The following is a 230686-nucleotide window of genomic DNA, read 5'->3' as shown; positions in this document are numbered from 1 at the left end:
AAGGCGCGGCGGCCCCCACATGCCCTGACCCGGCCGCGGTGGAGGCACTGGCTCTTGCCGGGGAGACGCCTGTGCTTGTTGTCTGGAACAAAAGCGACATCTGTATGCCGAAAGTATTCCCGCCGCGCTGGAGCGCGGGATTTCCCTGCCGCGCCGTCAGCGCGCTTTCCGGAGAACATCTGGACGAACTGGCGCGGGATTTGCGCACCCTTGTGCTGGGCGACGGCGCAGGAAGCGCGACGCCGGACGGCATTGCGCCCAATGTACGCCAAGCCGGAGCTCTCAACGAAGCTCTTGTTGAACTGCAGGCGCTCAAGACGGACATTCTGGCCGGTCAGCCCTATGATTGCTGCGCTGTGCGTCTGGACACCGCAGCGACACGACTGGGGGACGTGACGGGCGTAGCGAGCCCCGCGGAAGTGCTCAATCGTGTTTTTTCACAATTCTGCATCGGCAAGTAGACGACGATGAATGCCGAGGCGGATGTCAATGCGCTCCGACGCCGACTGAGCAGCGAGGAAATCAACTCCCTGCCCCTGTACCGCTATGGCGGAGAGGTGCATCTTGTCCGTTCGCTCACAGAGTTAAAGCGCGTTCTGTCTGATCTTGCCGCGGAGCTTGTTCTTGGTTTCGACACTGAGACGCGGCCCAATTTCCACAAGGGCAAGATAAACGCGCCGTCCTTGATCCAACTGTCCACTGAGCGGGCTGTCTACCTCATCCAGCTCGCCTGTCTGCCGTTTGGCCGGCATCTTGCCGACATTCTGGCAAACCCTGATCAAATAAAAGCCGGTGTGAGCATACGCGATGACATGAGCAATCTCGCAGGGCTGCACAGTTTTGAACCTGCAGGTCTTGCGGATCTCGGCGCTCTGGCCCGCGCCGGCAAATTTTCCAGCCACGGCTTGCGCACTCTTGCCGCAACTCTGTTCGGCCGCCGCATTTCCAAGGGATCCCGGTGTTCCGACTGGAGCCTGGCGGAACTGAGCCGCCGTCAGATTGCCTATGCCGCTACAGACGCATGGATAGGACGTTTAATTTTTTTGCGCATGCGCGAGCTTGGCCTTGCCCCCGGGGGTTCTTCCGGGCAAAGCAGATCCAGCGCGCTGGATCTGCTTACCGCCCAGGAAGACACGAAAATCAAAGGCCGTATAGTGCACGAAAGCCTGCATCTGTCCGCTGAACTTGACGACAGCTCCTTTTAAAATCTCTCACACTCTCACATGGCCTGTGCGTCGACTTTTCTGACGGTGCATAAGCCAAGCGCAATGACCCAGCGCTGGAGCACTGCAAACGCCCTGTCCTCCCCCCGCATGGCTGCGTTCCGCAACCCTATAGGCAGTTTTACAGCAGCGTGCTCGCGAATCTGCAAAAAAGTCGCTGTCGGCAGAACGCGGGGCTCAACAAAAAGCGACCTGTAGGTGTTTATACGCTACGGCAATCAGCGAAGGCCGGCAATATTCAGGCGCATTATCGCTCTTTGCAGGGCGGCTTCAGCCCGCGGGGCCTCCACCACCTCGTCACGGGCGGCCAGACGTTTTTCTGCGCGTTCCCTGGCGGCCTGCGCCCGTACCGCGTCAATGTCGGAAGCCTGTTCCGCCGATTCCGCAAGCACTGTCATCACGTTATTGTTCACGTCGGCAAAACCGCCGGAAATGAAGATGGTTGCATCCTTGCCGTTGACCCGGTAGCGCATGCCGCCGATCTTCAGGGCCGAAAGCAGAGAAACATGCTGCGGCAGCACCCCGAATTCGCCTGCCACGCCGGGGCAGACCACCATTTCCGCTTCGGCGCTGACCACAATTTTATCCGGAGTGACTACTTCCAGTTGCAACGTGCCCATACTGACTCCTTGCCCGTGCGGCGGCTGATTTGCTAGTTCGCTTCCTTCAGCTTGCGCTGCTCATATTTTGCCACGGCCTGCTCGATATCGCCAAGCATGTAGAAGTCCCCCTCAGCCATGTGATCATACGCGCCGTCCAGAATGCCCTTGAATCCCTTGATGGTGTCTTCTAGCTTTACATACTGGCCGGGAGAGCCGATAAAGGTTTCGGCCACATGGAAAGGCTGGGAAAGAAAACGCTGAATACGGCGCGCGCGCGCCACAGTGAGCTTGTCTTCGTCTGAAAGTTCATCCATACCAAGAATAGCGATAATATCTTGTAATTCTTTATATTTTTGTAAAACTATCTGCACCTGGCGCGCAACGGTGTAATGTTCGTCACCAACGACGCGCGGGTCAAGAATACGCGAGGTGGAGTCCAGCGGATCCACAGCCGGGTAGATACCCAACTCCGCAATCTGGCGTGAGAGAACGAGTGTTCCGTCCAAATGCGAGAAGGTCGCGGCCGGGGCAGGGTCTGTCAGGTCGTCAGCGGGCACATACACGGCCTGCACCGACGTGATGGACCCCTGACTCGTCGATGTGATGCGCTCCTGCAAGGCGCCCAGGTCTGTGCCCAATGTCGGCTGATAGCCGACGGCAGAGGGCATGCGGCCAAGCAGGGCGGAGACTTCCGAACCAGCCTGGGTGAAACGAAAAATATTATCAATAAACAGCAACACATCCTGGCGTTCTTCGTCACGGAAGTACTCGGCGCAGGCCAGAGCCGTCAGAGCGACGCGCGCACGCGCTCCCGGCGGTTCATTCATCTGGCCATAGACAAGAGTGGCGCGTTCAAGCACGCCGGCTTCCTTCAACTCGCTGTAAAGGTCGTTACCCTCGCGGGTGCGTTCGCCCACGCCCGCGAACACCGATGACCCACCGTGCTGTTTGGCGATGTTGTTGATCATTTCCATAAGGATAACGGTCTTGCCCACGCCGGCGCCGCCGAAAAGGCCCATCTTGCCGCCCTTGGGGAAGGGCACAAGCAGATCCACCACCTTGATGCCGGTTTCCAGCAGTTCCACCCTGGTGTTCTGGTCTGTAAACTTGGGCGCGGGGCGGTGAATGGGGTAATATTTTTCCGCTCTGACAGGACCGAGCTCGTCGACAGGGCGGCCGATAACATTCAAAATACGGCCCACAGAGGCTTTGCCCACAGGCACCATGATCGGGGCGCCTGTATCTTTCGCTTCCATGCCGCGCACAAGCCCTTCTGTGGCGTCCATGGCAATGGTTCTGACAACACTGTCGCCCAGATGCTGCGCCACTTCGCAGATCAGCTCAGGGGCGTCCGCGTTGTTCGGATTTTTGATCTCCAGCGCTGTGAGGATGTCCGGCAGATTGCCGTCGCTGAACTCAACGTCCACCACGGCGCCGATAACCTGAACGACTTTACCGATATTTTTGCTCATGTTTGGCTCCTTAACCGTTCAGCGCTTCCGCGCCGACGACGATATCAATGAGTTCGCTCGTGATGGAGGCCTGACGCGTCTTGTTGTAAAGCAAGGTCAGCGCCGTGATCATCTCGTTACAGTTGCGCGTGGCGTTGTCCATTGCCGCCATGCGGGCTGCGTACTCGCCGGCCGATGTGTCGAGCAGACCGCGGTACACCTGCACCTTGACATAACAGGGAAGCAGCTCGGCGAGCAGCTTTTCTTCCTTGGGTTCGTACAGATATTCGCAATGCGCCCCGCCGCTCTGCGTCGGTTCTTCCTCCGCTTCCGGCGTTTTGAGCGGCAGAAGGCACAGGCATCGCGGCTGTTGCTGCCCCATGGAAACAAACTCGCCGTAACTCAGCCACACTTCATCATAAATCAGGGTTTCATAGCCGTGGGTAACTTCTTGGGCGACAGAACTCGCCAGAGCAAAATCTATACTGCCCATACGATCGCCGTAAGAAGTCAACATGTCATAGCCGCTTTTGCGCGCGGCGTCCCGGCCTTTGCGGCCCACACAGGCAAAGCTCACCGTCATGCCTGCGTCTGTCTTTTCCTTCGCGAGTTTCATGCCCTGACTGATGATATTGCCATTAAAGCTGCCGCACAGCCCGCGATCAGAGGTGACCATAACTATGGCGCAATTTTTCTTTTCCTCGTGTTCGGCCAGCAAAGGGTGGACATTGCCCCCCACCTTGCGCGACAGTTCAGCCAGCACCTGCCGGTATTTTGCCGCATAAGGCCGGAAGCGCTCAATACGGGACTGGGCGCCGCGCAACTTCGCCGAAGCCACCATATTCATGGCCTTGGTAATCTGCTTGGTCTTGCCGACCCCAGCGATCTTCATTTTTACATCTTTAAGTGAAGGCATGCTTGTCTCCCGGGTATCGGAACCTCAGGCCCGCCAGCCCTGTTTGAAAGCGGCGATGGCCTCGGTAAGCGCTTTCTCCACAGCCTCGTCAATGACTTTTTTCTCTTTGATGGCCTCCAGCACGTCTTTGCGCGAGTCACGCATAAACGCCAGCATCTCTGCCTCAAAGCGGCGGACCTGATCCAGCGGCACGTCATCCATATAGCCGCGAGTGGCAGTGTAGATAGACGCCACCTGCTCGTGCGCCGGCATGGGCTGGTACTGCGGCTGCTTGAGCAGTTCCACAAGACGGGCTCCGCGAGCCAGCTTGGACTTGGTCGCTTTGTCCAGATCCGAGCCAAACTGGGCAAAGGCGGCAAGTTCACGATATTGGGCAAGGTCCAGACGCATGGTGCCGGCCACCTGCTTCATGGCCTTGATCTGGGCGGCGCCGCCGACGCGGGAGACGGAAAGACCCACGTTGATGGCCGGACGTACGCCGGCGTTGAAGAGATTCGGTTCCAAATAGACCTGTCCGTCGGTAATGGAAATCACATTTGTCGGAATATACGCGGAAACGTCGCCGGCCTGCGTTTCAATAATGGGCAACGCCGTCAGTGATCCCGCGCCCAGACTGTCGTTTACCTTTGCCGCACGTTCAAGAAGACGCGAGTGCAGATAGAAAACGTCGCCGGGGAAGGCTTCACGGCCGGGCGGACGGCGGAGCAGGAGCGACATCTGGCGATATGCCACTGCCTGCTTGGAAAGATCGTCGTAAATGATCAGCGCGTGCTTGCCGCTGTTGCGGTAGTATTCGGCCATGGTGCATCCGGTATAGGCCGAGATGTACTGCAGCGGCGCGGGATCAGAGGCCGTTGCCGAAATAATGGTGGTGTATTCCATCGCTCCGTAACGACGCAGTGTATCCGCAACCAGGGCCACAGAAGCTTTCTTTTGGCCAATGGCCACATAGAAGCAGTGAATGTCGGTTTCCTTCTGGGCCAGAATGGCGTCAATACACACTGCCGTTTTGCCCGTCTGACGGTCGCCGATAATAAGTTCACGCTGGCCGCGCCCGATGGGCGTCATCGCGTCAATGGCCTTGAGGCCGGTCGGCATCGGCTCGTGCACGCTTTTGCGGGCGATGATGCCGGGTGCTTTGATTTCCACGGGACGCACCTCTGTGGAATCAACCGGTCCAAGCCCGTCAATGGGCTCGCCCAGCGGATTCAACACACGGCCCATAACTTTGTCGCCCACGGGCACGGAAAAAATCTTGCCGGTGCGCTGGACCGGATCTCCTTCTTTGATGCCCACATCCGAACCGAGCAGAGCAACGCCCACGTTGTCCTCTTCCAGGTTGAGCACCATGCCCATGACGCCGCATGGAAATTCCAGCAGCTCCATAGTCATGGCATTCTGTACGCCGTGCACACGGGCGATGCCGTCACCGACGTAAAGCACGGTGCCGGTTTCGCTCATTTCCACGCGCTGCTCATAGTTCCGGATTTGATCCTCAATAATTTTGCTAATCTCTTCCGCTTTGATCCGCATGTGCTATTCACCCCTCTTGAAAGTATCCCGCAGGATCCCCAACTGCGTGCGCAGACTTGCGTCCAGCACCCGATCTCCCATTTTGAACACCACTCCTCCAAGAACAGCCTTGTCCACGGCAAAGGTCAGCTCAATACAGGAGCCGCTTTTCTTTTCAATGTCCGCCTTGATGACGGCCCGCTTTTCAGCGGAAAGCGAAACAGCCGTGGTAAGCCTGCCGCGTATCACTCCCTTCGCGGCATCCAACAGCTTGCCGTAACAGGCCGCGATGTCGCGCAGGCAAGCAAGCCTCTCCTTGTCGGCAAGCAAAAAGCAAAAATTGTGCATGACGCTGTCGGCTTTCAACCCGGCAAGCAGCTTGCTCAATACCGCTTTTTTTTCCTCCGTGCCGACAACCGGACTTTTAAACATCACGGCAAGCGCCAGCGAAGCGGCCAGCATTTCCCCCAGCGCGGCCAGACATTCGCCGTGCCGCGTCAGGGCATTGTCCCCATACTTTTTGCCCAGCGCGAAGATGGCGTTGGCGTACCTGCGCGCAACCACAGTGCTTGTCACTGGAGCACCACCTTGTTGAGGGATTTTGCGATAAATTTTTCGTGCGTCGCCCCGTCAAGCTTTTCCGCCAAAACTTTTTGTGCGGCGGCCACTATTTCATCAGCTATGACGGCGCGCACCTCGGAAAGAACGGCGCGCCCTTCATTTTCAACAGTGTGTCCGGCCTGTTCAATAATCAGGGCGGCCTGACGTTGCGCTTCTTCAATAATGCCCTGCCTGAGAACCTCGGCCTGTGCGCGGCTCTCTGCCAATATGGCCTCACGTTCCCCGTTCAAACCGGCAATGCGCTTTTCTACCGCGGTCAAGCCTTCCGAGGCTTTGCGGCGGCGTTCTTCAAGGTTGTCCAGCGTTTCACGGATGCCCTGACGGCGTCCGCGGAAAAACTTCACCGCCGACACGCCCGCAAAATACCAGAGAATGCCTGCAAAAAGCACAAAATTGAGCACACGCCAGCCGAAATCGGCCCAACGGGGCGCGGCGGCCCCCCCCCCCTCGGCAAACACGTCCACCGCTGTCATGACAATGACAGCCAAGGCCAGCGGCAGAATGCACCCTTTCTGCTTCCCGTTGCTCAAAGCCCACCCCCTTGTATAATTGAAACGCATTGCCCCCTGCCCGCGACGCGCAACAGGCAGCCATCAGCCCTTCAGCAGACGGTCGACAAGCTGCGCGGAAACAGCTGCCGTGCGGGCGCGCAAATCTTTCAGCGTTGCCTCAGCCTCGGCCTGCACCGTTCGGCGCGCCTCATCCAGAATGCCGCGAGCGCTCTGCTGCGCGGCGCCGACAATTTTCTGCTGCTCGGCCGCTCCGCCGGCGCGGCCTTCTTTGCGGGCAAGGCCGGCTGCCTGGCGCGCGCGGGCCAGCTCTTCTTCATATGCGGAAAGACGTTGCGCCGCCTCGGATTCAAAATTGTCTGCCTCGCCGGCCATGCCGTCAATGACGTCATTACGTTTTTTAATGATGTCCCGTATGGGACGAATCAGAAGGATATTGAGCACAAAGACGGCGACGAAAAAATTCACCAGCTGAAAAAGCAGGGTGATGTTGAGATCAAGCATGCCGCATCCTCCTCAATAATAAGCGGTATGAAAGAGTTGACACAAAAAACGCTTTGACGATCACTGCTGCCTCAGCTTTCTGTCAAAGGGTATCTATACCATTTTCACAACATTTCAAAATTTTTTGCAGCGGGCTTATATCGCCTGGATGGAGCCCGGATTGATGACAAACCCGCTTAAGGCGGGCTTGCAAAACCGCCTCTGCCGCCGAAATCGAAAAGACCAGCATTGGCAGCAGCCTCAGCCGACTGAGTCTATAATTTTTCGCATTATTTCACAAATTTTTGCAGGCGGCCCTACGGCGTCGACACAGTGATGCGCTGTTTCTGTATACAGCGGCAAGCGGTTTGCCAGAACCGCAGCCGCTTCTTCACTCACGCTGCCGCCGGTCAGCGGCGGGCGCCGGATCGACTGCGGCCGTGCCGAAAGACGCGCCGCCAGCACCTCCGCCGGCGCGGAGAGAAAAAAAACAGTACCGTGCTCACGCATAAATCGACAATTTTCAGGTGCGAGCACCACGCCGCCGCCTGTGGAAATAACAGCGCCGCGCCCTGCGTCTGCGCCGTACAGGAACGTCACCTCAGCGAGCGCGGCGCTTTCCCGCGCTCGGAAAAAATTCCATCCTTCGGCTGCCGTCACTTCCGCGACGTTGCGGCCAAGCGTGTACTGCACATATTCGTCCGTATCCGCAAAGGGCAGAGCAAGCTTTTGCGCAAGCAGACGACCTACTGTAGTTTTACCGCACGCACGCGGGCCGGTGAGAAAAATGATCGGCATACATGTCTCGCGTGACTGTTTTGTCACAACACGCCCGGCGAGGACGTTTTATTGCAAATTTCCGCTCCTGCCCGGCCGCGCCGGCCTTTTTGCACACTTCTCCAAAATAAGGGACAAACCATCTTCCACGTCAAAACCGACTGCTCTCAACTCTCGGGCGAGTTTTAATTTCCATTCTCCCCTCCCGTCCATAATTCCATAAATGATCCCGCGCAGATCAGAAGGCATTTCTATATCATCATCCTTAATTTTGAGAATAAATGTCTTCTCTCTTTTTAATTTTGCAAAAAAATAACCAAGCTCAAGAATTACATTCAATAGCCATTGTGCCGTTGACTTCTTGAACAATTTTTTCAATTTCGGACATTGGACATCATCCCTTGATGAGAAATCATAAGACCAAGGCTGTTGCTCCAGCCCTGCCATGTCATAACCGGCAAGCTGTATGCCCAGCTTGAGGTGGGGACCGCATAGGGGGCCATGAGCAGTTCAAAGCCGAAAATGCGGGGGCAACTAGACTTTCCTTCACAAAGATTGACCATACGCCGTTTTGTCCCTGCTCCATCAGCCTGTTTCAGATAAGGTCTATGGTTTTGTCAAGAAAGGTGCCTGTTCCGCAGGCGGGATCCAGAATCAATACCTTCGGAATCCAAACTCTCGCCGTCGGCCGTTGTTGTTTTCAGTGTTGCGCGTTGTCGGCAAGCCCTTGCGGAATGACAAACTTTTCGCGCACAACGGCATCGGCAGAACGGACAAGCCAGGAAACGACAGGCTCCGATGTGTAGTACACGCCGCGTTTTTCCCGCAGTGCCGGGCGGAGAGGAAGGTTGCATAAAAGTGAATGACGGGATCAGTGCGTTTGTCCCGCTCGCCGAACTCTTTAAGGACATTCCACATATCAGCAAGGGCAAGCAACTGAATCAGGTCTTCCACAAACCGGCAGTATGGTTCTCCTTGAGATCATGGCCGGTCAGATTGACGAAAAGGGCGCGCAAAAGCGGATTTGTTTTGGGAATGTCTTCCTGCGCGTTTTTTCGTTCGAACACCCCTTTGCTCATATCGTTGATGACAGCGAGCCGCGAAGAAGCCGTAGGCAATGGTCTGGGCATACATATCGGCAAAGTCGGTTGCGGCTATCCTGCATCAGGTCAGGAATCAGCGTACGGGCAAAGGCTTCGCGCCATGCTTCCAGTTTTTCCCTGTACGGCGAATCCAGCGCACTCAATACCGTTTCCCGTATGGCGTGAGTCAGCTTCGCCATACACGTTGCGAATTCCCGCGCCGATGCGACAGACTCAATGGGGAAATCCAGAAAACCACGCAGAAGAGCCTGAAGCTCTTCTTCCCTTTCCCTACCGGGATATATTTCCAGACTTCTGTCCCGGTTGCATCTGCCGAGAATAAGGCTCCCGCTCAATTCACCTCGGACATACCGGCGAAATTCGATGTAGTTGGTGAGTATGAGATTGTCAAGTGAACAGACATACCGACGGAATTGCTCAGCTTCTTCAACCTTGTCCAGCGACACCCACACGTCTTTGGCCTCAATATAACCGATGCTGAGGGCAAGGGGCTGAACATTTTTCAGAACAACATAATCAGGAGCGCCGCAAGCCTGACGTTTCGGCTCATTGACCGCCATAAAGCGCTTGTCCACAGCATTGATGAGAGCCTCCAGCGGGCATCTGAAAGAGTGCTCCGTCGTGACCCCTGTGGCGCTCAATTTTTTTAAAGCGGCTAAGTATGTTTTCACGCCAAACCTTGCTGAATATGTTCAAATACTAAAAAAATTATGCGCATAGGGTACACTGAAAATTTGATGGCGACAAGCCCATTACCCAAGAAAGAACGTAGGGAGCCGACGCCCCCGACAAAAGGCAGCACAGAAAGCGCCACGCCACGCGCTGTTCATTGTTCATCCTGCGACAGATAAATCAGTTCTTCCACAATGGTCAACACTTCTTCCACAATGCCGCCGCCCTGCATGGCGTGGCCGAAAAGAGCGGCGCACCGAGCGGCAAGGCCCTGTTTGTCCACAGCCTGCGGCAAAGAGGGGAAAAGGGTTGCCGCCAGACGGCATGCCAGAAGGTATCCTTCCGCTCCGGCAAAAAACAGGTACGCCAGTTTTGCAAACTGCGGCCGCACCGCGTGCCAGTAGTCCCGTGCCGCCGGACCCGGCGCAAGGCCCGCGGCCGTACAAAGCGCCGCGTGCAGACTGTTACAGGCCGCGCCGGGTAAACCTGCACGCCAGCCCCACAACCAAGGCACGCGTTCAAAAAACAGATGGTGTTCCGTCGCAAGACGCAGCAAAGCCCGGCTTTTGCGCAATGCCCCCAAAAGCGGCGCACTTGCTTTGTCGCGCGGCCAAACAATGAGCGGCTGGCGCAAGTCCCACGCGCCGGCATGATCCCGCTCGGGCGCGATGCCGCCCAGAACGCGCAGCAGCCGGGCAAGCCATCTGTTCGCGTCCGGACTGTGCGGCGTTTCCAGATGGGAATAGCTCAGCACATAGCGCCCCATGCCGTAAGCGCCGCTGACGACAAGCGGCTGCCCCGCAAGAAAATCCGCGGACAGATTGACGCCATACATGTCCCGCCATGCGTCAAAAACATGTGACGGAATGCGGGCGAGGGGCAGGTCAGCAATCCAGAAATCTTTGTCCGGCGCGCTGTAAGCCGCCAGTACGCGGGCACCGGCTCTGGCTGCGCCTGGCGGGAGATCAAAACGCCCCGGCCACCACACCGGCAGGCGCAGCCGGCCTTCACGCAGCAGCGCCGACGGCGGGGCAAGCCCGCAGTCGGCAGCGACACGCGCCTTGACATGGCCGGAGATGAGATGGTGCAGACGCTCGTGGTACACGGCACGCCGCCAGGGGCAGATGTGCAGGCCGTCTGCCTCTGCCGCATGGCTGAGCGCAAGCCCCGCGCCGCCGCAAAAGCCGAGATAGCTCCCCCCGCTGGCAAGATAGTCGCGGACGGCCTTACGGCCGTCCGCTCCCAACGCCAGGGATTTCAGCCGTGCATTGCCGCCGGGTACAAGGAGCATAGACGCGCCGTCGCCGGCCGACTTGCCTAAAAGCGCGCCTTCGGCTATTTCTTTGCCCTTGACCAGACGGCAGGCAACGCCCATGCTGCGCATGGCGCGCCATGCCATCAGCCCCCAGATGTGGGAAGCATCCCAGAGAATGTACAACAACGGCCGCATGGCGGAACTATGGCCGTCTTTTACGCAGAAAACAAGACGGCGCAGATGCGTGGAAAAACTCAAAGACCGTCTCACGCAAATCGACAGAAAATGAGATCAGACAGTATCTTAACAGGACAGGGCATGACGAATCAGAAAGCGCTCGCCAAAGGCTATGAGCCCAAAAATGTGGAAGCCAAGTGGCGCAAACACTGGGAAGAGACAAACCTGTTCACGCCGGACGCGAACGCGCCCGGCGAGTCTTTTTCCATTGTCATCCCGCCGCCCAACGTCACCGGCGCACTGCATATGGGGCACGCGCTGAACCTGACCCTCATAGACGTGCTCTGCCGCCACGCGCGCCAGAAGGGAAAAAATACGCTCTGGATTCCGGGCATTGACCACGCGGGCATAGCCACGCAAAATGTGGTGGAGCGCGCACTTGCGGCGGAAGGGAAAAATCGCCGGGAACTGGGACGCGAAGCTTTTGTGGAGCGTGTCTGGGCCTGGCGCGCAGACTACGGCCACCGCATTCTGGATCAGATCAGGGCACTAGGCGCTTCCGTAGACTGGACGCGCCTGCGCTTCACCATGGACGACGGCCTCTCCGCCGCCGTGCGCAAAGTTTTTGTGCGGCTCTACAACGAAGGCCTGATTTACAAGGGCAAGTATATCATCAACTGGTGCTTGCGCTGCCACACCGCGCTGGCCGATGACGAAGTGGAACACGAACAGCAAAAAGGCCGTCTCTGGCGCGTGCGCTATCATCTGGCCGACGGCTCCGGTTCGATTGCCGTCGCCACCACACGGCCGGAAACAATACCGGGCGACACTGCCGTCTGCGTGCACCCGGAAGACGCGCGCTATGCGGCTCTTATCGGCAAAAACGCGCTTGTGCCTGTTTTGGGGCGCAGCGTACCCATCATTGCCGATGCATATGTGGACAAAGAGTTCGGCACCGGCGCGCTGAAAGTAACGCCCTGCCACGACCACAACGACTGGGCGCTGGGCAGCAAGCATCATCTTAAATTTATTCAGGTGATTGACGAAAACGGCCTGATGACGCACGACGCCGGGCCGTATGCCGGCCTTTCCAAGGAGATCTGCCGCGAAAAAATCGTTGCCGATATAGCGGCGGCGGGGGACATGCTCAGCGTGGAAGATATGGAACACGCCGTCGGCCAATGCTACCGCTGCCGCACAGCCGTGGAACCACACGTTTCAACCCAGTGGTTTGTGGCGGCCACAAAACTGGCCCCGGCCGCACGCGACGCGACACCGGCACTCACGCAGATCTACCCTGAATCATGGATCAAAACATGGAATCACTGGCTTGACAATATCCGTGACTGGTGCATCAGCCGCCAGATATGGTGGGGCCACCGCATACCCGCGTGGATCTGCCCCGCCTGCAGCGCGCTGACCGTTGCCGAAGAAAACCCCGCCGCCTGTTCCTCCTGCGGCGCAGGCGATCTCGCGCAGGACGAAGACGTGCTGGACACCTGGTTTTCCTCGGCGCTCTGGCCTTTCTCCACCATGGGTTGGCCGGAAAAAACCGCGGAGCTTGCGCGCTGGTACCCCACCTCTGTGCTTGTGACGGGCTTTGACATTCTCTTTTTCTGGGTAGCCCGCATGATGATGATGGGCCTGCACTTTATGGACAAACCCCCGTTCAGGCACGTTTATCTGCACGCGCTTGTGCGCGACGCCGCAGGCCGCAAAATGTCCAAATCCACGGGCAACGTCATTGACCCGCTGGCCATGACGGAAAAATACGGCTGCGACGCCCTGCGCTTCACGCTCACGGCGTTCGCGGCCATGGGAAGAGATATACGCCTTTCCGAAAAACGCATTGAAGGCTACCGCCATTTTGTGAACAAACTGTGGAATGCCGCCCGCTTCGCCCTGATGCATCTTGCGGCTGCGCCGGAGCCTGTTGACCCGCGCACTGTGCGGGGTCTGCACCACCAGTGGATTCTGCACCGTCTGGAGGCCGTCAAGAACGGCATGGATCAGGCATTTGAGGAATACCGCTTTAACGACGCGGCCCGGTCAGGCTATAAATTTCTCTGGAATGAATTTTGTGACTGGTATCTGGAGCTGATCAAGCCGGATCTGCAGTCAGACGACGCGACCCGCGCGAATACAGCGCGGCATGTGCTCCAGCTTGCCCTGCGCGAAGTGCTTGTCCTGCTGCACCCCATCATGCCCTTTGTGACGGCCGAAATCTGGCAGGCCCTGCCGTCCGCCACCGACATGACGGATACGGCCGCGGCAGAGCTGGCCGTGACGCCCTGGCCGCCGGCGCGGCCCTGCTGCGTGCGCGAAACAGCCGCTCGGCATATGGAGATAATTCAGGAAGTGATTGTGGCTGTACGCACCATGAAAGCCGAACTCGGCATTAATCCCCCGCAGAAAGTCAGTCTGCTTTTACGCCCTGCTGACGCGGCGCAGGCCGCCTTGCTTGAGGAAAACCGCGAAATGATCATGACGCTGGCCCGTCTGGGATCTCTGACCACCGACGCGGACGCGGACGCGCCCAAGGCTTCGGCATCTTCTGTGGCGCAGGGCTGCCAGATTATTATGCCGCTCAGGGGCGCGGTGGATATTACAAGCGAACTGGCGCGGCTTGATAAGGAACTTACGAAAATGGAAAAAGACGTTGCGGCCGTCAATAAGAAACTGTGCAATGAGAGTTTTGTCAGCCGCGCGCCTGCCGATGTGGTAGCCAGCGAACAAGAACGGGCCGCGCACCTTTTGAACGCAAAGGCCAAACTGCTGGCCCTGAAAGAACGGTTCACGCAGGCTTCGGCTGATAAGGAAATTTCCCCTGCCGTGCAAGATAAACCGTGACGCACGCCTTGTCTATTCTCTTACAACCGTCTATAGATTTATTAAAGACATTGCAATTACCCCTTCACGGACAGACGGCCTGCGCCTTTGCGTCGCCGGAAAAACGGAGCGTGCTTTATGCGGGAAATTAAAAAAATACTTTGCGCTGTGGACCTTTCCGAACACAGCAAGGCCGTGGCCGAATACGCGGTGCTGCTGGCAAAAAAACTCGACGCCGGCGTTCTTGTCGTCTATACGGCCCCCTCGTTGAGCCAGTATGTCGGTTTTCACGTCCCGCCCAACACCATTGAAAACTTTGTGGGAGAAATCGTCACCGGCGCGGAAAAATCCATGGAAAACTTTGTGGCGGAGAATTTTTCCGGGGTGAAAACCGCAAGTCAGGTGCGGATCGGGTATGCCGCCGAAGAAATTCTGAACCGCGCCCATGAGGAAAACGTGGACATTATCGTCATGGGCACACACGGGCGCAAAGGCATTGACCGCATCCTTTTCGGTTCTGTTGCCGAAAAAGTTGTCAAAAATGCGGATATGCCTGTACTCACCATACGGCCCCAGGCACCGGCGGCCTGACGCCCCGCCTGCGGAATCCCGCTTGCGTGCAAACCGCCGTCCCTGACAAGGCTGCCGTGCTCCGGCGGTTTTGTCGCGTCCGAAACGAGGCAGGAATGTCCAGAATCAGCGTGCGCCCGGAAATCCAAAGACTCGACGCCTACGCGCCGGGGCTTTCCATTGCTGAAATACGCCGGAAATACGGCTTGGATCAGGTTATCAAGATGGCCAGCAATGAAAACCCGCTGGGCGCGCCCCCGCTCGCCCAAGAGGTGGTGCGCCGTTACGCGGCCTTCGCCTTCCGCTACCCGCAGGGCGGCAACCCGCGGCTTGTCGCCGCCCTCGCCGCCCTGCACAGTGTTGAACCGGCCCGCATCGTTGTGGGCAACGGTTCTGATGAAATTATTGACATGCTCATCCGCATGCTTGCCGAAGCAGGCCGCCATGTCATTGTCTGTTTTGAACCCTGCTTCAGCATATACCCCATTCAGGGCGGCATTGCCGGCGTTCAGCTGCGCCGCTGCCCGCTCCGCAAGGACTTTTCCTTTAATTTCGACGCGTTGCTCAACCTCGTAAATGCGGACACGCGGCTTGTTTTTGTCTCCACCCCCGACAATCCTTCCGGCTATTGCCCGCCACGCGCGGCCGTGCGGGATTTGGCGCGGCAACTTGCCGATCACGCGCCCGACTGTCTGCTGGTTATCGACGAAGCCTATATGGATTTTGCGGACGACGAAAACGCATCATCCCTGCTGGCGGCCGGCGACTTGCCTGAAAATACGGCATTTTTGCGCACGTTCTCCAAAAGCTACGGTCTGGCGGGCCTGCGCCTCGGCTACGGCGTTCTGCCCCCCGTATTGGCGAAATATTACTGGCGGACGCGCCTGCCGTTTTCCGTCAATATTCCGGCTGAGGAGGCCGGCCTCGCGGCGCTTGCGGACACGGCCTTCCGGCAGGCCACGCTGACGACAGTGCACGAGGGACGCGCACTGCTCCGGCAAAAGCTGACGGAGCTCGGCTGCACGGTCTGGCCCAGTTCCGCCAACTTTCTGCTTTTCCAACTGCCTGAGGGCACCTGTTCAGCCCAAGAATGCTTTGAAGCACTGCTCAAAAAAGGCGTCATCATCCGCCCGCTCTCAAGCTACGGGCTGCAGGAGCACCTGCGCGTCAGCGTGGGGAACCCGCAAGAAAACGCGGCCTTTCTGGCCGCCCTGCGGGATATTCTTGCCTCATCCGCGCCGGACAGGGACGGGAAGTCATGAACGAGCACCTGCCCGTCGTCACACTGGACGGCCCCGCAGGCGTGGGCAAGACAACCTTGGCCCGTCATATGGCGGAAAGCCTTGCCTTGGCATATCTGGACACCGGATCCATGTTCCGCTGTCTGGCCCTCAAACTGGGGCCCGACGCCGAACTCCTGCCGGAGACGGACCTGCGCGGCAGGTGTGCCGAATGGACCTTCAGCATCATGGGCAAAGGCCGTGCCGCCGCGCTGTACTGCAACGGCCGGCCCGTGGGCGACGAAGTGCGCGCGGAAGAAGTGGGGATGCTTGCCGCGCGCATCGCGACAGTGCCGGCCGTGCGGGAAGTGCTGAAAACCGCCCAGAGAAAAATGGGCGAGACTGCGCCGCTGGTGGCAGAAGGCCGGGATATGGGTCTGGTTGTCTTTCCTGACGCAAAATTTAAATTTTTTCTGGACGCCACCTCTGAAGTGCGGGCAAAACGCCGCCTGCGTGAGCTTGAGCAACGCGGCGAACAGGTTGATCCGGCGCGCCTGACAGAACAGATCCTCCGGCGTGACGATTTGGACCGCAACAGGGTGACGGCACCCCTGCGCCCTGCGGAGGACGCCCTGCTTGTGGACACATCCCGCCTGAATATTGACGAAGTGCTTGCCGTCATGCTGCGCCATATTGACGAACACGGCGGCGCGCGGTCGTTAGATTGTCACCGCGCTGCGGGCGCTTCCCCCGTCCGGCAATAATTGCCGCCAGCACGACGACGGTTCTTCGGCGCACGCCGCCATCCCCGCCCGACAGGCGGGATTGCAGCGTAAAAAATTTTCTTGGGCAATGCGTACGTATTGTTATGCTGAACAAGGCGAAACAGCATGGATGAAAAATTTTTTTTGGGCATTGACGCCGGCGGCACTCATACAGACGCGGCGCTGCTGGCCGGCGCGGGACGTACGATACGGCTTATTGCAGCGGCCAAGGTGAAAACCTGTCATGAGGATTTGCCCTTTTCCGTGCGCGAGGCTCTGACAGCGCTTGGCAGCGCTGTGGGGAGCGACAGCACTGCTTTGTTCGGCCGCATCAGCAGCGTCACGCTTGGCACCACACTGGCTGTCAACGCGCTGGTACAAAACAGGGCAGATGCAGTGGGGCTTGCCCTTTCCGCCGGGCCCGGGCTTGATCCGCGGCGTTTTGCCCTTGGCGCGCATGTCTGCGTCGCGCCCGGCGGGCTTGATCACCGGGGGGTGGAAGTGAGCCCTCTGCGGCTGGAAAAACTTGCTGCACGTGCGCTTGTCTGGCGTGGAGAAGGCATCCCCGCAACGGCTTGCGTGGGCAAGTTTTCGCCCCGCAATCCGGCGCACGAACGGGCCATGGCGGCGGCCGTCGCCACGGCAGGGCTGCCGGTCACGCAGGGGTGTCGTTTGGCCGGCAGTCTGAATTTTCCGCGGCGTATTGCCACTGCTTACTACAATGCCGCTGTGGAGCGGCTGCATCACAAATTTCTCAATGCCGTGGAACCAGCTTTGGCAAATGCCGGCATATGCGCCAAATCAATGCTGCTCAAGGCAGACGGCGGTGCCGTTCCCATTTTTCTTTCGCGGCGCTGTCCTGTGCAGTCCATCCTCTCCGGTCCGGCGGGCAGCGTTATGGGCGTGCTGGCCATGTCCCCGTCGGCGGGGCAGGGCTGTTCTCTTGTGCTCGACATCGGCGGCACCACAACCGACATTGCCCTTGTTCTTGACGGATCGCCGGTGATTGACCGTGACGGCATGCTGTTGAACGGGCGTCGTACGCTTGTGCGTTCGCTGGCCACAGCGTCTGTCGGCGTGGGTGGAGATTCGCTGATTACAGCGGATGAAACAACGGACGATGCAGTTGTACGCGTCGGGCCGCTGCGCGAAGGCCCGGCCATGGCCTTTGGCGGCAACCGTCCAACGCTGCTGGACGCGCTTAACGCCCGGAACAGCGGCACAGATGCCGCGGCGGGTGATGCGGCGGCCTCGCGTGCGGGCATTGCCGTTCTGGCCGAAGCCTGCGGTCTGTCGCCGGCCGATCTGGCAAGGCAGGCTGTTGACAACGCCCTCACGCAGGTGCGAAAGGCCGCGCAAAATCTGCTTGACGGCGTCAACGCGAGGCCCATTTATACGCTGACGGCCCTGAGGGCACTACATGAAGCGCAGCCAGCGCGGATTCTGTTGGTGGGCGGGCCAGCAACCTGCCTGCGTGAACGTTTGTCCGCCGTTTTCGGATTGCCTGTGGAAATCCCCGTCCACGCGGATGTGGCAAACGCCATCGGCGCTGCGCTGACCTTGCCCACAGCCGCGCTGGAAATCTATGCGGATACCGGACAGGGGCTTTTGCGCACGCCGATTTTTGATCTTGAGGAAGCTATCGGCAAGACATACACACCAACAGCGGCTCGTGAACGGGCTTGCGCCCTGCTGACTGCCCACCTTGCGGCAGAAGGCATTACGGACGCGACTGTGGAGGTGCTGGAAGAGGATATGTTCGCCACGCTGGATGACAGGGGCTATGGTGCAAAAGACATCCGAGTGGTCTGCCAGACCGTGCCAGGTATTGCCGGACGGCTTGCCGCAGGCCTTCCGTGACGGATCAGAGCATCCTGCCGTTTCGGCATGTTTCGAGTAAAGCACGTTATGCGCATTGTTCTTTTTGAACCAGAAATTCCGCAGAATACCGGCAATATTGCGCGCTTGTGCGCCGCAACCGGCACGGAATTGCACCTTGTCGAACCTCTGGGTTTCAAGCTGGAAAACCGCTGTCTGAAACGGGCCGGACTTGACTACTGGCCGCATGTGCGTTTGTTTGCCTGGCCTGACTGGCAAGCATATACAGCTGCTGTCGGACATTCCCGCGCTGTCATGACATCGGCAAAGGGAGGATGTCCGGTACAGCATTTTGTTTTTGAAGCCGGGGACAGCCTGATTTTCGGACCGGAAACACGTGGTCTGCCGCCGGAAATTTTGGCAGCATCACCTTGGAAAACGCGCATTCCCATGTATGAGGGCGGTGTACGCAGCCTGAATCTTTCCACCGCTGCCGGCGTCGTGCTCTATATGGCGCTCTCCCGCTGTGGATGCCTCGAGAGTTGGACGTGAACTAAAATCCTGCTGCGCAGCCTTGTGAATGATGGAAAGCTTTTTCCCCTACAGTGTTTGGGATTGCTGGTGGCTCGCGCCTCTGGCTTTTTTGCTGGATACGCTTTTTGGCGATCCCAAGTTCCCTTGGCCGCATCCGGTTTGTGTGGCCGGACGAATGCTGCACTGTCTGGAAGCTCCTGCGCGGCGGTGGGATACGCCGGTCGCCGGTCGTGCGGCCGGTTTTATCTGTCTGTTTGTTCTGATTGCGGCCGTCGGTTTCGCGGTATGGCTGCTGCTTGTCCTGCCCTGGCTCGGCGTGGCGGCGGCCGTATATTTTGCTTGGGCAGGCCTTGCTCTGGACAGTCTTGTCACAACGGGCCGGGAAACGCTCCGTCAGGTGGAAATCTGCTCTCCGGATCAGGCGCGCTCAGCTGTTTCCATGCTTGTCAGCCGGGATGTGAACATGATGGACATTCCCCTGCTGCGTAAAACACTGGCAGACACGCTGTCGGAAAATTTTACAGACGCTTTTTTCGCGCCCTTTTTCTGGTTGCTTGTTGCGGGTCCGGTGGGGCTGTGGTGTTACAAGGCCGTCAGCACAGCGGATTCAATGTGGGGGTATGTCGCTGAGCCGTGGACGCGACTGGGCTTTGCCTGCGCGCGTTGTGACGACCTTCTGGCGTTTGTGCCTGCCAGAATTTCCGTAATTGTTCTGTGGCTGACTGACAGGTTTTTTCAGGCGATCCGGCCCGGCGCACGGCTGTGGAAGGGAATCTGGCCGGGATTTCGCGCCGTGGCGGAGCAGGCGCGCGGCATGCCGAGCCCCAACTCCGGCTGGCCCATGACCGTCTGCGCTTGGCTGTGCGGACGCCGTATGGCCGGGCCTGCGGTTTATTTCGGCATTTTGACGCATAAACCCTGGCTCGGACCGCCGGAAAGCTCCGCTGCGGACTGGGATAAAGCGAGCCTGCTCGCGCTGTGCGCGCTTTTACGCTGGGGCGGCCTTTGCGGCGCGTTGTTGCTCTGGTTTGTCTGTGCTGCTTCAGCGATTGTTTGATGTGTTGTTTCGGTGGGCCGGGCATGCACCGCGGGCAGGCGCCCTCTACCAGCCGGCATCTTTGTCTTGCGGGCCGAGACGGCTTGGCGAGGACACGCTCGGAAAAGGAGGACAGCAGTGTGGACGTGGTGGCTTCCTTTGTTAACGGCTTTTGAGCGACAGCGCCCGCAGGGGCGCAAGCCTCGGGTCTGTTTCGTCGCGGGCGCAGCTGCACAGCGCTGTGTTCAGGTTCACGCCACAATCGAGGCACACGCCCCTGCACGCCGGCGCGCACAGCGGAGCCGGCGGCAGGGCGAGGACAAATTCTTCCCAGCACAGGGCGGCCAAGTCAAGCAAGGGTGCGTTGTTGTGAAAGACGATGCGGCTTTCCTCCCCGGGCAGGGGGTTGCCGGCGGCGTCAAGCGCGGGCGTTTCTTCAAATTCTTCAAAGCAGGCGTTGATCGCCGTGACGGCGTCTTCCGCGCAACGGCTGCAGGGCAGAAGCACTTCGCCCGTCAACGCGCCGCGCACCAGACAGCCGTTTGCGGCAGGCAGCATGTGCACCGTTGCGGCCAGCGGCCGGCGCACCGTGCAGGCCATGTGAAAGGCGGCCAGCGGCGTCAACCACACAGACTGATCTGTGATCGTGACCTCCCTGCCTTCGGGCGGCAGGGCGTTCAGGGCGAAAAAATGACCATGCTCGTTGTACATGCGCCACCATACCAAAAAACAACGGCCGGGCAAAGCCGGCACATCTTGAAAATCAGCGGCGAATGCCCTATGCTGAAGCCGCGTTGAAAAAATATTTACCAGCAGGAAGCAGCATGACAGCACTGTCCCTCAATGAGCGCATAGAGTCAGCGCGCCGCAGATTCGGCGCGGCGCTGACCGTCGTGGGCCACCACTATCAGGCCGACGCGGTCATCCGTCACGCCGACCTGCGCGGAGATTCCCTGGAACTGGCCCGCAGGGTGAAGGAAACGGCCTCGCAAGACATCGTCTTTTGCGGGGTCTATTTCATGGCGGAATCAGCGGCCCTGCTGGCGCGGAAAGGGCAGAGGGTGCATCTGCCCGAGCCGTCGGCCGAGTGCAGCATGTCCATGATGTCTGAAGTGCCTGTTGTGGAAACGGTGCGGCGGCGGCTTGCCGAGAACGGCCGCAAGGTGGTGCCGCTCGCCTACGTCAACTCCACCCTCGGGCTCAAAAGCCTTGTCGGCGCGCACGGCGGCACGGTGTGCACCTCGGCCAACGCTGCAACCATGCTACGCTGGGCTTTGGAGCAGGGCGACGCCGTGCTCTTTCTGCCGGACAGGAACCTGGGCTGGAACATGGCGGACACGCTGAGAATGCCCGTTGCGGAGCGTGCCGTACTCAGCGTGCGCGGCAAGGGCGAACTCTTTGACCCGGCCGCTGCGGCAAAAGCCCGCCTGCTGCTCTGGCCGGGCTTTTGCTCTATCCACATCCGTTTCAATACCCGCCAGATAGAGCGCATGCGTGCCGAACACCCCGGTGCCCGCGTTGTGGTGCACCCCGAATGCACGCCGGATGTTGTGGCCGCGGCGGACGCGGCGGGAGCCACTTCCTTTATCATCCGCTACGTGAACGAGGCGCCGGACGGCGCGGTCGTCATTGTGGGCACGGAAATCAACCTGGTGAAACGGCTGGCGAGCGAAAACCGCGGCCGAGTGACGGTGCTGCCTCTTGTGGAAAGCGCCTGCACACATATGGCCCAGACAACAGAAAAGCGGCTCGCCGCCTGTCTGGACGCCGTGGCGGCGGGGGACGACGGCTTTATGGTCACGGCCCCCGAGGAATTGCGGGAAAACGCGAAACTCGCCCTGGAGCGCATGCTGCGGATAATGCAGACGGACGCGTGAGGGGCGGCGGGGCTCGCTCAAACAGCCCGTTTCTGGAGCAACTCATCGGTTGCCTCAAGAGGCTGGTCACCGAAAACAAAGACCTGATGGTCTAGAGCCATAGTTACTGTAGTTGTATTGCTCATGCGACCAATCCCTGTCAGGTTGAGCATCCAAATTGACGGCAGGTTCCATTGGCGCATTGCTGCGCGCGCAGATCCTCAAGCACTGCGTCAAGATCAATCACATTCACCGCATGTCGCCGCAAGTCGTTTGCCAGCAGCGGCAGCGAGGCGACAACTTCTGTCCGTATGCCCTCATCGCGCAAGGATTCCACCATTGGCGTATAATCCCCGTCAGACGCCACAAGAGTGACAAAATCCGGACGCAGTTTCATGGCCAGAGTCAGTGTTCTGATCATCAACCGCTGGTCATCGCTTTGCTTAAAACCGCTGGGAGAGTTTTGACTTCGCTTGGAAGGGCACTTAATCACCCTGACGCCGCACATTTCAAGCGCGTACCGCTTCTTTTCAAATTGCTGTCTGGCCTGCGCGGCGGCTTCCACAGTGCCATCCTCCGGCACGCGAAGCTGCAGCGTGCAAAGAACTTCTATAATATCCACATCCGTCCCGGCATAGAATGCAATGAATTCTTGGACAGGAAAATAAGGAAAGCCCATTTCTTTGGCCCGACGTTCACTGGGGAGCAGATCAATGCCGACAAGTTTTCTGATTTTCATTTGGTATCCTTATTAAGCGTTCTGAGGCACAGTGCAACTTCAAGACAGAAAAAGTCAAGACAACAAAACCGTTTTCCCCTATCTGACGGCAGATGCGGACGCCTTGTTCAGGCCTTGCGCCGCATACCACTGTTTTACACTTGATTTTTTCAAAATATATTGCCATTGTTAATAAATCAGCAACTATTGAAATAGTTGCGGGCCTCAGACACACATTACGGAGCGTGGCGCAGTCTGGCAGCGCATCTGCTTTGGGAGCAGAGGGTCGCTGGTTCAAATCCAGTCGCTCCGACCACATTAAAACACAGCAGGCTACCCTTATATTTTTTGGGCAGCCTGCTTCTTTTCCCGCATACAACCGTGCAGCCTGCGCCGTATGAGGCTTACAACAATCGGTTGCCCGTCCTGTTTCTGCCAGATCCCAGATCCTATCGACCTTCAAAATAAGTTGACGGGAACGCATCAAGGATGCCTTGCCGGACAAAGCAAGACCCTGGTGTGTTATCAGACAGAGCGCTTGTTTGGATTGCTGCAGAAGAGTGTCGCCCGAAAAAACGCCATGTGACAACTTGTCATACTGCACTGATAATTGCCACTACAACAGGGTCACGCTCCAGCACACGTTTGAAAAAACTTCGCAGCGAGGAACGGATGTTGTCCTGCATGCGGCCTGAACGGCCATGTGCTGACTTGATTGCGTCCAGCACGAGACATTTTGCGTCTTCCAGCAGGTGGCTGTATCGCTGCCCAAAGACAAATCCCTTTGAGATAATTTCCGGGCCGTGGAGCACACTGCCTGTTTCCGCATCCATGACCAGAACGACAACAACCATGCCTTCGCCGCCCAAAATGCGGCGCTCCTTGAGGACGGCAAAGCCGACATCGCCCACCCCCTTGCCGTCCACCAGCGTGCATTCCACCGGCACGCGCGCGTCCAGGCGGAATGCGTCCGGCATCAGGGTCAACGGTTGTCCGTTTTCCAAAAGCACAATATTGTCCGGGGCAACGCCGCAACGTTGCGCCAGCCGTCCGTGCTTGACAAGGTGCTGGTATTCGCCGTGCACCGGCACAAAAAGTTCCGGCCGCACGGCAAGCAGCATGTCGCGCAATTCTTCGCTGTGCGCATGGCCCGAGGCGTGGACGGCATGCACGCTTTCATACAGCACTTCCGCGCCGAGCCGGTACATTTCATTGATCAGCCGGGAAACGGCTTTTACGTTGCCGGGGATCATTCTGGAACTCATCACCACCGTATCGCCTTTGTGTATACAAAGCCGGCGATGCCCGCCAAGCACCATGCGCGAAAGGGCTGAAAGCGGTTCGCCCTGTGCGCCGGTGACCATAAGAACGAGTTTTTCGTCCGGGAAATCCGGCACGCCAGTGTGAGCGTTGAAAAAGTCGGCAGGCGGCTTCACAAAACCCAGTGCGCGTGCAGTGTCAATATTCCCGGCCAGAGATTTGCCGCTTACCACCACGGTACGCCCACGTTCCACCGCGAGATCGAAAACCTCCTGTATCCGTTGTATATGGCTGGAAAAGAGTGTGATCACAATGCGGCCTTTGGCCGCGTCAAAAATTCCAGCGAGCGATTCCTTGACCTCGCGTTCCGTGAGCGAACGCCCGTCGCGCATCACGTTGGTGGAATCAGAAAGCAGAAGCCGCGCGCCTTTTAGTCCGGCGAAATCTCTGAACATCTGCAGGTCGGTTCCTGTGCCGCTCAGCGGATGCGGATCAATTTTGAAGTCGCCGCTGTGGATAATACGGCCGACGGACGTTTCCACTCCCAGTCCGAAGCATTCAGGGATGGAATGACAGACAGGAAAGAAATGGAATCTCAGATCACCCAGATCCAGAACCGTACCCGCATTCACAGGGCACAGTTCCACCCAGTCAAGAATTTCGTGCTCGCGCAATTTGTGCTCCACGAGAGCCAACGTAAAGCTTGAACCGTAAATGCGCGTGCCTCTAAGTTCGGGAACAAGCCACGGCAGCGCGCCGATGTGGTCTTCATGCCCGTGTGTGAGCACGATGCCGAGCAGTTTGTCTTTTATGCCGCTCACCGCGCCGAAATGCGGAATGACCACATCAACGCCCAGATGTGCGTCGTCAGGGAACATCAGGCCGCAGTCCACCATAACGACGCCGCTCGCGCCCTCCCAAAGCTGACAGTTGATGCCTATTTCACCGAGGCCCCCCAGCGGCGTGATGGTGAGACTGCCGTTCATATGGATTGTCATTGTTTGTCAGGATGTTGAAGAGAGGGGCTCATCAGGTCAGGGCGAAATTCGCCCATGACCGCATAAATTTGCGCCAGTGCCGTGAGATAGTCTGCCTTTGCGCCTGTCAGCGACGCTTCTGCCGTTGTAAGTTTTGATGACGCGTCGAGCACTTCAAAATTGGTGCCTACCTGTTCCCGGTAGCGGGCCAGCGCGGCATTAAAGGCTTCTGTGGACTGTTCCACGCTTTTTTCAGCAAGGGCAATGCGTTTTTCCGCTTCACGCACGGAGAGAAGTTTTGATTTAACGTCATAGCCCACATCAAGCTTCAGGTTTTCTTCTTCATAGCGCATTCTTGTCACAAGAAAGCCTGCCTGCTTGTCGGCGTACCATGTGGTGCCCCATTGAAAGACGTTCCAAGTGGCTCGCGCTCCCGCTTCCCATGTTGTTCCGCGTGAGCCGCTGTCGCCTGCGCGTTGCATGTTCGGCGAATCGCCGGTGTTGGTGATATTGTAATAGGCCTCTACTTGCGGGTAGTAGCCGCTTTGCACTGCGCGTTGATCCTTGCCGGCCATGTCCACGGCCCTTGCGGCTATATACAGGTCAGGCCGCTGCCGGTAGGCGATTTCAAGACATTGTTCTAGGGAAAGATTAAAAGGGATATGGATCAGTTTGCCCATATAGCCGGTTTGTGCCGTGGCCGGCAGGCCCAGCAGGGTGTTGAGCATGGCAAGGCAGGTGTCAAGGTTGTTTTCAGCCTGAACCAGCAGATTTTCCGACTGGCTGACATTCACTTCCGCCTGCAGCACATCAAGCCACGGTCGCAGCCCGACTTCATAAAAGGCGTTTGTTATGTTGAGCTGGTCGCGCAGCCGCGCGAGGGATCCCTGCGCGCTGCGGACATTTTCTTCCTCTCTCAGGTAATTCAGAAAATACCGCTGCACCTGTTCTGTCATATCCAGTTCAGCCTTGCGCAGAGCGGCCTGATCGCTGTCTGCCTGCAGGGCGGCTTTCTGGTAGTCGGCGAGCAGTTTGAAGCCCTGAAAAACCGTTTGGGAGACTTCAACGCCATAGCTGTACATGCCCATTTCCGGCGGCCGCACGGTAGAGGGGGATGTTTTTTTTTCCTGTTTCACGGCGGTATAGCTCATGCCGAGTTTGGGGCCGAAGGCGCCGCGCGCGGATTTACGGCCTTCTTCCGAAGCGCGGCTCTGCGATTCCCGCGCGCCCAGCGAGGGATTAAATTTCAACGCGCGGGAGACTGCATCGGGCATGGTGATGGCTTTTGGCAGGCCGTGGCGCGCGCTTTGTGGATCCAAGGGGCGTCCACCTGTGTAGATCGGCGCGGGCGGCGTTTTTTTTGACACGGCTTCTGTCTGCGCGTCGGACCACGCGACAAGACAGCAGACGCAGCACAAAAGCCGGACAAGCGGCAAAAAAAAGGGGGGATGACAATTTTGCACCAGCATGACGTTCTATATACTTTCAAGAACGATCTTGGCAAGCACGGGCAGACTTGTTACTGGCGGCCCCGCCACCGCGCTGTGAATGTTTTTTGTGAAGCTGTTGACTTTTGAGCTGGACACTCTGTAATTTGACAAAATTGTTGATATCAACCGGAACACCGTCAACAGGTATCCTGCCGTTGCGAGAGAGAGAATCGTCCGCTGCCGTGAGGCGGAATAACCAAAAAAGGGCTTACGATTTTCACCGTAACCCATTGATTTTTCTGGTTTCTATGCCAGAATTTAAACCTGGGACCTTCGGGTTATGAGAGGTGAAGTTATCAGGGTTTTCGCCATTTTCACGACCTTGCATTTCCCATCATAAAATACAATAAAATTATCGACATATAGTGCAATTTATGCCATATCTCCTTAGGGGAATGGCAGAATATCGCGCCGCTGTATGCGCCGGAAGCAACGGGACAGACGCAGTTATAGGAGCCTCTGTCGGGTACAGGGAAGGGCTTTTGGACGGGGGATGTGGTCTTTTGTCCATCATCCTATAGAGTAGCACATGCTGGATTGACGGCAATCTAAATTTTTTTTCGAGTTTTTACGGTAATAACGATATAGTAATAGATAACAAAATAAATTTCATTACTATCCGTGCGTATATTTCTGGATGATAAAATGTAGCTAAAAATGAATAACATAACTTTGAAAATAGACACATTGGATACGATATTGTTATGTCACACTATGTAATGCTGTAATAACAGTAAATTCCCCTTCTTGTTCACAGCACATATAAACCACTTATTTTTACGCCTGTTGGTTCGCTATATTCGTCGCCATCCCCAAAGTGCAATCGTGTCTAAATCACTCCATAGACCGCGTTCGGCTTGCCTCGCTTCGTGCTGCAAGCCTTCTGCAGCTACCGTGCCCCTCATTTTGCATACTGCCTTCTTTGATAATGAGACATGGAGCCAGTCATATTCACAAATTATTCGCAATTTTTATCTTTTTATACTTTTAACGTCAAATAATATGACCATAGAATAATCTTCCCCCTACGCCGAATTAAGCGCGACAGTTTTTCGTGCGCCAGTTTCTTAAACTCATCTCCCAAATGTTCTACCATGTCCGGGGCGTACTACTTGATTAATTTTAAGTATGCCCGTCTTATCTCGCCAAGGCTCATATTCCGCGCACACCTAATATCTCATACTGGTCATCTGTTCGGCTGCTCCCCGTGTATTCCTGCTCTCTGCCTGCGTCTTGGTCTCGCCGGACTTTTTCTCTCTCAGCTTCACGTCTGGCGCGTTCTTCATTCTTTCTGCGTTGCCGTTCTTCTTGAGCCTTGCTTTCATTGTAATGTGTATCAGCACATAATGGATCTGCGCCGTACTTGTTTTCACCTTCTGTTCCTTGAAAACAAAACCAAAGCAGGAAAGCAATCCATGTAAAAAAACCAACGACTGGAATTGCAAGTAGAATAATCCATACCAAGAAGATCCAGCCACTTGCGTTTAGATCATGAAAACGACGTACTGTAACTCCTGTAGTTGCTGGAAATAGCAAAAAACCAAAAACCGAAAATAAAATTAAAAAGAACTAAAAAATAACATACTGTACCAGGCAGTATTGCCCACCAGTATTCGGAGCGAGAGGCTCTACCCCCTAGTGGCTGAACCGCCCCCCCCGCGTGACGGGCCAAGCCAGTTTAGCGGTCATTTATACAAAAATGGGGATAGAGCGGGGACAAAATAGGCAATACACAGAAAAAGGGGCTAACTCTTCGAGCTTAACCCCTTGATTTTTCTGGTTGCGGGGCCAGGATTTGAACCTGGGACCTTCGGGTTATGAGCCCGACGAGCTACCGAACTGCTCCACCCCGCGCTGTAACGCCTTTATTGTAGGCATAAAAAAGATTATAAGCATACGCACGGCAGATGTCAAACGCAGAATCTCTTTTTGTGCCAGACCCATGCCGTTGAGATGATGTCTTCAAGCCGGGCAAGGCGCGGACGCCAGCCAAGCGCGTCTGTCGCCTTCTCCGCGCTGCCGACGAGCGCAGGCGGATCGCCCGCCCGACGCGGCGCATGCCGCACGGAGATGTCCCTGCCGGTGACCGCGCGGGCGCAGTCGATGACTTCTTTGACAGAATAACCCTGCCCGTTGCCGAGATTGAAACAGCCGCTTTGCCCCCCGTCAAACAAATGCTCCAGGGCGAGCAGATGCGCGTCCGCCAGATCGCAGACATGTATATAATCACGGACGCACGTGCCGTCCGGCGTGTCATAATCCGCTCCAAAAACAGACACTCGCGCGCGCCGGCCGGCCGCCGCATCCAGCACAAGCGGGATCAGATGCGTCTCAGGATTGTGATCTTCGCCGATCTGCGCCTGCGGATCCGCCCCCGCCGCATTAAAATAACGCAGGGAAGCATAGCAGAAATCATAAGCAGCCGCATAATCTGCCAGAATGTTTTCCACCATCAGCTTGCTTTGTCCATAGGGGTTGATGGGCGACTGCGAGTGATCTTCAGAAATGGGAATCTGCAAAGGAACGCCGTAGGTAGCGCATGTCGAGGAAAAAATAAAACGGCCGCAGCCTGCCTCGTGCATGACGCGCAGCAGATTCAGCGTTGCCGCCACGTTATTGCGATAATATTTTTCAGGATCGATCACAGATTCGCCAACATAGGCATAGGCCGCGAAATGCATGACCGCGTCGGGACGAAAATGCTGAAAGGCGAGACGCAATTGCGCGACATCCTCAAGATCGCCCGGAACAAAATCGCCCCATTGCACAGCCCCTTTGTGGCCGTAAATAAGGTTGTCGTACACAACGGTGTTGTAGCCCTGCTGATGGGCCGCCTTGTTGAGATGGCTGCCGATATAGCCGGCGCCGCCGGCGATGAAGACGGTTTTTTTTCTGCTGTCCATAATCAGCCGCAAATTAAAAGTCTTCCGTAACCCAGTCCACAACAGACGCCATGCGTTTCAGCGTATAGCGGCCGTTGTCGGACTGTTGCGCCAGCTCCTCAAATTGTCCGTCCAGCCGATAAACGCGCCAGTCGCCCTCAGCAAGACGTCCTGCCGTGACCTCTTTATTGATGAACGCGCGGGCTTCAGGCGGCCTGCAAAAAAGGGGAAATTCCTGCGCCGCCGGATCCAAAATCACGTCAGCGCCGCTTGCGACGTCAATAATATAATTCCCCGGCGCAAAAGCATAGACAAAAGGGCAGGATGCCGCATCCGGCATGGGCGCTTCGTCATGAACGGCGTATTTGCCGCCGCAGGCCGCAGCCAGCAGCAAAAGCAGGATTATCGAGAGAGGGCGCCGGTGCATGGCTGTTTCTCCGGTTTATATGGTTCAACCACGCGGGATCAGCTACGTCCGGACGCCATGGCCTGAAGCCGCCGTATGCGTCTTTCCAGAGGGGGATGGGTGCTGAAAAGGTTTGCCATGGCGCCATGGCAGAACAGGGGCGCTACAATAAACATCTGCCCTGTGCTGGGATTGCCGGCCTGCATGGGAATCCTGCCGCTCGCCGCGCCCAGTTTGGCGAGCGCTCCGGCGAGTTCCTGAGGGCGCCCGCACAGATGCGCCCCCATGTCGTCGGCCAGATATTCCCGCGACCGCGAAATGGCCATCTGGATAAGGCCGGCCGCGATGGGCGCGAGCAGGGCGAGTGCCAGCGCGCCGACAGGGTTGCCGCCGCCTTCGCCATCCCTGTTGCCACCAAAGAGGGCCGTAAACTGAAAAATATTGGCCAGTGTGACAATGGCGGAAGCGAGCACCCCGGCCACAGTCTGGATCAGAATGTCACGGTTTACGATATGGCCGATTTCATGGGAGAGCACGCCACGCAGCTGTTCCGGAGAAAGTAGCCGCAAGATGCCTTCCGTCACGGCCACAACGGCGTGCTGCTGGTCACGTCCCGTGGCGAAGGCGTTGGGGGCTTCTTCAGGCACAACGCAGACGCGCGGCTTGGGTATGCCCGCCTTGCCGGCCAGTTCCTCTACAACGGCGTGCAGGTACGGCGCTTCTTCGGGCGCTGTTTCCCTCGCACGATACATGGAAAGCACAATTTTGTCCGAATACCAGTAACTGCCCGCATTCATAAGCAATGCAAGACCAAAGGCTATGATGACGCCTGAACGGCCGCCCATCATGCCGCCGAGCATAATCATTATTGCTGAAAGCAGAGTCAGCAGGAAAACGGTTTTGATTCGGCTTGTCATAGAGCACTCCTTAGTAACGCACAAAAATATGGCGTCGTCTCCCTTAGTATATAAAAAATCTTTGAAGGCCGGCAAGGGATAATCGCCTTTCCCGCAAAGCATGTTTAGACAACGCCCCCGAGTCAAGAATTTTTTGAACTGACGGTATCGAATGCGCTCCATCTATCCGGCATCGTTACAGCCATACGCGCCTCCTGTCCTTTTTCTGTTCGGTAGCCGTCTGTTTGATGACACAGCCTTTGGCCTCAAGAATGGCCCCTACATCCTCAAACAATGCCCGCCGACAAAAGCATACCAAGAAAAACTTCGCCGCGTCAGTAGGGTGCTTTTCCGTGTGTTCCAACATACGTCACCTCAATAGTCTGTGTTTCTTTCTTGACTTCCAACCATACGGCAACATAGGCAGGCTTGCCCTTTTTCAGGTGACAATGGTGTTTGTTGTCGCCGAGTTTGCCGTAGTTAGGCCATGTTCCAGCCACCGGCCCGCCTGCTCTCAACTCAAAGGTCAGTAGTTCGACTGCTTTTTGTACGGGCACAGGAGGCGCTTTCAGCGTTTTTTTCACTTTTTTATGAATCTTGACCGTCCACATAACATCAACTCCTGCAAGGAAATTTTGGCTGGCCCCCAAATACTCGGCTACCTCGGCAGTGCTCAGCCATTTTGATGTTATTGATGGATTTTTATGCATTTCAACACCTACCTTTATTTTTCAAGGTTTATAAGGTTTATGATGTGTGATGCGCTTATCTTAATGATTACTGAGATTTTTTCAAATAAGAATTCCCCTTTCGAGACATTTGTTGATTTTGTATTTTGTATTTTGATTTGCTAACAAAGTGGACAGATTTTCGGCATGGGTAGCCGGCCCACGCCTAGACGAGGTTGCCAGGTACAGGCAATATGACGAGGACGGCAACCGAGCGTCTCGGCGAATACGGCCGGGTTTTTGAGGAAGAGTATGCGGCCGCGTTCAACGGGCAGCGGACGATGCCTTGAATCACCCTATCAACAATACCTGCGCGGCATTAAACCTCGCGACACGCATCGGGGCTATTTTCCCATCGACAAACATGGCCGCGCCGTAAACAGCGCGGTGAAACGGGGCAGCGAGTTCTCGGACTATGACCTGATTCTGAAAAACAAGGAACGCTTGCTCTCGTTTGATGAGCCGACCCGGTTCATCTTTTCCCACTCCGCGCTCCGTGAAGGTTGGAACAATCCGAACGTGTTCCAGATTTGCACTTTAAAGCACCCCGACAACGCGACCGCCAGACGGCAGGAAGTCGGGCGCGGTCTGCGCCTGTGCGTCAACCAGTCCGGCGACCGTCAGGATTTGGACGCCCTGGGTGAAGATGTTCAGGATGTAAATACGCTGACCGTCATCGCCAGCGAGAGCTACGCCAAATTCGTGTCGGATTTACAGAACAAAATCCGGTTGGATGGAACACCTCGTACAATCTCGGAACGTGAGGAACGTGAGGCAAAGGTCATCCACAATTACTTGCTGAAGAACGACTATATTGACCTGGACGATCATGTGACGCCGGAATACCGCGCCGCTCAACGGCGGCGATACTTGGCGGCCTTGAACCTGTCAGGCAGCATATGTTCCGCGGGAACCCGGAGGAGTTCATCAGCAAGGTCAGCGACGAGATCAACAAACAAAAACCGGCTGTAATAGTAGAGCATATTTTATATATGCCGAGCGCCGAGGAGCCGTACAAGCAAGATATCTTCCATATGAGCAAGTCGTCGCAGGAATATGCAAAGGCCTTTCAAGCGAAAAAAGCCGTGCAGGATTATGTGTTCACGGACGGCACAGAGGTGGTTGTATACGCCAAACTACCAAGCGGCCCCAAGGGCTTCTATTCCCGACGCCCATGGGCCATTATTCGCCGGATTGGGGCATCGCCTTCAAGCGCGACACAGTCAAACACATTTTCTTTATTGCTGAAACCAAAGGCACAATGGACAGCCTGGAACTCAGGCCGATAGAAAAGGCCAAGATCGACTGCACAAAAAAACTGTTCAACGAAATCTCCACCACCGGCGTCAAATACCATAATGTGGACAGCTACCAAAACCTGCTTACCATTATGCGGACACTGTAAAAATAAGGCTTCCCTTTTAAAACCCCTGCCCTTCCTGCCCGCCCAACAGGGCGCGGGCGTAATCAGCCCCGTTGAAGGGGCGCAGATCATCCAGCTTTTCGCCAAGGCCGACGAACGTAATGTGCAGACTGTGCTGCATCGCCACAGCCACGGCAATGCCGCCCTTGGCCGTGCCATCAAGCTTGGTCAACACAAGTTCGTCCACTCCCACGGCCTCTTTAAAGAGCTTTGTCTGCGACAGGGCATTCTGCCCTGTTGTGGCGTCAATAACAAGTATGCAGCGGTGCGGCGCGCCCGGGTGCTTTTTGCCGAGCACCTGACATATCTTGGTGAGCTCTTCCATAAGGTTGACATTGGTCTGCAAACGCCCGGCCGTATCCACAAACAGCACATCCACCTCTTGCCTCAGCGCCTCTTCCATAGCCTCAAAAGCAACAGAGGCAGGCTCCGAACCGGCGTGTTTGGCGTAAAAAAGCGCGCCCGTGCGCCCGGCCCACACCTGCAACTGTTCCATAGCCGCCGCGCGAAATGTGTCCGCAGCCGCCATCATCACCTTTTTGCCCTGCATACGGGCTCGGTGCGCGAGCTTGCCTATGGTCGTTGTTTTTCCAACTCCGTTCACTCCGACAATCAGCACAACTTCCGGCGGGTTCACAGCACTGATGCGGCGCGGCATGCTGAAAATTTTTTCCACCTCGGCGCACAGCAGATCACGCGCCTGTCCGGCCTCGGTCATACCAGCGCGGCGAGCGCGCTCTTTAAGGCGTTCCACCAGCGCCAGCGCTGTTTCATAGCCCATATCGGCCATGATGAATATTTCTTCCAGATTTTCCCAGAACGCGTCGTCAATCCCGCCATGCCCGGCAAAAAGAACGTCCAGACGACAGGCCAGCGTTTCCCGCGTGCGGGCCAGGCCTTCGCTTATTTTGACAAACAGACGACTGCGCTCGTCTTCTTCATCTTCCATATCCAGAGCGAGCGCCAGACGGTACTGCAATTCCGAAGAAAATTCCTCAATATTGCGGTATTCCATACATGCAAGCCAGTCGGCAAAGTCGCGCACAAATGTTTGCGCCTCCTCCTCCGGCGCTTGCAGCGCGCGTAGCAAAAAGAGCAGGCGCGCGTTGAGCAGATCGCCCGCCGTGTCCACTCCCTCCAGAATGATGCCGAGCCAGATGGAAAGCCGTGGTTCGGCCTCACGCAGACGCAGGGTCAGCGCGACGGCATCCTCTTCTCTGACGACGGCAACGGCGGGCACATCCTCCACACCGGACACAACTTCAGCAGAAGCGGCAGATGCGCCGCCAAAAAAACGTTTGACAGCGGGGAAAAAGCCCATGCAATCTCCTGTTATAATTTAAAAAACACGGCTTTCAAAAATGCCGCACAGCGGCCGCGAGGGCGTCTGCAGTTAAAACCAGGCCATTCCCATATCCCTTGCAAGGCCGAGCAGACGCAGGCCGAGAACAAACACCTCCACGAAAACGCTGTACCGCCATGCGGTGTTTGTCAAACGACTGCATACGGCTGCACGGTATGTGGACACGGTTCCGTCTTCCATGCCCGAGCGGCTTCCCGCACACAGGCATCCTGTTCCATGGACATCTGTTTGAAATCTTCAGCAAAAACATGGATGCGCGTACCGCCGCGAGGCGCGAAAAATCCCTTGACGCGGCACCAGCGGGGAGCAATCGCCACCCGCAGATCGTCCAGCACGGTGTTGGTTATGGTTTCCATAAAGGACTGATGGTTGCGGAACGCGAACATATAGAGCTTGAAGCTCTTTGACTCCACACAGAGCGCGTCCGGAATGTATTCCACACAAATGACGCCGGTGTCCGGCTGGCCGGTGACAGGACAAAGCGACGTGAATTCGGGAAAGACGATGCTGATGACATACATCCGCGCCGGATAACAGTTGCCGAACGATTCCAGCAGATACGCACCCGGCCCGTTTTTCGCCGGCGAAAGCCGGCCTGTGCCCAAAACCCGCAAATTCTGCGTCTGATCCTGACTGCGGCTCGCCATGACGCCCCTCCCATAATCCAACCATGGGTGGATTTAACTATTCTGCATATTTCATTGTTATAATGCACTAAAGCGCACAGCGAAAAATCAAAACCTCTTTTATTGCTTGTAACGCATTGCGCTTGCGGCTACAATAGTTTGCTGCAACAAACGGAGACTTTAACATGAACCTTGTCCTGCGCCTCTGCCCGTGCGCCGCAGGTGAAAGCCTGCCCCTGCTCCGTGCGGACGTTTCCTGCCCTGTCGGTCTGCGGGCTCACCGCGCAGTCAGTCCGCCGCACTCCCTGCCTTTTATGCCCGTGGGCACACAACTCGTCCAGAGCCACGAAAGCCATGACGCGCGTTTTGCCGTTACAGGCCATATACGTCTGCCCTCCCACTCCCACGCTCTGTGCTGTCCGCTGCTCACAGCGCGCGCAGATATGCCGCCGGGGGACGAATGCACCCTTGAAACGCGTAAAGATGGCCGCAGCCTGGCCTGGGTGACGCTTTCCGACAAGGGTTTTCACGGCGAGCGTGAGGACAAAAGCGGCCCGGCCATTGCCGAAATGGTTGCCCAAATCCTGCCGCTTTGCCACAGTCAGGGCTTTCTCCTGCCGGACGAGCCGGACATGCTGCGCGCCCTGCTCACGGATCTTGCGCTGACAGAAGGCTATGACCTCATCTGCACCACCGGCGGCACGGGTCTTTCCCCCCGCGACATTTCTCCACAGGTCACGGCCGGGGTTATTGACTTGCCCCTGCCCGGCCTGCGTCATGCCATGCTGGCCGCCAGTCTGACCGTCACGCCGCACGCGGCGATATCCCGCGCCGAGACGGGGGTGCTCGGGCAAAGCATCATCATCAATTTGCCCGGCAGCCATATAGCAGTACGCGAAAATCTGGCCGCCGTGCTGCCCACCCTGCCCCACGCGCTTGATAAATTGCACAGCGACCCCACTGACTGCGGAAGATAAGAAAGTGAATTATGAATAACAGCATGCGCGCCCCTCTCGGCCAGTTTGCCGACATTTGCAGCATGATAAAAATTGAACACTCCGTCTTTGCCCTGCCCTACGCCTGGGCCGGCGCCGTCTTGGCCGCGCGCGGCCTGCCCCCCGTACAAAGCCTGATTTTCCTCACCATCGCCATGGCAGCTGTGCGCTCCTTTGCCATGGCCTTCAATCGTCTTGCTGATCTGCCCCTTGACCGCGCCAACCCCCGCACGTGCAAACGCCCTCTTGTCTCCGGCCGCATCAGCGTGCGCCAAACCTGGGCTTTCTGCGGGGTCACGGCTCTCATTTTTATCGCCTCCTGCGCCGCCCTGAACAACCTTTGCCTCCGGCTCTCCGCGCCTGCCCTGCTTTTTGCGGCCGCCTACAGCTTGCTCAAGCGTTTTACATCACTTTGCCACTTCTGGCTCGGCGCAACCCTGGGGCTTGCGCCGCTTGCCGGGTGGATAAGCGTGACGCCGGGGAGCATGAATCTGGCGCCGGTGCTGCTCTTTTTTGCCGTCACGTTCTGGGTGGCGGCCTTTGACATCTATTACTCCTTTCAGGATATGGATTTTGACAAAGCCTTCGGCCTGTATTCCGTACCGTCTGTGTACGGCACCAAAACCGCTTTGGCCATTGCGGCCTTTTCTCATTGCATGACAGCCGTTTTTCTGTCGCTCGCGGGCGCCGCGGCCGGGCTTTCCTGGCCTTGGTTCTGCATCTGCGCCGGCATCGCCGTGCTGCTTTTTACAGAGCACCGGCTGATGAATGCCGAAGACCTGCGCCACGTCAACACGGCATTTTTTACCCTGAACGGCGCCATTTCGCCGGTTGTGCTCGCCGGCGTGATTCTGGGCATTCTCGTCTGAGGCGTCATGCCGCGCAAGCAACGCTTCCAACGGCAGGATGAGACCGTGCAAAACGAGGGGGGAAACACCAAATCCAGCCGTTCTGCCCACAAACGCCGCAGTCTGGCCCTGCAAAATGTCGGAGCCCGACTGACCCGCCTTGACCCGGAGGCGCTCCGCAAACTGAATCTGCCGCCGAAACTGTATGAGGCCGTATGCCGATATGCCGACACGCGCGGCCATGAAGCCCGGCGACGACAAATACAGTACATCGGCCGCCTTATGCGCGCTGTTGACGAGCCGACGCTGCATCGTCTGCCGGGGCATGTATCCGAGTCAAAAATTTTTTGAACTGACGCCAATTCCCCGCCTCAACTTCCATCAAAAACCGCAGCAGCGTATTTTGCCGATTGACCCTTGTATGACTGCCGTTAGGGCGCCGGCCGAAAGACTTATCACTCCGGCTTTGATTTTGCGCTTTGCTCCGCGACTGCTTATCATATATACACGCAGACAAGATGAACATTGCCGACGCCAGCACACGCCAGCCCGACGCCAACGCCCCCCCGGACAAACAGCCGCTGTTCGTCATAGTGAGCCTTGACGTGGAAGAAGAGGGGCTTTTTTCAGGCCGCTATGCCGCGGCAGGTTGCGGCGTGCGCAATGTGGCGCTGCTGCCCCGCCTTGCCCCCCTGACGCGGGAGCTGAATTTTCCCCTGACGCTGTTCTGCGCCTATACGGTTTTAGCCGACCCCGAGACAAGGGCGACGCTGGCCTTTATGCGCGACGACTTGGGTGCGGAAATAGGCGCGCATCTGCACCACTGGAGCACCCATCCGCTGACGGCGGAGACACGCGCGGGCACATGCCCGCCGGAACGCACACACCGTCTTGAGCGCAATTTGCTGCGCCGACGCCTGCGCACACTGCTTGTCACCGGCCAAGAGCTGCAATCCGCGCCGCTGACAAGTTTTCGCATGGGCAGATGGGACTTGAAATCACAGGTGCGCCCCCTGCTGGCCGAGGCTGGCATAACGCTGGACAGTTCGGTCTGCCCGTTACGCGCCTATCCCGGCGGGCCGGATCACTTTCTCGCGCCCGCAGACCCCTACTGGGCCGAGGACGCGCCCGGCCTACGCCTGCTGGAAGCGCCCATAACCCAGATTGCGCTTTTGCCGGAGCTCGCGCGCTGCTGGCACGCCATTGCCCGCCCGCCACTGCTGCTGGATTCTTTTCATTTCTGGGGAGTCGCAAGCGCCAACCCTATCTGGCACTCAAGCCGCATCATGCGTCTCGCAAGCCGTCTGCATGCGGCCCGCGGCGGACGGGTGCTGCATCTGTTCTGGCATTCTTCGGAAATGCTGCCCGGCGCATCGCCCAACGTGCCGGATCAATCAGCTACAGACGCCCTGCTGCAAAAAATTTACCGTTTTCTCCAATGGCTGAAAGAAACGTTCTCCGTGCAGGGCATCACGGCCGCACAACTGTATAATCTTGCCCCGTCGCTCTCGTTCCCCGAACGCCCGACCGGAAAAGGAGACTGGTGAACACGATGAACCGGCATCTCATGATTATACTGCTGGACGGGCTGCGCGCCGCAACAGCACGCCGTTGTTTCAGCTATGTACGCTCGCTTGAACGGGCCGGCGCCGCGGGCTATGTCGAACTCACAGCCGAGCTGCCGCCGTTCTCACGCCCGATCTATGCGACGCTGCTCAGCGGACACGCGCCGGTTTTAACCGGCATTGTCCACAATGACGACGCGCGCCTGTGCCCAACGCCCACCATTTTTCACCTGGCACAGAAAAACGGGCTTGTCACAGCGGCCGCGGCCTATTGCTGGATAAGCGAACTCTGCAACGCCGCTCCTTTTGTGGCCGGTCAGCACCGCCTGACAAACGACGTGACCCTGCCAATCGCGCACGGACTTTTTTACAGCAGCGACGCTTACCCAGATGATGAACTTTTTCACGATGCGGAATGGCTGCGCCTGCAATATCAGCCGCACATCCTTCTCGTGCATTCCATGGGCATTGACCATGCCGGGCACATGCACGGCGCGGATTCGCCCGCCTACCGTGATGCGGCGCGTAACGCGGACGCTCTGCTGGCCCGTTTTCTGCCGCACTGGCTTGATGCGGGCTATGCGGCGCTGATCACAAGCGACCACGGCATGGATAACGACCGCCGCCACTGCGACGTGACGGAACAAGCCCGCCGTGTTCCTCTCTGGCTTGTGGGCCAAGACTGGGAAGAACGCGCCCTGCCAAAAACACAAACGCAGATTGCCGGCATGGTGCAACAAATGTTTGGCATTGATTCATTGCTGTCCGGCGGAGAGGTCAGGTGTACTGTGTGAATTGGTTGCTGTCTTCAATTTTTCGTCGTCGCGGATTCATAAGTTCTTCCAGGAAAACCTTTGCTGTCGCGCCCTTCCTCAGATCCGTCCACTTTCGTCTGGCGGCAGATGCTTTTTTTGTCGTTCTTGCCGCTTTTTACGCGCTGGCCGCCTTGCGCGGCATTGTGCCCATTGCCGCCGGGGCGGCGCGGATATGGCAGCGACCTCGACGTGTACGCCCAGTATATGGCTTTTGACAGTCATCCTGATCTGTTTCGTCAGAATCCTGTATTACATGATAAAATGCCTATAAACAACTTCTGGAATCTGGAATCGTTAACGGCGGCCATGCTGACGCCGGGAAACGACTACGCGGTTTATCGTGAAGCGCTTGACGCCCTGCAACGGCTTGTGCCGCCAGGAGAGCTTGTTTACGGCAACGGCGATTGCACGGCTGTGCGCTATCTTGCTTTGCGTCCTCTGGCGCACACTTTTAAGGACGGGTACGTCTACCTGTATAACACAAAAAAGCGGCAGGCGCGCGCGACGGGATTGCCCTTCACAAACTGACGGCGAAAGATGCGGCAGGGTATATTGACGCATGGCTCGTCTCAGACGCGCTCTGGCTTTTTTCTGATCGCCCGCAGGACAGGGCGTTGGTTGAGCGCCACAGTGACATTATCTGGGAAAACGCAACCCGGCTTGTCGATTCGGCGGCGTGTCGAATGCGGGAAGCCGGTCGCGCCGCCGCTGGCAGTGTGTCAGGAGCGCGATTCCGGCATGCCGTAATACTTCCGTGAGTTCCGGATTATAAATCATGACATACGGCCATGCCTGAGACAGCACAATACGGCAAAGCGCGCTTCATTGTATTGCATTCTGTCCGCTTTCAAACTATACATCAAAACAAATTCATCTACGGAGGCTATGCCATGTCCTTTCCATCACTGAAAATCGGTGATCTCACAGCGCAGGTGCCAGTTATCCAGGGAGGTATGGGCGTCGGCATATCCCTCTCCCGCCTCGCGTCGGCTGTCGCCAATCAGGGCGGTATAGGCGTCATCGCCGGCGCCATGATAGGCATGCATGAGCCGGACGTGGCAAAAAATCCCCAGGAAGCCAACAACCGCGCACTGCAGCAGGAAATCCTCAAAGCCAGGGCACTGACCACGGGCATTATCGGCGTCAACATCATGGTGGCGCTGACAACCTTCAGCCAGATGGTACGCACAGCCATAGAAAACAGGGCGGACATCATTTTTGCCGGCGCGGGCATGCCTACAGAATTGCCGCGTCACCTGCTGGAACTTTGCGAAACAAAGAAGCAGGAATTCAAGACAAAACTCGTGCCCATTGTCTCCTCAGCCAGAGCCGCCACCATTCTCGCAAAAAAATGGCTCGCCCGCTGCAATTATCTGCCGGACGCCTTTGTGGTGGAAGGGCCGAAGGCCGGAGGACACCTCGGCTTCAAACCTGAGAATATTCAAAATTTTGAACACGCGCTGGAAAATCTTGTGCCCCAGGTGCTGGAAGCCGTAAAACCCTTTGAGGATCAAAAAGGACGCGCCGTGCCTGTTATTGCCGCAGGCGGCGTGTATACAGGCGCGGACATCAGGCAGTTTCTGGATCTGGGGGCAGCCGGTGTGCAGATGGGCACGCGTTTTGTCGCCACGCATGAATGCGATGCGGACGAACGCTTCAAACAAAGCTATCTCACCGCAAAACAGGAAGACGTGACCATTATCAAAAGTCCGGTCGGCATGCCCGGCCGGGCCATCCTCAACGAATTCATCACGACCGCGCGCGCGGGACTGACAAAGCCTTTCAAATGCATTTTCCACTGCGTGAGCACCTGCCAACAGGAAAAAACGCCCTATTGTATCGCCCAGGCGCTCATCAACGCGATGAAGGGAAACTTGGAACGAGGTTTCGCCTTTTGCGGTGCCAATGTCTTTCGCGTGAATAAAATCATTTCCGTGCGCGAACTCATGGAGTCCCTGCAACGTGAATTTGACGAAACCGTCAGTTCTGTCAGCAAGGGCATGCACGCCATGATGAATGCCGGGGCAAAAAACAAAACCCCTGCAGAAAGGTAAGCAATGCGCACACACGGCTTCAGACTGCTTACGGAACACTGTCTCAAGGAAGCGGGCGGTATGGCACGTCTGTGGCGGCACAACGCCACAGACGCCCTGCTGCTTTCCATCACAAACACGGACGAAAACAAGTGCTTCGGTGTGAGCTTTCGCACACCGCCGTCGGATTCCACAGGTGTGGCGCACATTCTGGAGCACTCCGTGCTCTGCGGCTCAAAAAAATATCCGGTCAGGGAACCCTTTGTGGAACTGCTCAAAGGGTCACTGCAAACATTTTTAAACGCATTCACCTTTCCGGACAAAACCTGCTACCCTGTAGCCAGCACAAATCTGCAAGATTTTTATAACCTGGTCGACGTCTACCTTGACGCGGTGTTTCACCCCCGCATCAGCAAAGATATCTTCCGCCAGGAGGGCTGGCACATAGAGGCCGAAAGTCCCGACGGGCCTTGGACATTCAAAGGCGTTGTCTACAATGAAATGAAGGGTGCCTATTCCTCGCCTGATTCCGTGCTCGCCGAACAGAGCCAGCATGCCCTCTTTCCCGACACGCTGTACAGCCTGGATTCCGGCGGAAACCCGGAACATATCCCCAATCTCACCTATGAGGCTTTTTACAACTTTCACAGGCACTATTACCACCCGTGCAACGCCCGCTTTTTTTTCTGGGGCGACGACCCTGAAGAAAAACGCCTGCGGCGCATCAGTCTGGAACTGGAAGGCTATGCGAAAAAAAATGCGGATTCTGCCGTGCCCTTGCAGGAACACAAGGCGCTGCCCAGACGCATTGAAAAAACATACGCGGCTGCAGAAGGCGAAAAACGCGCCCTGTTTACCGTCAACTGGCTGCTCGGCGAACGGGACGACATGGATGAGACCCTGCGCATGGAAATGCTGGAACACATTCTTGAAGGCATGCCGGGTTCGCCCCTGCGCAAGGCGCTGATCGGCTCCGGCCTCGGGGAAGACACAACAGGCTGCGGTCTCGAAACAGACCTGCGGCAGATGTATTATTCCACCGGTCTCAAGGGCGTGACCATAGAAAACGTGCAAAAAGCCGAAGACCTGATCTTCGACACGCTTCGCCGCCTCGCGGAAGACGGCATTGCTCCCTCCGCCGTGGAGGCGGCGGTGAACAGCGTGGAATTCGCTTACAGGGAAAACAACTCCGGACGCTTCCCGCGCGGTCTTGCCGCCATGATACGGTCGCTCTCCACCTGGCTGTACGACGGCGACCCTCTAACCCCTCTGGCTTGGGAAAAACCGCTTGCCGCCATTAAGGACTGCCTCGCAAAAGGAGAAAATATCTTTGAAAGGCTTTTGCAGGAACACTTTTTGAACAACACGCATAGAACCACAGTTGTGCTGACCCCGGATGAAAATCTGGGGAACACGCGCGAACAGCAAGAAAAAGCCCGCCTTGACGCCATATATTCACAAAGCGACACGCAGCGACGCAGCGCAATTGTCGAACAAACCCGCCGCCTGCAGCAGACACAGACCGAAACGGACAGCCCTGAGGCGCTCGCGACCATCCCGAACCTCACGCCTGACGACCTGCCGCGCGAAAACGCTCCCATCCCCCGGCGAGTGACGCAAGGCACGCACGTTTTCCTGAGTCATGAACTGCCTACCAACGGCATTGCCTATATTTCTCTTTTACTGCCCATACGCCGTTTGCCCGACAACCTCGTCCCCCTGCTGCCTGTTTTTGTCCGCTCTCTCACAGAACTGGGAACAGCACGGCACGACTTTACGCAATTCGGCGAACTTGTGGCGGCAAAAACAGGCGGCGTAGGGGCGAATCATCTGACAGGCGTAACGTTTGGCAAGCGCGGCATCATAAATTATTTGAGCATATCCGGAAAGACGGTTTATGAAAAAATTCCGGATCTTTTTCAAATCCTCCAGGAAATCTTGCTGGAGCACTTGAACGACCCGGCAGCGGCGACGGAACGCCTGCAGCAGATGCTGCTGGAAGAGAAAGCCCGTTTGGAATACGTTCTGCAGACAGCCGGAAATGCGACTGTAAGCCTCAGGCTGCGCGCGCGCTTCACCGGCGCGGACGCTCTGGCCGAGCGCACATGCGGCCTCACATATCTTAATTCCGTGCGCTATCTGCTCAAGCAGCTTAAAACCCGGCCGGAAACGTTGCTCGGCGATTTGGAAACACTGCGCAGTCTGCTCCTCGCCCGCGCCGGGGCAATTTTTGACTGCACGGCCGAGGGCTGCGGCATCGCCCGCGCCGAAAACGAGGCGCGTGCCCTGCTGGCCGCCCTTCCCGAAGGAGAGGAAGGCGACAGCTTGCCGCCGCAGCCCATGAGCCTTCCGGAAGCCGAAGCCTTTCTGGCACCTGTCATGATCAACTATGTGGGCAAAGCCGCCAATATCTATGATCAGGGCTACAGCTATCACGGCTCGGCAAGTGTGATTCTGCGCTATTTGCGCATGGGCCGGCTTTGGGAGCAAGTGCGCGTGCGCGGCGGTGCCTACGGCACCTCCTGCGGGCTGGACCGCCTGAGCGGCACGCTTGTCTGTTCCTCCTACCGCGACCCCAATGTTGATCAGACTCTGGCCGCCTTTGACGGCATGGCCGATTTTCTGCGTAGCGTCACTCCTGACGCAGAACAACTCTCCCGCGCCATTGTCGGTGCCATCGGCGATATGGACGCATACTTGCTGCCCGACGCAAAAGGGGCTCTCTCTTTGCTCCGCTGGCTGACACGCGATTCTGACGAAACCCGACAGCAGATACGCGAAGAAATGTTCGCCGTCACGCCAAGGCACTTTCGGGCATTTGCCGACGTGCTGGCGGAAGTGGCAAAAAAAGGCGCTGTCTGCGTGCTTGGCGGTCGGCAGGCAAAAGAAACCGCACAGACGCGCGGATGGACAGTGCAAAAGCTTTTGTAGCCATTGCGGCAATGGGCAGTGAAAGATACGCGTACAAATATGCAATGCGGCGAATCCGTTGCGAACCGCACAGCCGCAGCCGTATGCCATTGCTGCCGAAAAATGTGGCCTGTTGCGATATTGCGGAACTGGGCGCCGGATTCCCTGGAGATTATGGGCTGGGCCTTTGTCTGGACGTGTAATATCTTTTGGGGTATGGTGAGGATTGTCTGCTGGATTCAGATCTGCCGGAACAAATGGTTCGTTTTCCCCACCATGCCGTGCACCTGGCGAAAATTTTTCACTGACCTGGCGTGAAAGCCGCGCTGCCCATATTTGCGGCCCGTGCCGACAAGGCGGCGGGTAACGCAGGGCATACCGGCAGGGAACAGAAATGACGAACAACGAATACACTGCCCGCATAAAACACTGGCGGCAAAGTCTTGACAAGACGGATCGCTGGTGCATCATAATCAATGCCGATCCCGACGCGCTGGCCTGCGCCCTGACCCTGCAGCGCATCATGCTCCACCGCACGCACAGCGTTGACATCATGCGCGTCAATGCGGTGACTCGGCCGGACAATCTGGCGATGATCCGCTATCTGCGCATTCCGGTCAAAGTCTGGCAGCCGGAAAAGGCGTCACAGTACACACATTTTGCTATTGTGGATTCGCAGCCACACCACAACAAGGCTTTTGAAGAGATTCCCTTTTCCTTGATTATCGACCACCATCCTTCATCACCCGACGCAGCCTGCGTCCCCGCTCCGGCGGACACGTTCTGCTTTATCAGTCCGGACTTGGGCGCCGCCAGTACGATGCTGGCGCGTTTTCTCCACGTCCTGCGAATACGGCCTACTGCCCGCCTCGCCACGGCCCTGCTGTACGGCATCCGAAGCGACACGGCGACCTTTGAACGGGCCGGTGGAGACAGGGATCTGCGCGCTTGGCAATGGCTCTCGCGTTATGCGGACAACAACCTTCTGCGCAGGATCATCCGTAGCGAATATCTGCGTGAGTGGCTGCCGCTCTTTGGTCTCGCCTTCCGCTCGCTCACTGACTGCCGCAGCGGGGCATATGCCGCGCTGAACAATGTCAACAGCGCGGACCTGCTGGTGGCCGTGGCGGATTTTTTCACAAAGGTGCACGGCCTGCGCTGGATTGCCGTCAGCGGCGTCGTTGACAGGAGCGTAGTTGTAGTAGTCTTTCGCGGCGACGGCGGAAGAGACATAGGCCGCCTCGCCGACGCCTGCTTTCATGACATAGGCAAAGCGGGCGGTCACCGCAATATGGGGCGGGCGGAATTTCCGTTCTCTGCCGTGCCCGCCGGCGTCAAACTGTCTGATTTTGTGCTGCAGCGCCTGCAGACCCGCAAACTGCGGCGCGCCGGCACGGCTTTGCCGCAGCCCGTCGACGGCTGACACAAGACGGTGCAGGCAACCAAAAGCATATATAACATCGCGGATCAGTGCGTGTCGTGATCAATCTGCTCAATTTCACCCTGCGGGAACTGACGGACTGGATGCGGACCGAGCTCTGTGAACCGCTGTTCCGGGCAGTGCAGGTCTGGCAATGGCTCTGGCAAAAAACAGCCCGTGACTTTGCTTCCATGAGCAATATCTCCAAAGACTGCCGGGCGCGTCTGGCCGAGCGGGCATATATAGGCTGGCCTGAAACCGTGCTCATCAGGAAAAGCCAGGACGGCACGACAAAATTTCTGCTGCGGCTTCACGACGGGGCGCTTGTGGAAAGCGTGCTGATTCCCTCTGATGCGCGCGACGGCATGCGCCGCTGGACGCAGTGCCTGTCTTCCCAAGTCGGCTGCGCCATGGGCTGCACTTTTTGCGCCACCGGCCAGGCGGGTTTTGAACGCAATATGGACATGGCCGAAATTCTGGGGCAGATACTGGTAGCTCGCGCCCATCTGGGGGATACGCGGCCGGACCGCCCCACGTTACGCAATCTTGTTTTTATGGGCATGGGCGAGCCCTTGCTCAATCTTGACGAAGTCATGCGTTCGCTCGCCGCTCTGAACAGCACACAAGGGCTCGGCTTTTCCCCGCGCCGCATTACCGTTTCCACATGCGGCATTCAAAAAGGTCTTGCAGCACTCGGCGAAAGCGGCCTCGCGTACCTTGCGGTGTCGCTGCATGCGCCCAATCAGACGCTGCGCGCGCGGCTCATGCCCAAAGCCGCGCGCTGGCCGCTTGATGAACTGCTGGCGGCGCTCAAGACATATCCACTCAAGACACGGGAACGGATCACCTTGGAATACCTGCTGATGCGCAACGTCAACGACACGCCAGAACATGCGCGAAAACTCGCCCGCATTGTTGGCGACGTCAAGGGCAAGCTCAACCTCATTGCCTATAACCCCATTACAGGCGCGTCGTATGAAGCGCCTGACAAGGCACGCGTACTCGCTTTTGAACAATGTTTATGGAAACGGCATATTACGGCTGTTTTTCGCAGAAGCAAGGGGCAGGATATTGAGGCCGCTTGCGGCCAGCTTAGAGCATTTTGCTATTAAAATTATCTAGATGGTATAGTCACGATATTGACTAGAAGTCATCAGCGATTAGATATATAATTCTAATCTTTTATATATTGTTAAAACGTAAGAAATAGTCATCTATCTCAGGTCGTAATTCAAGCCCTGCTCGTTCAAAACAATCAAGTAATTCAGTGTAGGTACCACACCCTCCAAGAAAATCCCAAAACCCTTCTGCAACTTTTAGTTCGTTATCAAGGTCAAGCATTCCACGCATAGTCCACCGATGATATGGTTTCGGTTCGTATGGATTGTACGGTATTGCAATTAATGTTTGAATTTTTGCATTTGGATGATCTGCAAGTGTAGTTGCAACCCACTCCAAAAGTGTTCTTTTAAACTCTTTAAAAGCGCCTGCATTAGGTTTAGCAGTTTTAATATCAATGAGATAAATTGTTTCATTATTTGAAACCAATTTCAGATCAACTTTTGTAGGTTTTACAGTGTTTATTTTTCCTCTGCTACAAACGGCTCTAATATCTTTTATTTCTTTGATTTTGTTTGGAGTTGTAGCTGCTCTACTGAGATCGTCCATAATACTCTGAATAACTCTCTGTGCTTCATTAGAAATTTGAGATCCTGCAGTTTGCTGCGTTTCTGCTTTTACAAAATTTAAACTAGCTAAAAATTTAGCAACAGGTTCAAAAATACTTGTTCCAAAATTAGTACTCAACGAATGAATAAATGAATACAAGGCCATTTTATCTTTGCCCAATAGCCGAAAATGAAAAGGCATCGACGCCGGCTAATGAAATATTGTTTCTGAATACGCTGCTTTATCCTTTTCAGTTCTATTTAATACAGGCCTTCTAAATTGTTTAATAATTTGCATTCCAACGATTTCTGCAATTGTTGGATACATATTATATTTATCATTTGCTACAAGAAACACATTATAATCATCTGTAAAATATTTTTTACAATTATTTAATACATCACTTATACCTTGAATATAACCTCGTTTTGCTTCTTTACCTTGTCCCTTAAAAAGCGGCCCAATTTCCTGTTCGTCGCTCCTCTCAAAACCGTATAAATCGTAAGCATACGCATGTTGCTCGTGATAATTTATCAACCCAACATAGGGAGGTGAAGAAAAGATACCATTAATTTTTTGCTGTTCAAGCAGATGACTAAACTTTTCATTTCTATTTTTTATTTGTTCAAAAATATTAAGATTCCTACTATCACCAGTAAGACAACATTGAAATGTATTAGTTCTTAGTTTATCAAATTGCAGCAATCGTTTAACTGTATCTTTTGAATACGTTTTCCACCATTTCAAAGTTGAAAATAGAGGCTTACATATTTTTCCATGTTTACTACAATAATATGTCGTTGTTACAGGTTTAATCAACGTAGCCAAATCTGCATGAGTTGTTGCCCTACAACTCCTAATTGTTCGACTGAGTATCACACTAATTATTTTTTTTGTATTACTATTTTGAATCTTTTTAATTTCTCCAAAAATCAAATCAATTTCATTGCGAATATGTTGTGAATACCATTTATCTAAAAAAGTTTTACTTTTATCTTGCTGTAATTTTATACCATATTCACTGACTAAGCGTTCATATATTAATAAAAATAGTTTTTCTTTTTCTACTCCATATTCCCTTTCATTGATTAATTTATTTCGCAAGCGGTATATGTAATTTTGAACAGGAAAATATTTATTATTAAAAGCATTTAATTCTCGCAAAAGCTTTTCTTCAAACTCGACAATATGAGAATTTTTGATAAAAAATTCCAGATTATTTGTTATCTGTATTATCTCGCACCACAAATCAGAAATATTGTATTTTGTGACTTTGCAGTTTCCTATTAACGAATTAAATGCTGAAATATCAATTCCAATAGCGTGCAAGCCCAATTCACTTGCCTGTACCATTGTCGTGCCACTTCCAGAAAAAGGGTCAAGAATTATATCACCCTTGTTAAAATACGTTTCAGTCTTGAAGTTGTCAGTATGGCCATCAAGAAAATATTCTACAAGCTGTGGAATAAACTTACCTTTATATGGATGTAATCTATGGACATGTTTAGTTGTTTCAGCTTCCTTATATTGCTCAAATGACAGTGCCCAATTCAAATCGTCACCTAGGCGTTCTTTGAAATGCACTTCGCGTGAGCCTTTATATGACTGGTAATAATTCATCAAATCACGTTGGGAAACTAGCGCAGTACCATTTTCACCTATCTTTTTAACTCTCCCGTATTGTATAAGATATGTAATATTAGAAGGGGTTACACTTTTTTCAATATAGTTTGTAGCCCACTCACTTGCTTCTTTTACTGTCAATAATTTTGCTGTTGCAACCATTTTTACCAATGCTGTCCGGCTAAAAAGTTAAAAAGATGTCCAAAATTGCCCTGTGTGCCATTGATTTTCTCAAAAATAACATGGCATAATCCTCTAAAATTTTAAACATAGCATAAACTAACACACATCCCCAGATATGTTTTTCAAAATAATAGGGCGGTCTGCACGCAGATTCGAATTCAAGGAGCAGTTCATGTCATGCCGCTTATCATAATATAATTTAAGATTGTTGCAGAACCCTATGTTTTTCCTCATGAGAGTAGAGAGTCGTCAATTTTGTCGTACAGATTTTCCAGACAAATGACCAGATCGTGATTACGGACACGATACTCCATATCCATGCAGAGTTCTCCTTCCGTTTTGCGTCACAAAAAATGCGAGGATAAGACCCTGTGCTGAAATACACACAAAACATGCCGAAAAGTCCTGAGTCGTTCATAATAGGATATAAAAAATTCTCCTCCTGCCATAATATATTGCAGATTCAGGCAAAAATGCAGGCACTCTATGCCCTGCACGGCCGCAATTCTTCCAGAAAACCCTCGGCCGGCTCAAAGCCGAATTCCACGGCCCTGTCCGCGGCTTCCACCGCTCCCGCGTAGTTCCGCTGATCAAAGAGGGCGAGCGCCAGATTGTTCCAGGCCGGAGCAAAGGCAGGTTCTTCACGCAATATTTCCCTGCATGTCTCTTCACATGCCTTGAAATCCCCCTTCATATACAACGCCGTTGCGAGCGCGTTTTTTGCCTGTACGAATTTCGTGTCCCATTTCAAGGCTTTTTTGACGGCCTCAATGGCCTTGTCCGGCTCGCCGCGCTGCAAATGTACAAACGCTATATTACTCCACGGCACAGGGAATTTGGCCCTGCACTTTGCCGCCTCTTCGTTATAGCGCAAACAGCCGTCCAAATCGTCGCGTTGAAGACATATGCCGCCAAGCTGCACAAAGGCTTCAGCCAGATGCGGCGAGTTACGCACGGCGTTCAGCAGCGCGTCTTCCGCGGCCACAAAATCCCGCTTGGAGAGCAACGCAAGGCCGAGGTTGTAATAATGGTTCGCGCACTGGACGTTGCCTTCAATTTCGTTTTTCAGGTCGGCGATATATTCATCCACATCGTCATAACGCTCTTTCATGCGATATGTCCTTCTTTTTTCAACAGGTTGTGATACCAGAGACAAAACTCAAAAATACCCATGTATTTTTCATCCCTGCTGACCACGCCGAGCGCGCATTCCAGAGCGCCTTTGGCGTAGTCGTCGCCCCGGCGGCCTTTTTGCGCCGCATCACGCAAAAATTCGTTCACCAGCCGCCCGGTGGTGCGTCGGCTTATATCCGTATGCAAATCCAGCGGATCATTCGGCTGTTGAAAAGGATCCCAGTTGGCGTAACCGATGCGGTCGACAAATTTGCGGCGGCGAGGGTTCATCTTGTCATAAATTTCGCGTTTGAGCTTCTCCTGCTCTTCATTAAGCTCTCTGAACGAGCCGTCGCGAAATACCGTTGCGGGAATAGTGACAAACATGCGCCTTGCCGCTTCAGTCTGTTTTCGCCGTCGGACAGACGCCCAGATACGCTTCGTCGTAGACGGCGAGCAAGGCCGTGGAAAGCGGCACATACACCTCGTGCAACTCTGTGAAACGGCTTTTCACGGCAACGGCTATGTCGCGGCTCAAATGGTCAAGCCGCGCCTGAATTTTGTCCAGATGCACCGTGGGATAGGCCTTGCCCTTTTCAAATCCGGAAAAGCCGCACACGTGCCCTTGCCCGGCAATGGACGCGGGCACGCCGTAAATACGGCAGGTGACGGGCCGCCGTTCATACAGACAGCAGCAGTTGTCGTCGTCAAGCAAAGGGCAACGCTGTCTTATCTGCGCGGCACGCCCCATAATGACCAAAGGGGCATCGCCGTCCTTTTCAGCGCGGAACATGTCGCGCTTTATGCGGGTCAGGGCGCGGTCGGCTTCAAAAGCGCGCGAAAGTATGGCCGAACGCTGCGTCCCGTGAGGAAAAGCCTCGGCAAAAGCCCTGTTCACAAATATGGCCTCAACCAACGAGAGGTCAAAGAGCGCGTGGCAGCAGTCACTGCAGCCCTCTTTGCACACCACGCAGTCAGGATGTCCAGCGCGCACACGCGCGAACAGGACGTTCGCCTCCGCCTGCAGTTGCTCACAAGCGACAAAAACAGCACTCAGATCAGACAGCAATGCAATTCCGCATAAAAACGCCCCGGACGCGCACCCGCCCGGCGGCATTTCATAACTCGCCGAAACGGTTTCTAATTTTCTTCCACAACAATGGCGCTTGCTTCACACACTTCTATACAGGATTCACAGCCAAGGCATTCCTCACTGTTGGCTGGTTCAGATTTACCGTCTTTGATCTCATAGACTGCTACGGGGCAGACATCCACACATTCACCACAGCCAACACATTTGTCAGTATCAACCGTCACAGAATAACCCATTGTGTCCTCCAGAAGTAACATAGGGTGTCTTGCCACAATTTGCAGAAGCGGTCTAAAATGGTTAACTGTACTCCGCTTTCCTGTCAAGTGTCACAGCGAGAGAGATGCCCTGCGGATGAAAAAATTACAGCACAAGGCGCGTGTAATATGCCCGCCCGCCGCGCAGCACCTGCAACAACACTTGGCTTGCGAGACGCTCCCGGCGAAAGGCGTTCAGCAGATCCTTCATGCTGTTTACGCGCGTAGCGCCCACGGCGGCAATCACATCGCCCTTGCGCAAAAAATTCGCCGGGCCGCCGGAACGCACGGAAGCGACGGCCAACCCGCCCCCGCCTGCATGCGCGACAAAACCCCATCGCTGCTCCATGAGCGCTCTGGCCGTGTCATCCTCAAAGGGCGTTGGCCGCACTGCAACGGTGAAAGAGCGTCCGACACGACGCAGTTGCAGGCGCAAATCTTCGCCGTCTGTCTGATTGCGCAACACGTTGATGTAATCACGCCGGTCATGCATCGGCGCGGCATTGACGCTTTCCACAATGTCGCCCGGAACAATGCCAGCCCGCGCCGCCGGCGTGCCCTCAAAAACTGTATTGACAAGCACGCCCGAGACTTCCTTGAGGCCCAGCGCCATGGCCGTGCGGCTGTCTATGTCCTGCACCATGAGGCCGAGCCAGAGCGGCACAACCCTGCCGAGCCCCAAGAGATCGCCCATGACGCGGCGGGCTTTGTTGACGGGTATGGCAAAGCCGATGCCTTCGGCGCGCGCGTCCACAGCCGTGTTGATGCCGACAAGGCTGCCCTCGATGTTGAGTAGGGGGCCGCCGCTGTTGCCGGGATTGATGGCCGCGTCTGTCTGTACCAAGTCTGTAAACAGGCCGCTCTCATTGCGTATGGTGCGCCCCAGAGCGGACACGACGCCCGTTGTCACCGTATGGGTGAAACCGAAGGGATTGCCGATGGCGATAACGGTTTCGCCGGGCAGAATGTCTGAAGAATCCCCCATGCGCGCCGTGGGCAGGTTGCGCGCACCCATAATTTCTAGCACCGCGATATCAAAATCCGTGTCGGCGCCCCTGACCGCCGCCGGAAATTCCCGCCCGTCCAAAAGGCGCACCACAACCTGACCGCCGCCGGCAATAACGTGCGCATTTGTCAGCACAAGGCCCTTGGTGCCGTCCACAATAACACCGGAGCCAAGGCTCACGCGTTTCTGACTCCGTGACGGATCCCCAGGAAAAACGCCCGAAAAATCCGGCCCGAAAAAACGCTCCAGTGGAGAACTCCTGTACCCTTCAATAACATGCGTGCTCGTGATGTTCACCACGGCAGGCGCAACCGCCTGCACTGCGCGCACAACAGGCGTGAACCTGGGGCTTGTTTCAGCCGGCGCGGCGCACGCCGGACAGACGGCGTACAGGAAAAAACAGACAGACAAGGCGGCGTACAAACGAAGTATCAGCATAATGCGCTCCCCGCCATATATAACTCATTCCTGCTGCAGGCGTAAAGGCTCTTGCGTCCCTGTGCCGTATAAGCTACATACTGACGAGAAGGAAGATGAATCCGCGGGATATTACTGCAGGAGAATAATTTTTTAAGGAAGATACATGGAGCGTATTCTCTCTTCTCTGCATATCAAGCCGCTTCAGGAACGGCATCTGGCGCAGGCGCAAACGCGTCTCGACAGTCTCACAAAGCCGCGCGGCAGTCTGGGACGACTCGAAGAACTGGCGAAGCGCCTGTTTGCCATGCGTGAGGGACAGATGCCGCTTATCGTGAACCCGGCCATCATGCTCACTGTGGCCGCAGATCACGGCGTTGCCGCGCAAAATGTTTCACCCGTGCCGCAAGCGGTGACGCGCCAGATGACGCACAATTTTTTAAACGGCGGCGCTGCGGTGAACGCGCTGTGCCACGCTGTTGGCATGGATCTGCGCGTGATTGACGCGGGCTGCGCCGGCGGCCCTTTTGAACCTCACCCTATGCTGCTTGACAAACGCCTCGGCAACGGCACGACGGACATAAGCCTCGGCCCGGCCATGCCCCGCGAAATCTGCCTTAAGGGCCTCGCCTCAGGCGTCAGCACTGCTGCAGACTGCGTCCGTCAGGGCTACGCCTGCCTTGGCGTCGGCGAGATGGGCATTGCCAACTCCACAGCCGCGGCCGCGCTGTACTGCGCCCTGCTGACCCTTGACCCGGATGCGGCCGTCGGCCCCGGCGCGGGAGCGGACGCGGCCATGGTGCGGCACAAGGTCGGCGTTGTCCGTCAGGCGCTCTCGGCCAACGCCGAGATCTTGCGTTCAGGCGATCCAGTGAACGCGCTGGCCGCTCTCGGCGGCTTTGAAATTGTGCTGCTCTGCGGCCTCATGCTGGGAGCGGCCGCACAGCGCCTGCCCGTGCTGGTAGATGGTTTTATCTGCGGCGCGGCATATGCGGCAGCGCTGAAAATCTGCCCGGAAGCAGCGAGCTGTGCCGTTTTGGCCCACACCTCGGCGGAACCGGGGCACGCAAAAGCTCTCGCGAAACTGACAGGCGACGCGAAACCGCTGCTGGATCTCGGCATGCGCCTTGGCGAGGGAACAGGTGCAGCGGCGGCCTATCCCCTGCTGCGTTGCGCCGCGGCTGCTTTCAATGACATGGCGACATTCAACGCCGCGGGCGTGACGGTGGACTGAACAATGATTACAGAAACACAAAAAACGCCGCTTCTTGCCTTCAACCATGTTGCCCACAGCTTTGCCGTGCGGCGTGGTCTGTTTGGCGCGCGCTCAATCCTCACCGCCGTTGACGACGTGAGCTTTGAACTGCGCGAAGGGGAAAGCCTCGGCCTTGTCGGAGAATCAGGCTGCGGCAAAAGCACGCTCGGTCGCCTTGCCTGCGGCCTCACCATTCCCTCGTCCGGACAAGTTTTGTTTGAGGGCAGGCCCTTGCCGAAAGCAGGTGCAAACACTTGGACCGCCGGCCGAATACAGATGATTTTTCAGGATCCTTCGTCTTCGCTCAATCCGCGTCTACGCGTCCGCACCTCTGTGGGGGAGCCGCTTGAAGCGCAAAACATGCCCGGCGCTGAACGGCAACAAAAAGTCGAAGACATGCTCAACGCTGTCGGGCTCAACGGGCTCGGCGGACGCTACCCGCACGAGTTCTCCGGCGGGCAACGCCAGCGTATTGCAGTGGCCAGAGCGCTTGTGACGCATCCTGACGTGATTGTCTGCGACGAACCTGTTTCCTGTCTGGACGCCTCGGTACAGGCGCAGACGCTGAACCTGCTGCGCGAAGCGCAGGAACGCTTCCACCCTGCCTATCTTTTTATTTCACACGACATGGCGGTTGTGGGCTTTATGTGCGAACGCATACTGGTCATGTATCTTGGGCAGATTGTGGAAGAAGCTGCGCGAGAGACGCTTTTCGGCAAGCCCGCGCATCCGTATACGCGGGCGCTGTTCGCCGCTGTACCCGACGGACAAAAACCCGGCCGATTGCCCCCGCTTTTGGCTGGCGAACCACCTAGCCCGCTTGCCCCGCCGACGGGCTGCCGCTTTCACCCGCGTTGCCCAAACGCGCGGGAACTGTGCCGCACAAAAATGCCGGGATGGAAAAACTCCGCGTCTAATCAGCGCGTGCGCTGTCACTTCGCTGATTAGACGCTGCGCAGGCGCACCTTGTATTTGCGCAGAAAATCCGCCGGCAGATATGTCATCTTTGCCTGACGCAATCCCTTTTCATCCATGTCCTGCGCGCGGTTGACATACGCGCGCCCCGCGCCCTCGCGCCGGACAAAAAGACAGTTCATGGTCTGATACACGCCGTGAAAGCCGTTCAAACCCTTTTCATAATGCACGCCGAGCGTTTGCTCGTCCAACTGCTCGCCCACGCTGAACGCCACCATTTTACCGTGCACATATAAAGAAACGCCGACAAGCCCCTGAAACAAATTCCAGTGCATCAGCACACGGTTGATGGCTTCATTTTCCGCCCTGAGTGAGGGGGAATCACAACATTCATGCCACTTGCACCAGTCATCCTGTACAGCCAGCACGTCTTCAATCATGGCGTCGTCCATGTCGTGACAGTTAGGCTCGCCGTATGCCTTTATATACCGGTTGTAATGGTTGCGTTTTTTGTGAAAACGATTGCCAGGCAACAGCGCCAGTTCCTCCTGTTTGTACAGGTATTCCCACTGACCGCGATCTTCCGTCACCTCCACACGGCCGGGAAGCGCGCCCTTCCACAATTGCGCCAGCTCTTCCGGAACACGCACAAAAACATGGTCGCCGTTTTTGGTGTCCTTCGCCGACAACGCCTGCCAGTCCACCGCGTTCCAGTCTCCCACCGGAGCCCAGCAGACAGGCAGGGGCAACGTCTGGCGCAGCCAGCACAAATTGCCGTCAAAACGCCATTCAAGGCCGTAATACTGCTGCCAGCCCCAGAGGTTTGCCAAGGTATAGTCAAGCGAGCGGCGGGGCGTGCGCTGCCAGACGGCATAATATTGTTCGCGTCTGTCCAGACTGACGGGGGTGAAGTTGTCCTGCGACATACTGGCCTTGTGGCCGCGTCAGCATGTGCCGCTTTACGGCACCGCGGCATGCTATGATGTTGTTGATTGTGCCGAAGTGGCGATATGCGGATTATATCTTTTGCAGAGTGTACTGCCGGTTGCCGAGGCCGATTGCCTCACCGTGGACAAGTTGAATTTCTCCGTGGGTTTTGGGCCAGCGTGCCGTGAATTTGTCAAAATCCTTTTCCTTTTCCTTCGCGGGATCAAGGCTCGGAGCGGCTTTGACAAGATCAAAACAGGCATTGTCCAGCGCAACCGGGTCTCGGGAAGCCAGAATGCCCAGATCCGGAACAAGGTGGACATCGCTCCAGGCCGCACAGTCACAGTCCGGCGTGACGTTCAGAACAAAATTGATATAACAGATGCGCTTTTTACGGCCTTTGACAGTACCGTAGGCATATTCGGCCATACGCTCCATAAAGGGTGCGAGCTCTGTGCCCCAGTCCATATCCACAGCCTTGACGGGACACACCGTAATGCACTCAAAACAGCCTATACAGCGGCTGAGCTCAACCACGCTCTTGCCATCGCGCATGGCAAGGGCCTTTTGCGGGCAAACGCCGACGCACTTGCCGCAGCCGATACAGATATTTACATCCACCTGTACATTGGTGGCGTGCTGTGCCCGCTTGCCGCGCGGCGAGGCGCCGCCCATAGCCAGATTTTTTACGGCACCGCCAAAACCGGCCATCTGATGCCCCTTGAAGTGGGAAATCACCACCATGGCCGGTGCGCGGCGAATTTCCCTAGCAATATAGACTTCTTTTAAACGCTTGCCGTTGATGCGCACGGGCACATCGTTCTCGCCATAGAGGCCGTCGGCAATAATGACAGGGGCGTTCACCACAGACGGGGCAAAACCATGGCGGTAGGCTGTTTGCAGATGGTCCACGGCATTGCGGCGGGAACCGGAATACAGGGTTGTGCTGTCCGTCAGAAAGGGCTTGCCGCCGGCTTCAATGACTTTGTCCACAACCTGACGCACAAATAAGGGATTTACATGCGTGTCGTTGCCGTATTCACCGAAGTGAACCTTAATGGCTGTCAATTCATTCTTTTTAATAATCTTTTTCAATCCCACAGCGTCGCACAGACGGGCCACCTTTGCAATTTTACTGTCTTCGCGCGAACGTGTGTGAATATCCGCATAATAAACAATGGATGACATATGAAACTCTCTCCTGTTGTTGTGTTTCAGCCTTCCGGACGTCATGGAACAAAAATGCCGCGCAGGGCTTCAAAAAATATTTTTACAGAATTCGTTCCGTGCCGCGTGATTTTAAGCTGACAGGCGCGGGCGCACGACAAGACGCAGAAAACGTTTTTTGCCGAGTCTGATAACATGCTCCCCTGGGGGCAGAGGGCTGGCCTCGTCATTCCAGCGCTTCCCGTTGACAGAGAGCGCGCCTTCTCGAACAAGACGCCGCGCCGCGCCGCGGCTTTTCACAAGGCCCGCTGCCGCCAGAAAGGCAGGCGGAGTCGCTTCATCTTCGTTTTCGCAAACCAGCACAGGCAGAACCTCCGGCACGGCACCGCACGCAAAAACCGCATTGAAGCCCCGTCTGGCTTCGTCCGCAGCTCCCTGCCCGTGGTAGCGGCAGGTTATCTCATGGGCCAAATTTTCCTTGGCAAGCTTGGGGTGCCGGCGGTTTTCCAGCACGTCGGCTTTCAGGACGGCGATTTCCTCAAGACTTTTTACGGAAAGCAGTTCATAATAGCGCCACATAAGCTCGTCGGAAATGGCCATGACCTTGCCGAACACTTCTGCGGGCGGCTCATCAATACCGATGTAATTATCGTAGGATTTAGACATCTTGCGCACGCCGTCCGTGCCTTTCAGCAAGGGCATAGTCAGTACACACTGGCTCTCCCGGCCGTAATGGGCATGAAGATTGCGGCCCATAAGCAAGTTGAATTTTTGATCCGTGCCGCCGAGTTCCATATCAGCTTCAAGCGCGACGGAATCATAAGCCTGGCAGAGCGGGTAGAGAAATTCGTGGATGGAAATGGGGCGCTGTTCGCGAAAACGCTTTTCAAAATCATCGCGCTCCATCATGCGGGCTACAGTATATGAGGATGCAAGCCGGATAAAATCCTCAGCGTCCATTGCGCCGAGCCAGCGGGAGTTGAACTCAACCAAAGTTTTCTCCGAATCAAGAATTTTGAAAACCTGCGCCTTGTAAGTGGCGGCATTGGCGAGCACATCCGCTACGGTCAGCGGAGGACGTGTTTCTGAACGGCCCGAGGGGTCACCGATGCGGCCGGTAAAATCGCCTATCAAAAAAATGACCGTGTGCCCCATTTCCTGAAAATGGCGCATCTTGTGCATGATTACCGTATGCCCGAGGTGCAGATCCGGCGCGGTGGGATCAAAGCCGACCTTGACGCGCAGCGGCGCGCCGCGCTCAAGCTTTTTGCGCAGCTCCGCCTCGCCTATCAGCTCGGCTGCACCGCGTTTGATAAGGGCCATCTGCTCATCAATGTCCGTCATGGCGGCCTCCTAAAAACACAATAACAAACTCGCCGCCGTCCTGACAAGGTCCGCCTTGTCTGCCGCGCCACCACAAAATCAACTACCTGTCCGCCTATATCCCGAACAGAGCAAAGACACGGCCCGGCACAAGACCACTGTACAAAGAAGCTGTTTTAGTTCGCCGTCAGCGTCCTACTGTATTTCCTGTACAGTGCCGAGGCCAAAAAAATTCAGATGTTCACTGCCGCCGAAAGACGCAGCTCTGTCGAGAATAAAGAAAACCCTGCCTTTTTTTCATCACCAGAGCTATTCTGGCACTGCTTGTCTCAACCGTCACAGCATTGCCTACAATCTCAGAAAGATAGCCGTTCAGAGCCATATCATAAAACTGGCCGCTGCGCTTAAGACAGCATGTGACGTCAAAAGGCAGCTTTAGGCTCCACTTCGTTCAACAGGACAAAACTGTCCGGTACCCACAGGCTGTTATCTTCGTCATCTAGAGCAATTAACCTTTGACATAATCTAGAAAATACGGAATGCATTGTGATTGATGGAGCCGCGGTTAGTATTGCTCAAGTTCCTGCCCCAACTTCGCGACTTGGTGATATTATAATTATGGCAATCTGTCTGCCCATAAAAACCATGATGTCCGCAAGCACATAACCAATAGAAAAGCCGAACTTCTCTATCTGCCTGCGTATAACCCGGATCTGAACCCCATGGAAAAGATGTGGAGCAAGATAAAACAGCTGCCGCGTGGTAATGAAAGCACGAACATATGAATCGCTGGAAGAGGCTGTCGCACAAGCTCCTGATCTGATTTCAGCCGATGATGGAGGGCATGGTTCAAATCTTGTGGATATGAACTGTTTCAAGGGTGGGATGCTCTAAAGCAACATGCGAGAAACAATCATGAAGTGCGCAGCACAAAAACAAATACGTAATCTGTCATCTGCAAACTGTGACGTATTAACACTCTGGCATGACAGATTTTTGCTCTTTGCAAGAATTTGTGTTCTTGCATTTTTCTCTGCAGCCTTGCTCACGGGCTGTGGCTCTGTGCAACGCTTGAGCAATAATGACGCGCCGGTTTCCGCGCAAAAAGCGGTGCGTGCCGCTTATAGTCAGATGGGCAAAAAATACAGGCCCGGCGGCGCATCGCCGCAAAAGGGATTTGACTGTTCTGGACTTATCTGGTGGGCTTACAAACAAGTAGGCATGAATATTCCGAGATTGACAGTTGATCAGGCAAAAACCGGCTCAGCCGTGTCCAGCTCCACAGCGCTGCCGGGTGATATTGTTGTTTTTCGCACCGGGCGCAACCCACAAGGCCTGCACACTGGGCTTTACGCAGGCGGCGACACCTTTATCCACAGTCCTCGCTCAGGAGAACGTGTGCGCATGGAAAGCATAACCGTTCCTTATTGGCGCGACAAGCTTCTGGCTGTACGCCGAGTTGTCCGTTAGCGCGCTGTTCTTTTTGAGACTGCTCCATCTTTAGCGGCATTGCGTCACAAACGCATTTTCCCCTGCTGCGCTCAAATTTTCTATAATTCCCGCAATTGCGCAGCTTGTCCCTTTTTTTAGAGTATATCCAGAAAAAACTTACAGCTCCTGTCGATACTGCAACGACTGACGCAGGGTCTCCCTGTCCATATATTTAACTTCCGCCCCAAGGGGAATTCCCTGCGCGAGGCGGGAAACGCGCACATGAGGGAAGCGCCCGCCAATGAGCCGCCGGAGGAAGGAGACCGTGTTTTCCGCCTCCAGCGTGGCACCGAGCGCAAGCACAAGCTCCGCAACCTCGCCTTCGGCAAGCCGCCGGACAAGCCTATCAATCTCCAGATGCTCGGACCCCCTATGCTCCAACGGCTCAAGAAGACCGCCAAGGATCATGTACTGGCCACGATAAAAGCCCCCCTCATCCAGCGTCAGCATGCTGTCCCATTCCGCGACAAGGCACAGTATATCGCGCACGCGCACCGCATCAGCGCAGATGACGCAGGGATCAACGGAACAAAGTCCGCCGCAACGCGAACACAAATGCAGATTGTCGCGCAGATTATGTATGCTTAACCCAAAGCGCTGCGTCTCGGACTCGGGCCACTTCAGCAGCGCCATTGCGGCGCGCAGGGCAGATTTCGGCCCCAGCCCAGGCAAACGGGCAAGCTGCTCCACCAGGACTTTAAGCGGTTCCGGAGCTCTTTTGTGCATGTCAGAACATGCCGGGCAACTTGATGCCCCCTGAAAGAGCGTTCATTTCACGTTCCAGCGTCTCGCGGGCAATACGACCCGCTTCATTGACCGCCGCGAGAATCAAATCCTGCATCATCTCCACATCGCCGCCTTCCAAGGCTTTGGGGTCGATGGTCAGTCGCGTCAATTCCTGTTTTCCGGAAACAGCGACGCTGACAATGCCGCCGCCGCTGGAGGCTTCGTAAACGCGTTCCGCCGCTTCCTGCTGCAATTTGGCAAGCTTTTGCTGAATTACCTGCGCCTGACGCAGGATATCGTTCATATTGCGCATATGCTGATCTTCTCCTTCTCCCTGTAATATCGTGTAAAATCAATCAACTAAGAAGATCCGTGGTGCCAACTTGCGCCTGGTCAGTACAATGTTCCAGCGTAGCCCCAAGCACATCGAAACAGGGCTGAAGCCCAGGATGCCGACTGAATTGTTCCATAAGCTCACGCGCGCCACGCGGCTTTGGCGGCGCTGTCAGCGTGAGGTGCACGCACTGCGCGCCGAAGGCCGCAAGCGCGTGCAGCAGCGCCGCGCGCTGCGACTCCATCTGCCGGTACAGGATTTGACTTTTGATCGTCAGACGCAGATCTTCCCCCTGCCAGTCCGCCGTCACATCCACAAGCAGGTGCGGTGGAGGCGATGGACGCCCAACTTTGTGTTCTGCAACGCAAAAATCGCAAAAAGCCTCCCAGTCCGGCCGAAAATTCGTCGAACGAGGCATGTATGACGCAACGTCCGAAGCGGATGCGACTTGCGCGGAAGCGGCTTCTGTTGCTGGGCACGGATTCGAATCGGCAGTCTCCTGCAAAGCCGCTGCTGCAGACTGTGCAGCCTGCGCGTTGTAGGCCGTGTTGACAGGCGCATCGTGCGTCGTCCCGGCATCCGCCGACAGGCAGGACGCCAGACGATCCACCGGCAAAAGCCGCGGCAGCAGAGCCAGATTAAGCAAAAGCAGCTCCAGGGCAGCCGCTGGTTCAGGGTGATAGACAATACCGCGCCTTGCCTCCAGCGCCATCTGCCAGGCCGAGTGCAGATGCGCTGCGGAAAAACCAGACGCAATCGCCTGCAAAAAAGCCGCTTCGTCAGCGGACAGTTGCAGGGCATGCACCGCAGGAGCGCCGCCCTCGCACGCCAAAAAAAGACCGCGCAACTGCCCGACGAGCTCTTGCACAAAAAAACCTATATCCAAGCCGGCATGCAGAACCTGCCGTGAGATTGTCGCGACGGCGGTGCAGTCCTGCCGCCGCATGGCGTCAAACAGACCGGCAAAAATCTCCTGCCCGGCCATGCCCAACACCTCACGCGTTCCGGCTGTTGTCAGACTCGCGCCGCCGAGAGCCAGCGCCTGATCCAGCAGCGACATGCCGTCACGCACACTGCCGGCAGCACGTTTTGCAATAAGGCGCGCCGCGCTTTCCTCAAATGGTATGCGCTCATTCCGCAGCACAGCGGACAGATGTGTGCAGAGCTCCTCTTCCGTCAAATGGCGGAAGACAAAATGCTGGCAGCGGCTGACAATGGTGAGCGGAAATCTATGAGCCTCCGTAGTGGCGAACACAAAAACCACACGCGGCGGCGGTTCTTCTAGAGTTTTCAAAAGCGCGTTAAACGCGTGACGGCTCAACATGTGAGCTTCATCAATAATAAAAATCTTGTAACTGCCCTCCATGGGAGCATACGTTATATTTTCGCGCAGGGCACGGGCGTCGTCCACGCTATTGTTGGACGCGCCGTCAATTTCTGCCACATCCACATACGCTCCCTGCGTAATCCGGCGGCACTGAGGGCATTCATTACAGGGTTCCGACACCGGCGCGTGTTCACAGTTCAATGCCTTGGCGAAAATGCGTGCAATGGTAGTTTTGCCCACGCCGCGTGTGCCGCTCAGCAAATAGGCGGCCGCTGGCCTGCCCTCTGCTGCAGCGCGGGAGAGGACAGCCTTGACCATATCCTGCCCTGCCACATCGGCAAAGGTTTGCGGGCGGTAGCGCGCGGCCAGCGATGTGTGTCTCATGACGAATTACACATTGTAACGATGCAGCCAGTCGGCATATTCGACATTTTCGCCCCTGACCACCTTAAAAAATTCCTTCTGCAAACGTCTGGTCACCGGTCCGGCGCCGCCAGCGCCGATAACGCGATGGTCCAACTCGCGTATGGGGGTGAGCTCCGCCGCCGTGCCGGTCAAAAATGCCTCGTCGGCAATATAAAATTCGTCACGGGTGAATTGCTGTTCTTCCACAAGATAACCCACGTCACGGGCCAGCTTGATGATAGAGTCACGGGTAATGCCGCCAAGAATGGACGTCCAAGGCGTTGTTTTAAGAATGCCGTCGCGAACAATGAAAATATTTTCGCCAGACGCTTCAGAAACAAAACCGGCCGTATCCAGCATGACGGCTTCGTCATAGCCTTCTCCCTTGGCTTCCACTTTTGCGAGTATGGAATTGATGTAATTGCCGGAACTTTTAGCTTTTGTCATAAGCGTGTTGACGTGCATGCGCGCGAAAGAACTTGTTTTGACGCGAATGCCCTTCTCTAGCGCTTCCGCGCCGAGATATGCCCCCCAAGGCCAGACAGCGATGATTGTCTGCACAGGGTTGTCCCCTGGGTAGATGCCCAATTCGCCATATCCCACAAAAGAAAGCGGGCGGACATATCCTTCAGTCAGTTTGTTGGCCTGCAACGTCTCCACACAGGCCACGGCCAGATGTTCGGCGCTGTACGGCAGTTCAAAACGCAAAATTTTTGCGGAATTGACAAGCCGTTTGCAGTGATCGGCAAGCCGAAAAACAGCGGATGTTCCGTCAGTACAGGAATAGGCACGCATGCCTTCAAAAACGGCGCTGCCGTAATGCAGAGCATGGGTGAGAACATGCACGCGGGCATGATCCCAGGGAAGCATTTTGCCGTCAAACCAGATAAATTGTGTTGTTTGCATAGTTCACCTCACAAAAACGCTGTTTTCGCCATGCTGTTATCTTTTGCATACATTGCGAAATTAATAAGTAACGGAAAAACGCCGCATATGACAAGCCTTGCTTTTGACGACGCTAGGGCATGTATAGACCCGCCCCCCGAGTCAAGGATTTTTTGAACTGACGATCTCGAATGCTCTCCATGTACCCGGCATCGTTTCGGGAATTTTCCAGTTGAGGTCGTCAGCCGGAACAAAGCCTTGCGCCTGTGCCGTATCAGCTGCCGCGACACGGAGAACGGCAGATTTTATGAGTTTCTGAGCAGTCACTTCAGCCTCTCGTCCAGAACCATCACGGTGGTGGTATATCTGCCGCTGGCCTGTCAGAAATTTTCGAGCAAATTCGACATATCTGTCCAACAAGTTCACACTGGTACACTTGACCTCTCAGCCGGACAGCAATATTTTACTAACATAAAGTTAGCAGCATATCACCTGGTGGACAGTGTGTTCAATCTACAGCATCCATAAGATTTGACGGCTTCTTCTTAACATGGCGGGCTGTTTCCTTTTCAGCACGCCTTCGTTCTGCAGACTTTTTAAATGCCTCCGCCCCGTGCGGGGAACGGATTATAGTTGCGAACAACAGGCAAAAGGTGTACATCTCCGCAAAACTTGTTAAAAAGCAAAGACTGCGCGAAACCTTGCCCCGATCAAGGCAGGCGCTGGTATTTTCGTGATGTCACGCCGCTTGAAAGGAGCTCCCCGTGGAGTATAAAGTAGAAGAACTTTCACCCGTCAGAAAAAAGGTCATAATCACAACAGAGCCGCAGGAGGTGGAAGCGGCCATCATGGGCGCTGTGGCCCTGTATAAAACGTCTGTGCAGCTGGACGGTTTTCGCAAGGGCAAAGTGCCTGCCTCTGTTATTGAGCAGCGTTTTCGACAAAAAATTTATGAAGAAGCCCATCAGGATCTTGTCAATGTGCACCTCAACGAGGTTATGCAGACGCTCGGCGTGACGCCCGTGTCCGGCATAGATCTGGACGGGCCGAACACGCTTGAGCGGGGCAGCGGCTATACCTACAGCATTGAGTTTGAAGTGCTGCCCGAATTTGACCTGCCCCCCTACGAGGGCTTGGATGCCGAACAAGAAAAGGTCGTCCTCAAAGAAGAGGTCGTGACAGATGTTATAGAGCGAATCCTCCGCGACCGCGCGCAGCTTTTGCCGGTGGACGGCCTTGGTCCGGCCGTGGACGGTCAGGTGGTGAGCCTCGACTTCGCCGCATATGAAAACGGTAAAGCCGTTGAAGGCGTCAACTCCGAAAATTTCAATCTGGCGCTGGGTGAACGTCAGGCTCTGGAAGATTTTGAAGCTCTCGTCAAAACAATTCAGTACGGGCAGGAAGGCGAGAGCGAAATCCGCTTTCCCGACGACTTTCTCGCCAGGGATCTGGCCGGAAAAACCGTGACCATGAAGGTCAAGGTGCACGCCATCAAAGAACGCAAGCTGCCGGAACTCAATGATGAACTGGCCAAAAGCCTTGGCGTTGAAACTGTGGACAAGCTCAAGCAAAATATCAGCGACAGCTATGTCAAAAGTCGCACTGACCTGAACAAGAGCGCGACCCAGAAAAACATTCTGGACAAACTGCTGAAAATGACGAAGTTCCCCCTGCCCCAAAGCATGGTGGACATACAGATCAACACCCTGCTCGCCGCACAGAAAGCCCGCTTGGAACGCTATGGAAAGAGTCTGGAATCACTGGGCAAAAGCCCTGACACGCTATGCGTGGAAGTGCTGCCACAGGCTGAAGAGATAACGCGATATCACGTGCTTATGCTCTCTATTGCCAAGAAGGAAGGTCTGGACGTCACTGATCAGGAAATCAACGCGCATATTTATCAAGCCAGCCTGCAGAGCGGGGATGACTTTAAAACACTCCGCGAGCAGTATGAACGCTCAGGCATGATTTTTGCTTTGCGTGACCGTCTGCTGGCCGACAAGGCTATGGAGCTCGTTTACGCAAAGGCCCGCGTGAAGGAAGTGGAACCAAGCGCAGGTCAGGCCGCTGCCAGCGGATGTGCAATATCAAAAAATATGTTTACAGGCTTATGATTATACCTAAACTGCGGCGGATTACAGCAAACTCTTTGTCGGGCAACTGTGAGGCAAGCATGTCGTTAATTCCCATGGTTATTGAAACCACAGGCCGTTCAGAGCGGGCGTATGACATCTATTCCCGTCTGCTCAAGGATCGCATTGTGCTGCTTGGGTCTGAAGTAAATGACGCTGTGGCTTCGCTCATATGCGCACAGCTGCTTTTTCTGGAATCTCAGGATCCGGAGAAGGAAATCAGCCTGTATATCAATTCCCCCGGCGGTTCGGTGACGGCTGGGCTGGCCGTCTATGACACCATGCGCTTTGTTTCGTCACCCGTTTCTACCGTTTGTATCGGTCGAGCCGCCAGTATGGGCGCTTTTTTGCTGGCGGCCGGCGAGTCGGGCATGCGTTTTGCATTGCCCAACAGTCAGATTATGATACATCAGCCTTCGGGCGGATTCCACGGGCAAGCTACGGATATTGAGATACACGCCCGCGAGGTCTTACGCCTCAAGGAACGACTCAACCGCATGCTGGCGGAAAATATGCAGCGCCCCTATGAGGAAGTGGCCTCCGCCACAGAACGCGACAATTTTTTGACACCTGACGAAGCCAGAGAACTCGGCATTATCGACCGCGTGCTGGTTTCACGCCGCAACATGACGGCGCAGAAAAAGAACGGCTGAACCTATGTCGAAAACACAAAAAACCATGACAAAAGAGCCCATGCGCTGTTCTTTTTGCGGTTGTAACGAGCTTGAGGTGCGCAAGCTCATCGTGTGGGATACTGCAACCATCTGTGACTCCTGCATCAAGACCTGCAACAACATTATCGACCGCGACCAGCGGGAGGCCCCTGAGGGCAACGAGCGCCTGCTCTTGCCGCAGGAGATAAAAAATCGTCTGGACGAGTACGTCATTGGTCAGCACAAAGCCAAAAAAATTCTTTCCGTGGCCGTGCACAACCACTACAAGCGCGTGTTTTACGCCAATGCAATCGGCGACGACGTGGAGCTTGAAAAAAGCAATATCCTTCTTGTTGGCTCGTCGGGCAGCGGCAAAACGCTGCTTGCCAAAACGCTCGCCAAGGTGCTGCGCGTGCCCTTTGCCATCACTGACGCGACCACCCTTACAGAGGCCGGATATGTGGGCGAAGATGTGGAAAATATTCTGGTGCAGCTTTTACAGAACGCGGACTACGACCTTGAAGCCGCGGGCAACGGCATCATTTATATTGACGAAATAGATAAAATTTCGCGCAAGGGCGACGGCCCCTCCATCACCCGTGACGTTTCGGGCGAGGGCGTACAGCAGGCGCTTTTGAAAATCATTGAAGGCACAGAGGCCAACATCCCCCCCAAGGGCGGACGAAAGCACCCGCAGCAGGAATTTATCCGTATGAACACGGGCAATATCCTGTTTATTGTGGGCGGTACCTTTATGGGCCTTGATAAAATTGTGGCGTCGCGCGTGAGCGGCGGTTACATGGGTTTTGGAGCAAAAGTGCGCGCCGCCCGCGATATTCCCTTGGCCGAACTTCTGGAAAAAATTCACCCGCAGGATCTTGTCAAATTCGGCCTGATTCCGGAATTTGTCGGCCGCATTCCGATTATTACCCATGTGGATGAATTGGACGAACCGGATCTTGTGCGCATTCTTACCGAGCCCAAAAACGCGCTGGTGCGCCAGTACCAGAAACTTTTTGAACTTGATCACGTAAGCCTGCGCTTTACGCCGAACGCGCTCAATGCCATTGCCGCGCAGGCCATTGGGCGCAAAACAGGCGCGCGCGGCCTGCGCAACGTGATGGAAAAAATCATGCTGGACATCATGTTCAAGCTGCCTTCAATGAACAATGTGCGGGAGTGCCTCATCAACCGTGCCGTAATTGAAAAAGGCAAGGAACCCGTGCTGTTTTACGGAGACCTCGACGCGGACCGCAATGTTGGGAAAGACAAGGCGTCATAAAATCACCGGCGGCCGGCCGCGCGATCAGACGCCGGAATCAGTAAGTGTTTTACAAAATCCTTTGCATTGATTATTGATATTTTTGCAGCCTGATCATATCGGGAGAAGTCATGTCTGACGCGATGCGGGTGGAAGCTTTCTTGGAACTGCCGGTCATGCCCCTGCGGGAGGTCATTATGTTCCCCCGCTCCGTCATGCCGCTTTTTGTCGGGCGGGAACCTTCCATAAAAGCTATTGAAGCCGCCCAGAATTTTTACAACAAGCAGATTTTTCTGGTGGCCCAGCGCAAGGCCGATCTGGAAAAACCCCAAGATGACGATTTGTGCGCCGTGGGTGTCGTCAGCCGTGTTCTGCAGATGCTCCGCTTGCCGGACGGCACTATCAAGGTACTTTTTGAAGGTCTGTACCGGGCTCATTGGGAGAATCTGCACGAAGGCGCGCGTTGCGTGCTTGTGCGCATACACAGACTCGGCGCGACGACGACCCGCAGGGACGAATTGCCGGCGCTGGTGCGCGCCGTGCACGAAGCGCTGGAAGAATACGGCAAAAACAACAAAAAAATTTCCCAGGAAACCCTGATGTCCATGCTGGCCCTGCAGGATCCCGGCCTGCTTGCGGACGCCCTTGTGCCGCATCTCAGGGTGGATTACCACAAAAAACAGGAAGTGCTGGAGCTCTGCGACGTGACGGTTCGTCTGGAACGGGCGTATGAACTGCTGCAGGGCGAAGTGGACCTGGCCTCTGTGGAAAAACGCATCAAAAATCGCGTCAAAACGCAGATGGAGCGCAATCAGCGCGAATACTATCTGAACGAGCAGATCAAGGCCATCAATAAAGAAATGGGCCGCGACGACGACCCCCAGGAGGAAGTGGCTGAACTTGCGCAAAAACTCAGGGAACGCGACATGCCGAAAGAAGCCCGCCTGAAGGCGCTCGGCGAAGTAAAAAAACTGCGGACAATGCCGCCTTCCTCCGCGGAATATACCGTGGTGCGCAATTATGTTGACTGGATACTGGATTTGCCCTGGAACAATCTAAAACATGTTGACATAAATATAGAAAAAGCGCGCGGCATTCTGGACGGCGATCACTACGGGCTTGAAAAACCCAAAGAGCGCATTCTGGAATATCTTGCCGTGCAAAAACTCTCCCATGGGCTCAAAGGCCCTATTTTATGCTTTGTGGGCCCGCCGGGCGTCGGCAAAACTTCACTGGCGAAATCCGTGGCCAGAGCCACCGGCCGCGACTATGTGCACCTGTCGCTGGGCGGCGTGCACGACGAGGCGGAAATACGCGGGCATCGCCGCACCTATGTCGGCTCCATGCCGGGCAAGATTATCCAGTCGCTGAAACGAGTCAAATTCAACAATCCCCTGTTTTGTCTTGATGAAATAGACAAAATGACGTCAGATTACCGCGGCGACCCGGCCTCTGCCCTTCTGGAAGGGCTTGATCCGGAACAAAACAACATGTTTATGGATCATTACCTTGATCTGGAATACGACCTTTCCAAAATTTTTTTCATCACCACGGCAAATTCTCTGCACAGCATACCGCCGCCCTTGCTGGACCGCATGGAACTCATTGAACTTTCAAGCTATCTTGAAACAGAAAAGCGCCATATAGCGCAACGTTTCCTTCTGCCGCGGCAGATTACGGAGCACGGCCTGCAGGAACACAATATCCGTCTTTCAGAAAACGCCGTTCTTGAAATCATCCGCACCTATACACGCGAAGCGGGCGTGCGCAATCTGGAGCGGGAAATAGCCACACTGTGCCGCAAAACAGCCATACGACTTGTTGAGGAAGACGACCTTGAAAAATGCGTCGCTATTACCCGTTCAAGCCTCCAGTCTTTTCTCGGCGTCACAAAATACCGACATGAAGAACGGGAAGACAGCCCGCAGGTTGGGGTGTGCGCAGGGCTGGCCTACAATCAACGCGGCGGCGAAATTCTGCTTGTGGAAACAAGCCTGATGAACGGCGCAGGCCACATCGTCACAACGGGACAGCTTGGTGACGTCATGACAGAATCGGCCAAAGCCGCGCTTTCATATGTGCGTTCACGCGCCGACCTGCTGGGGCTTGCCCCGCGTTTTTACCGCAAGGTGGACATTCATGTCCATGTGCCGTCAGGCGCCACCCCAAAAGACGGTCCTTCGGCAGGCATCACGCTGGCCACCTCCATCACTTCGGCGCTTCTGGGCATCCCCGTGCGCAATGATGTTGCCATGACGGGCGAGATTTCACTGCGCGGCAGAGTGCTGCCCATCGGCGGCCTGCGGGAAAAACTGCTCGCCGCCCGGCGCAGCAGCATTAAACGCGTGATTCTGCCTGCCGACAATAAAAAGGATTTGAAAGAAGTGCCGGACGAGGTATTGCGAAATTTGGAACTGATTTTTGTGGAGCACGTTGATGAAGTGCTGCCCCATGCGCTGGCCGCTGGGGCGGAAGAAATATTTTCCGGCCGGGCCACGGTGAGCCCCATCTGCCATTCCTTGCGCCCGGCCGGAAGCGCCGCCCAAAGCCGGCCCGCGCAGTAAACCCGTCATCCTGAATCCGCATTTTCAAGCAGCAGGCAGCCCAAGGAAGCACTGGCGATGCTCAACAACGCATTGTTTCAAAAAAAAATACACGCGCATCTGGGCGCTATGCAAAACCTGCTGGAGAACACAGCAACCAGAACATTCAGGCCGATAAATCCCCGCATTCTGACCGCGGTAGCCATACTCTTGTATGCCAACTCGCTGTCAAGGATGGCCTTACAGCCCATAGGCGGCTAAGCAATCCTGATATACAGGCTGACAGGATGTCCCCCAGGGGGCGTGTCGCCCCCGGACCGGGCCAAACGGCTTATTTGTCTGTGCCGACCGCTCGGCTGTGAGAAGCTGGCGTCACGGCCACGTTCGCATTTGCGTTTTCAAGCGCCGCAAGAGCGTTGCACGCCGCATCTTGTTCCGCGCGCTTGCAGCTTGTGCCGCTGCCCAAAAATTTCCTGCCGTCCGGCAGGCGCAACGCGACTTCAAAAATTTTCGCATGCTCAGGGCCGTACGCCGCCCGCCTTGCATATATCGGTCTGTCTTTGCAAAGGCGCAGAGTTATTTCCTGCAGCCGCGTTTTATAATCCGGCGCCGTTCGCGCCCCTTCGCCGGCGCGGGGCCAGCACTGCGCAAAAATGCGCCCCACCGCCGCGCATGCAGCCGCAAAGCCACCATCTTCGTACACGGCGGCCACCACAGCCTCCAGAACGTCGCTCAAAACAGAATCGCGGTTCCGTCCGCCCTGATTTTCTTCTCCGCGCCCGAGCATCACCAGCGTGTCCAGCCCCAGCGCACGGGCGCGCGCCGCCAGAGCAGCGGCGCTGATCAGCTTTGACCGCATGGCCGTCAGTTCGCCTTCACGCGCGGCCGGGAAGCGCCGGAACAGTTCTGTGGAGACGCACAGCTCAAGCACGGCGTCGCCCAAAAATTCCAGCCTCTCATTATGCTCCTGGCCGCCCCCTGACTCATTGGCGAAGGAAGAATGCGTCAGGGCCAGCGCGAGCAACGCCGGCCGTGAAAAAACATGGGTAAGGCGCTGTTCCAGCGCGGCGCGGACATCGTCCGGCACTGCATTCTGCGTAGCGTCGTGGTGCGGCATGGAGCCAGTGTAGCCTTTTCGCGTCTGAGAGCAACTGAAACTTGACACAGACCCGACAAACGGTTATATATAACTTCTTGCTATAAAAAGTTTATATAAAATAACCTGAACCCGCGGGATGTTATATGGCGTACGATATCCGCTTGATGAAACTGGTAACGGGCGAGCTGGTCATCGGCAAATACGACACGGGCAAGGACTGCCTCAATGAGGTGGCCGCCCTGCAGACAGTGCCAACGCAGCAGGGCGTGCAGATGATGATGATGCCCTATGGCTATCCCTTTGAGCCCAATTTCTCCGGCACACTGGACGGCTCCGCCTTTTTGTACCGCTATGCCAATACCCCCAAGGAACTGCAGGACAAATACATTGAAGCCACTACCAACCTGACGGTTGCGGGCGGTCTCGGCAAGCTGCAGTTCGGCGCGACGCCCGGCGCGGGCGGCAGCGGACTTATCATATAAGCGGACTGAATACGACTCTTCACAGGCGGCGTAGCGCGCCTTTTTTATGCCATTTCCACACCGGCAAAAACCATGCGCGAACTCCTCCCCCTGCTGCCCAAACCCAGCCGCTACGCCGGCATTGAAGAAGGCGCCTGCCACAAAAATGCGGATGCCGTGAATCTGCGCATCGCTCTGGCCTTTCCCGACACCTATGAAGTGGGCATGTCCTACCTCGGGCAGAAGATACTGTACAGCATAGTCAACAGCTGTCCCCGCTGGCTGGCTGAACGGGTCATGGCACCGGAACGCGAAGCAGCCGCCGTCCTGCGCGCCCATAAGGCCCCCCTGTGCACGCTGGAATCCGACACCCCACTGAAAAACCTGCACTGCGTCGCTTTTTCCGTCACTCACGAGCTATGCTACACCAATATTCTGTATATGCTTGATCTGGCCGCCATTCCCCTGCGCACAGCAAACCGCCCTGAAGACATGACGGCCTGCCCGCTGGTTATCGCCGGCGGCGGCGCGCTGCTCTCCGCCGAAGCGCTGGCCCCGTTCATGGACATCATGGTTCTGGGTGACGGGGAGGAAAGCCTGCCCGATGTACTGCGATTGCTGGAAACAGCGATGGAGAACAGCTGGGGCAGAAGCCGTCTTTTGCGCGAAACACGGCTTGTGTCCGGCGTGTACGTGCCCTCGCTTTTCGGCCCGTCGGCAAGCCCCTGCGGCCCGCCGACGCCCCTTTTTGCCGACCATGCCCGCCCTTCGCGCCGCATTGTGGCTGATCTGAACACGGCCCCATACCCCGTGAAACAAATAACGCCCGTCGGCGCCGTACACAACCGCCTTACGCTCGAAATAGCGCGGGGCTGCACGCGGGGCTGCCGCTTTTGCCATGCGGGCATGGTCTACCGCCCGGTGCGGGAACGCTCTGTGCCCGGCGTCATGACCCTAGTGCGCGATTGTCTCAAAGAAACAGGCTTTGATGAAATTTCCTTTCTTGCGTTGAGCGCCGGCGATTTTTCCGCCCTCAAGACACTCTGCCGCAACGCGCTGGACCACTGCGCCGCCGAACAGGTGAGCCTTTCCCTTCCCTCTTTGCGCGTGGGATCCATTGACGACGAAATTCTGGAACGCATGGCCGAGCTGCGCCGCACAGGCTGCACCCTTGCCCCGGAGGCCGGCAGCCAGCGTCTGCGCGACGTCATCAACAAGGGCGTGAGCGAAGAAGACCTGCTTTTGCACGCGCAAAAACTGCTGGAGCACGGCTGGCGGCAGGTCAAACTCTATTTTATGATCGGTCTGCCGACGGAAACGGACGAAGACATTGCCGCCATAGCCGAATTATGCCGCAAGGTACGCGACGCGGCGGGCTGCGGTGCGCCCCGCATGCAGGTGACGGCCGCCGTGTCGCCCTTTGTACCCAAGCCATTCACCCCGTTTCAGTGGGAAGCGCAGATATCTTCCGAAGAAATGAGCCGGAGAATCAACCTTCTGCGCGACATCTTCAGGGGGCAGAAATGCCTGAAGCTGCGCTGGCATGAACCGGCCATGAGCCGGCTGGAAGGCATTTTGTCCCGCGCGGACCGCCGCATGGCGGACGTGGTGGAAAAGGCCTTTCACAAGGGCGCCGTATTTTGCAGTTGGGCGGACAGCTTTGACCTTGCACCCTGGCTCGCGGCGCTTGAAGAATCCGGCCTTGACGCGGAAGCCTTCACAGGGCCGCGCACGCCCGGCGCGCCGCTTGCCTGGAGCCATCTGGAGGCCGGCATTTCTGAAAATTTTCTGTTGCGGGAACGCGCCCGCGCTCTCAGGGAAAAAATTTCCGGGGATTGCCGCTACAATGTCTGCCGCCAGTGCGGCGCCTGCGACACCAAAGCGGGGCCCTCCCGTCTGCCGCGCGTCGGAACGAACGCGCACGCGAACCGTCTTGTTTTTCCCATGCGCGATCAGGACGCCTACCTGCCCGCCCGCGACGCCGAAGGTCGGCTGATCTGCCGCGCGCGCGCAAATCGCCCGCCGCAAATCGCCGCCACCCTGACCGTCAAGGCCGCAACCTACCGCATATGGCACAGTAAAACAGAGGACTGTGCCTTTTTAAGCCAGTTGGAACTTCAGGCCGTTTTGGACCGAGCCCTGCGCCACGCGGCCCTGCCGTCGGCTTTTTCCCAGGGTTTTCACCCGCTGCCGCTGCTTTCTTTCGGCCGCGCCCTGCCGGTCGGCGTACAAAGTCTTGCCGAATGGTTTGTCATCACGCTGCGCACGGCCCTTGCTCCCGAGACGGTGGCGCAACGCCTTTCCCCCGTGCTTCCTCCAGGCATGGACGTTATTCGCGTGGAAAAATTTATCAAAAGCCGCCGTACCGAACTCGCCTCCAAGGAAAAATTTTCACTCAGCCTGCACGCCTGTGAGGACGACAACCCGGCCGCGCGGTGTTTCGAACAGTTTGCCGCGCTGGACGCCTTTACCTATTTGCGCAAGACAAAAAACGGGCTGCGCTCAACGAACATACGGCCGATTCTCCACAGTTGGGAGAGCGCCCCGCCGGACACGGCGCAAAACCAACAACCGCGGCGCGGCGGCGCGACCGTGACATTTACGGCGGACTGGCGTACGGTGTATCTGTCGCCTCTGGCCTTTTGCCTTGCGATTCTTAAGCCCTTGGGACGGGAAGACGCATTGCGTTTACGTGTGCGCCTCACCAAAACAGCGCAAATTTTCGCAGGCGCGGACGTGCCCGCGCCGAACCTGTAACGCCATGTCATCAACCGTCACCAATGCACGGATATTCACAGGACGCTCGCCGATGAGCGCGCTTACATGGACGACCTTGGCGACGGCCTGCACCCCGGCCTGAAGGGGTGACGTCATGGACAAAACGCTGATCGCGCTGAAACCTGTTCAAAATTTTCTTCACGCAAAAAGGGGGTAACATGGGTTCCTGTGTCCCGTTTTACGACGAAGCCTCATTTGCTGAACGCGTCAAAGCGCTGGCAAACGAAGAACTGCTGGAGATATGGGAAGAAACGCAACGCATCGAACGCCTGCTCTCTTCGGATCTGCGCTTTGAAGTTAACTTCTCGCCGGACTATGAAAAAACCATTGTGGATGAACTGCGCTTGCGCGCCTTCCGCGAACAAAACGCCGACCGCAGATCTCCGAAGCCCGACAAACAGACCGGCGTGTGACGCTCGCCAGAGTGCATCAAATTTCTTGACAACTTTCCCTGCGTTATCTAGCATTATCCCGCTGTCGCCATCGTCTATCCGGTTAGGACGACGGCCTCTCAAGCCGTTAAGACGGGTTCAAATCCCGTTGGCGACGCCAAAAAAATCAAGGAATTAGAGTAAAATCTAAGTCCTTTTTTGTTTGTGGGGCAAATCTGCCCCACACTATGCTCCACAGATTTAAAAAAATTTGAGAAAAGACAATCAAACCGAAACAATACGGCCTGTTGTTCCACACCACGGAGGCACAAATTCTAATACTATATTTTCATAGGTGTTATGGCCGCGTCATCCGGCATCCATTGAGCGAACACATTTTACAATAAATTGTAAACAGCGATGCTCTCAACGTCTATGTGCTTACAAATGTATACGGGCCGGCCTAAGAGTCAGGATGTCTTATGGTTAACCATCGGCTGCAACTGTATATCTGGCGTAAGCATATTTGTCGTTGCCCTATAATTGCGGCGCGGACGCGCTTGCGCGTGCAGGATGCTCAGGCTATTATATTATCATAATGCAATCAAATCCGCAGGAAGTGGCAGCGCATGCGTCTGTGCAGGCAGAGACCCGCAAACAGGGCCGCCTTCTGCGTGTCAGCGTGTGCGGTCGGTGGTGTATGGGAGACAATTTGCCGGCAGAGGCACACTTTGTTCTGCAACGCTTTACGGATGCGCGTGTGCGGGAGCTGAGTCTGGACGCGGATGACTTGAACCAGTGGGACACGAGCCTGCTCGTATTTCTTGTGCGCGTCATCAGGACAGCGCGCAAGCGCGGTCTCACCGTGAATCTCAATTTGCCAGAAGGTCTCACGCGGCTTTTGTCCTTGGCCTTGTCCGCTCCTGCGGGGGCGGACGTCATCAGGCGGCAAACAGACGAGACGTTTTTATCAGCTCTTGGGGGGCGGGTTTTTGCCCTTCTCCCCGATCTTGCCGATTTTTTTTATTTTTTGGGGGAAATCGTCGCTTCATTTCAGCGTCTTGTACGCGGGCAGTCTCATATGCGACTGCAGGATCTCATGGAAGTCGTGCACGAATGCGGTGTGCGGGCGCTGCCTATTGTTTCGCTCACAAGTCTGCTCTTTGGTCTGATTCTGGCTTTTGTCGGGTGGGTGCAGTTAACACAGTTCGGCGCGCAAGTCTATGTTGCAGGACTTGTCGGCATAGGCATGCTGCGCATTATGGGCGCCATGATGGTTGGTGTGGTCATGTCCGGACGGATTGGAGCGGCCTATGCTGCCCTGACAGGCGCAATGCAGGTAAATGAAGAGGTGGACGCTCTCTCCGCAGCCGGCATTTATCCTGTGGATTTTCTGGTTTTGCCGCGTGTGCTCGCCTTGACTGCCATGACGCCGTTGCTGACGCTGTATGCCGACATCATGGGCATAGCCGGCGGCTATTTGGTGGGCGTTACGATGATGGGGCTGAACCCGTATGAATATCTCAACGCCACTGTTCAGATGACGCCTTTCAGGCACGTTCTTGTCGGCCTTGTTTACGGAACGTTTTTTGGCGTTATCATCGCGCTGTCCGGCTGTTTTCACGGCATGCGTTGCGGGCGTAGCGCCGGAGCTGTGGGACTTGCCGTGACAACGGCGGTTGTGCATGCTCTTGTAGGGATTATTGTGGCAACGGCCGTGATAACTGTTGTCTGCACCGTGCTGGGGGTGTAGGTATGCTTCAGCAAGAGTGCGAAGTCAGGATATGCACGCGCGATCTGCAGGTGGGGTTTGGCGGCCGCGTGCTCATGCGCCATGTCAGCTTTGACGTGCGCGCAGGAGAAATTTTTTGTATTATGGGAGTGTCCGGATCAGGCAAGAGCTCATTGTTGCGCGTGCTCATGGGCTTGAAAGCGCCACAGGCGGGACGGATTTTTTACGGTGATACGGATTTCTGGGGGGGAGACCAAGAGGCGCGGCGCAACGTCATGCGCCGCGTAGGCGTGCTTTTTCAGAACGGCGCGTTATGGAGTTCAATGACGCTGGCGGAAAATGTAGGACTTTTGCTGCAACAGTATACGGAGTTGGAGGAACAGGAAATCCGTGAGCAGGCTTTGTTGAAGCTGGCGTTGACGGGTCTCGCCGGCTTTGAGGATTATTATCCCTCAGAAATCAGCGGCGGTATGCGCAAACGGGCCGGGCTGGCGCGGGCGCTGGCATTGGATCCGCAGATTCTTTTTCTGGATGAGCCTTCTGCCGGGTTGGATCCTGTGAGCGGGCGTATGCTGGATGATTTGATTTTGGAGCTGCGTGAAACGTTGAACACAAGTTGTGTGATTGTTTCTCATGAATTGCAGAGTATTTTTGCCATTGCTGACAACAGTGTCTATCTGGACGTACAAAGCCGTTCAGTAACCGCCGCCGGCAGGCCGGCTGATCTTGCGCGTGATCCTAAAACGGAAGTCAACGCCCGACATTTTCTGACACGGGGAAAAGTATGAATGCACAGCGGTATAAAACGGCTGTAGGCGCTTTTGTGCTGGGTGGCTTTGTCCTTTTTGTCGCGGGTCTATTTTTGCTCAGCACAAGACGTTTTTTCAGTGATGACACGGAATATGTGCTCTATTTTGATGGTTCGGTGAACGGGCTTTCCATCGGCGCGCCAGTTGTTTTTCGCGGCGTGCCCATGGGCAGCGTCACGCATATCAATCTTGTGGCTGATGAGCAGAAGCAGAATGTGGCCATACCTGTGTTTATTCGCATTGATGAAAAAACCATTATGCGCAACGACAGTGTGGCCGGCGTTACAGAAAATTTTGAGCAGGAAATGGTGCGCCGAATGGTGGACCGTGGCATGCGCGCGCGCTTGCAATTGCAGAGCTTTGTTACCGGCAAGTATTGCATTGAGCTGGATTTTCATCCGGAAACCACGCCCTTGTATCGTTCTACCACTCCTGAACTGGAAATTCCTACTGTTCCTTCGCCCATTGACGCGTTGCAGCGCGCGCTGGCAAAGGTGCCGCTTGAGCAGATACTGCATTCTCTGGATGTTGTTCTGAACGATCTTGTTCTGGCCTTGTCTGACGGGAAACTTAAGCAGGGGATAGCCGCCTTTGCCGACACGTTTACGCAGACGCAAAAGCTTTTGCAAAACGGCGAGATGATCAAAACTGCAAACGACGCCCTGACGCAGATTGATGGTGCTGCCCGCATTGTGCGCGAACAAACGCCCGAAGCCATGAAAGCCTTTCGCGAAGCCATGCGCGCTCTGGCTGAGACGGTCGCACAACTGCGTCACGTTGCTAATTCTGCGGAAGCTCTTGTGCGGCGGGATTCGCCGACTGTGCATGACTTGCATCGTCTGTTGCAGGAAGGAACATCCGCAGCACGCTCTCTGCGCAATTTGGCCGACATGCTGGAACACAACCCCGAAGTCTTAGTGCGGGGCAAAAAGCCTTGAATGACAGGAGAATAACATTTTGAGAATAAGGAGCATGCTAATGGCGCGCCGGACGTTATTTTTGCTTGTTATGCTGCTTGTCGCGTGCAGCCGCAGCACGCCTGTGGCGTACTATCTGCTGGAGGGTTCCGTGACTCCCGTAAAAGCCGACAGTCTGCCGGCGAAGAGTCTGCGCGTTGCCCGTGTTGTCGTTCCGGAATATCTGGATCGTAACGGCATTGTGTATCGCGTTGCCGGGAAAGCGCGTCTTATGGTAGCGCAGTTCGATGTCTGGGCTGAACCGTTGGGTCAGGGCGTACGCCGCGTTGTGCGGGAAGAACTTGCCCCGCGTCTTTTTGCCAACGGCATTACCGTGACGGCTGCAGATGATGAGGGCGGCGATATGGTTCTTTTTCTGGACGTGCAGCGCCTTGACGGCACATTGGCCGGTAAGACGCATATAGAAACACGCTGGACGTTGAAAAACAAACATGATGAAATTCTTTGTCAAGGTGTGTATGCAGATGAGGAAACAGCGCACGGCAATGCTTGTGATGATTTCGTCCGGGCGCAGAGCGCGCTGGTATGTCGTATGGCCGAACATTTGGCCGGGATTGTGTCGTCGATACCGGTGAAGGAGAAATGAAGGAGCATACAACGCGCGGACGCGCCATGTTTGGTTGACCTCGACAGAAAAATCTTTGGGCGAGAATTCCTTTTTGAGCATCGCGGGCGAAATCGCATACGGCGTGTGTACCGCAAGCATCCAATGGCTGTGGACTGGATAGTTTACGCACAGTCCCTCACACAGAAACCTGTCAGAGGTGTGCAGGCAAGTGGCAATACGATCAGCCGCTGGAGCAGCTTATCGGCAGCTTCAAAAGGTTGCTCGCCAAAAACCTGATGCTCTAGAGCCATGTTTATTATATCCTGACAGGCGCACAGGGCGGGCTTGCTCACGAGATGCCTTCTTATGGAATCCGCAGACAACTTGCCATGGATGATGCAAAAAACAGACGACATATCAGTGTATTCGCGCTTGTCACCGCCCTGTGCCTGATGGGCGATTCCATGCTCTACACTGTGCTGCCCGTGTATTTTCAACAGGCCGGTCTGACCTCGTTGTGGGAGGTGGGGGCCCTGCTCTCGGTCAACCGCCTGGTGCGACTTCCCCTCAACCCTTTCATCGGACGCCTGTATTCCCGTATCAGTGAACGCACGGGCGTCTGCATCGCGATGCTGCTCGGCATACTGACCACCCTTTCTTACGGCTTCCTGCAGGGCCTTGTCTGGTGGGTGTTGGCCCGTTGCGTCTGGGGTCTTGCCTGGTCCCTGCTGCGCCTCGGCTCTCTGTTCTGTATCCTGAAAATCTCCACACCGACGACACGAGGCCTGTACAACGGCTTGTACCGCCTGGGGAGCCTCGCCGGCATGCTCGGGGGAGGATGCTGGCGGACATGGTCGGCCTGCGCTTCTGTGCCGTAGTGTTCAGTCTGGGCACGGCCACGCTGGCCGGCATATTGCAGGCCCTGCGCTGGGGCTGTGAACCCTGGCTCGCACCCCTGACAGGAAAACTCGCTGACGCCCGTTACGGGTGGCAGCTTCTTTTCCTGTACGCCTTCGGGTGCGGAGCTGTCATTTTCGCCCTGTTGGCCCTGCCACTGCCCTTGCCCCTCTGGTTCGCATGCGCCACAGCCACGGCATTGACCACCCTGGCGGACACAGGCGCTGCGAATGCGTCCGCAGAGGCGGGGGGTCATTCATTGCTCATGGCCTATGCCCTGCTGACGGACATGGGTGCGGCCTTTGGCCCTCTGCTGGCATACAGCCTGAACGCTCTGCTCGGCATCAACACGGTGTACGCGCTGTGCGCGGGGTTGTTCGTCGCCCTGTTCGTGCTCTGGAAACCCTTTGCCGAGAGCTGACACGCCGGCGCAGCGCCGCAGTTCGGCAAGCAGCCCGACGGGAATGCTCAGACCGGCGCGCTCTCTGGCGCGGCGCTCCTGTTGCCGTCGCATTCCCGGCAAACGCGTGTTTTCCTGACTCAAAACATCGTTGCACAGCGCCTCTACCCGAGACAGAAACGCAGGGTTGAAGGGCTTCGGATCAATCAGCAAAAAGAACTACCCCAAATTGGGCGGCGGCCCATGCGCGTCAAAAAGTGAACTGGCCTCGGACGCGTGGCTCGACCCGGTGAGCGTTGCGGCCAATATTTCCACCATCATGGCCAAAGCCGCGCCCTTGGCCCCGCCCAGCGGCGTCATAGTGCCCGCAAGGGCCGCGTCCGGGTCTGTGGTCTCACGGCCATCGACGTCCAACGCCCAGCCGGGAGGCAGCTTTTCTCCGCACTGTCTGGCAAGCATGACTTTGCCGCGCGCGACAACGCTCAAAGAAAGGTCAATGACGACAGGCTCCCCGCAGTCGCGGACACCCCCCGAAGGCCAACGGGTTCGTGCCGAAAACGCGCCTTCTCCCTCCCCACGGGGCCATGGCGGCGGGCGAGTTGGCAAAAGCCAGACCAATCAGTCCGTGAGCGGCTATTTTTTCCACAAAATGCCCCAGAACGCCGCAGTGGTGCGAGCGCCTGACACCCAGCGAACAGACGCCCTCTGCTCCGCTACGCGCGCAAACGCCGCATCCAGACCGGCGTTTATGGCCGGAAAAGCAAAACCGTTACAGGCGTCACCCAGCACAACGCCGAGAGCCGGGTTTGTCGTCACAGGAACGGCGTTCGCGCGCACTTTGCCGTACATTGCCCGATCGGCGTAAAAAGGCAGACGGGAAAGGCCGTGTGAGGATATGCCGTCAAGCTCGGCGTCAAGCAAGGCTTCCACCACAGTCTCCAAGCGACGTGTTCACCCTCCGTGCTCCTTGTCTTAGAACAGCAGCCCTTCCGGGGTCGGAATATTCAGCAGTTTGGCAAAGCCGGCCCAGACGACAGTACACATGATCACCGTCAACAGGCAGGCCGCCCTGAATGGCGAAGTCTGCGAGTCGTTGAGCAGCATGGCCGATCCGAAAAGGAAAACAGCGCTCACCGCATAGAATCCCAGGATGGGAATGAGAACCACATAGACGACGGAGGCCGCGGCGATGAACGCCACACGGCGGTACGCCACAGGCTCCCCGTCGTTCTGCGGCGCACCGCCCGCGCTCTTGCACCTTTGATTCAGACCGTGGAGCAGCACATACCCCCCCACAAGAGTGATAAAGCACAGGATAAGCAGCGGATAGCTTTTGCCGACGCCTTCCAGTTCGCCCAGTTGCGTGTAAAAAGCGGCCGAGACTGCCAGGGAGAAAATCCCGGCGGCCACATTGGCGGCGCCGGAAACCCCCACGCCGGCAGCGCCGGTGTCCTGCCCTTCGGCCGCGGCGCGCTTACGCTTCCAGTCCAGCAAAAGGGGCGTCACCAGTGAAAGCAGGGTAAAGCCGATGAGCAACAGGGCGATGGGGCTTTCCAGAAACACCTGGATGACCGAGCCGCCGGAAGCCTTGGAAAGACCGACGCATTTGCCAAAATTTTCCTCAATCATGGGGCCGAGAATGATGCCTAGGGCCATGGCGCCGGTGTCCAACTTGACCCTGTTGCAGAAGTAACCCAGCAGGCCGAAAATCAGGACAATCCAGATATCCAGCATGCTATTGCGTATGGCGTAGGATCCGATGACGGAGAGCATCACGATGCCGATGGCGACGAAGGTCAGGCGTATGCTGAGCAGGCGCACAAGCAGTTTGATGAGCAGCAGGCCTATGGGAATCATGAGCAGATTGACGACGAACTGCGACATAATGAACGTGTAGGCCAGATCGCCGGTAACCGTGAACACCTTGAAGCCGGGCTGTATGCCCTTGGCAAGCAGCGCGCCCAGAATGACGGCGGCCACCGCGCTGCCTGGAATGCCCAGCGTGAGCATGGGAATGAGCGAACCGCCGATAACGGCGTTGTTCGAGCTCTCGCTGGAAGCCACCCCTTCGATGACGCCCGTTCCGAAACGGTCAGGATTCCTGTCCCAGCGCTTGGTTTCATTGTAGGCGATAATCGCGGCTATTTCGCCGCCTGCTCCGGGCAACATGCCGACCAGTGTGCCGATGACGGAAGAACGGAGGAGCACCACCTTGCATTTGCCGGCGAGCTCGCGCACGACTTGGCCGAACGCGCCCTTGTTCGGGTTATACGTTGCGATAAAGGGCTTGTAGCTCCCTATCAGATAGAGCACCTGTGAAAAGGAAAAGAGGCCGATCATGGCTGGTATTACTTCCACGCCCTGGATCAGCGGATAATACTCAAACGTGAAACGCGGCAACGCCGCGTGGGGGTCAAGCCCCACTGTGGCCACCAGCATGCCTATGGCGCCAGACACAAGGCCCTTGAGCATATTGCCAGAAGACATGACGGCAATGGTGGACAGGCCGAACAGACACAGCCAGAAAGATTCGGGCCCCCCGAACTTGAGGGCGAAACGGGCCAGCGGCGCGGCCAGACACAACAGAAAGACGTTGCCGACAGTACCGCCGAAAGAGGAAGACAGCAACGACGTGATCAGCGCCTTGTCCGCTCTGCCGGACTGACACATGGGCCAGCCGTCAAAGGTGGTGGCGACGGAAGAGGGTGTGCCGGGCGTGCAGATGAGACAGGCCGCATTGGAGCCGCCGTAAATTGCGCCGGCGTAGATGGCCCCCAGCATGATCAGGCCGCTTGTCGCGTCCATGGCGAAGGTGACGGGCACCATGAGCGCGACGCCCATGGTGGCGGTCAGGCCGGGCAAGGCACCTATGATAATTCCTCCGGCAAGACCTGCTACCATCAAAAAAATATTCAGCGGATCGCAAAGATTCGCGAGGACGGGCAGGATAAAGTCATTCATGAGCGCTCCTGCAGGAAAAAGTATAGGTATGAAAGAACAGCCGGGCGCTGTTGTCCGGGTAGCGCGTTTCCGGGCAACAGCGCCGGCCGAGCGTTCGCATTATTTTTTCGCGAACGCGGCCTTGATGTCCGCGTCCAGCGACTGCATGTGCCTGAGCAATGCCTCGCCGTCCAGATATTCGGCCGGCTGCCCGGCTATTTTCATGTCTTTGAGATAGTCGGGGTTTGTGCATATCTTTTTGAACGCGTCGCGTAAAAAGGCAAGGTGTCCGGCGGGAATGCCGCTGGGCGCTACAAAGGCGCGGCGTATGTCGGACACGATGTCAAAGCCTTCGTCCCGCAGCGTGGGCACGTCAGGCAGAAAGTCGTTGCGCTTTTCACCGGCAAGGGCAAGCACGCACATCTCTTCAAGGCTGCGCATGACGTCGTTCAGATTGCCGAACACTACGTCAACCTCTCCACCGAGCAGAGCCACGTTCTGGTCTGCGGCACCCTTGTAAAACACTTCCGTGACAGGAAAGCCGACCTTCTTTTGCACGTCGAAATACATCAGATGGTGCCCGCTGTTCGGGCCGACAAGCCCGACCTTGAGCTTGCCGGGATTGGCCTTTGCGTAATCAAACATTTCCTTGACGCTTTTCAGGGCGCTGTCCTTGCGCACTACAACACACTGCGGGTCATTGACCACCTGACAGATGTAGTCAAAATCAGCCAGTTTGAACTGCGCTTTTTGCGTGACAGCCTGGATGATCAGATGCGGAATGTTGATGCCGCCGATGGTGTAACCGTCTTTTTTCGCCATGGCGATTTCGCCGAAACCGATAGCACCGCCGGCGCCGGGCTTGTAGACAAAGGTCCACTGTTGCGGGACGAGTTTATCCCAGTATTTCTGCATGATGCGGGCCTGCACGTCGCTTGATCCGCCGGCGCTGAAGGCGATGATCATGTTGACGGGCTTGTCGGGATATTCGGCATAGGCCGCGCCGTTCGTCAAAGACAGCAACAGGGCTGCCGCCAAGGCAGCTGCCGTAAAAAAACGCGTTTTCATGGAACCTCCGATGGAACCTCCGACTGATATAACAGGTTAAAGCTCATGCAGGGGCTTAGGATTGCGGCAACCGCAAACGAACCTCAATTAAGACCCGTGCCGAGCATCCAAATCTACGGGACACACTCCTTGTCTGCCTGGTTAAGAATTCATCTGATTTCCACTATTTTTCAACTTTTGTACCATTGTCTTCAACATGAAGAATTTTACATGTTTTACACATGTAATCTTCTCTTGCCGCATAACTACAAACAGATATTGACAAAAACATCACAAAAGCTATCATCAAAAATACCACAGTTTTCATATGTCTTCCTTTTAATTATGAGAATAATGTGTACATCTCATCTCACTCCGTGTACTTTTGTCAAATATCCTTGTGGTGAGAGGGAAATGATATCCGGCCCCATCAGTACTGTAAATCACCCACCCTTCAGAACCCTTTTTACTTCCTTTAGGGTTGCATTGGATATTTGCGGCATCAATGACTTTACCGTCAACGTAGACCTTTACCGAGTTGTTTTGTTGACCACAAATATTTACTACCGCATGACTACATATTGGCGACGCCCCAAATAATATCAAGACGAAAATCAAAAATAAGATAAATTTCATATAGTCTCCTTTTTATATTATATTTATTTCTATGGGAAGTAGCATCACCCAATCTAACTAATTGAAGATTTCCAGTGTTGCCGTCAAAGTCAACCGCTGCGGCACCGCAACTCCCCGCAAGCGCACAAAGCGCCGTCATCTGCTTTCCAGGCAGGCGACGCTTTGTGCGCTTGCGCCGCTTGCTTCGCTAGGCGCTTTCATACAATTTCGTCATGATGAATTCCCTGTGTCCCAGTGTTTCAGCCGAAGTATTCCGCCCGTTGCAGGTGCGGAACATCATTTCAAGCAGTTTGTCGCCGGCCTGATCAAGATTGAGCTCGCGGCGCAGAATGCCTGAAACATCCACGTCAATATGTTCGTTCATTGTGCGGACAGTGCGCGGGTTGGCTGAAAGCTTGATCACCGGCAGAATGGGATTGCCGATAATGTTGCCCTGACCTGTCGGGAAGAAATGGACAACAAAGCCAGCTGCCGCAACAAGCGTCACCATTTCCGCTGCGGCGGAAGAAGAATCCATGAACCACAACCCTGGCCCGGTTGGGGCTTCAGCCTTGTCAAGGCAACCGATGACCGGCGCTTTGCGGCCTATTTTCTGAACATTGCCCAGCGCTTTTTCCTCAATGGTTGTCAGGCCGCCCTCAATATTGCCCTTGGTCGGCTGAGAGTCACAAAGATCATCAACTTTATGCTCATCCACAACCTTGGCATAACGGTCAAAGAAAAACTTGAACTTGGCCCGCACTTCCTTATTGACGCACCTGTCCATGACAAGGTGCTCGCCCCCGGTGATCTCTGTGGTTTCGCCAAATATCGTTGTCGCGCCGGCTTCCCACAATTTGTCAAATGCGTTGCCCACAGTGGGGTTGGAGGCGATGCCGGAAGTTGTGTCTGATTCACCGCATTTGCACGAGACCCACAGTTCGTTGACCTTGCATTTCACACGCTGCAGCTCTGTGGCATAGTGAACAAATTCTTTGACTTTTTTGGACGCAAGCATAATTGTTTCCAGATCGCCGTGTTTTTCAATCCCGAATCCGGCGACCGGCTTGCCGGTTTCGGCAATGCCGTCCACAATGCGCTGCGTCCAGACCGGCTCAATGCCGATAACCACAACAGCGGCCACATTGGGGTTGCAGCCTGTGCCGATAACTGTGCGGAAATGCAGATCAAGATCTTCGCCGAACTGCAGACGGCCATAGGCGTGCGGCAGAGCCATCGTACCCTTGATGTTGTTGGCCACAGCCTCGCAGGCGGCGTTGGAAAGATCGTCAAGCGGCAGGATGACGACATGATTGCGAATGCCGACCCGACCATTGTCGCGGCGATAGCCATAAAATGTTGTTTGCATCTCCTACCACCTCTTTGTTTTTACATTGTGCACATGCAGATGCCCGCCCTTTTTAATGGATGCCACAGCCCTGCCGATATCCGTGTTGTACTTGATCACAGTATCTCCGACGACAAAATCTCTCAGAGCCACCTTGTGCCCGATAGGAATATCATCAAGCACCTTGCAGGCAACAGTTCTGTCCTCCTGCATAATCCAGCCTGTGCAATCCTGTCCCGCCTTGATGCCTTCCACCACCACAACTCCGACCCCATCGGCTTCTTCATGCACAACGAAATCAATGGACATACTCTCTCCTTCTCCATATTCAGAGCTTGTCATTACAAAACGCCACACACATCCTGACAGCTCAACAATAGTGCAAAGGCTGTTCCAGAGCAAGAATGAAATTAAGGCCATGCCTGGCTGAGAGGGGCGAAGTATTCGCCTGCTGAATGTCTATTGAGCTTAAGCATGAAGATTGACTTTTCGCTCCCCGCAGTACGTATTACGCGGTCATATTTGCAGGATTGTGTTATAAAGAGGGAGGTAGGAATCCGCTATATCCAAACCGGTCACAGCCCAGCAGAACGGGTATATTGAACGCTGCAACCGGACAGTGCGCTATGACCGGCTCAATCAGTATCTCTTTGAAACTTTTGAGGAAGTGCAGGATTTTGCTGCACGCCGGCTTTGGATGTATAACAACGAACGACCCAAACAGTCGAACGGCGGTCTTTCTCCTGCCAGCAAAGAAACCTAGCGGCATAGGCTCTACTTCTGAATACCCTTAGAGAGGATTACCAGATTTCGGACTTTTACCCCTTGACCGGACAGCAATAATATATGCATCTATAAGTACACATTTAGGATATCATAAATATGCCAAAAAAATTTCAGGTAAAGAACGCATTGCCGGATACGCATATTGATTCTTTGACCGCCATGGAGTGGAACCAGGTACGGCCGGCTTCACGCCGCGTTTCACACGCCGGCTTGATGCTGTTTTGCCTGTTCATGCTCGTGTCCTGCGGAGGCAGACTAAAGACTCCAGTTTCTGCGCCGGCATTGACTGCATGGATGGGGACAGTGGACGACATACGCCGTTTTCCACAGGATTTAAATGTCTACGCTGCCATTGCAGGTTTTGATAAGGAGTTGATCAGCCGGGCAGTACAGGCAGATCTGGACGCACGCTTCAACCAGATATTTTTCAGCGCCTGGGACATGCGAAACGCTTCCATGCACAGGAACGACGTGGCCGTCATATTCCGCACGGCTCGTGGATACAGGCAAGCCGGCGTTCCGTGGCTGCAGGCAGAATGGGACAGCCTCAAGCGTAATGCACATTTGCGGAATTTTCCGTCGCGTCGGGAACATGCAATCACACTGCGAAAAACAGACTTGCGTGAAATGCCCACACATGAGCCTCGTTTTTCAAAAGCAACGTTTGATCCCGGAACAGATCCGTTTGACCATTTCCAGTATTCGGAACTGCCGCCGGGAACGCCGCTTCTCATCACGCACACGACGCTCGACGGACGTTGGCATTTCGTGGAATGCCCGGTTGCGGGCGGCTGGGTGGATGCGGATGACGTGGCGTTTGTGGACGACCGCTTTAAACTGCTCTACCGCAATGGCGCTTATACGGCTTTGGTGCGGGACAATGTGCGTTTGCCCGGTTCTCTGGCCAACATCGGCACGGTACTGCCTTTGTCCGGAAAAAATGCCGGCGGCGGTTTGCGCGTGTTGTTTCCCGTCAAAGGATCAGAGGGCGCGGCGCGGATAAGCGAAGTATCCCTCGTTCGCGGCGAAGCCGTGGTGAAGCCGTTGCCGTTGACTGCCGGCAATGCGGCTAATGTGGGCAATGTCATGATGGGCCAGCGCTACGGCTGGGGCGGCATGTTCGGAGCCAGGGACTGTTCTGCCCTGACCCGTGAAATTTTTACACCGTTCGGCATCTGGCTGCCGCGCAATTCCGGTGCACAGGCGCGCACAGGTCTTGTCATCTCACTGAAAGAACTGAGCCTTCCGGAAAAAGAAGCAGCTGTTCTGGCACATGGCGTGCCTTTTTTAAGCCTGGTTGGTCTGCGTGGTCACGTTGCTCTCTATGTCGGGGAATATAAAGGACGTCCCGCCATTTTTCACAATATATGGGGCGTGCGCGTTGTTGACGGCAAAAACGACAACAGCCGTCTTGTCATCGGGCGGGCTGTTGTGACATCTGTCACGCCCGGGATGGAACTGAAAAATTTGTACCGGACGACGACCTTCGGCGATCGTCTCCGTACCTTGTCTACGCCTGCGGACGCACGTTTTTGAACGACATTGAGCTTTTGATCACCGAGAAAACGGTTGGGCAGCGGCTGGATCGTGTTTTGCGGGACGCCGTGCCTGAACTGTCACGGGCGGCACTGCAAAAAGCCGTGCTTGCCGGATTGTGCCTTATCGATGGCCTTGTCATGACACGCCCCGCTGCCCGGACACGATTCGGTCAGCGCGTGTCGTTACGCCTCCCTGCGGCGCACAAGATACTGACTGCTGAAAAGCGCCGGGTAGAAATACTCTGGCAAGATGAGTATCTGCTTGTCTGCAACAAACCTGCAGGCCTGACTGTGCATCCCTGCCCATCCTGTCCGGACAACACGCTGGTGCAACGCCTGCTTGGGCATTTCCCGCAACTTACCCGACTTGGGGGATCACGCCCGGGCATTGTGCATCGGCTGGACAAAGACACAAGCGGTCTTTTGCTGGCTGCTCTTGACGAACCCACGCGTCTTGCCCTGAGTGATGCTTTTGCCCGACGCAAGGTCTACAAGGAATATCTGGCCATTGTAAGCGGCATGCCGTCGTCCGAAGGGCAGTGTCTGGAGCCGCTGGGACGGCACCCGACAATCAGGATCAAGATGTCGGTGCTTCCACAGGCGCATGGCGGCAAACCTGCACAAACAACCTGGAAACGACTCTGGAGCGCTCCTGATCAAAGCGTCTCCCTGCTGACAGTGTGCATTCACACAGGCCGCACACACCAAATTCGCGTACATCTGTCCCATCTGGGGCATCCTTTGCTGGGTGACGCATTGTATGCGCCCAAAAATATACGGGCGCGCGCGTCGCGCCAGATGCTGCACGCCTGGCGTCTGTCCTTCACACACCCGCAGACAGACAAAAAAATGCGTTTTGTCTGCCCGTTGCCGGAGGACATGATACAGATCGCCCTTGCCGCCTGCCGCCGTATACAGCGTATAGTGGTTGTCGGCAATCCCGGCAGCGGCAAATCCACATTTGTTCGGTATCTGGCAAATACGGGGCTTCCCGTGATCAGCGCCGACGCCATTGTGGCGGATTTATACGCGTCTGGAGGCGAAGTTGCCGAGTGGGTGGGGCAGCGATGCGGCAACCTGCAGTTGACAGCGGCCGGCGCTGTGGACAAGACGGCGCTGTTCGCCGCCATGCGCGCGGACACAGTGCTACGTCACGACATTGAGCAGATGGTGCACGGCCTGGTACGCGTTGCCCTTGATGCATTCTGGAAAAAGCAGGAAAATGCAGGTTTTTTTGCGGCAGTGGCGGAAGTGCCTCTCTATTTTGAATGCGGCTGGCAAGGCGCCTTCCGTCCTGCGCCGCTGACAATAGGTGTGCACTGCCCGACGGCACAACGTATGCATCGCACCATGACAGAACGCGGATGGAGTGAAGACAAGGCGGCGGCGCTGGAATCCTGGCAATGGCCTGAAGCCTGCAAAGAGGCCGTCTGTGACATGATGGTGGACAACAGTGGTTCGCTGGGAGAACTGGCGCTGTCCGCAGAGAAAACTTTGCAAGATATTGAGCGGCGTCGCATGGCAATGGAGCAGCAGCAACGGCGTCTGCTGGAAGATGCTTGCCGCTGATGGGCACCCTGTTGTTTTATATTCTGCAAAAAGAGAGGTACTCCTGGAAAAGAGGAATATCTATGATTGTCCGTAGATGCTGGATTGCGAACCGCATTTGCCCATTGTGTGTGATGGAGATGAATTGTTGAAGGGGTTTATGGCTGAATATGTGCGACAAGACGCAAGAAACCGACAGGATGAAAGCTGGTTCAGATGTAAGGTTGAAACCGGATTGGAGGAACTGGGCTGCCGGGCAAGGCATCCTCCACATAGCGGCAAACGCTCAGGTTGAAGCGTATAAGGCCGCTCTCAGAGGGAAATGCCAGGAAAAATTTGCGCTGTGACTATTTTGCCCGCTAAATTCGCCATTTTCGCTTTTTCCACTTAATACGCTTCTTTCACGAATATCAGACAGCTTGCCGTTTCAAATACCAACACGACCGGAAAGCCTTGAGCCGCAAAGCATATCGTTTTTGCTGGTATCGTGTTTTGATAAACGCCATCACAGAACATTCCGGAATCCTTATGTTTTTTAGGAGTTCCGGCCTTTCTGTGTTTATCTGGACTTAAAATTGGCGGAGAGGCAGGGATTTGAACCCTGGATACAGGTTTAAGCCCGTATACTCGCTTAGCAGGCGAGCTCCTTCAGCCGACTCGGACACCTCTCCGTGCTGCTGCAACGCATACAAGACATGCATGGTCACATTACAAGCGTTGTTAGCGTAAATTTGCAGGCCTTGTCAAGGGCGACGCGCGTTGCACGCTGCATGGCTGTCGCGCTCATAACGCGAACAGAGAAAGGGTATACCGGCATGATTGACCCGTATGGCCGCTTGGCGTATTTTGCCGCTGGCAGTACCGGGAAAAAACAGCGGAGCGCAGCATGTCAAAAAACGGCAACGACAAGAACGGGACGCCGGGCAGGCCCGGTGTGGATTTTATCCGCGCGAGAATTCAGGACGACAACGCCTCGGGCCGTTTCGGCGGCCGTGTGCACACGCGTTTTCCGCCGGAGCCGAACGGCTGTCTGCATCTGGGACACGCAAAGTCCATCTGTCTCAATTTCGGCGTGGCCGGCGAGTTCGGCGGCAAGTGCAATTTGCGTTTTGACGACACCAACCCCGCAAAGGAAGAAACCGAGTATGTTGACTCCATCCGTGAGGATGTGCGCTGGCTCGGCGGGGACTGGCAGGAACGGGAATTTTACGCTTCCGACTATTTCGAGCAGTTGTACGCATATGCCGAGCAACTGATCCGCATGGGCAAGGCCTATGTGGACGATCTGTCCGCTGATGAAATACGCGAATACCGCGGCACATTGACGGAGCCAGGCCGTGAAAGCCCGTGGCGCAGCCGGAGCATGGAAGAGAATCTGGATCTTTTTCGACGAATGCGCGCCGGAGAATTTTCGGACGGAGCGCGGGTGCTGCGAGCCAAAATTGACATGGCTTCATCCAATCCGGCGATGCGCGATCCCACACTCTATCGCATCCGCCATGCGGAACACCACCGCACCGGCAAAACATGGTGCATATACCCGCTCTACGATTATACACACTGTCTGTCCGATTCGCTGGAAGGCATCACACATTCGCTCTGCACGCTGGAGTTCGCAAATAATCGAGAATTGTACGACTGGGTGCTGGACGCACTGAACGTGTATCACCCGCAGCAGATAGAGTTTGCCCGCCTGAATCTGACCTGTACCGTGCTCTCCAAACGCAGGCTAATTCAGCTTGTGGAGAGCGGGTGCGTCAGCGGCTGGGACGACCCGCGTATGCCCACCCTGAGCGGTCTACGCAGGCGCGGCGTGCCGCCGGAAGCGCTGCGCGAATTTTGCGCGCGCGTCGGCCTTGCCCGCGTAAATTCCACAGTTGAAGTCGCCATGCTGGAATTCTGCATACGCGAATATCTGAACGACCATGCCCCGCGCGTCATGGCTGTGCTTGACCCAGTCAAGGTGATCATTGAAAATTATCCGAAAGGCCAAGTGGAGACTTTTGAAATGCCCTATCACCCGGAAGACGCTGCTTTCGGCTCCCGCAACGTGCCGTTTTCGCGTGAACTGTATATTGAACGGGACGACTTCCGCGCAAATCCGCCCAGAAAATACCACAGGCTCGCGCCAGACGCCGAAGTGCGCCTGCGTTACGCCTACCTGATCACTTGCAGGGAAGCCGTGCTGGATGAGACTGGCAAAGTAAGGGAACTGCGTTGCATGTACGACCCGCAAAGCAGAGGAGGCCGCAGTCCGGACGGCCGACGAGTCAAAGGCACCATCCACTGGGTTTCGGCGGCGCACGCCCTGCCTGCGACCATGCGTCTGTATGAGCAGTTATTTGCGGTTGCGAATCCGGGCGAGGCGCCTGAGGAAGGAACGTTTCTGGACAATGTCACTCCTGATTCGCTGCGCTGCACGCGAGGATGGATGGAACCGGCACTGGCCGACGCGTGCGTGGGGGACCGTGTCCAGTTTGAACGTCTGGGCTATTTCTGCAAAGACAGGGAAAGCACCGCCGAAATGCCGGTTTTTAATCGCACGGTCACACTGCGTGACTCTTGGGCCAAGCTGGAGAAAAGGGAAGGATAACCCGCATGCGCCGCTATCGCCGTAAAGGAACAGAATATGAATGACGAACGCAGCCGGAAGATGAAAGATGGTCTGGAAAAAGCCCCGCACCGTTCCTTGTTGTACGCGCTGGGCCTGACCAGGGCAGAAATAAACCGTCCCCTTGTGGGCGTGGTCAACGCCGCGAGTGAAGTGGTTCCCGGCCATATGCATCTCGACGCGCTGGCGTCAGCCGTCAAGGCAGGCGTGCGCATGTCCGGCGGCACTCCGCTGGAATTTCCGGCCATTGCCGTCTGCGACGGCCTTGCCATGAATCACGAAGGCATGCGCTTTTCACTGCCGTCGCGGGAATATATCACTGACTCCATTGAAATCATGGCGCGTGCGCACGCCTTTGATGCGCTTGTTTTTATTCCAAATTGCGATAAATGCGTCCCCGGCATGCTCATGGCCATGCTGCGCCTCAATATGCCGTCTATTTTGATTTCAGGCGGCCCCATGCTGCCCGGCAGACTGAACCCGCACACTCAGGGTGATCTGATCACCGTTTTTGAAGCGGTGGGCCGTGTGCGTGTCGGCAGCATGAGTGAGGAAGAACTGGAACACTTGGCAGAGAGAGCCTGCCCGGGGTGCGGCGCTTGCGCGGGAATGTTTACGGCCAATTCCATGAATTGCCTCGCCGAAACAATCGGCGTGGCCCTGCCCGGCAACGGCGTTGTTCCCGCGGTGAGCGCGGCGCGCGTGCGTCTGGCAAAAACAGCAGGGATAAAGGTGATGCATCTGCTTGAACGCAATATCCGCCCCCGTGACATCGTGACGAACAAAGCCGTTGCCAACGCCGTCGCTGTGGATATGGCGCTGGGCTGTTCCACCAACACGGTGCTGCATCTGCCGGCAATTTTCGGCGAGGCGGGACTGAACATTTCTCTGGAAATCTTTGATGAAATAAGCCGCAACAGCCCTAATCTCTGCAAACTTTCCCCTGCGGGCAAGCATTTTATGGTGGATCTGGACAATGCCGGAGGTATCCCGGCTGTTATAAGTGAACTCGACAAGCTCGGCCTGATACATAAAGACTGCCTGACAGTCACCGGCGCGACTGTGGGTGAAAATTTGAAGGTTCTGAACGCCCGCATTCTGGATCCGGAAGTTATCCGGCCTGTTGATCAGGCGTATTCAAGGCAGGGAGGCATAGCCATTTTACGGGGCTCTCTTGCGCCTGACGGGGCTGTGGTCAAACAGTCGGCCGTGACGCAGGAAATGATGCGCCGCGATGTGCGCGCGAGGGTTTTTGATTCCGAGCAGGACGCCATGACCGCCATACTGGACGGCAAGATTCAGCCGGGAGACGGAGTGGTGATACGCTACGAAGGGCCGCGCGGCGGACCTGGCATGCGTGAAATGCTTTCGCCCACAGCGGCCATTACCGGCATGGGGCTCGGCAAAGATGTGGCGCTGCTCACAGACGGGCGTTTTTCCGGCGGCACCAACGGCGCGGCTATAGGCCATATCTCTCCGGAAGCGGCGGCGGGCGGCGTGATTGCCCTTGTGCGGGAGGGGGATATGATACATATTGACATACCGTGCCGCAAACTTGATCTGCTTGTGAATGAAGCCGAACTTGAGCGGCGCAGGGCTGGCCTTGCCGTTCCGCAAAAAGAATGTCCCTACCCAGTGCTCCGGCGTTACGCCCGTCAGGTCAGTTCAGCGGCGACAGGCGCGTGTTACAGTGTGAACGCTGCGCAGTAAGACAGCCGCGCTCCCCGCGTTCTTTGTCCACGAGCACGGACTTGCCCTGAAAACTGTTGGTTCTGACAAAAAAACGTGTTGAGAACTTATACAAAATGGTACTAAAAATGCTCAGGGAAAATCCTCTCAGCTGGGCATGATCTAAAAAATTTTACCTTTGTATTACCCTTACATGAAAAGGATGTCATTGGGTATTTCTGGATAAGAATTGTTCAGTAACAATACACGGGGATGAGGTAATATAATACGATGGCGGAACAGAACACAGCCGAGATCGGTTTTGAAAAACAGATATGGGATGCCGCCTGTATCCTGCGCGGCAATCTTGATGCGGCGGAATACAAGCAGGTTGTTCTTGGCCTGATCTTTCTGAAATACATTGCAGAACGGATTTTTTTCGTTCCTCCCTCCGGCCGATGGAATATTATCGCCGGAAAGGCACATTCTCCAGAAATAGGCACGGTCATTGACGATGCGCGGGCCATAGAAAAAGAAAATCAGCGGCTCAAAGACATCCTCCCCAAAAACTTCGCCCGCCCGGAACTGGACAAACGGCGTCTTGGTGATGTGGTTGATCTGTTCACCAATATTCAGATGGCGGAACATGGAGACAGTAAAGATATTCTGGGGCGCGCCTACGAATATTGCCTTGCCCGCTTTGCTGAACAAGAGGGCAAGCGGGCCGGAGAATTTTATACGCCTGCCTGCGTGGTGCGTACTCTGGTTGAGGTGTTGAAGCCGTACAACGGCAGAGTTTATGACCCATGCTGCGGCAGCGGCGGCATGTTCGTGCAGTCCGCAAAATTTGTTGAAAACCATCAGGGCAACATTAACGCCGATACCGGGCGCGTCACCATCGGCACAGCCCGCATTATCCGGGACAGCCTGCCCAATGCCACATACATAGGTTTTACCGGTACTCCGATTTCCTCCAAAGACCGCAGCACCATTGAAGTGTTCGGCGACTATATTGACGTTTACGACATGACGCAGGCGGTGGAAGACGGCGCAACCCGCCCGGTCTATTACGAAAGCCGCGTTATCCATCTGAAACTTGATGCCGAAATTCTGAAGCTGATTGACGCCGAATATGATGTCATGGCCCAGAATGCGGAGCCGTATGCCATAGAAAAGAGCAAGAAAGAACTCGGGCAGATGGAAAGCATCCTCGGCGCTCCGCAGACGATAGGCGCACTGTGCGAAGACATTGTGGCGCACTATGAAAACGGGCGTCAGCATGAATTGACCGATAAAGCCCTGATTGTCGCCTATTCTCGCCCTGTCGCCGTGAAAATTTATCACAAACTTCTGGAACTGCGCCCGGCATGGACTGAGAAAGTCGGAGTAGTGATGACCTCCGGCAATGACGATCCCGAAGAATGGCGTCCTATTATCGGCAACAGGCGGCATCGTGACGCGATGGCGAAAAAATTCAAGGATAATGACGATCCGCTGAAAATAGCCATTGTCGTGGATATGTGGCTGACCGGCTTTGACGTACCCTCCCTGGCGACAATGTATGTCACAAGCCCATGTCCGGGCACAATCTCATGCAGGCCATCGCCCGCGTGAACCGCGTTTACAGGGATAAGGAAGGCGGTCTGGTCGTGGATTATGTCGGCATTGCGGGCGCTCTCAAACAGGCAATGAACGATTATACCAACCGGGACAAAAAGAATTTTGGCGATCCTGACATCGGAAAAACCGCATTGCCGAAATTTATTGAAAAATTGGAAGTCTGCCGTGGACTGATGCACGGCTATGATTATTCCATATTCGCAAACGGTACAGATTTCCAGCGGGCAAAAGCAATCAGCGGCGGGTTGAACTTTTTATCTTCCCCAGACAAGGAGCAAAAGAAGCAGGCATTTATCAAGGAGGCTATGCTGCTGCGGCAGGCACTTTCTCTTTGCCGCAGTCTGGCAAATGTTGAGCAACGCATGGAGGCCGCGTACTTTGAAGCAGTCAGAACATTACTGACCCGTATCACCGGCCCGGGCAAGCCGCTTTCTTTGAAAGAGATCAATGCGGCTATCAATGAATTGCTTAAGCAGAGCATTCAGAGCGAAGGGGTAATCAACCTTTTTGCTGATGTGGGAACCGGCTTTTCCCTCTTTGACCCCAAGTTTCTGGAAGAAATATCTAAGATTAAAGAGCGCAATCTTGCCGTTGAACTTTTGAAAAAACTGATTGCGGAACAGGTGTCGCTCTACCGGCGCACAAATCTTGTCAAATCGGAAAAATTTTCTGAAATGCTTTCCCGCGCTATGAAGGCCTACCTCAACGGGATGCTCACCAATGAGGAAGTTATTGCTGAACTGATCAAAATGGCGAAGGACATGGCCGCCGCGAACGCTGAAGGCGAAGCAATGGGGCTTTCGCCGGAAGAATCGGCTTTCTATGATGCCCTGACAAAACCGCAAGCGATCAAAGACTATTATCAAAACCAGAATGAACACCTTGTCGCCTTGACGAAGGAACTGACAGAACTGCTGCAAAAAAGCAGGACTATTGACTGGCAAAGAAAAGAATCCGCCCGCGCTGATATGCGGCGCATAGTGAAACGATTGCTCAGAAAATATAAGTACCCGCCGGAAGGCTCGGTCAATGTGAAATGTGGATTGATGGGGCATCTGAGATTTAACAAAAATACCTGCTAATGTAAGTAGATAACGCTCTTTTATATCAATTGATTCAGAAAAATCTATAATACCCCAGATAAGATTCTATATCTTCCTGTCTGATTAAAGAAAAATTTCCATATTGAATTTTTTGAAAAAATGAGAATAAAAAATGTCTTGCAGCCTATACTTGTTCAGTATAACTTATACTATTCGGGATGTGGCTCAGTTTGGCTAGAGTGCAGCGTTCGGGACGCTGAGGCCGCGCGTTCGAATCGCGCCATCCCGACCAAAATCTCAGGGGATTGACGACAGTCGCATGCCCCTTTTTTTGTGCACAGTTTTGTTCATACGGTTCATACGAAAGGATTGGTACGCGTGACATTGGCACCAAGGCCGGAGCGACAAGAGTGCCTGGATGCCCCGTTCATCAGGCAACGGCTGCGCGTCGAAGCCGACCGGCATGGACATCCCCCTCACATGCCTGAGTGCAGCATCTTTTCAAAATAGGCGACAGTTTTTTTCAGGCCTTCTGCAAGCGGCACAGCAGGCTCCCATCCCAGTTTTTCACGCGCAAGGGCGATGTCCGGCCGGCGTTGCTTCGGATCGTCGCGCGGCAGCGGCTCGCAAACAATTGGCGAGCGGCTGCCGGTTATGTCTATCACCTTTTCCGCCAGCTCCATGACGGAAAATTCGACGGGGTTGCCCATATTCATGGGGCCGACAAAATCATCTGGAGAGTCCATAAAACGCAGCATGCACTCCACAAGATCGTCCACATAGCAAAAAGAGCGTGTCTGGCTGCCGTTGCCGTAGATGGTGACAGGGGCGTTTTTCAGTGCCTGCATAATGAAGTTGGAGACGACGCGCCCGTCGTTGGGGTGCATTCTCGGGCCGTAGGTGTTAAAAATACGGCCCACCTTGACGGGCAACGCACTTTGCCGCCAATAGGCGAAAAAAAGCGCCTCCGCGCAACGTTTGCCTTCGTCGTAACAGGAGCGAATTCCATTCGGGTTGACACGGCCCCAATAGTCTTCCGTCTGCGGGTGTACTTCCGGGTCGCCGTAGACTTCGCTTGTAGAGGCCTGATAAATGCGTGCCGTGAGACGTTTTGCCAGCCCGAGCATGTTGATGGCGCCGTGAACGCAGATTTTGATGGTCTGCACGGGGTCGTGCTGGTAGTGCACGGGCGACGCCGGGCAGGCCAGATTGTATATTTCGTCCACCTCCACATAAAGCGGAAAAGTGACGTCATGACGGATCAGTTCAAAACGCCTGTTGTCCATGAGATGTTCAACATTGGCGCGGGCGCTGGAAAAAAAATTGTCCGCGCAGAGCACTTCATGGCCCTGATTGAGCAGGCGCCCGCACAGGTGTGAACCCAGAAAGCCGGAACCGCCGGTGACCAGAACGCGTTTGCGCAGATGCATGTTGCCTCCGGAAAAATGTTTCATCGCTGTTTTCATCAAGGCGTCAGGAGGCAGCATAGCACCAACGGGCAATGCCGGCAACGCCGTTGACCCGCGCCCGCGTGTTGTCTATGATGACGCGCTTGGTGCCGCAAATCGCCGGCTGATTATGACGACAGAACAAATCCATGAGCCACAAAAAGACGCGCCGCATTGATCCCCTGACGCTGGCGCTGCCGTCCGGTGGCGCAGACAGCCACGCCCATCTTGACGGTATAGAATTTGACGCGGATCGGGAAGATGTCTTGCGCCGCGCGAAGGCGGCGGGTCTTGACCGGATAGGCAATGTCTTTCTCGGGCCCGAGGATTTCGCCGTCCGGAAAAGTATGTTTGACGGGCATCCCGAAGTGTTTTTTCTGCTGGGCATACACCCGTGCGACGGCATGAGATGCACGCGGCAAAGCCTCGCGGAGATGCGCGCGGCCTTTGCAGCGGCGCCGCGTTTACGCGCGGTGGGCGAGATCGGCCTGGACTATCACTGGAAGAACTGCCCGAAGGAGCTGCAGATCAAAGCATTTGTCAGCCAGCTTGCAATGGCCCGCGAACTCGGCATGCCTGTGGCGCTCCACTGCCGCGAAGCCGAGGATGAGACGCTGTGCATATTGGAATCACGGGGTTTTCAGGGCTATCCCCTGCTCTGGCACTGTTTTACAGGCGGCCCGGCCCTTGCCGACCACATTCTCGGCAACGGCTGGCATATTTCTCTGCCCGGCCCTGTGACATACACAGCCAATGAGGAATTGCGCAAGGCCGTGGCCCGCATTCCGGCCGACCGCCTGTTGCTGGAGACCGACTGCCCTTACCTCCCGCCCCTGCCCTGGCGCGGCAGCCGCAATGAACCGGCTTTCACCGTGTTCACGGCGCATGCTCTGGCCTTGGCGCGCGACGCAAGTCCGGAAGAAGTGTGGCGGACATGCGGGGACAACGCGCGGCGTTTTTTCGGCCTGTTTTGACTTCTTCGCAAAAGAGCGGCATAGTGACGCCGTGTTTCATGGGGGTCGTTTTGTGATGGAATTTTTGACGCTTCCTTCGTTTGACCCTGCGTTCAATCTGGCATTGGAGGAGCATCTGTTCATTTCTCTGCTGCCGCGCCATCCAGGTCTGTTCCTGCTGTGGCAGAATGCTCCGTCCATCATTGTGGGTCGCCATCAGTGCACTGCCGAAGAAGTGAACGCCGGTTTCGTCAAGCGTGAAAATCTGCAGGTGGTGCGACGGATCACCGGCGGCGGAGCGGTCTATCACGACAGGGGAAATCTTAATTTCTCTTTCATGGAAAACGCACGCGGCAGGACAAGGACTGACTTCAGGCGCTATCTCCTGCCTGTGCAGGAAGCCCTGGCGGATGTGGGGGTGACGGCCGAAATTTCCGGCCGCAACGACCTGGAAGCGGAAGGCCGCAAAATTTCGGGCAGCGCCCAGCTGCTGCGGCAGGGCAAGGCGCTGCACCACGGCACATTGCTGGTGGATGTGGATTTTGAACGCATGACGGAAGCCCTGACCGCCGACTCTGAAAAAATCCGTTCGAAAGGGATATCCTCAGTCCGGGCAAGGGTCGGCAATATTTCGGAATACTGGGCGCAAGAGACGACAATGGAGAAGCTGAAAATCTGTCTGCTGCGTCGCTGCGCCCGGAGTGAAGCGCGCTTGAACCCTGGAGACCGCGCCGTAGCGGAAGCGCTGGCTGAAACAAAGTACCGGCAGTGGGACTGGAATTACGGGGCTTCGCCGCTGTACACCAGAAAAAAACGGGAACGTTTTCCCTGGGGCAGCGTGGAACAGCGTCTGGCTGTGCGCAACGGCGTCATTGAGTCATGTAAAATCCATGGAGATTTTTTCGCAACCGCCTCCATTGAGGATTTGGAAAAAATATTCGTCGGACGCCGGCATGATCCCGGCGCACTGGAACACGCGCTGAACCATCTGGATTGGGAGACCTGGTTCAGCGGTTGCGACCATGAATCCATGCGTCAATTCTTTGTTGAGCAGGCGTGTTCCGTATTATAACCTGCTGCAACCAGGAACAAGCATGTCCGCATTGCGTACTCCCCTCGCCGCATGGCACGAAACGCACGGCGCCAAAATGGCCCCTTTTGCCGGGTGGCTCATGCCCATTCAGTACGAGGGCATTTTGATCGAACACGAACACACCCGCCGGCACGCCGGGCTTTTCGACATCTGCCACATGGGCGAGTTTCGCATTGAGCGGCCAGGCGCGGATGAAGCCTTGGCTTGCGCTGTAAGCCACAATCTGGATACGCTGGCTCCCGGCAGGTGCCGTTACGGTTTTCTGCTCAACAAAGAGGGCGGCGTGCTGGACGACTGCATTGTTTACCGCTTCGGGCCGGATTTCTTCATGCTGGTGGTCAACGCCGCCTGCGCCGCCGGGGATTACGCCGTTCTGCGTGAACGACTGCCGCAATCAGTCGCATTGACAGATATTTCCGCGGGCACGGCCAAGATTGATCTGCAGGGGCCGGAGTCCGCGCTGGTTCTGGAAGGAGCGCTCGGGGAAAATTTTCGCGATCTGCCCTATTTTGCCTTTCGGAAAACAGATTTTCACGGCGCGCGGCTGCTGGTCAGCCGTACCGGCTATACAGGCGAGATCGGCTTTGAACTCTATCTTTCTCCGGACAATGTGGAGGCCCTCTGGACGGTTTTGCTGCGGGACAGCCGGGTCAAACCGGCTGGTCTGGGCGCGCGCGACACCCTGCGCCTGGAAGCCGGCCTGCCCCTCTACGGGCATGAGCTGGACGAGAGGCACAGCCCCGCGGAGGCCAATATGGGCCGCATGCTGACGAGCAAAGCCGACTATGTGGGCAGAGCGGGCGCGATGACAATACGCGAGCGGCTTGTTCCCCTGTGTCTGGAAGGCCGGCGCGCCGCGCGTAACAGCGATGCCGTGACACTGCCGGACGGCGCGCCGGTCGGCCGCGTTACCAGCGGCTCCTTTGCGCCGTCGCTCGGTTGCGCGATTGCCTTTGCCTGGGTGAACGCGGCACATGCCGGAAACGAACATTTTGTGATCCGTGCGGCAAGAACTGGGCTGGATGCCCGTCGCGCGACACTGCCTTTTTATACAGAAGGCACAGCCCGCAGGCAATCGTCATAAACAACAGGCTTGAACATTGTGAGGGTAAGCATGTCCAACAATCCCACAGAGCTGCTCTACAGCAGGACGCATGAATGGGCCCGGCTGGAAGGCGAAGAAGCCGTGATCGGTATCACCTGGTTCGCGCAGAAATCTCTGGGCGACATCACCTATGTGGAACTGCCGCGGGCAGGCGACAGGCTGACGGCCGGCACGGAATTCGGTTCCGTAGAGTCGGTCAAGGCTGCGAGCGATCTGATCTCGCCGGTCAACGGCGTGGTTGTCGCCGTGAACACGGCGCTGGAAAACGCTCCGGAAACGCTGAACACAGCGCCATTCGGCGATGGCTGGCTGGCGCGCGTCAAACTGGCGGACAATCCGAAAGACCTGATGGCCGCAGCGGCCTACGAGGCCTTTTGCGCCGCGGAAAAACACTAAAAGGCGGCAGGCCATGCCTTTCATTCCCCACACTCCGCAGGAACTGCGGGAGATGCTCGCCGTCGTGGGCGTGCGCAGTCTGGATGATCTGTTTGCCGACATCCCGCCGGACATGCGGCCAAAACATTTCAACCTGCCCAAGGGGCAGAGCGAGGCCGCCGTCTGCGCCATGTTTGAAAAACTGGCCGCGAAAAACAGGCCGGGGATGACATCTTTTCTCGGCGCCGGTTTTTACGCCCACCATATTCCCAAGGCCGTAGACGCGTTGGCCGGCCGCAGTGAATTTTACACCGCGTACACGCCCTATCAGTCTGAGTGCTCTCAAGGCACCCTGCAGGCCGTCTTTGAATTTCAGACGGCTGTCAGCCGCCTGCTGGAAATGGACTGCGCCAACGCCTCGGTGTACGACGGCGGCACGGCGCTTTTTGAAGGGGCCATGATGGCCGTGCGCGCCACACGCCGCCGCGCGCTGGTGGTGGATGAGGCTGTGAACCCCGTCTGGCGGGCCATGCTCGCAACATATTGCGCAGGTCTTCAACTCACGATTAAGACAATTCCCCAAAAAAACGGCATGAGCCGCTCGGAAGCCTTGTCTGCGGCAGTGAACGAAGACTGCGCGGCCGTTATTGTGCAGAATCCCAATTTTTTCGGCGTTGTTGCCGATTATGCCGGGGTGTTTGCAGCAGCGCGGGAGAACGGGGCGTTCGGCATTATTTCCGTCTATCCTGTCATGCAGGCAGTGCTCAAAACGCCGGGTGAAATGGGCGCGGATGTAGCTGTGGCCGAGGGTCAGAGCCTCGGCCAGCCGCTCAGTTTCGGCGGTCCTTGGCTTGGCCTGATGAGCTGCCGCAAAGAGCATACTCGTCAACTGCCCGGCCGCATCGTCGGACGCACAACAGACGACGACAGCAACACCGGCTATGTGCTGACCCTCCAAGCGCGTGAGCAGCATATCCGCCGGGCCAAGGCCACATCAAACATATGTTCCAATCAGGCGCTCTGTGCCCTGCGCGCTCTGATACATCTGTCTTTGCTTGGGCCGGACGGCCTTGTACGCCAGGCGGAACACGGCATGGCCTTGGCCCGTTTCGCCGCTGGGCGGCTTACGGCTCTCAGGGGGGTGGAACTGCTCAACGACGCGCCGTTCGGCAATGAGGTGGCCATGCGCCTGCCCAAAGACGCGGAAGGGCTGGTTGCCGGGCTTATGGACAGAGGCTGTGTGCCGGGTTATCCCGTCGGTCGGCACTATCCGGGTATGGAAAACGTGTTGTTGCTGGCCTGCACTGAAGCAAACAGCCGTAATCAAATCGAATTGCTGGCCGAGGAACTGGGAGACATGCTGTGAAAACCATCTTCGCCAAATCCGTGCCCGGCCGCGGCGCGTGTCAGGTGGACTCCGCCGACGCTCCGGCAGCCGCCCATATGCTGCCAGCCGGCCTGCTGCGCATTCATCCTCCGCTCCTGCCCCGATGCTCGGAACTGGATGTCGTGCGGCACTTCACGGGACTTTCCCAACGCAATTACAGTGTGGATGCCAATTTTTATCCCCTTGGCTCCTGCACCATGAAATACAGCCCGAAATTTACAGAATACGTTGCCTCGCTGCCCGGCTTCGCCCGGCTGCACCCGCTGCTGGCCCGGCTTGAGCGAGGGGAGGCGTGTGCGCAGGGCGCGCTGCAATGTCTGTATGAGGCTGAACGCTGGTTGTGTGAAATAACGGGCATGGAGGCCTTCACACTGCAGCCGATGGCCGGCGCCAACGGCGAATTCACTGGCGTCAGCTTTATGGCGGCCTATCACCGGGCCAAAGGCAGAAAGCGCGCCAAAATACTGATTCCGGATTCGGCGCACGGAACAAATCCGGCATCAGCCGCTCTGGCGGGTTTTGAAATCATCAGCATTGAATCCCGCGACGGCATGATTGACCCGGACGTTTTGTCCGCGGTCATTGCCGAACACGGTGACGATGTGGCGGGGCTGATGATGACATGCCCGAATACGCTTGGGCTCATGGAACTGCACCTGCCGCGCATTGTGGCTGAACTGCACGGGGCGGACGCCCTGCTGTACTATGACGGCGCCAATATGAACGCCATTATGGGCAAGATGCGTGTCGGCGACGCAGGCTTTGACGTCGTGCACCTCAATCTGCACAAAACCTTCGCCACGCCGCACGGCGGCGGCGGTCCCGGTTCAGGGCCGGTGGGCGTCACCGCGCGGCTGGCGCCTTTTTTGCCGGCGCCGCGTGTTGCCGTGCGTGAGAACGGCAGTTTTTATCTTGACGACAACCTGCCGCAGTCCATCGGCGCTATGACGCCGTTTTACGGGAATTTTGGCGTGGTGCTCAAAGCCCTGGCCTATATGCTTCGCCTTGGCGGAGACGGGCTAGCCCGCGTGGCAGAATACGCCGTGCTCAACGCCAATTATTTGAAAAAACGTCTTGAAGATGTGCTGGATGTGCCCTTTGACAAACTCTGCGCCCACGAATTCGTCGCCTCCGCGCCGGAAGGGCTGCGCGCTCTGGATATCGCAAAGGCGCTGCTGGAGCGCGGCTTTCACGCGCCGACGGTCTATTTTCCGCTGATTGTCAGGGAATGCCTGATGGCCGAACCGACAGAAACGGAAAGCAGGGAAACTCTGGACGCGTATGTGGAAGCCTTGCGGGAGATCGTGGCGCAAGGCAAGGCCGACCCGCGTGCTTTGGCGGAAGCGCCGCGCAATCTGCCTGTGCGCCGCCTGGATGAAACCGCTGCCGCGCGGCGCATGGTGCTTACCGAAGATATGGGATAACCTTCAGCCAGCGCGCAGAGTGACGGCCGCTATCTCGGACGGCACGCCCAGACGGACGGGAAACCCGCCCCACAAGCCAGCGCCGGGGCTGACGTAAAGCCGCATGTTGCCCACCTGATACCATCCGGACAAATAGCCCTCATTGTACTCCGCGACGAGCAGCGTCATGCCCAGTATCTGCCCGCCGTGGGTATGCCCGGAAAGCTGAAGGTCCACCCCGGCGCGCGCATTGACCGCAGCTCCGCCGGGGCGGTGATCCATAAGAATGCGGAAGCCGTTTTCCGGCGCGCCCGCCAGCGCGGCGCTGATGTCGGGCATCGGCAGGGCGTAGCGCTTCGCCACAATATCGGTGACGCCCGCCAGCACAAGATTCTGCCCACCTATAGGGATGACCTTGTGGTTGTTGAGCAGCATCGTTATGCCGAGCGTAGGGAAGACTTTCATCCATGCGTGAAAATCGGCGTAATATTCGTGATTGCCGGCGCAGCCGAAAACGCCGTATCGCGCGCGCAGCTCTTTCAGTTGTGCTGCACCGCCTGCCCGGCGGTCAGGCGGACCATCCACCATATCGCCCGTCAACACAACAAGATCAGGCTGCAGGGCATTGACTTTCTCCACCACGGTCCGAACCCGCGGCGCGGGCAGGAGCGAGCTTATATGCAGGTCGCTGATCTGCACCAGAGACAGGCCGTCCAGTTCGCGGGGAAGTGAAGGCAAACGCGCTTCCAAATGGTGAACTTCCGGAACAGCCACCGCCTGACGCACGCCGTACACAGCCGGAACAGCGGCCAGACAGATTGTCAGAACCTGCCGTCTGGCGGGAGAAAACGCCGCTTTCGCCGCGTTTTTTTTCCCTAAGGCCGCGACATCATACAGCAGCATCAAAACAAAAAAAAACAGCAGCCAGACAAAAATGCACGTCAACAGCGTCAGCGCCGGCGTCGGCAGCTCCGGCGAGGCCATGCCGCCTAGGAAACACCGATAGAAAAAATGCTGCTGCGACAGGCAAAAAAGCAGGAGCGCAGCCGCGATTTTACCGCCATTGCCCGCCTTCAGCGGGAGAATAATCCTGTACAGGAAATACAGAAAGATGAGTAGAGCGGGCAGATGTATAAACATAATTTTCAGCAGGGCGTCATTCCCGCGCTTCAGCCGCGGCCCAGAGGGCTTGCGGCTGAAGCGCGGGAATGACTGACTTGAAATCAGGAATAGGTGCGTTCAAAATATTTTTTTGCGCGGGCAATCGGCAATCCTATTTGGGCCAGCCGATGGAGTGAATGATATATATTTTGTAGCCTGACGGCAGATTGATGGCCGTGTTCAGCGCGTCGCGCCCGCTGCTTTTCACTACATTGCCAAGTCCGACAGCGGCGCAGTACAGGCCGACGTTCTGATACATGGACCCGACATGCATACCGCCGGCATCGTCATCGGCGCGTCCGGCGTACAGCAAGGTCAGCGGAGCGGCGCCGAACCTGGACGCTGCGTCCGTCTCCGCAACCTGAACCAGGGCATTCCCGGCGGCGTCGTACCGCCAGACTCCCTCTTTGAGGGCGACGTAAACAATGGCCTCTTGCCGGTTTCTGGCGGTGGGCACGGTACGTTTGCCGTCCGGGCGATTTATGCCCCATGCGGACCAGAGCAGATTGCTCAAATCCTGCTGTGAAATCTGTTTCTCACTGACATTGCGTGTTGTTTTGCGCCGCGACATGGCGTCCATCAGCGGCGCTCCCCCGCTGACGGCGGGCTGCGGCAGAACAATACGCTTTTCAGCCGGTTCCGCAGCAAAGCTTCCGGACGTAAAAACGGTCGCGCCGGCTGTGACGATCACAAGAGAGAGACTCAGAGCAAGGGTGTAAGGTTTCATTGTTTCCTCTCGGGTAAAGATGAAAAAATCATGACAGGATTAAATTATCGTTTGGACATTTTTCGCGTTTCGCCGGGCAAAAAAAACGTGAGCAACCCCACAAGCGGCAGAAACGAACAGATTGTGTAAACGAGGTCGATGTTTGTGCTGTCCGCTATTTTACCCAGCACGGCGGCGCCGATGCCGCCAAGGCCGAACGCCAGCCCGAAGAACAGGCCGGCCACCGCCCCTATATGCCCCGGCACAAGTTCCTGGGCAAAGACCAGAATGGCGGAAAAAGACGAGGCCATGATAAAACCGATCAGAACAATCAGCACGGCGGTCCATACAAGCCCCGCATACGGCAGGGCCAGCGCGAAAGCGCCGCGCCGAGTATGGAGACCCAGATGACCCATTTTCGCCCTGTGCGGTCGCCGACAGGTCCGCCGATAACAGTGCCGAGCGCCACGGCCCCCAGAAAAAGATAAATCTGGGAAGTTTCCAGACTCACGCCGAATTTGTTGATCAGAAAAAAGGTGCAAAAGTTGGCAATACTTACGGTATAGATCTGCTTTGAGCACATCAGGACAAAGAGGACGGCCAATGCCCGCCTGTACTCGGAATGCGGCCGGGCGATTGTTTCGGCGCGGTCCCGTTTTGCGGCCGCGCTGTTTTTCGCGGCTGTCCAGCGGCTTATAAAGACAAGAGAGACAATGCAGAGAAGAGGAATGGCGGCAAAGAGCGCAAGACTGCGTTGCCCGTGCGGTCACGACAAAAAGCGCGGCAATAAGCGGGCCGATGGCCTGCCCGGCATTACCGCCGACCTGAAAAATGGACTGCGCCAGACCGTACTGCCCGGCTGAAGCCATATAGGCCACGCGGGAAGATTCGGGGTGGAACACGGCCGATCCCGCGCCAAGAAACACTGAAGCGACGAGCAGCCAGACATAGCCTGTGGAAAAGGCCATGAACAGTATCCCCAGCAGGGTAAAGGTCATTCCCGCGGGCAGGGAGTACGGCTGCGGGCGCCTGTCCGCATGATATCCGACTATCGGCTGCAGCACGGAAGCGCACATCTGATAGGCGAAAGACAAAAAGCCGAGTTCCGTAAAACTCAGGTTGAAGCCGGTTTTAAAGAAAGGGTAAAGGGCGATGATGATGAATTGCGTCGTGTCGTTGAGGCAGTGTGCGAAACTTATGGATATAAGGACGCGAAAGGATATTTTTTCATCTTGCTGCGCGCGCATTGCTTTTTGATGTGCTGTGGTTATGAGCCGTGCCGGTTGTAAAAATTGATGAGACAGCCGCTCAGGATAATCCGGCGATCGTCCTCTGTCAGATCGTTGAGCATCAGAGAGATCTGCGTAGTGCGCGCCTTTGTTCCGTCGTTATTTTGCCGGACCAGACAGGCCGCAATATCAGACTTTTTCTGTTCAACAGCGCTCCGGATATCGGGAATAAGCAGATAATCGCCTGCGCGCAGGCGGTCTGTCCATTCGGGCGCCACAATAAAGGGCAGCATTCCCCAGTTGATGAGGTTGGAACGATAACGCTTTGTGGCGTATTCAGTCGCCAGATTCGCCCATCCTCCCAGCACCTTCTGGGAAGAGGCCGCCTGTTCCCGCGCCGAGCCGTCTCCGGGTCTGACCGCGAAGATGGCCGACCCCAGGCCTGTCCGCGTGAGGCTGTTGTCAGGCACAAAAAATTTTTCCATGCCGCACAGGGCGCAGACGGCACGCACGCGGGCCAGCAGTTCAGGATCATCCGGGGTGGTTTGACGTATGTTTTCCAGTTGTTGAATGGCCCGGGCCCTGCCCACATACCCCGGGTCTTTGCGGGAGAGCGTGAATTCCGCAAGTTTGATCGGGTTTGAACGCAAAGATGAGGTTTCGCCTGACGGGATAAGCTCGTCCGTTGTTGTGACGGGGTCTGTTATGACAGAGGCGAGCCGCAGCAACAAATGATCGGGCAGGGCCGGCATTGTCGGCCAGTCGGCGATATTCGGGCCGAAGATGAGCGGTTTTTCCGGCTGTGCCGCGTTGAAGCCGTTGTAGATGCGGCGGGCGTAGATAAGCGGATCAAAATGGTACGTCAGATCCGCATGCTGGGCAAGCTCGTCCCAGTCCAGCTCCGCCGCGGACGTCAGACATCCGCCGTTCGCCGCTGTTGCGGCAATGGATCTGGCGTCCATCAGGGCCACGGCGGCGATCTGCCCACCCGCCGGTCTAGAGCCTTCGCGGTTCGGAAAGTTGCGGGTGGCATGGCGTATCGACAAGGCGCCGTTCGCGGGAGTGTCGCCGGCGCCGAAACACGGGCCGCAAAAGGCGTTTTTGATCACCGCTCCTGCAGCCATGAGTCCGGCTGCGGATGTGCCGCGCACAAGCGCCAGGGCCTGCGGCGCGCTCGCCGGATAGAGGGAGAGGCTGAACGCCCCGTTTCCAGTGCTTTTTCCGTCCAGAATGGCGGCCGCCAGAGTGAGATTTTCAAAAGAGCCGCCGGCGCAGCCGGCAATAATGCCCTGATCCGCCCAAAGACGGCCGTTGCGTATCTTGTCCGCGAGGCGCGGCCGCGGGCCGTCGACGCCGAACTGTTTTTTCGCCTCTTCCTCAACATGTTGAAGAATATCGCGCGGGGCACGGTTTACCTCGGCAACAGTCCAGACATTGCTCGGGTGGAAGGGCAGCGCGATCATGGGTTCAATTCTGCCGAGATTTATCCTGATCATACCGTCGTAACAGGCTGGCTGTGTCTGCGTGAGCGGGGTAAAGTCCCGGACGCGTCCGTGCAGGGCAAGCCAGTCGCGAATTGTTTCATCTGTAGGCCATATGGATGACAGGCAGGCTGTTTCCGTGGTCATCACGTCGATGCCGCAACGATATTCCGCGGAAAGCCCGGCAATGCCCGGCCCCATAAATTCCAACACCTTGTTCTTTACAAAAGCGTTTTTAAACACTGCCCCGACGAGTGCAAGCGCCACATCCTGGGGGCCGACGCAGGGTCCGGGCGCGCCCTCAAGCCAGACGCCCACAACAGCGGGCAAGGCAAGGTCATAGGTTTTGTTCAGCAATTGTTTGACAAGCTCCGGTCCGCCTTCGCCAATGCCCATGACGCCGAGTGCGCCATAGCGGGTATGGCTGTCGGACCCCAGGATCATGCCGCCGCATTTTGTCATCATTTCACGTACATATTGATGAATGACAGCCAGATGCGGGGGGACGAAAATGCCGCCGTATTTCTGCGCTGCAGACAGGCCGAAAAGATGGTCGTCCTCATTAATTGTGCCGCCGACGGCGCAGAGGCTGTTGTGACAGTTCGTCAGGACATAAGGCATGGGGAATGAAGTCAGCCCGCCGGCCCGTGCCGTCTGGATGATGCCCACATAGGTGATGTCGTGGGAGGCCAGCGCGTCAAAACGCAGACGCAGTTGCGTTGTGTCGGCATGCCGGTTGTGCGCCGCAAGAATGCGGTATGCCAGCGTCTCGCGCCGCGCGGCCGCAATGTCAATGTTTCTGCCCTGCGCTTCCGCCGGATCCAGCAGGCTGCCGTTGTGCAGCACCACGGGGGCGCCAATGAGCTCAATCATGCATGTGCCTTGATGATGGCATTACAGATTCTCTCCGATAATACCGCCGAAAGCGGCGCAGCCCACCGTGATCGCTCCGGGTATCTGATCGGCCAAATCCACCGTCACTGTCTTCGCGGCCAGCGCTTTTTCAAGGGCCGCGCGTATGCGCTTCGCCGCGGCAGGCGCACCCAGATGTTCAAGCATGAGGGCGCCGCAAAGAATGACGCTGCCGGGGTTTGCCTTGTCCCGCCCCGCAATCGTCGGCGCTGTTCCGTGTGTGGCCTCAAAAAATGCGAGACTGTCAGACATGTTCACGCCCGGGGCAAGACCGAGACCGCCCACCTGCGCGGCCAGAGCGTCGGAAATATAGTCGCCGTTCAGGTTGGGCGTTGCCAGAACATGGTATTGTTCCGGCCGCAGCAGCGCCTCTTGAAACATGGCATCGGCGATACGGTCTTTAACAAGCAGACGGCCGGGCAGCGGGTCTTGTTCCGTGCAGGACGCATCCCCGAACTCCGCCGAGGCCACATCGTAACCCCATTGACGGAATGCGCCTTCCGTGAATTTCATGATATTGCCTTTATGCACAAGAGTCAGACTCGGCAGACCGTTGTCCAGCGCAAAACGCAGGGCCCGGCGCACCAGACGTTTTGAGCCCGCTTCCGTCATGGGCTTCAGCCCAAGAGCGGCGGTTGCCGGTATTTTTGAAACACCCAGCTTGTCGCACAAAAATTCCCTCAGCATGCGACATTCGGGACTGCCTGCGGCATATTCAATGCCCGCGTAAACATCTTCCGTATTTTCGCGAAAGATGACCATATTGACGCGTTCAGGGTGTTTGACAGGCGACTCAATTCCCTGAAAATATCGTACAGGCCGTATGCAGGCATACAGGTCAAGACCCTGTCGCAGGGCCACATTCAAACTGCGGATGCCCGCGCCCACAGGCGTGCCCAAAGGGCCTTTCATGGCGATGTCAGCGCGCATGAGGGCGCTGAGCGTGCTCTCCGGCAACGGACTGCCTGTTTCAGCCAGAGCTTTTTCTCCGGCCAGAAGTTCCACCCATTCCAGCGTCATGTCCGATTCTTTGGCGAGTGCCGCATCAATGACAGGGCGGGCGGATCTCCAGATTTCCGGGCCTATGCCGTCACCTTCAATCCAGTAAACTTTTTTGCGCATGAGGTCGCCTGTCCTTTTATTGTCACTCTATTTCGTTTTCAGCGTCGTCGGGGGGCGCTACTTCCTGCCGCAGGGCATTCGCGCGCCTGAGCAGCTGTTCAAGCTGTATGTCCACACCGAGCACGCCAACAATGCGATCATTGTCATCGGTGACGGCGCAGGAAACCGTAATGATCAGCTTGCCCGTAAATTGCGATTGATAGACATCCATAATGTGCAGATCGCCTGTTTGCATCGGGGTTTTAAACCATTCGCGCTGTGAAAAATCATACCCGATGGGCAGCGCCCGGTATTTTTCCCTGTAATTCTGGTCGGTAATCGCGGCGCACCGCAGGCCGCCGCTGGCGTCTGTGAGGTAGAGATACTGTATGAAGGGGTATTCCGCGGCAAAGGCGTCCAGCTTCGCGCCGGCTTCCGTGCCGAAGTCAAGCAGTTCCCTGCTGTGCGCGAGCCGGATAATAAGACGTGCCGCGAGTTCTCCGGCCAGCTGCTTGGCGTGGTCGAATTCCGAGACAAAAAGCTCCGGCATATAGCGCTGCACGAGAGCTTCAATTTCTTCGTGCGCGAAGTGCGTAGTTCTGCCGGTTTCTTCATAGACGGCCATGATGGCATCGTAGATCTGGCCGACAGCCGGGTGCTTCTTGGAAACGCGTCTTCCTTGCGCCAGACGGAGATTTGTGTTGATCCAGTAAGCTACGCCGGCCCGTCCGGCTTTGTCGGTGATGGTGATCGGTACAGGGCGGTTTAAAAGACGTCTTGTGTCAAAAATATTATAGAGTTCTTCATTCTTTGTCAGACCGTCGGCGTGCACGCCCGCGCTCGTCGCGTTGAAGTCGCGGCCCACAAAAGGATAGTTGTGGGGGATAGGGTAATGCAGGTCTTTTTCAAAAAATTCAGCGATTTCACTTATAATAGTCGTGTCCGCCGCCGCGTCGTCGCCTGTGAGCGAGATATATTCAACAATCAGCGCTTCCAGCGGCGTATTGCCGGTGCGTTCCCCAAAACCGAAAAGTGTGCCGTTGACCGCGCCGCAGCCATACAGCCATGCTGTGACGCCGTTGGCAAGCACTTTGTGAAAATCGTTGTGACCATGCCATTCCAGCCATTGACCGGGAACGCCGGCCTCGTCAATGAAGGTCCGCGCAATGCGCTGCACTGAACGGGGCAGGGCCGCACCGGGCCAAGGCACGCCAAAGCCGAGCGTGTCGCAGAGACGGATTTTGACCGGCTTGCCGCTCTGATGGGAGAGTTCCATAAGCTGTTGCGCCAGAGGCAAACAAAAGCCGTAAATGTCGGCTCTTGTAACGTCTTCGAAATGGCAGCGCGGTACGATGCCCCACTCCAGAGCCTGACGCGCCATGTCCACATACATGTCCAGCGCCTGCTGGCGTGTTTTGTTCAGTTTCATAAAAATATGATAGTCCGAGACGCTCGTCAGCATGCCGGTTTCGGGAAATTCCATCTCCCGCGCGAGCTTGAGATCTTCTCTTGTGGCGCGTATCCACGCTGTGATTTTGGGAAAGCGGTAGCCGCGCGACCTGCAGACTTCAATGCATCTTCTGTCCCTCGCCGAATAGAGAAAAAATTCCGAGGCCGTGATCAGTCCGGTTTTACCGCCGAGGCGGTATAAAAAGTCAAACATTTGCGCGACCTGTTTGACAGTATAGGGGGGGCGGGCCTGCTGGCCGTCGCGGAATGTGGTGTCGGTGATGCGCATTGGCTCGCTCGGGCGCGGCGCGAGCAGGATCTCGTCAAACGAAGTGCGGCATACGCTCGTGTAGGGAAAAAGCTCACGATAGAATTGGGGCTTGTCCGGTTCCTGCAGATTAAAAATACGGCTGCCGCCCGTTTGGTGAATGATGTTCATGGGCTGTCTTGCTCCGCCGCCGCTGTCAAGCGCGGTAGAATTTTTTTGTTCAAGAAACACAGTATACGCTTTTGGCGCGCGAACGTCCAGCGCCGTGGTCAGTCAATCTACCGTACCGGCCGGACAGGGAGTATTCAACAGACCGCGAGGATACGCGGGATATTCTGTTCAACTCGAACTCTCTTCTCAGCCGTTTGTGTCCAGGCGACGTCCGCTGCATAAAAAATCGCGCAGCGCCTGTGGCCAGGGGCGAGGTTTCTTGCCGAGCAATGCGCTCAATTTGGGGGTGTCGAGCACGGAATAGCCCGGGCGTTTCGCCTTTTGCGGCCGCTGGTCGGCGGCGATGGGTGCAACCTGGCAGGGGCCGGCTGTCAGGGCAATGGCCTCACGCCAGATCACGCCAGCTCGCGCCGCCGCTGTTGACGGCCTGCCGTAAGCCGGCGGCATTTCTTCCCGCCAGGAAATGGATAACGCTGATTGTGTCCTTATGTCTCCACCTGCCAGCCGTGCTTGGCGCTCACGCGCGTGAGCGCCTGGTCAACCCCACCGTTGTCCAGAGATTTTTTGAAGCCGTGCTTGGCGAGCACGCGCGTGAGCGCCTGACCCACGAGACCTGTCGCGCCGCCCAGAACCGGCACCTTGGGCATCAAAACCTCCCCGGCCACCCATCCGCTTTTGTCTAATGTAATATGGCGGGTTAAGGCTGTGTAGGCCTCATACCAACTATAGACTTTCCCGGACGGACGGTCAAGACACTGCGGCGCGCAAGACAGGCGATCGAATGAAAAACTGTGACCATGCTGAATAACATGACTTTTAAAATTCATCTTGCTGTTTCAATGTGTTGCCGCGTTTGTTCGATTGGCCATGTTTTTCTGTTTGGTTGGGCTTGACAGCCACCGCGTTTTGTCTGTAACTCTTAAGTATACATGTTGACGCCGCTTATGTCTGGGATATCTCAGATAAAGCCAGCTTAAATGAATATGTAACTTCTTATGTTGGTGTTGCGTATGAACATGAGTTTGATGGTGAAGCTAAAGCCTCTGTATGGAACTACGAAATTAAATCTTCAAGCCTTTTGGTTTGACAATCAAACCTTCTGAAGAATCTCCGTGGCTTATTAACCTTGGTGTACAAGGATATATAGGTCAACGTGAAGGTATTTGTGGTTCTTTACGCGTAGGATTTGAATTCTAAAAAAACTATAACATCCGACCCGCGGCGGATCAAATTCCGCGTATTTCAGAATAACAACATCTCAAAAACAGAAGCCGGAGATTTTAGAGGCGGCGGAGTCCTGGGAGCCTACATGGTTCTCTTCTTGAAGCTACTGTTCAGTTTAAGAAAGAAGACGACAACGACTTCATAGCTGAAATTATTTCGTCAAATAGTGGCAATCCGGACCCAAGTGATCCAGATCCAGGTGATCCTGGTGGTGGAACTACTGACAAGGTGCAGATCTCGGCAGGTAAGGGTATGCAAAGCGCGATTACTTCTGCCAAAGAAGATGCGTGGGGTACTTTCGCTGTTGTTGATGTAAGCAGTATGCATTATAACACCGGTTCGCACGTTGATGCAAGCAGTGTGAATTTAATGACCTGTATTTCACGTAATATAAATACGGAAATCGGTAAATTAACTGCTGGTGTCTTCTTCGAATATAGTGGAGCTTCATACAATACCAAGGGTACACTCACGAGTTTTACCTCTGTGAATGGAAGCGGAAATGTTTCCTACATTGGTGGTTGTCTTTTGTGTCACTTAAAGTTCAATGATGTTGGACACGGACACTTCTATACAGAAGCTACAGCTCGCATCTGTGGACTCAATAATGATTACGAATCCAACAGACTGAAGGATGCCACTGGGCGTAAAGCCGCATTTGACACACAAATCGCGTATTCTGGTGTTCATTTTTGTACAGACTATCTATTGATAAAAGAATTTCTACTGGTGAACTGGTGAGTTTTAACACAATTGATTCTTATCGTGTACGTGGCGGAGCTCGATTTGCCTATGCAATCAACGAGTATGTCAGCCCTTATATCGGCGCGGCCTTCGAATATGAATTCGACGGCAAGACAAGAGCGTCTGTATAGGGCTATGATCTCAAGGCTGCGAAGCTCGAAGGAGAAACGGGTATTGGTGAAGCGAGTTTGATCTTTAAACCCTCCAATAAATCCCCGTAGCTCGTTGACCTCGGCGTGCAGGGCTATGTCGACAACCGCGAAGGCGTGAGCGATTCCCTCCGCGTGTGACTGGAGTTCTAGAGAAGTTTAACTTTGACATGATCCGGAAAAATGCTGGACTATGGTTAGCATATCAAAACTACCGGCAACCTGAGTCGTCAGTATAAACACGATGCCATATTGGTACTGCCATGAACATGATTACGTCGGAAGACGCCAAGGGCGGGTTTAACTGGCAGGACAGCAATGAAATCCACAGGAAAACGGGCAGCCGGGTAATGAACAGATATTGACGTGGGCAGCACTTTCAGATAAAAGATATACTTTAAACTCTAAATCACAATTAACAGGAGACCCCATGCGTAAAACAGTTCTTGTCTTTGCCCTGTGTTCGCTTTTTATTGCAGGCCCAGCCCTTGCCGATCAGCTCTATGTCAAGCTGAACTTGAAAATATGGGATCGCGAGAAAGTCGGCGACGGCGAAGGCACTTTGTACGGCAAATTTTCTTTTACCAGCAACGACGCCAAAAAAGACGACGCCATCAAGGAAATCGGCTGGATGACGCTGCAACCCGGCGCGTCCATAGGCATGCACAAGCATGAAGACAATGAGGACGCCTATATCATCGTAGCCGGCAAGGGCGTTTTTACGGATTCAAACGGCAAGGAAACCCCGGTCAAGGCCGGCGACATCACCGTCACCAGAAAGGGCGAATCTCACGCGCTCAAAAACACCGGCAAGAAACCGCTCAAATTTCTGGAAGTTGTCGCAGCGCAACAATAACGCAGGCAGCAAGCTCACAAAGCGGGGCCGGGAAAGCCCGCCCCGCCTTGTGAAAATGGAACACTGCTTCTTCATTGTGCCGGCTCCATAATCAGACGCCCGCTTTCCACGGCGATGTTTGCTTTCGCGCCTGGCTGCGGGCCTCATCATTGTCAACAGGGCGGGGTGGAAGCGCCAGCAGCACACAACCGCCGACTTTTCACAAAATTGAACATCAATAGTATCCGTGCAGCGCCCCGCCGGGCGCCGCCAGCGCTTCCACCCCGCGTGTCACGGCAGGGTCTTCTTCCAAAGGGGGGGCATGGAAGGATTTGCGGCGCGCGTCCAGAATCAGCGGGGCATTACAGAGCCAGTGTTTTGCCTGAAAACGGCCGTCAGCCCCGTAACTGTCTGTAGCCGGATCAGAGCGCGTGAACGTGACCCACAAAAAATTTTCCAGATTGTCAGCGCAAAAATCGGGATCATCCGCCACAACCACTAAAGGAAAAGACTCGCGGCGAGACCAGGATGCGAACATACGCGCCAGCGCTGTAAGGGCGCTGTCCTGCGCATTGCGGGGCAGCGCGTGCGTCGGTCCGCGCACGGCCAGCACTCCCGGCATGACAACGCGCAGTCCGGCAAAACCCTCGGGCAGGTTTGGAGCGGCCATGATCTCTGCGGCAAGATTCCGTTTTTTTTCACCGGCTGAAGCCCATATGAGTTTCGACCCTTCATGCAGGCCACATCCTGTATAATCCAGCGTGTCGGAAGAGCTGCGCGTCAAAAAATGCAGATCGCGGCTGAAATCAACGCGTTCCAGCATATGCCGCAAAAATGCCGGCACATCGCGGACGGAAAGCTCCGGTGCGTCTTCACATGCGGCCAGCAGCACATATTTGGCAAGAGCCGTCTGCGTTACCCCCAGCAAATGCATGGCCGCCGTCAGCAGCTCTCTGGGCTGGCGCGCGGCTTCATAGGGCGTATAGCGCTCACTGCCGAGAGCCAGCAGCAACGGGTGCACGCCGGCCACGTCAACAGCGTGCACTTCACGCACCCCGGCAAAAGCCTGCGGCACCAGCGGCACTGTGATTTCATGAATAAAATCGCCGATGACCGAGTCTTCCTGCGGTGGACGCCCCACAACGGTGAAAGGCCAGACCGCGCCCCGGCGATGGTGGACGGCCTCCACTTTCAACACAGGAAAATCATGCTGAAGACTGTAATAGCCGAGGTGATCGCCGAACGGCCCTTCAGGCTTGAGCCGCGGCAGCAGATGGCCGCTCACGCAAAAATCCGCCTCGGCCAGCACCGGCAGCGACGAATGCCGCGCGCCGGCAAGCGCCGTTCGCCTGCCTCCCAGAAGACCGGCAAAGCACAGCTCTGAAATGCCCTCAGGCAGGGGCATCACCGCGGCCACAGTCAGACTGGGCGGCCCCCCGACAAAAATATGCACAGGCAGGGCATTCCCCATGCCCAGCGCAACAGAGTGGTGCACGCCTATGCCGCGATGGATCTGATAGTGCAGGCCAACCTCGTCGGCTGCGTAATCGTTACCGGTCATCTGCACGCGGTACATGCCGAGATTTGACGCCATCATGCCTGTTTGCCTAGGGTTTTCTGTGTACACCAGCGGCAGCGTCATGAAAGGACCGCCGTCTTTCGGCCAGCATGTCAGCCGCGGCAGATCCGCCAGCGCACAGCGGCATGCCAGCACGGGCGCGCCGGACACGCGGCGCGGCAACATATGGACAAGCCCCGGCGCAAGAGCGGCGGCACGCCAAGGACGGCGCAGCAGCAATGCGGGATCAGCCTTTGCCTTGAACAGGCCCTCCACTGCCCGGATGCCGTCTCTAAAAATGAAACGCAAACGTTCGCGCGTGCCGAACAGATTGGCCAGCATGGGAAAGGGCGTGCCTCTGACCCTGGTGAACAGCACAGCCGGCGCACCGGCCCGGAAGAGCCGGCGCTGTATGGCGGCGAGTTCCAGATGCGGGTCAATCTCCTCATCCACGCGCCGAAGATGACCATGGGATTCGAGATCAGCCAGACAATCGCTCAGACAGACATAACCCATTTTGATGCCCTGGCGCGTCATCCATAATCGACAACGAGCGGTTGCGGCTGATAGCGATGTAAGACGGCGGTCTGATCCACGGCCGCCGCCTGCAGTTTGCCGGCCAGCACCGCCTTGAAGTCACGCAAAATCCGCGCATGATCAAACGCGAGAGGCGCAGGCAGCGCGTCAAGGGGGTAAAAGGCGGCGCCCTTCGCATCGTCTCCGACGCGCAATTGATCGGGGTTCCAGGGTGTGCCGGTAAAAACCACGCTCAGGGTATGCTGCCTGGGGTCACGATCCGGGCAGGAATACACGTCCAAAAGACCTGTCAGCTCCACGTCAAGACCGGTTTTTTCGCGCATTTCGCGCACGGCGGCCTCCTCTGCCTTGCTCACCCTCCTCAATGAATCCGCCGGGCAAGGCAAAACCCGGAGGCTGGTTCATCCGCTCAATCATGACGACGCCGCGAGCGGGCGCATAAATTATCACATCTGTTGTGGGCGTGGGATTGGCGTACTGAGAGAAACCCCGCCCGCAATGCGGGCAGATCACAATTTTTTCCATGTGCTCTCCACGGCGTTAGTGTCTTTCAAAATCTGCTTGTAAACAGGACAGGCTGCCCTGCACATGAGCAGAAAATACCTGTGCAGGCGTCTATCGTCTGTCAGTTCAGGATGAAAGGACGTGGCGAGCACATTGTTCTGCCGCACAGCGACAGGCCGGCCTGTCACCTCGGCCAGAACCAGCACGTCGGGACCGACGCACGTCAGCACGGGCGCACGGATGAACACGGCGGGAAATGGCCTGGATCCCACTTCCCGCATGTTCAAAGCGGCTTCAAAACTGTCCGCCTGGCGGCCAAAGGCGTTACGCCGCACAGTCGCGTCCAGCACGCCGAGACGGGGCTGATCAGAATTTTCAATCTCACGGCACAGCAAAATCAGACCGGCGCAGCTGCCGTAGATCGGCATGCCCGCTTCCACGCGCTTGCGCAAAGGCGCAAGCATGTCCCCTTCCACCAGCAGTTTGCCGATGGTTGTGCTTTCTCCGCCGGGAATAACCAGGGCATCAATGCCGTCAATGTCTCCACGCCGGCGCACTTCCACCGTCGCGGCCCCCAGACGGCGCAGACAGACAATATGTTCACGAAAGGCCCCCTGCAGAACAAGCACGCCTATATTCGCCATACATCACCGTAATCCTGCGACAGTCATGCTATAAAACAGCTTTGCGCAGCATGCCGCTTCCCCGTTACGGGAACAGTCACGGCAGCGCGGCACAAAGCATATTTACAAACGGCTCTTCATCCGCAGTTGAATTATGACCTACCAGCCGCGTTCCTGCATACGCTCCGCGGGTGTGATGGCGGAGATTTCTATGCCGACCATGGCTTCGCCAAGATCCCGTGAGATTTCGGCCAACATAGTGTAGTCCCTGTAGTTTGTCACGGCCTGCACAATGGCCCGCGCGCGCTTTGCCGGGTCGCCGGACTTGAATATGCCGGATCCCACAAAAACGCCGTCGCAGCCGAGGTGCATCATCATGGCAGCGTCCGCCGGCGTCGCGATGCCGCCCGCGGCGAAATTGACCACAGGCAAACGGTCCTTCCTGCGCACGGCAAGGGCCGCTTCCAGCGGCGCGCCGCACTCTTTGGCGAAATTAGCCACTTCGTCTTCGGGCAGGGCACACAGCGAGCGAATTTCATCCATCACCTGCCGGCAGTGACGAACCGCTTCTACCACATTGCCGGTGCCCGGCTCGCCCTTGGTGCGTATCATGGCAGCGCCTTCGGCAATACGCCGCAACGCCTCGCCCAAGTTGCGGCAGCCGCAGACAAAGGGCACTGTAAAGCCGCGTTTGTCAATATGGTGCCGATCATCGGCCGGAGTCAGCACTTCGCTTTCATCAATATAATCAACGCCGAGGGCTTCCAGAATGCGCGCCTCAACAAAATGGCCTATGCGCGCCTTGGCCATGACAGGAATGGTCACGGCCTCCATAATTGTTTTGACAACAGTCGGGTCAGCCATACGGGCCACGCCGCCGTGCGCGCGAATATCCGCAGGAACGCGCTCCAACGCCATCACGGCGCAGGCACCCGCGCCTTCGGCGATTTTCGCCTGTTCAGGCGTGGTGACGTCCATGATGACACCGCCCTTGAGCATTTCGGCCAAACCTGTTTTCAGACGCGGGGTGCCCTGTTTCATATACATACTCCTTGCAGCATACCCTTGAGAGAATGAACAGCATTGCGACAGAAAGCCGCAACGCGACCTGTGACCGCGTATATATAAGCAATAACGGAGTTGTTGACAATAGCGAACACGAGAGGAGATTTGTAATGGTCAGGAACCATGCGCGTGAGGGCAGCGGCATGCCCGGATGATCGTTCATGCCGGAGGCGAGGCATTTTTCAATCCATAAATCCATATCCTATCTCCCATCAGCCCGACGGTGCATTTGGATATAGACCTGACCGAGGCCGGTGCCTCCGAACTTCCTGGCTGTGCTGCTGTTTCTTGTTGATGCTGATGCGTCGTCGCAAATCTTGACGTTGCGGCCTGTATAACATAATCGTATTCTTTTTTACGCAGGAGAATTTGTGGAAGACCGAGAAAAGAAAAAGAAGCCCGCCATACGCCTGAGTACCAAATCGCCGCACGCGGCATACTTTATGCCCATGCTAGAGAGCATAGCCGCGCGCGAGGGTTTGAACGAAGTTCTCAAACACCGCGTCAGCAAAGCCTGTGACCTGCTAGACGCCGGCGTGCCGCTCTTTCCCAACAATTTCCGCAAACAGCACCATATCGCCGCCGTGCTGGAAGACTTCGGCCCGCTTGACGCGGAGGCGCTGGCCGGGCGGAAGGACGTCGTCGTGCTGGCCGGACGCATCGTCTCATGGCGTTCTTTCGGCAAAGTTGCCTTTTTTCACCTCATGGACGACAGCGGGCGCATACAGTGCTACGCCACGAAAAAAAATATTGACGAACGCTCCTCCCTTGTCGTCAAAAAACTGGAAGTGGGCGATATTGTCGGGGTAAGCGGCCGCCTGTTCCGGACAAAAACAGGCGAACTCACCCTCAACTGCGTCGGGGTAACTTTGCTGACCCGCTCCATGCGTCCCCTGCCGGAAAAATACCACGGTCTGAAAGACATGGAGACACGCTACCGCCAGCGCTATGTGGATTTGATTGTCACGCCGCGCGCACGGGAGGTCTTTCAGAAACGTAGTCTAATTGTACATGAATTTCGTGTAGTTATGGAAGAAGCAGGCTTCATGGAAGTGGAAACGCCCATGATGCAGCCCCTGCCCGGCGGAGCGACGGCGCGCCCCTTTACCACCCACCACAACACGCTGGACCTGCGGCTGTATATGCGTGTCGCGCCGGAGCTGTATTTAAAACGCCTGCTCGTGGCCGGCTTTGAAAAAGTGTTTGAACTCAACCGCAACTTCCGCAATGAGGGCATCGACACGCGGCACAACCCGGAATTCACCATGTGTGAATTCTACTGGGCGTACGCCACATTTGAAGACCTTATGGACTTTACGGAAAAGCTCTTCGCCCACATCGCCGTCAGGGTCTGCGGCTCCTGCGTCGTGACCTATCAGGGGCAGAAAATAGACCTCACTCCCGGCCGCTGGAAACGCCTGAGCTTTTATGACTCCCTCACGCAGATCGGCGGGCACGCGGCAGATTTTTACAATAACTACGCGAAAGTGCGTAACTATATCCGCGAACGTGGCGAAAAAATCACGGAAAAAGAAAGCCTGCAAAAACTCCATGCCAAACTTTTTGATCTGGATGTGGAAGACAAGCTGGTGCAGCCGCATTTCATCTACCATTATCCCACGGAAATTTCACCGCTGTCGCGCCGCAACAATGATCGGCCCGAACTGACGGACCGCTTTGAGCTTTTCATAACCGGGCGCGAAATGTCCAACGCCTTTTCCGAGCTGAACGACCCGGTGGACCAGCGCCTGCGCTTTGAAGAACAGGCGCTGGAAAAAGAGGCCGGCGACGAAGATGCCCACAGCTTGGACGAGGACTATCTGCGCGCCCTTGAATACGGCATGCCCCCGGCGGCGGGCCAGGGGGTCGGCATTGACCGCCTTGTCATGCTGCTCACAGACTCGCCCTCCATTCGCGAAGTTATTCTCTTCCCCCTGTTGCGGCCGGAATTTTAGCCTGAAGCCGCGCCGCCTTCCTGAAATTTTCCCCGCTTCATCATTTATATATTAAAAACAGTTATATCCATCTGTTGCGGATTATGGTTTTTTAAAAAAATTCTTGAAAATCCGGCATTGCTCGGGCATCATGCCACAAATGCGTTTTGAACTATTTGTGGCCATGCGCTATCTGTTTTCGCGGCGCAGACAGACCTTTATCTATATCATCTCCGTCATGTCCATCTTGGGCGTGGCTCTGGGCGTCGGCGCGCTGGTAGTGGTGCTCGGCGTGTACAACGGTCTGACCACAGACATGCGCGAAAAAATTCTCGGGGCCAACGCCCACGGCATTGTGCTCTCCCACCTTCCATCCGCCTTTGAACACAATGAGAATCTGATGGAGCGCATTCTCGCCGTTCCCGGCGTCACCGGCGCGCTGCCCTTCATCTACGCAGAGGCTATGCTTTCCGCCGACGGCGGGGTCAAGGGCGTTGTTCTGCGCGGCATCGACGCGCAACAGGCTCCTGAGGTGCTCTCGCTGCTGCGTCAGATGCAGTCCGGCGCCGCGGCCGACCTGGAACGGAAAGGCGCGCCCGGTATTATCATCGGCACCGAACTGGCCCGCCGTCTCGGCCTTGTGCCGGGCAGCCGCGTCAACCTGCTCTCGCCCGCCGGGCAAAAAGGATCCGCCGGCTATTCCCCGCGCATCCGCCCCTTTGAAGTGACGGGTATTTTCAAAACCGGAATGTACGAATACGACTCGTCGCTCGCCTTTGTGACCCTTGCCGCGGCCCGTGATGTCCTGAGCCTGCCGCCGGCCTTTCTTTCCGGCGTGGAAATCACCGTGCGGGACGTGTTCAGAGCTGACGAAACAGCCGCGCGTCTTGACGGGACACTCGGCTCGCCCTTTTACGTGCGCACATGGATGGACATGAACGCGAACCTCTTCGCCGCCCTCAAACTGGAAAAAGTCGGCATGTTCATCCTGCTGGCCATGGTGGTGCTGATCGGCTCGTTTTCCACCGTCACAAGCCTTGTCATGCTGGTGATGGAAAAAACCCGCGACATCGCCATCATGATATCCATGGGCGCCACAAGCGGCATGATACGCCGCATTTTCATGCTTCAGGGTATAATTATCGGCATCACGGGCACGCTGCTCGGCTATGTTTTCGGCTTGACGCTGGGCTTTCTGCTCAAGCGCTATCAGTTCATTAAATTGCCGGACAACGTCTACACGGTGGACCATCTGCCCATCATCATCACAGTTTCAGACGTTGTCATTGTCGGCGCGAGCGCCCTGCTGCTCTGTTTTCTCGCCACACTCTACCCGGCCCGTCAGGCGGCTATGCTTGAGCCGGCCGAAGCGTTGCGCTACGAATAGCCATGGCAGGGATCTATACATTTGCCGACGTGGGAAAAAAATTTGCCGATATGGGGGAACATCTTGAAATTTTTAAGAATATCAATTTAATAGTGGAAGAAGGAGAAGCCCTTGCCGTTGTGGGAGCTTCAGGTTCCGGCAAATCCACCCTCTTGCATCTTATGGGGGCTCTTGATACTCCAAGCAGTGGGCACGTGCTGTTTGACGGCAGAGACATGGCGGGCATGAACCGCAATGAAAAAGCCTTCTTCCGCAACAAAACCCTGGGCTTTGTTTTTCAGTTTCACCATCTGCTGCCGGAATTTTCCGCGCTGGAAAACGTGGCGATGCCGGCCGTTATCGGCGGAGCTCGCCCGGCCGACGCGCTGCCGGAGGCTGTAACCCTGCTTGAGCAAATGGGGCTTGGCGAACGGACGAACAGCAAGACGTCCACGCTCTCCGGCGGCGAGCGGCAAAGGGTGGCCATTGCCCGCGCTGTTTTTTTACGCCCCCGCGTCCTTTTGGCCGACGAACCCACCGGCAATCTGGACGAAAGTGCCGGCGCGCGCGCGGGTACGCTGCTGCGCGAACTCAACCGCGAGCACAACATGACCCTGGTGGTCGTCACACATAACCGCGATCTGGCCGCAGGCATGGATCGCGTGATGGAATTAAAAGCCGGGAAGCTGCAGCAGCAGGAATGGGTTTGACGGATCTATAGTACGGGGACATCGTATGAAAAAAGGTATATCCAACGCACTGTTCAAGGCTCTTTGTTACATGACCTTCGTGTGCGCCATGCAAACAGGTTTGCCGACCGGCGCCCTTGGCGCGCCGGATACAGTGCTGATTTTGCCCTTTCAGGCAAACGCCGGGCCGGAAATGCCCAACGCCGCGCATGACGTGCCGCAGTTGATCGCCACGCAACTGGAACAGCACGGCCTGTCAGCCGTCCCCATGAATCGCGCGGCCGCCCTGGTCTCGCGGACGGGTGGCAACATCAATCTGGCTGCCGCACGCGACATGGGTCGCCAAGCCGGGGCAAGCCTTGTCATTTACGGCAGCTTTAATCAGTTGGGTGACGGTTTTGCCTTGGACACGCGCATTGTTCCCGTTAATGAAGGCGGCTCCGTGCCGGCGGCTTTTGAACGCGGCTCGCTGACGGCGCTGACGGAATGTGCGGACGCTATAGCCGACCGCGCCGCGGGCATGCTCAACGCGACAGAACGGCCCGCGGAAAAAGGCCCTGCCGCGCTCATACCCATGAGAACGCCAAACGCGGACGGCGGCATTGCCGATGTGCAGATACGCGGCATGAAGGTTATGGACCCGGATATCGTGCTCATGCGCATGACTATCCGCAAGGGCGACAAGCCGGACGCCAACGCCGTCAATGAAGAAGTCAAACGCATATGGGACATGGGCTATTTCAGCGACGTGCAGGCCGGCATGGAAGGCAATGTGCTGGTTTTTACCGTGAAGGAAAAGCCGCGCATCGACAATATTATGGTGGAAGGTTCCCACAATGTGGACAAGGACGATGTGCTGGCCGCAATGTCCACCAAAACAGGCAGCACGCTCAACGAACAGTTGCTCTCAGACGATTTGCAAAAAATCACAGAAATGTACCGTAAAGAGGGCTATTACCTCGCCAAGGCCGCATACAGGCTAGAAGACCGCGCCGGTGGACAGGGCGCGGTGCTTGTCATTTCCGTCACAGAGGGCAACAAGCTCTATATCAAGGAAGTAAAGATCGACGGCCTCAAGGAGCTCAAGCAGAGCGACATGAAGGACTATATGGCCCTGCGTCCGCACAATCTCTTGTCCTGGTTCACCGGCACGGGAACCCTCAAGGAAGAATACCTGGAGCGCGACACAAACGCCATTGCCGCCTTTGGTCTGAACGAAGGCTTTGTGGATATACAGGTTGCCGCCCCGTTGGTGGAATACAAGCCGGACGGCATACACATTGCCTTCAACGTGCAGGAAGGACAGCGCTACGCTGTCCGAGACGTCAAATTTGCCGGCGATGTCATAGACAGCGAAGAGAATATGCTCGACGTGATCGAAATGGACAATCACCAAAAGTCGGACAAATATTTCTCCCTGACCGTCATGCAGGAAGATTCCAAACGCCTGACGGACTATTACGCCGATTACGGCTACGCTTTCGCCGAAGTGGACACGAGGGTGATCAAAGCCGACGACGGCTCCCCACTGCTGGACGTGGGCTACATCATCACAAAAAAACAAAAGGTGTTTATCCGTCGTCTCACGGTGGAAGGCAATGTAAAAACGCGCGACAACGTCATTCTGCGTGAAATGCGCTTCGGCGACGGCGACATGTATGAAGGCGCGAAGCTGCGCCGTTCCACCGAGCGCCTGAACCACCTGCGCTACTTCTCCGCGGTGGATACGGAACTCATCCCCACCGGCCAGGACGACGAGGTGGATTTGAAGGTCAAAGTCAAGGAAACGAACACCGGTGCGCTTATGGGCGGCATCGGATACTCCACCTACTACGACGTCGGCCTCACCGCTTCCATTATGGAACGCAACCTCTTCGGCCGCGGCTACTGGCTGCAGCTCCAGGGCTTCTTCTCCTGGCGGCGCACATCCGGCATGCTTTCGTTCACCAACCCGCGCCTCTATGACACAGACCTCTCCGTCGGCAACGACCTCTATTACATCCACGACTACTGGGACGACTTCACCAAGGATACTCTGGGAGACACTATACGCTTTGCCTACCCCATCGGCGAATACACCTCCGTCGGCGTCAGCTACCGCCTGGAACGCTATGACCTGTATGACGTGTCCGACAATTCCTCGCCCTACATCTCCGACTACAAGGGCACAAACTGGACAAGCGCCATCTCGGGCCGCATCCTGCGTGACACGACGGACTTCAAGGAACGCCCGACAAAGGGCACCATTGCCCGACTCTGGGCGGAATACGGCGGCGGCGGCCTCGGCGGCACAGACAACTTCGTCAAGGCTGTGGCGGACTGGCAGGGGTTCTGGTCGTTCAATCCGCAAAACACCATCCATGTGCGGGGCCGGCTGGGCGGCGTGTTTCAGAACACCGATGAGGGGGTGCCGGTATTTGAACGCTTCTGGCTTGGCGGCATGGACACCATACGCGGTTACTCCTACTCCGACATTTCGCCGCGCGACTACAGATACGGCGGCGAACACGTCGGCGGCGACCGCATGGGCGTCTTCAATCTGGAGTATATCTGGACCTTTGAAAAAGAAATCGGACTCGCGCTTGTGCCCTTTCTTGACGGCGGCTTCAATATCGACCAGAAAACCATGGGAGCGAATTTGCACAAGTATTTCGTGTACTCCACAGGCCTGGAACTGCGCTGGCGTTCGCCCATGGGCGATCTGCGCATCGCTTACGGCATTCCGCTGTCCGATGATTATGACAAGGAGAGGGAATCGGGACGACTTGAGTTCAGCATGGGCCAGTTCTTTTAGAACAGGCTCCCGCTCGACATCTTCAGGGCCTTTTCACATTTCTTTGTCTGCCCGGAACAGAAGCCACAGGCCGATGCCGATCAGCGGAAGACAGAGAATCTGCCCCATTGTCAGCCAGCCAAAGGCCAGATACCCCAACTGGGTGTCCGGAACGCGAACAAATTCCACACAAAAACGCGCCAGACCGTAACCTGCGGCAAACAGGCCCGATACGGCACCTGTTTTACGCGGCCTGGAAGAATACGCCCACAGCAGAACAAAAAGCACAAGGCCTTCCAGAAAGGCTTCATACAACTGTGAAGGGTGCCGCGGCCAAGGCCCTCCACCTGGGAAAACAACTGCCCAGGGCACATCGCTGACCTTGCCCCACAACTCGCTGTTGATAAAATTGCCGATCCGGCCGAAAAACAAGCCCGGCGGCACAAGTGGGGCCACAAAATCCGAGACTGCCAGAAACGCCTTCCCCCGGCTGCGCGCAAACCAGGCAAAGGCCAGAAGCACGCCCAGCAGCCCGCCATGAAAAGACATGCCGCCATTCCACAAACGCAGTATTTCCCACGGCTCGCGGATATACGCCACAAGATCATAAAAAAGCACATATCCCAGACGTCCGCCCACAATAACGCCCAACATGGCGCAAGTCAGCAAGTCGTCCACAGCCGTCGGCGGCCATGCCGGCACAGAACGGGAGGCGCGGCGACGCCCCAGACCCCACCCGGCGGCAAAACCGAAAAGATACATGAGGCCGTACCAGCGCACATGCAGACCACCCAAGGAAAAAACGACGGGATCAACAGGGAAAAAACTCACTTTTTCCATCCCGGCGCAATAAATTCCCCGCTTTCGCCCCCGCTTTTATGGAGCAGACGCACCCGGCTGATAACTATGTCGCGCTGAAAGGCCTTGCACATATCATAGATAATCGCCGCGGCTGTCTGCGCGGCGACAATGGCCTCCATTTCCACACCTGTAACACCTGTGGCACGGATTTCCGCCTTGACGCGAACCTGCGGCGGATTGTCGTGCACTTCAAAATTTATGTCGGCAAACACCAGATTCACGGGATGACACAAGGGTATGAGATCACTCGTGCGTTTTGCCGCCATAATCCCGCCGATTTTGGCGCATGTCAGCGCATCTCCCTTGGGCAGTGCCGATTTTTTAAGCAGCTCCAGCGTGGCCGGAGCGAGATCCACCACAGCTTCGGCAACGGCCTTGCGTCGGGTCTCCGGTTTCTCTCCCACATCCACCATGGTCACATTGCCCTGCGCGTCCATATGCGAAAAATGATGCCGCGTCACATCGCCTCCGGAATAACGGACGCTTGCCCGGCGCCAATTTGTGCCGGCCGGTCTATACATATGATGATTAGTGGATAACATGCTTGTCTTGGCCTACGGTCATTCATCTTTTGCTCCCGTTATTGTTGACGTCGACGTTTTTTTTGAGAATTGCGGTTGTCGTCCGGCACGTTTGCTCCGGATTCCCGCAACATCTTGGTTTGCGCGCGCAGAACGGCCTTTGCGTCCTGATCGCCGTTCTGCGCCGCCAGACGGTACCAGCGGGATGCTTCGCTCAGGTTGCAGGGCACGCCCGTGCCCTGCTCATACATGACTCCAAGACTGTACTGGGCCGCCGGCTCGTTCTGGGCCGCCGCCTTGCGGTAAAATTCCACAGCCTTGTTGTAATCCTGCGACACGCCCCGTCCCTGTTCATACATGAAGCCCAGATTGTATTGCGCTTCTGCAGAACCCTGTTCAGCTGCCCTGGCATACCACTGCACGGCCTTGGCCGCGTCCTGAGGATATCCCCGCCCTTCAGCGTACATATAGGCCAGATTGTTCTGGGCTTTGACATGTTCCTGTTCGGCGGCTCTGGCAAACCAGTGCGCGGCTTTGGTATCGCTCTGGTTTTCGCCCTTGCTGTTCAGATATATCCAGCCGAGAGAATATTGCGCCTGAGCAATGCCCTGATTGGCGGCGCGACTGTGCCAGTCGACAGCCGCGTTTTCATCCCTGGTCACTCCGCGGCCGTGAGCATAAAGATATCCAAGACTGTGCTGTGCCATGGCGTGCCCCTGTTCTGCGGCTTTGTGCAGCCAGCGCGCCGCCTCTTTATAATTGCGGCGTATGCCGACGCCGGAGGCCAAAGCCGCACCGAAAGCATACCGGGCGCTGGTATCGCCTTTTTCCGCCCCCAGACGAAACAGTTGCACGGCATGCTGCTCATTCTTTTGAACGCCTTTGCCTTCAAGAAATAAGAGCCCGAGCACATAGAGGGCTTCCGCATTGCCGTCATCCGCGGACGCCTTGAGCAAGGATGCCGCGGTGGTGTAGTCTTCCCTGTCAATGGCCTGCTGGGCTTCGCGTAGCGGGCCATTGTCGTCCGCGCGGCTGATTGCTGGTTCGCAAAAAAGACAAAACCATGCAGCAAACAGCGCCGCTTCAAAAAATTTTGATATCTTTGTCATAGCTTTGTCAGTGTGTTTACCCAACAGTCATTTTCACTGCCCGCGACCGTCATGGCATATCGTGCGCAATACTGCCGCCGGGCGGCCTGCACGGTTTCGCCCTTCCACCAGTCCGGCGCGTCGTCAAAAACGCTGTTGACTTTGGCCGCGGCTTCTTCCGGACCGGCGTGCAGAATGCCGGCCTCTGCCAGAACGCCCAGCAGTTCCTCGTGTTCCGACGTCTGCGGCCAGACATCGCGCGACCAGTACAAAACTGTAGGTGCGTCAGCAGCCAGAGATTCCAGCATGGTGGTGCCGGGGTGGTCAATGACAAGCACGCGGCAGCGCAGCATCTGCCGCGTGAGCGGACCTGTGCAGAGCCGCACGCGCGGAAAACGCGGCAACAGCCAGTCCGCGTCTTTGAGGGTTCCCGGCACGGGGAAATAAGGGCGATACAGAGCGCGTGGATGCAAATCTTTCTTCAGGACTGTGAAAAAACGCGCTTTGTCGTTGCGGTAGCGCAGCAGTTGCAATGGAGTCGGCCAGCTGTCCAACCGGTAGGCAAACAAGGGCATTTCCGTGCCCACAAAAAGCAGACTCTTCCCCCCTGTGCCCTTCCAGCGCCCAGCAATCCGGGCGACCTGCGGATAAGGCAGGCTGATGAAGTTGCCCCTGCACCCGGCGTGTTCATTCCAGCCCCAGGTGGCAAAGGCGTGCTGGCTGTATTCCACCACGGCGCTGAGGCAGGCAACGCGCATCTGTCCATAGCCGCTGCCGTGCTGCACATACATCAGGCGGTTGCCGCGCCCGCGCCAGACGGCCAATTTTTGCCGGTAGATCGTATCTTCATAAGCCAGAACGCTGGCGACGCGCAGGCGGGGGGCTGTGCGGCTTTTGCGTAATGCGCGCGGGTGCTCAAGACGCGTGAATGCTTCCGGCAGCGCCGCCCAAAAAATCGGCAGGGGGTCCAGCGGCAAATGCGCATCTGCGCCTGTGGCGGCGGCACCGAATGTGGCGGCCAGCGGCAGGGAGCTGTCTTGCCCCCGGCTTGTGTGCGCAAGCGCGAGCGAAAAGCGCAAACTCTGCCACAGGCTCACGCCTTTGAGACGCGGGAAAGGCAGACGCAACAGAATCCGTCTCGCCCAGTGTTTGACGCGCTCCTTCAAAGCCGGCGGAACGGAATTTCCATACACCTTGTTGACAGGAGGCAAATATTTCCTACGCCAGGCAGTGGGCCAGCAAGCCTCCAGCAGACGGGAGAAAAGCCAATGATTGAAAGAAATGCCCAACGAACCGTATAGGGTAAAATCATGTTCGCCGGCAAAGCGAAAGGCACAGTTTTCCGGCAACAGGGGCACACGCAGGGGCAAGTCACCCCAAGTCCCTGTCATGGCCTTGACGCGTTGCCAGCGATCGGCTATCTGCCGGGCCACGTCAACGCCCCAGGGCGCGAGCAGGGTTTCCCAGTAGGCGTCCGGTAATGCCGCGCTGTGCGGACAAAGCCGGGCGGCAAGAGCGGGCAGGTTGTCGGCAAAGATGGCGCAGGCCTCTCTGGCGGTCTGCGCGAGAATATTGACGTCGCACAACGGTTCCGGCGCGAACTGAAAACTGTTTTCCCAGCCGGGGAACAGTTTTTCCCGACCGGCAAAACACCAGGGACCGGCTGCCCGGAAATGTTCCGGCTGGGCTCCTTCCGGCATGCGTCCCAGAATCAGCGTGGCTTCCATGTCACGTTTACGCTTTGTCCAGATCAGACCAGCCAAGCACCGTGTCTTCCGACAAATCGCGCCGGGCGCGCATGGCAAGCGCCTCTTCGTAATGACGCGGCGAAATGCCGTGGGCCGGGCGTTTCCAGGTCAAATCTTCAGGACGCAGCATCCGGCCGGCCTTGATGGCGCACGCCGTCACAAGTGATCGTCGGGCGTTGCGTCGCGCCGGTTCTTCCTCCGGCAGGGCCCGCAGGGTAAATTCGCCTATACTGACGAGGGTTTTTTCGAGACGGGCATAAAAATGTTTCAGATCTGCCTTGTCCATGGCGTGATAATGGTCATTGCCGGGCAGCGTTTTGTCGTGAGTGAAGTGTTTCTCCAGCACGCGCGCACCCATCAGGACGGCGCTTTCAAGTATGTGCATATCCCCAGGCAGGGTGTGGTCGGAATAGCCGATGACATGTTGCGGAAAATGCTGTTTAAGCGCGGAGATCATGCCGAGCGCCGCATTTTCATCTGCCGTGGGGTAGTTTAAAACACAGTGCAGCAGTGCCAGTCTGTTGCCTTTTGCTTCTATCCATTCCACAGCTTCGGCTATTTCATGCAGGTCTGCGGCGCCGGTAGAAAGCAGAATGGGCTTGTTGAAGTCGCAAAGAATGCGAATAAAAGGCTTGTTGGTTATGTCGGAAGAAGAAATTTTAAACACTTCCATGAGATCGTTGAGAAAACGCGCTGATTCCACGTCAAATGGCGTGGAGAGAAAGGCTATGCCCGCCGTGTCGCAGCATCTTTTCAGAGCCTCAAACTCGTTTTTCCAGAAGGAATCATATTTTTTAAAAAGCTCATACTGGCTTTTTGTGGGTTCCCTGCTTGTGTCCCAGTAGGCCGGCGAATCTCTGGAGGCCAGCGTGGCGGCCTTGTATGTCTGAAATTTGATGGCGTCGGCACCACCTTCCGCCGCCTCGGCGACAAGTCGTTCTGCAATGGACATGCTGCCTTCGTGGTTCACACCGGCTTCGGCAATGACGCAAGGGCGCGGAATGGTTATTTCCGGCTTCGGACAATTGAAAATATCTGTGAGTTTCATAAACGGTTCCTCATCTGTGTGAGTTCCATACATATACGCCTGATTAGGATATACATGTCCTGTGCGCAATGCCCAGCTTGCTTTTCGGCCGGACAAATGTGGTTTAAGCTTCTCCCGGACATAATCAGAGATATCATGTCGCCGTTGCGGCTGGTATGTAATTGAGAACCTCGCTGTTAGCTGACCTACAGCGAAGTATGCCAGAAAAATTAAATCTGGACAATCTTGTGACTATACCATCTAAAAGGAAAAAAAGGTATCTTCAAAACCGCATGTCAGAAGCATGTCCATAAAACCAGGCGGCTTGATAGATAATGGATAACAAAACATAAGGTATATAGTGATGTTTGACTTCGGGCTGACACGGGCCTTAAACTAGAGGAATGATTTTACGCCCATACCAATGCGAATATCGGGTTTTGATAAACTACGGTCGAAGCGACTATAGGGCAAAGATCTTCAAAATCGGCCGATTGATTGGGAGGCATAGCGCAGATATCATCATGGCACCGGGAAAATTCCCTGAAACGATGCCGAATACATGGACAGCATTCGATATCGTCAGTTCAAAAAATCTTTGACTACGGGGGCGGGGGCTATACATGCCCTGCAGGCCATGCCACGCTGCGGACGGAACCAGCAGTCTTGAAAGGAATAATCATGGACGGCATTTCAAAACGACTGTTTGAACGGGCGCAAAGCCTGATACCGGGAGGAGTGAACAGTCCGGTGCGCGCCTGCCGCAATGTGGACAGTCTGCCGCTTTTTATCGCAAAGGCGCACGGCTGCCGTCTGACAGACGTGGATCATCGCGAATACATTGATTTCGTGCTTTCCTGGGGCCCCATGATCTTGGGTCATGCGGAAGCTTCAGTCTCTGAGGCCATGCACGGAGCAGTGCGCCGTGGCACGAGTTATGGCGCGCCCTGTCCTGATGAAGTGGCTCTGGCCCAAGAAATATGTGAGGCTCTGCCCGGAGTGGAAATGACGCGCATGGTCAATTCCGGCACAGAAGCCGCCATGAGCGCCCTACGTCTTGCACGCGCAGTGACGGGCAGAGACAAAGTCGTCAAATTTATCGGATGTTATCATGGCCATGCCGATCCGTTTCTGGCCGCCGCCGGCTCTGGCGTTGCCACATTTTCCATACCCGGCACGCCCGGCATTCCCGGCACCGTGACGGCCGACACACTGCTGCTTTCTTACAACAATGCGGACGCCGCGCGGCAATGCTTTGCCGCGCACGGCAAAAATATTGCCGCCGTCATTGTGGAACCCGTAGCCGCCAATATGGGTCTTGTGCCGCCTGTGGCGGGCTTTCTTGAAACCCTGCGCGATATTACAGCGACATATGGCGCAATCCTAATTTTTGACGAAGTGATCACCGGTTTTCGCGCAGCTTACGGCGGCGCGCAAACACGTTTCGCCATTGATCCGGATTTGACAGTGCTCGGTAAAATCATCGGCGGCGGCCTGCCTGTGGGAGCGTTCGGCGGCAAAAAATGCTATATGAAACAGGTGGCACCGGGGGGCAAGGTGTATCAGGCAGGCACGCTCTCCGGCAACCCTTTGGCCATGGCAGCCGGTCTCGCCACACTGCGCATGCTTAAAACCCTTGATTACAACGCCCTTGAAAAACGCACCCGCGACTTTGCCGGAGAACTCGGACACATTTTACGGGCAAAAGGTGTCCCCGCGCAAACGCCGTCACTGGCTTCCATGTTCGGCATTTTTTTTCGCGATGGAGAAATCCGCGATTTCAACGACGCTGAACAATGCGATCAGCAACTCTTTACCATGTTTTATAAGCAGATGCGCGCACAAGGCATTTACCTTGCCCCGTCAGCGTTCGAAACCGGCATGGTGTCCTTTGCCCACAGTGAAGACGATTTTGCCGCCGCCCTTGATGCGGCGCGTTTTGTCAAGTTTGATTAATGAAGCGCACAACTTCCCTTGCATGTTATGTATTGAGCCGCAGTGCGTTGCCGCTCGCTCAACGTCTGGCGCAAGGGCTTGCCTCCTCCCCTTGGCGCGCGCCCTCCGGGCGTTGCGTGAAGCAGTGCCGCATAAACGCTCCCACAAGAATATGCCGGACATGTGAAGGGCACATGCACGCCTTTCAGCACTTGCAGGATTGCCTGACGCAGGAATACCACCGTCACGCGGCGCATATTTTTCTGGGCGCAGCGGGCATAGCCGTGCGCGTGCTCGCTCCCCTGCTCCGCCATAAAGGCGAAGACCCTCCTGTCCTTGTGCTTGATCCAGCAGGACGCTTTGTCATAAGCCTTATCTGCGGTCATTGGGGCGGCGGCAATGCATTGGCAAGACACATTGCGCGTCTTGTCGGCGCGATGCCCGTGATCACCACAGCTTCTGATTCGTCAACAAACAACGTGACACCATTGACGCTCGATCTGCTGCTGCGCGACGCAGGTCTACGCATTCTCGACTGGGGTTGCCTGCCAAAAGCGCAAGCCGCCCTGCTGGAAGGCCGCACACTGCCGTTGTGGGATCCCTGCCATGCCCTGCCAGAAGCTACACCTCCGGCTTTTAAGCGCCTGACGTGCGACGAGGACGGCCCGCCCCCGACAGACATGACGCGAACAAGCCCTATTCCCATCTCCGCCGCGCACTGGCGGCGCATGCCCAAGGCTAAAAATCTGCTGCGCATTGCCGTGCCGCGCCTGTATGTAGGTCTCGGCTGCCGCAAAAATCTGCCCCAGGACGTCGCCGTTACGGCGCTTGAGGAACTTTTCGCTGCCAATAATCTGGAACCGCGTGCTGTAGCGGGTCTGGCCAGCGTAGAGGAAAAATGGAAAGAACCGCTTCTGCTCTTTGCCGCTGCCCGCCTTCATGCGCCCCTGTTCGTCTTTGCAGCCGCGACGCTGGCGCAATGCGATACCCCCCATCCTTCTCAAGCCGCAGGGCACCGTTTTGGACAAAAGGACTTCAGCGTTTGTGAAGCCGCGGCACTGCTTGCCGCCGGACAAGGCAGTCGCCTTGTCGTCTCAAAACAGACATACAAGCGCTGCCTGACGCTCGCCGTAGCGCTTGCGGCGCAACACCCGCAATTTTCTATATGAAGCCCGCACCGCTGTATGTTGTCGGTCTGGGGCCCGGCGACGCCGCGTGCCTGACGCCGCAGGCACGCGGCGCTCTTGCGCGGGCACAGTGTATCGCCGGCTACCATCTTTACCTTGAACTCGCACCCCCGGAACTGCTGCACGGCAAAACCATAATCGCCACCGGCATGCGCCATGAGAAAGAACGTTGCGCGGCCGCCGTGGAGGCGTCACTTGCCGGGCAGGAGACGGCGCTGGTTTGCGCCGGCGACCCCGGCGTCTATGCGCTTGCCGGCCTGACGCTCGAACTGCTTGAATCACGCGGTCTGCTTGCGGTTGTGCCGTTCAGCGTTGTCCCCGGCGTACCAGCCCTGTGCGCGGCCGCAGCACTGCTCGGCGCGCCGCTGACGCACGATTTCGCCTGTATCAGTTTAAGTGATTTGCTCACGCCGCGGAATATCATTGAAAAAAGGCTTGCCGCCGCCCTAGAAGCGGATTTTGTATGCGTGCTTTACAACCCGCGCTCCAAAGGCCGCCCGCATCTGCTGACCGGGGCGCTTGAAAAGGCACGGCTCTTTCGCAGGCCGGAGTGCCCCGTCGGGCTTGTCCGCAAGGCTTTCCGCCTGGGACAGAATGTCTGCGTACAGGAGCTTTCCCGCTTTGACGCGACACAGGCTGACATGCTCTCCCTGCTCATTATCGGCAACAACGAAAGCCGCTCTCTGGGCCGCTATATGCTCACTCCGCGCGGCTACCGCATTGACACATAGAATGAAAACACCATACCGGTCTATCCGCGTCCGCCTCATTGACACGACATCGCCAACGCCGTACTGTCACGAAAATTCTTTTATGCCGCTTTTTTTAGGAAGGAGGAGGTTGCCATGAAGAAGTCTTTTGTTCTGCTCTGCCTTTTCATTCCAATCTTTGCTCTGTCAGCGCTGGCCGCGCCGCCGCCCGTTCCTACCACCCCTCTGGTTGTCAAGGGATCCAAAAAAGAAGTGATGTTTCCCCACGCCGCTCACCAAAAAGTGGAATGCGTGGTCTGTCACCATCTGGTAAAGGGAGAAGAGAATTTCCAGAAGTGCGCCACAGCGGGCTGCCATGACGATCTGACGGCCAGAAAAGGCAAAAAAAGCATGTATGCCACCGTTCATGAAAAAACCGGCGCGAAACATAAGACCTGTATTGAATGCCACAACAAAGTTGTTGCCGAAAAGACGGATATGAAAAAGGAAATGCTGGGCTGCGCCAAATCAAAATGTCATCCCTAAACATTTCACCCTGGAAACACTTCATATCTGCAAGAACTGGCTGAAACCAGATCAGGAGCTTGTGCGACAGCCTCTTCCAGCGCTTCATATGTTCGTGCTTTCATATCACAGATGAAACCTCGTAACGCTGCAACACACAACACAATGGATGTCACCCTTTCATGGAGTGACGACAAAATACTTGCCAAACTACCTGGCCAGCAGCAGCCATGCCGGGCCTTTGGCGTCAAGATGGCTTGCCACATAGTTGGCCCGTTCGTCCGAGCCGCAAAAAATGTCAATGCGGTTGCCTTTGATAGCGCCGCCCACGTCCTGCGCAAAGCCTATTCCCCGTAGCGGCACGCTGCCGCGCGACTGGTCCGGCGCATTGACGCCATAAGCCACGACCGTGCCGAGAGGAATAAAATTTCTGGCGGTGGCGAGAGAAAGCCATTTATCCACCTCATGGCCCATGGCGCCGGTGGGGCCTTTGTTGCCGTATCTGAAAAAGACGTAACTCGGATTGTCGTTCAATATTTCGCGCACCCGATTCGGATTGTTTTTGAACCATTCGCGCTGCTCATAAACATCGCCACATTGCAGCAGGCCTTTTTCACGCATAATCCGTCCGGAACTTTTGTATTTGTGGCCGTTCTGGCAGTCGTAATTGACATGCGCTTCACTGCCGTCGTCAAAAATCAAGCGGCCTGAACCTTGAATTTCCAGAAAAAATGAGTCCACAGGATCCGCCGCCCAGGCAAGCTCCAAACCACGATTGGCCAGAACCTGTTTTTCTTCAATTATTCTACGAGCATAATATTTGCTGCGGCGACGTTTTTCCTGCAACTCCTGAGGACAACGGTAAATGGCCTGTGTATAGCCGGTCTTGCGTGTGCGGCTTGCGCGCACCATAGGTTCATAGTATCCAGAATAGTTGATTCCGCCTGACACTTCCACCCAGCGAAAATTTTTGAGAAAAAGGCGTGGCTCAGCGTCGAGCTGCGGCAGGAGTTCAAGCAGACGCGTCAGTGTGCGGAAAAGGTCTCCAAAGGTAAGGGTAAGGCCGTGGCGGCTAACGGCCGCGGCCTCTGCGGGCTTGCTGTTGACATAGCGCAAAGACTTGCGCACGGTAGGGGCCATGTCCTGCCAACTTGTCAGACGCTGGTTGCGGGGAGCAAGATTTCTGACAAAAAACTCCGGGCTTTCAAAGGTCACCGGCGGGCCCGCCGGTTCAGGGACGATGTCCGGTGTCTTTTTAGCGCAGGCGCAAAGACAGAAGTATGCAACAATCAGTATAATCAGGACAAAGCGCCGGCCGACCTTATACTGATTGCAAAATCGCGTGTCGCGGCGCACGCTGAAAAAAGGAATTTGTTCATGCATGAGTTTCCTGCCTGTTATGTCCGGGGCTGCCCCACCGTGTGTCTTACGGTGAAACCGACATGATGGGCGTATTGTACTATGCTGAATACCTGCATCTTTTTGAGCGTGTCCGCGGCGCATATATACGGCGGTGCGGCATGAGCTACGCTGAGGTGGAAAAAAGGAATCTTGCTGCCGGTTCGTGAGGCACAATGCCGTTACCGCGCGCCGGCCTGTTATGACGACCTTGTGGAAATTCGTGCTGCCATGAACAAGTGGGGACGCGCCTCCCTGCGATTTGTATACGAGATATGGAAAGAGGACAAGACGAAAATTTTTGCAGAAGGCATGACGCAGCATGCCTTGGTGAACCTGGACGGGCGTCCCGTGCCTGTGCCGGACTGGTTCAGGCAGCTTTTGTCAGCATGCGGCTGTTGCGGATGATTGAATCGGTCACGGCGCGTATGGCGGCTTTTGCCGGCGGACGTGCCGTTGAATTCGCTGGGCGGTTTGAACCTGTCAAGCAGCAGCTAAGTGCCCCTGCCGCTTTGAAAGTGGGTGGCCTGTGTCGGCTATGCCTTTTGGGGGTCTTTTGAAAGGCCGTGACCAGGATTGACAATCCGCGTCATGGCGGCGAGCATGCCGGCCGCGTCGGCCACGTTGGCAGGGATGATCAGGCTGTTGCCCGTTTTGGCGAGTTTGCCGAATTCGCTTATGTACGCCTCGGCCAGACGCAGTTGCGCTGCAGCGACAGCGTCATTGCCCAACTGCTCGCCCACAATGTAAAGGCCTTTGGCCGTTGCCTCGGCGACAGTGCGTATTTGTGCGGCTTCGCCTTCCGCCTGATTAATCATGGATTGTTTTTTGCCTTCAGACTCGGCGATGGCAGCCTGCTTGGAACCTTCCGCCAGATTGATGCGTGACTGCATCTCGCCTTCAGACTGGGCAATGGCCGCGCGTTTCTCCCGCTCGGCCCGCATTTGTTTTTCCATGGCCTCCATGACTGTCTTGGGCGGGGTGATGTCCCGTATTTCATAGCGCAATACCTTGACGCCCCATGGTGAGGTCGCGGCATCAAGCGCGTCTACCACTTCCTGATTGATTTTGGTGCGCTCCTCAAAGGTTTTGTCCAATTCCAGTTTGCCGATGGCGGAGCGCAGAGCGGTCTGTGCAAGCTGGATGGCCCCCCATTCATAATCGTCAATGCCGTAAGCAGATTTCTCCGGCGTTATCACTTGCAGATAGATGACGCCGTCAATGTCCACACTCACATTGTCGCGGGTGATGCAGGTCTGTTTCGGCACATCCACGACCTGTTCCTTGAGACTGCGCCGGTAGGCGATTCTGTCTACAAAGGGCACAAGCAAATGAAAACCCGCGCTGATGACGACATGATATTTGCCGAGGCGTTCTACCACATAGGCCGACTGATTCGGCACAACCACAGCCGCCTTGAATAAAACAAGAATCATCAGGACAGCCAGCAAAAAAAGCCAGCCGTAGCTGTTCATAAAATAAAAAAAGGCCATGTCATTTCCCCTGTGTGTTTTCTTCTGTCACCGATACGCGTAATACCAGTTCATCGCCGGGACGGTGCCCAAGCACACGCACAGGCTTTCCTTCGGCAATGCCGCTTTCGGCAACGGCGCGCCAGAAGCTGCCGTCAATGCTTATTTCCCCCGTTTCACCGGGGTGTAACGCCTTGGTGACAACGCCCGTGCGCCCGCTCAACAGATGCTCCGACGCGGGCCGCGACGTGCGGGCCTGTCCGCTGAAGACACGGCAAAGTCGACTGCGCAGTAAAACCGACGTCAGCAGGGAGCATGTTATAAAAATCAACACCTGCGGGACAAAGGCCAGATCAAGCCAGGCGGCGGCAGCGGCCGCCCATGCCCCAACGCCGAAAAAAACGAGCACCAGGGTCATGGATATAACTTCAACCCCGAAGCAGAGTGTCCCCAGCAAGATCCAGATTGTTGAAGCGCTCATGGAATTTCCTGCAAGGCGCACGGCAGTTAAAAACACTTTGGCACACGGAGTCCGCAGGACATTTCTGACATCTGCGAACTTCTTCCAAGTTTGCCGTTAACGCCAGACGTTAAAATAGCCCAAGAGAGAAGATAATGACAAGGGCGTGGCGTCAGGAGTGTTTCACCTTAGCAATGATAAAAGCCCAGAGATGCTCCCATTGGACATCCCTCAAAGCATGTCTACGTTGCACAGCATCCCTCCTGTCATTCCCTATATTTTATCGATCTTAGCCATCCAACTTTTTTGTGCAATTTTCGTTTTCGTCTTTGTAGAGTTTGTAGGTCACAGAGTCTATAAGGGCCTGCCAGCTCGCTTCAATAATATTGCACGAAACTCCTACGGTGACCCATTTGCTGCGCTGGTCAGCCGACTCAATAAGCACGCGCACCAGTGAACCTGTGCCTTTGTATTGATCTGTGGCCGCCAGTACACGGACTTTGAAATCAATCAGACGCATTTCTTGCAAACGCGGGTAAAAGCCCGACAATGCCTTACGCAGGGCGCTGTCCAACGCATTGACAGGGCCGTCGCCGAAAGCCGCCGTGTGTTCAGTGGCACCTTCGACTGCCAGGGTGACAGTCGCTTCAGAAAGCGGCCTGGCGTCGTTGTGTTGTTTGGATTCCAGCACGCGAAAGCGTATCAGATGAAAAAAGTCGCGCACGCCCCTGCGACCGAGCTTGCGCAACAACAGCAGTTCCACGGAAGCCTCTGCGGCGGCATAATCATAGCCGTGACTGGCCTTGTCTTTGAGTTCCGAGAGAAGACCCTTGACAACGGGTTCATCCTTGTCCAGATGAAAGCCGAAGCGCCGCGCCATGGACACGATGTTGCCGCGGCCTGCCAGCTCCGTCAAAAGGACGCGCTGCTCATTACCCACGGTCGAGGGGGGGATATGTTCATAGAGCGTTGCATTGCGGTTGACGGCGCTGACGTGTATGCCGCCCTTGTGGGCAAAGGCCGATCGTCCCACAAAGGGCTGGCGGCTGAAAGGCGCCATATTCGCCACTTCAGCCACATAATTTGACACGCCGCACAACAGGGTCAGGCGGCCTTCGGGCAGGCAGCGGTACGCGCCGCCGCTTTTGAGCTCCAAAATGGGGATAAGCGAACAGAGATTGGCGTTGCCGCAACGTTCACCTATGCCGTTGACAGATCCCTGCACCATAACAGCGCCGGCCTCCACAGCGGCAAGCGATGTCGCGACTGCCAGCTCGCAGTCGTTGTGGGAATGGATACCGAGCGTCGTGCCTGGCAAATACTCGCGTATTCGCCTGACGGCCTTTGCGACGTCCTGAGGCAGTGTGCCCCCGTTGGTGTCGCACAGCACAAGCACGTCCGCGCCGGCTTCAAGGGCTTTTTTCAACACAGCCAGACTGAAATCCGGATTGTCGGCGAAGCCGTCAAAAAAGTGCTCCGCGTCAAAAATGACCTCGCGCCCGGCTCGCTTCAGGCAGGACACAGAATCGCCCACCACGTCAAGATAGCGGTCGGGCGTAACGCGTAAGGCTTCCCGCACATGCACTTCAGCGCTCTTGCCGACAATGGTCAGTGTCGACGCGTTGGAAGCAATCAGCGCGGCAAGTGTTTTGTCATTTGCAGCACTGTTTGTGGGGTGGTGTGTGGAACCGAAGGCCGCTATGCGGGCTGTCTTGAGGCCGCACGTGGCTATTTCTTTGAAAAAGGCCGTGTCCACTGGACTTGCTCCTGGCCAGCCGCCCTCAATATAGGCTATGCCCAGTTCATCCAGCTTGAGGGTAATCTTGATCTTATCCTCAAGGCTCAAGTTGACGTCTTCGGCCTGATTGCCGTCCCGCAGGGTGGTGTCGTAGATGATAATGTCGTGCATTGTGCGTCGGCCCTAATAAAGTTATATGATAATGAAGTAGACAGTTTCTATCAAAACGGCGTTAAAGACAAGCGCCGCTTGCTCCGCGCACAGGAATATGTTATCTATATAAAATGTTTAATATTGATTTCGCATCGGCGCTACGCGCCTTGGCCATTGCCGCTGTGCCCACGTTGCTCGGCATCATACTGCACGAGGTTGCCCACGGCTATGTGGCGTTTCGCCGTGGGGATCCCACAGCCGCCGCGATCGGCCGCCTCACGCTCAACCCCCTGCCGCATATTGACCCTATGGGACTGATTGTCTTCGGGATCACCAGTTTGACCGGCAGCTTCGTGTTCGGCTGGGCAAAGCCCGTGCCCGTGAACCCGCGTTATTTCCGCAATCCCGCAAAAGACATGATGCTGGTGGCCCTTGCCGGCCCACTGACCAATTTTTTTCTGGCGTTCGTGTTCGGCGGGCTGCTGCGCCTTGTCTTTGTTGTTTTCCCCCCCGTCGTCTGGCAACACAGCAATATGTATATTTTTGCCCTTACTTCCCTGCAGGCGGGCGTGGTGATCAATTTCGGCCTTGGCTGGCTCAATCTGCTGCCCATCCCGCCGCTGGACGGCAGCAAGGTGCTGTCGTATTTTTTGCAGGGCAACATGGGGTGGCGTTATATACGCCTTGAGCGCTACGGTTTTGTTATTTTGTTGCTGCTGCTTTTCTCCGGCCTGCTGAACCATGTGCTGGGGCCGCTCGTGGACGGCAGCGTGCGGGGTTATTTCAGGCTGCTTGGTCTGTAGCGACGCGCATAATAAATAACGGCATCACAACAGCAAAAAAGAATCTGCTCTCCGACGGTTACGCAGCATACGCATCAGGGGAGAGAAGGAAGGTGATATGAACAGGGAATCACGCGCGCTGTCGGGCATGCGCCCTACAGGACCGCTGCATCTCGGTCATTATTTCGGGGTGCTTAAAAACTGGCTTGACCTTCAGGAAAATGCGCAGGCCTATTTTTTTGTTGCGGACTGGCACGCCATGACGAGCGATTTTGCGGATACATCAGGCATACGCCGCAATATCGTCGAAATGGTTAAAGACTGGGTGGCCGTCGGCCTAGAGCCGGATAAATGTGTTATCTTCCGCCAGTCTGCCGTGAAGGAAACTGCTGAGCTCTCTCTTTTGCTCTCCATGGTCACGCCCGTTTCCTGGCTTGAACGCAACCCCACCTATAAGGAACAGCAACAACAAATCAGCAGCAAAGACTTGGGCAATGTGGGTTTTCTCTGCTATCCTGTGCTGATGGCGGCGGACATACTTATATACAGGCCCTACGGCGTGCCTGTGGGAGAGGATCAGCTGCCGCATCTGGAACTCACCCGTGAAATCGCGCGGCGTTTCAACAGTTGTTATGGTCAAACCTTTCCTGAACCCCAGGCGCTGCTGACGCTGGCGGCCAAATGTCCCGGTCTGGACGGCCGCAAAATGTCCAAAAGTTACGGCAACAGCATTTTTTTGTCAGATAATTTTGCCGACATTCGGGGAAAAGTGCGAGGCATGTTTACGGATCAGACGCGTCTGCGCAAAACAGATCCCGGCAACCCGGATGTGTGCAATCTTTTCTCCTATCATGTGCTTTTGACAGACGACCAAACGCGGGCGGACATTCGTGAGGGCTGCGCCACGGCAACACTCGGGTGCGTGGACTGCAAAAAAATATTTCTGAAAAATCTGAAAGCTTTTCTCCTTCCCATACAGGAGCGCCGTGCAAAGCTGACGGAGCGCCCCGGCGCTGTGGAGGAGATTTTTGCGGCCGGCAATGAGAGCGCACGTACTTTTGCCTGCGTCACGATGGACGATGTGCGGCAGAAAATGGGGCTGTAACCCCGATGAAATATGTAGGCGTAGATTATGGTTTGGCCCGCACCGGGCTTGCCGTGTCCGACCCGGAAGGGCGTCTTGCCTTTCCCCTTGCGACCTTGCGTCTGCAAGATTTCCTCAACCGCAAGGCATTGCTGGCTGAACTTGCGGCCCGCGTTGCGCATGAGGGCGCCGGGACGGTTGTCGTGGGTCTGCCTGTGCACGAAGACGGCCGGGAAAGCCTGATCACAAGGCAGGTGCGCAATGTCACAGAACGCCTCAAGCGCCGTGTGTACCTGCCTTTTTTTTTTATGGCTGAAACGCTCAGTTCTGTCGAGGCGCTGGACGATCTGCGCGAGGCGGGCATTGCGTCCAAAAGGCGTCGCGACGTCATTGATCAGCAAGCGGCCGTGCGCATTCTGGCCTCTTTTTTGGCATTGAATCCTGATGAACGGAGACGGGCGTGAAAATCGCGTTGCGCGTTTTCGGCATGGCGCTTTTGTGCGCGTTGGCGTTTTGCGGCTGGTTGTTCTATGAGGCATGCGTGTTTTTGAACAACGCTCCGGAAACGCAGGGCCGTGAAGTTTTTTTTGACGTGACGCCCGGAGCGAGACTGGCCTTTGTGAGTGCGGAGCTGGCCGTAAGGGGCATTGTGACGGACGCCCGCAAATTCAGTCTGTTGGCACGTTGGCACCGCAGCGAAAATCGCCTGCAAGCAGGACGTTTTGCTTTGAACACCGGCTGGGTGCCTGAAAGAGTACTGGATGAACTTGTGAACGGACGGCCCGTGCTGTTTCGCATCACTGTGCCGGAAGGGCTGACTTGGCATCAGACGGGCCGCCTGCTCGAACAAACGGGATTTGTGCGTTTTGAGGATTTTCAGAACGTCATTGCGGACACGGACTTTCTGCGCCGTTACGGCATTCCTTTCAGCACGGCGGAAGGCTTTTTAATGCCCGACACGTATCTGCTCAAAAAGCCGGATGCTCCTGATATGTCGCAGGCACAGGCTGTTGTTGGGCGCATGGTGGAAAATTTCTGGCGCAGGGCCGCGCAGGCATGGCCGGACACAAAAAAACCTGCGGCGGAAGACCTGAAAAAATACGTTGTCCTGGCTTCTGTGGTTGAAAAAGAAACAGGCCGCAATGCAGAACGGCCGCGTGTGGCCGGCGTGTACAGCAACAGGATTGAGAAAGGCCTGCTGCTGCAGGCGGACCCCACTGTCATTTATGGGCTCGGCGAGGGCTTTGACGGCAATTTGCGCCGTGTTCATCTGGATGACGCGGCCAATCTGTACAATACCTATCAGCATCCCGGCCTGCCGCCTGGGCCGATATGTTCCTTCGGCATTGCAGCGCTGACGGCGGCTGTTCGTCCAGAATCTCATGATTTTTTGTATTTTGTGGCGGCAAGCGACGGCGGAGAGCATGTTTTTTCCACAAACCTTACGGATCACAACAGAGCGGTGCAGCGGTATCGCGCCAGTAAACACGGCGGGAAATAAAACCGCCCCGGACGATAAGGCAGCCCGGAAACAGGCCCTGTACGCATTATTGCTTGAGGATTTATTGAAGGAGATTGAACCAGGGGCGATTTTCCACCACTCTGGAACGCAAACTTTTGCGTTTCCACGGAGGCATTTTCGCCCATCCTGACGTGTTGCCTCTGAATCAGTCGCAGGAAGCCAGTCGGGGCCGACGCTTGACGCGGACACAACGATAGTATAAGAGATGCCCGTCGCAACGCCCTTGTAGCTCAGCCGGCAGAGCGCATCCTTGGTAAGGATGAGGTCAGCAGTTCAACCCTGCTCAAGGGCTCCAAAAAATCAACAGATTGCGGAAATTCACAGCCCCTGTACCACCTTTTTGCCCCATTTTAGGGAATGCTTGCCTGATCCGGCAAAAAGTTAAAATCAATTTTGCACAAGAGAATAAATGGTAACCTACACGGTTCCATTTTTCTAAGCCCACAGGGATTTTGCCCACATCTTGCCGCTGCGCAAGGGAGAATCGCTGTAAGTGGTGATGTTGAGGTTGATGAAAGTTACTGATGAGCCGCCTGTGATCTCCCTCAATAGTCTTAACGGCTCAAACAGTTCAAAGGCAAGCCTGTTTCTTCGGCAATGTACAGGCACATTTCGCTTTTATTCAGCGTGTACAGATGAACGCCCGGCGCACCGCAGTTGAGCAATCGGCGTATCTGTCGCACGGCGAAATCAAGGCCGACATCGCGCACGGCTTCCGCCCCACCCCTTTGCTGGGCCTTTTCAAGGGCAAGATAGAGTTTGCCCGGAATATTTGCCCCGCACAAAGACAGCACACGGCGTAGCGAATCAAAGCTCTGGATGGGCAGAATGCCCGGCACGACAGGTGTGTCCAGCCCTCTGGCGTGCAGGTCCGCCAGCAGATCTTCATACTCGCGCACGTCAAAAAAAAGCTGTGTCAGCGCAAAGTCAGCCCCGGCACGCAATTTTTGCGCAGTGTGGTCACGATCAGCCGCAAAAGAAGGGGATTCAGGGTGCGGAGCGGGGTAGGCGGCCACGCCGACGCCCATATCAGGCTCATACGCGCGTATAAACGCAACCAGATCAGAGGCATGGCGAAAATGCCCGTGCTCCGCCTTTTGGCCGCCGTCCACAGGGCTGTCTCCACGCAGGGCCAGCACATTATCAACGTGGACGGCCCGCAGCTCTTTCAAAAACTGCATAATAGCAAGAGGCTCGGCGCCGACGCAGGTCAAATGCGCCATGGTTGTCAGACCGCGTCCGGCAAGCTGCGCTGTGACAGCCAGCGTATTGCGCTGTCGCGATCCGCAGGCACCGTATGTAACAGAAACAAAAAGCGGTGAAAGCGTGCACAGCTGATCCACCGTGGAGTAAAAACCGGGCATCTGGGATGCGTCGGCTGGGGGGGAAAAATTCCAGAGAAAAAAACGGCGAGACGGCGGAACGAATTAATGTGCCGATGTGCATAGTTTCCCCACAGTGTCGGCGGCGGCAATTTATCGGGACAACACAAAAAGTTATGCAGCAACGCGCCGCGCCATGTCAACTTGCAAAAAAACGGGCTTGACCATAAGAAACAGCGATGCATCCTTCCACAGCATGCGTTTTGACCCGTGGCGGTATTGCCCGTCTTTTGCCGCTTGTGGCCCTCATCTGCCGGCTGTTCTGCCCGGACGCACATGTATGGGCGGCTGACACGCATAAGGGCTTCGCCCTCTGGGATCAGCTGGAACCGGGCCTTGCCTTTGGAGAATTCCAGATGAACGAAAACGAGACGCGCATTGCTGTTGTGCGTATTGATCCCGCCCGTTTCGACTTTGTACTCTGCGCGCGGTCTGAAGACGGGCTTGCGGCGCGCTCCCTCCATGAATGGGGAGAACAGCGCGACCTTGTGGCGGCCATCAATGCGAGCATGTATCTGCAGGACAACAGCACCAGCACAGGTTATATGCGCCAAGGCGATCACATTAACAACGGCCACATCGCGCAACGTTTCGGTGCTTTTTTCGTGGCCGCTCCGGACGATCCGAGCCTGCCTACCGCGACCATTGTTGACCGCGACAACCCCGGCTGGCGCGAGACCATTACCCGCTACGCCCTTGTGATCCAGAACTACCGCATGATCAACGCGGACAGGCGCATTCTCTGGACGCCGGGTGGTCCGCTCTACTCCATTTCCGCTGTGGCGAATGACGGCGACGGGCACATTCTTTTCCTGCACTGCCGCGAACCTGTGGATGCCTACGACTTTGCCCGGCAAATACTGCATCTGCCGCTCAACGTACGGACGGTCATGTATGTGGAAGGCGGCGGGCAGGCGGGACTGCTTGTGCGCACGGCATCCTTGGAGCGAGAAATGAACGGACGCTTTGCCGCTGATTTTTTGGTGACGGGCAACATTCGGACCATGCTGCCCAATGTGCTCGGCGTGCGCCGCAAAGCCGGCGCGACCAAAGCCTTGAACAGCGACTTGTCAGGTACATCGCCCCATTGCATTGGTACAAGAAACATTATGGGGTCAACTGGCGCCGATTAGAAAAATGCCTCAAAACAACACTTGGCAGAGCTGACCGAAGCCAGTTCCGGGGTAAAAGTCTATCCAGCGCTGCTGGTGTTTAAAATCCTCCTCTTGCAACAATGGGACGGATCAAGCGATCAGGATACCAAGCCGAATCACAGTACTATCTGTTGCTTTGAAATCTGCTTGTGGAGAACAACCTTCTGGACGAAGTAAACGCACAGATGGAAAACCAGGGCAAATGGAGCATGACAGATTTAATGCTGATCCAAACCATTTCACTTTGGGACTAAGCACCTAGTGCATTGTCACATTTTATATTTTTGCTTGCGCTCGCCGAATTTTTGATTGACTGTTCACTAAGTGGAAACAATCATGGTCCACCACGGTGTCCACAAGCGCAGAATACCCGGCATGCCTTGACGGAGGCATAAAAGCAATCGGAGGCGCATATGAAAAATATTCGCAAGGTGATCATTCCCGTGGCCGGCTGGGGTACACGTTCATTGCCCGCAACCAAGAATATCCCCAAGGAAATGCTGCCCGTCTACAACAAACCCGTCATTCAGTATGTTGTGGAAGAGGCGCAACGCGCGCGGATTGAGGACGTGATCTTTGTTACCAACAGGGACAAGAGCGTTATTGAAGACCATTTTGACTACAACTTGCAACTTGAGGCGGTGCTTGAACGGGGCGGTAAACTCGACAAGGTGGCGGAAGTGCGCAAGGTGGCGGAAATGGTCAACATCATGTCTGTACGGCAAAAAAAACAGCTGGGTCTCGGGCACGCCGTGCTGTGCGCAAGAGAACTGGTGCGGGCCGATCCCTTTGCCGTCATGGTGGGGGATGATTTGATGTTCGGCGGCGTACCGGCCATTGGTCAGCTTATCGACGTGGCCATAGCCGAAAAAATGCCGGTTATCGGCGTTGTGGAAGTGCCGTTTGAAAAAGTCAACCGTTACGGCATTATTGACGGCGAAGAAATCTCCCCCGGCATTTTTCGTGTGCGCGACATGGTGGAAAAGCCAAAACGCGAAGATGCTCCCTCGCGACTGGCCATTGTGGGGCGATATGTGCTGACGCCGGATATTTTTGATTATCTTGAACAGGTCAAACCGGGCCACGACGGCGAAATCCAGCTCACCGACGCCATGCAGACTCTGGCCCAACATCGGGGCATGATGGCTGTTCGTCTGACCGGCATGCGGTTTGACACGGGTGACTGGGCAGAATTTCTCACGGCCAACATTTATTTTGCGCTGCAGGACGAAGAATTGCACTACGATCTGCTGGCGTTGCTTAAAAATTTTGTACAGCTTCAGTAAGTAAGAGCGCGCAGGCATGTTTGTTGTTTTCGGACCGTCATGCCGTCCGCTCCGTTGTTATCGCATCTGGCGCTTTACAAAAACTTTTTCTATGGCTATACAGCTTAGTTAGTGTCTGCGGAAAGCGAGCTGGCGGTGTCGTTTTTCGCTGACGAACGGAGGAATATATATGAATCACAATGACCTTGAATTTTTTCGCGCCCTTCTTACAAAAATGCTGGAAGACGCCCAGCAAAAGGGCGATTCCACCTTGGAAAACATGACAGACAGCAATGAAATTTTTGCTGATCCGGCGGACAGGGCCACGGCAGAATCCGATCGCGCCTTTACTCTGCGTATCCGTGACCGGGAAAGACGGCTTATCCGTAAAATTCAGGCCGCGCTGCAACGCATTGATGACGGCACTTTCGGCGTTTGCGACGAATGCGGCAAAGACGTCAGTATTGAGCGGCTTAAGGCCCGTCCGGTGACGCGTTTGTGCATCAACTGCAAGGCAAGGCAGGAAGCAAACGAGCATCTTCACGGCGACTTTTGAGAACCTTGGAATTGATCATACTCCGCCTATACAGAGGCAGTATGAAAAAGTCGTCTTTTCAATTCCTGCTCGCGCTTGTTGAGAAGCGTTGACCGACAGGTGTTCTTTACCGTCGCAAGCGTTACCGTCTGCATCTGTCCAGAACGGCATACTAACCGATCCGTATCAACTACTAACGGCTCTTTCCTGTTATCGTTCTAAGATTGCAATGTATTTTAACAGCTCTTCCGCTTCATAATCGGCAACCAGCTTGGAAAGGGTATCCTGCGTATGTCCATTTGAGTAGTAATGCTCAAAGCAATCATAGTATTTTCGCCGTTCAGAAAATTTTATATTTACGGGCAATAGGCCTGCCCTAATAAGCTCAAAGTTTAATATGAGCCGTCCTGTGCGCCCGTTACCATCAATGAACGGATGGATTCCTTCAAAACATAAATGAAACGCTGCAACGCTCTCTATAATATGTTTGTCCCGCTTTATACCCTCATAATCAACCATAAGGGCTTCCATTTGTTCAGGAACCAAATAAGGCTGCGGCGGGGTATGCGTTGCCCCGGAAATGGAAACGGGAACGCGCCTGTACACACCACGGTTAGCAAAGTCATTTATAAGCACAAGCGAGTGTATTTCTTTTATGACGCGCTCTGTAAGGATGGTATTTGCGTCTGCAAAAGATACCACATATTCAAAAGCATCTTTGTGACCTATAACCTCTAAATGCTCTTTGACGGGCTTCTCTGCTATCGTAACGCCCTGTAAGACAAGTGCCGTTTCCCTAAGTGTGAGGGTGTTGCCCTCTATCGCGTTTGAGTTGTAAGTATTCTTTACCATAAACTCATCACGAAGCCGTTTAAGCTCTGTAGAGTTAAGCGGGCGCATTGATTTCAGCTTGCTGCTGAGCTCGTCTATCTTTGTAAAATCCATAGTGCCCATCCCTTAGTTAAATATCCGCCGCCGCTATCCGGGCTTCGCTAATTGTTTCCGGCCCGCTGTAAATGATGGCTGTAAATCATGGTGGAGTTGATATTGCTATGCCTCAAAAGCTGTTGTATTTCTTCCAGGGCAGCCCCGTTAAGCGAGTTCAGGATTCCGGCTGTATGCCGTTAAGCTATACGCTGTCGGGTGCAAGCCTTCAATAGTTGTAAGCATCAGGACTCTGCTGTGCTATTCCTGAAAGCAGGAAACGGGCGACATGGAATATCTGACAGAATTGTTCAGTCAGGCGATTAAGCTGTTCGCCCTGATGACTCCGCCCGCCGTTCTTTCCGCTTTTTTAAGCGCTTCCAAAACATACAATGATACCCGCAAAAAAGCCACCGCACGCAAAACCTCGGCAGCCGTCTTTATTATAGGCCTTGTGCTGTATTTTCTGGGTGAGAGTATTTTCAACATGTTCGGCTTTACGCTGGATGCCTTCCGCATCGGCACCGGAACCCTCTTGTTTTTGTCGGCTGTTTCTCTGATGCGTGAAAATGGAGAAAAACCGTCGTTCGCGCCCGAAGTCGACATCAGCATCGTGCCTCTGGCCATTCCCCTCTGTATGGGGCCGGCATCCATCGGCACCGTGATGGTGCTGGGCGCTTCGGCGACGGACATGATCCAGAGGGTCATCGACGCCGCCGCCCTTCTAACAGCGTCCATCGGCATCTATGTCTTCCTGCATTTTGCCGATCCTATAAAGCGCGTGCTCGGCGAGACGGGGCTGGCCGTGCTTTCAAAAATCACCGGTCTGCTTCTGGCCGCCATAGCGGCGCAGGTTATCTTCACTGGTGTGCGTTCATTTCTGCATTAGAGCCTGTCAACACTATCTGATGGCCTCAAGGATGATGACAAAAACAGTCTATAATTATATATCTTAATGTGGAGGATTTTAATATGAATTATATTATTGCTGTACAACTTGCGCTGTTCATTCTGATTGTTGTAAATATTTTCCTGACTTTGAAATTGAGAATGGGCAATAATGTTGCAACAAGCGAAGATATTGCAAGAATTGACAATTTAATTCGTGATGAATTTTGTAGAAATAGGGAAGAACTGAATAATTCTTTTAAAAATTTTAGTGAAATACTTACTGGAAATATAGATAAACTTTCTAATGCTCAGCAAATTCAATTTAAGAACTTTTCAGAGCAGTTATTATATCTGGTAAAAAATTTTGATGACAGAACGATAACTATACAAAATCAATTTGAAAAATTAAATAAAGAAAATAGAATAGCGCAGACAGACTCTTTAAAATCATTTGAAGAAAAATTTACCTTCAGCGTAAAAGAATTTAATAATCTTCAAAAACAGAAATTTGACGAACTTGTTAGCAAACAAGAAAATATTAAAAAAGATACTGAATTAAAATTGAAAGAAATTCGGGATACTGTGGAAAATAAACTCAAAACTCTGCAAGATGAAAATGTGAAAAAACTTGAGGAGATGAGAAAAACCGTTGATGAAAAATTGCAGGAAACTGTGGAAAAGCGGTTTACGGAATCCTTCAAACTGATAAGTACCAGACTGGAGGCAGTACATAAGGGGCTTGGGGAGATGCAGACCTTGGCCTCCGGCGTTGGTAATCTGCAAAAAGTCCTGTCTGGTGTGAAGACCAGAGGGAATTTGGGAGAAATGCAGCTTGGCGCGATTCTATACCAGATATTGTCGCCACAACAGTACAAACAAAATGTGCAGATTAAGAAAGGAAGTCAGGAACGGGTTGAGTATGCCATTGAATTGCCGGGAAGGAGTAATGACAATAAACCTCTACTCTTGCCGATAGACTCGAAATTTCCAATAGCAGACTATCAAAAACTTTTAGACTGTTACGATGATATTGCGAACAAGAATCCCAAGGACGTAGAAGACATCTCCAGGAAATTTGAAAGTTCCATAAAGAAGAGCGCAAGGCTCATCTGCGAAAAATATATAAACCCTCCAGACACTACAGATTTCGCCATCATGTTTGTCCCATCGGAGGGACTGTACGCGGAAATAGTAAGGAGAACAGAACTTTTTGAGACATTGAGGCATAATTTTAAGATTACCGTGGTGGGGCCGACCAACCTTGTAGCCTTTTTAAGCAGTTTACAGATGGGCTTTAAAACCTTGGCAATAGAGAAGAGATCCAGTGAAGTATGGGCGACACTTGGTACTGTAAAAACAGGGTTCTCAAAGTTCGGGGAGTTATTGAACAAAACTAAGAAAAAATTACAAGAAGCCGCCAATGATATTGATCAGGCAGTCGAAGAAAGAGCCAGAATTGAAAAAAAATTGACGACGGTGGAGCAATTGCCATAGTGGTGGAGTTGAACAAGCCATCGCATAATCAAAAGGTGGCCGTCTAGATTCAGGAAAACCAGCAAAGAAACCGTCCAGAGAAAAAAGGCGCGGCGCCGATCTGGTGCCTGTGAGAGGATCCGTGGTGAGCAAAAGGCTCAGCACAACTGGAGACCTTTCCCGCACACTGACGCGCCTGCTTGAACTCCGGCCGAATCATACCGTAGACATCCATGTCCGCGGCTGACACAAAAAACTTGCCGTTTTGCGGACAAGTTCTAATGGGCTTCTGCCCAGTTTCGCCCCACGCCCCAGTCCACCGCGAGAGGCACGGAGAGTTCCGCGCCTGCGGGCGCGACGGCAGCCATCAGTGCGGCTGTTCGCGCGCCTGCGGCCTGCGCTTTTTCCTCCGGAACTTCGAGCAGCAGTTCATCGTGCACCTGCAAAAGCAGATGGGCGTGCATGCTCGCCAGCTCCGTGTCGTTGTCCACAGCCAGCATGGCCAGCTTGATGATATCCGCCGCGGAGCCCTGTATCATCGTGTTGATGGCCTGACGGCGCGCAAGCGCAAAAGCTTGGTCGTTTGCTGAATGTATGCTCGGCAAAAAGCGGCGGCGTCCGCCCAATGTGCTGACGAAACCCTGTTGTTTGGCAAGACGTTCCACGTTGTCGTAAAATGCTTTCAGACCGGTGAGGTGTGCAAAGTAGCGGGCAATAAAATCTTTGGCCTCTGCGGCGGCTATTTTGAGATCTCTTGCCAGTTTTTGCGCGCCCATGCCGTAGATCAGGCCAAAATTGATTGTTTTGGCGTTACGCCGCTCGTCCCGACTCACCTTGTCCTGCGGCAGATCATATATCAACGCCGCAGTGCGGGCATGAATGTCTTCATTGTTGTGAAAGGCGTCAAGCAGCGTTGCGTCTTGTGACATGTGCGCAAGCACACGCAATTCTATCTGGGAATAGTCGGCGCAGACAAGCGTGTGCGCCGGCGCGGCGATAAACGATGCGCGCATGCGTTTGCCGAGAGTCCCCCGCACGGGAATATTCTGCAGATTGGGGTTGCTGGATGAAAGGCGTCCTGTGGCTGTGCCTTTTTGATTGAAGGTGGTGTGCAGGCGTCCTGCCTGATCCACAAGGCGCGGCAAGGGCTCCAGATATGTGGAACGTATTTTTTCGAGTTTGCGGAATTGTAAAACAAGATCCACCACTGTGTGACGTCCGGCCAGCTTTTCCAACGTTTCCTGCGAGGTGGATGCCTGCCCACCTCTGGTTTTGCGCGACGCAGGAAGGTGCAACACATTAAAGAGCGTTTCACCCAGCTGTCGCGCTGAACGCAGATTGAAGGATGTACCTGCCGTTGAATAGATTTTCGCTGTGAGGTTGTTGATCTCAGTTTGCACATCGACGAGGAAGGTTTGAAAAGCCGTTGCGTCAATCGCCACGCCGCGTTCTTCCATTGCGGCCAGCACCGGCGTCAAAGTCAGTTCCATCTCCGCGTAAAGGCCATCAAGGTTGTTTTGGACAAGACGCGTTTGCAGGATTTTGGCCACAGCAAGAGCAAGACCCGCCGGGCCGACTGTGTCCCTTTGCAGGCCGGCACCGAAGCGGGCTTTCAGCCGGGGCCAGGAATAGTCGTTGTCTTCAGGGTTCAGCAACCATGCGGCGAGTCCCAAGTCAAAGCAGGGCGGCGATGCGCAGGACGGATATGCGCGGCATATTCCGTTGCGCAGCAGAATTTTGAAATCCGTGCAGACCAGACGGCCGGCTCCGGAAAGCCAGGGCGCAAGCGTTGTTGGGTCGGCTGCCCATGCAAATTCCTGTAACGGGGCGGTTGCAGGCGCATGCTGATCGTCCCGCCACGCACCGCCCACGGCAATACGCAAGGGTTCTCCCGTGACGCCGGACCAGAGCAGAACGACAGTGCGGTCGACGCAGTACGGCAAATCCGCAAGAGCAGACGCCTCTGTTGCGGGCAACGTAGGCGTAGGATCCGCCATATCCAGCAGGTTGGTCTGCTTTTCTTTTCTTGCGTGCGGGGCTGGGCGTTTTGTCGTGTTTTTTGTGGCGCTTTTCTCGCGATTCGGCGGCGGCAGCGCGGGCGTTTCAGGAGATGCCGCCGACTGTTGAAGGCGCAGCAAATTTTCCATTTCCCGACGCAGGACAACGAGTTCAAATTCGTCTGTCAGCGATCGACATTCCAACGCGTTTATCGGCCGCACGAGCATACCCTCAAGAGTCATATCTGCACAGACGGTCAGCGACAATGTTGTCAACCTGCGCCAGATGAAGGCCTTGTCCAAATGCCCGCACAGCTTGCTCCGGAATTTCGGCGGCAGCCGGGAAAAGCCGGCGCGTATTTCTTCAAGGCTGCTGCAAACCTCAAATATCTGTTTCGCCGCTTTGGGGCCTATGCCAGGCACGCCGGGAATATTGTCGCTCGTATCGCCCAGCAGAGCCTGCACGTCAGGCCACTGGGCGGGGCTGACACCGTTTTCGTCCCGGAAATCGGTTTCCGTTATCAAATTTTCGTCTTTTCCCGCGGGATCCCATAGAAAAACCCGCCGGGAGAGACATTGTTTTAGATCTTTGTCACCGCCGACGATGATCACCGGATGTTCCGCAGAAAAACGGGCCGCCAGAGAGGCAATACAGTCGTCCGCCTCGCAGCCCTGTGAGATTTCGAGGTTCAGTCCCAAAGCGCGCACCATGCGTTCAATAGGGTCGAGCTGCATGACCAGATCTTCCGGCATGGCTTCGCGGTTGGCCTTGTACAGTGGGTATATCTCGTGCCGGAAGTTTTTGCCCTTGCCGTCCCGTATGAAAAGCAGGTGGCGCGGTTTTTCCTTGCATAAAATGCGCAGTAAAAGCCGGGTTAACAGCACAAGCGCGCCTGTGGGGAACCCGTCCGAACGCCGCAGGTTCTGGTTGGCGAAAAATCCCCGATAAATGAAGGCTGAGCCGTCCATCAGAAATATGGGGTCAGCGGCGAGGTTCAGACGATCTTTCAGCGGCATGTCGACCAGCCTCGGGTGTCTTTGTTTGGGATGCGCAGGAGTGTTCATACCCTTGAATTTTTCATATCCTTTCTTTTGAGGCAATCAATCTTGTGGTTGTGGATTCGCTCATGCCGCCTCTCTGTTGATACAGAAACACACATCTCGTTCAAATAAAAAAAGGAGTCGGTCAGCCCTGGAAAAGACCGTATGCTGCTTGCGCACAATCTATGGAGAAGACACCTGGAAGTCGCTACGGGCTATCACTACTCCCCATGACCCGCCTCCTTTTTAGCGCCCCTTCCGGGTGACGTCTGTTACCGATTGGTTGCCTGCACAGGTTATCGATTATATCGGGGCGCTGTCTATCCCATCAATTCCTGTTTGGCCCGCCAAATCCTGTTCAAGGGACGCAAAAATGCTTGCACTCAAAAGAAAATTTAATTATTATAATCTCAATCAATAGTGACGCCATCGCCGAGCTGACGGCACAGGTGGCCGCCCGCGGGGCGGAAGCCGCGGGGCGTCGCCAGGATCTGAAACAATTTCACCGCGCCCGGCGTGCTGGCCGGACGACTGAATCAGGCTGTGAACAATGCAGCAGCAGATGAACGTGATCGCCAGAACCTTGATTGTCATGCTGGCCGCCGTTTGGCTGAGTCCTGTCGCTGGGCATGCGTGTTCCTCATGCTCCGCGTGCGACACATTCCTGACGGGCGCCGGCAAGCAAGACGGCACCGGGCACGCCGCGGCCAGACACAAGACATCTGCGGACAAACCCTGCACAATGAAAATATGTTTCCCGTCCAAAATTCCTGCGCTCACGCTTCACTTCAAATTTTTCCATCTTCACGCTGAATCCACGCCGCTCGCCACTTCCGACGGCTGCGTGACGCCCGCCTACGCCGACGCCCTGTTTCGTCCTCCACGCAGTGCCCCGCAAGAAGGAGATAGCCGCCCGTCACGGGCGTGAACCCGTCTCTCTGTGACTCTTGGCGCGTTTCTGTGGCACAACCGGTTGCAACTTCCGCAACGGCGTTCAGCCAGCTTTCTGTGCGGATTTTGAACCGTCTTCGCCGCAACCCTCTACAGGCGGTGCACCATGATGGATGTATACATCCGTGCTGCAGGTCTTTGTCTGCTTGCGCTGTCGCTTGTGGCCTGCTCGCTTGCGCCGGAATACAACAGGCCGACAATGCCGGTGCCGGCGACTCTGACAACGGAAGACACTCTGGATGCGTCCGGCGTTTCTGTGAACGTGCAACGCATCGGCTGGCGTGATTTTTATAAGGATGAGCGGCTAAAAGAGCTTATTTCCGTCAGCATACAGAATAACCGGGATATGAAGCTGGCGGCGCTCGCCGTGGCCGAAGCCGGTGCGCAGTACGGAGTGCGGAATTCCGAACGCGTTCCGCAACTGAAGGTGGAGAGTTCCGACGCCTACGGCGGCGAATTCAAGTCTTCAGTCGCCGATGAAAAAGGAACAGCCGCGATCGCGCTGCCGGCTTTTGAGATTGATTTGTTCGGCCGTTTGAAAAGCCTGAGCGAATCAGCCCTGCAGCAATATCTGGCAAGCGGGGAAGCGGAGAAGGCCGTCAGAATAGCCCTCGTCTCTCAGGTGGCCCAGGCGTATCTGGACGAACGTCTGGCCCGCGAAGGTCTGCACCTGGCTGAGCGCACACTCGAAAGCCGCCGCGGGTCCTATGCCTTCATTGAAAATCGGGTGCGGTCCGGTCAATCGTCGCTGCTGGATCTGGAACAGGCGCGCGGCTTTGTCGAATTTGCCGCAACCACGCTTGCCCAGCGGCAGACTGAAGTGACCAGAACGCGGAACGCGTTGACCCTTTTGCTCGGCCGTTTTGAAAAAACGGAACTGCCGTCGGCGACATCCCTCACAGAGCAGGTTTTCACGGAATTGCCGCACACAATCCCGTCCGCCGTGTTGCTGGAACGACCGGACGTCATGCGGGCAGAGCATGTCCTGCGCGCGGCGAATGCGGACATCGGCGCGGCCAGAGCGGCGTTTTTCCCGAGCATCTTGCTCACGGGCAATCTGGGGTACATGAGCAACGACCTGCAAACGCTCTTCGCCGCCCCGACGTCTATATGGTCGTTTGTGCCGCAGGTGACGTTGCCCATATTCACCGCCGGACGCAACCAGTCGGATCTGGAGCTGGCCGAGGTGCGCAGGCGGAGTACCGTGATCCAGTATGAAAAGACCGTTCAAACCGCGTTTCGTGAGGCGGCGGACGGCCTGATGACAAAAGCCGCCCTTGCCCGCCGCTTCGCCGCGCAGGGGCATTACCTTGACTCGCAGCGTGTTGTGCTTGATCTAGCGACACAACGCTATATCAGCGGCGCCGCGAGCTATCTGGAAGTGCTGGACGCTCAGCGCAACGTGTTCCAGGCGGAACAGGACCTGCTGAACATACGGCGCGATCAGCTTGTCAACGACATCAATCTTTACAGCGCCCTGGGCGGTGGTCTGCATGAAACGTCCTCCATCGCACAATAGCATGAATTTTAATAACACTGATAACAGGGGACACACCATGAACATGCGTTTTTTCTACACCACTTCTGTATTTTTCTTTATCTTTGCGGCTGCTTTTGTATTTCCGGCGACGGCGAAACACGACCCGCACTCCGCTCACGGCGTACCCGGCATGGAGATGAAAGCGGACGGGAGCAACGGCCAAGTATACACCGCCGCGGGCGTGGTGAAAAGCGTGGACAAAGTCGCGCGGAAAATCACGATAGCCCATGAGCCCGTGCCGGCTCTCGGCTGGCCCGCCATGACCATGGATTTTGTTTTTAAGGACGCATCACTGGCGGAAGAGGTGAAGGCGGGCGACAAGGCGCGTTTTGATTTCCGCAATGCAGGAAAGACATACATCATTGTGGACATTGAGGCCCGCAAGTAATCACCACATCCGTTCCAACGGCTCGCGCCATCCGGCGGCTGTGCCGCCGGATGCGGAGCGGCAGCAAGGAGGGCAGCCATGTCGCCTAAAAGCATACTTTTGTTTCTGACGTGCCTTTCAGTGGGAGCCGTTCTGGGCTATGGCCTGGCGGGGCCACACAAAACGACGGATGCCATCTCAGGCGCCGCGCAAAAGGAGGAGGAGGCGCAGGAACGGAAGGTTCTGTACTGGTATGATCCCATGTATCCGGGCACCCATTTTGACAAACCCGGCAAATCTCCGTTTATGGATATGGATCTGGTTCCGCGTTACGCCGACGGCGGAGACGGAACAGGCATACGCATTGACCCGGCCCAGGTGCAGAACCTCGGCGTACGCACCGCGACAGTGCAGCGCGGCGCACTGTCGTTCGCGCGCGACATACCCGCCAATGTGGAATACAATGATTATCAGCTTGCCAAGGTTCAGCCGCGCGCGGAAGGCTTTGTGGAAACAATCCGTTCTTTCGCCGTGGGGAATCTCATACAGCGGGGAGAAGTTCTGGCGGAAATCACGGTTCCGGCCTGGGCTTCCGACCAGAGCGAATATCTGCTGCTGAAAAGCCAGCAGGCCGACGCGCAGATTGTGAGCGGCGTGCGCGAAAGAATGCGCCTCACCGGGATGCCCGAAGAAATGCTTGCCGCGGTTGACAAAACAGGCCGGGTACAAACCCGCATGATGCTGAAAGCCCCGGTTGCCGGCGTTATTACCGGGCTTGACGTTTACCCCGGCATGAACGTCAACAAAAACATGACCATCGCAACCATACAGGGAACAAATCCGGTATGGGTCACGGCCGACGTGCCTGAAAGCGACATCCATCTGGTGAGCGGGCGCAGCAGGATACGCGTCACCGTTCAGGCGTATCCTGAAAAAGTTTTCCACGCCGATTCCTTCACGCTGCTCTCCAAAGCCGATCAGGCAACGCGCACAGTGCCGCTGCGCGTCAGCGTCGCCAATGAGGAAGGCATGCTCAGGCCAGGCATGACAGCATACATACGCCTGCGCGCCAGCGGGGAGGAGGCACTGCTCATCCCCACACAAAGCCTCATTGATCTAGGCGACGAGCAGCGCGTCGTCACGCGGGCGTCCGACGGTTCCTTTGTTCCGAAACTGGTGCGGGTTTTACGTTCCTCAGGGGAAATGACGGCCATTGCCTCCGGCGTTGAAGCCGGTGACGAGGTGGTTGTTTCCGGCATCTTCCTTATTGACTCCGAGGCAAATCTGCGCGCCGCTCTGGGCAGGATGCGCAAAAACGCGGCATCCGGCGCGGCGGAACATGCCGGGCACTAAAACTGCAAACTTATTGAAAAGGCCGGTGCGTCATGATTGCTTCCGTTATCCGTTCCTGCATGAACAACCGCTTTTTTGTGCTGATCGGAGCCGCAATACTCAGTGTATGGGGGATATGGGCCATACGCCACACGCCTGTGGACGCCCTGCCGGATCTTTCCGACACGCAGGTTGTCATCAGAACGCCGTACCCGGGCAAGGCGCCGCAACTGATTGAAAATCAGGTCACCTATCCGCTGACCACAGCCATGCTTTCAGTGCCCGGCGCAAAAAGCGTGCGCGGCTATTCGTCCTTCGGCGACTCTTTCGTGTACGTCATATTTGAAGACGGAACAGATCTGTACTGGGCGCGCAGCAGGGTGTTGGAATATCTGAATCAGACGCAGGGCAGGCTTCCGGCCGGGGTCAGCCCGGCCCTTGGCCCGGACGCCACTGGCGTGGGGTGGATTTTTGAATACGCTCTTGTCGACAGAAGCGGCAGGCACGATATCTCAGAACTGCGCTCCATTCAGGACTGGCTGCTCAAATTCGAACTGAGTGCCGTGCCGGGCGTGGCGGAAGTGGCTTCAGTGGGAGGCATGGTCAAACAATATCAGATCGCGGCCGACCCTGTGAAAATGGCGCAGTACGGCGTTACCCTGTCCGCCATTAAATCGGCGGTGGGCGGGTCCAATCAAGAAAGCGGCGGTTCTGTTATTGAACAGGCTGAGGCGGAATATATGATTCGGGTCGGAGGTTATCTGCAGCATATTGATGATTTTAAAAAAATTGTATTAAAAACATCAGAAGACGGCACCCCTGTCTATCTCAAGGATGTGGCGGCCACACGGCTTGGCCCGGAAATGCGTCGGGGAATAGCGGAACTGGACGGCGAAGGGGAAGTCGCGGGCGGCATTGTGATCATGCGCTCCGCAAAAAACGCGCGCAAGGTGATCGGGGATGTGAAGATTGCACTGGAGAGGCTGAAGCGCAGTCTGCCGGAAGGCGTGGAAATCATCACAACATACGACCGCAGCGGGCTTATAGAACGGGCCGTGGCGCACCTCACTTCAAACCTGCGGGAAGAATTCATCGTTGTGGCAATTGTCTGCGCCCTGTTTCTCCTGCATCTGCGCTCGGCCATGGTGGCTGTTCTCTCTCTGCCTCTGGCCCTCTTCATCTCCTTTATCATCATGTATTATCAGGGCGTCAGCGCCAACATCATGTCCCTGGGCGGCATTGCCATTGCCGTGGGCGCAATGGTGGACGCTTCGGTGGTTATGGTTGAAAACACGCACCAAAAGCTGGAGCAATGGAAAAAGGATTCGCCCGGCGCTTCACTGACGGACGAGCAGCGTTGGAAAATCATAACGGAAGCGGCGGTGCAGCTGGGGCCGGCCCTGTTTGTCAGCCTTTTAATCATCACGCTGTCATTTATTCCCGTATTTGCGCTTGAAGGACAGGAAGGGAGACTTTTCAGACCTCTGGCGCTCACAAAATTATACGCTATGGGCGGGGCTGCGCTCCTCTCCGTGACGGTCATACCTGTCCTGACCGGCCTGTGGGTGCGCGGCAGAATTCCATCTGAAGAGAGCAACCCCATAAGCCGTTTTCTCATAGCCATATATCATCCGGCCATCACCATTGTGCTGCGCCGGCCAAAAACCACGCTGGCAGTCGCGCTGCTGGCGTTCTTGTCCGCTCTCTGGCCTCTCTCGCGGCTCGGCGGAGAATTTTTGCCCCGCATGGACGAGGGGGACATTCTGTACATGCCCTCCACTCTGCCGGGCATAGCCGTCGGAGAGGTGACCGCCATCCTCCAGACAACAGACAAACTCATCATGACGGTGCCGGAAGTAGCCGGCGTATTCGGCAAAGCGGGACGGGCTGAGACGGCCACAGACCCTGCTGCCATGGAAATGCTGGAGACAAGTATTCGGCTGAAGCCGGAAAAGGAATGGCGTAAAGGCATGACGCCGGAGAAGATTATTGATGAGCTTGACGCCGCGGTACGTCTGCCCGGCGTTGCCAATTTGTGGGTGCCGCCCATACGCAACCGTATTGACATGACTTCCACCGGGGTCAAAAGTCCCATAGCGGTCAAGGTCTCCGGCGCGGATATGGCCAAAATCGCAGAAGCGGCCGTCGCTGTCCAGAATATCGCCAAAACCGTGCCCGGCGTCGTCACCGCCCTGGCCGAGGATCTGACCGGCGGCAGGTATGTGAACATTGAGGTCAAGCGCGAACATGCCGCTCGTTACGGCATGAACGTGGCGGATGTGCATCTTTTCGTCTCTTCGGCTGTGGGTGGTGAAAATATCGGAGAGACCGTGGAGGGCCTCGCGCGGTATCCCATTAACCTGCGGTATCAGCAGTCATACCGTGACAGTGTGGCCGCGCTGCGCGCTATGCCCATATTGACGCCTACGGGGCGGCAGGCGACATTAGGCGATGTGACCGACATCAAAATGATTTCCGGTCCGACCATGCTGAAAAGCGAACAGGGGCGTCTGACAAGCTGGGTGTACATTGATTCCAGGGGACGCGACATGCTTTCCGTGGTACGCGATCTTGACATGGCCATACGCGAGCAGGCGACATTGCCGGCCGGCATAAGCTGCTCCTTCACCGGCCAGTATGAAATGATGGAACGGGCCAACGCGCGCCTTGCGCTCATGGTTCCGGCCGCGCTGCTGATTATTTTTATGCTGCTCTATCTGGAATTCAGAAGCGTGAAGGAATCGCTGGTCATCATGCTGTGCCTGCCCTTTTCGCTGGTGGGGGGCATATGGTTCATGTATATGCAGGACTACGCCATGTCCGTGGCTTCCGGCGTCGGCTTCATCGCCCTGGCAGGTCTGGCGGCGGAGTTCGGTGTGGTCATGCTTGTTTATCTGAAACATGCCGTACAGGACTCGTCGGGGCTGCATTCTCCCGACACGGCGACAATACAGGAGATTGACAGAGCCATCCACCACGGGGCCGTGCTGCGGGTAAGACCGAAGGCCATGACGGTCATCACCACGATTGCTGGCCTGCTGCCCATTTTCTGGAGCACCGGCACGGGTTACGAAATCATGACGCGCATCGCGGCACCCATGTTCGGCGGCATGATAAGCGCCTCCATGCTTTCCATGTTTATTCTGCCCGCAGCGTATAAACTCATGCTGACCTTCTCCCTGCTGCGCAAACGTTATGTCTGACAATGTCTACTGACAAAATAATTTTTAATTGCCGAAGCGTGTTCGAAATCTATGGACATGTTGCCGGGTTTTTTTTATAGTCATAAAAAATATGCTGTATTTCAACATATGTCCGTATAGCCGATAGCCCATGCTGTCAGGGAGGAAGCCACCATGCGGGAGATAACGTCCAAGGCCATTACAAAAGCGGTTGCCGAACTGGCAATCAAGGCAAACTGTATTTTACCTGATGATGTTTACGGCAGTTTTAAAAAAGCGCTGGATACCGAACCCTCTCCGGTGGGGAGAGATGTGCTCGGCCAGCTTGTGGAAAACGCCGATATCGCGCACAAAGAAACCATGCCTATCTGCCAGGATACCGGCCTTGCCGTTGTCTTTGTCGAACTCGGGCAAGAGGTGCACATCAGCGGCGGCGCCTTTGAAGCGGCAATCCATGAAGGCGTGCGCCGGGGCTATGTTGACGGATACTTGCGTAAATCCGCCGTTGCCGAGCCTCTTTTTGAACGCAAAAACACCAAAGACAACACCCCTGCTATTATCCACATCCGTATTGTGCCGGGCGACGCCCTGCGTCTGCGTCTCGCCCCCAAGGGGGCAGGCTCGGAAAACAAGGGCGTGCTGAAAATGCTTGTCCCCGCGGACGGCATTGAGGGGATGAAGAAAGTTGTTATCGAGGCCGTCAAGGCGGCAGGGCCAAACTCCTGCCCCCCCATGGTCGTCGGCGTCGGCATAGGCGGCAACATGGAAATAGCCTGCCTTTGTGCCAAACGGGCCTGTGCGCGGGACATCAAATCAAAAAATTCTGATCCCCGCTATGCGGCCCTCGAAGAAGAACTGCTCGGTCTTGTCAACAAAACAGGAATAGGCCCAGCGGGCCTTGGCGGCAAAACAACGGCCATCAAGGTCAATGTGGAATGGTATCCTACCCACATCGCCTGCCTGCCTGTCGCCGTCAACATCAACTGCAATGCCGCCCGTCATGCGGAAGTCATTTTGTAAGGAGGCCTCCATGTCACAACCAAAACGAATCACCGCTCCTTTCGACGACGCCACCGCCCGTTCCCTGCGCGCTGGCGACAGCGTGCTTGTGACCGGCACCATTATTGCCGCCCGAGACGCCGCACACAAACGACTTGTTGAAACTCTGCAGCGCGGCGAAAAGCTGCCGGTGGATCTAAAAGGCGCCGTTGTCTACTATGTCGGCCCCACGCCCGCCAAACCGGGGCACCCCATCGGATCCGCCGGGCCGACGACATCGGGACGCATGGACGCCTACACCCCAACTCTTATGGGGCAGGGGCTCAAGGGCATGATAGGCAAAGGATATCGCAAGCCGGAAGTCGTTGAAGCCATGAAAAAATACGGTGTACCCTATCTTGCCGCCGTGGGCGGCGTTGGAGCGCTCATTGCCCGATCCATCAAAAAATATACCGTGCTCGCATATGAAGAACTGGGACCTGAAGCTGTCGCGGCAATGGAAGTTGTTGATTTTCCAGCTATTGTTGTCATTGATTCCGAAGGGAATAATTATTATACGCAGGGGCAGGCTCCGTATCAGGAGATCTAGTCTGCAGACAACATTATTTTAACCGGAGTGCCTATGAACAACAAAATGAAAGCTATTCTGCCTATTGCTGTCACGGTGATTATATGGCTGTTGCCGGTGCCGGACGGCCTCACGGCAAACGCCATGCGCTATCTGGGCATATTTCTGGGCGTGATTCTCGCCTTGATTCTGGAACCATTGCCGAACTCGGCCGTCGGCCTCATCGGCTGTACCTTGGCCGGCGCCTTGCGTCTTGTCCCCGGGCCGAACGGCAAAGTGGCCACGCTCGGCCAATCCTTGGGCTTCACGCTGTCTGGTTTTGTCGACAGCACAGTGTGGCTCATTTTCGTTGCCTACATGTTCGCCATGGGCTATGAAAAAACAGGTCTCGGCAAACGCATTGCCCTGCTTCTCATGAAAAAGCTCGGCGGCAAGGCCCTCGGGCTGGGCTTCGCCACAGCCCTCGCGGATTTGGTTCTGGCGCCTTTTATCCCCTCCAACACCGCGCGCAGCGCCGGCTCCGTCTATCCTGTTGTCAAAAACATTCCGCCCATGTACGGCTCCTTTCCGGAAAACGAACCGCGCAAAATCGGCGCCTATCTCATGTGGATTTGTATTGCCACTACTTCCGTCACATCTTCCATGTTTTTCACAGGGCTCGCCCCGAACCTGCTGGCCCTGTCGCTTATCGGCAAGACGCCGGGCGTGGACGCCGCCGCCGTGTCCATAACCTGGATGGACTGGTTCTGGTGCATGCTGCCCGCGGGCGTTATCCTGTTCATACTGGTTCCGCTTCTCACCTATGTTATTTATCCGCCGACCCAAAAGACCTTTGCCGAAACTCCCAAATGGGCCGGCGGCGAACTGGAAAAGATCGGCCCTATCACGCGGCAGGAAATTATGATGGCCATAATGGCCTTCATTGCGCTGGTGCTGTGGATTTTCGGAAGCAAGCTTCTCAACGCCACTATGGTGGCCTTGGTGGTGCTCTGCCTGATGGTTATTTTCGACGTCATCAACTGGAACGATGTTATTTCCAACAAAAGCGCCTGGAACACCCTCACCTGGTTTGCCACACTGGTGGCCATGGCATCCGGTCTCGAAAAAGTCGGCTTCCTCAAGTGGCTGGGAGCGATCTTCGCGCACTATCTTGCCGGATCGAGTCCCTTTGTCGTTCTTTTTGGACTTATGGCGCTCTTTTACTTCTCCCACTATTTCTTTGCCAGCCTCACGGCACACACAACAGCGCTTATGCCCGTGCTGCTGGCCACCGGCGCTGCCGTGCCTGGCGTGGACATCCGCCTTCTGGGCATGATGCTTGCCGGATGCCTCGGCATTATGGGAATACTCACGCCTTACGGCACCGGCCCGAGCCCGGTGTATTACAACACCGGCTACATTGAGAAAAAAACCTTCTGGATTTTCGGCTCTGTCTACGGCTTCATCTTTTTTGCCGTGTACGCCGTGTTTGCCATGTTCTGGTTCCCGAAAATATTGTAACGCGGCGCTTGCCCGATCCGCCGCCTCCCTGAATGGTAATCGCATAAAGAGTGAAAAACAATGCAATACGAACTGGCTTACGGCACATCCAGATTGTCTTTCACCCTGCCCGACAATATCAAACCGGCAATCATCAAGCCCTGCAGCAAAAAAGGGCTGGCAGACCCTCTCGGCGAAACTCGGCGCGTGTTGAGGAAGCCTGTCGGTACGCGCGCCCTGCTGGACATGTTGCGCGCAAAAAAACCTCAAACCGTGATTGTTGTAGTGAACGACATCACCCGCCCCACGCCGTATGATGTTCTTTTTCCGCCTTTGCTGGAGATTTTCGCCGAGGCCAGCATCAAGGATGAGCAGGTTACATTGCTCATCGCCACCGGTATCCACGCGCCGCATACCGACGCACAGAACCTTGAGGTCTATGGCGAGGAAATCACGCGCCGTTTTAAAATAATCAATCATAACGCTTTCGACGAAGCCAACCTTGTCAAACTGAGCGTTTTTAAATCAGGCTATGAGTTCATTGTGAACCGCATGGCTGTTGAGGCCGATTTTCTCATCACCTTGGGCGTGGTCATGCCCCACTATTTTGCAGGATATTCCGGCGGCCGCAAATCCATTCTGCCGGGGCTCGCCGCCAAGGGCACGGTGGAAAAAAACCATGCGCGCATGGTGGAAATCATGGATGCCTTGCCCCCCATAGACAAAAACCCGGTGAGCAACGAGATGATTGAGGCGGCCCAACAGGTGGGGGTAGATTTTATCCTGAACGTGGTCACGAACGAAGCAAAGGAAGTCGTCTTTGTCGCGGCGGGCGAGGTGCATGCGGCATGGCGCAAGGCTGTTGACGTTTCCGCTTCCATGTATGAAGCTCCTTTTGACAGGCAGGTGGATATAGCCGTCACCTGTGCCGGCGGGCGCCCGCGCGACATCAACGTGTATCAGGCCCAGAAGGCGCTGGACCACGCCGACCGTATCACCCGCTCAGACGGGGCCATTATCCTCGCAGCTGAATGCCCGGACGGCTTTGGAGAAGACGTTTTTGAAGAATGGATTCGCCGTCGCTGGGAACCGGCGAAAGTCATGCGGGCAATCAAGGCCGACTTTGTGCTGGGCGGGCACAAGGCTTATGGCTTTGCCAAGGTTGCCAATGAAAAGGAAGTGTATCTGGTGTCTTCGCTGACTGCGGATGAAAGCTCGTTTATATGGACAAAAAAAATCGCTAACGTGCAGGCGGCAGTGGATGCCGTTATTGCAAAGTATGGTACGGACGCGTCGTGGGCCTATCTGCCTGACGGTTCGCTGGCCCTGCCGGTGGACGGTGAAGCAAATAAGAAGGAGGACATTATTGGCCCAAACCCTTTTGTTTCAGTCTGATTTCTCAACCTTTTTTTTCTGGAGGTTTTGAGAGTGCAAACCATTACTGTCGATATAGCTATTGTGGGCGCCGGCGGCGCCGGCATTCGTGCCGCCATTGAGGCGGCAAAGAATAATCCCGACTTCACTGTTGCGCTGATTTCAAAAGTCTATCCAATGCGCAGTCATACAGTGGCGGCGGAAGGAGGTTCAGCGGCCGTCAGGCAGGAGACCGATTCCCTGGAACTGCATTTCAATGACACGGTTTCAGGCGGCGACTGGCTTTGTGATCAGGATGTGGTGGAATACTTTGTCCAGCAGTGTCCGCACGAGATGATTCAACTGGAGCAGTGGGGATGCCCCTGGAGCCGCAAACCGGACGGCAGTATCAACGTGCGCAATTTCGGCGGCATGAAAGTGGCCCGCACTTGGTTCGCGGCGGACAAAACCGGTTTTCACATTCTGCACACCCTGTTTCAGACTTCCCTGAAATATCCGCAGATACGCCGTCTGGACGAGCACTTTGTGCTGGATATTCTGGTGGACGACGGCCGCGTCGCCGGCGTTGTCGTGCTCAATATGCTTGAAGGGGAACTTGTGCAGGTGCGCGCCGGCGCTGTGGTGTTCGCCACCGGCGGGGCGGGGCGGGTCTACAGATACAACACAAACGCAAGTGTCGTCACCGGCGAGGGCATGGGCATTGCCTATCGCCACGGCGTCGCCCTGCGCGATATGGAATTTGTGCAGTACCACCCCACGGGGCTGCCCGGTTCCGGCATTCTGATTACCGAGGCAAGCCGCGGTGAAGGCGGCGTGCTGCTGAACAAGGACGGATACCGCTATTTGCAGGATTACGGCCTTGGGCCGGAAACGCCGCTCGGGCAGCCGAAACCCAAGTTCATGGAACTCGGCCCCCGCGATAAGGTCTCCCAGGCATTCTGGCATGAATGGCGCGCCGGCCGTATGGTGCATTCCCCGCAGGGCGATTACTCCCTGTTGGACATCCGCCATCTGGGCAGAGAAAAAATTCTGGAACGCCTGCCCATGATTCGTGAACTGGCTATTGAATATATGGGCATTGACCCCATTGACGCCCCCATCCCAGTGCGTCCGACGGCACACTACACTATGGGCGGCATAGCGACCAACCAACAATGTGAATCTTCTATCAAGGGATTGTTCGCCGCGGGCGAATGCTCTTCGGTGGGCATGCACGGCGCCAATCGCCTCGGTTCCAATTCGCTGGCAGAGATACTGGTTTTCGGCGCGCTTGCAGGGCAGGGCGCCGTAATGCGTTCCAGAGAAGGCGTGAAAAGCAATGCCGCCGCTTTGGACGCACAGGCAAAGGATGTGGAGAAGAGCTTCGCTGGCCTGCTGCGGCAGAAAGGCAAGGAAAAATGGTCCGTTATCCGCGACGAAATGGGTCTTGCCATGGAAGACGGCTGTGGCATTTACCGCTCTGAAGAACTTATGCAAAAAACCATCAACAAGCTCGCTGAGTTGCAGGACCGCATCAAAAAAGTGGGCATTGTTGATTCGAGCGCCGTGTTCAACACGGACGTGCTGAATCTGATTGAAATAGGTTACGGTCTGGATGTGGCCGAGGGCATGGCCCATTCCGCCATGCAGCGCAAGGAATCGCGCGGCGCTCACCAGCGTCTGGACGAAAGCTGCAAGACGCGCGACGACAAAAATTTCCTCAAACATTCGCTCGCTTATTATAAAAAGGGTTCTGCGCCGCGCATTGAATACGGCCCTGTCAACATCACCAAGCTGCCGCCGGCCAAGCGCGTGTATGGCGCGGAAGGCGCTTCTCAGGACAAGCAAAACAAGGAGAAGGGCAATGGCTGATGCGAAAAAAATGCTGCTCAAGATTCTGCGTTACGAGCCGGAACACGACAGCACGCCTCATTTTGTTCCCTATGGAGTGCCATGGGATGATCAAACGTCGTTTCTGGACGCTCTGCAATATCTCAAGGATAACGTCTGCTCTGATTTGTCTTTTCGCAGTTCCTGCCGCATGGCCATATGCGGCTCATGCGGCGTGATGATCAACGGCGTGCCCAAACTGGCCTGCAAGACTTTCTTGAGACACTACCCCGACGGCGCAACTGTCGAACCTTTGGCCAACTTTCCTGTGGAACGTGACCTGGTTGTTGATCTCACGCATTTTCTGGAATATATACAAGCGCTCAAACCGTATATCATCGGCAACAGCCGTCAGCCGAAAGACGGCCCCAATATGCAGACTCCGGAAGAAATGTCCCGCTATCATCAGTTTGCCCTGTGCATCAATTGCGGGCTGTGCTATGCCGCCTGCCCGCAATTCGGGCTTAACCCCGCTTTCTACGGGCCGGGCGCCATTACGCTCGGACACCGTTACAATCTTGACAGCCGGGACCGCGGACAAGCCGACCGTATGCGGGATATAAACAGCGAAAATGGGGTCTGGGCCTGCACGCTTGTGGGCTATTGTTCCGAGGTCTGCCCCAAGCATGTCGATCCGGCGGCGGCACTCCAGCAATGCAAGGTTGCGGGCGCTCTGAATTTTGTGAGTTCTGTCCTCCACTGCAAGAAAAACAAGGAGGCATTTCATGTCGACTAAGCGCAAACCCTATATACGAGAAATGGATTGCTGGTGGTGGAAAAAAAATCCCTTCTATCGCTTTTACATGCTACGCGAAGGGACTTGTGTGTTCAGCATATGGATAAGCCTGCTCCTGCTTCTTTTCTTGTTCGCGCCGGCTTCCTTCACTACCGTGATCAAGAATCCGATTATCTATCTGTTGAATCTGGCAGCCCTGCTGGCGTCCCTTCTGCACAGCAAGACATGGTTCGAGCTGACTCCCAAGGCGCTCAACCTGCCGGCAGCCAGACTGGATTTTCTGATAAAAGGTCTGCAAACAGCAACCATAGCCTTCAGCGTTCTCGTTCTGGCGCTGTCGCTGCTATAGGCGGAGGAACCATGTACGACAACATCAAACGAAGCAATGAACCCATCTTCTGGGCCCTGTTCGGCGCAGGGGGAACATTCGGCGCTGTCTGCGCGCCTGCGCTTATTCTGTCTCTGCTTATCCTTTACCCCTATCTCGGCGAGGGAACGACGCCTGGTGTCTTTTACCGTTTTCTCGACACGTTCATCGGCCGTCTTTTCTTGGCTGTCTTTATTGCGTTGACGGCCTGGAGCGGCCTGCATCGTCTCGTGCACACCCTGCATGATCTCAAGGTGCACTGGTCGAAGTTGCCGCTGGTCTGCTACGGGGCGGCGCTGCTTATAACCGTGCTCGCTCTGTACGGCGCTTTCGCCTGCCGCCTTTGACAATATTCTTTATGTGGGGCGCCGGGCGCCCCACATAAAGAATATAAATTAAAGCAGTTGACTCTTGAAATGGTCTAGAAAATCAACTATTCTTTCTCCCGGCGAATGTGAACCTCGCGCTGCTGGGCATGCCCCACAGCAACATGGCATCAAAAACAGCTTTTCTACTCTGAATATCTGTGCCATAACTGGCCATGCCATCCTCAATGCAAGGAGCCATGTATGCAAGGCCGCAGCCGTTCCATCCATCTCTCAGTGTATATTCATAAAGACCCCGCCGCCATGGCTGAACGCGCCGCCCACATACTAGCCGCAGCCTGCGAGGAAGCCGTGGCTGAACGCGGCGTATTCAAAATCGCCCTGTCCGGCGGGCAAACTCCCATTCCCCTGTTCAGGCTGCTTGTCGCAAACGACTGGGTTGACCATCTGCCCTGGGGCAAAATGACCTTTTTCTGGGTAGACGAACGCTGTGTGGGGCCGGAACACCCTGAAAGCAACTACGGTCTAGTACGACGTGAACTTTTAACCCATGTGCCTGCCACACATTTTTTTCGGATGCGCGGCGATGAAGACCCGGTTCAGGCAGCCGTCAGATACGAAGAGCAAATCCACAACGACTTCAATCTGGCGCAGCAGGAACTGCCGCGTTTCGACTTCATGCTGCTGGGTATGGGCGATGACGGTCACACCGGCTCCATCTTTCCCAAGTCTCCGGCTCTGGCCGAAAAAAAACGCCTCGTCATTGACCAGTATGTCCCTGAACGCAAGGCAGACCGCCTGACGCTGACTCTGCCCGTCATCAACAACGCCCGCTGCTGCATGTTTCTTGTCAATGGCAAGGACAAACACAGCGTGCTGTCAAAGGCGCTCGACCTGCTGGCCGAACCCACACTGCCGGCCCAGATGGTGCGGCCCGTTGTAGGAGATCTGATCTGGATTGTGGACGAGGCTGCCGCAACAGGTCAATAATCCAATCCCAACGACGCGCTTCCTGATTGTCGGACCCTGCCTTGACGCGAAGCGCACGGGCCTTGCAAACAAGCTTCGGAAGGCAGCCCTATGTCCGAGTCGATTTGAGCAAAACGCCAGCTTAAAGCTGTTCCCACAACTAGTTAATGCTCCCGTTTGCCTAGGTTCAAGTTGAGCATCGCGTTTATACCGGCGGATCCGGTTGCCGATAGTTTTGATATGCTAACCATAGTCCAGCATTTTTTCGGATCATGTCAAAGTTAAACTTCTCTAGAATTCCAGTCCCACGCGGAGGGAACCGCTCACGCCTTCGCGTTTGCCGACATAGCCCTGCACGCCGAGATCAACGAGCCACGGAGATTTGCTGGAAGGTTTAAAAACCAAACCCGCTTCACCAATGCCCGTTTCTCCTTCGAACTTCGCAGCCTTGAGATCATAGCCCCATACAGACGCTCTTGCCTTGCCGTCAAATTCATATTCGAAGGCCGCACCGTTGTCCTGTTTCACATAGATGGGGTCATACAAATATACAACACCACCCGAGAATGGGGAAATGACAAGAGTCGCGTCAGCATTGCTATGGGTTGCGGTTGTCGGTTGGATAGAGATGGAATTGGTCCGTTTTCCATCAATATCATTAATCTCGTTGTTCCGGAAAATCGTTGTGTTGCCGGCAGTTGCAACTATAGTTAAGGACAACGCCTCAGAATCAGCGGCGGTGTCGGTGCCGGTATCCAGTGTAATGGCACCACCGTATACACGACCCGAATCATACGTCTGCAAAGAAGTAAATATATTATCTGTAAACTGACTATCAGTGACTGTCAAACTATGTTCAAGATACAGTATTCCGGCACGTATATTACCTCTTGCTGTAATTGTATTATCAGCAAATATACTGCCACTGATATCGCCTATTGTACTTGTTAAAGTACCAACAATACCGCCATTAATATCTACAGCAGAAATAACATTGTTGGTGAACGTACAATCAATAATATCGCCAATAGTACTCTGATTTAAAGCACCAACAATACCACCTGTCCAAATTGTGCCCATGGTAATTACAGTATTGTTATCGAAAACATTATTGACAATATCGCCTATTGTGCTGCTTGTATCAGCACCAACAATACCACCACCATAAGCTCCAAGAGCAGTGATCGTATTACCGCTGAATATGTTATCTGTAATATCTCCTATATATGTCCCATCGGCACTTGGCAGGCGATCAATGTAAACTCCAACTATCCCACCACCACGAATTATTTTGGAGGTTGTTACCGTATTGTCGCTGAATATATTGTTCTTAACGGCACCAAATAAGAAAACCAAAGCCGGACAATGCAAAAAAACAGTCCGGTGAAGTAGTTGCTTCTTTTACACACAAAACGCGGTGGCTGTCAAGAGCGGTAGCCCTAGATTTCTGCATTTACTATTTTTAACAAATTCTTGGGTAATATATTAAGATTATTTGTGGATAACTTCATTACCGAAAACTCTGCTTGACCAAATGGATTGATTATACTAAAAATTACAAAAATTTCAAAAAGAAAACCTTTCTCCAACACAAATTGAAGGAAAACAAAATGGAAGATTATCTGTCTGAAGCGTTGAAAATAGTCAAAGCCCAAGCATCCGTGCGGGTCATGGCTGAAGATGAACTTGTGGCAATGGTCAAAACGCTCGCGACCGGCATCCGCAACATTGCCACCGGAGACAACTTGCCTGAAACAATCCAGATTGACCCCGCGACAGCCCAGAAAAGCATTAAAGGAAAATCCGTTACCTGCCTTGAGTGCGACAAAAGTTTCAAAATGCTGACCGCCCGACATCTTTCATCGCATGGCCTCACACCGACAGAGTATAAAAAAAAATACGGAATCAAGCCGAAAACTTCTCTCATAGCAAAATCGCTCCAGCGTATGCGTAAACAAAAGATGCAGGATATGAAACTTTGGGAAAGACGGACGAAAACTCCATCAAAGTCACCAAAGAGAGTAAAATTTACCTAGCCGAGCCTGAAAAACGATTTAACAAGGTATGTCAACTGAAAAAAATCTCTGTTTTCCTGTAACATTTTCAACACGGAAATATATGTATTGTGTTTTATAACCATTTAAAATAGCATTATGTTATTGACTCATCGTCAGCGGCGATATGCGAAAGGCCGATTGTTATATATTCCTCAAATTCGTCCGTACAGGATGCCGCATCGCCCCAAAGACTTATGACGCTTCCTTAGGACGGGAGTTGCTCTACTCACATCAATCCGGCTGTTCCCTGCATGCAATATGACCTTTCCTGCTTCAAGGCCTATGACATACGCGGCCGCGTGCCTGACACGCTTGACGCGCCTGTCGCCCATGCTCTGGGCCTCGCCTTTGCGCAAACCCTGCCCGCGCGCAATGTTGTTATTGGACGAGACGCGCGGCTTTCGAGTCCATCTCTGAGCTGCGCTCTGGCCAAGGGGCTGCTTACAGCAGGTGCTCGCGTGACAGACATTGGCCTGTGCGGTACGGAAGAAATTTATTATGCCGCTGCGAAGCATGGTTTTGACGGTGGCATCATGACCACAGGCAGCCATAACCCGGCGGACGAAAACGGCTTCAAGCTGGTGCGCGCCGGGGCAGTTCCCGTGAGCGCCGATTCCGGTCTTGGAAAGCTTAAAACAGCCGTGTCGGCCCTGCTTGCAGCGCAAGAACCTGATTACCCCCCCCCGACCACAATAGCACACCGGATGGACAATACATCCTGGCGCTCCGAGTACGTGCACTGGCTTGTGGAGTATAGCGGTGCTGCGTTATGCATGCCGCATGGCAAAGCCTTAAAAATCGTGGCTGATGCGGGCAACGGCTGTGCTGGCCTGATGCTGGCCGAGTTTGCAGCGGCGCTGCCCTTTGATTTTGTATTTCGCCAGATGGAACCGGACGGCCGTTTTCCGAACGGCGTGCCCAATCCGCTTTTACCTGAAAAACGCGATGGCATGGCAAAAGCCGTACGCGAAGCCGGCGCGGATATGGGCATTGCCTTTGACGGGGACTTTGACCGCTGTTTTTTATACGACGGCGACGGCAACTTTATTGAAGGCTGTTATTGCATAGGCATTCTGGCGCAAGAATTACTGCGACAGTATCCCGGCGGAAAAATTGTCCACGACCCACGAGTTTACTGGAACACGCAAGAAATTGTGCTGGCAGCCGGAGGCAAGCCCGTCATGGGCAAAACTGGCCATGCCTTCATCAAGGAAAAAATGCGCGCGGAAAATGCGATTTACGGTGGAGAACTGAGTGCGCACCACTACTTCCGCGACTTTGCCTTTTGCGATTCCGGAATGCTGCCTTGGCTGCTTATAGCCGCTTTGCTCTCCCGCACGGGCGAGCCGCTTTCCGGGCTCGTGGCGAAACGCATAGCCGCCTGGCCCTGCAGCGGTGAAATCAACCGCCGCGTTGCGGACGCGAAAGGCCTGATGCATAAAATCCGCAAACGCTATGCGGATGCGGCACTGCATGAAGACCATCTGGACGGCGTCAATCTGGAATTTGCCGACTGGCGCTTTAATCTGCGCATATCCAACACCGAGCCGATTTTGCGACTGAATGTGGAAACGCGCGCTGACCGCGCCCTGCTGGAAGACAAGACAGCAGAACTGCTGCGCCATATTGATGCGGAAGCGACCACAGAATCAACAGCGACGACCGCATAAATCCGCGCCGGACAAAGCCCAGGCACCGGCCAAGGTATTATGCCCTACATGCCCCAGCTGTATCTGTGGTAAGCACAGCCCAAAAAACTGTAAGGTATGGTTAAAAGACAAGACGCAAGTAAAAAGCCATATTGTGTATGTAATATATAACATATTGATTTATCATATAATATTTTAGAAACCTCTTTGCATCTTTTAAAATTATTGACACCGCCGCTTCCCAATATAACATGGTGACGCACAACAAACAGTACAGGGTGATTTAACCATGCTCGTTCTTGCCTTGGCCGTCGGCCTCGCTGTCGCCATATCTTTTACCTGCTCACTCACAGAGGCGGCGCTGTATGCCGTGCCTTGGTCCGCCATAGAGCGTATGCGACGGGCAGGCCACGCCGCCGGAGAAACCCTCTACCGCTTGCGCAACGCCATAAGCAAGCCCATCGCCGCCATACTGACCTTGAACACAACGGCCAACACCGCCGGCGCCACTGTGGCCGGCGCGGCCTTTGTAGCGGCATTCGGCGCTGAGCACATGCCTGTTTTCGCGTTCACCTTCACGCTGCTCATTTTAGCTTTTGGCGAAATCGTGCCGAAAACGCTGGGTGTTGCGTACGCAACACCCCTGGCAGGATTGCTGGCCCGTCCGCTCGCTGTAACCGTAACACTGTTCGCGCCGATCATCTGGCTTTCCGGCAGACTGACAAGGCTCATATCCCCTCCATCGGCCGGACCCGCCATTTCCGAAGACGACATCTGCGCCGTGACAAGCCTCTCCCGTCAGGCGGGGCAGATCAAGGCGTATGAAGAACTCTTTATACGTAACGTGCTTGCCCTTGATCAAAAGCATGTGTACGAAATCATGACTCCGCGCACGGTGGTTTTTTCCCTGCCCGATGACATCACTGTGGAAGACGCTTATAACGATCAGCGCATCTGGCATTTCAGCCGCATTCCCGTCCATGGCGAAGACAACGAAGACCTGCTTGGCGTTGTGGAACGCCGCACGCTGACCCGTTGCCTCCAAAGCTGCAAAACGGACGCAAAACTCTCGGAAATCATGTGTCCCATACATTTTATCCTGGAGAAACAAACGCTGGATGTGCTTCTCAGTGACCTGCTCAAGGCCAGAGTGCATCTTTTTGCTGTGCTGGACGAATACGGCGGACTTGCCGGCGTTGTGTCCCTAGAAGACGTTCTGGAAGAAATTCTGGGCAGCGAAATTATGGACGAGAGCGATCGTGTGGCCGACTTGCGCGCACTCGCACGTGAACGCCGCGAAGCCCTTGTGCGCAAACAGAAACTCGCTGACAATGATGCCTGACCCGCCTCAAATACCGCTTGCCGTGCCGGACAGGAACAAAAAATCGCGCTTGTCAAAACATACAAAAAGATTAAAGATAATGCCCTTCACAGCGCCGGACGCAACGGCAACGGCCTGACGGGCATGTCGCGCGGCGACAGTATCGACAAGGAACGAACATGAAAAAAGACATCCATCCCAAAGTATACACCGCCACCATCACCTGCGCCTGCGGCCACTCGGAACAGGTGCTCTCCACCAAGGGAGAACAGGTGCATGTGGAAGTCTGCTCTGCCTGTCATCCCTTTTTTACAGGCAAGCAGCGTTTCTTGGACACAGCAGGCCGCATTGACCGTTTCCGCAAAAAGTACGCCAAATTTGAACAAAACTAAGCGCGCTACGGGTAAACATGTTTTACCAAATGGCTTGCGGCAATTCCTGTTGCCGGGCGTCGCACCTTTTGCGTCAGTCTCCCCCATTGGCGGTCAGGCCGTTATGGAAGGCGTGATGATGCGCAACGGCGGTGTTTATGCCTTGGCTGTGCGCCTGCCGGACGGCAATATCATCGCCAGACGGCTGCCCTGGTTTTCCATGACCTGCCGGCCCCTGCTGAAAAAACCCTTTCTGCGCGGCTTTCCCATCTTGCTGGAAACGCTGGTCAACGGGATACACGCGCTGAACCTCTCTGCGGAATCCGCCGCGCAGGCTGAAGATACGCGACTCACCACCCTGCAACTCGCGCTGACGATTGCACTTGCGCTCATTATGGCTGTCGGCCTTTTTGTCGTGGCGCCGCACCTTCTTTCCCTGTTGATGCTTTGGCTTCATCTTGGCGGCGATGTGGAGGGCGTCAGCTTTCATTTTTGGGACGGTTTTTTTAAATGCGCCATTTTTATGGCCTATATCAAGCTTATCTCCTGCATGTCTGACATACGCCGCGTTTTCCAGTACCACGGGGCTGAGCACAAAAGCATACACGCCTACGAGGCCGGGGGCGAAGTCAACGTAACGCAGGCGGCGCAACAAAGCCGCCTGCATCCTCGTTGCGGCACCACATTTCTGCTCTTTGTGATCTGTCTTTCGATACTCCTGCACACGCTGCTGGTTCCCTTGCTGCTTGTCCTTGTATCGCCTCAGAATATCTGGTTGAAGCACTGCCTGACTGTCGTCTTCAAACTGCTGCTTGTCATTCCCATCAGCGCAATCGCCTATGAGCTGATACGCTACGCGGCACGCCTGCCCGAGGGCATGCAGGCGGCTGTTCTGCGCACGCCGGGCCTGACCCTGCAAAAACTCACCACCTATGAACCGGACATGCGGCAGCTGGACGTGGCGCTGGTGGCACTGCGCGAGGCGCTTGGGCCCGAAGCCGAAGAGAATATCCATACAGCGCCCTACAGCACACTACGCTGACAATTTCGCCGAAGATACGTATGTTCGCCAAACTGGAAAGCTTGGAAAAAAAATATATGGAACTGGAGGAGGCTTTGGCCGGGCCCGATGTTTTCAATGATCAGGATCACTACCGCAAACTGGCAAAGGCTCATGCGGATCTGCGCGACGTGGTGACGCTTTTTCGACGGCACAAAGAAGTGCATCAGGAAATGTCGAAAATGCGGCCTCTGCTGCATGACGCCGACCCTGAAATCAGGACTCTCGCGCAGGAGGAATTGCGCAAGGCCGAAGAAGACCTGCCGCGGATAGAAATGGATATCAAAGTGGCCCTGCTGCCCACTGACCCTTTGGACGAAAAGAACACTATCCTTGAAATTCGGGCAGGCACAGGCGGTGACGAGGCGGCCCTCTTTGCGGCGGACCTCTTTCGCATGTATTGCCGCTATGCGGAACTCAGGGGCTGGAAAGTTGAAATTATGAGCGAATCGCCTTCCGAATCAGGCGGTTTCAAAGAAGTTATCTGCCTTATCTCTGGAGAAAAAGTATACAGCCACCTTAAATTTGAAGCGGGAACACACAGGGTGCAGCGCGTGCCGACAACGGAAGCCCAAGGCCGCATCCACACATCTGCGGCCACGGTCGCGGTTTTGCCGGAAGCAGTTGAAGTAGATGTGGATCTGAAACCGGACGATTTGCGCATAGATATTTACCGCGCCTCAGGCGCCGGCGGGCAGCATGTGAACAAAACGGAATCCGCTGTGCGCATAACCCATATTCCCACCGGCACAGTGGTCACCTGCCAGGACGAACGCTCGCAACACAAAAACAAGGCCCGCGCCATGAAGGTGCTGCTCTCACGCATTCTGGCCGCCGAACGTGACAAACAGAGCTCCGAAATGTCGGCGGACCGCAAGGCGCAGGTAGGTTCCGGCGACCGCTCGGAACGCATACGCACCTACAATTTCCCGCAAGGCCGCTGCACTGATCACCGCATCAATTTAACGCTGTATTCGCTCGACCGCATTATGGCAGGCGAGTTGACGCCGCTTGTGGAAGCCCTGGCTACGGCTGCCCAGGCCGAGGCGATGAGAACTCAGGCCGGATAGCAACAACACTCATCCGCCAATATCAATAATACGCCCCTGCAGCCACAGATAGGCATCCACTTCCTGACCCGTCGCCGGCGCAAAATCACCCAGGACAGCTTGCGAGGCATACACGGGCAGACGCAAGGCTTCTCTATTGTCAAATGGAAAACTCAGATACAACAGCTTGACCGGCATCTTTTCAAGCATGCACTCCTGTACTTCCTCCACAACGGCGCGCACCTGATATTCACAAAAATTACGGCCCGGCATAATCAGCCGACGGCCTGCCACATTCACCTTGAGATGCGGCACGTCCAGACGGCTTCTGCCGGGATTTTCAGCCAGCCATGAGGCGGCATACGCCGCATAGCGCGGCCCATGGGTGATGGTTATCTCGTCAAGCAGCGCCCTGTGCACCCTGTAAGCCAAACCTGCCAACAAAAATGTGTGCGTGACGCCCGGCGTGAGATCCTCACTGTCCCGACCGTAAAGGGGATTAAAAAACCACAGGGGATTTTCACCGTCTATCATATTGACAGAAACATTGGCCCCAAGGCCGTGCTGCCAAAGGTGAACGCCTTCCACAGTCAGGTCGTTGGGCAGCCCATCCAACAGAGGGACGGCCGTCGCAGGAGAGAGTTTCCCCCCCTCCTCTCCGCTCATCAGCACGCCGGCGCGTATGGGCTGATCCTGCGGCCAGGCCATGAATACATTTTCCCTGCCGCCGCGCTTCCACTGCCAAGCCGGCCGGGTACCGCCATCATGCAGCACAGTGCCGATTATTTGCGACATGATCACCGACGGATTCTGCCCGCTGAGTAGGGCCCATACGTCGCCCAACCCCTCAAAATGAAGACGGTTTTTGCCTTTGAGCATGGCGGCCGATTCTTCCGGCGTGGGTGTGTTCACAGCGTGATCCGTCCTGTCCGCAACCGCTGTTTGCACAAGCCCGTCCTGTGTTGCGGCCGTGTCAGCCGCCACAGCCTGCGGAAGTGTGTCATCCCTGATTTTTGCCTTCGAAGCCGCAGGGCACAGTCTCTTTTTTTCTGCATGGATGATCTCCCCCCGCCGCTTCAGCTCCGGTCGTTGCGTCCACGCCTGTCACGGCCGCCGCGGTCGTGCCTGTCTGCCCCCCCCCGCTCGCCACGGTCAAAACGCGGCTGGCGCGCGGTTTCTTCAGGGGACCACGGGCGGCCCTGCTCTTCCAGCAGCACAGCCTTGCGGCTCGCACGAATGCGGTCGCCGTTGATTTCAATGACCTTCACAAGCATGTCTTCACCAAGCCGCGCAACATCGCCGGGCTGCTCCACACGGCTCACATCAAGCTGGGAAACATGCACAAGCGCCTCCACGTTGGGCAGCACTTCCACTATAGCCCCTATCTCCAGAACCTTGCGCACCTTGGCCGTATAATTTTTACCCAGTTCCGGCCGCTGATCATAATAGGCCACCATTTCGCGAGCCTTTTCCAATGCCTCCGCCGTTGGCGCAAAAATGGAAACGCGGCCGGAATCCTCAATGTCTACGGACGCGCCGGTCGCCGCTGTGATGGCCTTGATGTTCTTGCCGCCGGGGCCGATAATCAAACGGATAATATCAGGATTCACAAGAATTTCAGCATGTTGTGGCGCAAAACGCGAAAGTGCTTTCCGCGGTGCGGCCAGCGCTCTGGCCATCTCGCCAAGAATATGCACACGGGCTTCACGCGCCTGTTGCATGGCAACGCGCATGATGTCCGTTGTCAGCCCGACGATCTTAATATCCATCTGCACGCCGGTAACGCCGTCTGCAGTGCCCGCGATTTTAAAATCCATGTCGCCCAGGGCGTCTTCTTCTCCAAGAATGTCCGTGAGCACAATAAACTTGTCACCCTCCTTGATCAGGCCCATAGCCACGCCGGCCACAGGCGCGCTGACAGGAACGCCCGCGTCCATCAGCGAAAGCGACCCGCCGCACACGGCAGCCATGGAGGATGAGCCATTGGACTCCATCGTTTCCGCCACAATGCGCAGGGTAAAAGGAAAATCCGTGTCAGGCGGCAGAACAGGCCGCAGTGATTTTTCCGCGAGCGCGCCGTGACCTATTTCACGACGCGAGACACGCACAGGCTTCACCTCGCCGACGCAATAGGGAGGGAAATTGTAGTGCAGCATAAAGCGCTTGGTCACATCGCCGGTGAGCGAATCCATGCGCTGCTCGTCTGTTGTCGAACCAAGTGTTGTTATAACAAGAGATTTTGTTTCACCGCGGCAGAACAGGGCAGAACCGTGCGCCCTGGGCAAAACGCCTGTCTGTATCTGTATGGGTCGTACGCTTTTCACGTCTCGCCCGTCAAGCCGCGTGCCTTCATTGACAATGCGCGCCCGCACCAGTTTTTTTTCCAGATCGCCCACAATATCCGCCACAGACTTGAGCGCCTCGACATTCCCGGCAACTGCAGCGTCAGCCTTCAATGCTTCCATAACCCGCATTTTTACAGTCTTGCGGGCATCCTTGCGCGGCAGCTTGTCAGGCAAAAGCAATGCCTGTTCAATGCCGGCATCTTTCGCAAGGTCATGCACACGCGCCACAAAGGCGCTGTCTGCCTTCGGCTGGGTAAACGGCATTTTCCCCTTGCCGCAGAGTTCGCACAGTTTATGCTGGGCGTCAACCAAAGGCTGAATTTCCTTACGGCCCCATTCCAGCGCTTCAATAATCACATCTTCAGACAAAAAACGAGCGTCGCCTTCCACCATGGTAAGCGCGTGGCGCGAGGCCGCAAAAATAATGTTTAGATCGCTCTGCTCCTGCTGTTCAAAGGAAGGATTCAGCACAAACTGCCCGTTGAGCAGCCCAATGCGACCACCGGCCACCGGTCCTTCAAAAGGTAGGGGAGAAACCATAAGAGCAGCGGAAGCGCCGGTCAGGGCCAGCACATCGGATTCATTTGCCTGATCAGCGGAAATCACGCTCGCCAGCACCTGAACATCCTCGTTCAACCCTTTTGGAAAAAGCGGACGAATGGGTCTGTCTATAAGACGGGAGACGAGCGTCTCTCTCTCGGAAGGCCTGCCGATCTCCCTGCGAAAAAAGCTGCCGGGGATACGCCCGGCCGCATACATTTTTTCGGAATACTCCACAGTAAGCGGAAAAAATCCCTTGTCAAACTCAAGCGGCTGTGAACATACCGTGACGAGCACAACCGTCCCGCCACACTGCATCCACACTGCTCCGTGCGCCTGATTGGCCATGCGGCCGCTTTCAAAAATCACTTCCTTGCCGCCGATTTCCGCGACAACACGGTTCGGTTTGAAAATATCCTGCAACATATTGAATCCTTTGCTTGTGCGAAGGGGATTCCGGCAAAAGCGGGCAAAAAATTGCCTGATTTTTCCGGATCCCCCTTCCCCTCGCGAGTTAAGATCCTTGCGGACCGTGCATAGAACAAAACGCGGCAAGGGGGGAAATCCCCCCTTGCCGCAATACGCATTCTTCTTATTTGCGCAATCCCAGTTTTTCGATAAGCGAGCGGTAGCGCTGAATATCTTTCTTTCTCAGGTAATTCAGAATGTTACGGCGCTGTCCCACCAGCTTGAGCAGTCCGGTGCGGGAATGGAAATCTTTTTTGTGCACCTTGAAATGCCCGGTTAAACCTTCAATGCGCGCCGTGAGCAGGGCCACCTGAACCTCAGACGATCCGGTATCGCCCTCATGCTTGGCGTAGGCCGCAATAAGCGATTTTTTCTGTTCCACATCCATAACCACAGCGATTCTCCTTAACAGGATGAAGTTAGTTCCAAAGCCCCCGCAACACGGTCCAGCAGTGCGCCACGTCTGCTCCGCGCCTTGCCAGCGCAAACGCCTCTCCTCTGTAAAGCAGGAGCGCGTATTCATCCTCCTCCGTCGGCCTTTTTGCCGACACGCGGAAGACGGGCATCCCGTTGCGCACCCGCCAAGCCTCGTCAGGCGTGAGTTCCACTCTTGTCCAGCCGGGCAGGGCATCGACAATTGACCGCAGGCTTGTGGCCAGCAGAGCTGGTTCAGCCACAATGTCCCGCAGACTGCGGGCAGCATCAAGACCGAAGGGGTGGCTATACTCCCGGGTCAGTTCCGTGAGCACGGCTCCGCAACCAAGTCGCGTCCCCAAGCTGTGGGCCAGGGAGCGTATATAGGCGCCGGAACGGCAGGCGACACGAAAGCGCACAAACGGCAGGCTCACATCAAGCGTGTCCGCCTGTGAAATTTCCATGCGTTTGACCTTTTGCGGCACATCGCGGCCCTTGCGGGCCAGCCTGTATAAAGGCTGCCCCTCGTGCTTTGCAGCTGAGTAAGGCGGCACAAGCTGCTTGCGCATCTCCCGCCACAAAGCGATCTCCCGCCGCACAGCCTCAGGGCTGACCTTTTCCCATGGGGCTTCAGCAATGATTCTGCCCTGACTGTCCCAGGTGTCTGTCGTCTGCCCGAGACGCACTGTGCCGCTGTACACCTTGCCCCCGCCCGCCAGCAGATGGGAAGAAAGCTTGGTGGCCTGCCCCAGCAGCACCAGCAGCACGCCCCCGGCCAAGGGATCCAGCGTGCCCGCATGGCCGATTTTTTTCTGCCCCAAACGTTTAATTGCCGCAAGGCAGCGGCCGGATGTCGGTCCGGAAGGCTTGTTCACCACAAGCACGCCGTGCAGCTGCGGCGCAGTCGTCCGGTTATGCCCAATAGGCGGAATGTCTGCTCCAGTCATACGCAAGCAGATTCAATATCAGCAAAACGACAGCAAGTCAAAACCTGACAGGAATAAAAAGCCCGCGGTCAGGCGGGCTTTTTATTCCTGTCAAAAAGGCAAAAAAGATCTCAGAACATAAAGCGCAAGCCGACCATGAACTCATTGTTGTACGGCGAATTGCCTATCTCATACTTTTGACCATTAACATCATGTATGCTGACTTCATTGTACCCAAGGCCCACAAAACGATAGGCGGCGTCAACCACAAAGTTGTCGTTGAAGCTGTATGCTACTCCCGCCCCGACATTCCAGGCGAAATTTGTGAAACGATCGTCCACCGAAACCTTACCGCCGTTGGCCGTGGCATCATAGCCTGTGTAGTTGAACGCCAAGCCCAAACCCGCGCCGACATAGGGCGTAAAGGGGCTGTCGTTGTGCAAATCCCAGAACAAATTGGCAAACAGGGTAGAATTGTTCCAAATACCCTTGATATCGTCCACCACGCCGCCGCTCCAGGTTTTTTCGCTGTTTCCGCGCAGGGCAAATTCAATTTCCGCGCGGATGGGCAACATCTGCTGCGGCCAGAAATCATACCCTGCGGCAAGCGCGCCGCCCAGCGTGAACTGGCTGTACCCGTCAATACCGGAACCTGCAAAGACGGAAGAGCGGTTCATTGAGCCTGTGCTCTGCATGGACATCAGAAACTTGGGTGCCAGATACATCCCGCTGCCTTCCGCCGCGGCGAGACCGGACGACAAAAATGTAAAAACAAACGCCAGAACGGCAATACTGCGTTTCATGACAAACCTCCTGAAGTGCTTTTTCCCTTCCATAAGCGCCGATTCCGAAACAGAGCTAACTCCATCATAATTATTGAAATCGGTAATACATTTTTTAATTATTGTCAATTTTTTAAAAATTGTCAAGAGATTTTCTAAAAAGGTATTCATGAAGTAGAGCCTATGCCGCCAGATTTCTTCTCATTGATTGGAACTCACAGCGCGGATACACCATGACACCGGAAAATTCCCTGAAAAGATGCCGAATATATGGATAGCATCCAATACCGTCCGTTCAAAAAACCCTTGACCTGGGGGGCGTGTCTGTACATGACTGAAAATTGCCTCTTCCTTTTTTTTGTTAAGCCTGTATATCGGCAAAACGTAATCACCGCCGGAAAATATAAATCTGTCAAGTTTGTGCCGTGCTCTTTAAGTAGCTGTCGCGCTTCTTTGTGTATTTATTCACCAGATTCGCGACGCGATGTCTGCGCAGTCAAACTATTCGTGAAGGGGAAACTATGTCCACTCCTCTGGAGATGCAACGCACTTTTGCTCTCGTCGGTACCGGCGGCTGCGGCAAAACTTCGCTGGCCGAGATGCTTTTGTTCAACACAGGGGTTATCACCCGCATGGACGCCATTGAAGACGGCACGACAAGCCTTGACTACGAACCGGAAGAAGTGCGGCGTCGCGGTTCTGTTCAGCCGGCCTGCGCGACTTGCCTTTGGAACAAAAACCGTCACTTTTTGTTTGGATATTCCTGGTGACGACAATTTTACAGGGGATATTGCATGCTTGCTGAAAGGGGTGGACAGCGTACTTTTTTTGCTGGATGCTGTGGATGGTGTGCGCCCCCTGACAAAAAAATTTTGGAGTATGGTTCGCGCGGAGAATCTGCCTGTCATGATCGTGATAAATAAGCTGGATCGTGACCGGGCTGATTTTCAGATGGCATTTGACGGCTTGGCGGCTCTCGGAGTGAAAACCGTAGCCCTGCATTTGCCCATATGCCAAGGTGATGTTTTCGCGGGTGTGGCGGATGTGCCCGGCGGCAAAGCTCAAATGTTTACAGAAGACGGCGTTGCCGAAGCTGAGATTCCCGATGAATTAACGGACAACGTGAATCTTTTGCGCGATGTAACCGTTGAAAATATTGCGGAAAGTGATGAAACGCTGATGGAAAAATACCTTGAAGAAGGCAGCCTCAGTTTGTCGGACCTGCATGCCGGCCTGCGTGCAGGTGTGCTGAGCGGTGAACTGACGCCGGTGCTTGTATGCTCCGCGTTGGAAAACAAAGGAGGCAAGGCCATTCTTGACGCCGTGGAGGCGCTTTTGCCTTCGCCGCTTGACCGCCCCGCCCTCACGGATATGGCGAACAATGAACGTAGCGTCGTGCCGGATGGCCCGATCGCCTACTTTGTTGTCAAGACACTGGCTGACCCTTTTTCAAGGCAATTTTCCATTTTGCGGCTGCTTTCCGGCACAATTTCTGGTGATGTGGTTCTGCGCAATATGCGCAGCGAAGAAAATGAACGGCTTGGCAATCTGTGGTATCTGGTGGGCAAAAGTCAGACGCCCTGCAAGGACACCGTCTATCCCGGCGCAATCGTAGCAGTGGCAAAACTCAAAAATACCCGCTCCGGCGACACGCTTTGTGACGAAAAGGCGCCCTTTGCGCAGCCCATTCCAAAACTGCCGCCACAATTGATCACATATGCACTTGCCCCCAAGAAAAAGGGGGAGGAAGACAAGGTATATACCACAATTCAGCGTCTGCTGGACGAGGACATTACCCTGAAGCTCGCTCGTGACGAGGAAACCGGAGAGATACTGCTTTCGGGCATGGGACAGTTGCATATTGAACTTTCGGTGGAAAAGGCAAAACGTCGCTTCAAGGTTGACATTGTGCTCAAAACGCCCAAAGTGCCTTACCGTGAAACAGTCCGCGGCAAATGTCAGGTTCAGGGGCGGCATAAAAAACAGTCCGGCGGGCGTGGTCAGTTCGGCGACTGCTGGATTGAGGCGGTTTCTTAGCCGGTTGTCAGGTGGTTGATTTTCACGTCAGGGTATTTGACGGCAGCTACCATACTGTAGATTCTTCAGAAATGGCTTTCAAAGTGGCTGGTTCTTTGGCGTTTAAAAAGGCTATGGAAGGACTTAAGCCTGTATTGCTGGAGCCCATTGTGCTGTTGACCGTCTCCGTACCGGATGGCAGCATGGGCGATGTGATTGGGGATCTTTCTTCGCGGCGGGGCAAGGTGCTTGGTTCTGATTCTCAGAGTGGCCTTACAGAAATCAAAGCGCATGTTCCCATGAGTGAAGTGTTGCGCTTTGCTCCTGATTTGCGATCCATGACAGGAGGCCAAGGCTTTTTTACGATGGAATTTGCCCATTATGAAGAAGCTCCGCACCCTGTCGCTGAAAAGGTGATTGCTGAATATCAGAGAAGCAGAAGCGGAGAATAAATCAGATCGCTTGTATTTCAGAAAGGGCTGCCGGATTTTCTTCTTTGTCCAGTTGACAGCTTACGGCAGTCAGCAGGACATTTTCAGCATGATCAGGCAGTAACTGCAGAATGCCGCCTGCCGCGTTGGTGTGCCCGCCGCCGCCTAAACGCGCGGCGACGGATCGTACGTCTGTGTTTGCGTTTGAACGCAGGCTGAATTTGTAGAGACGCGGCTCGTCTTCACGTAACAGTGCGGCCACCTTGACGCCGCGCAGCCGCCGCAAATGTTCCGCAAAGCCTTCCGTATCCTCTGGAAGCGACTGGCATTCACGCAAGTCCTGCAGCATAACGCGGCAAAAGGCGATGCTGCCGTTTCGCGCCAGGCGTGCACGGGACATCAGCCTTGCCCATAGGCGCATGTGCCCTATGGTCCAGTTGTTTTCCAGCAAATCACGCAGACGAGTCAGGTTGCAGCCGTTTTGCAGCAGACGGGCTGTTAATAAGTACACGTTTGCATCGGTATTGCCGTGCCGGAAGCCGCCTGTATCTGTGATGATACCCAGCGCAATCGCGTCCGCAAGCTCGCCTGCAAGCTGCAGACCGGCGTTTGTCGCAACATAAGCCATAAGTTGCGTCGTTGCGGCCGCCGTGGGCATGATCCAGTTGGCAAAAGATCCCATCCCGTCGCCAGGATGATGATCAACATTAATGCCGGCAAGCTTTGGCAGAATATCGGCCAGCTCTCCTCCCAAACGATGCGGTTCACCGCAGTCGAGCAGCAGGGCACCCTGCGGCGTGAACGGCGGCCGTTTAAGGTCTGTATAAATTGTGCCGGGCATTGGGAAAAACGCGAGATATTGCGGCAGCCCGGTGCTGCTGTACAGCATGAAATCTTTGCCCATGGCACGTAAAATCAGTCCCGCCGCGGCCAAGGAACCTGCTGCGTCTCCGTCCGGATTAATGTGACTGGCAACGACAACATGGTTTACTTTTTCCAGGGCGGCAGCAATATTGGAAGCGCCGTTTTGAAACGGCACAGGAGTCAGTTCAGTCCGCAGCATAAATTTCTGACTGTCCACCATTTTTTAGGGATGGTGCTTCCATGCGCTGCCATCATCACGCACTTGTCCATACGGCTTGATAAATGAGCTTCGCTGTGGAAATAGAGACAATGGCCAGTTTGCGAGCGTCAGACTTTCTTCAATTTCAGCCTCAACGATGGCGGCATTGAATCTGTTGCGTATTTTTTGCTTCAGATTGTTGGTCAGCTGACGTTTTGCCTTGAGCTTGTTGCCGTCAAGGCTGAATTCCACAGCCAAACCGCCATCAGCTGGTCATAAATAATATGCGTGTGAGCGGATCATTGTTGAATTGACACCGCAAAAGTCCGCAAGAGTATTTTGCAGCATCGACACAGTGATTCCATGTGAGCAGCTGCCGTTCTTTGTCTACAGCGTCGCCGCTTCCTCTATCGTCTCAAATGCCTCAATAATATCACCATCTTTAATGTCGTTAAAGCTTTCAAGACCAACGCCGCATTCATTGCCTTTAACTACTTCCCTGGCGTCATCCTTGAATCGCTTAAGAGAGTCAATTTTGCCTGTGTAGATGACAACACCATCGCGCAACAGACGCGCGCCGGCATGGCGGACAATTTTGCCGTCTTCCACATAGGAGCCGGCAATAATGCCGACCTTCGGCACACTGTAGATTTTGCGCACAGCGGCCTGTCCCAGATATACTTCACGCTGCACCGGCGCCAGCATGCCCGTCATGGCACTCCTGATATCATCCACGAGTTTATAAATAATATTGTAGAAACGTATGTCCACATTTTCATGCTCTGCAATATCTTTAATTTTTGCCGTGGGTCGTACGTTGAAACCAATAATAATGGCTTGTGAGGCGGAAGCCAGCAAAATATCAGACTCTGTAATAGCGCCTGCGCCTCCATGCATAATATGAAGCCGCATTTTCTCAGTGCTCTGCTTGTTGAGTGCTTCGGCAATAGCTTCCAGACTGCCCTGCACATCAGCTTTGATGACAAGGTTAAGAGTCAGCGTTTTCTGAGCCGAAGCGCTGCTGGAGAGGAAGGTTTCCAGCGTGATTCGGGATTCGGATGCCAGAGCACGCTCACGTTGTTTTGCCGCGCGGGTGTCTGCAATACGTCGGGCCACTTTTTCGTCACTCATGACAAAAAATTCTTCGCCTGCTTCAGGAACGCCTTCAAAGCCTTGGACTTCCACAGGCAGGGATGGTCCAGCTTCTTTGACTTTTTTACCCTGATCGTTCATCAGTGCGCGCACGCGGCCGGAAAAGTGGCCACAGACAAAACTGTCACCCTGTTTGAGTGTTCCTGCCTGAATCAGCAGCGTTGCAATGGGCCCGCGCCCTTTGTCCAGCCTTGCCTCCACGATATGACCATGGGCTGCTTTGTCCGGATTGGCTTTAAGTTCCATAAGTTCCGATTGCAGGGCAACCATTTCCAACAGTTCGTCAAGACCTTGACGTGTTTTTGCCGAAACCTTCGCAACGATGGTATCGCCACCCCAGTCCTCTGGCTGAAGTCCAAGTTCCGACAGTTCACGCAGCACCCGGTCAGGGTCTGCATCAGACTTGTCCATTTTGTTGACAGCCACCATGATCGGCACATTCGCCGCTCTGGAATGATTAATGGCTTCGCGCGTCTGTTCCATAACGCCATCGTCAGCAGCCACAACCAGAATAACCAAATCAGTGATCTGAGCGCCGCGTGCGCGCATTGCCGTAAATGCCTCATGCCCCGGTGTGTCCAGAAAAACGACTTCGCCGCGTTTTGTCTTGACGTGGTACGCGCCGATGTGCTGTGTAATGCCGCCGGCTTCGCCGCTCGTGATATTGGATCTGCGTATGGCGTCCAGCAGAGATGTTTTGCCGTGGTCCACATGCCCCATGATAGTGACTATAGGGGGGCGTGGTTTCAAACTTTCTGGCCTGTCTTCTGCCTGATTGAACAGGTAATCATCTTCAGAGAATCCAATTTTTTCAACTTCATAGCTGAACTCAGCCGCTACGAGCGTGGCGGTGTCAATATCCAGGGACTGATTGATCGTGGCCATGACGCCAAGTCCGAAGAGTACCTTGATGATTTCATTGCCCTTGAGACCCATTTGGTGCGCCATATCCGCAACACGAATGGCTTCTGTAATACGAATTTTGCGTTTTGCAGCTTTCAGGGGCTGCGTTTGCTGTACTGTCTGTTGCTCAAGTTTACTATTTTTACGCCGTCCTTTGCCCCTGTTCAGGCGGGGAGAATCGTCATCATCCTGACGGCGGCCAAAAGCGTCTTGCTGAAAATCAACTGTGCGGCGTCCTTTAAGGCGTTTTTTCTTGCTTTGGCCATCACGTGTGTCCATTGGGGAGGCAGGCGTCTGTTGACCCATTGGCGCGGAACGGGAGCCGCCGGGAACGGAGTTTGCCAGCATGCGTGCGGACCGCGGGCCGCGTTGTCCGTCCGGACGTGGCCCTGATTCGTGCGCACCGACGGCGGCAGGTCGTCCGCCGGCCGGACGCGACACAGAATGTTCCTGCGAGGATGGAGCAGGACGCGAAATAAGCTTCGCTCTGAGGGCGTTGGCATCATGCTCACCATCAGCGCCGGAGTCCTTTGCTCTCATCTCTGCCGGACGTGAAGACAACGTGGGCGCTGAAGAGCCGTCCGGCACTGCAGACGCATCCGGGCGCGTCAGACGTGAAGTTTTTGAGATTTTTCCATTTGGCTCTGCAGCGACAAAATGAGACTGTTCAGATTTGTCCGTATCAGAACTCTGCGTTTCCACAACGTCAGGCGTGTCGTCGTCCGGTCTGCTGACAACGCGTGCGGGACTTGTCTGACTGACAGACTTTTTAGTTCTTGATAGGTCACGTTGAGTTGGTTTTTGCTCCGTAGCGGCAACCTCGTCAACAGAAGCGGCAGGAGGTGTTTCTTCCGCGGCGGGAACATTGCCGACGATTGGGATATCTCCTTCCATTGTGTGCGTCGTGTCCGACATCTCTGTTTTGTCGGCAACATGTAGGGGGGCGGACGCCGCTTGCTTTTCGGATCCGGATGATCCGGCAGAAGCATCCGCTTTGTCTATAACAGGCTCAGGCGTCTGGTCAGGCACCATGCGCTGGTGGTCAGATGCTGAAGAGCTTTGCCGTGCGCGACGGCGCCGCACAATGATATCACGCTGAATTTCCGTACGTTCGACATCCTGCTGTTTTTGGACGGTGAAATGATCGCGTACGCGTGTCGCATCATCCAGAGAAATGGAGCTGGCAGTGCTCTTGGCAGGCAGGCCAAGCTTGCGTAGGGCACGCAGCATGTCCTTTGGCTGCACCTCAAGCTCGGCAGCGATGTCCTTAATTTTGATCTTTTCTTCGGGCATACTTGTCCCCCCTACGCTTAGTACAGGGCATGTATTGTGCAAATTTTACCATGCAGCAGGGATCGGAGCATAGATACAATCCTCTGCCGAATCTGATTTTTTCTGAGTCAATAATCAAATTGCCTTGAGCCATCATCGTATGTCGCGTTAAAACGGCTTTAGGAAAACGCCGCCGACAAATAACGCACATGCGTACAGGCCCCTCAAATGCCGGCCAGCCCTTTTGCGCTGTGTGGCTATTCACCGGCATTGTCAAGGCGCTCAGCCGTTGTTTTGTCCTGTTCCGCAGACTGCACGACACCAGCGGGATGATGCACGGACGAGGGTTTCGGCGATTCTTCTACGACCGGCGCGAGAAAGTTAATGGCAGAACGCAAATCCGCTATGCGCGCAGAACTGATAGACAGCTTTTCTGCAAGTTCTTCATCATCGGCATCACGCAGCCTGTCCAGTGAAGAATACCCTGCCGACAGCAGTGCCTCAATAGAAACCTCAGCTACGCTGGCCACCTGTTCAAGGCCGTGGCCGATGGCATTGGCCTCGTTGTAGCGGCGCTCGGTAAATATATCTACTTTCCACCCTAAAAGACGTGCCGCCAGTTTGACATTTTGGCCTTTGCGGCCAATGGCGTTGGTGAGCTGGTCGTCGGGTACAATAATTTCGAGAAGATTTTCTTCTTCGTCCACAACAATGCGTAAGACCAGTGCCGGAGCAAGGGAGTTGCGGGCGTAGGTGGCGATATCCGGACTCCAGATCACAATATCAATGCGTTCTCCGTGCAATTCCTGCACGATATTCTGTATGCGCGAACCACGTACGCCAACGCAGGCGCCTACAGGGTCCACATCCCGTTCACGAGAAAGCACAGCAACCTTCGCGCGGGAGCCGGGGTCACGTGCCACACCTATAATCTGAACAATGCCCTCATCGACTTCCGGAACTTCACGACGGAAGAGCGCCGCCATATAGTCGCGGTGTACGCGGGATATGACAACCTGTGGCCCTCGACCCTCCTTGCGCACATCAATGATGAGCGCCTGAACCCGGTCGCCTCGTTTATAATGTTCCCTAGGGATTTGGTCTTCACGGGGTAAAATGGCTTCTGTACGGCCAAGGTTTATAATCCAACCGCCTTTGTCACGGCGCTGGACTATGCCGGAGACAATTTCGCCAATACGATCCTTGTATTCTTCATAAATAATTTCCTGCTCTGCGTCACGCATACGTTGAATAATGACCTGCTTGGCCGACTGTGCCGCAATCCGGCCAAGATCCGCCACTTTGACGCGAAAACCCACTTCGTCGTCAAGCTGAACACTGGGATCGTGACTGCGCGCTTCCGTCAAGGATATTTGCGTATCTGTGTTTTCCACATTACCATCAGAGACAACAATTTTAAATTGGAACACCTCAATGTCGCCGGTTTCGTCGTTATAGGTCACTTCAACATCTGTCTCATCACTAAAGCGGCGCAACACAGAAGTGCGGACCGCGTCTTCCAGCGTGTCAATAAGCATGTCGCGGTCAAGGCCCTTGTCTTTGCTGATCTGCTCAATGGCCTTTTTGAGTTCAAGATTCATGTGTGCCTCCGACTGACGTATGTAACTGTATCAGCATTGTCTGTTTATAATTATGGGTTGGGTTGCCTTCTGTTTTTGAACTACATCGCCGGTTAATTGAATGGCGGCGTGTTTTCTGCTCGTGCCTTTCCCGGTTTGACAGGCCGGCGAAAAATATGCATGCGGTTTACACTGCGTACAGTTGCCCACGGCAAAGATACAGGCGGAAGTGTTTCAGGGTATACGTCGCCTTCAGCGGTTACTGTAACAGGTTCCAGCACAAAAAAATCGTCTTGGACTGCGGCAAGCCTTCCGCGCCAGAGACGGCGGTGCGCGCAAGCGACGTCTGTATCGTTGTGTTGTCCCAATGTAATGGGCATATGCAATTTTACTTCCATTATGTCGCCAAGATATGGACGCAATTGTTCAAGATCAAAAAAGACGCGCATGAGCCCGGGAGTGGACACTTCCAGTGTATACGCCGCAGCAATAAGATCTTCCACTTCCAAGGCCAAGCCAAGGTGGCGCGAAATTTCTTCACACTGATCTATGCTGGGAGATGCGTCAACACCTTGTGTTTGCCTCAGTTCCGGATGAGTATCCACATAGAGCCGCACAATCATGCGTCCTGCGCGCTGTATTTCCACTCCCCACAGCACAAGTCCCAAGGAGTCAACAACAGGTTCTGCCAGTCGGATAACAGTCTCTTTAATAGTGTTTTCAATCATCTGCTGTGCCTGAAATACAAAAAAAGGGGGGGGCCTGCTCCAGGCCACCCCGTTGGAACGCTTGTTCCGCATCAGGATGTTTGCGGCAACTGATAAAGTAACCGCACTGAAAGATATTATCTAGTCTATGCAGCCCAAAGCTGTCAAGGAGATATGGCTAAATTTTTTACAATGAGACGCGACAGCTCGGCATTGGGTTTGGCTTTGAGCATACCGCGCCTACGGAACTTACCGGCTCAGGCTCGATTTTTGGCGGTTCCGGCGCATTTACGATTTCAGACCCATCTTGCGCACAGACTGCATGCCGCCCATGGCGTTGACCACGTCTGTAATGCCGTTGCGGGCCAGAATGAGCACGCTGTCATACGCGCGCAGCCCTGTATTGCATATAAGCGCCACAGGCCGGTCCCGCGGCACTTCCGCAATTCTGGCCGCAAGTTTCCTCAAGGGGGATGGAATGCCAGTCCGGGTGACTCGCCTCAACGGCGCGCCCGGCGGCGGGGCGTGAATCTATAAAAAAGACCTTGTTTTTGTCACGCTTTTGCCACAGCTCCATAAACGCTTCGCCGGTGACAGGCGTAAAGCGCCCGGCCAGCACGTTTTCAGCGACATTGCCCGCCACATTGACAATGTCCATGGCGGCTGCAAAAGGCGGCGCGTAGGCGCCAGATTGGAAATATCGGCGGCCGTGGGTTTGGCGTACTGCAGAACGCCGGCTACGGCGTCCACCCGCGCTTTTAGGGCGTCACCGGCCGGTCCCGCGCCCTGTATGCCCAGAACGCGTTCTGTGCTTCTTTCAAGCACGAGTTCCAGGCCCATCATGTTCTTTTCCGGATAAAAATGAGCGCGGTCAAGCTGCTCGACGCCGACGCCCAGCGCGTCAAAGCCCTCTGCTGCGACGCGTTCTGCGGTAAGACCGGCACCACAGAAGGAGAGATCAAAGAGTTTGATAGCCCAAGTTCCCACATAGCCGGGAAATGTGGCCGTGCCGCCGGCCAGATTGGTGCCGATGACGCGTCCCTGGCGGTTGGCCATGCTGCCAGCGGCAGATATCCCATTTTGCCTGTAATGATATTTTTAATGGAGGCGCAGCCGCCGCCTGCGTATACGTCAGGATCTGCAGTGCGCATATATTCATCCACTACAATCGCACCGAACGCGGTAACAGGCAGATCGGCCGTTCTGGCCAGCTCGCTGTTGGGCAGAAATCCAGCCGCAAAAATAACGAAATCCGCCGCCAGTTCCCGCTTGTCGGTAACAACACCCTGTACCGCGCCGTCTTTGCCTGTGAGACGGAGCACTTTTTCAGAAGTGAAAACATCCACGTTATGGCTTGTACAGTCATGGGCAGCCATGCGCGCGCAAGAAGCGGAAAGCGCCCCCGGCAGTAACTGATTCGTCATTTCCACAACGCTTACCTTCACGCCCCACATGTCGGCCAGCGCCACAGCCGCTTCAAGGCCGATAAATCCGCCGCCCACAATGACAGCGCGCCGACCCTGCCCTCCTGACAGGCCGAGCGTATGGCTGCCGCCGCTTCCAGCCTTGTGAGGGAAAGCACGTTGGAGAGTTCGCGCCCTTCCACCGGAGGAATGCGCGGGCTTGCGCCTGTGGCGAGCAGCAACTTGTCATAAGGCAGGGTTTGTTCCCTGCCGCTGACAAGGTCTTCGACAAGCAGGGTTTTGGCCGCACGGTCAATAGGCGAGCGAGCGCGTTTGGGTGCGCACGGTCACGCCCTTCATTCTGCGAAAAAATTCAGGATCGCGCACGGCGTGGTAGGGAGTGGCACGCAGATCGTCAAGATTGTTGACTTCGCCCGAAACAAAATAGGGAATGCCGCAGCCGCCATAAGAAAGGTGGACGTTTTCGTCCACAATGATCACATTTGCGTCGGGATTCAGACGCTTGCAGCGGCAGGCGGCCTTGGGGCCGAGGGCGACGCCACCGACAATCAAAATATTTTCAGGCATGTTCTCCCCGTTCGTCCGGTGAAGAAGAATAACGGCCGCGCCAGCGGCATTCCCTATTTTGTTTCGGGCGAAGTCAACAATCTTACGGACGAAAAACAACAGACTGTCTGTACACAGATTCGGCTGAGCACGATTTTACTCAGAAGCCAGCTTCAGCAGTTCCCTGCGTGTGAAAAGCGCAAGCAGGTTATATCCCGCCGCTTCAAGCTTTTCACGTCCCCCTTCCTCCCTGTCAAGAATGGCGCAAACGGCAGTAACGGCAAGCCCGGCCTCGCGCACTCTGTCGCAGGCTTTGAGCAATGACGCGCCGGTGGTGACCACATCTTCCAGCATGGCGACGGCGTCGCCCGCGCTGAAATTGCCGAGCCCCTCCACAAACTGGTTTGTGCCGTGCCCCTTGGCTTCTTTGCGCACCAGAAGGCCGTGCAGCAAACGCCCTGTGCCGCAGGAGAGGACAGTGACGGCCGAAATCAACGGATCCGCGCCCATGGTCATTCCTCCTACGCCCTTGATGTCAACGTTTTTGAGCAGGTCGTTGAACAAAAGTCCGATAAGCCTTGAGCCTTCGGCGTGAAGGGCCGTGACCCTGCAGTCGAAATAATAATCGCTTCTGCGGCCGGAGGCCAGAACAAAATTGCCATCACGATAGGATTTTTCCACCAGAAGTTTTGCCAAGCGTCGTTTATGATCATTCATAAAAATGTTCTGGTTGTGCGAGCTGTGCAAACACACGCGCAAAAACAGCGTCTTCATGTTGCAGACAGTACGTTTCATCAAACAGGGCCGCAAGCGCCGCTTCGTTCAGGCATGCGCGTATTTCCGCGTCGGCCAGCGCCAGTTCAGGGAAGGAGCGGCGGGTCTCCCAGCTTTTCATGGCAAGCCGCTGCACGGTTTCATAAGCTTTTTGCCGGGACAGCCCCGCGTCAATGAGGGCGGTGAGCACGCGCTGCGAATGGTACAGGCCGAAAGATTTTGCCATGTTTTCGCGCATGCGGTCAGGTTTGACGACAAGGCCGCGCAAAAGATCGGTCAGACGTGTCAACACATAATCGGCAAGAATTGTGGAATCGGGCATGATAACGCGTTCAACGGAAGAATGGCTGATGTCTCTTTCATGCCAAAGCGGCTGGTTTTCCATGGCGGCCAGAGCGTTGGAACGCATGAGACGCGCAAGGCCGCTCATGTTTTCTGCCGAGATGGGATTTTTTTTGTGCGGCATGGCGGATGATCCCTTCTGGCCTCTGGCAAAACCCTCTTCCACTTCCATCATTTCCGTGCACTGCAAATGCCGCAGTTCCACGCACAGCCGCTCCACACCGCCTGCCATAATCGCGAGCGCGGAGAAAAAGTGCGCGTAGCGGTCGCGCTGGATAATCTGTGTGGAGTGCTCGTCCGCCTTGAGCTTGAGACGCGAAAGAGCATTGTGCTCCAGTTCCGGCGAAAGGAAGGCGTATGTGCCGACGGCTCCGGAAATTTTGCCCACGCGCACGTTTTCCGTCGCGGAATTGACGCGAGCGCGATGGCGGGAAAATTCCGCATAAAAACCGGCCAGTTTAAGGCCAAAACTCGTGGGATATGCGTGTATGCCGTGCGTACGGCCCATGCAGAGCGCGCCCTTATGGCGGCGAGCGAGGGTTTCCAGTGCCTCCAGCAAGGTATCAAGGTCGGTGAGAATCAGCTCTCCCGCTTCAACAAGCAGCAGGGCGTTTGCCGTATCCACAATATCGGACGACGTGCAGCCAAGATGGATAAAACGGGCATCGTCACCCACTTTTTCTTCCAGACTTGTCAGAAAAGCTATCACATCGTGGCGTGTTGTCTCTTCAATAGCCTGTATGCGCTGCACATCAACATCAGCCCGTGCGCGTATGACGGACATGGCTTCGTCCGGAATGCGTCCGGCATCGCGCCATGCCTCGCAAACGGCCAGCTCCACCGCAAGCCAGGCACGGTAACGATTTTCCAGGGTCCAGATGCGTCCCATTTCCGATCGCGTGTAACGTTCGATCATGCGTTCTCTTGTCCCCTTATTCCGCTGTTCCGTGGCGTTGCGACAGCGTCTTTCCGGGCCGGAGCGGCTGGGGGCGGGGAAGTCCTTTTCGGCTTTGCCTGAGTGTCGGCATCCTTGGCCTGTACCGGTTTTGCCTGTGCCGCATCGGTATCGACGGCAGTTGCCGCCTCTGTCGCGTCAGCCTGACTCCGGCTTTTTTCCGCAGATTCCGTCGGTTCGGCCGCAACATCACCGTCTTCCTTGACGCCTTTTCGGTATCCGTAGTCACTCACATACCAGCCGTCACCTTTGAGCACAAAGGACGTCTGGGAGATGACCCTGGGCGCGGAAGCGCCGCAACGCGGGCAGGGTTCCGGCGCGCTGTCCTGCGCCGATTTTGTCCATTCCTCAAAAAGATGACGGCACTGGGGACAAAGGTATTCGTAAATAGGCATGACAATCACTTCGAGTCAGGGGCAGAACACGCCCTGTGTTTTGTAATGATTATATTTATTATCCCACTTTTTGGGATGGTCAAAAATCTCGTCTTCAAGCGGCAGCTTCAGCATTTTTTCTTGGGCTGAGGCGCCAAACAAAGTATAGATCAGGTAAAAAAACTTTCGTTTTGCAATGGCTGTGAAATTCACAGGTCTGTATCGGCGAAGCCGATGTCGCCGGCTTTAGCCGCTAATTGAGGCTGCTTTAGCAGATGGAGTATTCACTTATGCCCTGTGCCGGCTTTTGTCGCCCGCGCGCGTTGCTTCAGACGGTCGTTGCGGCGCTGACGACGGCGATCCAGTTCTTTTTTGCGTTCAATTTTTTTGTGAGCCATGTTGCCCTCCTTACTATGGCATCAAAATAATATTTTATAAAGTATATGCATATTTTTTGGGTAAAGTCCAGTGCCGTGAGATCCGGAGAGATTTATTTTTTCAATGACTTGATTCCGGTAATCCATTGTTCTTGTTTAACAAAAACATCAAAAATCATCACAGCGGTATCCTACCATGTCAATCGCACTTTTGCGCCCCGGTTTGCCATATACTCCTTGCAGTCCCGGATAGTGTATGTTCCGTAGTGCACAATGGAGGCAATAAGCGCCGCCGCCGCGCCGCCCCGGCTGACTGCTTCGTACATGTGCCGCGGCTCGCCCGCGCCGCCTGATGCGATGACCGGGATGGACACAGCCTGCACGACGGCTTTTGTCAGCGTGAGTTCGTAGCCGTCTTTTGTGCCGTCCGCGTCAATGGAGTTGACGCAGAGTTCTCCCGCGCCCAGATCCTGGCAGCGCTTTGCCCAGGCAAGCGCGTCAATGCCCATGCGTTTTCGCCCGCCGTGGATCACAATTTCAAAGCCGGAAGGGATGTCTGCGCTCACCGGCACGGCCAGCACGTCCATGCCCACCACAATGGCCTGAGAGCCGAAAGCCTCTGCTCCTTCGCTGATAATGCCGGGATTTTGCACAGCCGCAGAATTGACAGAAACCTTTTCTGCTCCGGCCAGAAGAACGTCGCGCATCTGCGCCACATCGGAAATGCCGCCACCGACGGTAAATGGGATGAAAATCTGTTCAGCCACGCGCTCCACCACATCCAGAAAAATGCCGCGCGCCTCTGCGGAAGCTGTGATGTCATAAAAAACGATTTCGTCGGCACCTTCTTCATAATAGCGGCGCGCGCTTTTCACCGGGTCGCCGATGTTTTCATTTCCGGAAAATTTTATACCTTTTGTCAGTCGGCCTTCCCGCACGTCAAGGCAGGGGATCACGCGTTTACTGAGCACGGCGCGCCTCCCGGCAATAGTTGTAAAAATTGCGCAGCAGGATGAGGCCGGGCCGGCCGCTTTTTTCCGGATGAAACTGCACTGCCCACAGACCGTCGCGGCCGTAGCAGGAACAGAACTCACGCCCGTAGACGGTTGTGGCGATCACAAAAGTGGGGTCAGGCGCCACATAATAGCTGTGCACAAAATAAAATTCCGCCTCCGGCGAGATTCCCGCAAGCAGAAGGCTTTCTGTTCGAACGCGCAGGCTGTTCCAGCCCATGTGCGGCACCGGAGCGGGCGAGCCGTCCTCCTGCTGCATATTGTCTGCAAAACGGCGGCAGGCACCCGGCACAAGGCCCAATGTCCTTGCGTTGTTTTCTTCGCTGTATTCCAGCAGTATCTGGCAGCCGAGGCAGATGCCCAAAAGCGGTTTGCCTGTTTGCACAGCCAGACGCAGGGACGCATCCAGCCCGGCGGCGAGAGCGCCCATAGCCTGACCTGCGGCGCCGACACCGGGGAAGACAATGCCGTTCGCGCTGTCAAGCACGGCCGTGTCCGCCGTGACGGCACAGGGTATACCAAGGTGTTCCAGCGCCCGGCATACGCTCGTCTGATTGCCCGCCTCGTAGTCCAAAATGGCCAGCATCACTGCCCTCGTCGCAATAAAGTTCTGTAACCGACCAGAATAGGCACGCTATCTGAAAACGCCTTGTTACGCAACAAAATTATGGCTGACATAATATTGTGGAGCGTGTTTCTTTACAGATGACAAACACAATCATCACGGTTATGATACAAACCGTGATGATTATACTGCCGGTCGAATCACCCGGCGTTGTGCCTAACCAGGAGGTTTCCATGTATTTCCCCACAGCCGGTATTGAATGCCACCCTTTTTTCCCCTTTTGCGTGGCCATTGGCGTTTCCTTTGTGACTTCCATGGGCGGCGTTTCCGGCGCCTTTCTTTTGTTGCCTTTTCAGATGAGCTTTCTCGGCTACACCAATCCGAGCGTCAGCGCCACCAATCAGTTTTTCAACGTTCTGTCCTGCCCTGCGGGCGTGTGGCGTTATTGGCGCGAAGGACGGCTTGTCTGGCCGCTGACGGCCACCGTGGCCATCGGCACTCTGCCGGGCGTGTTCGCCGGGGCTTTCATCCGCATCAACTGGCTGCCGGATCCCGCCCGTTTCAAGATTTTTACAGGCCTTGTGCTCCTGTATGTCGGCGGTAAAATGCTGTGGGATCTGCGCGGCAAAGAACACGCTTCCATTGCCGAAACCAATGCGCAGCATGTCGAACGCAGCTTTTACGCCGGACAAAAAAACGGCGTGGAAACGGCAGTGCAGAGCAACGCCTGCACAAGGCTCGTTTGGAACAGCCGTACATTTATATTTGATTTTCAGAATCAAGAATTTGCCGTCCCATGCCGGAGACTTGCCCTGCTCAGTCTTGTGGTGGGGCTTGTAGGCGGGGTTTACGGCATCGGCGGCGGAGCGATTATGGCTCCCTTTCTGGTTTCCCTGTTTGGTTTGCCCGTTTATGCCGTTGCCGGCGCCACACTTTTTGCCACATTTTTGACGTCTGTGGCGGGCGTGAATTTTTACTCTCTGCTGGCGCCGTTATACCCCGGCATTGCTGTGGCGCCGGACTGGCGGATGGGTCTTTTGCTGGGTCTTGGCGGCATGATGGGCATGTACATGGGCGCACGCTGTCAGAAATATGTTCCGGCGCGTGTGTTGAAATATCTGCTCGCCGGCATTTTACTCTTTACAGCGGCACGGTATTTGGGGCAAACTTTGTAAAATATTACAATCCATACACTGTGCGATCCAAGCATTTTATCTGTATATTTTTTCATGCGCAGCAGCTTCACCGCGACGAATAAAAACACATAACTATTATAATAACTATTCATGCAATATGACTGCCTGGGGGCTATGCATAACCCTTCCCTGCTGCCTGTCGCCCTGTTTGACTCGGGCATGGGCGGTTTGACTGTGCTTAAGGCTCTGGCAGAATGTTTGCCGGCCGAGGATATGATCTACTTGGGGGATACAGCCCGTCTGCCTTACGGCACCAAGGGGTGTGACACCATCATTCGGTATACCCTCAAGGCGGCGGGCAAACTGGTGGATATGGGCGTTAAAATGCTGGTTGTAGCCTGCAATACCGCGACAGCGACCGCACTGCCCACAATTCGCGACCATTTTGCCCCGCTGCCGGTGCTGGGTGTTGTGGAGCCGGGCGCCATGGCCGCCGCCGGCGCGAGCCGCAACGGACAGATTGTGGTTATCGCCACAGAAGCCACTATTGCCGGAGGCGCCTATCAACAGGCTATTGCACGTATTCGTCCGGAAGCGCGCGTGCTGGGGCAGGCCTGCACGCTGTTTGTCCCCCTCGCCGAAGAGGGCTGGATGAAGGGAGCCATTGTCGAGGGCATCGCCCGACACTATTTGAAGCACGTTTTTACACCGGCCGTTACGACGGCCGTTACGACCCCGAGGCCGGACACGCTGTTGTTGGGCTGCACGCATTTTCCCCTGCTGCTGCACGCCCTGCAGCGCGTTGTAGGGCCGCATGTGCGCATCATTGACTCAGCGGCCACAACAGCGCAGTGCGTAAAGGAAGAACTGACCAGGCGCGCTTTGCTGCGAAACGCCGGCCATACCGGCGTCAGCCGTTTTTTGACAACAGATAATTGCGCCCGTTTTGCCCGCACCGGAAGTTTGTTTCTGGGACGTCCCTTGAAGCCGGATGAGGTAGATCTTATTGATTTGTAACAAAAACAAAATGTTGCTTTTGCAGCCGTCCTGATGCCCGGAACAGTGCGCTTGCCGGCCCATTGTGATGCAATGAAAAAAATACGCCAAATTTTATCTTTGTGTCTCTTTTTTTATTGACACGTCGCCCGGCATTCCTTTAGAAAGCAATGACTGGTGCATGGGAGCTGTGTCGTTGTAACCCCTGTTTGTTGTGGTCGATTTTGTTCCTGGAGTTCCCGGGGACGGCAACTTTTTTGTTGTGACCACACGACGCAATCAAGGGTGACTCGCACAAGGTCTTTCAGAAAAGCGGCAACAAGGGTGTATACGGTCCCGCACGGCACCACAATGGGGAAACCCGAAAATTCTATACGGAGAGCAAAAATGACAAAAGCTGAGCTTGTTGACAAAATCCGCGCCAAAGCTGGCCTGTCCTCAAAAGCCAAGGCTGAGGAAGCCCTGGACGCCGTGATTGCCTCAGTACGCGAGACTCTGGCCGCCGGTGATTCAGTCACCTTTACCGGTTTCGGCAGCTTCAAAGTTGTGACGCGGGCCGCACGTAAGGGCCGCAACCCCCGCACGGGCAAAGAAATTACCATTCCTGCTGGTAAAGTTGCCAAATTTACCCCAGGCAAGGGTCTGAAAGACGCCATCAAATAGGACATTGCCTGCCTGAACGGCATTTTGGCGGCGCTATTGCCATGACTAGGGAAGAGGCCGCCCTTGTTATTGACGGGGGCTGCAGCGTGCCGGGCGCGGGATAAAATTTTTCGCCGTTAAAAATTATAACCTAATTAATTTTACATAATTAAAAATTTCTTGCTTTTTTTGTACGAAAAGAATAAAAATTTTTGTACGAAAAGCTTGCATTGTGAAGAAACATTGTATATTTTGACTTCACAAACGGACATCACCTTATTTTAAGGAAGGTACATTATGAAAAAATTAGCTACACTTTTGTTGGCTGCCGGTCTTGTGTTCGGCATGTCCGCAGGTGCAAGCGCCATTGACTTCAAAGCCAAGGGGCTGTGGATCATGGCGTTTGACTATGGTCAGAACGGCGGCTTCACCGGCGGCAACGGTCAGACGGGTTACGCCCGCAACGGCATCGGCTCAGGTGAAGATGAATTCGAAGCCCGGCAGCGGGTGCGCTTGCAGTTGGACGCGGTTGCTTCTGAATCCCTTTCCGGCACGGTCTTTTTCGAAATAAACAACACCTGGGGCCGACACGACACGGGCGGCGCGCTGGGCGCGGACCAGACTGACCGCATCGCCCTGAAAAACGCCTATCTGGACTGGGTTGTGCCGGAGACTGACCTGAAGGTGCGCATGGGCATACAGGGCATGGCCCTGCCGAGCTTCACCACAGGTTCAAATGTGTTCAACGACGACGTGGCCGGTATTGTGCTCAGCTACAAGTTTAACGACAACGCGGCGCTGACCGCCCTGTGGGCGCGTCCTTTCAACGACAACTACAACTCCACATACTACACATCCATCAGCTCCTACCGCACAAACTACATGGACAATGTGGACACCGTTGCCCTGATTCTGCCGCTGACCTTTGACGGCGTGAAAGTGACCCCCTGGGGCATGTACACGGCCATCGGCCCCAACGCCACTATCGGCGACCTCACCAAACTCAGCAAACTCGCGTCCTCTGGGTATATCGTGCCGGGCATGCTTCCCGCCTTCGGCGCCTTGCACAAGGACGGCACAGCCGTTACCAAACGCCTGGACTCCTACGGCGACGCCTGGTGGGCGGGCCTGACCGGCGAAGTGACCACGTTTGACCCCTTCCGCATCGCGTGGGATTTCAACTACGGTTCCGTAGCCTATGACGACGGCCATTATGACCGCAAGGGCTGGCTGGCATCCCTGCTCTTTGAATACAAGCTGGATTGGGGCATTCCCGGCCTGTACGGCTGGTACGCTTCCGGCGACGACAACGACCCGAGCAACGGGTCCGAGCGCATGCCGAGCTTCTCCAACTCCAACAACAACAACGGCTTCGCCAGCTTCGCCTTTAACGGCAACCCGCTGATCGGCGAGCGCGACCGCGTGCTCAGCACCAATATGACAGGCACCTGGGGCATCGGCGCCCGCCTGAAGAACGTGAGCTTTGTGGAAGACCTGAAGCACACCCTGCGTCTAAACTACATCGGCGGCACCAACAACACGACCATGGCCAAAAAATACATGACCGGCACACACGGCGGTCTGTATAATGCCTCCTCTACCAGGGTCAGTGGCCCCATCGGCGGCCCGGCCGCCGGTCTGGATCCGCTGTACCTGACCACGCAGGACGGCGCGGTCGAGATCGGTCTGACCACCGAATACCAGATGTATGAAAACTTCAAGATCTATATGGACGCCTCCTACATCGCCACCATCCTTGACCAGAGTTCTTCGGTGTGGGGCAACAGCCATATGAACGGCGCGAGCGATCAGGTGCGCGACCCGTGGAACATCAACCTGAACTTCGTGTACAGCTTCTAAAAAACACGAAGCGCAAAACAGCATAAACCGAAGGGGGCATTGATGCCCCCTTTTTTCATGCATGCGGTATTGCCATCGGCGGGCAAGTATTGTTATCTATGTGGTAAAGGCGGGCATAAAGAGGATGAGGATGAGGAACGGTATGGACAATTCTTCCGTGTTGGGCAAGAGCCGTGTGAACGGCTTTGAAAACTAGGGAGGGTATATGTCTACAAAATCAACATTTAATGAGGATAAAGTTGCTTTGCTCATCGGAAGCGTCATCTTTTTGCTGGCGCTGTTCAAGGTCGGCAATCTCGACCTGTTGGGCTGGGTTGTGAAAACCGGCATATGGGTGGACAATCCCTTGAAGGCTTGGGCGCCCGCGGCCAAAGGACTGATGCCCGGCTGGGCATCGGCGTTGGTGACGTATGCCGTGCTCACCACAATTTTGAGCTGCGGCATAAAGCTGCTCGGCGGCAATGTCGGCCGCTTCATCGGTGCGTTTACCGTAGTGTTTTTTGTCGCGTTTCTTTGCTACATGCTGGGCGCGAACGCGTATATAGCTGCCTCCCCCAATCAGATCGCTAAGTTCGGCATCCCCTGGGCAATGGGTTTGAGCACGGAAGCGGGCCTGATCATCGCTCTGGTGACGGGCATTCTGATAAGCAATTTCGCGCCCGGCTTGGCGGACAACCTGCGTGACGCCTGCCGCCCGGAACTTTTCGTCAAAATAGCTATTGTCATCATGGGCGCCGAACTTGGGGTAAAGGCCGCTGACGCCGCCGGTTTTGCCGGGCATGTCATTTTCCGGGGTTTGTGCGCTATTGTGGAAGCCTATTTGATTTATTGGGCCGTTGTGTATTATGTGGCCCGTAACTATTTTAAATTCAACAAGGAATGGGCGGCACCTCTCGCGTCCGGCATTTCCATTTGCGGTGTGTCGGCTGCCATTGCCACCGGCGCGGCCATTCGTTCCCGCCCCGTGGTGCCCATCATGGTTTCTTCGCTGGTGGTCGTGTTTACCTGCATTGAAATGCTGGTATTGCCTTTTGTCGCGCAATATTTTCTGGCCGGCGAGCCCATGGTGGCCGGAGGCTGGATGGGCTTAGCGGTCAAGTCAGACGGCGGCGCTATTGCCAGCGGCCAGATTACCGAATCGCTTATTTTGGCCAAGGCCGCTGCTGCAGGCGTTAAATGGGCGCCGGGTTGGGTTTTGATGGTCACCACCACGGTGAAAATTTTTATTGATGTGTTTATCGGCGTGTGGTCACTGTTGCTGGCATGGCTTTGGACGGCCAAGTTTGACAAATCCGGCGGAGATCGCACCATGGGGTGGACCGACGTGTGGGCGCGATTCCCGCGTTTTGTGCTCGGCTATTTGATCACCTTCCTCATCCTGCTGTTTATCTGCCTTCAGTCGCCGAACCTGCACGCAATCGGCAAGAGTCTGGCAGGCACACTCAACGGTTTTCGGACGATTTTCTTTCTGCTGACCTTCTTCACCATCGGCATGGTTTCCAACTTCCGCAAGCTGCTGGAGGAAGGCATCGGGCGTTTGGCCATTGTGTATATCGTGTGCCTGTTCGGTTTCATCATTTGGGTTGGCCTGTTCATTTCGTGGCTGTTCTTCCACGGCATGACCCCGCCGCTGCTGAACTGACGATGTTTTTCTTAAGGAGGAAAAATTATGGGCGAAAATGAAGTCAAATTTCATGAAGAAATTCAGAAAATGGAATATGAACCGTTGGAGCCGGCGGAAATCAGCCTCGTTAAATGGAGTCTCGGTCTGGGTGTAACGTTGCTGGTGTTGCTTTTTGTGGTCAGCAAATTCCTGTTGCCGGGCGTACACTGATTGACTGATTGAATCGTATCGTGCAGCGTCGGCGGCCTGAAGAGAAGATTCTCATCCGGCCGCCGCGTTTGTGTTGCGGCAGAATTGTTGCATTAACGACAGGGCTTATTGCAGGAATTGATAATCTGTTTGAGGAGACAGTATGCCTCGCTATCAGATATGGTATATTGAAGGACCCAATGCTTCATTGAAAAAAAGCAGCGAGCGGATTGTTGAAGCCGTTTCCTTTGCGGAGGCATTGGCGCCGTTCACTTGCTGGCCTGTGATGGCAAATTACAACCACAGTACCGCCAGTGCCTGGAACCCGGGCACCTGTTTGTACTATCAACAAGGGTGGGAAGCCCGCCTTTTGCCTGATGACGAGAGTCAGTCTTGCCCTGATTGACGCTGGCGGCAGACGGGCTACCGTTGTTGGTACGCCGCTTTATTTTGTCTTTTTTCTGCCTTGCTGTCTTCGCGTCAGAATTTAATATTCATTTTCTTTAGACCAGTTTTTGATCGTATCTGGAGTGCTTTCCAAAGGACTGTCTGGAGTGAATTGAATTGTAACACCAGAGCTTGCCGCCTGTTGGCGTTATGACAATATACAGCCCCGCCTATGGAAAACTTGAAGGCTTGTCCCCCCTAGGCTTCCAGTTCTGGATCGTCTTGTCAGTAAGCACTTTTGTCGCCATGATGGCACCATCATGTATCCGGTTTAAGGCGTTCAAACCTTCAGACACAATAAAAGCAAGCGGCAGTCAGCGAACAATAAAAGACGTGAATGAACTATAAGATGATATAAAAGCCAAGGCCGTCAATGCTTTTTGAACATTAACGGCCTTGTTTGGAAGAAGGCGAGACTCATATATAGCCTATAACCATTGCTATTATTAGATTTTATTGCCAATAATTTTCCTGCATTGCCCCCAAAGATGCCCCCAAAATAATTCTACATGGAGTTAGATCGTTGAATTAACAATATTTTTGTCCATTGCCGCCCGATAAGGTGCCAGGTCGTTCGGGTTCTCCTCTCCAAGGCGATAGTTCTGGTCTGTAAACAAGACCAAACAGATTTGGAAAAATGGATGAATAAACGGTACAGTTTTTTCCGGCCTCGCAGGCTGGCAAGATTATGTTATTCGGTTTTGCCGTCATGCTCCGTGACCTCCCAATGCCCGCCTTTTTTCGGGCCTACATGACGCAAGCGTCCTTCTTCGCATAATTTCCGGATAGCCCGTAAGATGGCGCTACGTGACTTGCCCAGAGATTCGGCCATTGCTGTTGCCGTCAGCGATTGCTTTTCGCGCAGGAGGCATAAAATACCGTCCGGTGTTTTTGGTAGCGTTTTTTCCCTGGCTAGCTGCTCTGAACCGGCCATAAGTTGTAATTATTCGTCAGAAAAGAAAAATTCCGTCCACAATCCACTGTCAAACCATTCCCGCGCCACATCTTCAAAGGATCGCTTCGCTCTGGCCTTAGCGCGGCGGCGCTCCACCGAAGGATCAAGACCCTCATGCACGGTCTTGCGCAGTTCGTGCGCCTTGTCACCGGCCTCCTTCAGGGAGACTTCCGGATACGCACCTAGGCTGATGCGCTTCTCCACGCCATTCACCCGGTACTTGAGCCGCCACAGTTTTCCGCCGCCTGGGGCGATCTCCAGATACATGCCTCCGCCGTCAAAAAACTTTCTGGATTTGGCTTCTTGCTTCAAGGCACTGATTTGCTTAACTGATTTGCTTATCGGTCAGGGGCATGGGGGCATCTCCTTGGCAACAATGTTTGCTTGCCCCTAGCTTTGCCCCCAAAGAAGGGGCAAGTCAACGCACCTTACCGGACGTTACCGGAAGCTCAAAAAGCGGAAAGTCCGCTTGGCTCTTGCCTTAGCGGGCTTTCTCGTACTTCTTTGGATTTCCTGATGGTGCCGAAGGCGGGACTCGAACCCGCACGGATATAATCCACTACCCCCTCAAGATAGCGTGTCTACCAGTTCCACCACCTCGGCACGAAAATTTTGTGTATACCAACACGATTGTCTTGACAAGCCCTGACGGGGAAATTTCAGGGCATGCGTAGACCACTGACGGTATCGAATGCTCTCCATGTATTGGGCATCTTTTCAGGGAATTTCCCGGTGCCATGATATAATCCGCGCTATGCCGCCCAATCAACCGATCTTGAAAATTTTGCCCTCAGCCGGGTTTTCCCATAGACGGTCCGGCCGTAGTTTATCAAACCCCGATTCGCATTGGTATGGGCGTAAAATCACTCCGCTGGTTTAATGGCCAGGGCGGGTCCATCCCGCGTTCGATTGCCCTAGTCGGGCCGCTGCGTTATGTTGACTGGCGGCATCCTTGAAGATTATATCCATTTATATTTGTTGTAATATTGCATGTGGTTGTAACAGGGGCGGAGTTGTGGAATCGTTTCAGGAGTTTTTGCAGACATGGCCCGCCGCGCGGCGGGCCGACGGCGCGGCCGAGGCCACGCCGCAATCTGTGTTGTCAGTGCTTGACAAAGAAATTCTGCAGCCGGAAGATTTTTTGACGCTGCTCTCGCCGGCGGCCGCGCCGTATCTGGAAAACATGGCCCGCAGGGCGCACGAACTGACGCTGCGTTACTTCGGACGGGCTGTGCAACTTTTTTCACCGCTCTATATTTCAGACATCTGCACAAACCAGTGCCGCTACTGCGGCTTCAACGCCAGGAACAAACAGCCCCGACGCCATCTGACCGTGCACGAGGCCGAAGCCGAAGCCGGTGTGATAGCGGACATGGGCATGCAGCACATTCTGCTGCTCACGGGCGACGCGCGCAAGGTTTCCTCGCCCGAATACATCGCCGATGTCGTGCGGCGCATCAAACCGCGTTTCGCGTCCATCGGCATTGAAGTCTACGCCATGACGGAAGAGGAGTACGCCCTGATGTCGGCTGCGGGCGTGGACTGCATGACCATGTTTCAGGAGACCTACACCCCCGGCCTCTACGACTGGCTGCATCCGGCCGGGCCCAAGCGCGACTACGCATTTCGCCTGGCTGCGCCGGAACGAGCGGCGCGCGCCGGCATGTATTCTCTCGGCATAGGCGCGCTGCTCGGCCTGGAAAACTTTGAACAGGACGCCTTCGCCGTCGGCCTGCACGCCTGGTGGCTGCAACGCCGTTTCCCCGGCGTAGAGGTGGGTGTATCTGTGCCGCGCATCTGTCCGCACGAGGGTGAGTTCGCCACACGACACATCGTGGATGACCGACATTTTGTGCAGTATGTTGTGGCCACGCGGTGTTTTTTGCCGAGAGTCGGCATCACATGCTCTACGCGTGAAAACGCGTTCATGCGCGACCATCTGGTGCCGCTCGGCGTCACGCGCGTTTCCGCCGGGGTGTCCACGGCGGTGGGCGGTCGTGCCACAAAAGACAGCCGCAATCCAGGCCAGTTTGAGATAGCCGACCACCGCGGCGTGAAGGAAATGACGACGGCACTCGCCGGCATCGGCTACCAGACCGTGCTGAAAGACTGGGAAGACTCTACGGCCGACATGACCTCATAACAACAACGCATGAACAAAAAGACATTATCTAACCTAACGTATCGTGGACGCGTGCATTGTGGCAGCCACGAACCGCATTTTATCCCCCGCCGTTTCATAGTGGCAAATAAAATAAAGATAGCTATTACAAATCGATAATGACTTTCATAACGTCACGGAACAGATGCCGACGTTTGACAGACAAACCTGTTTTGTCTAAATAGAAAAACCATATTGGTTACGATTGTGGGGAAGTAGCTCAGCTGGGAGAGCATCGCCTTCGCAAGGCGGGGGTCGAGGGTTCAAATCCCTTCTTCTCCACCAAACCAAATGCAGGTGGATTGAAAAAACGTCATGTACTCCGTGTTGATAGTTGCCCATGCCGCAACTTGTACCAAATTCGTGCTGAAGCTGGGGGTTTTAACCCTCCCAAAGGGGGACAATAAAAAATTTTCTTTACAAATTTTTGCCTCTGTTGTAACCGCCCAACTCCCCATTGGGGAACCGTTCGTGAATATTAATATTGATATTGTTCGCGATTTTGAGGTTGATATATGGACGTATATACAGCAAAAGCAGCGGCGGCGCACTGTTTGTCGACGGCGGAGCGGTGCTGTTTGATATTTTAGCGAGTTATTCGTTCTCAGATATCTATCTTAGCGATATAAACCGAGAGTTGATACTCACATAAAGATCATACGCGATGGCGTTAGCGATCTGATAGACGTGCTGCAAATGCTTGAAAACGAATATTTGACAGCAGATACCGACACACGCAAGACAATTTATTATCGCAACCGCGACAGTTTCAACGCGCTGAAAGCCGAGCAGAGCGCATCTGCCGAACTCGCCGCGTTGTTCTTATTTCTAAATCGCACTTGCTTCAACGGTCTGTACCGTGTGAATCGTAAGGGTGGATATAATGTCCCGCAGGGTAGTTATAATCATCCGACAATCTGCGACGAAAATAATCTGCGCGCCGTATCGGACAAGCTGCAAAACGTGCAAATCATCTGCTGTGACTATAAGTTGTCGCGCGAATTATCGATACAAGTACATTCGTCTATTTCGACCCGCCATACCGTCCGTTAACAGCAACGGCAAATTTCACTGCCTATTCTTGTGATGGCTTCGGCGACGCAGAACAGATAGAATTGGCACGCTTTATTGATGAGATGACCGAACTCGGTGCATGGGTGGTTGCGAGCAATTCTGACCCAAAAAACATCGACGAACATAACGATTTCTTTGACAGAATTTATTCAAGATATAAAATTACGCGTATTAATGCGCCGCGCGCAATTAACTCGCTCGGCAGTTCACGCGGGTGTGTGAGAGAGTTGCTGATTGCGAGGTTATAATCAATAATAAATTTAGTAAATTTATATTGGCCTGTATATCAGAATCTTGAACGAGAAGCTCTTTCACTCGCCAATGAGATACACTTTGACGATAGGCAACTCAATGTATATTCAGTAAAAATTGCTGAGTTGCTGTTGCGTTGTGTTGTTGAAGTTGAATCCCTTGCAAAAGAGTTGTATTCGCAAGAAGGCAGAGATATAAAACCCAAAGACGAAAGCGGATAAGTTGCTGGATCAGCAATGGTGCTTGAGCATGTGCTGTCATCCGCATCAGATATATACTGCAAAAATGACAAAAACAGAATTTTGCATCCGTTAAAAAATGCTCACAAAGATGATACGGTCTGGCAAAAAGGTTATCAAGCAGTGAAGCATAATCGAAAGGACGCACTATCCAGCGCAAACATAGAAAATCTGCTCAAGGCTTTATCGACATTATATCTTTTGAATGTCTATTATCGCGATGAGAGCTTTTATCAAACGTCATTAACAAGAGGGAATACAGATTTTAACGTTTCATTTGGCTCAAATATTTTCAGCATTAAAATGTCAAACAGACCATATACAAATCAAGTCAATAGGGAGAACTCGTCTGGAGCAGATCAGGACAACGTAGACTCTGTGTATTTGTTGTGTTTCCCTATGATCTCGCTTCAGAGAGTTTGACAACTCGAAAAAGAAGCGTGGCAAAAACGAAATACCGCGCTAACTTCATTACGTGAATTTCTTGATTTTGCCAATTCAGGTGACCAATTAAGGGACTCTACAAACATATTTTCCATTATCCGCCAAATCGGGCTATTGGCATACAAGAAAAAATATTGGCCCTCTCGACAAAAACCGAACACCTTAATGCCATTTTTAGTTCTTCGGAATATATTGAACACCCGAAACAATGCGCGGGATCTTGAAAGAATTGACAGCGAAGATGTTGAGGCTCTTTGTAATCACTTTGGATATTGGAACTATATGCAGCAAATTATGCAGTATAAAAGAGTCCTTCATAAAGAATATTTCGAGTCAAGACTGGAGATCGTCCTCAACAAAGAGCAATCTATACTTGCACAGGAGGATACCGCCAATGACGCGTAATTTTACAAACTGGTTCATCGGATTTAAATGGATATTACGTTGATTTTGAGAAAGTCCACCGTAACGTGGACGCGATTAAGGTTGAGCTGAATATCCTCAATTCGCTACTCGGCTCAACGAATGTTGAAAACGAATTTGAGAGTTTGATTACAAAATATCCAGAGTGCCTTAAGTGCGTTCCGCTATTGCTTGCCGTGCGTGAGAGCGAGATATATGCGATTGACGGCGATGACGAATTTCGATTCTCATTCCCGCGAGATGAACTACACCGTTGACAACTACAAGATGTTTATGCGTAAGACGGGATTGTTCGATTTACTTAAGCAGCGCGTACTGAGCAGTCTTGTTGATTACGCAACTGGCATTGAGACCGGACTTGACAGCAACGGACGCAAGAATCGCGGCGGTCATCTTATGGAGAACTTAGTGGAATCGTACTTGCAAAAGTACGGGTTCGTAAAAGACGATACTTATTTCAAGGAAATACGAATCAGCGATATTGAAGCAAAATGGGGTATCAGTCTTTCGGCTTTGAGCAACGAGGGCAAGACTGTAAAACGCTTTGATTTTGTTGTGAAAACGGCGGCTTGCATTTACGGAATCGAAACAAATTTTTACAGTAGTTCTGGTTCTAAGCTGAACGAAACGGCACGGAGTTATAAGACGATTGCGATTGAATCCCGCGACATCCAAGGCTTTGCGTTTGTGTGGTTCACAGATGGGCAAGGGTGGCGCGACGCACGTCACAATCTTAAAGAAACTTTTGACGTTATGGAGCATAGTTACAACATCGACGATCTTGAAAGCGGTGTGATGAGCCGAATATTTATATGAAGATCACGAAATGGGAACCGGATAATTTTGAACTTGAAATGACTACGGTTTGGTCTTTCCCTGAGCGCGGCACCTGGGCAACACACGATGCAAAATGGCGTGGGAACTGGTCGCCTTACATACCACGCAATTTGCTCTTGCGTTATTCGCAAGAGGGCGATTTTGTGCTTGACCAATTTGCGGGTGGTGGAACGACTTTAGTCGAGGCAAAACTACTCAATCGTAATGTACTCGGCGTGGACGTCAATCCAGCCGCACTTGAGCGTTGTTGCGAGAAAACGGCGTTTGAGTACGAAAACGCCGGACAGGTTTACACCAAGCAGGGCGATGCTCGGCAACTTGGTTTTGTTCCAAACGAGAGTGTTGATTTTATTTGCACTCATCCACCTTATGCCGATATAATCCATTACAGCGAAGATATTGACTATGATTTATCACGCTTCCCGGTCAAGCAATTTCTTGAAGAAATGAATTCAGTCGCGGCAGAGTACTTTCGTGTACTGAAGCCGGGAAAATTTTGCGCTATTTTAATGGGCGATACTCGCAAAAAAGGCTGTGTTACTCCGATGAGTTTTGACGTGATGAAAATTTTTGAGACTGCGGGATTTACAGCCAAAGAAATTATCATCAAGAAGCAACATAACTGCAAAGCAACAGGCTATTGGAAAACGAATAGCGTGAAATATAATTTTCTGCTTCTCGCGCACGAATACCTTTTTGTTTTTCGTAAAGATTCGACAGTCAAAAATTAATACTTTCAATTTTTGCTGCTAGATAAAATATTCTTAGCCGCGAAGCGGCGCAGCAGACGGCAAAGCGGGCTTAACTCCGCAGGATTGAGAGGGTTCTACCCTAACAAGCGGCAAATAGGTCTATGGCTATCCACAGACATTGCTTGCCAGTATGAATTTTCACGATAGCGTCAATCGCTCCCGTCTTCTTCGGAGTTTTCCACATAATTGAGAAAACAGTCCTGCTGGAAAATCCCTGTATCTTCCGCTATAACTGGACAGAGGACGCAATCGCAAGTCAGAGTATTGTCTAAATCGGTGTCTTGCCGTCTTTTGCCAGCCGCTCTTAATAGCGGGTCTATTTTAGGGATTTTTGCAAAAATATTTATATATATTTACTCATTGCTGTCCGGTTAAGTTTTCTGTGATAATAGGCTAAATTAATTGTCATTTTTGATTTTTCGTCGCCGAGGATTCAGAAGTTCATCCAGAGAGGCATTTCCGAGGAGATTAAACTGGATGAGTTGAAAAAGCTGCTGGATTGAAAGCCCGAGGCGGCTGCAAAATTTCTGGTAAGCCAAGAGCAGATAAACCGTAAGGGCTGTATAAATCTGGATGAGGACGGAGTTTTCAGAGTTACCGACAAAACTTTTGATAGACAGATTTTGTTTGATTTCCCTGAAAAAAATCTCAATCTGCTAGCGCTCTTTGTAAATATCCACGATGGTTTTGGACACAAGACGGAAGTGATTGGTCAAGAACTCATAGTGCTTGCCGTTTTCTGGATCCCGGTAGCCGATGCGGCGTAAACGCAAGGTTGTTCCATGGCTGTGCGCTTCAACAGGACATCAATGATATTTACTTATAAATCAATATGTTATGCTTACAATAAGCAGACTACCTAGACCGGCTGCGGTGCGTAAATTCACCGCAAGCCGTTTTTTGCGCACAGTGTCACCAGTACCACTCCTGTACCACCTTGCTACCACATAGGGGAGGCCACTTATAGCCCCCACAAAGAAAAAGCCCCCGCTAGAGAGACAGGGGATCAGGATGTCACCGTGCCGTCATTGCACACCAAACGCCCGCCTTAATATGCCACTGAAAAATTAATCGGTCTGTCGGATTTAATCAGATGAATAGCAAGGAATTAATGCCTTTTTACATGGAACAAAAAAATGTTTTTGGGACGGCTTTTACGTCCTCAGGTTTATCAGGGTCTAAATGTGTACACATCACATCAATAATATGCTCAAGCAGATCATCAGGCACTTTTTTACCAAAAGGGTCAGAGACATGCATTCCCTCTGTTCTGGCGAGTTTTGCGGCAGGGGTAAAATCAAAATCGCCAGCAATAAGTACAATCCGATCAGCCAGCTTCTTATATGTAATTGTAGCGATATCAAGGCCGATTTTCATATCGACGGCCTTTTGTCTTATGCTCGGGTAAAAATCATTGTCATTCAAGGTTGAAGCATTTTTTGTCTCCACGAGTTTTTTTCAGCACCGCCTCTTTAAGCTGCCAGTCGTTTTGCCATGCCACTTTTCCGAGGCGAAGCGCCATTTCAGGAGTTTCGCGTATAGACTCAAGCAATTTTTTCATACGGGTTGCAGTTGCTGTATCCCCCATGTCCCTCGTCTCCCCAAAGGGAGTTTGACTTATCCTGTCAAGCGGTGGTGCGTCATAGTAAAAAATACGGTATATCTCTTCGTTGGTCTTTATGTGCCGCTTACAATATTCCCGTATGCCATTTCCGTCGAAAAAAAGGACTTGAAAAAGACACTTGGCGGAACATAAAATTCCCATCAACAAAAAAAGCTACCTTACGCATAATTTCCCCATAAAAAAATTGACCTTGATGTTCAGAATGGCGGTTTATTGGTTCCATTCGTACTAATCAAGGTCTGGTTATAGCGAACAAAAAAGGCAGACCGTTTTCGTCATGTCTTGTGTTGAGGTTATAGTTGTTTTTTTATATCTGTCAATATCTGTCTCCATCTTTCAAAAAATTTTCCCCTTAACGGCAATGCCGACATTGCTACTGCTGCAGCGGACGAATGCCCGCAAGAGCCATCTCCGCAAGGGCGTTGACGCAGGCGGCCGCCACGGCTGACCCGCCTTTGCGCCCGAGCAGGGTAAAGTGCGGCCATGGGCTTTTGTTCAGCAGTGCCTTTGACTGTGCCGCGTTCACAAAACCCACGGGCATGCCTACAATCAGCGCGGGTGCGGGCGTGCCTTGCGCAAGCACGTCCATCAGGACCATCAGGGCTGTGGGCGCGTTGCCGATAACCACAATCTGCCCTTCAAACCTCTCTGCCATTACCTCCACCGCGGCGCGGGATTTTGTGACGCCACGCCGCCGGGCGACGATTTCCAGATCCGGCAGGGCCATCAACGGCGTCACGGTAACGCCGAGAGGCCGCATGCGGCGCAAGGGCAATCCGGCGGCGGCCATGCACGTGTCTGTGTAGACAGTGCACCCGCGGGACAACGCCGCTACGCCGGCTGCAAGCCCTAGGGAGCTCAGTCGCAAGTCCGCAACAATGGTAGTGTCGCCCAGCGTGTGGACACAACGTCGCGCCACCGGCCAGAGCAGACCGGAAAAAGGACGCGGTTCGGAAATTTCAGCATCAATAATCGCACAAGAGCGTGCTTCAATTTCTTCCGGCGTCGTTGCCGGATCGAGTTGCATTGCGTTTGTCACAATTCTCCGTGCAACCATATTTGCCAGAAACGCCGCGCGCCCTCGGGGCACAAATGCACCCATGAACCGATAACGCTCCCGTAGCGGCAGCCTTCCTGCCCCAAGAGCACACTCTGGCTGTCGTACAACAGCCACAGCGGGGCGCAGCCCGGCGGCAACGCAGCATCGGCAAGACGGCCGTAGTGAAACTCATGTCCGCGCGACCACAACGGTCGACCGCACCGCGCTGCAAGCAGCCAGTCCGGATGAGCAAGCACAGCGCGGTAGCCCAGGGCGGCCTTTCGCCCGTCCATAATGCAATGGACGGGCAAAAGGCCAGCCATGGCGTAGTCTGTATCTGCATGGCGCAGACCGCGCATGAGATATATATATCCCCCGCACTCGCCGTACACTGGCAGGTTGCGGACCGCCAGCGCCCGCAACGCAGCGAACATGGCCGTATTGGCGGCCAGTTCGCGCGCGTGCAGTTCAGGATAGCCGCCGGGGAAATACAGCCCGTCGCATTCCGGCGGCGCAACGTCCTTGAGCGGCGAAAAAAAAATTGTTTCTGCACCGAGTTCTGCAAGCAGTGCCGGCAGATCCGCATAGCAAAAACTGAAAGCCTCGTCCCACGCTATGCCTATTTTTCGCCTCCTGCGGATTGTACCACGCCGCGCGGCTGAAACAAAAAAGTATTGTGGACTTGCGGAACCATGCCCGCGCGCCACAGGACAATCCTGTACAACATCCGCAACTGCATCTTGGTGGCGGGCGGCACACGCACCCGCTGCTTTGCGCTTTTGCGGCACGCCGATACGCCTAAGCAACGCGCCCACATCACAATGGATTTCCAGCCAGTCGGCCAAAGCCTTTTGATTCGGCAACGCCGCCGCTTCATATGCCTGTACAAGTCCCAAATGGCGTGACTGCAAGCGCGGCGCGCCTGCGCGTGGCAACAGGCCGATCAGGGGAACCCGCATCTCACGTTCCACAACGGCCAGAGCGGAGCGCAGCAGTTTTTTGTGTTTCTCGCCGCCGACATGCGTGCACACAAGGCCAGCGAAGGCGATACCCCTCCCATTGTTCCATGCCGGGCGGTGGCGCAAAAAACCTTCGGCCAGCGCGGCGACAGACTGCCCCAGCCCGCCGGCGTTGAGCAACAACAACACAGGCAGATCAAGCAAAGCCGCCAGATGCGCCGTGGATCCGATGCCGTTTGCCGCTCCGTCATACAAGCCCATAGCGCCTTCCACCATCATTATGTCAGGCCGCAACGCGTCAATTCGGGAAACAACACGAACAAGCCCAGCCGAAGCACGGCGGTGATCCACGCCGGGTTTTGCCCCTCGGCTCATCCAAACATCCAGATTGGCGACAGGAGTTCCGCTTACGGCCGCGTGAAAACCCGCGTCAATAAAATCCGGCCCCGCTTTTGCCGCCGCAACAGCAAACCCCCTGGCTTTCAAAGCACAAAGCAGAGCCAGCGTCGTTGTTGTTTTGCCGGCCCCGCTGGCTGTCCCGCCGATAAGCAGCGCGGGGATGCCCCCCGCCGGCGCAGTACTTTCCATCCCTCCCTTATCAGCGCACGCGCAGGACATGTGCGATAAACGCCGCATCTTCTTCCGGCCGTGCCTTGACGCCCAGTTCGGCGTTGCCGCCGAAAAAAATCTGCCCATAAGGCAGCTGCCCGCGCATGTCATTGCGGCCCAGACGACGCGGAAAAATAAAGGGCGTCGGCCCGGAAAAACCTTCCACAATCAAATAATTCATATCTTCTCCTTGCACATAACGCTCTTGTGTGGACGTGCTCCAAAGCAGCGCGCATATCGCGGGCGGTTAGACCGTCGGACAGCCTGCTTATTCTAAGTATACATGCTGGGTAGCCGTTTGACTGGATTGCCGGCCCGTTCCACCAGCCACGCGACCAAGCTTTTTTATAGTAAACCGTCTTTCTGTGCAGCATGTCAAGGTTCGCCGGATACCTCGGTGATATGAGGTGCCCTATTGCCTCTCCCACCTGTTTCCTCATCAAGTATTTCAGCAAATCGTGTAACAGTTGCGTATAGACACTAAAAAAATACAGCAATACCTCACAAATGGAATGGGGGTGGCAGATAACAATTTGAAATACATCAGAAAAATAGCCACATTTAACTTTCGTAATGCGGCGCGGGCAGGGTCGTCCGGCCGTGCCCAGCTTTCACTATGATTGTGCAAGTCACGGAACACGCCGAAGTCCTTTTGCCAGCCGGGCGGGCAAGGGTTGAACACATTGCTGCTCGCCACTGTAACGCTAATCACGCTGCCTTTTTCGTGAATCTGCTCGGCAGGCATTGGGGGACAAGTGCATCCCGACGCTGACGCACATTCTTGACCATGTATATGACGTACTGAAATACCTGAAAGAAATCGGGAGAGCAAGGCTTGACCACCGCGCTTGTGTGCGTATAGAATAACATCTTGCCGGGCCCATAGCTCAATTGGCAGAGCTTCCGGCTCATAACCGGCTGGTTCCAGGTTCAAGTCCTGGTGGGCCCACCAAAATTAAGTCCAAATGGACATAAAAAGCCGTCAAGGCCGCTGTACGTGCGGAAACGAAAAACACCTTTAAGATTGGACAGCCTGTTATGGTGCTGTACTGCAAGCGTATATCTTGGGTATTTGCAAAAAAATTTATGTTGTCAGCAACAGACCTGGTACCGAAATATTTGCCAAAAGGGGTAAAACAAGTTCGTCAATTTGCAAAGCGTCCGGATCGACAGCAAAAAGTCTGATAATTCGTCAGATTTTGACCTCTAAAATTCTTGAACGCTTTGCATACTTGGCTTTTAGCAGATTTTTGACTACTTAGCTGGGCACGACATAAAAAAAAGTCCCTGTCGGGTAAAAACAGAGACTTTGTCAGCAGCCTGAGTCATAAAATCTTCCCCGCCTGTTGTTAACCTTCGTATACGGTCTCGCTGAAGTTTAGCGTGCGGTGCACAGACTGGGCAGGTATTGCCAGAATCAAAATTTCGCGTATTTCCGCCCGGTACAGTCACGCCGAAGAAGCCATTTCGCCTCATCCCTTGATGACAAGGCGGCAGGCGTTTCGATTCAGTGCATTGCTGTTTGTCGTCGACCCTACCGCGCAGTCAGGCCGGGGCTGCTCCCGGCCTGCGTTTATTGCTGATTGAAAGGAACTTCACATGCACCGCGAAACCGTCTCTCTCCAAAAGGAGCTTGAAGCTCTCGGCCCCGGCATTGTCTGCCTCACCGGCGGCGGCGGGAAGACGACCCTGCTTTATGCCCTGGGCGCCGGCATAGCGAAAGCCAGAAACAAGGTGCTGTGCACCACCACCACGAAAATGCACCGTCCGCAACCCGCGGCAAAACTTTGCGCGGTGTTTGCGTCCGATCCCGCTGTTCTCTCCATGCCCCGCGAAGGAGCTCTGTTCGCCGCTCGACCCTGCCCTCCTGGGGGCGATCCGCACAAGGTTTACGGGTACAGCGGCGCTGAAGTGGACGCCTTATTCAGGCGCGGAGCAGGGATCTGGATCATTGTTGAAGCGGACGGCGCCGCCGGCAGGCCTCTGAAGGCGCCCGCCCCGCACGAACCGGTTATTCCGGCAGAAACAAACGTCGTCATCGGCGTCATCGGCCTGTGCGGCCTTTCACAGCCTTTTACTCCGGAAACGGTGTTCCGGACGGAGCGCTTCACCGCCGTCACGGGTCTTGCCCCCGGCGAACACATAAGCCCTGAAGCCGTGGCGACACTTGTGCTCCATCCCGAAGGCTTGTTCAAAAACAGCCCGGATTCATCCGCGCGTCTGCTTTTCTGCAATCAGAGCGATCTGCCCGTCGCCCTTAAAAAGGGCGACGCCTTGGCCGAAGCCGTTTTCTCCCGCAACGCCGCCTTCCTCCATGCCGTCTACCTGGGTTCCGCCCGCACGGAGCAGACAAAATGCCGCAAGCTTCTTCCAGACAGGCCGGCCTGATTCTCGCCGCAGGTGCCGGCACACGCCTCGGCGGGGGCAAGCTTTTGCTGCCATGGAGGGGGAAGGCCCTCATCGTTCACGCGCTGGAAAAAATTCTCAATACGCCGGGTATGCAGTTCGCTGTTGTTGTGACGGGGTGTCAGGCTCCGGCGCTGCGGCGGACGCTGAAAAGCACTTTTTCGCGTGATACGCCTTTCCCCTTGCGCGTGGCGCACAATCCCGACTGGCAGGAAGAGCAGAGCACATCGCTTCAGTGCGGCATTAGGGCACTACTGGACATGCCGGGCGCCGACCTGGTACGGGGCGTGCTCATTCTGCTCGGTGACATGCCCCTTGTGCGGGAGGAAACCCTGCGCCTGCTACACTCCGCCCACGGCGAAGCATGCGCCCGCAACAGGCGCCATGCCGCCACCGTGCCCACATATCAGGGACAACGCGGGAATCCCGTTATTCTCTCCCCCCTTCTCTTCCCCGCTCTCTTCACCCTGCGCGGAGACGCCGGGGCGCGAACGCTGCTGCCGTCTCTCGGAGAAGATCTTCTGTTCCTGCCCGTCAGCGACGAGGGCGTCATTCGCGACATAGACAGCCCGGAAGATTATGCCGCGCTGCCCTGAAGTCTTTCAACATGCCTGACGTCTCCCCCGACGCAGAAGACGAACGCGCACCGCATTGCGTCAGGCTCCTGTCATTTTTTTCGCCGTCGCGCGACTTGACGCGGCGGCGCAAACAGCCTATGAATGCCGCCTCTCCTAGGTGCTGTCGTTCGGAAAGTGTTGCAAAAATTGTCTGCAATATCGTTGTTGCGCCTATTACGGATTACGGGCTGATTCGGGGTTTTGATGTTCGAGAGACTCTCTGACAGACTTTCCGGCGTATTCCGCTCCTTCGGCAGGGGCGGCCGCCTGGTTGAAGAAAACGTACAGGGCGGCCTGCGCGAAGTGCGGCTTGCGCTGCTGGAAGCGGACGTCAATTTCATGGTTGTCAAGGACTTTGTGGAGCGCGTGCGTGAACAATGCCTTGGGCAGGAGATGATCAAGGGCGTCAACCCTGCCCGGCAGGTTGTCAAAATTGTTCATGGCGAGCTCGTCGCGCTGCTTGGCGGAGAAACGGCAAGGCTCAACCTGCAGGGCCGTCAGCCCGCGGTGATAATGCTCGTTGGTTTGCAGGGATCAGGCAAAACAACGTCGGCTGCAAAAATTGCCAACCTACTGCGCAAGCAGAAATTGCGCCCTTACCTCGTGCCCGCGGACGTGTACCGTCCGGCGGCCATCGAACAGCTTGCGGTGCTGGCAAAGCAGCTTGACATACCTTCTTTTCCCTCCAGCATAGACATGAATCCCGTGGAGATAGCGCTTGCCGCGATGGAAAAAGCCCGCGGCGAGGATATTCAGGCCACGGTGCTGCTGCTGGATACGGCCGGTCGCCTGCATGTGGACGAAACCCTGATGGAAGAGCTCTCCGCCATCAAGGCGGCTGTCAGCCCGCAGGAAATTCTTTTTGTGGCCGACGCCATGACCGGTCAGGACGCCGTGACGGTGGCCGAGGCTTTTAACGGGCGTCTCGGCCTGACAGGCGTTGTGCTGACAAAGATGGACGGCGACGCGCGCTGCGGCGCGGCGCTTTCTATCCACGCGGTGACGGGCACGCCTGTGAAGTTTGTGGGTGTCGGAGAAAAACTGTCTGAGATGGATATTTTTCATCCTGACCGAATTGCCGGACGCATTCTTGGTATGGGTGATGTACTGACGCTGGTGGAAAAAGCCCAGTCCGCCATTAATGCTGAAGAAGCCGAGGCGCTCGCCCGCAAGATGCAAAAGGCCACGTTTGATTTGGAGGATTTTCGCACACAGATGCGGCGTATTAAAAAGTTAGGTTCGCTTGATGGCATTTTAAAAATGATTCCGGGGCTCGGCGGGCTGCGGGAAAAACTGGCCGAGGCCAGCGGCGCGATGCGGGAAAAGGAACTGGCGCATACGGAGGCGATTATCAATTCCATGACCATGGCCGAACGCTGCAATCCCGACATGCTGAACGGCAGCCGCCGCGTGCGCATAGCCGGAGGCGCCGGCGTGACCGTGGCTCAGGTCAATCAGATGGTGCGACAGTTTGAGCAGATGCGCAGAATGATGAAATGCATGATGGCCAGCAAGGCCGGCCTGACCGGCATGGCGAATTTGCCGCACGGGGCAATGCCATCCACCGGCATGATACCCGGATTTCCGGGCATGGAGCATGCCCTGCCCACGGGGCGCTCGTCCGGTGGGAATAAAAGGAAAAAGAAAGAACGCCGAAAAAAAAATAAACGGTGAAATGCAAAAATATTTGCAGGGCCGCTGTCTCCGCCGGCAGTGAACTGTAGGAAAACGCAGGGCAAGCGAATAAATCAAACAAACTCGGCAGCCGGGGCCGAGGTTAAAAAGTTGTCATCCCATCCCGTGCATTTGCGTCTGACGCACATACTTTTTCCGGGAAGGAATTTCAGCATGGTTATGTGTGACCGATGCCCGAGTGTGACAAAATTTGCCGGACCATACAGCTAATTCTGGCGTATCAAAAATTGCGAATTCAGCTCCTCCATCCAACAGCTTTTCCAGCTTGTCCAACTCAATCTGCCTGGTAACTCGACTTTGAAAGAACTCCTGAATCCGCAACGACGAAAAATAAAAAATAATAATTAATTTACTCTATTATCTCTTGTCGCTTAACCGGGCAATAATGATTCTCAATATTTCCTGTTGACAAATTTTCACGCAACAGTTAGACAACACTTTGGATACGGAGTAACTTGATTATGCGCAACACTGTCCCCATCTTTGCTTCCCCGTACGCCACCGGCCTGAGCTGGTATTATTTTGCGTACTTTACCGAAGCCTGTGGTGGGGGACTTCGCTGACATCCGTTATTGCTGAAGTTCAAGGGGCCGCAGGCGTGTCTGCCTGCGGCCCTTTTTTTGGCGCATCCGGCAAGATCAAAGCATAAGAAAAGGGGGGCGCATGTATCTTGGCAAAAAAGTACGTCTTGAACGCATTATCAACCGTGAAAACGGCCGCACCATTATTGTGCCCATGGACCACGGCGTCACCATAGGCGCGGTGGACGGCCTTATCGACATGCGCCAAGCCGTGAACGACATGGCGCTGGGCGGAGCGGATGCGGTGCTCATGCACAAGGGACTTGTGCGGTGCTCCCACCGTAGCGCGGGCCAGGATATCGGCCTCATTGTGCATCTTTCCGCCTCCACGGCCCTTTCTCCCTCCGGCAACACAAAAACGCTGGTCGGCACGGTGGAGGAAGGCATTAAACAGGGCGCGGACTGCGTTTCCGTACATGTCAATCTGGGCGATCCTAACGAGCGTCTGATGCTCACGGATATGGGCAAAGTGGCGGAAGCCTGCGACAGCTGGGGCATGCCGCTGCTCGCCATGATATACGCACGCGGCCCTCAGGTACACAACGGCTATGCTCCTGAAATTGTGGCGCACTGCGCACGCGTAGGCGTGGAACTCGGGGCGGATATTGTCAAAGTGTCCTACACCGGCGATGTGGAGAGCTTTTCCGAAGTGATTGCTGCGTGCTGTGTGCCTGTGCTCATTGCGGGCGGAGAACTCATGGACTCCACACGGCAGATTCTGGAAATGGTGCACGATTCTCTCATGGCGGGTGGCGCCGGCATATCCGTAGGCCGCAACGTCTTTCAGCATCCCCGCCGTGTTGCCCTGATCAAGGCCTTGCGCGCCATCGTGCATGAAGACGCCGACGTGGACGACGCCCTCGCGACAATGGGAGAATAACATGCCGCAGATATATTTTCGCTGTGTTCCCTACAGCAAAAACCAAGTGACGCTGGCGCTGGAATCAGGTGTGGACGGTCTTATCGTGCCATCCGGGGTTGTGGAGCAGACAGCGGCGCTGGCCCGCTGCACTGTTTGGGCGGCGGAAGAAACAACGCTCCTCGCCCTCAAGTCAAAAAGCGATGAAGAAAACGCACTGGCCCTCATGAGCAAGGGTGAACGCGTCATCCTTGCGCGCGGCTGGGAAGTCATTCCCGTAGAAAATCTGCTGGCCCAGAGCAATCAGGTGTTCGCCGAGGCAGGCTCTCTTGACGAAGCGCGCCTTGCGTCCGGCATTCTGGAGCGCGGCGTGACCGGCGTTGTTGTCTTGCCCGAGACCGAGGCCGATCTCAAGGAGGTTGTAGCCGCGTGCAAACTCTTCCAAGGCAGGGAAAAGCTGGGGCCCTGCGTGATAACAGGCGTCACGCCGGCGGGCCTCGGGCACCGCGTCTGCGCGGACACGCTCTCGTTGTTGCGCCACGGCGAAGGCATGCTGACGGGCAACTCCAGTGCCTTTACCTTTCTTGTGCACGCCGAAACAGAGCACAACGAATATGTAGCCGCCCGCCCCTTTCGCGTTAACGCAGGCGCCGTGCACGCCTATATTCGTCTACCCGGCGATAAAACCACCTATCTGAGCGAGCTTGTCGCCGGGCAGGAAATACTCATTGTCAACGCGCGGGGTGAAACCCGTCTGTCCACTGTGGGCCGCGTTAAAATTGAAGTGCGGCCCATGCTGCTGATAGAAGCGAGAGCCGAGGCCGAAGACGGCATCAGAACAGGCGGCGTTTTTTTGCAAAATGCCGAAACCATACGCCTTACCGCCCCGGACGGTACACCTGTAAGCGTTGTCAGCCTGAAAGAAGGTGACCTTGTGCTTTGCCGCACAGATGCGGCGGGCCGCCATTTCGGCATGCGGGTGCGTGAAGACATTCAGGAGGCATAGCGGCATGAATGCCACGAACGCGCACGACCGGCACAGCAATATCCCCGCGGGGAGCAGCACTCCAACAGACCATCTTGCCGCTATCCGCGCGGCCATTGACGCCACGGACGCGGCACTGCTGAAGCTTTTCAACCGCCGCTCGGCCCTGAGCATTAAAGTCGGCCGCATCAAGGCGAGCGTGCCAGGCATCATCTTCAACCCCCTGCGTGAACGCGAAGTGATGGACAACCTTGTTCTCAGCAATACAGGCCCGCTGCCGGAGGAACATCTGAGGACGATATGGCGTGAGATATTCTCCTCCTCACGTGTGTTGCAGCGGCCGCAAAACGTGGCCTACCTCGGGCCTGAAGGAACGTTTTCTTACTTTGCCGGCGTGGAGTATCTCGGACACGCGGTCAGCTTTCACCCCTGCGGCGACATATCCCGAGTTTTTGAAGAAATAACATCCGGTCGGTGCGAGCTTGGCGTCGTGCCGCTGGAAAATTCGCTCCAAGGCACGGTGGGCGTGAGCTTTGACCTTTTTTTAAAGCACGATGTCTTTATTCAGGCGGAACTTTTTTCACGCATTTCACACTGCCTGTTGAGTAATGCCCGATCGATCGCCGCCATTGACGTTGTCTATTCCCATCCGCAGCCGCTGGCCCAGTGCGGAAGCTGGCTGCGCGCCCATTTGCCCAATGCCGGTCTTGCGCCGGTGGAGTCTACCGCCGCGGCAGCCCATCGCGCGGCGGCGCAAAACAATGCGGCAGCCATAGGTCACGGCAAGCTTGCCGACATAACCGGCCTTGCCGTCCTTGCCCGCAGCATTGAAGATGAACAGGACAACTGGACGCGCTTTGTCATCATAGGGCCGAAAGCGGCGCAGCAGAGGCAGGCCGTGCCCCGTCCATCCGCCGGCGCCGGCGCGGACAAAACATCCGTGCTGTTCACACTGCCTGACAAAGCCGGTGCGCTTTCAGCCGTGCTGGAACTGCTGGCAAAAAACGGCATCAACATGCGCAAACTCGAATCACGCCCCCTGCGCGGCCACTGCTGGCGTTATGTTTTTTTTGCGGATGTGGAAAGCGACCTTACCGCCCCGCAGCACGCCTGCCTGCTGGCACAGTTACACGAAGTCTGCACGAGCTTCCGCATCCTAGGCTCCTACCCCACAGGGCCACAGCTTGACCGTCCGCATTCGGATAAAGACAAGTCCGACGACAACTGCGGGGACAATGCGCCATGACAAAAACAATGCGTTCTGACGACGCTGTTGCGGTTACGGCCCCGGCCTCCAAATCCGCGTCGCACCGGTATCTGATCGGCGCGGCGCTGGCGCACGGCGTTTCCTGTGTGCGCAATGCCCTTGAAAGTCAGGACCTGGAGCGCACCCGTAACATTCTTTGCGCTGCGGGCGCGGGGATGAGAGCCTTGCCAGAAAAAACGGGATGGGAAGTCAGGGGCATGGCCGCCGGGCCACGCGGAAACAGCGCGGACGGCACGCCGCTTGCCTGTGATGTGCATGAATCCGGCACTACCTGCCGCCTGCTTACGGCCGTGCTGGCCTCTGGACGGGGATTTTTTCGCATCCACGGCGCGCAGCGCATGCACGAGCGCCCCATCGCGGAACTGGCGGGCGCCTTGACGCGCCTCGGCGCCCGCATACGCTTTGAACAAACACCGGGCTGCCCCCCGCTGCTGCTGGAAGCGCAAGGGCTTGACCCGGCGCGGTGCAACGGTCTTGTCACAATAGGCATGGACATTTCAAGCCAGTATTTTTCCGGGCTGCTGCTCGCCGCGCCGCTTGCGCGCACGCAGCTGACGCTGGAACCGGGCGGGCACAAGGCTGTATCTTGGCCCTATGTGGGGCTGACCCTGCAATGTCTTGAGGATTTCAACATACGCTTCAGTGTGCAGACACGGCCCCATGCCGAAGCCCAATGGCAGGACACGGACGATGCAAAGCGGCGTGCCATACAAGCCGTGCAGCCCGGCTGTCTGCGCGTGACCGTGAAACCCGGCGTGTACAAAGCCGGCAGCTACACTGTGGAGGGGGACTGGTCGAACGCCTCCTATCTGCTGGCGGCTGGCGCGCTGGGACATGTGCCTGTGCGGGTGGAAGGACTGCGCACAGACTCGCTGCAGGGAGATCGAGCCTTTTTGGACATTCTTAAAAACATGGGCGCGCGCCTTGCCGTTGAAGGGCACTCCGTCACCGTTTACCCTTCAACGCTACACGGCATGGATGCGGACATGAGTTCCTGCCCGGATCTCGCGCCCACAGTGGCGGCGCTGGCCGCGTTTGCTCAAGGAACCACGCGTATCAGCAATGTCGCCCATCTGCGTTTCAAGGAATCAGACCGCATCACGGCCCCGGCAACAGAACTGCGCAAGGCCGGCGTGCGCGTGGAGGAAGCGCCTGACGGTCTGCTCGTCCATGGTCTGCACCCGACGCGCCCGCGTCTGGTGGACGGCCTGACGCTGGTAACGCACAACGATCACCGCATCGCCATGTCGCTGGCTCTGCTCGGCTGCGGCGCGTCAGACACGAACATGGCGACGCGCATTGACGATCCCGCTGTAGTGCGCAAGTCTTTTCCGGATTTCTGGAAGCTATGGAGCCGCATTGCATGAAAACGCCACGCAAGACAGCCGTCATCGGCTCGCGCGGACGCATGGGCGCCATGTTCTGCAACAGGGCCGTCGCCGCCGGACTTGACGCGGCAGGCGCGGATATGCCGCTTACGCCGGACATGCTTGAAAAAACGTGCGCGGACGCTGACATGGCCCTGATTTGCGTGCCCGCCGCTTTTTTTGAAGCAACCCTGACAAGGGCATGCCGTCACTTGCCGCGCTACGCTGTGCTCGCCGACATCACTTCCGTGAAAGAACAGCCTATGCGGCAGATGGAGCGGCACTGGCAAGGCCCGGTTGTGGGAACCCATCCACTATTCGGACCGACGTCCGCTGTGGACGAAGATCTGCCCGTGGCCGTCACCCCCGGCCGCAATGCCGGGCCGAAACATATTGCGCTTCTAAACGGCTTTTTTGACGCCATCGGTTGCCGCGTTTTTGAAACAACCGCGCAACGGCACGATCAAGCCATGGCCCGCATACAGGGTATGAACTTCATCACGACTCTGGCTTATTTCGCCCTGCTGGCACAAAAAGACGATCTGCTGCCCTTTGTAACGCCTTCATTCAGGCGCAGGCTCAACGCGGCAAAAAAAATGCTCACGGAAGACGCAAGACTTTTTGCCGGATTGTTTGAGGCCAACCCCCACAGCCACGAAGCCGTGCACCAGTATCGCCAGATGTTCAATCTGGCCGCGAGTGGCGATATTGACCTGCTGTGTGAAAAAGCTCAGTGGTGGTGGAAAGATGCGCGGATAGACTCAGATACAATATGATCGGGTGTTTCAGGGCTGTATGACCCCAAGGCCGGCATTGCGTTCGATAAGATGCACGGCTTTCGCAATCTGACGGCCCAACGTGGATTCTTTGGAAATTTCACGCTCCACAGAGGTGATGCCCTTGATCACCGTGGAATGCCGACGGTTAAATTTTTCACCTATTTCCTCAAGCGAAAGATCCGTGTGCTTGCGCGCCAGATAATAAATAGTGTTGCGGCCGAGCACGCATTCTTGACGTCGTGAACGCGAGTTGAGCTGATTTTCGCTTAGGCCATAACTTTCACAGACAAGACGTATGATGGCCTCCATATCCGCCGGCCCGCACTCCACGCCGGCGTACTGGGCAAGCACCTCCATCGCCAGTTTCTGATCAAGTCCGCAGTTGAGCAGACGGGCTTTAAAAATAAGGCTTTCCAGACAGGACTCCAACTGGCGGATGTCGCCCTTGAGTCGCGACGCCAAAAAATCACAGACGGCATCAGGCAGCAGCACCTGAAAACTTTTGGCCTTGCGCGCGAGAAGACGGCGACGCATTTCTTTGGAGGGGCGATCCATCCTCGTGAGAATGCCGGAGCAGAAATACGAGACAAGCTGACTGTCAATATGCTGCAGCTCGCGTGGTGAAAACGAAGAGGTAAAAATAGTCCGCCCGCCTTTTGCCTCAATGTTTTTGACTACGGTCAAGGCCATGTCCTGCATTTTTTCCTTACCCTGAAAAAAATGCACGTCTTCCAGCAAAAGAACATCCAGATCGCGCAAACGGGCCTTGAAAGACTCCACATCATGGCTGCGCAGGGCCGCGACAAAACGCCGCGCAAATTCCTCGGCCGTCAGATAGCCCACGCGCGCGTTCCCACGCGATTCACTGATGGCCCTGCCCACGGCGTGGGAGAGATGGGTTTTCCCGAGGCCGGACGAGGAATTCACAAAAAGGGTGCGGACGCTGCCCGCGCTGTTGCAGACGTCATGGGCGGCTGCAACGGCAACGCTGTTGCTGACCCCCACTTCAAAATCGTCAAAGGAATATCGCCATTGCTCCGGCCTGCTAGGACTTCCCGGAACGGGCAGGGGCAGTAAGATCTGCCGCAGCCCGGCGCGCACCGCGCCGACGTACCCGCCCTCAGGCGGACAGCGTTTCCCGGCGCCAGAGACGGCTTGCCCGGCCGCGGCGTCCCGTCCGGCGGCTTCAATGCGCACATCCACAGATTCGGGCGCAAGGCCAAGCACCGGCGCTGCAGCTTCCCGCAAGGGCAGCAGCATGCGCTGCCGCAGCCAGTCCGCCACAAAGGCGTTGGGAGCGCCGATGCAAAGCCGATCCCCTTGCACGACAACACGTAACGGGACAATCCAAACCTTAAAAGTTCCGGAATCCAGCATTTTTTTGAGATTTTCAGAAATTTTTGTCCATTGATCTTGCAT

The 230686-nt window shown here is 55.3% G+C and carries 210 protein-coding genes, 9 tRNA genes and 7 pseudogenes (1 of these 226 cut by a window edge); 125 read left to right on the top strand and 101 right to left on the bottom strand.

All coding sequences use genetic code 11. The annotated features are described in order from the left end of the window. Together mnmE and RSDT_RS01120 are read left to right on the top strand one after the other, a co-directional pair. Positions 1-461 carry the 3' end of a tRNA uridine-5-carboxymethylaminomethyl(34) synthesis GTPase MnmE gene (gene mnmE, locus RSDT_RS01125; RefSeq protein WP_096399230.1) on the top strand. The gene continues 937 nt to the left of window position 1, outside the view, so 461 of the gene's 1398 nt are visible here — the last part of the coding sequence; its start codon lies off the left edge, out of view; it ends in the stop codon at positions 459-461. Between the two features lie 6 nt (positions 462-467). After that, positions 468-1205 carry a 3'-5' exonuclease gene (locus RSDT_RS01120; RefSeq protein WP_096399229.1) on the top strand — a complete coding sequence of 246 codons (738 nt, stop codon included), beginning with the start codon at positions 468-470 and terminating at the stop codon, positions 1203-1205. A 236-nt stretch (positions 1206-1441) separates the two neighbouring features. On the opposite strand, the gene RSDT_RS01115 is transcribed toward RSDT_RS01120, so the two are convergent. The 12 genes from RSDT_RS01115 to RSDT_RS01065 form a co-directional block, all read right to left on the bottom strand. Continuing rightward, entirely contained in the window at positions 1442-1843 is a 402-nt protein-coding gene (locus RSDT_RS01115) for a F0F1 ATP synthase subunit epsilon (protein WP_096399228.1), read from the bottom strand. Between the two features lie 32 nt (positions 1844-1875). After that, the gene (atpD, locus tag RSDT_RS01110; RefSeq protein WP_096399227.1) at positions 1876-3297 is read right to left on the bottom strand and encodes a F0F1 ATP synthase subunit beta; all 1422 of its coding nucleotides are present in this window, start codon (positions 3295-3297) and stop codon (positions 1876-1878) included. A gap of 10 nt (positions 3298-3307) precedes the next feature. Then, a complete protein-coding gene (locus tag RSDT_RS01105) occupies positions 3308-4192 on the bottom strand; it encodes a F0F1 ATP synthase subunit gamma (RefSeq protein ID WP_096399226.1) in 885 nt (294 codons plus the stop codon). Between the two features lie 24 nt (positions 4193-4216). Beyond that, positions 4217-5725 (bottom strand): F0F1 ATP synthase subunit alpha, encoded by a 1509-nt coding sequence (gene atpA / locus RSDT_RS01100; protein ID WP_096399225.1) that lies wholly within the window; start codon positions 5723-5725, stop codon positions 4217-4219. Between the two features lie 3 nt (positions 5726-5728). Further along, a complete protein-coding gene (atpH, locus tag RSDT_RS01095) occupies positions 5729-6280 on the bottom strand; it encodes an ATP synthase F1 subunit delta (RefSeq protein WP_096399224.1) in 552 nt (183 codons plus the stop codon). Further along, the gene (locus RSDT_RS01090) at positions 6277-6885 is read right to left on the bottom strand and encodes an ATP synthase F0 subunit B (protein ID WP_231941855.1); all 609 of its coding nucleotides are present in this window, start codon (positions 6883-6885) and stop codon (positions 6277-6279) included. Before RSDT_RS01090 ends, atpH begins: the two co-directional genes overlap by 4 nt. Before the next feature lie 33 nt (positions 6886-6918). Then, entirely contained in the window at positions 6919-7338 is a 420-nt protein-coding gene (locus tag RSDT_RS01085) for an ATP synthase F0 subunit B (RefSeq protein WP_096399223.1), read from the bottom strand. A gap of 240 nt (positions 7339-7578) precedes the next feature. Continuing rightward, complete coding sequence (gene aroL, locus RSDT_RS01080) at positions 7579-8115, bottom strand: shikimate kinase AroL (RefSeq protein WP_096399222.1); 537 nt, start codon at positions 8113-8115, stop codon at positions 7579-7581. Positions 8116-8163: 48 nt separating this feature from the next. After that, positions 8164-8541, bottom strand: coding sequence for a TIR domain-containing protein (locus RSDT_RS01075; protein ID WP_096399221.1), 378 nt, complete (start codon positions 8539-8541; stop codon positions 8164-8166). Between the two features lie 494 nt (positions 8542-9035). Beyond that, on the bottom strand, positions 9036-9161 hold the full coding sequence (locus tag RSDT_RS07635; RefSeq protein WP_269457533.1) for a hypothetical protein: 126 nt from the start codon (positions 9159-9161) through the stop codon (positions 9036-9038). Positions 9162-9169: 8 nt separating this feature from the next. Then, the gene (locus RSDT_RS01070) at positions 9170-9868 is read right to left on the bottom strand and encodes a hypothetical protein (protein ID WP_096399220.1); all 699 of its coding nucleotides are present in this window, start codon (positions 9866-9868) and stop codon (positions 9170-9172) included. A gap of 155 nt (positions 9869-10023) precedes the next feature. After that, positions 10024-11382 (bottom strand): BPL-N domain-containing protein, encoded by a 1359-nt coding sequence (locus RSDT_RS01065; protein ID WP_231941854.1) that lies wholly within the window; start codon positions 11380-11382, stop codon positions 10024-10026. Between the two features lie 60 nt (positions 11383-11442). Here RSDT_RS01065 and RSDT_RS01060 point away from each other — a divergent pair, with 60 nt between their 5' ends. The 7 genes from RSDT_RS01060 to RSDT_RS01030 all read left to right on the top strand — a co-directional run bounded on the left by RSDT_RS01060 (position 11443) and on the right by RSDT_RS01030 (position 20093). Next, entirely contained in the window at positions 11443-14151 is a 2709-nt protein-coding gene (locus RSDT_RS01060) for a valine--tRNA ligase (RefSeq protein WP_096399219.1), read from the top strand. Between the two features lie 117 nt (positions 14152-14268). After that, on the top strand, positions 14269-14721 hold the full coding sequence (locus tag RSDT_RS01055) for a universal stress protein (RefSeq protein ID WP_096399218.1): 453 nt from the start codon (positions 14269-14271) through the stop codon (positions 14719-14721). A gap of 95 nt (positions 14722-14816) precedes the next feature. Beyond that, complete coding sequence (gene hisC / locus RSDT_RS01050; RefSeq protein WP_096399217.1) at positions 14817-15962, top strand: histidinol-phosphate transaminase; 1146 nt, start codon at positions 14817-14819, stop codon at positions 15960-15962. Beyond that, entirely contained in the window at positions 15959-16684 is a 726-nt protein-coding gene (gene cmk / locus RSDT_RS01045) for a (d)CMP kinase (protein ID WP_096399216.1), read from the top strand. The genes hisC and cmk overlap by 4 nt, the downstream gene beginning before the upstream one ends. 126 nt (positions 16685-16810) lie before the next feature. After that, complete coding sequence (locus RSDT_RS01040; RefSeq protein WP_096399215.1) at positions 16811-18544, top strand: hydantoinase/oxoprolinase family protein; 1734 nt, start codon at positions 16811-16813, stop codon at positions 18542-18544. 48 nt (positions 18545-18592) lie between these two features. Beyond that, on the top strand, positions 18593-19054 hold the full coding sequence (locus tag RSDT_RS01035; protein ID WP_096399214.1) for a tRNA (cytidine(34)-2'-O)-methyltransferase: 462 nt from the start codon (positions 18593-18595) through the stop codon (positions 19052-19054). A 28-nt stretch (positions 19055-19082) separates the two neighbouring features. Next, complete coding sequence (locus RSDT_RS01030; RefSeq protein WP_096399213.1) at positions 19083-20093, top strand: CobD/CbiB family cobalamin biosynthesis protein; 1011 nt, start codon at positions 19083-19085, stop codon at positions 20091-20093. Between the two features lie 141 nt (positions 20094-20234). Here the strand turns inward: RSDT_RS01030 and RSDT_RS01025 are convergent, their stop codons facing one another. Continuing rightward, positions 20235-20783, bottom strand: coding sequence for a YceD family protein (locus RSDT_RS01025; protein WP_096400338.1), 549 nt, complete (start codon positions 20781-20783; stop codon positions 20235-20237). Between the two features lie 113 nt (positions 20784-20896). Here RSDT_RS01025 and nadA point away from each other — a divergent pair, with 113 nt between their 5' ends. Beyond that, the gene (gene nadA / locus RSDT_RS01020) at positions 20897-21949 is read left to right on the top strand and encodes a quinolinate synthase NadA (RefSeq protein ID WP_096399212.1); all 1053 of its coding nucleotides are present in this window, start codon (positions 20897-20899) and stop codon (positions 21947-21949) included. A gap of 139 nt (positions 21950-22088) precedes the next feature. Here nadA and RSDT_RS01015 read toward each other — a convergent pair whose 3' ends face one another. After that, a complete protein-coding gene (locus tag RSDT_RS01015; protein WP_096399211.1) occupies positions 22089-22667 on the bottom strand; it encodes an NYN domain-containing protein in 579 nt (192 codons plus the stop codon). Positions 22668-22885: 218 nt separating this feature from the next. Between RSDT_RS01015 and RSDT_RS01010 the strand changes: the two genes are divergently transcribed. Continuing rightward, positions 22886-22962: transfer RNA gene (locus RSDT_RS01010), tRNA-Pro, on the top strand. Positions 22963-23239: 277 nt separating this feature from the next. Here the strand turns inward: RSDT_RS01010 and RSDT_RS01005 are convergent. From RSDT_RS01005 to RSDT_RS00965, 8 genes are all read right to left on the bottom strand, one after another. Beyond that, positions 23240-24892, bottom strand: coding sequence for a ribonuclease J (locus tag RSDT_RS01005; RefSeq protein ID WP_096400336.1), 1653 nt, complete (start codon positions 24890-24892; stop codon positions 23240-23242). A gap of 8 nt (positions 24893-24900) precedes the next feature. Further along, positions 24901-26352: a TolC family protein gene (locus tag RSDT_RS01000; RefSeq protein WP_096399210.1), complete on the bottom strand. Its 1452-nt coding sequence runs from the start codon at positions 26350-26352 to the stop codon at positions 24901-24903. A 1173-nt stretch (positions 26353-27525) separates the two neighbouring features. Then, positions 27526-27933 (bottom strand): DUF805 domain-containing protein, encoded by a 408-nt coding sequence (locus tag RSDT_RS00990; RefSeq protein ID WP_096399208.1) that lies wholly within the window; start codon positions 27931-27933, stop codon positions 27526-27528. Positions 27934-28150: 217 nt separating this feature from the next. Next, positions 28151-28227: transfer RNA gene (locus RSDT_RS00985), tRNA-Met, on the bottom strand. 56 nt (positions 28228-28283) lie between these two features. Continuing rightward, the gene (gene galE / locus RSDT_RS00980; RefSeq protein WP_096400334.1) at positions 28284-29276 is read right to left on the bottom strand and encodes a UDP-glucose 4-epimerase GalE; all 993 of its coding nucleotides are present in this window, start codon (positions 29274-29276) and stop codon (positions 28284-28286) included. 13 nt (positions 29277-29289) lie between these two features. After that, positions 29290-29682, bottom strand: a complete 393-nt coding sequence (locus RSDT_RS00975; RefSeq protein WP_096399207.1) for a DVU_2496 family lipoprotein — start codon at positions 29680-29682, stop codon at positions 29290-29292. A gap of 38 nt (positions 29683-29720) precedes the next feature. Beyond that, positions 29721-30578 carry a M48 family metalloprotease gene (locus RSDT_RS00970; protein ID WP_096399206.1) on the bottom strand — a complete coding sequence of 286 codons (858 nt, stop codon included), beginning with the start codon at positions 30576-30578 and terminating at the stop codon, positions 29721-29723. A gap of 314 nt (positions 30579-30892) precedes the next feature. Next, positions 30893-31267, bottom strand: a complete 375-nt coding sequence (locus tag RSDT_RS00965) for a cytotoxic translational repressor of toxin-antitoxin stability system (protein WP_231941853.1) — start codon at positions 31265-31267, stop codon at positions 30893-30895. 270 nt (positions 31268-31537) lie between these two features. Here RSDT_RS00965 and RSDT_RS07105 point away from each other — a divergent pair, with 270 nt between their 5' ends. Next, positions 31538-32257 (top strand): hypothetical protein, encoded by a 720-nt coding sequence (locus RSDT_RS07105; protein WP_197702115.1) that lies wholly within the window; start codon positions 31538-31540, stop codon positions 32255-32257. Positions 32258-32273: 16 nt separating this feature from the next. Further along, positions 32274-32690 (top strand): restriction endonuclease, encoded by a 417-nt coding sequence (locus tag RSDT_RS07800; RefSeq protein WP_408606733.1) that lies wholly within the window; start codon positions 32274-32276, stop codon positions 32688-32690. 16 nt (positions 32691-32706) lie between these two features. Here the strand turns inward: RSDT_RS07800 and ftsY are convergent, their stop codons facing one another. Beyond that, positions 32707-34029 (bottom strand): signal recognition particle-docking protein FtsY, encoded by a 1323-nt coding sequence (gene ftsY, locus RSDT_RS00950; RefSeq protein WP_096399204.1) that lies wholly within the window; start codon positions 34027-34029, stop codon positions 32707-32709. Positions 34030-34199: 170 nt separating this feature from the next. Further along, positions 34200-34718 carry a preQ(1) synthase gene (gene queF / locus RSDT_RS00945; RefSeq protein ID WP_096399203.1) on the bottom strand — a complete coding sequence of 173 codons (519 nt, stop codon included), beginning with the start codon at positions 34716-34718 and terminating at the stop codon, positions 34200-34202. Between the two features lie 164 nt (positions 34719-34882). Here queF and RSDT_RS00940 point away from each other — a divergent pair, with 164 nt between their 5' ends. The 9 genes from RSDT_RS00940 (at position 34883) to RSDT_RS00900 (ending at position 44066) form a co-directional block, all read left to right on the top strand. Further along, complete coding sequence (locus tag RSDT_RS00940) at positions 34883-35674, top strand: MogA/MoaB family molybdenum cofactor biosynthesis protein (protein ID WP_096399202.1); 792 nt, start codon at positions 34883-34885, stop codon at positions 35672-35674. 11 nt (positions 35675-35685) lie between these two features. Beyond that, positions 35686-36561, top strand: coding sequence for a 4-hydroxybenzoate octaprenyltransferase (locus RSDT_RS00935; protein WP_231941852.1), 876 nt, complete (start codon positions 35686-35688; stop codon positions 36559-36561). A gap of 6 nt (positions 36562-36567) precedes the next feature. Beyond that, positions 36568-36891, top strand: a complete 324-nt coding sequence (gene yjgA / locus RSDT_RS00930; RefSeq protein ID WP_096399201.1) for a ribosome biogenesis factor YjgA — start codon at positions 36568-36570, stop codon at positions 36889-36891. A gap of 167 nt (positions 36892-37058) precedes the next feature. Next, positions 37059-38087, top strand: a complete 1029-nt coding sequence (locus tag RSDT_RS00925) for a polysaccharide deacetylase family protein (protein WP_231941851.1) — start codon at positions 37059-37061, stop codon at positions 38085-38087. A gap of 5 nt (positions 38088-38092) precedes the next feature. Beyond that, positions 38093-38899: an alkaline phosphatase family protein gene (locus RSDT_RS00920; RefSeq protein ID WP_096399200.1), complete on the top strand. Its 807-nt coding sequence runs from the start codon at positions 38093-38095 to the stop codon at positions 38897-38899. Between the two features lie 60 nt (positions 38900-38959). Then, positions 38960-39448: a hypothetical protein gene (locus RSDT_RS00915; protein ID WP_145954789.1), complete on the top strand. Its 489-nt coding sequence runs from the start codon at positions 38960-38962 to the stop codon at positions 39446-39448. A gap of 362 nt (positions 39449-39810) precedes the next feature. Further along, positions 39811-40974, top strand: coding sequence for an NAD(P)H-dependent flavin oxidoreductase (locus RSDT_RS00910; RefSeq protein ID WP_096400328.1), 1164 nt, complete (start codon positions 39811-39813; stop codon positions 40972-40974). Between the two features lie 3 nt (positions 40975-40977). Continuing rightward, on the top strand, positions 40978-43884 hold the full coding sequence (locus RSDT_RS00905; RefSeq protein WP_096399198.1) for an insulinase family protein: 2907 nt from the start codon (positions 40978-40980) through the stop codon (positions 43882-43884). After that, positions 43860-44066 (top strand): hypothetical protein, encoded by a 207-nt coding sequence (locus tag RSDT_RS00900; RefSeq protein ID WP_096399197.1) that lies wholly within the window; start codon positions 43860-43862, stop codon positions 44064-44066. The genes RSDT_RS00905 and RSDT_RS00900 overlap by 25 nt, the downstream gene beginning before the upstream one ends. A gap of 36 nt (positions 44067-44102) precedes the next feature. Here the strand turns inward: RSDT_RS00900 and RSDT_RS07000 are convergent, their stop codons facing one another. Beyond that, positions 44103-44240 (bottom strand): hypothetical protein, encoded by a 138-nt coding sequence (locus tag RSDT_RS07000; protein ID WP_172414396.1) that lies wholly within the window; start codon positions 44238-44240, stop codon positions 44103-44105. A 17-nt stretch (positions 44241-44257) separates the two neighbouring features. Here RSDT_RS07000 and RSDT_RS00895 point away from each other — a divergent pair, with 17 nt between their 5' ends. Both RSDT_RS00895 and rlmN read left to right on the top strand, forming a co-directional pair. After that, positions 44258-45286, top strand: a complete 1029-nt coding sequence (locus tag RSDT_RS00895) for a DHH family phosphoesterase (RefSeq protein WP_096399196.1) — start codon at positions 44258-44260, stop codon at positions 45284-45286. 56 nt (positions 45287-45342) lie between these two features. Further along, entirely contained in the window at positions 45343-46395 is a 1053-nt protein-coding gene (gene rlmN / locus RSDT_RS00890; protein WP_096400326.1) for a 23S rRNA (adenine(2503)-C(2))-methyltransferase RlmN, read from the top strand. 70 nt (positions 46396-46465) lie between these two features. Here rlmN and RSDT_RS00885 read toward each other — a convergent pair whose 3' ends face one another. The 7 genes from RSDT_RS00885 to RSDT_RS00855 form a co-directional block, all read right to left on the bottom strand. Beyond that, positions 46466-47152: a TdeIII family type II restriction endonuclease gene (locus RSDT_RS00885; protein WP_096399195.1), complete on the bottom strand. Its 687-nt coding sequence runs from the start codon at positions 47150-47152 to the stop codon at positions 46466-46468. Between the two features lie 9 nt (positions 47153-47161). Next, positions 47162-48736, bottom strand: a complete 1575-nt coding sequence (locus tag RSDT_RS00880) for a DNA methyltransferase (protein ID WP_096399194.1) — start codon at positions 48734-48736, stop codon at positions 47162-47164. Positions 48737-49241: 505 nt separating this feature from the next. Next, positions 49242-49868 carry a tetratricopeptide repeat protein gene (locus RSDT_RS00875; RefSeq protein WP_096399193.1) on the bottom strand — a complete coding sequence of 209 codons (627 nt, stop codon included), beginning with the start codon at positions 49866-49868 and terminating at the stop codon, positions 49242-49244. Next, positions 49865-50257 carry a hypothetical protein gene (locus RSDT_RS00870; RefSeq protein ID WP_096399192.1) on the bottom strand — a complete coding sequence of 131 codons (393 nt, stop codon included), beginning with the start codon at positions 50255-50257 and terminating at the stop codon, positions 49865-49867. The genes RSDT_RS00875 and RSDT_RS00870 overlap by 4 nt, the downstream gene beginning before the upstream one ends. A gap of 13 nt (positions 50258-50270) precedes the next feature. Further along, on the bottom strand, positions 50271-50939 hold the full coding sequence (locus RSDT_RS00865) for a YkgJ family cysteine cluster protein (RefSeq protein WP_096400324.1): 669 nt from the start codon (positions 50937-50939) through the stop codon (positions 50271-50273). A gap of 71 nt (positions 50940-51010) precedes the next feature. Further along, on the bottom strand, positions 51011-51199 hold the full coding sequence (locus tag RSDT_RS00860) for a ferredoxin (protein WP_096399191.1): 189 nt from the start codon (positions 51197-51199) through the stop codon (positions 51011-51013). Between the two features lie 124 nt (positions 51200-51323). After that, the gene (locus tag RSDT_RS00855) at positions 51324-52661 is read right to left on the bottom strand and encodes a trypsin-like peptidase domain-containing protein (protein ID WP_096399190.1); all 1338 of its coding nucleotides are present in this window, start codon (positions 52659-52661) and stop codon (positions 51324-51326) included. Between the two features lie 145 nt (positions 52662-52806). On the opposite strand from RSDT_RS00855, the gene cobT reads away from it, so the two are divergent. Next, the gene (gene cobT / locus RSDT_RS00850; RefSeq protein ID WP_096399189.1) at positions 52807-53874 is read left to right on the top strand and encodes a nicotinate-nucleotide--dimethylbenzimidazole phosphoribosyltransferase; all 1068 of its coding nucleotides are present in this window, start codon (positions 52807-52809) and stop codon (positions 53872-53874) included. Between the two features lie 3 nt (positions 53875-53877). Beyond that, positions 53878-54843, top strand: a complete 966-nt coding sequence (locus RSDT_RS00845) for an ABC transporter ATP-binding protein (RefSeq protein ID WP_096399188.1) — start codon at positions 53878-53880, stop codon at positions 54841-54843. Here the strand turns inward: RSDT_RS00845 and RSDT_RS00840 are convergent. The 3 genes from RSDT_RS00840 to tyrS all read right to left on the bottom strand — a co-directional run bounded on the left by RSDT_RS00840 (position 54840) and on the right by tyrS (position 58248). Then, positions 54840-55736, bottom strand: coding sequence for a DUF2156 domain-containing protein (locus tag RSDT_RS00840; RefSeq protein ID WP_096399187.1), 897 nt, complete (start codon positions 55734-55736; stop codon positions 54840-54842). The genes RSDT_RS00845 and RSDT_RS00840 overlap by 4 nt on opposite strands. Positions 55737-55827: 91 nt before the next feature. After that, positions 55828-56925, bottom strand: a complete 1098-nt coding sequence (locus RSDT_RS00835; RefSeq protein WP_096399186.1) for a DUF362 domain-containing protein — start codon at positions 56923-56925, stop codon at positions 55828-55830. A gap of 111 nt (positions 56926-57036) precedes the next feature. Beyond that, on the bottom strand, positions 57037-58248 hold the full coding sequence (gene tyrS, locus RSDT_RS00830; protein WP_096399185.1) for a tyrosine--tRNA ligase: 1212 nt from the start codon (positions 58246-58248) through the stop codon (positions 57037-57039). A gap of 605 nt (positions 58249-58853) precedes the next feature. On the opposite strand from tyrS, the gene RSDT_RS07795 reads away from it, so the two are divergent. The 3 genes from RSDT_RS07795 to RSDT_RS00820 all read left to right on the top strand — a co-directional run bounded on the left by RSDT_RS07795 (position 58854) and on the right by RSDT_RS00820 (position 59697). Beyond that, positions 58854-59012, top strand: a complete 159-nt coding sequence (locus tag RSDT_RS07795) for a transposase (RefSeq protein ID WP_096400322.1) — start codon at positions 58854-58856, stop codon at positions 59010-59012. Then, on the top strand, positions 58993-59121 hold the full coding sequence (locus RSDT_RS07630) for a hypothetical protein (protein ID WP_269457532.1): 129 nt from the start codon (positions 58993-58995) through the stop codon (positions 59119-59121). Before RSDT_RS07795 ends, RSDT_RS07630 begins: the two co-directional genes overlap by 20 nt. A gap of 168 nt (positions 59122-59289) precedes the next feature. Next, positions 59290-59697 (top strand): C40 family peptidase, encoded by a 408-nt coding sequence (locus RSDT_RS00820; protein WP_231941850.1) that lies wholly within the window; start codon positions 59290-59292, stop codon positions 59695-59697. A 138-nt stretch (positions 59698-59835) separates the two neighbouring features. Here RSDT_RS00820 and recR read toward each other — a convergent pair whose 3' ends face one another. From recR to RSDT_RS00800, 4 genes are read right to left on the bottom strand one after another with little or no spacing between them, the layout of a single operon-like run. Next, complete coding sequence (recR, locus tag RSDT_RS00815; RefSeq protein ID WP_096399184.1) at positions 59836-60444, bottom strand: recombination mediator RecR; 609 nt, start codon at positions 60442-60444, stop codon at positions 59836-59838. A gap of 1 nt (position 60445) precedes the next feature. Then, on the bottom strand, positions 60446-60757 hold the full coding sequence (locus RSDT_RS00810; protein WP_096399183.1) for a YbaB/EbfC family nucleoid-associated protein: 312 nt from the start codon (positions 60755-60757) through the stop codon (positions 60446-60448). A gap of 43 nt (positions 60758-60800) precedes the next feature. Next, positions 60801-62489 carry a DNA polymerase III subunit gamma/tau gene (gene dnaX, locus RSDT_RS00805; RefSeq protein WP_096399182.1) on the bottom strand — a complete coding sequence of 563 codons (1689 nt, stop codon included), beginning with the start codon at positions 62487-62489 and terminating at the stop codon, positions 60801-60803. A gap of 6 nt (positions 62490-62495) precedes the next feature. Further along, a complete protein-coding gene (locus tag RSDT_RS00800) occupies positions 62496-63416 on the bottom strand; it encodes a branched-chain amino acid transaminase (protein WP_096399181.1) in 921 nt (306 codons plus the stop codon). 743 nt (positions 63417-64159) lie between these two features. Here RSDT_RS00800 and tig point away from each other — a divergent pair. The 4 genes from tig to lon all read left to right on the top strand — a co-directional run bounded on the left by tig (position 64160) and on the right by lon (position 70005). Then, positions 64160-65509: a trigger factor gene (tig, locus tag RSDT_RS00790; RefSeq protein ID WP_096399179.1), complete on the top strand. Its 1350-nt coding sequence runs from the start codon at positions 64160-64162 to the stop codon at positions 65507-65509. Between the two features lie 59 nt (positions 65510-65568). Beyond that, a complete protein-coding gene (locus RSDT_RS00785) occupies positions 65569-66180 on the top strand; it encodes an ATP-dependent Clp protease proteolytic subunit (RefSeq protein WP_096400318.1) in 612 nt (203 codons plus the stop codon). A gap of 4 nt (positions 66181-66184) precedes the next feature. Beyond that, positions 66185-67462 carry an ATP-dependent Clp protease ATP-binding subunit ClpX gene (gene clpX / locus RSDT_RS00780; RefSeq protein WP_096399178.1) on the top strand — a complete coding sequence of 426 codons (1278 nt, stop codon included), beginning with the start codon at positions 66185-66187 and terminating at the stop codon, positions 67460-67462. Positions 67463-67572: 110 nt separating this feature from the next. After that, positions 67573-70005: an endopeptidase La gene (gene lon / locus RSDT_RS00775; protein WP_096399177.1), complete on the top strand. Its 2433-nt coding sequence runs from the start codon at positions 67573-67575 to the stop codon at positions 70003-70005. 310 nt (positions 70006-70315) lie between these two features. Here the strand turns inward: lon and rnc are convergent, their stop codons facing one another. Then, positions 70316-71101, bottom strand: coding sequence for a ribonuclease III (gene rnc, locus RSDT_RS00765; RefSeq protein WP_096399175.1), 786 nt, complete (start codon positions 71099-71101; stop codon positions 70316-70318). Positions 71102-71226: 125 nt separating this feature from the next. On the opposite strand from rnc, the gene RSDT_RS00760 reads away from it, so the two are divergent. The 12 genes from RSDT_RS00760 (at position 71227) to RSDT_RS07625 (ending at position 80194) form a co-directional block, all read left to right on the top strand. Then, positions 71227-71565, top strand: coding sequence for a hypothetical protein (locus tag RSDT_RS00760; protein ID WP_096399174.1), 339 nt, complete (start codon positions 71227-71229; stop codon positions 71563-71565). 72 nt (positions 71566-71637) lie between these two features. After that, positions 71638-74301, top strand: coding sequence for a TIGR03960 family B12-binding radical SAM protein (locus RSDT_RS00755; RefSeq protein ID WP_096399173.1), 2664 nt, complete (start codon positions 71638-71640; stop codon positions 74299-74301). Positions 74302-74480: 179 nt separating this feature from the next. Continuing rightward, entirely contained in the window at positions 74481-74735 is a 255-nt protein-coding gene (locus tag RSDT_RS00750) for a hypothetical protein (protein WP_096399172.1), read from the top strand. A gap of 63 nt (positions 74736-74798) precedes the next feature. Continuing rightward, a tRNA-Glu gene (locus tag RSDT_RS00745) sits at positions 74799-74874 on the top strand. Between the two features lie 345 nt (positions 74875-75219). Beyond that, positions 75220-76446 (top strand): MlaE family ABC transporter permease, encoded by a 1227-nt coding sequence (locus tag RSDT_RS00740; protein WP_231941849.1) that lies wholly within the window; start codon positions 75220-75222, stop codon positions 76444-76446. 2 nt (positions 76447-76448) lie between these two features. Beyond that, positions 76449-77213: an ABC transporter ATP-binding protein gene (locus RSDT_RS00735; RefSeq protein WP_096399171.1), complete on the top strand. Its 765-nt coding sequence runs from the start codon at positions 76449-76451 to the stop codon at positions 77211-77213. Beyond that, on the top strand, positions 77210-78172 hold the full coding sequence (locus RSDT_RS00730) for an MlaD family protein (RefSeq protein ID WP_096399170.1): 963 nt from the start codon (positions 77210-77212) through the stop codon (positions 78170-78172). The genes RSDT_RS00735 and RSDT_RS00730 overlap by 4 nt, the downstream gene beginning before the upstream one ends. A gap of 40 nt (positions 78173-78212) precedes the next feature. Further along, a complete protein-coding gene (locus RSDT_RS00725) occupies positions 78213-78797 on the top strand; it encodes a PqiC family protein (RefSeq protein WP_096399169.1) in 585 nt (194 codons plus the stop codon). 105 nt (positions 78798-78902) lie between these two features. Next, a complete protein-coding gene (locus RSDT_RS07790) occupies positions 78903-79055 on the top strand; it encodes a hypothetical protein (RefSeq protein WP_408606731.1) in 153 nt (50 codons plus the stop codon). A gap of 92 nt (positions 79056-79147) precedes the next feature. Continuing rightward, entirely contained in the window at positions 79148-79636 is a 489-nt protein-coding gene (locus RSDT_RS00720) for an MFS transporter (protein WP_172414395.1), read from the top strand. Further along, entirely contained in the window at positions 79609-80076 is a 468-nt protein-coding gene (locus RSDT_RS00715; protein ID WP_172414394.1) for a hypothetical protein, read from the top strand. The genes RSDT_RS00720 and RSDT_RS00715 overlap by 28 nt, the downstream gene beginning before the upstream one ends. After that, positions 80063-80194 (top strand): hypothetical protein, encoded by a 132-nt coding sequence (locus RSDT_RS07625; RefSeq protein WP_269457531.1) that lies wholly within the window; start codon positions 80063-80065, stop codon positions 80192-80194. Before RSDT_RS00715 ends, RSDT_RS07625 begins: the two co-directional genes overlap by 14 nt. Positions 80195-80274: 80 nt before the next feature. Here the strand turns inward: RSDT_RS07625 and RSDT_RS07785 are convergent, their stop codons facing one another. From RSDT_RS07785 to RSDT_RS00680, 8 genes and pseudogenes are all read right to left on the bottom strand, one after another. Next, positions 80275-80661, bottom strand: a complete 387-nt coding sequence (locus RSDT_RS07785) for an Ldh family oxidoreductase (protein WP_408606704.1) — start codon at positions 80659-80661, stop codon at positions 80275-80277. Beyond that, a pseudogene (locus RSDT_RS07780) lies at positions 80645-80713 on the bottom strand (hypothetical protein); the annotation flags it as partial. The gene RSDT_RS07785 and the pseudogene RSDT_RS07780, both read right to left, overlap by 17 nt. Beyond that, complete coding sequence (locus RSDT_RS07615) at positions 80689-80985, bottom strand: Ldh family oxidoreductase (RefSeq protein WP_172414392.1); 297 nt, start codon at positions 80983-80985, stop codon at positions 80689-80691. The gene RSDT_RS07615 and the pseudogene RSDT_RS07780, both read right to left, overlap by 25 nt. Before the next feature lie 42 nt (positions 80986-81027). Further along, a complete protein-coding gene (locus RSDT_RS00700) occupies positions 81028-83016 on the bottom strand; it encodes a tripartite tricarboxylate transporter permease (protein WP_096399164.1) in 1989 nt (662 codons plus the stop codon). Positions 83017-83115: 99 nt separating this feature from the next. Next, the gene (locus tag RSDT_RS00695) at positions 83116-84063 is read right to left on the bottom strand and encodes a tripartite tricarboxylate transporter substrate binding protein (protein ID WP_096399163.1); all 948 of its coding nucleotides are present in this window, start codon (positions 84061-84063) and stop codon (positions 83116-83118) included. A gap of 553 nt (positions 84064-84616) precedes the next feature. Further along, the gene (locus tag RSDT_RS00690) at positions 84617-84817 is read right to left on the bottom strand and encodes a hypothetical protein (RefSeq protein WP_096399162.1); all 201 of its coding nucleotides are present in this window, start codon (positions 84815-84817) and stop codon (positions 84617-84619) included. Between the two features lie 48 nt (positions 84818-84865). Continuing rightward, entirely contained in the window at positions 84866-86026 is a 1161-nt protein-coding gene (locus tag RSDT_RS00685) for a UxaA family hydrolase (RefSeq protein ID WP_096399161.1), read from the bottom strand. 3 nt (positions 86027-86029) lie between these two features. Then, the gene (locus RSDT_RS00680; protein ID WP_096399160.1) at positions 86030-86314 is read right to left on the bottom strand and encodes a UxaA family hydrolase; all 285 of its coding nucleotides are present in this window, start codon (positions 86312-86314) and stop codon (positions 86030-86032) included. A gap of 246 nt (positions 86315-86560) precedes the next feature. On the opposite strand from RSDT_RS00680, the pseudogene RSDT_RS07775 reads away from it, so the two are divergent. The 3 genes and pseudogenes from RSDT_RS07775 to RSDT_RS00665 form a co-directional block, all read left to right on the top strand. Next, a pseudogene (locus RSDT_RS07775) lies at positions 86561-86768 on the top strand (integrase core domain-containing protein); the annotation flags it as partial. Between the two features lie 119 nt (positions 86769-86887). Continuing rightward, the gene (locus RSDT_RS00670) at positions 86888-88327 is read left to right on the top strand and encodes an NlpC/P60 family N-terminal domain-containing protein (protein ID WP_231941848.1); all 1440 of its coding nucleotides are present in this window, start codon (positions 86888-86890) and stop codon (positions 88325-88327) included. Beyond that, complete coding sequence (locus tag RSDT_RS00665; protein ID WP_096399158.1) at positions 88324-89898, top strand: dephospho-CoA kinase; 1575 nt, start codon at positions 88324-88326, stop codon at positions 89896-89898. The genes RSDT_RS00670 and RSDT_RS00665 overlap by 4 nt, the downstream gene beginning before the upstream one ends. A gap of 555 nt (positions 89899-90453) precedes the next feature. Here RSDT_RS00665 and RSDT_RS00660 read toward each other — a convergent pair. Beyond that, positions 90454-90548: transfer RNA gene (locus RSDT_RS00660), tRNA-Ser, on the bottom strand. Between the two features lie 215 nt (positions 90549-90763). On the opposite strand from RSDT_RS00660, the gene RSDT_RS00655 reads away from it, so the two are divergent. The 5 genes from RSDT_RS00655 (at position 90764) to RSDT_RS00640 (ending at position 97111) form a co-directional block, all read left to right on the top strand. Continuing rightward, on the top strand, positions 90764-92470 hold the full coding sequence (locus tag RSDT_RS00655; RefSeq protein ID WP_096399157.1) for a glutamine--tRNA ligase/YqeY domain fusion protein: 1707 nt from the start codon (positions 90764-90766) through the stop codon (positions 92468-92470). 36 nt (positions 92471-92506) lie between these two features. Further along, on the top strand, positions 92507-94198 hold the full coding sequence (ilvD, locus tag RSDT_RS00650) for a dihydroxy-acid dehydratase (RefSeq protein ID WP_096399156.1): 1692 nt from the start codon (positions 92507-92509) through the stop codon (positions 94196-94198). A 249-nt stretch (positions 94199-94447) separates the two neighbouring features. Beyond that, a complete protein-coding gene (locus tag RSDT_RS07100) occupies positions 94448-95770 on the top strand; it encodes an HsdM family class I SAM-dependent methyltransferase (RefSeq protein ID WP_197702113.1) in 1323 nt (440 codons plus the stop codon). Next, the gene (locus RSDT_RS07095) at positions 95731-96858 is read left to right on the top strand and encodes a DUF3387 domain-containing protein (RefSeq protein WP_197702112.1); all 1128 of its coding nucleotides are present in this window, start codon (positions 95731-95733) and stop codon (positions 96856-96858) included. Before RSDT_RS07100 ends, RSDT_RS07095 begins: the two co-directional genes overlap by 40 nt. Positions 96859-97033: 175 nt before the next feature. Next, positions 97034-97111, top strand: a tRNA-Pro gene (locus RSDT_RS00640). 184 nt (positions 97112-97295) lie between these two features. On the opposite strand, the gene RSDT_RS00635 is transcribed toward RSDT_RS00640, so the two are convergent. Further along, complete coding sequence (locus RSDT_RS00635; protein WP_096399155.1) at positions 97296-98249, bottom strand: UDP-glucuronic acid decarboxylase family protein; 954 nt, start codon at positions 98247-98249, stop codon at positions 97296-97298. On the opposite strand from RSDT_RS00635, the gene RSDT_RS06995 reads away from it, so the two are divergent. The 7 genes from RSDT_RS06995 to gcvPB are packed head-to-tail and all read left to right on the top strand — an operon-like array spanning position 98248 to position 104604. Beyond that, on the top strand, positions 98248-98445 hold the full coding sequence (locus RSDT_RS06995) for a hypothetical protein (RefSeq protein WP_096399154.1): 198 nt from the start codon (positions 98248-98250) through the stop codon (positions 98443-98445). The two genes, RSDT_RS00635 and RSDT_RS06995, sit on opposite strands and share 2 nt — an antisense overlap. Continuing rightward, positions 98417-99241, top strand: coding sequence for a TatD family hydrolase (locus RSDT_RS00625; protein WP_096399153.1), 825 nt, complete (start codon positions 98417-98419; stop codon positions 99239-99241). Before RSDT_RS06995 ends, RSDT_RS00625 begins: the two co-directional genes overlap by 29 nt. Before the next feature lie 55 nt (positions 99242-99296). Further along, positions 99297-100292: a lipoate--protein ligase gene (locus RSDT_RS00620; RefSeq protein ID WP_096399152.1), complete on the top strand. Its 996-nt coding sequence runs from the start codon at positions 99297-99299 to the stop codon at positions 100290-100292. A gap of 22 nt (positions 100293-100314) precedes the next feature. Beyond that, entirely contained in the window at positions 100315-101397 is a 1083-nt protein-coding gene (gene gcvT / locus RSDT_RS00615) for a glycine cleavage system aminomethyltransferase GcvT (RefSeq protein WP_096399151.1), read from the top strand. A gap of 30 nt (positions 101398-101427) precedes the next feature. Then, the gene (gene gcvH, locus RSDT_RS00610; protein ID WP_096399150.1) at positions 101428-101814 is read left to right on the top strand and encodes a glycine cleavage system protein GcvH; all 387 of its coding nucleotides are present in this window, start codon (positions 101428-101430) and stop codon (positions 101812-101814) included. A gap of 13 nt (positions 101815-101827) precedes the next feature. Next, a complete protein-coding gene (gene gcvPA / locus RSDT_RS00605) occupies positions 101828-103159 on the top strand; it encodes an aminomethyl-transferring glycine dehydrogenase subunit GcvPA (RefSeq protein WP_096399149.1) in 1332 nt (443 codons plus the stop codon). Further along, positions 103156-104604 (top strand): aminomethyl-transferring glycine dehydrogenase subunit GcvPB, encoded by a 1449-nt coding sequence (gene gcvPB, locus RSDT_RS00600; protein ID WP_096399148.1) that lies wholly within the window; start codon positions 103156-103158, stop codon positions 104602-104604. The genes gcvPA and gcvPB overlap by 4 nt, the downstream gene beginning before the upstream one ends. A 3-nt stretch (positions 104605-104607) precedes the next feature. On the opposite strand, the gene RSDT_RS00595 is transcribed toward gcvPB, so the two are convergent. The 8 genes from RSDT_RS00595 to RSDT_RS06990 all read right to left on the bottom strand — a co-directional run bounded on the left by RSDT_RS00595 (position 104608) and on the right by RSDT_RS06990 (position 113708). Then, on the bottom strand, positions 104608-105723 hold the full coding sequence (locus RSDT_RS00595) for a metallophosphoesterase (RefSeq protein ID WP_096399147.1): 1116 nt from the start codon (positions 105721-105723) through the stop codon (positions 104608-104610). A 133-nt stretch (positions 105724-105856) separates the two neighbouring features. After that, positions 105857-106471 (bottom strand): nitroreductase family protein, encoded by a 615-nt coding sequence (locus tag RSDT_RS00590; RefSeq protein WP_096399146.1) that lies wholly within the window; start codon positions 106469-106471, stop codon positions 105857-105859. Between the two features lie 44 nt (positions 106472-106515). Continuing rightward, positions 106516-107697, bottom strand: coding sequence for an MFS transporter (locus RSDT_RS00585; RefSeq protein ID WP_231941847.1), 1182 nt, complete (start codon positions 107695-107697; stop codon positions 106516-106518). Positions 107698-107717: 20 nt separating this feature from the next. Then, positions 107718-110033 carry a hydratase gene (locus RSDT_RS00580; RefSeq protein WP_096399145.1) on the bottom strand — a complete coding sequence of 772 codons (2316 nt, stop codon included), beginning with the start codon at positions 110031-110033 and terminating at the stop codon, positions 107718-107720. Between the two features lie 21 nt (positions 110034-110054). Further along, positions 110055-111194 (bottom strand): NADP-dependent isocitrate dehydrogenase, encoded by a 1140-nt coding sequence (gene icd / locus RSDT_RS00575; protein ID WP_096399144.1) that lies wholly within the window; start codon positions 111192-111194, stop codon positions 110055-110057. Between the two features lie 22 nt (positions 111195-111216). Next, positions 111217-113061, bottom strand: a complete 1845-nt coding sequence (locus RSDT_RS00570; RefSeq protein WP_096400312.1) for a triose-phosphate isomerase — start codon at positions 113059-113061, stop codon at positions 111217-111219. 186 nt (positions 113062-113247) lie between these two features. Beyond that, positions 113248-113508 carry a sugar nucleotide-binding protein gene (locus tag RSDT_RS00565; RefSeq protein WP_231941846.1) on the bottom strand — a complete coding sequence of 87 codons (261 nt, stop codon included), beginning with the start codon at positions 113506-113508 and terminating at the stop codon, positions 113248-113250. A gap of 38 nt (positions 113509-113546) precedes the next feature. Continuing rightward, positions 113547-113708 (bottom strand): hypothetical protein, encoded by a 162-nt coding sequence (locus tag RSDT_RS06990; protein WP_172414391.1) that lies wholly within the window; start codon positions 113706-113708, stop codon positions 113547-113549. Between the two features lie 829 nt (positions 113709-114537). On the opposite strand from RSDT_RS06990, the gene RSDT_RS06910 reads away from it, so the two are divergent. The 3 genes from RSDT_RS06910 (at position 114538) to RSDT_RS00555 (ending at position 116034) form a co-directional block, all read left to right on the top strand. Next, positions 114538-115026 (top strand): hypothetical protein, encoded by a 489-nt coding sequence (locus RSDT_RS06910; protein WP_145954786.1) that lies wholly within the window; start codon positions 114538-114540, stop codon positions 115024-115026. Then, a complete protein-coding gene (locus tag RSDT_RS06985; RefSeq protein ID WP_172414390.1) occupies positions 115023-115160 on the top strand; it encodes a hypothetical protein in 138 nt (45 codons plus the stop codon). The genes RSDT_RS06910 and RSDT_RS06985 overlap by 4 nt, the downstream gene beginning before the upstream one ends. Positions 115161-115608: 448 nt before the next feature. Next, positions 115609-116034: a cupin domain-containing protein gene (locus RSDT_RS00555; protein ID WP_096399142.1), complete on the top strand. Its 426-nt coding sequence runs from the start codon at positions 115609-115611 to the stop codon at positions 116032-116034. Positions 116035-116248: 214 nt separating this feature from the next. Here the strand turns inward: RSDT_RS00555 and RSDT_RS00550 are convergent, their stop codons facing one another. From RSDT_RS00550 to pdxS, 4 genes and pseudogenes are all read right to left on the bottom strand, one after another. After that, positions 116249-118087, bottom strand: a complete 1839-nt coding sequence (locus RSDT_RS00550) for a UbiD family decarboxylase (protein WP_096400310.1) — start codon at positions 118085-118087, stop codon at positions 116249-116251. A 17-nt stretch (positions 118088-118104) separates the two neighbouring features. After that, positions 118105-118633, bottom strand: a pseudogene (locus RSDT_RS00545) (NUDIX domain-containing protein). Further along, a complete protein-coding gene (gene pdxT, locus RSDT_RS00540) occupies positions 118618-119256 on the bottom strand; it encodes a pyridoxal 5'-phosphate synthase glutaminase subunit PdxT (RefSeq protein ID WP_096399141.1) in 639 nt (212 codons plus the stop codon). The pseudogene RSDT_RS00545 and the gene pdxT overlap by 16 nt, the downstream one beginning before the upstream one ends. 138 nt (positions 119257-119394) lie before the next feature. After that, positions 119395-120276: a pyridoxal 5'-phosphate synthase lyase subunit PdxS gene (gene pdxS / locus RSDT_RS00535; RefSeq protein WP_096399140.1), complete on the bottom strand. Its 882-nt coding sequence runs from the start codon at positions 120274-120276 to the stop codon at positions 119395-119397. Positions 120277-120749: 473 nt separating this feature from the next. Between pdxS and lysS the strand changes: the two genes are divergently transcribed. The 4 genes from lysS (at position 120750) to bamA (ending at position 127083) form a co-directional block, all read left to right on the top strand. Beyond that, positions 120750-122255, top strand: a complete 1506-nt coding sequence (lysS, locus tag RSDT_RS00530) for a lysine--tRNA ligase (protein ID WP_172414427.1) — start codon at positions 120750-120752, stop codon at positions 122253-122255. A gap of 139 nt (positions 122256-122394) precedes the next feature. Continuing rightward, the gene (locus RSDT_RS00525) at positions 122395-123621 is read left to right on the top strand and encodes a lipoprotein-releasing ABC transporter permease subunit (RefSeq protein WP_172414389.1); all 1227 of its coding nucleotides are present in this window, start codon (positions 122395-122397) and stop codon (positions 123619-123621) included. A gap of 2 nt (positions 123622-123623) precedes the next feature. Further along, entirely contained in the window at positions 123624-124310 is a 687-nt protein-coding gene (locus RSDT_RS00520) for an ABC transporter ATP-binding protein (RefSeq protein WP_096399138.1), read from the top strand. Positions 124311-124335: 25 nt separating this feature from the next. After that, on the top strand, positions 124336-127083 hold the full coding sequence (gene bamA, locus RSDT_RS00515; RefSeq protein ID WP_096399137.1) for an outer membrane protein assembly factor BamA: 2748 nt from the start codon (positions 124336-124338) through the stop codon (positions 127081-127083). A 33-nt stretch (positions 127084-127116) separates the two neighbouring features. On the opposite strand, the gene lgt is transcribed toward bamA, so the two are convergent. The 5 genes from lgt to RSDT_RS00490 form a co-directional block, all read right to left on the bottom strand. Beyond that, positions 127117-127902 carry a prolipoprotein diacylglyceryl transferase gene (gene lgt / locus RSDT_RS00510; RefSeq protein WP_172414388.1) on the bottom strand — a complete coding sequence of 262 codons (786 nt, stop codon included), beginning with the start codon at positions 127900-127902 and terminating at the stop codon, positions 127117-127119. Further along, positions 127890-128384 (bottom strand): cyclic pyranopterin monophosphate synthase MoaC, encoded by a 495-nt coding sequence (gene moaC / locus RSDT_RS00505; protein ID WP_408606703.1) that lies wholly within the window; start codon positions 128382-128384, stop codon positions 127890-127892. The genes lgt and moaC overlap by 13 nt, the downstream gene beginning before the upstream one ends. A gap of 119 nt (positions 128385-128503) precedes the next feature. Continuing rightward, a complete protein-coding gene (locus tag RSDT_RS00500; RefSeq protein WP_096399135.1) occupies positions 128504-129553 on the bottom strand; it encodes a tetratricopeptide repeat protein in 1050 nt (349 codons plus the stop codon). After that, positions 129550-131295 carry an LIC12162 family transferase gene (locus RSDT_RS00495; RefSeq protein WP_231941845.1) on the bottom strand — a complete coding sequence of 582 codons (1746 nt, stop codon included), beginning with the start codon at positions 131293-131295 and terminating at the stop codon, positions 129550-129552. Before RSDT_RS00495 ends, RSDT_RS00500 begins: the two co-directional genes overlap by 4 nt. Beyond that, the gene (locus tag RSDT_RS00490; RefSeq protein ID WP_096399134.1) at positions 131267-132328 is read right to left on the bottom strand and encodes an N-acetylneuraminate synthase family protein; all 1062 of its coding nucleotides are present in this window, start codon (positions 132326-132328) and stop codon (positions 131267-131269) included. The genes RSDT_RS00495 and RSDT_RS00490 overlap by 29 nt, the downstream gene beginning before the upstream one ends. 660 nt (positions 132329-132988) lie before the next feature. Here RSDT_RS00490 and hemL point away from each other — a divergent pair. The 4 genes from hemL to RSDT_RS00470 all read left to right on the top strand — a co-directional run bounded on the left by hemL (position 132989) and on the right by RSDT_RS00470 (position 136664). After that, a complete protein-coding gene (gene hemL / locus RSDT_RS00485) occupies positions 132989-134263 on the top strand; it encodes a glutamate-1-semialdehyde 2,1-aminomutase (protein ID WP_096399133.1) in 1275 nt (424 codons plus the stop codon). Next, a complete protein-coding gene (locus RSDT_RS00480) occupies positions 134263-135411 on the top strand; it encodes a cobalt-precorrin 5A hydrolase (protein WP_231941844.1) in 1149 nt (382 codons plus the stop codon). Before hemL ends, RSDT_RS00480 begins: the two co-directional genes overlap by 1 nt. Next, a complete protein-coding gene (gene cobJ / locus RSDT_RS00475; RefSeq protein WP_096399132.1) occupies positions 135408-136160 on the top strand; it encodes a precorrin-3B C(17)-methyltransferase in 753 nt (250 codons plus the stop codon). The genes RSDT_RS00480 and cobJ overlap by 4 nt, the downstream gene beginning before the upstream one ends. A 114-nt stretch (positions 136161-136274) precedes the next feature. After that, positions 136275-136664: a cytochrome c3 family protein gene (locus RSDT_RS00470; RefSeq protein WP_096399131.1), complete on the top strand. Its 390-nt coding sequence runs from the start codon at positions 136275-136277 to the stop codon at positions 136662-136664. Positions 136665-136853: 189 nt separating this feature from the next. On the opposite strand, the gene RSDT_RS00465 is transcribed toward RSDT_RS00470, so the two are convergent. Continuing rightward, the gene (locus RSDT_RS00465) at positions 136854-138026 is read right to left on the bottom strand and encodes an MltA domain-containing protein (RefSeq protein ID WP_096399130.1); all 1173 of its coding nucleotides are present in this window, start codon (positions 138024-138026) and stop codon (positions 136854-136856) included. Between the two features lie 62 nt (positions 138027-138088). On the opposite strand from RSDT_RS00465, the pseudogene RSDT_RS00460 reads away from it, so the two are divergent. Next, positions 138089-138449 (top strand): annotated as a pseudogene (locus RSDT_RS00460) (acyl-CoA thioesterase). 128 nt (positions 138450-138577) lie between these two features. Here the strand turns inward: RSDT_RS00460 and RSDT_RS00455 are convergent. The 3 genes from RSDT_RS00455 to cimA all read right to left on the bottom strand — a co-directional run bounded on the left by RSDT_RS00455 (position 138578) and on the right by cimA (position 141882). Next, entirely contained in the window at positions 138578-139534 is a 957-nt protein-coding gene (locus tag RSDT_RS00455) for an SPFH domain-containing protein (protein ID WP_096399129.1), read from the bottom strand. A gap of 1 nt (position 139535) precedes the next feature. Next, entirely contained in the window at positions 139536-139994 is a 459-nt protein-coding gene (locus tag RSDT_RS00450; RefSeq protein WP_096399128.1) for an NfeD family protein, read from the bottom strand. Positions 139995-140262: 268 nt separating this feature from the next. Further along, a complete protein-coding gene (cimA, locus tag RSDT_RS00445; protein WP_096399127.1) occupies positions 140263-141882 on the bottom strand; it encodes a citramalate synthase in 1620 nt (539 codons plus the stop codon). Positions 141883-141995: 113 nt separating this feature from the next. On the opposite strand from cimA, the gene RSDT_RS00440 reads away from it, so the two are divergent. The 5 genes from RSDT_RS00440 (at position 141996) to RSDT_RS00420 (ending at position 145547) form a co-directional block, all read left to right on the top strand. Continuing rightward, entirely contained in the window at positions 141996-142667 is a 672-nt protein-coding gene (locus RSDT_RS00440) for a site-2 protease family protein (RefSeq protein ID WP_096399126.1), read from the top strand. 97 nt (positions 142668-142764) lie between these two features. Then, positions 142765-143751: a tryptophan--tRNA ligase gene (gene trpS / locus RSDT_RS00435; protein WP_096399125.1), complete on the top strand. Its 987-nt coding sequence runs from the start codon at positions 142765-142767 to the stop codon at positions 143749-143751. Between the two features lie 5 nt (positions 143752-143756). After that, positions 143757-144194: a Holliday junction resolvase RuvX gene (ruvX, locus tag RSDT_RS00430; protein WP_096399124.1), complete on the top strand. Its 438-nt coding sequence runs from the start codon at positions 143757-143759 to the stop codon at positions 144192-144194. Next, a complete protein-coding gene (gene mltG / locus RSDT_RS00425) occupies positions 144191-145231 on the top strand; it encodes an endolytic transglycosylase MltG (protein ID WP_096399123.1) in 1041 nt (346 codons plus the stop codon). The genes ruvX and mltG overlap by 4 nt, the downstream gene beginning before the upstream one ends. A gap of 240 nt (positions 145232-145471) precedes the next feature. Further along, positions 145472-145547 (top strand) — tRNA-Thr (locus tag RSDT_RS00420). A gap of 259 nt (positions 145548-145806) precedes the next feature. On the opposite strand, the gene RSDT_RS00415 is transcribed toward RSDT_RS00420, so the two are convergent. Continuing rightward, positions 145807-146616 (bottom strand): methylenetetrahydrofolate reductase, encoded by an 810-nt coding sequence (locus RSDT_RS00415; protein WP_408606702.1) that lies wholly within the window; start codon positions 146614-146616, stop codon positions 145807-145809. 197 nt (positions 146617-146813) lie between these two features. Here RSDT_RS00415 and RSDT_RS00410 point away from each other — a divergent pair, with 197 nt between their 5' ends. The 3 genes from RSDT_RS00410 to dksA all read left to right on the top strand — a co-directional run bounded on the left by RSDT_RS00410 (position 146814) and on the right by dksA (position 149609). Next, positions 146814-147767 (top strand): phosphodiester glycosidase family protein, encoded by a 954-nt coding sequence (locus tag RSDT_RS00410; RefSeq protein ID WP_096399122.1) that lies wholly within the window; start codon positions 146814-146816, stop codon positions 147765-147767. A gap of 434 nt (positions 147768-148201) precedes the next feature. Further along, the gene (gene galU, locus RSDT_RS00405) at positions 148202-149074 is read left to right on the top strand and encodes a UTP--glucose-1-phosphate uridylyltransferase GalU (RefSeq protein WP_096399121.1); all 873 of its coding nucleotides are present in this window, start codon (positions 148202-148204) and stop codon (positions 149072-149074) included. A gap of 169 nt (positions 149075-149243) precedes the next feature. Then, positions 149244-149609, top strand: coding sequence for an RNA polymerase-binding protein DksA (dksA, locus tag RSDT_RS00400; protein ID WP_096399120.1), 366 nt, complete (start codon positions 149244-149246; stop codon positions 149607-149609). A 189-nt stretch (positions 149610-149798) separates the two neighbouring features. Here the strand turns inward: dksA and RSDT_RS00395 are convergent, their stop codons facing one another. Next, positions 149799-150533, bottom strand: a complete 735-nt coding sequence (locus tag RSDT_RS00395) for a Fic family protein (protein WP_096400299.1) — start codon at positions 150531-150533, stop codon at positions 149799-149801. A 268-nt stretch (positions 150534-150801) separates the two neighbouring features. Between RSDT_RS00395 and RSDT_RS00385 the strand changes: the two genes are divergently transcribed. Both RSDT_RS00385 and rmuC read left to right on the top strand, forming a co-directional pair. Then, the gene (locus RSDT_RS00385; RefSeq protein WP_096399119.1) at positions 150802-151401 is read left to right on the top strand and encodes a MarC family protein; all 600 of its coding nucleotides are present in this window, start codon (positions 150802-150804) and stop codon (positions 151399-151401) included. An 83-nt stretch (positions 151402-151484) separates the two neighbouring features. Further along, positions 151485-152897 carry a DNA recombination protein RmuC gene (rmuC, locus tag RSDT_RS00380; RefSeq protein ID WP_096399118.1) on the top strand — a complete coding sequence of 471 codons (1413 nt, stop codon included), beginning with the start codon at positions 151485-151487 and terminating at the stop codon, positions 152895-152897. A 257-nt stretch (positions 152898-153154) separates the two neighbouring features. Here rmuC and polA read toward each other — a convergent pair whose 3' ends face one another. Next, entirely contained in the window at positions 153155-155890 is a 2736-nt protein-coding gene (gene polA, locus RSDT_RS00375; RefSeq protein ID WP_096399117.1) for a DNA polymerase I, read from the bottom strand. Positions 155891-156464: 574 nt separating this feature from the next. Between polA and RSDT_RS00365 the strand changes: the two genes are divergently transcribed. The 14 genes from RSDT_RS00365 to pgl all read left to right on the top strand — a co-directional run bounded on the left by RSDT_RS00365 (position 156465) and on the right by pgl (position 171994). Beyond that, entirely contained in the window at positions 156465-156842 is a 378-nt protein-coding gene (locus tag RSDT_RS00365) for a hypothetical protein (protein ID WP_145954785.1), read from the top strand. A gap of 129 nt (positions 156843-156971) precedes the next feature. After that, on the top strand, positions 156972-158384 hold the full coding sequence (locus tag RSDT_RS00360; RefSeq protein ID WP_096399114.1) for an efflux transporter outer membrane subunit: 1413 nt from the start codon (positions 156972-156974) through the stop codon (positions 158382-158384). A gap of 37 nt (positions 158385-158421) precedes the next feature. Further along, positions 158422-158793, top strand: a complete 372-nt coding sequence (locus tag RSDT_RS00355) for a copper-binding protein (RefSeq protein WP_197702110.1) — start codon at positions 158422-158424, stop codon at positions 158791-158793. Positions 158794-158871: 78 nt separating this feature from the next. After that, a complete protein-coding gene (locus tag RSDT_RS00350; RefSeq protein WP_096399113.1) occupies positions 158872-160125 on the top strand; it encodes an efflux RND transporter periplasmic adaptor subunit in 1254 nt (417 codons plus the stop codon). Between the two features lie 32 nt (positions 160126-160157). After that, a complete protein-coding gene (locus RSDT_RS00345) occupies positions 160158-163307 on the top strand; it encodes an efflux RND transporter permease subunit (protein WP_096399112.1) in 3150 nt (1049 codons plus the stop codon). A gap of 153 nt (positions 163308-163460) precedes the next feature. Further along, the gene (locus RSDT_RS00340) at positions 163461-164306 is read left to right on the top strand and encodes a fumarate hydratase (protein WP_096399111.1); all 846 of its coding nucleotides are present in this window, start codon (positions 163461-163463) and stop codon (positions 164304-164306) included. Between the two features lie 10 nt (positions 164307-164316). Further along, positions 164317-164874, top strand: coding sequence for a Fe-S-containing hydro-lyase (locus RSDT_RS00335; protein WP_096399110.1), 558 nt, complete (start codon positions 164317-164319; stop codon positions 164872-164874). A 33-nt stretch (positions 164875-164907) separates the two neighbouring features. Then, positions 164908-166353, top strand: coding sequence for an anion permease (locus RSDT_RS00330; protein WP_096399109.1), 1446 nt, complete (start codon positions 164908-164910; stop codon positions 166351-166353). A gap of 60 nt (positions 166354-166413) precedes the next feature. Further along, the gene (locus tag RSDT_RS00325) at positions 166414-167727 is read left to right on the top strand and encodes a nickel-dependent lactate racemase family protein (RefSeq protein ID WP_096399108.1); all 1314 of its coding nucleotides are present in this window, start codon (positions 166414-166416) and stop codon (positions 167725-167727) included. Positions 167728-167760: 33 nt separating this feature from the next. Beyond that, positions 167761-169557, top strand: coding sequence for a fumarate reductase (quinol) flavoprotein subunit (gene frdA / locus RSDT_RS00320; RefSeq protein WP_096399107.1), 1797 nt, complete (start codon positions 167761-167763; stop codon positions 169555-169557). Then, the gene (locus RSDT_RS00315; protein ID WP_096399106.1) at positions 169550-170311 is read left to right on the top strand and encodes a succinate dehydrogenase/fumarate reductase iron-sulfur subunit; all 762 of its coding nucleotides are present in this window, start codon (positions 169550-169552) and stop codon (positions 170309-170311) included. The genes frdA and RSDT_RS00315 overlap by 8 nt, the downstream gene beginning before the upstream one ends. After that, positions 170301-170660 carry a fumarate reductase subunit C gene (locus RSDT_RS00310; RefSeq protein ID WP_096399105.1) on the top strand — a complete coding sequence of 120 codons (360 nt, stop codon included), beginning with the start codon at positions 170301-170303 and terminating at the stop codon, positions 170658-170660. Before RSDT_RS00315 ends, RSDT_RS00310 begins: the two co-directional genes overlap by 11 nt. An 11-nt stretch (positions 170661-170671) precedes the next feature. Further along, positions 170672-171025: a fumarate reductase subunit FrdD gene (gene frdD, locus RSDT_RS00305; protein WP_096399104.1), complete on the top strand. Its 354-nt coding sequence runs from the start codon at positions 170672-170674 to the stop codon at positions 171023-171025. Between the two features lie 222 nt (positions 171026-171247). Continuing rightward, positions 171248-171994, top strand: a complete 747-nt coding sequence (gene pgl / locus RSDT_RS00300; RefSeq protein WP_096399103.1) for a 6-phosphogluconolactonase — start codon at positions 171248-171250, stop codon at positions 171992-171994. A gap of 270 nt (positions 171995-172264) precedes the next feature. Here pgl and RSDT_RS07090 read toward each other — a convergent pair whose 3' ends face one another. Further along, positions 172265-173344, bottom strand: coding sequence for a hypothetical protein (locus RSDT_RS07090; RefSeq protein ID WP_197702109.1), 1080 nt, complete (start codon positions 173342-173344; stop codon positions 172265-172267). Positions 173345-173583: 239 nt separating this feature from the next. On the opposite strand from RSDT_RS07090, the gene RSDT_RS00290 reads away from it, so the two are divergent. From RSDT_RS00290 to prfA, 6 genes are all read left to right on the top strand, one after another. After that, positions 173584-174009, top strand: coding sequence for a MucR family transcriptional regulator (locus RSDT_RS00290; RefSeq protein WP_096400292.1), 426 nt, complete (start codon positions 173584-173586; stop codon positions 174007-174009). 272 nt (positions 174010-174281) lie between these two features. Continuing rightward, the gene (locus tag RSDT_RS00285) at positions 174282-175700 is read left to right on the top strand and encodes a phosphohexomutase domain-containing protein (protein ID WP_096399102.1); all 1419 of its coding nucleotides are present in this window, start codon (positions 174282-174284) and stop codon (positions 175698-175700) included. Between the two features lie 268 nt (positions 175701-175968). Further along, the gene (locus RSDT_RS00280) at positions 175969-177021 is read left to right on the top strand and encodes a CNNM domain-containing protein (RefSeq protein WP_096399101.1); all 1053 of its coding nucleotides are present in this window, start codon (positions 175969-175971) and stop codon (positions 177019-177021) included. A 158-nt stretch (positions 177022-177179) separates the two neighbouring features. Next, entirely contained in the window at positions 177180-177392 is a 213-nt protein-coding gene (gene rpmE, locus RSDT_RS00275) for a 50S ribosomal protein L31 (protein ID WP_096399100.1), read from the top strand. Positions 177393-177495: 103 nt separating this feature from the next. Next, entirely contained in the window at positions 177496-178413 is a 918-nt protein-coding gene (locus RSDT_RS00270) for a DUF1385 domain-containing protein (protein WP_096400290.1), read from the top strand. Between the two features lie 20 nt (positions 178414-178433). Further along, positions 178434-179501, top strand: coding sequence for a peptide chain release factor 1 (gene prfA / locus RSDT_RS00265; RefSeq protein ID WP_096399099.1), 1068 nt, complete (start codon positions 178434-178436; stop codon positions 179499-179501). Between the two features lie 9 nt (positions 179502-179510). Here prfA and RSDT_RS00260 read toward each other — a convergent pair whose 3' ends face one another. From RSDT_RS00260 to RSDT_RS00240, 5 genes are all read right to left on the bottom strand, one after another. Further along, entirely contained in the window at positions 179511-180428 is a 918-nt protein-coding gene (locus RSDT_RS00260; protein WP_231941843.1) for a hypothetical protein, read from the bottom strand. A gap of 128 nt (positions 180429-180556) precedes the next feature. Beyond that, positions 180557-182788: a polyribonucleotide nucleotidyltransferase gene (pnp, locus tag RSDT_RS00255; protein WP_096400288.1), complete on the bottom strand. Its 2232-nt coding sequence runs from the start codon at positions 182786-182788 to the stop codon at positions 180557-180559. A gap of 169 nt (positions 182789-182957) precedes the next feature. Then, a complete protein-coding gene (gene rpsO / locus RSDT_RS00250; RefSeq protein ID WP_456297760.1) occupies positions 182958-183221 on the bottom strand; it encodes a 30S ribosomal protein S15 in 264 nt (87 codons plus the stop codon). Positions 183222-183252: 31 nt separating this feature from the next. After that, positions 183253-184194 (bottom strand): tRNA pseudouridine(55) synthase TruB, encoded by a 942-nt coding sequence (gene truB / locus RSDT_RS00245; RefSeq protein ID WP_096399097.1) that lies wholly within the window; start codon positions 184192-184194, stop codon positions 183253-183255. Between the two features lie 110 nt (positions 184195-184304). Next, entirely contained in the window at positions 184305-184976 is a 672-nt protein-coding gene (locus RSDT_RS00240) for an outer membrane protein (protein WP_096400286.1), read from the bottom strand. A 500-nt stretch (positions 184977-185476) separates the two neighbouring features. On the opposite strand from RSDT_RS00240, the pseudogene RSDT_RS00235 reads away from it, so the two are divergent. Then, positions 185477-187423, top strand: a pseudogene (locus RSDT_RS00235) (elongation factor G). A gap of 1 nt (position 187424) precedes the next feature. Here RSDT_RS00235 and RSDT_RS00230 read toward each other — a convergent pair. From RSDT_RS00230 to hisH, 12 genes and pseudogenes are all read right to left on the bottom strand, one after another. After that, positions 187425-188465 (bottom strand): DHH family phosphoesterase, encoded by a 1041-nt coding sequence (locus RSDT_RS00230; protein WP_096400284.1) that lies wholly within the window; start codon positions 188463-188465, stop codon positions 187425-187427. 24 nt (positions 188466-188489) lie between these two features. Next, positions 188490-188717, bottom strand: a complete 228-nt coding sequence (locus RSDT_RS00225) for a DUF503 family protein (protein ID WP_231941927.1) — start codon at positions 188715-188717, stop codon at positions 188490-188492. A 135-nt stretch (positions 188718-188852) separates the two neighbouring features. Further along, a complete protein-coding gene (infB, locus tag RSDT_RS00220) occupies positions 188853-191813 on the bottom strand; it encodes a translation initiation factor IF-2 (RefSeq protein WP_096399096.1) in 2961 nt (986 codons plus the stop codon). Further along, complete coding sequence (locus RSDT_RS07250; RefSeq protein ID WP_408606730.1) at positions 191788-192003, bottom strand: DUF448 domain-containing protein; 216 nt, start codon at positions 192001-192003, stop codon at positions 191788-191790. The genes infB and RSDT_RS07250 overlap by 26 nt, the downstream gene beginning before the upstream one ends. Positions 192004-192049: 46 nt before the next feature. Continuing rightward, positions 192050-193393, bottom strand: a complete 1344-nt coding sequence (gene nusA, locus RSDT_RS00210; protein ID WP_096399094.1) for a transcription termination factor NusA — start codon at positions 193391-193393, stop codon at positions 192050-192052. Positions 193394-193485: 92 nt separating this feature from the next. Then, on the bottom strand, positions 193486-194100 hold the full coding sequence (locus RSDT_RS00205) for a ribosome maturation factor RimP (protein ID WP_096400282.1): 615 nt from the start codon (positions 194098-194100) through the stop codon (positions 193486-193488). Positions 194101-194367: 267 nt separating this feature from the next. After that, a pseudogene (locus RSDT_RS00200) lies at positions 194368-196070 on the bottom strand (FAD-dependent oxidoreductase). A 135-nt stretch (positions 196071-196205) separates the two neighbouring features. Further along, positions 196206-196766, bottom strand: a complete 561-nt coding sequence (pyrE, locus tag RSDT_RS00195) for an orotate phosphoribosyltransferase (protein WP_096399093.1) — start codon at positions 196764-196766, stop codon at positions 196206-196208. Beyond that, positions 196759-198081 carry an adenylosuccinate lyase gene (gene purB, locus RSDT_RS00190; protein ID WP_096399092.1) on the bottom strand — a complete coding sequence of 441 codons (1323 nt, stop codon included), beginning with the start codon at positions 198079-198081 and terminating at the stop codon, positions 196759-196761. Before purB ends, pyrE begins: the two co-directional genes overlap by 8 nt. After that, positions 198078-198515 carry an FmdB family zinc ribbon protein gene (locus RSDT_RS00185; protein ID WP_096400280.1) on the bottom strand — a complete coding sequence of 146 codons (438 nt, stop codon included), beginning with the start codon at positions 198513-198515 and terminating at the stop codon, positions 198078-198080. Before RSDT_RS00185 ends, purB begins: the two co-directional genes overlap by 4 nt. A 547-nt stretch (positions 198516-199062) precedes the next feature. After that, positions 199063-199842 (bottom strand): imidazole glycerol phosphate synthase subunit HisF, encoded by a 780-nt coding sequence (gene hisF, locus RSDT_RS00180; RefSeq protein ID WP_096399091.1) that lies wholly within the window; start codon positions 199840-199842, stop codon positions 199063-199065. Then, the gene (gene hisH / locus RSDT_RS00175) at positions 199832-200470 is read right to left on the bottom strand and encodes an imidazole glycerol phosphate synthase subunit HisH (protein ID WP_096399090.1); all 639 of its coding nucleotides are present in this window, start codon (positions 200468-200470) and stop codon (positions 199832-199834) included. Before hisH ends, hisF begins: the two co-directional genes overlap by 11 nt. A 212-nt stretch (positions 200471-200682) precedes the next feature. Between hisH and RSDT_RS00170 the strand changes: the two genes are divergently transcribed. From RSDT_RS00170 to RSDT_RS00140, 7 genes are all read left to right on the top strand, one after another. Further along, the gene (locus RSDT_RS00170; protein WP_096400278.1) at positions 200683-201624 is read left to right on the top strand and encodes a sulfite exporter TauE/SafE family protein; all 942 of its coding nucleotides are present in this window, start codon (positions 200683-200685) and stop codon (positions 201622-201624) included. Positions 201625-201759: 135 nt separating this feature from the next. Next, positions 201760-202602 (top strand): glutamate racemase, encoded by an 843-nt coding sequence (gene murI / locus RSDT_RS00165; protein WP_096399089.1) that lies wholly within the window; start codon positions 201760-201762, stop codon positions 202600-202602. A gap of 366 nt (positions 202603-202968) precedes the next feature. Continuing rightward, positions 202969-203244: an HU family DNA-binding protein gene (locus RSDT_RS00160; RefSeq protein ID WP_096399088.1), complete on the top strand. Its 276-nt coding sequence runs from the start codon at positions 202969-202971 to the stop codon at positions 203242-203244. 276 nt (positions 203245-203520) lie between these two features. After that, positions 203521-205083 carry an outer membrane homotrimeric porin gene (locus RSDT_RS00155; RefSeq protein WP_172414387.1) on the top strand — a complete coding sequence of 521 codons (1563 nt, stop codon included), beginning with the start codon at positions 203521-203523 and terminating at the stop codon, positions 205081-205083. A 205-nt stretch (positions 205084-205288) separates the two neighbouring features. Next, on the top strand, positions 205289-206725 hold the full coding sequence (locus RSDT_RS00150) for a putative sulfate exporter family transporter (RefSeq protein ID WP_096399087.1): 1437 nt from the start codon (positions 205289-205291) through the stop codon (positions 206723-206725). A 27-nt stretch (positions 206726-206752) separates the two neighbouring features. Next, complete coding sequence (locus RSDT_RS00145) at positions 206753-206917, top strand: bacteriocin-type signal sequence (RefSeq protein WP_096399086.1); 165 nt, start codon at positions 206753-206755, stop codon at positions 206915-206917. Positions 206918-207059: 142 nt separating this feature from the next. Beyond that, complete coding sequence (locus RSDT_RS00140) at positions 207060-207302, top strand: hypothetical protein (protein WP_096399085.1); 243 nt, start codon at positions 207060-207062, stop codon at positions 207300-207302. A 732-nt stretch (positions 207303-208034) separates the two neighbouring features. On the opposite strand, the gene RSDT_RS07770 is transcribed toward RSDT_RS00140, so the two are convergent. The 3 genes from RSDT_RS07770 to RSDT_RS00125 form a co-directional block, all read right to left on the bottom strand. Then, on the bottom strand, positions 208035-208277 hold the full coding sequence (locus RSDT_RS07770) for a winged helix-turn-helix domain-containing protein (RefSeq protein WP_096399084.1): 243 nt from the start codon (positions 208275-208277) through the stop codon (positions 208035-208037). A gap of 9 nt (positions 208278-208286) precedes the next feature. Beyond that, the gene (locus RSDT_RS00130; protein ID WP_096399083.1) at positions 208287-208619 is read right to left on the bottom strand and encodes an Arm DNA-binding domain-containing protein; all 333 of its coding nucleotides are present in this window, start codon (positions 208617-208619) and stop codon (positions 208287-208289) included. Between the two features lie 196 nt (positions 208620-208815). After that, a tRNA-Leu gene (locus RSDT_RS00125) sits at positions 208816-208901 on the bottom strand. Positions 208902-209313: 412 nt separating this feature from the next. Here RSDT_RS00125 and thiH point away from each other — a divergent pair. From thiH to RSDT_RS00085, 6 genes and pseudogenes are all read left to right on the top strand, one after another. Next, positions 209314-210441, top strand: coding sequence for a 2-iminoacetate synthase ThiH (thiH, locus tag RSDT_RS00120; protein ID WP_096399082.1), 1128 nt, complete (start codon positions 209314-209316; stop codon positions 210439-210441). Between the two features lie 227 nt (positions 210442-210668). Further along, positions 210669-210744, top strand: a tRNA-Ala gene (locus RSDT_RS00115). A gap of 363 nt (positions 210745-211107) precedes the next feature. Then, positions 211108-211512, top strand: coding sequence for a DNA adenine methylase (locus tag RSDT_RS00105; protein ID WP_408606729.1), 405 nt, complete (start codon positions 211108-211110; stop codon positions 211510-211512). After that, a complete protein-coding gene (locus tag RSDT_RS07765; RefSeq protein WP_096399079.1) occupies positions 211461-211781 on the top strand; it encodes a DNA adenine methylase in 321 nt (106 codons plus the stop codon). The genes RSDT_RS00105 and RSDT_RS07765 overlap by 52 nt, the downstream gene beginning before the upstream one ends. A gap of 1157 nt (positions 211782-212938) precedes the next feature. Further along, positions 212939-213707: pseudogene (locus RSDT_RS00090) on the top strand (type II restriction endonuclease). Continuing rightward, the gene (locus RSDT_RS00085; RefSeq protein WP_172414386.1) at positions 213704-214459 is read left to right on the top strand and encodes a TRM11 family SAM-dependent methyltransferase; all 756 of its coding nucleotides are present in this window, start codon (positions 213704-213706) and stop codon (positions 214457-214459) included. Before RSDT_RS00090 ends, RSDT_RS00085 begins: the two are co-directional and overlap by 4 nt. Positions 214460-215599: 1140 nt before the next feature. On the opposite strand, the gene RSDT_RS00080 is transcribed toward RSDT_RS00085, so the two are convergent. The 5 genes from RSDT_RS00080 to RSDT_RS00065 all read right to left on the bottom strand — a co-directional run bounded on the left by RSDT_RS00080 (position 215600) and on the right by RSDT_RS00065 (position 218892). Beyond that, positions 215600-215929, bottom strand: a complete 330-nt coding sequence (locus RSDT_RS00080) for an NYN domain-containing protein (protein WP_408606701.1) — start codon at positions 215927-215929, stop codon at positions 215600-215602. Further along, positions 215898-216041, bottom strand: coding sequence for a hypothetical protein (locus tag RSDT_RS06980; protein WP_172414385.1), 144 nt, complete (start codon positions 216039-216041; stop codon positions 215898-215900). Before RSDT_RS06980 ends, RSDT_RS00080 begins: the two co-directional genes overlap by 32 nt. Positions 216042-216477: 436 nt before the next feature. Continuing rightward, complete coding sequence (locus tag RSDT_RS00075; protein ID WP_096400274.1) at positions 216478-217131, bottom strand: precorrin-8X methylmutase; 654 nt, start codon at positions 217129-217131, stop codon at positions 216478-216480. An 8-nt stretch (positions 217132-217139) separates the two neighbouring features. Continuing rightward, positions 217140-218690 (bottom strand): cobyrinate a,c-diamide synthase, encoded by a 1551-nt coding sequence (locus RSDT_RS00070; protein ID WP_096399075.1) that lies wholly within the window; start codon positions 218688-218690, stop codon positions 217140-217142. Positions 218691-218700: 10 nt separating this feature from the next. Beyond that, the gene (locus RSDT_RS00065; protein WP_096399074.1) at positions 218701-218892 is read right to left on the bottom strand and encodes a hypothetical protein; all 192 of its coding nucleotides are present in this window, start codon (positions 218890-218892) and stop codon (positions 218701-218703) included. Between the two features lie 695 nt (positions 218893-219587). Between RSDT_RS00065 and RSDT_RS00050 the strand changes: the two genes are divergently transcribed. The 9 genes from RSDT_RS00050 to RSDT_RS00010 all read left to right on the top strand — a co-directional run bounded on the left by RSDT_RS00050 (position 219588) and on the right by RSDT_RS00010 (position 229264). Further along, positions 219588-219663: transfer RNA gene (locus RSDT_RS00050), tRNA-Ile, on the top strand. A gap of 647 nt (positions 219664-220310) precedes the next feature. Continuing rightward, a complete protein-coding gene (gene yqeC, locus RSDT_RS00045) occupies positions 220311-221099 on the top strand; it encodes a selenium cofactor biosynthesis protein YqeC (RefSeq protein ID WP_096399071.1) in 789 nt (262 codons plus the stop codon). Beyond that, positions 221066-221713 carry a nucleotidyltransferase family protein gene (locus tag RSDT_RS00040; RefSeq protein WP_096399070.1) on the top strand — a complete coding sequence of 216 codons (648 nt, stop codon included), beginning with the start codon at positions 221066-221068 and terminating at the stop codon, positions 221711-221713. Before yqeC ends, RSDT_RS00040 begins: the two co-directional genes overlap by 34 nt. 225 nt (positions 221714-221938) lie before the next feature. Further along, positions 221939-223408, top strand: coding sequence for a signal recognition particle protein (gene ffh / locus RSDT_RS00035; protein WP_096399069.1), 1470 nt, complete (start codon positions 221939-221941; stop codon positions 223406-223408). 684 nt (positions 223409-224092) lie between these two features. Beyond that, on the top strand, positions 224093-224890 hold the full coding sequence (locus tag RSDT_RS00030) for a 2-amino-3,7-dideoxy-D-threo-hept-6-ulosonate synthase (RefSeq protein ID WP_096399068.1): 798 nt from the start codon (positions 224093-224095) through the stop codon (positions 224888-224890). A gap of 1 nt (position 224891) precedes the next feature. Beyond that, on the top strand, positions 224892-225875 hold the full coding sequence (locus RSDT_RS00025) for a 3-dehydroquinate synthase II family protein (protein ID WP_096399067.1): 984 nt from the start codon (positions 224892-224894) through the stop codon (positions 225873-225875). Between the two features lie 4 nt (positions 225876-225879). Then, on the top strand, positions 225880-227100 hold the full coding sequence (gene pheA, locus RSDT_RS00020; protein WP_096399066.1) for a prephenate dehydratase: 1221 nt from the start codon (positions 225880-225882) through the stop codon (positions 227098-227100). Next, positions 227097-228488 (top strand): 3-phosphoshikimate 1-carboxyvinyltransferase, encoded by a 1392-nt coding sequence (locus tag RSDT_RS00015; RefSeq protein WP_096399065.1) that lies wholly within the window; start codon positions 227097-227099, stop codon positions 228486-228488. The genes pheA and RSDT_RS00015 overlap by 4 nt, the downstream gene beginning before the upstream one ends. Continuing rightward, positions 228485-229264: a prephenate dehydrogenase/arogenate dehydrogenase family protein gene (locus RSDT_RS00010; protein WP_096399064.1), complete on the top strand. Its 780-nt coding sequence runs from the start codon at positions 228485-228487 to the stop codon at positions 229262-229264. Before RSDT_RS00015 ends, RSDT_RS00010 begins: the two co-directional genes overlap by 4 nt. A 9-nt stretch (positions 229265-229273) precedes the next feature. On the opposite strand, the gene RSDT_RS00005 is transcribed toward RSDT_RS00010, so the two are convergent. Beyond that, positions 229274-230686: a DnaA ATPase domain-containing protein gene (locus tag RSDT_RS00005; protein WP_096399063.1), complete on the bottom strand. Its 1413-nt coding sequence runs from the start codon at positions 230684-230686 to the stop codon at positions 229274-229276.

The organism is Candidatus Desulfovibrio trichonymphae, assembly GCF_002355955.1.
GTDB lineage: Bacteria > Desulfobacterota > Desulfovibrionia > Desulfovibrionales > Desulfovibrionaceae > Desulfovibrio > Desulfovibrio trichonymphae.
The sequence above is the reverse complement of the archived record's forward strand: the minus strand, read 5'-3'. Positions and strand labels throughout refer to the sequence as shown.

Excerpts from the sequence above, each read along its gene's own strand:
- RSDT_RS00270 (WP_096400290.1), top strand. The coding sequence starts at position 177,496 with ATGGAAGGCGTGATGATGCGCAACGGCGGTGTTTATGCCTTGGCTGTG.
- tyrS (WP_096399185.1), bottom strand. The coding sequence starts at position 58,248 with ATGACGGACATTGATGAGCAGATGGCCCTTATCAAACGCGGTGCAGCC.
- RSDT_RS00230 (WP_096400284.1), bottom strand. The coding sequence starts at position 188,465 with ATGCTGCGGACTGAACTGACTCCTGTGCCGTTTCAAAACGGCGCTTCC.
- pyrE (WP_096399093.1), bottom strand. The coding sequence starts at position 196,766 with ATGAATGATCATAAACGACGCTTGGCAAAACTTCTGGTGGAAAAATCC.
- RSDT_RS00355 (WP_197702110.1), top strand. The coding sequence starts at position 158,422 with ATGAACATGCGTTTTTTCTACACCACTTCTGTATTTTTCTTTATCTTT.
- rnc (WP_096399175.1), bottom strand. The coding sequence starts at position 71,101 with ATGCCGCACCACGACGCTACGCAGAATGCAGTGCCGGACGATGTCCGC.
- polA (WP_096399117.1), bottom strand. The coding sequence starts at position 155,890 with ATGCCGCTGAAAGATCGTCTGAACCTCGCCGCTGACCCCATATTTCTG.
- cobT (WP_096399189.1), top strand. The coding sequence starts at position 52,807 with ATGGAGCGTATTCTCTCTTCTCTGCATATCAAGCCGCTTCAGGAACGG.
- RSDT_RS00450 (WP_096399128.1), bottom strand. The coding sequence starts at position 139,994 with ATGAGCGCTTCAACAATCTGGATCTTGCTGGGGACACTCTGCTTCGGG.
- yjgA (WP_096399201.1), top strand. The coding sequence starts at position 36,568 with ATGCCGCGCAAGCAACGCTTCCAACGGCAGGATGAGACCGTGCAAAAC.
- recR (WP_096399184.1), bottom strand. The coding sequence starts at position 60,444 with ATGCACAAAAGAGCTCCGGAACCGCTTAAAGTCCTGGTGGAGCAGCTT.
- pheA (WP_096399066.1), top strand. The coding sequence starts at position 225,880 with ATGAATGCCACGAACGCGCACGACCGGCACAGCAATATCCCCGCGGGG.
- queF (WP_096399203.1), bottom strand. The coding sequence starts at position 34,718 with ATGGCGAGCCGCAGTCAGGATCAGACGCAGAATTTGCGGGTTTTGGGC.
- hisC (WP_096399217.1), top strand. The coding sequence starts at position 14,817 with ATGTCCAGAATCAGCGTGCGCCCGGAAATCCAAAGACTCGACGCCTAC.
- atpA (WP_096399225.1), bottom strand. The coding sequence starts at position 5,725 with ATGCGGATCAAAGCGGAAGAGATTAGCAAAATTATTGAGGATCAAATC.
- RSDT_RS00550 (WP_096400310.1), bottom strand. The coding sequence starts at position 118,087 with ATGGGTTATGTCTGTCTGAGCGATTGTCTGGCTGATCTCGAATCCCAT.
- RSDT_RS07770 (WP_096399084.1), bottom strand. The coding sequence starts at position 208,277 with ATGGCCGGTTCAGAGCAGCTAGCCAGGGAAAAAACGCTACCAAAAACA.
- RSDT_RS00590 (WP_096399146.1), bottom strand. The coding sequence starts at position 106,471 with ATGAAACCTTACACCCTTGCTCTGAGTCTCTCTCTTGTGATCGTCACA.
- RSDT_RS00635 (WP_096399155.1), bottom strand. The coding sequence starts at position 98,249 with ATGCATCTGCGCAAACGCGTTCTGGTCACCGGCGGTTCCGGCTTTCTG.
- RSDT_RS00905 (WP_096399198.1), top strand. The coding sequence starts at position 40,978 with ATGCGCACACACGGCTTCAGACTGCTTACGGAACACTGTCTCAAGGAA.
- yqeC (WP_096399071.1), top strand. The coding sequence starts at position 220,311 with ATGCACCGCGAAACCGTCTCTCTCCAAAAGGAGCTTGAAGCTCTCGGC.
- RSDT_RS00845 (WP_096399188.1), top strand. The coding sequence starts at position 53,878 with ATGATTACAGAAACACAAAAAACGCCGCTTCTTGCCTTCAACCATGTT.
- RSDT_RS00340 (WP_096399111.1), top strand. The coding sequence starts at position 163,461 with ATGCGGGAGATAACGTCCAAGGCCATTACAAAAGCGGTTGCCGAACTG.
- RSDT_RS00005 (WP_096399063.1), bottom strand. The coding sequence starts at position 230,686 with ATGCAAGATCAATGGACAAAAATTTCTGAAAATCTCAAAAAAATGCTG.
- RSDT_RS00695 (WP_096399163.1), bottom strand. The coding sequence starts at position 84,063 with ATGAAAACGCGTTTTTTTACGGCAGCTGCCTTGGCGGCAGCCCTGTTG.
- RSDT_RS00920 (WP_096399200.1), top strand. The coding sequence starts at position 38,093 with ATGAACCGGCATCTCATGATTATACTGCTGGACGGGCTGCGCGCCGCA.
- RSDT_RS06990 (WP_172414391.1), bottom strand. The coding sequence starts at position 113,708 with ATGCCCAAGGTGCCGGTTCTGGGCGGCGCGACAGGTCTCGTGGGTCAG.
- rpmE (WP_096399100.1), top strand. The coding sequence starts at position 177,180 with ATGAAAAAAGACATCCATCCCAAAGTATACACCGCCACCATCACCTGC.
- RSDT_RS00885 (WP_096399195.1), bottom strand. The coding sequence starts at position 47,152 with ATGCCTTTTCATTTTCGGCTATTGGGCAAAGATAAAATGGCCTTGTAT.
- lgt (WP_172414388.1), bottom strand. The coding sequence starts at position 127,902 with ATGGAAAAAGTGAGTTTTTTCCCTGTTGATCCCGTCGTTTTTTCCTTG.
- RSDT_RS01000 (WP_096399210.1), bottom strand. The coding sequence starts at position 26,352 with ATGCTGGTGCAAAATTGTCATCCCCCCTTTTTTTTGCCGCTTGTCCGG.
- RSDT_RS01060 (WP_096399219.1), top strand. The coding sequence starts at position 11,443 with ATGACGAATCAGAAAGCGCTCGCCAAAGGCTATGAGCCCAAAAATGTG.
- cobJ (WP_096399132.1), top strand. The coding sequence starts at position 135,408 with ATGAAGCCCGCACCGCTGTATGTTGTCGGTCTGGGGCCCGGCGACGCC.
- clpX (WP_096399178.1), top strand. The coding sequence starts at position 66,185 with ATGTCGAAAACACAAAAAACCATGACAAAAGAGCCCATGCGCTGTTCT.
- frdD (WP_096399104.1), top strand. The coding sequence starts at position 170,672 with ATGTACGACAACATCAAACGAAGCAATGAACCCATCTTCTGGGCCCTG.
- RSDT_RS00345 (WP_096399112.1), top strand. The coding sequence starts at position 160,158 with ATGATTGCTTCCGTTATCCGTTCCTGCATGAACAACCGCTTTTTTGTG.
- galE (WP_096400334.1), bottom strand. The coding sequence starts at position 29,276 with ATGGACAGCAGAAAAAAAACCGTCTTCATCGCCGGCGGCGCCGGCTAT.
- gcvPA (WP_096399149.1), top strand. The coding sequence starts at position 101,828 with ATGCCTTTCATTCCCCACACTCCGCAGGAACTGCGGGAGATGCTCGCC.
- nusA (WP_096399094.1), bottom strand. The coding sequence starts at position 193,393 with ATGAATCTTGAACTCAAAAAGGCCATTGAGCAGATCAGCAAAGACAAG.
- RSDT_RS01075 (WP_096399221.1), bottom strand. The coding sequence starts at position 8,541 with ATGGCAGGGCTGGAGCAACAGCCTTGGTCTTATGATTTCTCATCAAGG.
- RSDT_RS00860 (WP_096399191.1), bottom strand. The coding sequence starts at position 51,199 with ATGGGTTATTCTGTGACGGTTGATACTGACAAATGTGTTGGCTGTGGT.
- RSDT_RS00075 (WP_096400274.1), bottom strand. The coding sequence starts at position 217,131 with ATGCAACTCGATCCGGCAACGACGCCGGAAGAAATTGAAGCACGCTCT.
- RSDT_RS01120 (WP_096399229.1), top strand. The coding sequence starts at position 468 with ATGAATGCCGAGGCGGATGTCAATGCGCTCCGACGCCGACTGAGCAGC.
- RSDT_RS00285 (WP_096399102.1), top strand. The coding sequence starts at position 174,282 with ATGCAATATGACCTTTCCTGCTTCAAGGCCTATGACATACGCGGCCGC.
- RSDT_RS00085 (WP_172414386.1), top strand. The coding sequence starts at position 213,704 with ATGAAGATCACGAAATGGGAACCGGATAATTTTGAACTTGAAATGACT.
- prfA (WP_096399099.1), top strand. The coding sequence starts at position 178,434 with ATGTTCGCCAAACTGGAAAGCTTGGAAAAAAAATATATGGAACTGGAG.
- RSDT_RS00480 (WP_231941844.1), top strand. The coding sequence starts at position 134,263 with ATGAAGCGCACAACTTCCCTTGCATGTTATGTATTGAGCCGCAGTGCG.
- RSDT_RS00935 (WP_231941852.1), top strand. The coding sequence starts at position 35,686 with ATGAATAACAGCATGCGCGCCCCTCTCGGCCAGTTTGCCGACATTTGC.
- atpD (WP_096399227.1), bottom strand. The coding sequence starts at position 3,297 with ATGAGCAAAAATATCGGTAAAGTCGTTCAGGTTATCGGCGCCGTGGTG.
- RSDT_RS01085 (WP_096399223.1), bottom strand. The coding sequence starts at position 7,338 with ATGCTTGATCTCAACATCACCCTGCTTTTTCAGCTGGTGAATTTTTTC.
- RSDT_RS01090 (WP_231941855.1), bottom strand. The coding sequence starts at position 6,885 with ATGCGTTTCAATTATACAAGGGGGTGGGCTTTGAGCAACGGGAAGCAG.
- RSDT_RS07000 (WP_172414396.1), bottom strand. The coding sequence starts at position 44,240 with ATGCCCTGCGTTACCCGCCGCCTTGTCGGCACGGGCCGCAAATATGGG.
- RSDT_RS00205 (WP_096400282.1), bottom strand. The coding sequence starts at position 194,100 with ATGATTGAAAACACTATTAAAGAGACTGTTATCCGACTGGCAGAACCT.
- RSDT_RS06995 (WP_096399154.1), top strand. The coding sequence starts at position 98,248 with ATGTTGCCTCCGGAAAAATGTTTCATCGCTGTTTTCATCAAGGCGTCA.
- gcvT (WP_096399151.1), top strand. The coding sequence starts at position 100,315 with ATGTCCGCATTGCGTACTCCCCTCGCCGCATGGCACGAAACGCACGGC.
- RSDT_RS00160 (WP_096399088.1), top strand. The coding sequence starts at position 202,969 with ATGACAAAAGCTGAGCTTGTTGACAAAATCCGCGCCAAAGCTGGCCTG.
- rmuC (WP_096399118.1), top strand. The coding sequence starts at position 151,485 with ATGAATTATATTATTGCTGTACAACTTGCGCTGTTCATTCTGATTGTT.
- RSDT_RS00280 (WP_096399101.1), top strand. The coding sequence starts at position 175,969 with ATGCTCGTTCTTGCCTTGGCCGTCGGCCTCGCTGTCGCCATATCTTTT.
- RSDT_RS00835 (WP_096399186.1), bottom strand. The coding sequence starts at position 56,925 with ATGTCATCCATTGTTTATTATGCGGATATTCACACACGTTCGCGCGAA.
- RSDT_RS00500 (WP_096399135.1), bottom strand. The coding sequence starts at position 129,553 with ATGACAAAGATATCAAAATTTTTTGAAGCGGCGCTGTTTGCTGCATGG.
- RSDT_RS00490 (WP_096399134.1), bottom strand. The coding sequence starts at position 132,328 with ATGAAACTCACAGATATTTTCAATTGTCCGAAGCCGGAAATAACCATT.
- RSDT_RS00330 (WP_096399109.1), top strand. The coding sequence starts at position 164,908 with ATGAACAACAAAATGAAAGCTATTCTGCCTATTGCTGTCACGGTGATT.
- RSDT_RS01055 (WP_096399218.1), top strand. The coding sequence starts at position 14,269 with ATGCGGGAAATTAAAAAAATACTTTGCGCTGTGGACCTTTCCGAACAC.
- RSDT_RS00385 (WP_096399119.1), top strand. The coding sequence starts at position 150,802 with ATGGAATATCTGACAGAATTGTTCAGTCAGGCGATTAAGCTGTTCGCC.
- truB (WP_096399097.1), bottom strand. The coding sequence starts at position 184,194 with ATGACTGGAGCAGACATTCCGCCTATTGGGCATAACCGGACGACTGCG.
- RSDT_RS00800 (WP_096399181.1), bottom strand. The coding sequence starts at position 63,416 with ATGCAAACAACACAATTTATCTGGTTTGACGGCAAAATGCTTCCCTGG.
- RSDT_RS00735 (WP_096399171.1), top strand. The coding sequence starts at position 76,449 with ATGCTTCAGCAAGAGTGCGAAGTCAGGATATGCACGCGCGATCTGCAG.
- RSDT_RS07095 (WP_197702112.1), top strand. The coding sequence starts at position 95,731 with ATGTCCGGGCACAATCTCATGCAGGCCATCGCCCGCGTGAACCGCGTT.
- RSDT_RS00315 (WP_096399106.1), top strand. The coding sequence starts at position 169,550 with ATGGCTGATGCGAAAAAAATGCTGCTCAAGATTCTGCGTTACGAGCCG.
- RSDT_RS00875 (WP_096399193.1), bottom strand. The coding sequence starts at position 49,868 with ATGAAAGAGCGTTATGACGATGTGGATGAATATATCGCCGACCTGAAA.
- RSDT_RS00730 (WP_096399170.1), top strand. The coding sequence starts at position 77,210 with ATGAATGCACAGCGGTATAAAACGGCTGTAGGCGCTTTTGTGCTGGGT.
- RSDT_RS00585 (WP_231941847.1), bottom strand. The coding sequence starts at position 107,697 with ATGCGCGCGCAGCAAGATGAAAAAATATCCTTTCGCGTCCTTATATCC.
- pdxT (WP_096399141.1), bottom strand. The coding sequence starts at position 119,256 with ATGGCGAATATAGGCGTGCTTGTTCTGCAGGGGGCCTTTCGTGAACAT.
- RSDT_RS00755 (WP_096399173.1), top strand. The coding sequence starts at position 71,638 with ATGCGCGAACTCCTCCCCCTGCTGCCCAAACCCAGCCGCTACGCCGGC.
- RSDT_RS00670 (WP_231941848.1), top strand. The coding sequence starts at position 86,888 with ATGCCAAAAAAATTTCAGGTAAAGAACGCATTGCCGGATACGCATATT.
- RSDT_RS07100 (WP_197702113.1), top strand. The coding sequence starts at position 94,448 with ATGGCGGAACAGAACACAGCCGAGATCGGTTTTGAAAAACAGATATGG.
- RSDT_RS00655 (WP_096399157.1), top strand. The coding sequence starts at position 90,764 with ATGTCAAAAAACGGCAACGACAAGAACGGGACGCCGGGCAGGCCCGGT.
- dksA (WP_096399120.1), top strand. The coding sequence starts at position 149,244 with ATGAATCACAATGACCTTGAATTTTTTCGCGCCCTTCTTACAAAAATG.
- RSDT_RS00350 (WP_096399113.1), top strand. The coding sequence starts at position 158,872 with ATGTCGCCTAAAAGCATACTTTTGTTTCTGACGTGCCTTTCAGTGGGA.
- RSDT_RS07105 (WP_197702115.1), top strand. The coding sequence starts at position 31,538 with ATGCGGCCGCGTTCAACGGGCAGCGGACGATGCCTTGAATCACCCTAT.
- RSDT_RS00415 (WP_408606702.1), bottom strand. The coding sequence starts at position 146,616 with ATGCCCGGTTTTTACTCCACGGTGGATCAGCTGTGCACGCTTTCACCG.
- RSDT_RS00025 (WP_096399067.1), top strand. The coding sequence starts at position 224,892 with ATGCCGCAGATATATTTTCGCTGTGTTCCCTACAGCAAAAACCAAGTG.
- RSDT_RS00870 (WP_096399192.1), bottom strand. The coding sequence starts at position 50,257 with ATGTTTGTCACTATTCCCGCAACGGTATTTCGCGACGGCTCGTTCAGA.
- RSDT_RS00555 (WP_096399142.1), top strand. The coding sequence starts at position 115,609 with ATGCGTAAAACAGTTCTTGTCTTTGCCCTGTGTTCGCTTTTTATTGCA.
- RSDT_RS00335 (WP_096399110.1), top strand. The coding sequence starts at position 164,317 with ATGTCACAACCAAAACGAATCACCGCTCCTTTCGACGACGCCACCGCC.
- RSDT_RS00140 (WP_096399085.1), top strand. The coding sequence starts at position 207,060 with ATGCCTCGCTATCAGATATGGTATATTGAAGGACCCAATGCTTCATTG.
- cimA (WP_096399127.1), bottom strand. The coding sequence starts at position 141,882 with ATGCACGACATTATCATCTACGACACCACCCTGCGGGACGGCAATCAG.
- RSDT_RS00170 (WP_096400278.1), top strand. The coding sequence starts at position 200,683 with ATGTATTTCCCCACAGCCGGTATTGAATGCCACCCTTTTTTCCCCTTT.
- ruvX (WP_096399124.1), top strand. The coding sequence starts at position 143,757 with ATGAAATATGTAGGCGTAGATTATGGTTTGGCCCGCACCGGGCTTGCC.
- RSDT_RS00155 (WP_172414387.1), top strand. The coding sequence starts at position 203,521 with ATGAAAAAATTAGCTACACTTTTGTTGGCTGCCGGTCTTGTGTTCGGC.
- RSDT_RS00750 (WP_096399172.1), top strand. The coding sequence starts at position 74,481 with ATGGGTTCCTGTGTCCCGTTTTACGACGAAGCCTCATTTGCTGAACGC.
- RSDT_RS00290 (WP_096400292.1), top strand. The coding sequence starts at position 173,584 with ATGGAAGATTATCTGTCTGAAGCGTTGAAAATAGTCAAAGCCCAAGCA.
- RSDT_RS00410 (WP_096399122.1), top strand. The coding sequence starts at position 146,814 with ATGCATCCTTCCACAGCATGCGTTTTGACCCGTGGCGGTATTGCCCGT.
- cmk (WP_096399216.1), top strand. The coding sequence starts at position 15,959 with ATGAACGAGCACCTGCCCGTCGTCACACTGGACGGCCCCGCAGGCGTG.
- RSDT_RS00465 (WP_096399130.1), bottom strand. The coding sequence starts at position 138,026 with ATGCATGAACAAATTCCTTTTTTCAGCGTGCGCCGCGACACGCGATTT.
- RSDT_RS01115 (WP_096399228.1), bottom strand. The coding sequence starts at position 1,843 with ATGGGCACGTTGCAACTGGAAGTAGTCACTCCGGATAAAATTGTGGTC.
- RSDT_RS00620 (WP_096399152.1), top strand. The coding sequence starts at position 99,297 with ATGGAATTTTTGACGCTTCCTTCGTTTGACCCTGCGTTCAATCTGGCA.
- RSDT_RS00150 (WP_096399087.1), top strand. The coding sequence starts at position 205,289 with ATGTCTACAAAATCAACATTTAATGAGGATAAAGTTGCTTTGCTCATC.
- RSDT_RS00680 (WP_096399160.1), bottom strand. The coding sequence starts at position 86,314 with ATGTCCATTGATTTCGTTGTGCATGAAGAAGCCGATGGGGTCGGAGTT.
- RSDT_RS00690 (WP_096399162.1), bottom strand. The coding sequence starts at position 84,817 with ATGACGGCGCTTTGTGCGCTTGCGGGGAGTTGCGGTGCCGCAGCGGTT.
- RSDT_RS00325 (WP_096399108.1), top strand. The coding sequence starts at position 166,414 with ATGCAATACGAACTGGCTTACGGCACATCCAGATTGTCTTTCACCCTG.
- RSDT_RS00455 (WP_096399129.1), bottom strand. The coding sequence starts at position 139,534 with ATGGCCTTTTTTTATTTTATGAACAGCTACGGCTGGCTTTTTTTGCTG.
- RSDT_RS00810 (WP_096399183.1), bottom strand. The coding sequence starts at position 60,757 with ATGCGCAATATGAACGATATCCTGCGTCAGGCGCAGGTAATTCAGCAA.
- ftsY (WP_096399204.1), bottom strand. The coding sequence starts at position 34,029 with ATGGGCTTTTTCCCCGCTGTCAAACGTTTTTTTGGCGGCGCATCTGCC.
- galU (WP_096399121.1), top strand. The coding sequence starts at position 148,202 with ATGAAAAATATTCGCAAGGTGATCATTCCCGTGGCCGGCTGGGGTACA.
- RSDT_RS00965 (WP_231941853.1), bottom strand. The coding sequence starts at position 31,267 with ATGCATAAAAATCCATCAATAACATCAAAATGGCTGAGCACTGCCGAG.
- RSDT_RS00715 (WP_172414394.1), top strand. The coding sequence starts at position 79,609 with ATGGTCGGCCTGCGCTTCTGTGCCGTAGTGTTCAGTCTGGGCACGGCC.
- RSDT_RS00720 (WP_172414395.1), top strand. The coding sequence starts at position 79,148 with ATGGATGATGCAAAAAACAGACGACATATCAGTGTATTCGCGCTTGTC.
- RSDT_RS01105 (WP_096399226.1), bottom strand. The coding sequence starts at position 4,192 with ATGCCTTCACTTAAAGATGTAAAAATGAAGATCGCTGGGGTCGGCAAG.
- RSDT_RS00395 (WP_096400299.1), bottom strand. The coding sequence starts at position 150,533 with ATGGATTTTACAAAGATAGACGAGCTCAGCAGCAAGCTGAAATCAATG.
- RSDT_RS00365 (WP_145954785.1), top strand. The coding sequence starts at position 156,465 with ATGCAGCAGCAGATGAACGTGATCGCCAGAACCTTGATTGTCATGCTG.
- RSDT_RS00725 (WP_096399169.1), top strand. The coding sequence starts at position 78,213 with ATGGCGCGCCGGACGTTATTTTTGCTTGTTATGCTGCTTGTCGCGTGC.
- pgl (WP_096399103.1), top strand. The coding sequence starts at position 171,248 with ATGCAAGGCCGCAGCCGTTCCATCCATCTCTCAGTGTATATTCATAAA.
- RSDT_RS00145 (WP_096399086.1), top strand. The coding sequence starts at position 206,753 with ATGGGCGAAAATGAAGTCAAATTTCATGAAGAAATTCAGAAAATGGAA.
- hemL (WP_096399133.1), top strand. The coding sequence starts at position 132,989 with ATGGACGGCATTTCAAAACGACTGTTTGAACGGGCGCAAAGCCTGATA.
- ffh (WP_096399069.1), top strand. The coding sequence starts at position 221,939 with ATGTTCGAGAGACTCTCTGACAGACTTTCCGGCGTATTCCGCTCCTTC.
- RSDT_RS00855 (WP_096399190.1), bottom strand. The coding sequence starts at position 52,661 with ATGCTGATACTTCGTTTGTACGCCGCCTTGTCTGTCTGTTTTTTCCTG.
- aroL (WP_096399222.1), bottom strand. The coding sequence starts at position 8,115 with ATGCCGATCATTTTTCTCACCGGCCCGCGTGCGTGCGGTAAAACTACA.
- RSDT_RS00240 (WP_096400286.1), bottom strand. The coding sequence starts at position 184,976 with ATGAAACGCAGTATTGCCGTTCTGGCGTTTGTTTTTACATTTTTGTCG.
- RSDT_RS00760 (WP_096399174.1), top strand. The coding sequence starts at position 71,227 with ATGGCGTACGATATCCGCTTGATGAAACTGGTAACGGGCGAGCTGGTC.
- lysS (WP_172414427.1), top strand. The coding sequence starts at position 120,750 with ATGCTAGAGAGCATAGCCGCGCGCGAGGGTTTGAACGAAGTTCTCAAA.
- RSDT_RS01015 (WP_096399211.1), bottom strand. The coding sequence starts at position 22,667 with ATGAAAATCAGAAAACTTGTCGGCATTGATCTGCTCCCCAGTGAACGT.
- RSDT_RS00185 (WP_096400280.1), bottom strand. The coding sequence starts at position 198,515 with ATGCCTATTTACGAATACCTTTGTCCCCAGTGCCGTCATCTTTTTGAG.
- RSDT_RS00470 (WP_096399131.1), top strand. The coding sequence starts at position 136,275 with ATGAAGAAGTCTTTTGTTCTGCTCTGCCTTTTCATTCCAATCTTTGCT.
- gcvH (WP_096399150.1), top strand. The coding sequence starts at position 101,428 with ATGTCCAACAATCCCACAGAGCTGCTCTACAGCAGGACGCATGAATGG.
- RSDT_RS06910 (WP_145954786.1), top strand. The coding sequence starts at position 114,538 with ATGCAAAGCGCGATTACTTCTGCCAAAGAAGATGCGTGGGGTACTTTC.
- RSDT_RS00010 (WP_096399064.1), top strand. The coding sequence starts at position 228,485 with ATGAAAACGCCACGCAAGACAGCCGTCATCGGCTCGCGCGGACGCATG.
- RSDT_RS01005 (WP_096400336.1), bottom strand. The coding sequence starts at position 24,892 with ATGAACGGCAGTCTCACCATCACGCCGCTGGGGGGCCTCGGTGAAATA.
- RSDT_RS00895 (WP_096399196.1), top strand. The coding sequence starts at position 44,258 with ATGACGAACAACGAATACACTGCCCGCATAAAACACTGGCGGCAAAGT.
- infB (WP_096399096.1), bottom strand. The coding sequence starts at position 191,813 with ATGCCCGAAGAAAAGATCAAAATTAAGGACATCGCTGCCGAGCTTGAG.
- RSDT_RS01035 (WP_096399214.1), top strand. The coding sequence starts at position 18,593 with ATGCGCATTGTTCTTTTTGAACCAGAAATTCCGCAGAATACCGGCAAT.
- RSDT_RS00580 (WP_096399145.1), bottom strand. The coding sequence starts at position 110,033 with ATGATTGAGCTCATTGGCGCCCCCGTGGTGCTGCACAACGGCAGCCTG.
- RSDT_RS00785 (WP_096400318.1), top strand. The coding sequence starts at position 65,569 with ATGTCGTTAATTCCCATGGTTATTGAAACCACAGGCCGTTCAGAGCGG.
- RSDT_RS01040 (WP_096399215.1), top strand. The coding sequence starts at position 16,811 with ATGGATGAAAAATTTTTTTTGGGCATTGACGCCGGCGGCACTCATACA.
- RSDT_RS00975 (WP_096399207.1), bottom strand. The coding sequence starts at position 29,682 with ATGCACCGGCGCCCTCTCTCGATAATCCTGCTTTTGCTGCTGGCTGCG.
- RSDT_RS00840 (WP_096399187.1), bottom strand. The coding sequence starts at position 55,736 with ATGTCGCAGGACAACTTCACCCCCGTCAGTCTGGACAGACGCGAACAA.
- RSDT_RS00015 (WP_096399065.1), top strand. The coding sequence starts at position 227,097 with ATGACAAAAACAATGCGTTCTGACGACGCTGTTGCGGTTACGGCCCCG.
- RSDT_RS00940 (WP_096399202.1), top strand. The coding sequence starts at position 34,883 with ATGAACCTTGTCCTGCGCCTCTGCCCGTGCGCCGCAGGTGAAAGCCTG.
- RSDT_RS00925 (WP_231941851.1), top strand. The coding sequence starts at position 37,059 with ATGAACATTGCCGACGCCAGCACACGCCAGCCCGACGCCAACGCCCCC.
- ilvD (WP_096399156.1), top strand. The coding sequence starts at position 92,507 with ATGAATGACGAACGCAGCCGGAAGATGAAAGATGGTCTGGAAAAAGCC.
- RSDT_RS01030 (WP_096399213.1), top strand. The coding sequence starts at position 19,083 with ATGATGGAAAGCTTTTTCCCCTACAGTGTTTGGGATTGCTGGTGGCTC.
- rpsO (WP_456297760.1), bottom strand. The coding sequence starts at position 183,221 with ATGGATGTGGAACAGAAAAAATCGCTTATTGCGGCCTACGCCAAGCAT.
- nadA (WP_096399212.1), top strand. The coding sequence starts at position 20,897 with ATGACAGCACTGTCCCTCAATGAGCGCATAGAGTCAGCGCGCCGCAGA.
- RSDT_RS00570 (WP_096400312.1), bottom strand. The coding sequence starts at position 113,061 with ATGAACATCATTCACCAAACGGGCGGCAGCCGTATTTTTAATCTGCAG.
- hisH (WP_096399090.1), bottom strand. The coding sequence starts at position 200,470 with ATGCTGGCCATTTTGGACTACGAGGCGGGCAATCAGACGAGCGTATGC.
- RSDT_RS00900 (WP_096399197.1), top strand. The coding sequence starts at position 43,860 with ATGGACAGTGCAAAAGCTTTTGTAGCCATTGCGGCAATGGGCAGTGAA.
- dnaX (WP_096399182.1), bottom strand. The coding sequence starts at position 62,489 with ATGAGACACACATCGCTGGCCGCGCGCTACCGCCCGCAAACCTTTGCC.
- RSDT_RS07250 (WP_408606730.1), bottom strand. The coding sequence starts at position 192,003 with ATGTGCGTTATTTGTCGGCGGCGTTTTCCTAAAGCCGTTTTAACGCGA.
- RSDT_RS00070 (WP_096399075.1), bottom strand. The coding sequence starts at position 218,690 with ATGGAAAGTACTGCGCCGGCGGGGGGCATCCCCGCGCTGCTTATCGGC.
- RSDT_RS00065 (WP_096399074.1), bottom strand. The coding sequence starts at position 218,892 with ATGAATTATTTGATTGTGGAAGGTTTTTCCGGGCCGACGCCCTTTATT.
- RSDT_RS06980 (WP_172414385.1), bottom strand. The coding sequence starts at position 216,041 with ATGAAAAAATTGCTTGAGTCTATACGCGAAACTCCTGAAATGGCGCTT.
- RSDT_RS00625 (WP_096399153.1), top strand. The coding sequence starts at position 98,417 with ATGAGCCACAAAAAGACGCGCCGCATTGATCCCCTGACGCTGGCGCTG.
- RSDT_RS00520 (WP_096399138.1), top strand. The coding sequence starts at position 123,624 with ATGGCAGGGATCTATACATTTGCCGACGTGGGAAAAAAATTTGCCGAT.
- murI (WP_096399089.1), top strand. The coding sequence starts at position 201,760 with ATGCATAACCCTTCCCTGCTGCCTGTCGCCCTGTTTGACTCGGGCATG.
- icd (WP_096399144.1), bottom strand. The coding sequence starts at position 111,194 with ATGCGCAAAAAAGTTTACTGGATTGAAGGTGACGGCATAGGCCCGGAA.
- pdxS (WP_096399140.1), bottom strand. The coding sequence starts at position 120,276 with ATGAAACAGGGCACCCCGCGTCTGAAAACAGGTTTGGCCGAAATGCTC.
- RSDT_RS00310 (WP_096399105.1), top strand. The coding sequence starts at position 170,301 with ATGTCGACTAAGCGCAAACCCTATATACGAGAAATGGATTGCTGGTGG.
- RSDT_RS00360 (WP_096399114.1), top strand. The coding sequence starts at position 156,972 with ATGATGGATGTATACATCCGTGCTGCAGGTCTTTGTCTGCTTGCGCTG.
- RSDT_RS00030 (WP_096399068.1), top strand. The coding sequence starts at position 224,093 with ATGTATCTTGGCAAAAAAGTACGTCTTGAACGCATTATCAACCGTGAA.
- RSDT_RS00440 (WP_096399126.1), top strand. The coding sequence starts at position 141,996 with ATGTTTAATATTGATTTCGCATCGGCGCTACGCGCCTTGGCCATTGCC.
- lon (WP_096399177.1), top strand. The coding sequence starts at position 67,573 with ATGTCTGACGCGATGCGGGTGGAAGCTTTCTTGGAACTGCCGGTCATG.
- RSDT_RS00040 (WP_096399070.1), top strand. The coding sequence starts at position 221,066 with ATGCCGCAAGCTTCTTCCAGACAGGCCGGCCTGATTCTCGCCGCAGGT.
- RSDT_RS00525 (WP_172414389.1), top strand. The coding sequence starts at position 122,395 with ATGCGTTTTGAACTATTTGTGGCCATGCGCTATCTGTTTTCGCGGCGC.
- RSDT_RS00910 (WP_096400328.1), top strand. The coding sequence starts at position 39,811 with ATGTCCTTTCCATCACTGAAAATCGGTGATCTCACAGCGCAGGTGCCA.
- purB (WP_096399092.1), bottom strand. The coding sequence starts at position 198,081 with ATGATCGAACGTTACACGCGATCGGAAATGGGACGCATCTGGACCCTG.
- RSDT_RS00700 (WP_096399164.1), bottom strand. The coding sequence starts at position 83,016 with ATGAATGACTTTATCCTGCCCGTCCTCGCGAATCTTTGCGATCCGCTG.
- RSDT_RS00565 (WP_231941846.1), bottom strand. The coding sequence starts at position 113,508 with ATGCCGCCGGCTTACGGCAGGCCGTCAACAGCGGCGGCGCGAGCTGGC.
- bamA (WP_096399137.1), top strand. The coding sequence starts at position 124,336 with ATGAAAAAAGGTATATCCAACGCACTGTTCAAGGCTCTTTGTTACATG.
- RSDT_RS00970 (WP_096399206.1), bottom strand. The coding sequence starts at position 30,578 with ATGACAAGCCGAATCAAAACCGTTTTCCTGCTGACTCTGCTTTCAGCA.
- RSDT_RS07630 (WP_269457532.1), top strand. The coding sequence starts at position 58,993 with ATGAAAGCACGAACATATGAATCGCTGGAAGAGGCTGTCGCACAAGCT.
- trpS (WP_096399125.1), top strand. The coding sequence starts at position 142,765 with ATGAACAGGGAATCACGCGCGCTGTCGGGCATGCGCCCTACAGGACCG.
- RSDT_RS00685 (WP_096399161.1), bottom strand. The coding sequence starts at position 86,026 with ATGCAAACAACATTTTATGGCTATCGCCGCGACAATGGTCGGGTCGGC.
- RSDT_RS00880 (WP_096399194.1), bottom strand. The coding sequence starts at position 48,736 with ATGGTTGCAACAGCAAAATTATTGACAGTAAAAGAAGCAAGTGAGTGG.
- RSDT_RS01025 (WP_096400338.1), bottom strand. The coding sequence starts at position 20,783 with ATGTACAACGAGCATGGTCATTTTTTCGCCCTGAACGCCCTGCCGCCC.
- RSDT_RS00595 (WP_096399147.1), bottom strand. The coding sequence starts at position 105,723 with ATGTTTATACATCTGCCCGCTCTACTCATCTTTCTGTATTTCCTGTAC.